Origin of the sequence: Lysinibacillus xylanilyticus, assembly GCF_001708185.1 — a bacterium.
Lineage (GTDB): Bacteria > Bacillota > Bacilli > Bacillales_A > Planococcaceae > Lysinibacillus > Lysinibacillus xylanilyticus_A.
On the sequence record NZ_MDDN01000001.1, the window covers coordinates 1 to 230,686 of the forward strand.

234 protein-coding genes, 1 other RNA gene, 5 pseudogenes and 3 riboswitches (1 of these 243 cut by a window edge) are annotated in these 230,686 nt (G+C 37.0%); of the genes and pseudogenes, 74 read left to right on the top strand and 166 right to left on the bottom strand.

The window, feature by feature from the left end:
* Positions 1–396: 396 nt before the first annotated feature.
* The 7 genes from BFJ97_RS00005 to BFJ97_RS00030 form a co-directional block, all read right to left on the bottom strand.
* Positions 397–1,077: a CPBP family intramembrane glutamic endopeptidase gene (locus tag BFJ97_RS00005; protein ID WP_068982614.1), complete on the bottom strand. Its 681-nt coding sequence runs from the start codon at positions 1,075–1,077 to the stop codon at positions 397–399.
* Positions 1,078–1,251: 174 nt separating this feature from the next.
* Positions 1,252–1,380, bottom strand: coding sequence for a hypothetical protein (locus tag BFJ97_RS25350; RefSeq protein ID WP_302621775.1), 129 nt, complete (start codon positions 1,378–1,380; stop codon positions 1,252–1,254).
* A gap of 309 nt (positions 1,381–1,689) precedes the next feature.
* The gene (locus tag BFJ97_RS00015; protein ID WP_068982616.1) at positions 1,690–2,259 is read right to left on the bottom strand and encodes a dihydrofolate reductase family protein; all 570 of its coding nucleotides are present in this window, start codon (positions 2,257–2,259) and stop codon (positions 1,690–1,692) included.
* A gap of 102 nt (positions 2,260–2,361) precedes the next feature.
* Positions 2,362–2,517 (bottom strand): hypothetical protein, encoded by a 156-nt coding sequence (locus tag BFJ97_RS24450; protein WP_169786300.1) that lies wholly within the window; start codon positions 2,515–2,517, stop codon positions 2,362–2,364.
* 351 nt (positions 2,518–2,868) lie between these two features.
* The gene (locus BFJ97_RS00020; RefSeq protein ID WP_139114345.1) at positions 2,869–3,381 is read right to left on the bottom strand and encodes a hypothetical protein; all 513 of its coding nucleotides are present in this window, start codon (positions 3,379–3,381) and stop codon (positions 2,869–2,871) included.
* 83 nt (positions 3,382–3,464) lie between these two features.
* Positions 3,465–4,409 carry a DNA/RNA non-specific endonuclease gene (locus BFJ97_RS00025; RefSeq protein WP_068982618.1) on the bottom strand — a complete coding sequence of 315 codons (945 nt, stop codon included), beginning with the start codon at positions 4,407–4,409 and terminating at the stop codon, positions 3,465–3,467.
* 430 nt (positions 4,410–4,839) lie between these two features.
* Positions 4,840–5,337: an AAA family ATPase gene (locus tag BFJ97_RS00030; protein WP_068982619.1), complete on the bottom strand. Its 498-nt coding sequence runs from the start codon at positions 5,335–5,337 to the stop codon at positions 4,840–4,842.
* A gap of 648 nt (positions 5,338–5,985) precedes the next feature.
* Here BFJ97_RS00030 and BFJ97_RS24455 point away from each other — a divergent pair.
* Positions 5,986–6,141: a hypothetical protein gene (locus BFJ97_RS24455; RefSeq protein WP_175401645.1), complete on the top strand. Its 156-nt coding sequence runs from the start codon at positions 5,986–5,988 to the stop codon at positions 6,139–6,141.
* 169 nt (positions 6,142–6,310) lie between these two features.
* Positions 6,311–7,495, top strand: a complete 1,185-nt coding sequence (locus tag BFJ97_RS00035; protein ID WP_068982620.1) for a hypothetical protein — start codon at positions 6,311–6,313, stop codon at positions 7,493–7,495.
* Between the two features lie 193 nt (positions 7,496–7,688).
* Here the strand turns inward: BFJ97_RS00035 and BFJ97_RS00040 are convergent, their stop codons facing one another.
* The 5 genes from BFJ97_RS00040 to BFJ97_RS00055 all read right to left on the bottom strand — a co-directional run bounded on the left by BFJ97_RS00040 (position 7,689) and on the right by BFJ97_RS00055 (position 10,309).
* Positions 7,689–8,297, bottom strand: a complete 609-nt coding sequence (locus tag BFJ97_RS00040) for a hypothetical protein (RefSeq protein ID WP_068982621.1) — start codon at positions 8,295–8,297, stop codon at positions 7,689–7,691.
* A 278-nt stretch (positions 8,298–8,575) separates the two neighbouring features.
* Positions 8,576–9,472 carry a helix-turn-helix domain-containing protein gene (locus BFJ97_RS00045; RefSeq protein WP_068983463.1) on the bottom strand — a complete coding sequence of 299 codons (897 nt, stop codon included), beginning with the start codon at positions 9,470–9,472 and terminating at the stop codon, positions 8,576–8,578.
* 193 nt (positions 9,473–9,665) lie between these two features.
* The gene (locus BFJ97_RS23345) at positions 9,666–9,788 is read right to left on the bottom strand and encodes a YvrJ family protein (RefSeq protein WP_083226856.1); all 123 of its coding nucleotides are present in this window, start codon (positions 9,786–9,788) and stop codon (positions 9,666–9,668) included.
* Positions 9,789–9,854: 66 nt separating this feature from the next.
* Positions 9,855–10,079, bottom strand: coding sequence for a DUF2922 domain-containing protein (locus tag BFJ97_RS00050; protein WP_068982622.1), 225 nt, complete (start codon positions 10,077–10,079; stop codon positions 9,855–9,857).
* Between the two features lie 14 nt (positions 10,080–10,093).
* Positions 10,094–10,309 (bottom strand): DUF1659 domain-containing protein, encoded by a 216-nt coding sequence (locus BFJ97_RS00055; protein WP_068982623.1) that lies wholly within the window; start codon positions 10,307–10,309, stop codon positions 10,094–10,096.
* 121 nt (positions 10,310–10,430) lie between these two features.
* Here BFJ97_RS00055 and BFJ97_RS00060 point away from each other — a divergent pair, with 121 nt between their 5' ends.
* Complete coding sequence (locus BFJ97_RS00060) at positions 10,431–10,859, top strand: DUF2621 domain-containing protein (RefSeq protein ID WP_068982624.1); 429 nt, start codon at positions 10,431–10,433, stop codon at positions 10,857–10,859.
* A gap of 198 nt (positions 10,860–11,057) precedes the next feature.
* Here the strand turns inward: BFJ97_RS00060 and BFJ97_RS00065 are convergent, their stop codons facing one another.
* From BFJ97_RS00065 to BFJ97_RS24460, 4 genes are read right to left on the bottom strand one after another with little or no spacing between them, the layout of a single operon-like run.
* Positions 11,058–11,552, bottom strand: coding sequence for a CcdC family protein (locus BFJ97_RS00065; RefSeq protein ID WP_068982625.1), 495 nt, complete (start codon positions 11,550–11,552; stop codon positions 11,058–11,060).
* A 33-nt stretch (positions 11,553–11,585) separates the two neighbouring features.
* Positions 11,586–11,963 (bottom strand): response regulator, encoded by a 378-nt coding sequence (locus BFJ97_RS00070; RefSeq protein WP_083226857.1) that lies wholly within the window; start codon positions 11,961–11,963, stop codon positions 11,586–11,588.
* A gap of 34 nt (positions 11,964–11,997) precedes the next feature.
* Positions 11,998–12,708, bottom strand: coding sequence for a cytochrome c biogenesis CcdA family protein (locus BFJ97_RS00075; protein ID WP_068983465.1), 711 nt, complete (start codon positions 12,706–12,708; stop codon positions 11,998–12,000).
* 5 nt (positions 12,709–12,713) lie between these two features.
* Positions 12,714–12,854, bottom strand: coding sequence for a hypothetical protein (locus BFJ97_RS24460; RefSeq protein WP_175401646.1), 141 nt, complete (start codon positions 12,852–12,854; stop codon positions 12,714–12,716).
* A 228-nt stretch (positions 12,855–13,082) separates the two neighbouring features.
* Between BFJ97_RS24460 and BFJ97_RS23350 the strand changes: the two genes are divergently transcribed.
* The 4 genes from BFJ97_RS23350 to BFJ97_RS00090 all read left to right on the top strand — a co-directional run bounded on the left by BFJ97_RS23350 (position 13,083) and on the right by BFJ97_RS00090 (position 16,351).
* Positions 13,083–13,253: an FCD domain-containing protein gene (locus BFJ97_RS23350; protein WP_139114346.1), complete on the top strand. Its 171-nt coding sequence runs from the start codon at positions 13,083–13,085 to the stop codon at positions 13,251–13,253.
* Positions 13,254–13,475: 222 nt separating this feature from the next.
* On the top strand, positions 13,476–14,192 hold the full coding sequence (locus tag BFJ97_RS00080) for a (Fe-S)-binding protein (protein WP_068982626.1): 717 nt from the start codon (positions 13,476–13,478) through the stop codon (positions 14,190–14,192).
* Between the two features lie 21 nt (positions 14,193–14,213).
* Positions 14,214–15,635, top strand: a complete 1,422-nt coding sequence (locus tag BFJ97_RS00085) for a LutB/LldF family L-lactate oxidation iron-sulfur protein (RefSeq protein WP_439097991.1) — start codon at positions 14,214–14,216, stop codon at positions 15,633–15,635.
* A complete protein-coding gene (locus BFJ97_RS00090) occupies positions 15,635–16,351 on the top strand; it encodes a LutC/YkgG family protein (protein ID WP_068982628.1) in 717 nt (238 codons plus the stop codon). The genes BFJ97_RS00085 and BFJ97_RS00090 overlap by 1 nt, the downstream gene beginning before the upstream one ends.
* Positions 16,352–16,736: 385 nt before the next feature.
* Here the strand turns inward: BFJ97_RS00090 and BFJ97_RS00095 are convergent, their stop codons facing one another.
* On the bottom strand, positions 16,737–18,023 hold the full coding sequence (locus tag BFJ97_RS00095; RefSeq protein ID WP_068982629.1) for an MFS transporter: 1,287 nt from the start codon (positions 18,021–18,023) through the stop codon (positions 16,737–16,739).
* Positions 18,024–18,171: 148 nt separating this feature from the next.
* On the opposite strand from BFJ97_RS00095, the gene BFJ97_RS00100 reads away from it, so the two are divergent.
* Positions 18,172–19,425, top strand: coding sequence for a helix-turn-helix domain-containing protein (locus tag BFJ97_RS00100; RefSeq protein WP_068982630.1), 1,254 nt, complete (start codon positions 18,172–18,174; stop codon positions 19,423–19,425).
* Positions 19,426–19,469: 44 nt separating this feature from the next.
* On the opposite strand, the gene BFJ97_RS00105 is transcribed toward BFJ97_RS00100, so the two are convergent.
* The 9 genes and pseudogenes from BFJ97_RS00105 to BFJ97_RS00145 form a co-directional block, all read right to left on the bottom strand.
* Entirely contained in the window at positions 19,470–21,374 is a 1,905-nt protein-coding gene (locus tag BFJ97_RS00105; RefSeq protein ID WP_068982631.1) for an endonuclease MutS2, read from the bottom strand.
* A 729-nt stretch (positions 21,375–22,103) separates the two neighbouring features.
* The gene (rarD, locus tag BFJ97_RS00110; RefSeq protein ID WP_068982632.1) at positions 22,104–23,009 is read right to left on the bottom strand and encodes an EamA family transporter RarD; all 906 of its coding nucleotides are present in this window, start codon (positions 23,007–23,009) and stop codon (positions 22,104–22,106) included.
* A gap of 140 nt (positions 23,010–23,149) precedes the next feature.
* On the bottom strand, positions 23,150–23,683 hold the full coding sequence (locus BFJ97_RS00115) for a hypothetical protein (protein WP_068982633.1): 534 nt from the start codon (positions 23,681–23,683) through the stop codon (positions 23,150–23,152).
* Positions 23,684–23,963: 280 nt separating this feature from the next.
* Positions 23,964–25,139 carry a toxic anion resistance protein gene (locus BFJ97_RS00120; protein ID WP_068982634.1) on the bottom strand — a complete coding sequence of 392 codons (1,176 nt, stop codon included), beginning with the start codon at positions 25,137–25,139 and terminating at the stop codon, positions 23,964–23,966.
* 521 nt (positions 25,140–25,660) lie between these two features.
* Complete coding sequence (locus tag BFJ97_RS00125; RefSeq protein ID WP_068982635.1) at positions 25,661–26,902, bottom strand: ABC transporter permease; 1,242 nt, start codon at positions 26,900–26,902, stop codon at positions 25,661–25,663.
* Positions 26,889–27,794, bottom strand: a pseudogene (locus BFJ97_RS00130) (ABC transporter ATP-binding protein). The gene BFJ97_RS00125 and the pseudogene BFJ97_RS00130 overlap by 14 nt, the downstream one beginning before the upstream one ends.
* Before the next feature lie 12 nt (positions 27,795–27,806).
* Positions 27,807–28,328 (bottom strand): DUF2812 domain-containing protein, encoded by a 522-nt coding sequence (locus BFJ97_RS00135; protein ID WP_068982636.1) that lies wholly within the window; start codon positions 28,326–28,328, stop codon positions 27,807–27,809.
* A 340-nt stretch (positions 28,329–28,668) separates the two neighbouring features.
* Positions 28,669–29,205: a DUF2812 domain-containing protein gene (locus tag BFJ97_RS00140; protein WP_068982637.1), complete on the bottom strand. Its 537-nt coding sequence runs from the start codon at positions 29,203–29,205 to the stop codon at positions 28,669–28,671.
* Positions 29,198–29,521, bottom strand: coding sequence for a PadR family transcriptional regulator (locus tag BFJ97_RS00145; RefSeq protein WP_068982638.1), 324 nt, complete (start codon positions 29,519–29,521; stop codon positions 29,198–29,200). Before BFJ97_RS00145 ends, BFJ97_RS00140 begins: the two co-directional genes overlap by 8 nt.
* A 338-nt stretch (positions 29,522–29,859) precedes the next feature.
* On the opposite strand from BFJ97_RS00145, the gene BFJ97_RS00150 reads away from it, so the two are divergent.
* A complete protein-coding gene (locus BFJ97_RS00150; protein WP_068982639.1) occupies positions 29,860–30,441 on the top strand; it encodes a TetR/AcrR family transcriptional regulator in 582 nt (193 codons plus the stop codon).
* A 55-nt stretch (positions 30,442–30,496) separates the two neighbouring features.
* Complete coding sequence (locus tag BFJ97_RS00155) at positions 30,497–31,705, top strand: YhgE/Pip domain-containing protein (RefSeq protein ID WP_068982640.1); 1,209 nt, start codon at positions 30,497–30,499, stop codon at positions 31,703–31,705.
* 83 nt (positions 31,706–31,788) lie between these two features.
* Here BFJ97_RS00155 and BFJ97_RS00160 read toward each other — a convergent pair whose 3' ends face one another.
* Positions 31,789–32,358 (bottom strand): TetR/AcrR family transcriptional regulator, encoded by a 570-nt coding sequence (locus tag BFJ97_RS00160; RefSeq protein ID WP_139114347.1) that lies wholly within the window; start codon positions 32,356–32,358, stop codon positions 31,789–31,791.
* A 190-nt stretch (positions 32,359–32,548) separates the two neighbouring features.
* On the opposite strand from BFJ97_RS00160, the gene BFJ97_RS00165 reads away from it, so the two are divergent.
* The gene (locus BFJ97_RS00165) at positions 32,549–33,307 is read left to right on the top strand and encodes an SDR family oxidoreductase (protein ID WP_068982642.1); all 759 of its coding nucleotides are present in this window, start codon (positions 32,549–32,551) and stop codon (positions 33,305–33,307) included.
* Positions 33,308–33,373: 66 nt separating this feature from the next.
* On the opposite strand, the gene brnQ is transcribed toward BFJ97_RS00165, so the two are convergent.
* Positions 33,374–34,711, bottom strand: a complete 1,338-nt coding sequence (gene brnQ, locus BFJ97_RS00170) for a branched-chain amino acid transport system II carrier protein (protein ID WP_068982643.1) — start codon at positions 34,709–34,711, stop codon at positions 33,374–33,376.
* A gap of 197 nt (positions 34,712–34,908) precedes the next feature.
* Entirely contained in the window at positions 34,909–35,661 is a 753-nt protein-coding gene (locus tag BFJ97_RS00175; protein WP_068982644.1) for an alpha/beta hydrolase, read from the bottom strand.
* 285 nt (positions 35,662–35,946) lie between these two features.
* Here BFJ97_RS00175 and BFJ97_RS00180 point away from each other — a divergent pair, with 285 nt between their 5' ends.
* From BFJ97_RS00180 to BFJ97_RS00220, 9 genes are all read left to right on the top strand, one after another.
* Positions 35,947–36,831, top strand: a complete 885-nt coding sequence (locus BFJ97_RS00180; RefSeq protein ID WP_068982645.1) for a LysR family transcriptional regulator — start codon at positions 35,947–35,949, stop codon at positions 36,829–36,831.
* Between the two features lie 367 nt (positions 36,832–37,198).
* Complete coding sequence (locus BFJ97_RS00185) at positions 37,199–37,582, top strand: sodium:proton antiporter (protein WP_068982646.1); 384 nt, start codon at positions 37,199–37,201, stop codon at positions 37,580–37,582.
* Between the two features lie 513 nt (positions 37,583–38,095).
* On the top strand, positions 38,096–39,190 hold the full coding sequence (gene proB, locus BFJ97_RS00190) for a glutamate 5-kinase (protein ID WP_068982647.1): 1,095 nt from the start codon (positions 38,096–38,098) through the stop codon (positions 39,188–39,190).
* Between the two features lie 12 nt (positions 39,191–39,202).
* A complete protein-coding gene (locus BFJ97_RS00195) occupies positions 39,203–40,453 on the top strand; it encodes a glutamate-5-semialdehyde dehydrogenase (protein ID WP_068982648.1) in 1,251 nt (416 codons plus the stop codon).
* A gap of 201 nt (positions 40,454–40,654) precedes the next feature.
* On the top strand, positions 40,655–41,554 hold the full coding sequence (locus BFJ97_RS00200; protein WP_068982649.1) for a DMT family transporter: 900 nt from the start codon (positions 40,655–40,657) through the stop codon (positions 41,552–41,554).
* On the top strand, positions 41,551–42,525 hold the full coding sequence (locus BFJ97_RS00205) for a carbohydrate kinase family protein (protein WP_068982650.1): 975 nt from the start codon (positions 41,551–41,553) through the stop codon (positions 42,523–42,525). The genes BFJ97_RS00200 and BFJ97_RS00205 overlap by 4 nt, the downstream gene beginning before the upstream one ends.
* A 69-nt stretch (positions 42,526–42,594) precedes the next feature.
* Positions 42,595–42,984 (top strand): RDD family protein, encoded by a 390-nt coding sequence (locus BFJ97_RS00210; RefSeq protein ID WP_068982651.1) that lies wholly within the window; start codon positions 42,595–42,597, stop codon positions 42,982–42,984.
* 75 nt (positions 42,985–43,059) lie between these two features.
* Positions 43,060–43,473 carry a nucleotidyltransferase domain-containing protein gene (locus BFJ97_RS00215; protein WP_068982652.1) on the top strand — a complete coding sequence of 138 codons (414 nt, stop codon included), beginning with the start codon at positions 43,060–43,062 and terminating at the stop codon, positions 43,471–43,473.
* A gap of 105 nt (positions 43,474–43,578) precedes the next feature.
* On the top strand, positions 43,579–44,016 hold the full coding sequence (locus BFJ97_RS00220; protein WP_139114348.1) for a hypothetical protein: 438 nt from the start codon (positions 43,579–43,581) through the stop codon (positions 44,014–44,016).
* 207 nt (positions 44,017–44,223) lie between these two features.
* Here BFJ97_RS00220 and BFJ97_RS00225 read toward each other — a convergent pair whose 3' ends face one another.
* The 16 genes from BFJ97_RS00225 to BFJ97_RS00300 all read right to left on the bottom strand — a co-directional run bounded on the left by BFJ97_RS00225 (position 44,224) and on the right by BFJ97_RS00300 (position 62,037).
* Positions 44,224–45,051 (bottom strand): ABC transporter permease, encoded by an 828-nt coding sequence (locus BFJ97_RS00225; protein ID WP_068982654.1) that lies wholly within the window; start codon positions 45,049–45,051, stop codon positions 44,224–44,226.
* Positions 45,052–45,063: 12 nt separating this feature from the next.
* A complete protein-coding gene (locus BFJ97_RS00230; RefSeq protein ID WP_068982655.1) occupies positions 45,064–46,005 on the bottom strand; it encodes an ABC transporter permease in 942 nt (313 codons plus the stop codon).
* Positions 46,006–46,022: 17 nt separating this feature from the next.
* Positions 46,023–47,570: an ABC transporter substrate-binding protein gene (locus tag BFJ97_RS00235; RefSeq protein ID WP_068982656.1), complete on the bottom strand. Its 1,548-nt coding sequence runs from the start codon at positions 47,568–47,570 to the stop codon at positions 46,023–46,025.
* The gene (locus BFJ97_RS00240) at positions 47,567–48,562 is read right to left on the bottom strand and encodes a P1 family peptidase (RefSeq protein WP_068982657.1); all 996 of its coding nucleotides are present in this window, start codon (positions 48,560–48,562) and stop codon (positions 47,567–47,569) included. The genes BFJ97_RS00235 and BFJ97_RS00240 overlap by 4 nt, the downstream gene beginning before the upstream one ends.
* Positions 48,563–48,603: 41 nt before the next feature.
* Positions 48,604–49,578 (bottom strand): ABC transporter ATP-binding protein, encoded by a 975-nt coding sequence (locus BFJ97_RS00245; RefSeq protein WP_068982658.1) that lies wholly within the window; start codon positions 49,576–49,578, stop codon positions 48,604–48,606.
* Complete coding sequence (locus tag BFJ97_RS00250) at positions 49,553–50,578, bottom strand: ABC transporter ATP-binding protein (RefSeq protein ID WP_068982659.1); 1,026 nt, start codon at positions 50,576–50,578, stop codon at positions 49,553–49,555. The genes BFJ97_RS00245 and BFJ97_RS00250 overlap by 26 nt, the downstream gene beginning before the upstream one ends.
* Before the next feature lie 9 nt (positions 50,579–50,587).
* Positions 50,588–52,039 (bottom strand): aldehyde dehydrogenase family protein, encoded by a 1,452-nt coding sequence (locus BFJ97_RS00255; RefSeq protein WP_068982660.1) that lies wholly within the window; start codon positions 52,037–52,039, stop codon positions 50,588–50,590.
* A 10-nt stretch (positions 52,040–52,049) separates the two neighbouring features.
* Positions 52,050–52,796, bottom strand: coding sequence for an SDR family NAD(P)-dependent oxidoreductase (locus BFJ97_RS00260; protein WP_068982661.1), 747 nt, complete (start codon positions 52,794–52,796; stop codon positions 52,050–52,052).
* Between the two features lies 1 nt (position 52,797).
* The gene (locus tag BFJ97_RS00265) at positions 52,798–53,886 is read right to left on the bottom strand and encodes a tartrate dehydrogenase (protein WP_068982662.1); all 1,089 of its coding nucleotides are present in this window, start codon (positions 53,884–53,886) and stop codon (positions 52,798–52,800) included.
* Positions 53,883–55,115 carry a M20 family metallopeptidase gene (locus BFJ97_RS00270; protein WP_068982663.1) on the bottom strand — a complete coding sequence of 411 codons (1,233 nt, stop codon included), beginning with the start codon at positions 55,113–55,115 and terminating at the stop codon, positions 53,883–53,885. Before BFJ97_RS00270 ends, BFJ97_RS00265 begins: the two co-directional genes overlap by 4 nt.
* A 308-nt stretch (positions 55,116–55,423) precedes the next feature.
* The gene (locus BFJ97_RS00275; RefSeq protein WP_068982664.1) at positions 55,424–56,548 is read right to left on the bottom strand and encodes a conserved virulence factor C family protein; all 1,125 of its coding nucleotides are present in this window, start codon (positions 56,546–56,548) and stop codon (positions 55,424–55,426) included.
* Between the two features lie 12 nt (positions 56,549–56,560).
* Positions 56,561–58,447, bottom strand: a complete 1,887-nt coding sequence (locus tag BFJ97_RS00280) for an ABC-F family ATP-binding cassette domain-containing protein (RefSeq protein WP_068982665.1) — start codon at positions 58,445–58,447, stop codon at positions 56,561–56,563.
* 441 nt (positions 58,448–58,888) lie between these two features.
* Positions 58,889–59,503 (bottom strand): HD domain-containing protein, encoded by a 615-nt coding sequence (locus BFJ97_RS00285; RefSeq protein WP_068982666.1) that lies wholly within the window; start codon positions 59,501–59,503, stop codon positions 58,889–58,891.
* 957 nt (positions 59,504–60,460) lie between these two features.
* Complete coding sequence (locus tag BFJ97_RS00290; protein ID WP_068982667.1) at positions 60,461–60,853, bottom strand: hypothetical protein; 393 nt, start codon at positions 60,851–60,853, stop codon at positions 60,461–60,463.
* Positions 60,834–61,142, bottom strand: a complete 309-nt coding sequence (locus tag BFJ97_RS00295; protein WP_068982668.1) for a hypothetical protein — start codon at positions 61,140–61,142, stop codon at positions 60,834–60,836. The genes BFJ97_RS00290 and BFJ97_RS00295 overlap by 20 nt, the downstream gene beginning before the upstream one ends.
* Positions 61,123–62,037, bottom strand: coding sequence for an Rpn family recombination-promoting nuclease/putative transposase (locus tag BFJ97_RS00300; RefSeq protein WP_083226858.1), 915 nt, complete (start codon positions 62,035–62,037; stop codon positions 61,123–61,125). The genes BFJ97_RS00295 and BFJ97_RS00300 overlap by 20 nt, the downstream gene beginning before the upstream one ends.
* Before the next feature lie 560 nt (positions 62,038–62,597).
* Between BFJ97_RS00300 and BFJ97_RS00305 the strand changes: the two genes are divergently transcribed.
* A complete protein-coding gene (locus tag BFJ97_RS00305; RefSeq protein ID WP_068982669.1) occupies positions 62,598–62,795 on the top strand; it encodes a hypothetical protein in 198 nt (65 codons plus the stop codon).
* Positions 62,796–63,023: 228 nt separating this feature from the next.
* Here the strand turns inward: BFJ97_RS00305 and BFJ97_RS00310 are convergent, their stop codons facing one another.
* Both BFJ97_RS00310 and BFJ97_RS00315 read right to left on the bottom strand, forming a co-directional pair.
* Positions 63,024–63,224 (bottom strand): cold-shock protein, encoded by a 201-nt coding sequence (locus BFJ97_RS00310; protein ID WP_068982670.1) that lies wholly within the window; start codon positions 63,222–63,224, stop codon positions 63,024–63,026.
* A gap of 328 nt (positions 63,225–63,552) precedes the next feature.
* A complete protein-coding gene (locus tag BFJ97_RS00315; protein ID WP_068982671.1) occupies positions 63,553–65,232 on the bottom strand; it encodes a formate--tetrahydrofolate ligase in 1,680 nt (559 codons plus the stop codon).
* A gap of 212 nt (positions 65,233–65,444) precedes the next feature.
* On the opposite strand from BFJ97_RS00315, the gene BFJ97_RS00320 reads away from it, so the two are divergent.
* Entirely contained in the window at positions 65,445–65,645 is a 201-nt protein-coding gene (locus tag BFJ97_RS00320; protein ID WP_068982672.1) for a cold-shock protein, read from the top strand.
* 75 nt (positions 65,646–65,720) lie between these two features.
* Here the strand turns inward: BFJ97_RS00320 and BFJ97_RS00325 are convergent, their stop codons facing one another.
* A complete protein-coding gene (locus BFJ97_RS00325; RefSeq protein ID WP_068982673.1) occupies positions 65,721–66,506 on the bottom strand; it encodes a VOC family protein in 786 nt (261 codons plus the stop codon).
* Positions 66,507–66,732: 226 nt separating this feature from the next.
* Between BFJ97_RS00325 and BFJ97_RS00330 the strand changes: the two genes are divergently transcribed.
* A complete protein-coding gene (locus tag BFJ97_RS00330) occupies positions 66,733–67,221 on the top strand; it encodes a flavin reductase family protein (RefSeq protein ID WP_068982674.1) in 489 nt (162 codons plus the stop codon).
* 280 nt (positions 67,222–67,501) lie between these two features.
* Here the strand turns inward: BFJ97_RS00330 and BFJ97_RS23355 are convergent, their stop codons facing one another.
* From BFJ97_RS23355 to BFJ97_RS00345, 3 genes are all read right to left on the bottom strand, one after another.
* Entirely contained in the window at positions 67,502–67,657 is a 156-nt protein-coding gene (locus tag BFJ97_RS23355; protein WP_083226859.1) for a YezD family protein, read from the bottom strand.
* A 69-nt stretch (positions 67,658–67,726) separates the two neighbouring features.
* Positions 67,727–67,822, bottom strand: a riboswitch (SAM riboswitch).
* A 337-nt stretch (positions 67,823–68,159) separates the two neighbouring features.
* Positions 68,160–68,834 (bottom strand): phosphopantothenoylcysteine decarboxylase domain-containing protein, encoded by a 675-nt coding sequence (locus BFJ97_RS00340; RefSeq protein ID WP_068982676.1) that lies wholly within the window; start codon positions 68,832–68,834, stop codon positions 68,160–68,162.
* 289 nt (positions 68,835–69,123) lie between these two features.
* On the bottom strand, positions 69,124–69,999 hold the full coding sequence (locus BFJ97_RS00345) for a LysR family transcriptional regulator (protein WP_068982677.1): 876 nt from the start codon (positions 69,997–69,999) through the stop codon (positions 69,124–69,126).
* Between the two features lie 134 nt (positions 70,000–70,133).
* Here BFJ97_RS00345 and BFJ97_RS00350 point away from each other — a divergent pair, with 134 nt between their 5' ends.
* Complete coding sequence (locus tag BFJ97_RS00350; RefSeq protein WP_068982678.1) at positions 70,134–71,033, top strand: DMT family transporter; 900 nt, start codon at positions 70,134–70,136, stop codon at positions 71,031–71,033.
* 229 nt (positions 71,034–71,262) lie between these two features.
* Here the strand turns inward: BFJ97_RS00350 and BFJ97_RS00355 are convergent, their stop codons facing one another.
* From BFJ97_RS00355 to BFJ97_RS24465, 5 genes are all read right to left on the bottom strand, one after another.
* On the bottom strand, positions 71,263–71,595 hold the full coding sequence (locus tag BFJ97_RS00355; RefSeq protein WP_083226860.1) for a general stress protein: 333 nt from the start codon (positions 71,593–71,595) through the stop codon (positions 71,263–71,265).
* A 183-nt stretch (positions 71,596–71,778) separates the two neighbouring features.
* Positions 71,779–72,219, bottom strand: a complete 441-nt coding sequence (locus BFJ97_RS00360) for a Dps family protein (RefSeq protein WP_068982679.1) — start codon at positions 72,217–72,219, stop codon at positions 71,779–71,781.
* 71 nt (positions 72,220–72,290) lie between these two features.
* Positions 72,291–72,518 carry a hypothetical protein gene (locus tag BFJ97_RS00365; RefSeq protein WP_139114349.1) on the bottom strand — a complete coding sequence of 76 codons (228 nt, stop codon included), beginning with the start codon at positions 72,516–72,518 and terminating at the stop codon, positions 72,291–72,293.
* A gap of 443 nt (positions 72,519–72,961) precedes the next feature.
* Positions 72,962–73,252: a hypothetical protein gene (locus tag BFJ97_RS00370; RefSeq protein ID WP_068982681.1), complete on the bottom strand. Its 291-nt coding sequence runs from the start codon at positions 73,250–73,252 to the stop codon at positions 72,962–72,964.
* On the bottom strand, positions 73,242–73,382 hold the full coding sequence (locus tag BFJ97_RS24465) for a hypothetical protein (protein WP_175401648.1): 141 nt from the start codon (positions 73,380–73,382) through the stop codon (positions 73,242–73,244). The genes BFJ97_RS00370 and BFJ97_RS24465 overlap by 11 nt, the downstream gene beginning before the upstream one ends.
* A gap of 167 nt (positions 73,383–73,549) precedes the next feature.
* On the opposite strand from BFJ97_RS24465, the gene pepF reads away from it, so the two are divergent.
* Complete coding sequence (gene pepF / locus BFJ97_RS00375; RefSeq protein WP_068982682.1) at positions 73,550–75,361, top strand: oligoendopeptidase F; 1,812 nt, start codon at positions 73,550–73,552, stop codon at positions 75,359–75,361.
* Positions 75,362–75,600: 239 nt separating this feature from the next.
* A complete protein-coding gene (locus BFJ97_RS00380) occupies positions 75,601–76,584 on the top strand; it encodes an SEC-C domain-containing protein (protein WP_068982683.1) in 984 nt (327 codons plus the stop codon).
* Between the two features lie 288 nt (positions 76,585–76,872).
* On the opposite strand, the gene BFJ97_RS00385 is transcribed toward BFJ97_RS00380, so the two are convergent.
* Positions 76,873–77,064 carry a zinc-finger domain-containing protein gene (locus BFJ97_RS00385; protein WP_068982684.1) on the bottom strand — a complete coding sequence of 64 codons (192 nt, stop codon included), beginning with the start codon at positions 77,062–77,064 and terminating at the stop codon, positions 76,873–76,875.
* Positions 77,065–77,233: 169 nt separating this feature from the next.
* Here BFJ97_RS00385 and BFJ97_RS00390 point away from each other — a divergent pair, with 169 nt between their 5' ends.
* Both BFJ97_RS00390 and BFJ97_RS00395 read left to right on the top strand, forming a co-directional pair.
* The gene (locus tag BFJ97_RS00390) at positions 77,234–77,626 is read left to right on the top strand and encodes a ribonuclease HI family protein (RefSeq protein WP_068982685.1); all 393 of its coding nucleotides are present in this window, start codon (positions 77,234–77,236) and stop codon (positions 77,624–77,626) included.
* A gap of 294 nt (positions 77,627–77,920) precedes the next feature.
* A complete protein-coding gene (locus BFJ97_RS00395) occupies positions 77,921–78,532 on the top strand; it encodes a C40 family peptidase (RefSeq protein WP_068982686.1) in 612 nt (203 codons plus the stop codon).
* A gap of 60 nt (positions 78,533–78,592) precedes the next feature.
* Here BFJ97_RS00395 and BFJ97_RS00400 read toward each other — a convergent pair whose 3' ends face one another.
* Both BFJ97_RS00400 and BFJ97_RS00405 read right to left on the bottom strand, forming a co-directional pair.
* A complete protein-coding gene (locus BFJ97_RS00400) occupies positions 78,593–79,783 on the bottom strand; it encodes an MFS transporter (protein WP_068982687.1) in 1,191 nt (396 codons plus the stop codon).
* Positions 79,784–79,787: 4 nt separating this feature from the next.
* Positions 79,788–80,186 (bottom strand): MarR family winged helix-turn-helix transcriptional regulator, encoded by a 399-nt coding sequence (locus BFJ97_RS00405; RefSeq protein ID WP_068982688.1) that lies wholly within the window; start codon positions 80,184–80,186, stop codon positions 79,788–79,790.
* 88 nt (positions 80,187–80,274) lie between these two features.
* Here BFJ97_RS00405 and BFJ97_RS23910 point away from each other — a divergent pair, with 88 nt between their 5' ends.
* Both BFJ97_RS23910 and BFJ97_RS00410 read left to right on the top strand, forming a co-directional pair.
* Positions 80,275–80,595, top strand: coding sequence for a hypothetical protein (locus BFJ97_RS23910; protein WP_139114351.1), 321 nt, complete (start codon positions 80,275–80,277; stop codon positions 80,593–80,595).
* 33 nt (positions 80,596–80,628) lie between these two features.
* Positions 80,629–81,183, top strand: a complete 555-nt coding sequence (locus tag BFJ97_RS00410; protein ID WP_068982689.1) for a DJ-1/PfpI family protein — start codon at positions 80,629–80,631, stop codon at positions 81,181–81,183.
* A gap of 37 nt (positions 81,184–81,220) precedes the next feature.
* Here BFJ97_RS00410 and BFJ97_RS00415 read toward each other — a convergent pair whose 3' ends face one another.
* The 5 genes from BFJ97_RS00415 to BFJ97_RS00430 form a co-directional block, all read right to left on the bottom strand.
* Positions 81,221–81,550, bottom strand: a complete 330-nt coding sequence (locus BFJ97_RS00415) for a DUF3889 domain-containing protein (protein ID WP_068982690.1) — start codon at positions 81,548–81,550, stop codon at positions 81,221–81,223.
* 98 nt (positions 81,551–81,648) lie between these two features.
* On the bottom strand, positions 81,649–81,780 hold the full coding sequence (locus tag BFJ97_RS25355) for a hypothetical protein (protein ID WP_263297540.1): 132 nt from the start codon (positions 81,778–81,780) through the stop codon (positions 81,649–81,651).
* 23 nt (positions 81,781–81,803) lie between these two features.
* Positions 81,804–82,040, bottom strand: a complete 237-nt coding sequence (locus BFJ97_RS00420) for a hypothetical protein (RefSeq protein ID WP_375200374.1) — start codon at positions 82,038–82,040, stop codon at positions 81,804–81,806.
* 126 nt (positions 82,041–82,166) lie between these two features.
* Positions 82,167–83,003 carry a type II pantothenate kinase gene (gene coaW / locus BFJ97_RS00425; RefSeq protein ID WP_068982691.1) on the bottom strand — a complete coding sequence of 279 codons (837 nt, stop codon included), beginning with the start codon at positions 83,001–83,003 and terminating at the stop codon, positions 82,167–82,169.
* Between the two features lie 461 nt (positions 83,004–83,464).
* On the bottom strand, positions 83,465–84,199 hold the full coding sequence (locus BFJ97_RS00430) for an SDR family NAD(P)-dependent oxidoreductase (RefSeq protein ID WP_068982692.1): 735 nt from the start codon (positions 84,197–84,199) through the stop codon (positions 83,465–83,467).
* 194 nt (positions 84,200–84,393) lie between these two features.
* Here BFJ97_RS00430 and BFJ97_RS00435 point away from each other — a divergent pair, with 194 nt between their 5' ends.
* Positions 84,394–85,215, top strand: coding sequence for a squalene/phytoene synthase family protein (locus BFJ97_RS00435; protein ID WP_254660087.1), 822 nt, complete (start codon positions 84,394–84,396; stop codon positions 85,213–85,215).
* A 355-nt stretch (positions 85,216–85,570) separates the two neighbouring features.
* Here BFJ97_RS00435 and BFJ97_RS00440 read toward each other — a convergent pair whose 3' ends face one another.
* From BFJ97_RS00440 to BFJ97_RS00465, 6 genes are all read right to left on the bottom strand, one after another.
* Positions 85,571–86,401, bottom strand: coding sequence for a MerR family transcriptional regulator (locus BFJ97_RS00440; protein WP_068982694.1), 831 nt, complete (start codon positions 86,399–86,401; stop codon positions 85,571–85,573).
* 360 nt (positions 86,402–86,761) lie between these two features.
* Positions 86,762–87,772 (bottom strand): agmatinase, encoded by a 1,011-nt coding sequence (gene speB / locus BFJ97_RS00445; protein ID WP_068982695.1) that lies wholly within the window; start codon positions 87,770–87,772, stop codon positions 86,762–86,764.
* Positions 87,773–87,841: 69 nt separating this feature from the next.
* Positions 87,842–89,020: an iron-containing alcohol dehydrogenase gene (locus BFJ97_RS00450; RefSeq protein WP_068982696.1), complete on the bottom strand. Its 1,179-nt coding sequence runs from the start codon at positions 89,018–89,020 to the stop codon at positions 87,842–87,844.
* 60 nt (positions 89,021–89,080) lie between these two features.
* A complete protein-coding gene (locus BFJ97_RS00455; RefSeq protein ID WP_068983467.1) occupies positions 89,081–90,553 on the bottom strand; it encodes an aldehyde dehydrogenase family protein in 1,473 nt (490 codons plus the stop codon).
* A gap of 295 nt (positions 90,554–90,848) precedes the next feature.
* Positions 90,849–92,222, bottom strand: coding sequence for an APC family permease (locus tag BFJ97_RS00460; protein WP_068982697.1), 1,374 nt, complete (start codon positions 92,220–92,222; stop codon positions 90,849–90,851).
* Positions 92,223–92,628: 406 nt separating this feature from the next.
* A complete protein-coding gene (locus BFJ97_RS00465) occupies positions 92,629–93,117 on the bottom strand; it encodes a metal-dependent hydrolase (RefSeq protein ID WP_068982698.1) in 489 nt (162 codons plus the stop codon).
* A gap of 198 nt (positions 93,118–93,315) precedes the next feature.
* On the opposite strand from BFJ97_RS00465, the gene BFJ97_RS00470 reads away from it, so the two are divergent.
* Together BFJ97_RS00470 and BFJ97_RS00480 are read left to right on the top strand one after the other, a co-directional pair.
* Positions 93,316–94,560, top strand: coding sequence for a ferredoxin reductase family protein (locus tag BFJ97_RS00470; RefSeq protein ID WP_068982699.1), 1,245 nt, complete (start codon positions 93,316–93,318; stop codon positions 94,558–94,560).
* A gap of 128 nt (positions 94,561–94,688) precedes the next feature.
* Positions 94,689–95,315 carry a nitroreductase family protein gene (locus BFJ97_RS00480; protein WP_068982701.1) on the top strand — a complete coding sequence of 209 codons (627 nt, stop codon included), beginning with the start codon at positions 94,689–94,691 and terminating at the stop codon, positions 95,313–95,315.
* 179 nt (positions 95,316–95,494) lie between these two features.
* Here BFJ97_RS00480 and BFJ97_RS25575 read toward each other — a convergent pair whose 3' ends face one another.
* From BFJ97_RS25575 to BFJ97_RS00500, 5 genes are all read right to left on the bottom strand, one after another.
* Complete coding sequence (locus BFJ97_RS25575) at positions 95,495–95,602, bottom strand: putative holin-like toxin (protein WP_220443510.1); 108 nt, start codon at positions 95,600–95,602, stop codon at positions 95,495–95,497.
* A 199-nt stretch (positions 95,603–95,801) separates the two neighbouring features.
* Positions 95,802–96,023, bottom strand: coding sequence for a YdbC family protein (locus BFJ97_RS00485; protein ID WP_068982702.1), 222 nt, complete (start codon positions 96,021–96,023; stop codon positions 95,802–95,804).
* Positions 96,024–96,306: 283 nt separating this feature from the next.
* On the bottom strand, positions 96,307–96,540 hold the full coding sequence (locus tag BFJ97_RS00490) for a hypothetical protein (RefSeq protein WP_068982703.1): 234 nt from the start codon (positions 96,538–96,540) through the stop codon (positions 96,307–96,309).
* Between the two features lie 417 nt (positions 96,541–96,957).
* The gene (locus tag BFJ97_RS00495; RefSeq protein WP_068982704.1) at positions 96,958–97,959 is read right to left on the bottom strand and encodes an HNH endonuclease signature motif containing protein; all 1,002 of its coding nucleotides are present in this window, start codon (positions 97,957–97,959) and stop codon (positions 96,958–96,960) included.
* A 7-nt stretch (positions 97,960–97,966) separates the two neighbouring features.
* Positions 97,967–98,290 (bottom strand): nucleoside triphosphate pyrophosphohydrolase, encoded by a 324-nt coding sequence (locus BFJ97_RS00500; RefSeq protein WP_068982705.1) that lies wholly within the window; start codon positions 98,288–98,290, stop codon positions 97,967–97,969.
* A 363-nt stretch (positions 98,291–98,653) separates the two neighbouring features.
* Here BFJ97_RS00500 and BFJ97_RS00505 point away from each other — a divergent pair, with 363 nt between their 5' ends.
* Together BFJ97_RS00505 and BFJ97_RS00510 are read left to right on the top strand one after the other, a co-directional pair.
* Positions 98,654–99,157 carry a hypothetical protein gene (locus BFJ97_RS00505; RefSeq protein WP_254660088.1) on the top strand — a complete coding sequence of 168 codons (504 nt, stop codon included), beginning with the start codon at positions 98,654–98,656 and terminating at the stop codon, positions 99,155–99,157.
* A gap of 566 nt (positions 99,158–99,723) precedes the next feature.
* A complete protein-coding gene (locus tag BFJ97_RS00510) occupies positions 99,724–100,209 on the top strand; it encodes a hypothetical protein (protein ID WP_068982707.1) in 486 nt (161 codons plus the stop codon).
* A gap of 306 nt (positions 100,210–100,515) precedes the next feature.
* Here the strand turns inward: BFJ97_RS00510 and BFJ97_RS00515 are convergent, their stop codons facing one another.
* The 4 genes from BFJ97_RS00515 to BFJ97_RS00530 all read right to left on the bottom strand — a co-directional run bounded on the left by BFJ97_RS00515 (position 100,516) and on the right by BFJ97_RS00530 (position 104,789).
* Complete coding sequence (locus BFJ97_RS00515; RefSeq protein WP_068982708.1) at positions 100,516–102,006, bottom strand: sodium:solute symporter family protein; 1,491 nt, start codon at positions 102,004–102,006, stop codon at positions 100,516–100,518.
* Entirely contained in the window at positions 102,006–102,203 is a 198-nt protein-coding gene (locus BFJ97_RS00520; protein ID WP_068982709.1) for a DUF3311 domain-containing protein, read from the bottom strand. The genes BFJ97_RS00515 and BFJ97_RS00520 overlap by 1 nt, the downstream gene beginning before the upstream one ends.
* Before the next feature lie 97 nt (positions 102,204–102,300).
* Positions 102,301–103,152, bottom strand: a complete 852-nt coding sequence (locus tag BFJ97_RS00525) for a nitrilase-related carbon-nitrogen hydrolase (RefSeq protein WP_068982710.1) — start codon at positions 103,150–103,152, stop codon at positions 102,301–102,303.
* 20 nt (positions 103,153–103,172) lie between these two features.
* Positions 103,173–104,789: an amidohydrolase gene (locus BFJ97_RS00530; protein WP_068982711.1), complete on the bottom strand. Its 1,617-nt coding sequence runs from the start codon at positions 104,787–104,789 to the stop codon at positions 103,173–103,175.
* Positions 104,790–105,073: 284 nt separating this feature from the next.
* Between BFJ97_RS00530 and BFJ97_RS00535 the strand changes: the two genes are divergently transcribed.
* Positions 105,074–106,243, top strand: a complete 1,170-nt coding sequence (locus BFJ97_RS00535) for a pyridoxal-phosphate-dependent aminotransferase family protein (RefSeq protein WP_083226905.1) — start codon at positions 105,074–105,076, stop codon at positions 106,241–106,243.
* A 290-nt stretch (positions 106,244–106,533) separates the two neighbouring features.
* The gene (locus BFJ97_RS00540) at positions 106,534–106,725 is read left to right on the top strand and encodes a hypothetical protein (protein ID WP_049666523.1); all 192 of its coding nucleotides are present in this window, start codon (positions 106,534–106,536) and stop codon (positions 106,723–106,725) included.
* 278 nt (positions 106,726–107,003) lie between these two features.
* Here BFJ97_RS00540 and BFJ97_RS00545 read toward each other — a convergent pair whose 3' ends face one another.
* Together BFJ97_RS00545 and BFJ97_RS00550 are read right to left on the bottom strand one after the other, a co-directional pair.
* Positions 107,004–108,344: a D-serine ammonia-lyase gene (locus BFJ97_RS00545; RefSeq protein ID WP_068982713.1), complete on the bottom strand. Its 1,341-nt coding sequence runs from the start codon at positions 108,342–108,344 to the stop codon at positions 107,004–107,006.
* Positions 108,334–108,807, bottom strand: a complete 474-nt coding sequence (locus BFJ97_RS00550; protein ID WP_068982714.1) for a YaiI/YqxD family protein — start codon at positions 108,805–108,807, stop codon at positions 108,334–108,336. The genes BFJ97_RS00545 and BFJ97_RS00550 overlap by 11 nt, the downstream gene beginning before the upstream one ends.
* A gap of 187 nt (positions 108,808–108,994) precedes the next feature.
* Between BFJ97_RS00550 and gdhA the strand changes: the two genes are divergently transcribed.
* The 3 genes from gdhA to BFJ97_RS00565 all read left to right on the top strand — a co-directional run bounded on the left by gdhA (position 108,995) and on the right by BFJ97_RS00565 (position 112,176).
* On the top strand, positions 108,995–110,368 hold the full coding sequence (gene gdhA, locus BFJ97_RS00555; RefSeq protein WP_068982715.1) for an NADP-specific glutamate dehydrogenase: 1,374 nt from the start codon (positions 108,995–108,997) through the stop codon (positions 110,366–110,368).
* 185 nt (positions 110,369–110,553) lie between these two features.
* On the top strand, positions 110,554–111,240 hold the full coding sequence (locus BFJ97_RS00560) for a phosphoribosylaminoimidazolesuccinocarboxamide synthase (protein ID WP_068982716.1): 687 nt from the start codon (positions 110,554–110,556) through the stop codon (positions 111,238–111,240).
* 285 nt (positions 111,241–111,525) lie between these two features.
* Positions 111,526–112,176, top strand: coding sequence for a Yip1 family protein (locus BFJ97_RS00565; RefSeq protein WP_068982717.1), 651 nt, complete (start codon positions 111,526–111,528; stop codon positions 112,174–112,176).
* Between the two features lie 58 nt (positions 112,177–112,234).
* Here BFJ97_RS00565 and BFJ97_RS00570 read toward each other — a convergent pair whose 3' ends face one another.
* The 7 genes from BFJ97_RS00570 to BFJ97_RS00595 all read right to left on the bottom strand — a co-directional run bounded on the left by BFJ97_RS00570 (position 112,235) and on the right by BFJ97_RS00595 (position 120,071).
* Positions 112,235–113,437: an NAD(P)-dependent malic enzyme gene (locus tag BFJ97_RS00570; protein WP_068982718.1), complete on the bottom strand. Its 1,203-nt coding sequence runs from the start codon at positions 113,435–113,437 to the stop codon at positions 112,235–112,237.
* A gap of 385 nt (positions 113,438–113,822) precedes the next feature.
* A complete protein-coding gene (locus BFJ97_RS00575; RefSeq protein WP_068982719.1) occupies positions 113,823–114,656 on the bottom strand; it encodes an MBL fold metallo-hydrolase in 834 nt (277 codons plus the stop codon).
* A gap of 197 nt (positions 114,657–114,853) precedes the next feature.
* Positions 114,854–115,132, bottom strand: a complete 279-nt coding sequence (locus BFJ97_RS00580; RefSeq protein ID WP_068982720.1) for a hypothetical protein — start codon at positions 115,130–115,132, stop codon at positions 114,854–114,856.
* Positions 115,122–115,355, bottom strand: coding sequence for a hypothetical protein (locus tag BFJ97_RS25000; RefSeq protein WP_068982721.1), 234 nt, complete (start codon positions 115,353–115,355; stop codon positions 115,122–115,124). Before BFJ97_RS25000 ends, BFJ97_RS00580 begins: the two co-directional genes overlap by 11 nt.
* A 32-nt stretch (positions 115,356–115,387) precedes the next feature.
* Positions 115,388–115,522 (bottom strand): hypothetical protein, encoded by a 135-nt coding sequence (locus tag BFJ97_RS25360; protein WP_302621777.1) that lies wholly within the window; start codon positions 115,520–115,522, stop codon positions 115,388–115,390.
* Positions 115,523–115,639: 117 nt separating this feature from the next.
* Positions 115,640–116,449, bottom strand: coding sequence for a sulfurtransferase (locus tag BFJ97_RS00590; protein ID WP_068982722.1), 810 nt, complete (start codon positions 116,447–116,449; stop codon positions 115,640–115,642).
* 10 nt (positions 116,450–116,459) lie between these two features.
* Positions 116,460–120,071 (bottom strand): dynamin family protein, encoded by a 3,612-nt coding sequence (locus BFJ97_RS00595; RefSeq protein WP_068982723.1) that lies wholly within the window; start codon positions 120,069–120,071, stop codon positions 116,460–116,462.
* A gap of 423 nt (positions 120,072–120,494) precedes the next feature.
* On the opposite strand from BFJ97_RS00595, the gene BFJ97_RS00600 reads away from it, so the two are divergent.
* Positions 120,495–120,920, top strand: a complete 426-nt coding sequence (locus tag BFJ97_RS00600) for a DUF4183 domain-containing protein (RefSeq protein WP_068982724.1) — start codon at positions 120,495–120,497, stop codon at positions 120,918–120,920.
* A gap of 36 nt (positions 120,921–120,956) precedes the next feature.
* On the top strand, positions 120,957–121,277 hold the full coding sequence (locus tag BFJ97_RS00605) for a DUF4183 domain-containing protein (RefSeq protein WP_068982725.1): 321 nt from the start codon (positions 120,957–120,959) through the stop codon (positions 121,275–121,277).
* 355 nt (positions 121,278–121,632) lie between these two features.
* Here BFJ97_RS00605 and BFJ97_RS00610 read toward each other — a convergent pair whose 3' ends face one another.
* Positions 121,633–122,247, bottom strand: coding sequence for a pyroglutamyl-peptidase I (locus tag BFJ97_RS00610; RefSeq protein ID WP_068982726.1), 615 nt, complete (start codon positions 122,245–122,247; stop codon positions 121,633–121,635).
* 611 nt (positions 122,248–122,858) lie between these two features.
* Here BFJ97_RS00610 and BFJ97_RS00615 point away from each other — a divergent pair.
* The 4 genes from BFJ97_RS00615 to BFJ97_RS00625 all read left to right on the top strand — a co-directional run bounded on the left by BFJ97_RS00615 (position 122,859) and on the right by BFJ97_RS00625 (position 125,962).
* Positions 122,859–123,314, top strand: a complete 456-nt coding sequence (locus BFJ97_RS00615) for a chemotaxis protein CheX (protein WP_068982727.1) — start codon at positions 122,859–122,861, stop codon at positions 123,312–123,314.
* 361 nt (positions 123,315–123,675) lie between these two features.
* Positions 123,676–123,798 carry a hypothetical protein gene (locus tag BFJ97_RS25365; protein ID WP_263297538.1) on the top strand — a complete coding sequence of 41 codons (123 nt, stop codon included), beginning with the start codon at positions 123,676–123,678 and terminating at the stop codon, positions 123,796–123,798.
* A 24-nt stretch (positions 123,799–123,822) separates the two neighbouring features.
* Positions 123,823–124,314 carry a cytochrome B5 gene (locus BFJ97_RS00620; protein WP_068982728.1) on the top strand — a complete coding sequence of 164 codons (492 nt, stop codon included), beginning with the start codon at positions 123,823–123,825 and terminating at the stop codon, positions 124,312–124,314.
* Positions 124,301–125,962 carry a b(o/a)3-type cytochrome-c oxidase subunit 1 gene (locus tag BFJ97_RS00625; RefSeq protein ID WP_068982729.1) on the top strand — a complete coding sequence of 554 codons (1,662 nt, stop codon included), beginning with the start codon at positions 124,301–124,303 and terminating at the stop codon, positions 125,960–125,962. The genes BFJ97_RS00620 and BFJ97_RS00625 overlap by 14 nt, the downstream gene beginning before the upstream one ends.
* Positions 125,963–126,343: 381 nt before the next feature.
* On the opposite strand, the gene BFJ97_RS00630 is transcribed toward BFJ97_RS00625, so the two are convergent.
* Both BFJ97_RS00630 and BFJ97_RS00635 read right to left on the bottom strand, forming a co-directional pair.
* The gene (locus BFJ97_RS00630) at positions 126,344–126,607 is read right to left on the bottom strand and encodes a hypothetical protein (RefSeq protein WP_068982730.1); all 264 of its coding nucleotides are present in this window, start codon (positions 126,605–126,607) and stop codon (positions 126,344–126,346) included.
* Between the two features lie 33 nt (positions 126,608–126,640).
* Positions 126,641–127,168 carry a hypothetical protein gene (locus BFJ97_RS00635; RefSeq protein WP_068982731.1) on the bottom strand — a complete coding sequence of 176 codons (528 nt, stop codon included), beginning with the start codon at positions 127,166–127,168 and terminating at the stop codon, positions 126,641–126,643.
* Between the two features lie 719 nt (positions 127,169–127,887).
* Here BFJ97_RS00635 and BFJ97_RS00640 point away from each other — a divergent pair.
* The 3 genes and pseudogenes from BFJ97_RS00640 to tnpC all read left to right on the top strand — a co-directional run bounded on the left by BFJ97_RS00640 (position 127,888) and on the right by tnpC (position 130,052).
* Positions 127,888–128,082, top strand: a complete 195-nt coding sequence (locus BFJ97_RS00640; RefSeq protein WP_068982732.1) for a hypothetical protein — start codon at positions 127,888–127,890, stop codon at positions 128,080–128,082.
* The gene (gene tnpB, locus BFJ97_RS00645) at positions 128,079–128,432 is read left to right on the top strand and encodes an IS66 family insertion sequence element accessory protein TnpB (RefSeq protein ID WP_068982733.1); all 354 of its coding nucleotides are present in this window, start codon (positions 128,079–128,081) and stop codon (positions 128,430–128,432) included. The genes BFJ97_RS00640 and tnpB overlap by 4 nt, the downstream gene beginning before the upstream one ends.
* Before the next feature lie 65 nt (positions 128,433–128,497).
* Positions 128,498–130,052 (top strand): annotated as a pseudogene (tnpC, locus tag BFJ97_RS00650) (IS66 family transposase).
* 243 nt (positions 130,053–130,295) lie between these two features.
* Here the strand turns inward: tnpC and BFJ97_RS00655 are convergent.
* The 3 genes from BFJ97_RS00655 to BFJ97_RS00665 form a co-directional block, all read right to left on the bottom strand.
* Entirely contained in the window at positions 130,296–131,792 is a 1,497-nt protein-coding gene (locus BFJ97_RS00655) for a carboxypeptidase M32 (protein WP_068982734.1), read from the bottom strand.
* A gap of 95 nt (positions 131,793–131,887) precedes the next feature.
* Entirely contained in the window at positions 131,888–132,889 is a 1,002-nt protein-coding gene (locus BFJ97_RS00660) for a serine hydrolase domain-containing protein (protein WP_068982735.1), read from the bottom strand.
* Positions 132,890–132,913: 24 nt separating this feature from the next.
* Complete coding sequence (locus BFJ97_RS00665; protein ID WP_068982736.1) at positions 132,914–133,738, bottom strand: MerR family transcriptional regulator; 825 nt, start codon at positions 133,736–133,738, stop codon at positions 132,914–132,916.
* Between the two features lie 169 nt (positions 133,739–133,907).
* Between BFJ97_RS00665 and BFJ97_RS00670 the strand changes: the two genes are divergently transcribed.
* Together BFJ97_RS00670 and BFJ97_RS00675 are read left to right on the top strand one after the other, a co-directional pair.
* Positions 133,908–134,504 (top strand): TetR/AcrR family transcriptional regulator, encoded by a 597-nt coding sequence (locus BFJ97_RS00670; RefSeq protein ID WP_068982737.1) that lies wholly within the window; start codon positions 133,908–133,910, stop codon positions 134,502–134,504.
* Positions 134,505–134,567: 63 nt separating this feature from the next.
* Positions 134,568–135,710: an MFS transporter gene (locus BFJ97_RS00675; RefSeq protein ID WP_068982738.1), complete on the top strand. Its 1,143-nt coding sequence runs from the start codon at positions 134,568–134,570 to the stop codon at positions 135,708–135,710.
* Between the two features lie 298 nt (positions 135,711–136,008).
* Here the strand turns inward: BFJ97_RS00675 and mdh are convergent, their stop codons facing one another.
* Genes mdh through pduL form a run of 5 tightly spaced genes read right to left on the bottom strand, consistent with a single transcriptional unit; the run spans position 136,009 to position 139,101 of the window.
* On the bottom strand, positions 136,009–136,953 hold the full coding sequence (gene mdh, locus BFJ97_RS00680; RefSeq protein ID WP_068982739.1) for a malate dehydrogenase: 945 nt from the start codon (positions 136,951–136,953) through the stop codon (positions 136,009–136,011).
* The gene (locus tag BFJ97_RS00685) at positions 136,953–137,318 is read right to left on the bottom strand and encodes a BMC domain-containing protein (RefSeq protein WP_068982740.1); all 366 of its coding nucleotides are present in this window, start codon (positions 137,316–137,318) and stop codon (positions 136,953–136,955) included. Before BFJ97_RS00685 ends, mdh begins: the two co-directional genes overlap by 1 nt.
* The gene (locus tag BFJ97_RS00690) at positions 137,311–137,595 is read right to left on the bottom strand and encodes a EutN/CcmL family microcompartment protein (protein WP_068982741.1); all 285 of its coding nucleotides are present in this window, start codon (positions 137,593–137,595) and stop codon (positions 137,311–137,313) included. Before BFJ97_RS00690 ends, BFJ97_RS00685 begins: the two co-directional genes overlap by 8 nt.
* 33 nt (positions 137,596–137,628) lie before the next feature.
* A complete protein-coding gene (locus BFJ97_RS00695; RefSeq protein WP_068982742.1) occupies positions 137,629–138,498 on the bottom strand; it encodes a phosphate propanoyltransferase in 870 nt (289 codons plus the stop codon).
* Positions 138,499–138,510: 12 nt separating this feature from the next.
* A complete protein-coding gene (pduL, locus tag BFJ97_RS00700; RefSeq protein WP_068982743.1) occupies positions 138,511–139,101 on the bottom strand; it encodes a phosphate propanoyltransferase in 591 nt (196 codons plus the stop codon).
* Here pduL and BFJ97_RS23915 point away from each other — a divergent pair.
* Positions 139,067–139,621: a hypothetical protein gene (locus tag BFJ97_RS23915; RefSeq protein WP_139114354.1), complete on the top strand. Its 555-nt coding sequence runs from the start codon at positions 139,067–139,069 to the stop codon at positions 139,619–139,621. The genes pduL and BFJ97_RS23915 overlap by 35 nt on opposite strands.
* On the opposite strand, the gene BFJ97_RS00705 is transcribed toward BFJ97_RS23915, so the two are convergent.
* From BFJ97_RS00705 to BFJ97_RS00800, 20 genes are all read right to left on the bottom strand, one after another.
* The gene (locus tag BFJ97_RS00705; protein ID WP_004269321.1) at positions 139,618–139,896 is read right to left on the bottom strand and encodes a BMC domain-containing protein; all 279 of its coding nucleotides are present in this window, start codon (positions 139,894–139,896) and stop codon (positions 139,618–139,620) included. The genes BFJ97_RS23915 and BFJ97_RS00705 overlap by 4 nt on opposite strands.
* A 16-nt stretch (positions 139,897–139,912) precedes the next feature.
* Positions 139,913–141,400, bottom strand: a complete 1,488-nt coding sequence (locus BFJ97_RS00710) for an aldehyde dehydrogenase family protein (protein WP_068982744.1) — start codon at positions 141,398–141,400, stop codon at positions 139,913–139,915.
* A gap of 14 nt (positions 141,401–141,414) precedes the next feature.
* Positions 141,415–142,065 carry an ethanolamine utilization microcompartment protein EutL gene (gene eutL / locus BFJ97_RS00715; RefSeq protein WP_068982745.1) on the bottom strand — a complete coding sequence of 217 codons (651 nt, stop codon included), beginning with the start codon at positions 142,063–142,065 and terminating at the stop codon, positions 141,415–141,417.
* An 11-nt stretch (positions 142,066–142,076) separates the two neighbouring features.
* The gene (gene eutC / locus BFJ97_RS00720) at positions 142,077–143,108 is read right to left on the bottom strand and encodes an ethanolamine ammonia-lyase subunit EutC (protein ID WP_068982746.1); all 1,032 of its coding nucleotides are present in this window, start codon (positions 143,106–143,108) and stop codon (positions 142,077–142,079) included.
* Between the two features lie 9 nt (positions 143,109–143,117).
* A complete protein-coding gene (locus tag BFJ97_RS00725; protein WP_068982747.1) occupies positions 143,118–144,488 on the bottom strand; it encodes an ethanolamine ammonia-lyase subunit EutB in 1,371 nt (456 codons plus the stop codon).
* Positions 144,489–144,493: 5 nt separating this feature from the next.
* Complete coding sequence (locus BFJ97_RS00730) at positions 144,494–145,918, bottom strand: ethanolamine ammonia-lyase reactivating factor EutA (protein ID WP_068982748.1); 1,425 nt, start codon at positions 145,916–145,918, stop codon at positions 144,494–144,496.
* Between the two features lie 20 nt (positions 145,919–145,938).
* A complete protein-coding gene (locus BFJ97_RS00735) occupies positions 145,939–146,436 on the bottom strand; it encodes a EutP/PduV family microcompartment system protein (RefSeq protein ID WP_083226864.1) in 498 nt (165 codons plus the stop codon).
* A gap of 10 nt (positions 146,437–146,446) precedes the next feature.
* Entirely contained in the window at positions 146,447–146,788 is a 342-nt protein-coding gene (gene eutS / locus BFJ97_RS00740) for an ethanolamine utilization microcompartment protein EutS (protein ID WP_053593758.1), read from the bottom strand.
* A gap of 29 nt (positions 146,789–146,817) precedes the next feature.
* Positions 146,818–148,062, bottom strand: coding sequence for an ethanolamine utilization protein EutH (gene eutH / locus BFJ97_RS00745; protein ID WP_068982750.1), 1,245 nt, complete (start codon positions 148,060–148,062; stop codon positions 146,818–146,820).
* Between the two features lie 83 nt (positions 148,063–148,145).
* On the bottom strand, positions 148,146–148,724 hold the full coding sequence (locus BFJ97_RS00750; protein WP_068982751.1) for an ANTAR domain-containing response regulator: 579 nt from the start codon (positions 148,722–148,724) through the stop codon (positions 148,146–148,148).
* Positions 148,717–150,147: a histidine kinase N-terminal domain-containing protein gene (locus tag BFJ97_RS00755; protein ID WP_068982752.1), complete on the bottom strand. Its 1,431-nt coding sequence runs from the start codon at positions 150,145–150,147 to the stop codon at positions 148,717–148,719. Before BFJ97_RS00755 ends, BFJ97_RS00750 begins: the two co-directional genes overlap by 8 nt.
* Before the next feature lie 251 nt (positions 150,148–150,398).
* Positions 150,399–152,306 carry an ATP-dependent DNA helicase gene (locus tag BFJ97_RS00760; protein ID WP_068982753.1) on the bottom strand — a complete coding sequence of 636 codons (1,908 nt, stop codon included), beginning with the start codon at positions 152,304–152,306 and terminating at the stop codon, positions 150,399–150,401.
* A gap of 85 nt (positions 152,307–152,391) precedes the next feature.
* Positions 152,392–153,528 carry a THUMP domain-containing class I SAM-dependent RNA methyltransferase gene (locus tag BFJ97_RS00765; protein ID WP_068982754.1) on the bottom strand — a complete coding sequence of 379 codons (1,137 nt, stop codon included), beginning with the start codon at positions 153,526–153,528 and terminating at the stop codon, positions 152,392–152,394.
* A 3-nt stretch (positions 153,529–153,531) separates the two neighbouring features.
* Positions 153,532–155,277 carry a sensor domain-containing protein gene (locus tag BFJ97_RS00770; protein WP_068982755.1) on the bottom strand — a complete coding sequence of 582 codons (1,746 nt, stop codon included), beginning with the start codon at positions 155,275–155,277 and terminating at the stop codon, positions 153,532–153,534.
* 294 nt (positions 155,278–155,571) lie between these two features.
* Positions 155,572–155,952: RNase P RNA component class B (gene rnpB, locus BFJ97_RS00775), an RNA gene on the bottom strand.
* Positions 155,953–156,012: 60 nt separating this feature from the next.
* The gene (gpsB, locus tag BFJ97_RS00780) at positions 156,013–156,309 is read right to left on the bottom strand and encodes a cell division regulator GpsB (protein WP_068982756.1); all 297 of its coding nucleotides are present in this window, start codon (positions 156,307–156,309) and stop codon (positions 156,013–156,015) included.
* Between the two features lie 121 nt (positions 156,310–156,430).
* On the bottom strand, positions 156,431–157,687 hold the full coding sequence (locus tag BFJ97_RS00785) for a ribonuclease H-like domain-containing protein (protein WP_068982757.1): 1,257 nt from the start codon (positions 157,685–157,687) through the stop codon (positions 156,431–156,433).
* Positions 157,688–157,692: 5 nt separating this feature from the next.
* Positions 157,693–159,969: a DEAD/DEAH box helicase gene (locus tag BFJ97_RS00790; protein ID WP_068982758.1), complete on the bottom strand. Its 2,277-nt coding sequence runs from the start codon at positions 159,967–159,969 to the stop codon at positions 157,693–157,695.
* 4 nt (positions 159,970–159,973) lie between these two features.
* Positions 159,974–160,327, bottom strand: a complete 354-nt coding sequence (locus tag BFJ97_RS00795) for a YppE family protein (RefSeq protein ID WP_068982759.1) — start codon at positions 160,325–160,327, stop codon at positions 159,974–159,976.
* A 340-nt stretch (positions 160,328–160,667) separates the two neighbouring features.
* Positions 160,668–160,862 carry an endonuclease gene (locus BFJ97_RS00800; RefSeq protein WP_068982760.1) on the bottom strand — a complete coding sequence of 65 codons (195 nt, stop codon included), beginning with the start codon at positions 160,860–160,862 and terminating at the stop codon, positions 160,668–160,670.
* A 427-nt stretch (positions 160,863–161,289) separates the two neighbouring features.
* Here BFJ97_RS00800 and recU point away from each other — a divergent pair, with 427 nt between their 5' ends.
* Both recU and BFJ97_RS00810 read left to right on the top strand, forming a co-directional pair.
* On the top strand, positions 161,290–161,940 hold the full coding sequence (gene recU, locus BFJ97_RS00805) for a Holliday junction resolvase RecU (RefSeq protein WP_068982761.1): 651 nt from the start codon (positions 161,290–161,292) through the stop codon (positions 161,938–161,940).
* Complete coding sequence (locus tag BFJ97_RS00810; protein WP_068982762.1) at positions 161,937–164,651, top strand: transglycosylase domain-containing protein; 2,715 nt, start codon at positions 161,937–161,939, stop codon at positions 164,649–164,651. Before recU ends, BFJ97_RS00810 begins: the two co-directional genes overlap by 4 nt.
* A 129-nt stretch (positions 164,652–164,780) precedes the next feature.
* On the opposite strand, the gene BFJ97_RS00815 is transcribed toward BFJ97_RS00810, so the two are convergent.
* The 8 genes from BFJ97_RS00815 to BFJ97_RS00855 form a co-directional block, all read right to left on the bottom strand.
* Positions 164,781–165,095, bottom strand: a complete 315-nt coding sequence (locus BFJ97_RS00815) for a YpoC family protein (protein WP_068982763.1) — start codon at positions 165,093–165,095, stop codon at positions 164,781–164,783.
* A complete protein-coding gene (gene nth, locus BFJ97_RS00820) occupies positions 165,092–165,754 on the bottom strand; it encodes an endonuclease III (protein WP_068982764.1) in 663 nt (220 codons plus the stop codon). Before nth ends, BFJ97_RS00815 begins: the two co-directional genes overlap by 4 nt.
* Before the next feature lie 13 nt (positions 165,755–165,767).
* Entirely contained in the window at positions 165,768–166,496 is a 729-nt protein-coding gene (locus tag BFJ97_RS00825; RefSeq protein WP_068982765.1) for a DnaD domain-containing protein, read from the bottom strand.
* A 103-nt stretch (positions 166,497–166,599) separates the two neighbouring features.
* Positions 166,600–167,895 carry an asparagine--tRNA ligase gene (asnS, locus tag BFJ97_RS00830; protein ID WP_068982766.1) on the bottom strand — a complete coding sequence of 432 codons (1,296 nt, stop codon included), beginning with the start codon at positions 167,893–167,895 and terminating at the stop codon, positions 166,600–166,602.
* 28 nt (positions 167,896–167,923) lie between these two features.
* Positions 167,924–169,117, bottom strand: a complete 1,194-nt coding sequence (locus BFJ97_RS00835) for a pyridoxal phosphate-dependent aminotransferase (RefSeq protein ID WP_068982767.1) — start codon at positions 169,115–169,117, stop codon at positions 167,924–167,926.
* Between the two features lie 16 nt (positions 169,118–169,133).
* Positions 169,134–169,616: a cell wall elongation regulator TseB-like domain-containing protein gene (locus BFJ97_RS00840; protein ID WP_068982768.1), complete on the bottom strand. Its 483-nt coding sequence runs from the start codon at positions 169,614–169,616 to the stop codon at positions 169,134–169,136.
* 811 nt (positions 169,617–170,427) lie between these two features.
* Positions 170,428–171,690 carry an MFS transporter gene (locus BFJ97_RS00845; RefSeq protein WP_068983468.1) on the bottom strand — a complete coding sequence of 421 codons (1,263 nt, stop codon included), beginning with the start codon at positions 171,688–171,690 and terminating at the stop codon, positions 170,428–170,430.
* 315 nt (positions 171,691–172,005) lie between these two features.
* Complete coding sequence (locus BFJ97_RS00855) at positions 172,006–172,581, bottom strand: MarR family winged helix-turn-helix transcriptional regulator (RefSeq protein ID WP_068982769.1); 576 nt, start codon at positions 172,579–172,581, stop codon at positions 172,006–172,008.
* 379 nt (positions 172,582–172,960) lie between these two features.
* Here BFJ97_RS00855 and BFJ97_RS00860 point away from each other — a divergent pair, with 379 nt between their 5' ends.
* The 7 genes from BFJ97_RS00860 (at position 172,961) to BFJ97_RS00885 (ending at position 178,227) form a co-directional block, all read left to right on the top strand.
* On the top strand, positions 172,961–173,323 hold the full coding sequence (locus BFJ97_RS00860) for a hypothetical protein (RefSeq protein ID WP_068982770.1): 363 nt from the start codon (positions 172,961–172,963) through the stop codon (positions 173,321–173,323).
* 214 nt (positions 173,324–173,537) lie between these two features.
* Entirely contained in the window at positions 173,538–173,741 is a 204-nt protein-coding gene (locus BFJ97_RS25580; RefSeq protein WP_083226867.1) for a DUF2085 domain-containing protein, read from the top strand.
* Between the two features lie 11 nt (positions 173,742–173,752).
* Positions 173,753–174,166, top strand: coding sequence for a hypothetical protein (locus BFJ97_RS00865; protein WP_068982771.1), 414 nt, complete (start codon positions 173,753–173,755; stop codon positions 174,164–174,166).
* 21 nt (positions 174,167–174,187) lie between these two features.
* Positions 174,188–174,490: a zinc-ribbon domain-containing protein gene (locus BFJ97_RS00870; RefSeq protein WP_068982772.1), complete on the top strand. Its 303-nt coding sequence runs from the start codon at positions 174,188–174,190 to the stop codon at positions 174,488–174,490.
* A gap of 220 nt (positions 174,491–174,710) precedes the next feature.
* Positions 174,711–176,465, top strand: a complete 1,755-nt coding sequence (locus tag BFJ97_RS00875) for an ABC transporter ATP-binding protein (RefSeq protein ID WP_068982773.1) — start codon at positions 174,711–174,713, stop codon at positions 176,463–176,465.
* 17 nt (positions 176,466–176,482) lie between these two features.
* Positions 176,483–177,160: a response regulator transcription factor gene (locus BFJ97_RS00880; RefSeq protein WP_068982774.1), complete on the top strand. Its 678-nt coding sequence runs from the start codon at positions 176,483–176,485 to the stop codon at positions 177,158–177,160.
* Positions 177,157–178,227, top strand: coding sequence for a HAMP domain-containing sensor histidine kinase (locus BFJ97_RS00885; RefSeq protein WP_068982775.1), 1,071 nt, complete (start codon positions 177,157–177,159; stop codon positions 178,225–178,227). Before BFJ97_RS00880 ends, BFJ97_RS00885 begins: the two co-directional genes overlap by 4 nt.
* 43 nt (positions 178,228–178,270) lie before the next feature.
* Here the strand turns inward: BFJ97_RS00885 and BFJ97_RS00890 are convergent, their stop codons facing one another.
* Entirely contained in the window at positions 178,271–178,858 is a 588-nt protein-coding gene (locus BFJ97_RS00890; RefSeq protein WP_068982776.1) for an NAD(P)H-dependent oxidoreductase, read from the bottom strand.
* A 121-nt stretch (positions 178,859–178,979) separates the two neighbouring features.
* Here BFJ97_RS00890 and BFJ97_RS00895 point away from each other — a divergent pair, with 121 nt between their 5' ends.
* Positions 178,980–179,417, top strand: a complete 438-nt coding sequence (locus tag BFJ97_RS00895) for a MarR family winged helix-turn-helix transcriptional regulator (protein ID WP_068982777.1) — start codon at positions 178,980–178,982, stop codon at positions 179,415–179,417.
* Positions 179,418–179,461: 44 nt separating this feature from the next.
* Here the strand turns inward: BFJ97_RS00895 and BFJ97_RS00900 are convergent, their stop codons facing one another.
* Together BFJ97_RS00900 and BFJ97_RS00905 are read right to left on the bottom strand one after the other, a co-directional pair.
* Entirely contained in the window at positions 179,462–179,866 is a 405-nt protein-coding gene (locus BFJ97_RS00900; protein WP_068982778.1) for a GNAT family N-acetyltransferase, read from the bottom strand.
* 12 nt (positions 179,867–179,878) lie between these two features.
* Positions 179,879–180,742, bottom strand: a complete 864-nt coding sequence (locus BFJ97_RS00905; RefSeq protein ID WP_254660091.1) for a GNAT family N-acetyltransferase — start codon at positions 180,740–180,742, stop codon at positions 179,879–179,881.
* A 317-nt stretch (positions 180,743–181,059) separates the two neighbouring features.
* Here BFJ97_RS00905 and BFJ97_RS00910 point away from each other — a divergent pair, with 317 nt between their 5' ends.
* A complete protein-coding gene (locus BFJ97_RS00910; RefSeq protein ID WP_068982779.1) occupies positions 181,060–181,827 on the top strand; it encodes a YqcI/YcgG family protein in 768 nt (255 codons plus the stop codon).
* Here the strand turns inward: BFJ97_RS00910 and BFJ97_RS00915 are convergent.
* The 3 genes from BFJ97_RS00915 to BFJ97_RS00925 form a co-directional block, all read right to left on the bottom strand.
* Entirely contained in the window at positions 181,824–183,149 is a 1,326-nt protein-coding gene (locus tag BFJ97_RS00915; protein WP_068982780.1) for an amino acid permease, read from the bottom strand. The genes BFJ97_RS00910 and BFJ97_RS00915 overlap by 4 nt on opposite strands.
* 16 nt (positions 183,150–183,165) lie before the next feature.
* A complete protein-coding gene (locus tag BFJ97_RS00920) occupies positions 183,166–184,101 on the bottom strand; it encodes an arginine deiminase family protein (RefSeq protein ID WP_068982781.1) in 936 nt (311 codons plus the stop codon).
* Positions 184,102–184,288: 187 nt separating this feature from the next.
* Positions 184,289–184,516, bottom strand: coding sequence for a transcriptional regulator SplA domain-containing protein (locus BFJ97_RS00925; protein WP_068982782.1), 228 nt, complete (start codon positions 184,514–184,516; stop codon positions 184,289–184,291).
* Positions 184,517–184,775: 259 nt separating this feature from the next.
* On the opposite strand from BFJ97_RS00925, the pseudogene BFJ97_RS00930 reads away from it, so the two are divergent.
* Positions 184,776–186,164, top strand: a pseudogene (locus BFJ97_RS00930) (TldD/PmbA family protein).
* A gap of 3 nt (positions 186,165–186,167) precedes the next feature.
* Positions 186,168–187,511, top strand: coding sequence for a TldD/PmbA family protein (locus tag BFJ97_RS00935; protein WP_068982783.1), 1,344 nt, complete (start codon positions 186,168–186,170; stop codon positions 187,509–187,511).
* A gap of 56 nt (positions 187,512–187,567) precedes the next feature.
* Here the strand turns inward: BFJ97_RS00935 and BFJ97_RS00940 are convergent, their stop codons facing one another.
* The 3 genes from BFJ97_RS00940 to BFJ97_RS00950 form a co-directional block, all read right to left on the bottom strand.
* On the bottom strand, positions 187,568–188,077 hold the full coding sequence (locus BFJ97_RS00940) for a QueT transporter family protein (RefSeq protein WP_068982784.1): 510 nt from the start codon (positions 188,075–188,077) through the stop codon (positions 187,568–187,570).
* A 152-nt stretch (positions 188,078–188,229) separates the two neighbouring features.
* Positions 188,230–188,985, bottom strand: a complete 756-nt coding sequence (locus tag BFJ97_RS00945; protein ID WP_068982785.1) for a 3-oxoacyl-ACP reductase — start codon at positions 188,983–188,985, stop codon at positions 188,230–188,232.
* 60 nt (positions 188,986–189,045) lie between these two features.
* Complete coding sequence (locus BFJ97_RS00950) at positions 189,046–189,267, bottom strand: DUF2829 domain-containing protein (protein WP_068983471.1); 222 nt, start codon at positions 189,265–189,267, stop codon at positions 189,046–189,048.
* Positions 189,268–189,702: 435 nt separating this feature from the next.
* Here BFJ97_RS00950 and BFJ97_RS00955 point away from each other — a divergent pair, with 435 nt between their 5' ends.
* Entirely contained in the window at positions 189,703–189,960 is a 258-nt protein-coding gene (locus BFJ97_RS00955; protein ID WP_068982786.1) for a hypothetical protein, read from the top strand.
* Positions 189,914–190,318: a hypothetical protein gene (locus tag BFJ97_RS00960; RefSeq protein WP_139114357.1), complete on the top strand. Its 405-nt coding sequence runs from the start codon at positions 189,914–189,916 to the stop codon at positions 190,316–190,318. The genes BFJ97_RS00955 and BFJ97_RS00960 overlap by 47 nt, the downstream gene beginning before the upstream one ends.
* Positions 190,319–190,612: 294 nt before the next feature.
* On the opposite strand, the gene BFJ97_RS00965 is transcribed toward BFJ97_RS00960, so the two are convergent.
* The 6 genes and pseudogenes from BFJ97_RS00965 to ribE all read right to left on the bottom strand — a co-directional run bounded on the left by BFJ97_RS00965 (position 190,613) and on the right by ribE (position 196,720).
* A complete protein-coding gene (locus BFJ97_RS00965; protein ID WP_317853390.1) occupies positions 190,613–191,176 on the bottom strand; it encodes a histidine phosphatase family protein in 564 nt (187 codons plus the stop codon).
* 342 nt (positions 191,177–191,518) lie between these two features.
* Positions 191,519–192,823 (bottom strand): sensor histidine kinase, encoded by a 1,305-nt coding sequence (locus tag BFJ97_RS00970; RefSeq protein ID WP_068982789.1) that lies wholly within the window; start codon positions 192,821–192,823, stop codon positions 191,519–191,521.
* Between the two features lie 546 nt (positions 192,824–193,369).
* The gene (locus BFJ97_RS00975) at positions 193,370–194,815 is read right to left on the bottom strand and encodes a spore germination protein (protein WP_068982790.1); all 1,446 of its coding nucleotides are present in this window, start codon (positions 194,813–194,815) and stop codon (positions 193,370–193,372) included.
* A 125-nt stretch (positions 194,816–194,940) separates the two neighbouring features.
* Positions 194,941–195,408: a 6,7-dimethyl-8-ribityllumazine synthase gene (ribH, locus tag BFJ97_RS00980; protein ID WP_068982791.1), complete on the bottom strand. Its 468-nt coding sequence runs from the start codon at positions 195,406–195,408 to the stop codon at positions 194,941–194,943.
* Between the two features lie 53 nt (positions 195,409–195,461).
* Positions 195,462–196,055 (bottom strand): annotated as a pseudogene (gene ribB / locus BFJ97_RS00985) (3,4-dihydroxy-2-butanone-4-phosphate synthase); the annotation flags it as partial.
* Between the two features lie 26 nt (positions 196,056–196,081).
* Positions 196,082–196,720 carry a riboflavin synthase gene (ribE, locus tag BFJ97_RS00990; protein WP_068982792.1) on the bottom strand — a complete coding sequence of 213 codons (639 nt, stop codon included), beginning with the start codon at positions 196,718–196,720 and terminating at the stop codon, positions 196,082–196,084.
* A gap of 184 nt (positions 196,721–196,904) precedes the next feature.
* Positions 196,905–197,030, bottom strand: a riboswitch (FMN riboswitch).
* 200 nt (positions 197,031–197,230) lie between these two features.
* Positions 197,231–197,356, bottom strand: a riboswitch (FMN riboswitch).
* Positions 197,357–198,042: 686 nt separating this feature from the next.
* Here ribE and BFJ97_RS00995 point away from each other — a divergent pair.
* On the top strand, positions 198,043–198,660 hold the full coding sequence (locus BFJ97_RS00995) for an HAD hydrolase-like protein (RefSeq protein WP_068982793.1): 618 nt from the start codon (positions 198,043–198,045) through the stop codon (positions 198,658–198,660).
* A gap of 147 nt (positions 198,661–198,807) precedes the next feature.
* Here BFJ97_RS00995 and BFJ97_RS01000 read toward each other — a convergent pair whose 3' ends face one another.
* The 4 genes from BFJ97_RS01000 to BFJ97_RS01010 all read right to left on the bottom strand — a co-directional run bounded on the left by BFJ97_RS01000 (position 198,808) and on the right by BFJ97_RS01010 (position 201,947).
* The gene (locus BFJ97_RS01000) at positions 198,808–199,800 is read right to left on the bottom strand and encodes a VanW family protein (protein WP_175401650.1); all 993 of its coding nucleotides are present in this window, start codon (positions 199,798–199,800) and stop codon (positions 198,808–198,810) included.
* Between the two features lie 287 nt (positions 199,801–200,087).
* A complete protein-coding gene (gene safA, locus BFJ97_RS01005; RefSeq protein WP_068982794.1) occupies positions 200,088–200,696 on the bottom strand; it encodes a SafA/ExsA family spore coat assembly protein in 609 nt (202 codons plus the stop codon).
* A 245-nt stretch (positions 200,697–200,941) separates the two neighbouring features.
* Positions 200,942–201,157: a hypothetical protein gene (locus tag BFJ97_RS23925; protein ID WP_139114358.1), complete on the bottom strand. Its 216-nt coding sequence runs from the start codon at positions 201,155–201,157 to the stop codon at positions 200,942–200,944.
* Positions 201,158–201,323: 166 nt separating this feature from the next.
* Positions 201,324–201,947: a transmembrane-type terpene cyclase gene (locus BFJ97_RS01010; RefSeq protein WP_068982795.1), complete on the bottom strand. Its 624-nt coding sequence runs from the start codon at positions 201,945–201,947 to the stop codon at positions 201,324–201,326.
* Between the two features lie 170 nt (positions 201,948–202,117).
* Here BFJ97_RS01010 and pgeF point away from each other — a divergent pair, with 170 nt between their 5' ends.
* Entirely contained in the window at positions 202,118–202,882 is a 765-nt protein-coding gene (pgeF, locus tag BFJ97_RS01015; protein ID WP_068982796.1) for a peptidoglycan editing factor PgeF, read from the top strand.
* A gap of 107 nt (positions 202,883–202,989) precedes the next feature.
* Here the strand turns inward: pgeF and BFJ97_RS01020 are convergent, their stop codons facing one another.
* The 9 genes from BFJ97_RS01020 to BFJ97_RS01060 all read right to left on the bottom strand — a co-directional run bounded on the left by BFJ97_RS01020 (position 202,990) and on the right by BFJ97_RS01060 (position 212,739).
* Entirely contained in the window at positions 202,990–204,360 is a 1,371-nt protein-coding gene (locus BFJ97_RS01020) for an amino acid permease (protein ID WP_068982797.1), read from the bottom strand.
* A 62-nt stretch (positions 204,361–204,422) separates the two neighbouring features.
* A complete protein-coding gene (locus tag BFJ97_RS01025; protein ID WP_068982798.1) occupies positions 204,423–204,869 on the bottom strand; it encodes a hypothetical protein in 447 nt (148 codons plus the stop codon).
* Positions 204,870–204,883: 14 nt separating this feature from the next.
* Positions 204,884–205,069, bottom strand: coding sequence for a hypothetical protein (locus tag BFJ97_RS01030; RefSeq protein ID WP_068982799.1), 186 nt, complete (start codon positions 205,067–205,069; stop codon positions 204,884–204,886).
* Between the two features lie 109 nt (positions 205,070–205,178).
* On the bottom strand, positions 205,179–205,388 hold the full coding sequence (locus BFJ97_RS01035) for a hypothetical protein (RefSeq protein WP_068982800.1): 210 nt from the start codon (positions 205,386–205,388) through the stop codon (positions 205,179–205,181).
* 35 nt (positions 205,389–205,423) lie between these two features.
* Entirely contained in the window at positions 205,424–206,932 is a 1,509-nt protein-coding gene (locus tag BFJ97_RS01040) for an NCS1 family transporter (RefSeq protein WP_068982801.1), read from the bottom strand.
* 102 nt (positions 206,933–207,034) lie between these two features.
* On the bottom strand, positions 207,035–208,297 hold the full coding sequence (gene preA / locus BFJ97_RS01045) for an NAD-dependent dihydropyrimidine dehydrogenase subunit PreA (RefSeq protein ID WP_068982802.1): 1,263 nt from the start codon (positions 208,295–208,297) through the stop codon (positions 207,035–207,037).
* Between the two features lie 236 nt (positions 208,298–208,533).
* Positions 208,534–209,916, bottom strand: a complete 1,383-nt coding sequence (locus tag BFJ97_RS01050; protein ID WP_068982803.1) for an NAD(P)-dependent oxidoreductase — start codon at positions 209,914–209,916, stop codon at positions 208,534–208,536.
* 111 nt (positions 209,917–210,027) lie between these two features.
* A complete protein-coding gene (gene hydA / locus BFJ97_RS01055; RefSeq protein WP_068982804.1) occupies positions 210,028–211,431 on the bottom strand; it encodes a dihydropyrimidinase in 1,404 nt (467 codons plus the stop codon).
* A gap of 63 nt (positions 211,432–211,494) precedes the next feature.
* Positions 211,495–212,739, bottom strand: coding sequence for a Zn-dependent hydrolase (locus tag BFJ97_RS01060; RefSeq protein WP_068982805.1), 1,245 nt, complete (start codon positions 212,737–212,739; stop codon positions 211,495–211,497).
* A 139-nt stretch (positions 212,740–212,878) separates the two neighbouring features.
* Between BFJ97_RS01060 and BFJ97_RS01065 the strand changes: the two genes are divergently transcribed.
* Positions 212,879–214,045, top strand: a complete 1,167-nt coding sequence (locus tag BFJ97_RS01065; protein ID WP_068982806.1) for a PucR family transcriptional regulator — start codon at positions 212,879–212,881, stop codon at positions 214,043–214,045.
* Between the two features lie 149 nt (positions 214,046–214,194).
* The gene (locus BFJ97_RS01070; protein WP_439097992.1) at positions 214,195–215,568 is read left to right on the top strand and encodes an aspartate aminotransferase family protein; all 1,374 of its coding nucleotides are present in this window, start codon (positions 214,195–214,197) and stop codon (positions 215,566–215,568) included.
* A gap of 314 nt (positions 215,569–215,882) precedes the next feature.
* On the opposite strand, the gene BFJ97_RS01075 is transcribed toward BFJ97_RS01070, so the two are convergent.
* Complete coding sequence (locus BFJ97_RS01075; RefSeq protein WP_068982808.1) at positions 215,883–216,239, bottom strand: DUF378 domain-containing protein; 357 nt, start codon at positions 216,237–216,239, stop codon at positions 215,883–215,885.
* Between the two features lie 591 nt (positions 216,240–216,830).
* On the opposite strand from BFJ97_RS01075, the gene BFJ97_RS01080 reads away from it, so the two are divergent.
* The gene (locus BFJ97_RS01080; RefSeq protein WP_254660092.1) at positions 216,831–218,633 is read left to right on the top strand and encodes a sensor domain-containing diguanylate cyclase; all 1,803 of its coding nucleotides are present in this window, start codon (positions 216,831–216,833) and stop codon (positions 218,631–218,633) included.
* A 163-nt stretch (positions 218,634–218,796) separates the two neighbouring features.
* Here the strand turns inward: BFJ97_RS01080 and dinG are convergent, their stop codons facing one another.
* The 10 genes and pseudogenes from dinG to BFJ97_RS01135 all read right to left on the bottom strand — a co-directional run bounded on the left by dinG (position 218,797) and on the right by BFJ97_RS01135 (position 230,031).
* On the bottom strand, positions 218,797–221,568 hold the full coding sequence (dinG, locus tag BFJ97_RS01085; protein ID WP_068982809.1) for an ATP-dependent DNA helicase DinG: 2,772 nt from the start codon (positions 221,566–221,568) through the stop codon (positions 218,797–218,799).
* Positions 221,569–221,883: 315 nt separating this feature from the next.
* A complete protein-coding gene (locus tag BFJ97_RS01090; protein ID WP_068982810.1) occupies positions 221,884–222,414 on the bottom strand; it encodes a TlpA family protein disulfide reductase in 531 nt (176 codons plus the stop codon).
* 49 nt (positions 222,415–222,463) lie between these two features.
* Positions 222,464–223,000, bottom strand: a complete 537-nt coding sequence (locus tag BFJ97_RS01095; RefSeq protein WP_068982811.1) for a MauE/DoxX family redox-associated membrane protein — start codon at positions 222,998–223,000, stop codon at positions 222,464–222,466.
* Positions 223,001–223,033: 33 nt separating this feature from the next.
* Positions 223,034–224,803, bottom strand: coding sequence for an ABC transporter ATP-binding protein (locus BFJ97_RS01100; protein WP_083226871.1), 1,770 nt, complete (start codon positions 224,801–224,803; stop codon positions 223,034–223,036).
* Positions 224,804–225,219: 416 nt separating this feature from the next.
* Positions 225,220–225,780, bottom strand: a complete 561-nt coding sequence (locus BFJ97_RS01110; RefSeq protein WP_068982813.1) for a hypothetical protein — start codon at positions 225,778–225,780, stop codon at positions 225,220–225,222.
* Between the two features lie 352 nt (positions 225,781–226,132).
* A complete protein-coding gene (gene panD, locus BFJ97_RS01115) occupies positions 226,133–226,516 on the bottom strand; it encodes an aspartate 1-decarboxylase (RefSeq protein WP_068982814.1) in 384 nt (127 codons plus the stop codon).
* Position 226,517: 1 nt separating this feature from the next.
* Positions 226,518–227,372, bottom strand: coding sequence for a pantoate--beta-alanine ligase (gene panC / locus BFJ97_RS01120; RefSeq protein ID WP_068982815.1), 855 nt, complete (start codon positions 227,370–227,372; stop codon positions 226,518–226,520).
* Entirely contained in the window at positions 227,372–228,208 is an 837-nt protein-coding gene (gene panB / locus BFJ97_RS01125; RefSeq protein ID WP_068982816.1) for a 3-methyl-2-oxobutanoate hydroxymethyltransferase, read from the bottom strand. Before panB ends, panC begins: the two co-directional genes overlap by 1 nt.
* A gap of 401 nt (positions 228,209–228,609) precedes the next feature.
* Positions 228,610–229,357, bottom strand: a pseudogene (locus BFJ97_RS25770) (lysostaphin resistance A-like protein).
* A gap of 2 nt (positions 229,358–229,359) precedes the next feature.
* Entirely contained in the window at positions 229,360–230,031 is a 672-nt protein-coding gene (locus tag BFJ97_RS01135; protein ID WP_068982817.1) for a TetR/AcrR family transcriptional regulator, read from the bottom strand.
* Between the two features lie 168 nt (positions 230,032–230,199).
* On the opposite strand from BFJ97_RS01135, the gene BFJ97_RS01140 reads away from it, so the two are divergent.
* Positions 230,200–230,520 (top strand): PadR family transcriptional regulator, encoded by a 321-nt coding sequence (locus BFJ97_RS01140; protein ID WP_068982818.1) that lies wholly within the window; start codon positions 230,200–230,202, stop codon positions 230,518–230,520.
* On the top strand, positions 230,513–230,686 hold the beginning of the coding sequence (locus tag BFJ97_RS01145) for a DUF1700 domain-containing protein (protein WP_068982819.1). 426 nt of this gene lie beyond the right edge of the window; 174 of the gene's 600 nt are visible here — the first part of the coding sequence; it begins with the start codon at positions 230,513–230,515; its stop codon lies off the right edge, out of view. Before BFJ97_RS01140 ends, BFJ97_RS01145 begins: the two co-directional genes overlap by 8 nt.

Consider the following 230,686-nt stretch of genomic DNA (forward strand, 5'->3'; position numbering starts at 1 on the left):
GCCTCTAATTTAAATTCTTTGTCATAACTTTTTCGTTTTGTCATCTTAGACACTCCTAGTAAATTGTTAAGATTATTATACTTTATAAACTCCCAATTCTCTGTGTCCATTATTTAGACTAACATCAGTATTAAGTAAATAGAACAATTAATTTTTCTATATATTAGATAATTATAACAAATTCAGGGTTTAAAAACTTGGAAAATAACAACCTTCCCAAAGCGCGGTTTGGGGGCATACTGATCATTAGCAGCCAAAATAACCCCTCATTCAACTGAATGGGGGGGTTATTCCCTAACTTTCATTTGGGAACGTTTATTGTGTTTATTTTGTATACTTTATAAATCCTAGTTGCACTAAAGCACCACTTTAGTTAATTAATAATATATTTTTTCACTAAATAATAGTAACGAAAAAATTATGAAATGCGTGCAACAACACAACCGACCATAATGAACCAGTCTTTTTATAGACAAAACCAAAAAGTAAACCTATTGCAAAAACATATATATGGGTCCCAGCTATAAAGAAATCATAGAATCCAGCATTGTAAATCCAAATTGGGTAGTGAATGACCAAAAATAGTAAAGCAGTTACAATATTTGCTTTCCAAAAAGCCATTTTTTTATTGATTTCTTGTAAAATTAATCCCCTGAAAACAATTTCTTCGGCTAGCCCTGCCATAAGAAAACCATTAAGGTAATCATCAATGGATAATGAAAATTGAAATGATTGCTGATTAATGATATATGTTTCAAAAGCAAAATATAAGCCAACTAACAGTGAAAGAACTACTCCCCAAAATAAACCTTTTTTAACATTAACGTTCACTCTTAAGTAGTCAAATGGGTTAGTATGTAAATAATATTTTATGTATAACCAAGTTGGAACAATCCATACGAACCCCTTAACCAACGCCTCTAATAATGGGGAGATTATTTCACCGAACGAATAAATGTAGTCAATTAACCATAATTCTTTAATTGTCCATACCAAATAAAATATGAGTAGAAACCCTATCATTGTTTTTACATCATTATTTTTCACTTTACTTTCAACACTTAATTGCGATTCCATTTCTACCTCCATTAATGAGTTATTCCCTATTTTTGAATATTTACCAAGCTTGCATTTAGGAACGTTATAATTAAAGAACTATATTATTACTCAACAACAGGTAATGAAGGAATGATTCTTTCTCCATCTCTATAAATCAATTTCCTTATTTTGTATAAATGGTAAAACCTAAACTTAGGCATCTCGTTTACGGTAAAATACAATAGCTACTGTAATAAAGATCAGTGTCCATAACATTGAAACACCTGTCCCTTGCATTGGTGTAAGGAAATTTATTTCATCAGAGGAAGGCGGCATATACATATAATATCCTGCCGTATCCGGAAAATAATTTTTAATACTGGGTAAAAAATCTCTCAATAATGGACTGACAATGAAATAATGACCAAGCAGTACCACTAAAGCAGGAGTGGTTCGTCTGAGTAGAACACTGCCCCTTTAGTTTAAGTACATTACTTCACAACTTAAACCCAAATTTCAACAAAATCGAATTTTCCAAAAGGAGTTATTCAAATAAATGGCCCTATTGCTGAAAAGGCACAATTCATCTTCAAGAATTGCGCCCGTTTGCTGTAGTAATGAAATTTATAGTCTGGTATCCCCAAATGATATTTAAATTCTGTTTGAATGGTAGATTAGTTGAACAACTCCGGAGGAAAAAGTCCTTGTATTCATCAAATTTAAATTCAATCTTTGTTTTATATCAACAAATAACGGTCTTCCCTCTCCCAATACTACAGGATGAACAGATAATCTAAACTCATCGACAAGCCCTAAATCAATAAAAGTCGTGATGAGACTTGCCCCACCGTATAACCATATGTCTTTACCAGGAGTATTCTTTAATTTATTTACTTCCTCGGGAATATTTTCATTTACAAATATTGCTTTACTGTCAGACCCTTTTTGCGTTCTAGAAAACACATATTTTTCCTTGCCGTGAACCAACTCCCACATTTCTTTTTCGTCATCAGGAGCCCCAGTTGTTGGAGTATATTGTCCCCATAAATCGTAACTTTTTCTTCCATACAAAATTGTATCAATTTGATTTAGGAAATTAGTAAACTCCATTTCAGGGTCCATTATGCACCAATCAACTTCACCATTTTTCCCTTCAATAAATCCGTCTAGGGAAACAGCTAAATCTAAAATTATTTTTCTTGTTCCTACTTCATAGGACATTATTTTCCCTCCTTTAGTTGTTCAAGAATCTGGACCAGTTGCTGAAAAGGCACAATTTACCTTCAAGAATTGCGCCCAATTGTATGACTCTAATTTTTATGTCTATTCTTTACAAAAATCTACAAATTTTTTTGCCTGTATTAAGGACATACCTGTTTGCTCTCTCAAAAATTTCACAGCTTTAATTTCACCGACTGACTTTATTTTCTCTTTTACTAAGGCAATCAGTTCCTCATTATAGATTTTAGTATAATCCATTTTTTCGCCCCCTCGTGTAATTAAAGTTTAACATTCCAAAAGCGTCCTTTGGGTACATTTCATTGAGATTCTATTTATAGGTTATCGCCATTCAGAACAAGTGGATCGAACAGTCTTCTTTAAAATTATTTTTCGCAGCGTCTCAGAGTGTTATTTTCTATAAAAAACAGCGACAAACAGTGATTTAACAGTGTTTGTCGCTGTTTGAGTTGTTCCCAAGCTTCATTAGGGAACATAACAATCATTAGTAGCCAAAATAACCCCCTCATTCAATTGAATGGGAGGTTATTTTGAATTGAATTGTATAATTACCTTATAAGTTTCTATAATTTATCAAGACCTATTAGAATCTTATTTAATGATTAAGTTCTTAATCGTTACATTTAATCGCATCGCAGAATTCATTATTGTAGACCTAACCGTTTGTATTTCATTTAGGCTAGATATTGTTGCTAGTACTATTACTTCAGTTTTTACTCGATGAACATTTTCTACCTCTATATTTTGTTCAATAAGCTTATTTAGAAAAGCCGTTAATTTATCATCACTTCTTTTCCCGATATAAAATATAATTTTAATCTTATATTCTCTAACGGAAATTAAATACTGATTCAATGCCCAAATGAAAGTATCATTTTCGGCATCGTAATAGCTAGGGTCGCTAAAATTTTTCGCTTGACCACAATGCTGACAAATTGCTATGTATCGAACATGACGTACACCAATACCTGGCTGTTCAACATTTACATATATTTCATAAGGAATAAACACATTATGTGTACAAAAATTACAAATAATAGGCTCATCAAAAATCGTAATACGACTTTTTTGGGGGCGTAAAGATTCATCTGTGCCACTCATCATGGTTCTACCACAATCGCGCCGGATTGTTTCTTTAAAGTCATCCGTTTATTTCATTCATTTACTTTGCCTGGAGTTCTAGGTGCTTATTCCCCTACCATACCGTCGTTATCATTATCTTGCATATATGGGTATAACCAGTGATCACTCGATATTGGCATGCTATAACCTGCTGCTTTTGCTTCTTTAATCGTTACTTGACCATTTCCATCTGTATCCACGCTAGAAATATCTTCAGTGCCATTCAAAGCATTGGACTTATTAGAACTTGTTGACTTATTTGAGTTAGTTGATTTACTTTCAGTTAATCCTAGAGATTTATTTATTTCATCAGGGTTGCCGTTATCATACTCATCTACAATTTTATTCCCTTTTAAAGTGTAAGTGTACTTGTAATGAGAAGGAATCTGCGTTTCCGTATTAGGATATGTGATTATTGCTTCAAAATTAGTAGCTCCACCAGCTTTACGAATAGCGTCTTCCATATACGCTTGATCACCATGTCGGTTAAGCGTACTATCTTGTGGCGTAATATTATAAGCATTTGATACCCCACCAAGAGAATCTGCAATAATATGTCCTTCATCTAAATCTGCTCTTTCGACACCAGGAACTTTTGCTTCATCAGCGTAGTATCTGCCAGACGATGTTACAGGTTCGGTACGATCATCTTGTAGAACGATTTCGTTAGCAATGACACGGACTAATTGCCCGTGTTCATTCGTAAAGGACCAATACTCTCGGTCCCCAAAACCAATGTCAACGACGACGTTAGGTTCGCGATGTCCAGACAAATCACCACCATCAACTTCAATTAGTTTGTAACCTTTGAACAGTTGATCTTTTGATTGAGTTGATGTTTCCTCTACTACTTGTTTTTCAGTCGTAGTTTTTTCTTTTTCACTATTTTTTGTAGTTACTTCTTGTGAATCAGCTTTCCCATCAGTATTCGATACATCTTCTACGTTAGTACAACCAACTGTAAAGATGGCAGTTAAAAGTAAGATTAAATAGTTTATTTTCTTTTTCATTTTAGGACTCCTCGTACTATTTTTTTACTGATCGTTCTAGAGATCTTTGAATAAAACATAAATTAACATTGTTAACCTATTTAAAATAGTATAATACAATATTAATTTTATAACAGTAGATACTTTATTTCGAAGTATGTAGTGTTAAATTCCAATAAAGATTAGTAGAGTCCATTGCATTATATTTTTCAAATATAAAAAATTGTGGGAACGGTTTCAAGTATAAACACTAACCGTATTTCATTAACATGTATTATTCAAATAATATGGCCCTTTAAAAGAAAAAGACGCGTTCCTAAATAAACGCGCCCGATAACTAAATAACAGTTAGCTTCTATTAGCTGATTGTCGAATTCCAAAGGGGTTTCTATTGGCGGGTTAGTTCAGCAAATTATTTTTCTGGTACTATAACGCTATGTTGAACTCCTTGTTATTCTTTTCTATTAAACTCTAAAACATTTAAACCCTCGGATGCTTCTGGTGCTTCAAAAAATTTAGTAACATGAATAAACATCGCCTCCGTGTCAAAAGCTGCTCTTTCGGGTTGTTCGTTACGCCTTTGTGCAATTTGACTTAAGCATTGCTCGTTATTTAAATTAAGGAAAATTAGTTGATGGTTTGCATTGACCTCTGATGCTATATCCAAAAACCACTTTCGCTGTTTTTGAGTGTTACCTGGAAAATCCATCACTACATCTGTACCAACACTTAATATGTTTTGGACAAGCTTTTTCACCATCGGCTTGAGCTGCGCTGAAAATTTTAGATAATCCTCAAATGATGTGATTTGATTGGGATAAAGAGATGAAAGCCATTCATCCTCAGATAACAGTACCGCATGTTTTTCTATAGCCAATTGTTTTGATTTAGTTGATTTTCCTGCTCCCATTTTTCCACAGAAAAAGTATAGAGTCCCCAATTGTTTCATATTCTATTCCTCCGGGCTTATTAAATTGGTTGTTGCCCCACCTTGTAATACTAAATTTACAACCTACGTTATTAGTAATAGTAACTGTCTTTTTTTAGTATGAATATTCAGTTTTAAATATTCAATATCTAAATCGGGTCTTTAATTTTAAATTAAATTTTTTAATGTTTTAGGATATTAACACCCCCTAAGACCTGCTTATTTTAACCTTTATTCAAGAATATGTCCCGTTTGTTGAATTAATTAACTCACATTTTTAAATCCATTTATTATTTTTCAAACGACTTTATTGTAAATTAAACAACTTTATTATCCGTATACAAGAGGTGAGATGATTTTAATCAAACTTTTATATAAACCTACATTATGAATATTCATCGTGAAACTGCCCTTTCTAGGAACCCTATTTACGTATTCTCAAAAAAGGAAAAGTACCCCAAATCCTTGATATTAAAGGACTTGAAGCGCTTTTCAGTTGGTTCAAACTTGTTCTATTTGAACCTTGATCCGTCTCAGGAGGACATACTAAAACATTGATATATCAACGGTTTATGACTATATACCTTTTGTTTACCTCGTTTTTAGACCACTCATAAACAAAGTATATTTTATTAGTTAAGTTAAATAATATCTTTAGGAGGTGTCGAAATGAAAAGGGATAAAAAAGATACAGAATTTGCAACAGACGAGTCAACAAAACAATCAAATATTAAAAAACCTAATGTGCGTGATGAACATACTGAACCCACTCGCCCACCTGGAGACGTTAGAAATGCGAAAAAAAGTAAATCAACTTCGTTATAACTAAGGCTGCTATTTAGTGTTTTATTCTTTTGACCACCCATTCGGAGTGGTCTTTTTTCTGGTTATTTAATTAAAAAAACTAATTTATTTATAAAACTACGAACTTTTTAGATGGCAAATCGTCCATTTATTGGTAAAAACTATTTTTTTAAAAAAAGGAGAAATACATATGAAAAAACCGATTAAAAAAACTTGGATGGTTGCCTCTGCACTTACAATAGGAATGGCTGTTCTGACACCACTTCAAGCAGGAGCTGCATCAGTAGAAACAACAGATCATAGCAGTATTACCGTTCAACTTGAACAAAAAATTACAGGAACTATTAAAGACATCTACAGCGAGAGCGATGGAATGATCCTTAAGGGGAGAGATGGTAAAAATTACTTCATCAGTTTATTTAAATTTTCAGATGAGCAATTAGAAAAAATGAATTTAGTAGAAGGACAAGAAATTTCTATAGAAGGTAGCTTAGTAGAGAATTATTCCGACTTTTACACGTTTGACGTATTTAAAAAAGGCTTACCTAAAGAGGTAACAGAAGAAGATTTAACAAAATTAGAAAAAATGTTTAATGAAATCAAACAGCTAAAAAAAGAGGTGTCAGCTGAAATAGAAAAAGAAGCGACTGAAGAAGAGATTGAAAAGAAATATGAAGAAATAGAAACAATTCACGAAGAAATGTATAAAATTACAAAGCCATATTATTTAGCTGCTTGGCAACCACAATCTTTCGACGAATTTATACAGGATTACGGATTTAATGAGAAAAATATCGTTATTAAAGAAAACGATACTACACAGCTTAAAGCTATTTATACCGAATGGGTAAAGCTTGAAAAAAGTGGTGATGAAGAAAAAGCTAATGAAAAACTTGATGAGTTTTATAAAATACTTCAACCATATTTAGACGAACTAAATCCGCCAGAAACATTTGAAGAATTTATGGATAGCTATATGGAAGTCACGGAATTATTAGATATCCCCGCTGAAACTTTAGCCAAACTAAAAACTCTTCATGAGGATTTACAAAAAGCATTAAAAGTTGAAAATGATGAGATGTATGATAAACTACACGAAGAATTCTATGGACTTTTAAAACAATTCGAAAAGCCTCAAACATTTGAAGAATACATGGCTGACTTTGAATTTGAAGTGAGTGAAGTTGATAGCAAGCAATTAAAACAGCTTTATGAAGAAATCTTAGCTCTTGATGAAAAAGAACAAGAAAAAACTGAAGCAAAATGGGAAGCATTTCACAATATTTTAGACCCATATTTTGAAGCAAATAAAGAAATTCTTATATCAGCTTCTAAAGTAACGATAAACGGCCAAGACTATCTTCCACAGCATTAACCAGTAAAAATTTGGGGTTATCCTAAAAGTCATTAAACAATGATTAGGGATTAACCCCTTTCTTACACAATATATACATATAAATATGGGTATAAAACCATGAGAATTTAGGGTACAGTTAATAACAAAAAGACCACCCATCACACGGAGTGGTCATTTTATGGTTATCATATACACAGTTTGATTATGCGAATTATTGTATATTGTTACTTTGCATTTGGTCCAATTCTTCTTCCTCTTCCCATAATAAAAAGTACATAAATATTGTATTTATCACTCCAATTAATCCATAACACCATAATGGTAATTTAATAATTTCATACCAAGTAATATTTATTATGTACATACCGATAACTATAAACAATGAATTAATAATAAAGGGAAATAAGACATTTTTAGCTTTAAACCAGGTGTTTAATTTCCAAACGGAAACAATTAAAGAAGCAACGCTCGCCATAGTTAAAGACATTATCGCAATTGAGCGTAAACTTTGTTGCTGATGAAAAACTTCAGGTGTCGAAAATACATTATTAAACATATTTACAATAAAATAAAAACCGGATAAATAGATAGAACAAATTAAGAATGAGATGGGAATCCATTTTAAATATACAATACCCCATTTTTTACTTTCACTTGGTTTTGTTCTTATTTCTTGAATAATTTCAGCAAGAGACAGAATAACCATAGTTACTCCAAGTAAATATAAATCAGGTTGAGGTAAATTTCCTTTATAGATGTCCAATATGAAAAGGAAAGCCTCTTTTATTTCAACTAACATAAAATCTATCAAACCTTTCATTATGTATTACCTATTTATACGTAAATGATTTGAAATTGTTTCAAAAAATATAATTATTCTCCATATGATAGAGGCTCGTAATGATATTTTTCGTACAATGTAACCCCTCTTACTTGCTCCTTTAGTCTTCTTCTTTTCAACAGCTTTACTAACAAATGTGGAAGGCTTTCGGTCCACAATCAGTCCATGGTCCGATTCACGGAAGAAAGAAAATCAAATATAGTTAGTTGCTCCTGTTGTTTCATGTATTCAAAATGACTCATAAATTATTCCCCTTTCTACCATTCCAACCAATTATCTATCGTTGGTCTAATATTCATTGATTGTGGAAGGCTATCACGTTCATTTAACCAATTATAGAATGGCACTGGACGTTCTCTATGCACTTTGTCCTCCCCAGCTAATGGATTAATCGTCTTACTATTTAAACGCTTTACAGCCTTACAGTAAGCCCCTACAAACACGGCTCTTAATGTACTAGAAACAGTTAGTACACCCTCTTTAATATCCATAGCGATTTTGAATAGAACATTTTTAGCTTGAATGAAGTCAGTTGCACTTTGAAACTGAGTAGCCAATACGCATTTATACAATTCATCTTTTAAGTTATCTGCTAATGGCAAGCTATTCATGAAATCAAATAGCATCTCCTGGTACTCGTTCATGTATTCTTTTTTCTTTTCAGCTTGCAAAGCCAGTTCATTTTCTAATTCACATACATTATTATTTGCTTGTTTAGAACTTAAAAGATTAAAAGAGTTTAAAGATTGGTTTTCAGATTGTGAAGGACAAACGTTACTCTCACATGGGTTTTCAGCATTTTCACGGTCGGACATTGACGGTGAGACATTGTAAGGCAAAATGATATAAATGCTTGCACCTTGACCACCTTTACTTCTTACAGTCGTTTCTTTTTTTACGATGCCTAGCGATTCCAATTTTGAAATAGCTCGATAAACTGTCTTTGTACTGATCTCCAATGCTGTAGCAATGGTACTTGCTTTTAAGTGGCACACTCCTGGATGTTCCAAACTGTGTGAAGCTAACTTGAAAACGATGGCACGTTCTGATTCTGTAAGGTCATAATAATGTGCCGCCATATGGTCCTCCACACTCTTATCCATATCTGCTACTGTTTCAAATGTTTTATAAGTTGCTAAGTATTCAAATGCCATCGTTTTCACCTCACTTTCATCCTGTTCCTGGTCTCATCCAGCATTCAATCAGGTATATAAAAAATCACCATTCCAACCAGTTATCAAATGATGGTCTACTACCTATTGATTGTGGAAGGCTATCACGCTCATTTATCCAATTATAGAAATGCACGGGACGTTCTCTATGCGCTTTGTCCTCCACAAATCCATTTCACTTTAAGGAGACAAGTGCATCATGAATAGCATCCAGTTTAACTTCTACCCGGTGTAGTAGATAAAACGACACTAAGATAGGAAAGCCGACATCCGATATCATGTTTAACCACTGTTCCATGTGAATTCCTCCTCTACTTTTGCTAAAAATGGTCTCCGCAGAACATTCTGCAAAGACCATTCTTGATTATTCTACTTCTAATTTAAATTCCGTCACTTGTCGATCAACGATTCGTGCCCGGCTTATGGCAACCAGAGCACCAGCTTGTCCACCAAAAACATTTTTAGTAATGATCGTTTGCATTACCTTTTGAATTTCTGCCGCTGTTACTTTCGGTTTCGGTGCATCAATCACTATCGTTGCTGTCTTCCCTGTTGCTGTTTCAAATTGCAGCTCTAAAACTTGTGTCATCGTTTTTCCCTCCTTTAGGATAAATCTGTTGTTTCTTGTTTTACAATACTATCTAGTTTGTGCGAGGAAAGACTGGCAATTCCAGAAGCTACTGCTACTAATTCCTCTGCCGTATGCGAGCCGTTTAAATTACGGTACGTTTGAGTTGTGAACATTGGCTCATTTTGATCATTGTGTCCAGTGACATACTTTAAGCGAAAAGTTGCACCTAAGAAATTGACATTTGCCATGAGGATCACCTCCTTTCTTACACAATATATACAGACTTATTGCTAAAAAAGGGACATTAAGGATGAATTTTTTTATTTAAGCTTTTATAATAGAGGGAGAGAAGGCAAAGAGGTGAACGATTTGTTAGAAGGTTGGTTTTTATGGTTTATCCTATTTTGGGTAGTTGTGCTCATTACGTTTATGGGGATAGGCGGATTTTTTATGTTCCGCAAATTTTTAAAGGCTTTACCGAAGCAAGACGGTAAATCTGATTTAGATTGGCAAGAGTATTATTTAGATAAGACCATTCATTTATGGGGACAACCTGAGAAAGAGCTTTTATATGAACTTGTAAGCCCTGTACCTGAGCTATTTAGACAAGTAGCAAAGGAAAAAATAGCAGGAAAAATTGGCGAGCTTGCTTTAGAAGAAAAAGCATCTACCATTAACCATGATTTGATTATTCGTGGCTATATTCAAGCAACGCCTAAGCGCGACCATAAATTTTTACGCAAAAAATTAGATGAAATGCAAATTGACATCGCTCCATATGAACATCTATTTAATTAAGGGAACGCTGCACAAAAATCTGTGCAGCGTTTTTACTATCCTTCTTGAAGTTTCATCATACAAAAAGTTTTTCAATATTCATCCTGATAGAATTGGATAGTTAAGATTTAGCCCCTTTCTTTCACTCGATTCTAATAAAAAACTAACTCTAAACAAAAAAACTACACTAGACTAAACCTCTAGTGTAGTTTTCTATTATCAATCCTTCAGTGGAATGGTCTTTTTAATTCTTTTAAACTGGATCAGCATTGCGATTCGCCAAGGGACTAACATGGCAAATGCCAAAATCCAGAACATTCCTGCTAATTCGCCAACGTCAATGGAGCTACTTAATATCATTTTTGCAATAATACGGAATATTAATAACCCTATTAGGATAAAAGCGAATGCTTTTGAACGTTTTAAATAAATGTCTTGCCCTTTTACTTCAAATTTAGAAGTGGCGATTAAGATTGTCGAGAACAAAATACCGACTGCTGACGCCTCCAGAATCTCCATAGGCGACACTCGAAATTGTTCAAATAAAAACATTACCGCACCTGAAGACATCGCAATAGGTGGAATGATAATTTTCTTCTCATTTGTTGGTTTCTTGGATGCGCGCATACGTAAAACCATGACAAAGCTACCCATAACAATAGCCATTATAGTTGAACCTATAACATAATATTGAGAAGGGATATTGCTAAACATAAAAATTCCTCCTCTAATGTCAAATTAATAATTTTATCCAATTAATTGATCAACTACAGCTTTTAATCTTGCTGGCTCGAAAGGCTTTGTGATAAAATCCTTCGCACCACTTTCAATCGCTTCCACGATTAACTTCTGTTGTCCTAAAGCCGTAATCATAATTATTTTTGCATTTGGAAATTCAGGGATGATTTCTTTTACTGCTGCGATACCTGTCATAACGGGCATTGTTACATCCATCGTTACAAGATCTGGTTGTAACTCACGATACATAGCTACAGCTTCTTTACCATTGGCAGCCTGACCGACTACCTCATAACCCCATTCGGTTAACATATTACTTATTGCAACACGCATAAATAGCGTATCATCTACTACTAGAACTGTAGGCACATGTTCATCTCCCTCCACGTTAAAGTACGGTATGTCTCTTTAGTTTAGTAGATTAAAAGCCCGAGAATCCACCAAAAATAGGCTGTAAAACGCGTGTTATATACGTTAATCCATCAAAGAATAACAATACCCCAACGACAATCATAATATAACCGCCGATTTTCACAATTTTTTGGCTGTGTGTACGAATCCACGTCATTCGTGAAATAAAGAAAGATAACACGAAGAATGGAATCGCAAAGCCTAGATAGTAAGCTAACATATAGCTAAAGCCTGAGCTTGGATTTGCACTTGCTAAAGAAATAATCGACGCTAATATTGGACCTGTACATGGTGTCCAGCCCGCCGCAAAAGCTATACCGATTAATATTGATCCAAAATAACCAGATGGTCTATTTTTAAATTGGAATTTTCGATCCTTCATTAAAAAGTCAATTTGTAGTAATCCTACAATCATTAAACCAAATACAACGATTAAAATGGCACCAACCTGACGTAATAATGTTTGATAATTTAGGAAAAACTCTGCTGCATATGATGCACCTAGTCCAATTATTATAAAAATAATTGAAAATCCTAATAAAAAGAATAATGTATGCAAAATAGCACGCTTTTGCATCATGCCTCGTTCCGATTTTAGCTCATCTAATGTCATACCTGTTATGTATGATAAAAATGCTGGATACAGTGGAAGGGTACACGGTGAAATAAAGCTTAAAAACCCTGCACCGAAAGCTAAAAATACGTTAATATCAGTTTCCATATTTTTCATTCGCTCCTTACAGTTACTGCCTTCATCGTACCAAAAATCACTGTAAATTGCTCCCTCTCTGTTTGTGAACGTTTCTTGACAAAAAGGTGTTGAAAAAGTGAAGTTCCAGCATCTATCATACCCAATATAATTTTCAAACGCCATTACACCAAGGTGTATTTGTTAATGTACTTATGCATTATGCGCCCCCCTCGTATTATCTGTCAACAAAATTCACCATAATTCTACATATCATTTTATGTGACTACTCCCACCGTTCATGCAGTAAGGTTTTTTGTAGCTTTTAGTTGAATAGTACACACTGACGTTTAACCATTTTTCATACTCATCCGAATTCAACAATAGTAGACCAGGTCTCTAACTTCATGATTGAAACAATGAAAGAAACACGCCGAATTTGGTTATACTCTAAAAATATAACAAGTGAAAAACTGTATGATGAACATCGACAAATTTCCCTCGCAATTAAACAGCAAAATGAGGAGCTAGCAAAGCATGCGATGGCTTCGCATTTATGTAATGGAGAAGGTTTTTGAAACGACCGAATCTATAAAGTGAAGCTTTAATCAGTGGGGTTACTTCATTCCCACTGATTTTTTACAGGATAAAATTACAGCAACTGCCTAGTTTTTATAATAGGAGCATTGCCTTTTATGAAATTCATAAGATGTAGTAGCAATATATTACCCACTAAGTCATCTGATGACCTGTTGATTCGTTGTTTATAACGGAAATGGAGACACGAAGGAGCGATTATTATTAAAGTAACTCTATTTGCAACTTGTTTAGTTGATATGTTTCAAGGAGATGTAGGAAAAGCTGTTGTCAAAGTTCTTGAAAGACTCGGCTGTGACCTTGACTTTCCAGAAAATCAAATTTGCTGTGGACAGCCTGCCTACAATAGTGGCTATGTAAAAGAATCTAAAAACGCCATGAAGAAAATGATCACAGCCTTTGAACATGCCGAATATGTTGTCTCCCCTTCTGGTTCCTGTGCTTTTATGTTTAAGGAATATGCAGAAGTATTTAAGGGAGATCCTGTTTGGGAGCCGAAAGCCCAAGCATTAGCGGATAAAACATATGAGTTTACAGAGTTTATTGTAGATGTATTAAAGATCGAGGATGTAGGCGCGCGTTTAGAGGGCAAAGCTACTTATCATACCTCCTGTCATATGACACGACTGCTCGGTGTTACGGAAGCACCATTTAAACTATTAAATCATGTCGAAGGATTACAGTATGTAGAACTTCCAGGGAAAGAACGATGCTGTGGATTTGGTGGAACATTTTCGGTAAAAATGGGCGATATCTCAGGAGAAATGGTCAATGAAAAAGTACAGAATGTTGACGAAACAGGGGCAGACATTCTAATCGGTGCTGACGCTGGCTGCTTAATCAATATTGGTGGGCGACTGAATCGACTAGGAAAGCCTATTAGAGTCATGCATATTGCGGAAGTATTAAACTGCCGCTAAAAGGGGGTAAAAGAGTTGTCAATGAAAACAAGTGATGAAGACTTTCAACATCGATTAACGAAAGAATTAGAAAATACCTTTATGCGTGGAGCTGTGTCAAGCGCACAAGAACGCTTTCAAACACGTAGGCTAAAACAAGCTGAAGAGCTAGGTCATTGGGAAGAATGGCGATCACATGGAGAGGAAATTCGAAAGCATGTGCTTGCCAACTTAGATTATTACTTATATCAGTTGAGTGAAAATGTCTCTAAAAGAGGTGGGCATGTTTACTTTGCGCAAACAGCGAAAGAAGCGACAGACTATATTCAACGTATCGCAAAAAAGAAAAATGCTACTAAAATCGTGAAATCGAAATCCATGGTCACGGAGGAAATTAATTTAAACGCCGCTTTACAACAGCTAGGGTGTGAAGTCATTGAAACAGATCTTGGTGAATACATTTTGCAAGTAGACGATCACGAGCCGCCATCTCATATCGTTGTACCGGCATTGCATAAAAATAAGGAGCAGATTCGTGACGTTTTTAAAGAAAAGCAAGGTTATGAGAAAACAGAAAAACCTGAGGAACTAGCCCTTTATGTACGTGAAAAATTAAGGAATGAATATTTAACAGCAGATATTGGCATTACAGGTTGTAACTTTGCTATTGCAGAAAGCGGCTCAATTACACTCGTTACCAATGAAGGGAACGCAGATTTAGTAACAGCTTTGCCTAAAACACAAATTACCGTAATGGGAATGGAAAGAATCGTTCCCACCTTCGAAGAGATGGAAGTGCTAGTAGGGTTATTAACAAGAAGCGCTGTGGGGCAAAAGCTAACAAGCTATATTACAACATTAACAGGAATCAGAGATGAGGGTGACACTGATGGACCAGAGGAATTCCATTTAGTAATCGTTGACAATGGACGCTCGGATATTTTAGGCAGTGAATTCCAGCCTATTTTACAATGTATTCGCTGCGCAGCTTGTGTCAACGTCTGTCCTGTTTATCGTCATATTGGCGGGCATACGTATGGCTCTATCTATTCAGGGCCAGTAGGTATCATTCTTTCACCGTTATTAGGGGGCTATGATGATTTTAAGGAGCTTCCGTATGCTTCCACTTTATGTGGAGCTTGTACCGATGCTTGTCCTGTCAAAATTCCATTACATCAGCTTATTCTTAGACATCGCCAAGTAATTGTTGAAAACGAAGGAAAAGCGCCTATATCGGAAAAACTATTAATGAAGGCCTTTGGTTTAGGTGCTTCCTCCCCTACCTTATATAAAATGGCGACAAAAATGGCATCACCAGCAATGTACCCATTTACAAAAGATCATAAAATTTCAAATGGTCCAGGTCCACTAAAAGCATGGACGGAAGCAAGAGATTTTCCCGCTCCAAATAAAGATCGTTTCCGTGACTGGTTTAAACACCATGAAAAAGGAGGCGAGGAATAATGGCAGGTAGCATTCAAAATAGAGATCTATTTTTATCAAAAATCGCGCAAAAGCTTGGGCACGCCCCAAAAACAGAACTTACACGACCAACATGGCAATATCAACCACAAGATCGCGTCCTAAAAGGTGCAACAAAAGATGAATTAGTAGAGGTGTTAGTTAATCAATGCCAATACATTGATACGGAAATCCTTAAAACAAATACAGCTAATCTCTCAGATGCATTACAAAAAGTAGTTGAAAATTATGGGGGTCATTCTGTTATAACGTGGAAGGACGAGCGTTTTCAAAGCTATGGACTTTCATCATTAATGACTGAGCAGTGGCCACAAGCGAATATTCAACTGTACGAATGGGACTCTGCCCAACCAGAGGAAAATATCCGCCAGGCTGAAAAAGCTAACATTGGCATCACGATTAGTGAAATAACATTAGCAGAATCAGGAACTGCTGTACTGTTTAGTAGCAAGGATAAAGGTAGATCAGTCAGCTTTTTACCAGAAAACTCTATTATTTTGATTCCGAAAAGTACAATTGTTCCACGAATGACCCAAGCCGCTCGGTTCATTAGTGAAAAAATAAGAAATGGAGAACAAATTGCCTCCTGCATCAACTTTATAACAGGTCCAAGTAACTCGGCGGATATCGAAATGATTCCAGTCATAGGTGTACATGGACCAATTAAAGCAACTTATATTGTGATTGAGGATCGGTAAATCAATTTCGCCTTGGCGTCATTACCGCTGTCGCGCAGGTAAATTGCCACAGGACTCGGCGTTCTTATCCTCTATTTCAGCATTGAGCACACACCAATAGGAACCATCTTTGCATTGATCTTACCCTTTTCAGAGGTGAAAGTTTTACTAAATGAAGATAAACCAGGCATACTTCACGTTGAAGAAATGCCTGGTTTCGTTATCTTAATAAGATAAAAACGAATCATCTCGTTGATGGATGGTTCCGAATCGCTGATAAACTTTCAATAATCGCCGATAAAATTGTTTTTATCGCTGATAAATCTCACGAATCGCTGATAAAACTGCTTTTATCGCTGATAAGCCTCGCAAACGTGGTGACCCCCTTTACCTTCAACGTAGGATATTAATTTGCTACACTCTCCGTTCCTAACTTTTGTTCATAAAATTCTGGGTGAGCTTCTTTTAAGACAGATGTTCGCAGCATAACTAACGCTATCGTCACGATAATTGCACTCGTGACAAGTAAAATAACCGTTGCTGGTAATGTATCGTACAAGAAGCCAAAAATCATCATACCAATCGGCATCATGGACATTGCCATTGTTTCCATCAGTCCAAATACACGTCCACGATATTCTTCTGTGATCAGCTTTTGCATATAAACACCAATTGGCATGTTAATCCCCATTTCAAAAATAGCGAATATAAAATAAATCACAATGTAAAAAGTAACAACTCCTAAATAAGAAAAATTTGAAACCAATGGAACAACAGCCAAACCTAAACTACTTGCCAACAGTATTAAGCTGATTTTAGAGAAACGTAGTGGCACTTTAACCTCTGCCCGTGTAGCGAAGTAAAGGGAGGCAACTAACATACCAACTGCACCTGATGCCTCAATAAAACCAAAATGAGTTGATTTTACTTTTAGTAATTCAATAATAATATACGTCCCTCCAACAACGATGGCGGAGAAAAACAAATTAATCCATAGTGAAATCCACATGACTGTTTTAATGACTTTTTGTTGCTTAATATAATGAAAACCACTAACAAGCCCTGCCCAAATTTTTTCCTTTTTCACCTCTTCCCCTCTTGTACTATACAGATTAAAATTCATTGTCGATTCTAAGCAAAAAGCAAGCGCGTATGCTACCATATTAATGATTAAAAATACTTCCATTGGGAAAAATCCGTACAACATTCCCCCAATTACCGGTCCACCAATCATAGCCACAGACGTAGACAATTGATTAAATGACATTGCTTTTTGTAACCGTTCTGGGTTAACCAAAGTTGCAATGGAAGATGAAAACGTTACACCTGAAAAGGCAGAGCAAATCGTATTGAATATTGTTGTCACATAAATAGCATAAACTGACATTCCAACTGTTTCTGTATAAAGAAGTAAGCCCCCTACTGTCAAAATGGTACCAGCTTGTGCCATTAGAATCGTACGCTTTTTCGAATAATGATCCGCTACATAACCAGCCACTGGTGCTAGCAGTGCTCGTGGTAAAATAGAACAAATCATATTCGTCGCAAAGCTCGTTGCTGACCCCGTCATAGCTAAAATATACAAACTGAACCCAAATGCCAGCACATGTGCCCCAAGCATAGAAATCATTTTACTAGCTGTAAATGTCCATAAATGATACGTCGCCTTTTTATATTTTTCCGCTTCAGTCATCCAAAACCCCTCCGTATTTTTAACTAAATTAAAAAGTTTAATTATATTAAACAAAATATAACACAGCTCCCACTTTTCACGCAAGAAAAAGTTTAATATAATTAAACAAAATAGTTGTATTTACTTATAATAAAAAGGAGACGAGGCAGTGGACTCTTTAGGCACACGAATTCGCAAATTAAGAAAAGAACGAAAATTAACATTAGAGGCACTTGCCGGTGATCGTCTAACAAAAGGTATGCTAAGTCAAATTGAAAATGATAAGGCCAAGCCCTCGATGGAAAGTCTTGAATATATAGCAGAACGTTTAGGCGTAAAGGCCAGTGAATTACTAGAACAAGTAACACCATCTTCGCTACGTCAACTATTAGAGCAGTTAGAAATTTTGTATGCGGAATTAAAACCTAGTGATACGGATAATGCGCAGCAAATCGTCGAGATGATTAAGCCTTATGTAGAAGAGCTTCCGCTTAGTTATGAAGGAGGTCGTTTACTGTATATATACGCTGCAGCACAATATTTTGCGGGATTAACGACATGGGAGTCACCTCTTCAAGAGTCACGTATGATGTTTAAAGAAATTAATTTACTAAGTCACTGGTTTGAAACCTATATATTACAATTGGGTATATTATCAGAAAATCGAAAATACAAAACGGCTTATTCCTGTATTTCACAGGCGAAAGAAGAGGCAGAGCAGGAAAATTTTCAATTAGATTCGCGGGATGACGTGAAAATGGCTTATTATATTTGCGTTTTTCAGGTAGCAATTGGCGAACTTGAAGCAGGTAAACAACTCATTAACGAGACCATTACCAATGCACATAAAAATCAATTTTACTCTTATATAGATGATATGTATCGTTTTGGGGCGTTTTGTGCCATGCTTGACCATGATTTCGAGCAAGTAGAGCATATGTTGAAGAAGCTTGAGCAGTACCGGATTTTTGTCGAACAAGTAGATGTCGACGCTTATATTTTCGGATTACGTGCGCACTATTATAACAGTTACATTCACGACTATCAGCAGGCACTAGAGGAAATAGAACGTTTTGGAACGCTTATGCATGAGGAGGTTTCAATTAAACTCGATAAAAACTTTTACTATTCAGAAAAAGGAAAATCCTTATATTTACTAGGTCAATATGAAGAAGCGAAAGAAGCATTTGAACATTTTACAAACGTTCCCCCATTCATTTCACATCCATTTGACATATTAAGTTTAAATGAGTGCTTTTCCTATAAAGCACTTTGCTATGTACATTTCGGTGAGTTAACAACTGCCTATGAAATTGCCAAAATGGCCTATTTGGATTCTCAAGATTTAATCGATCTTCCTTATAAACAAAAAATTGAGGAAACGTATTTTGCCATTAAAGCACAAATTAATTCGCTTCAATAAATTAAAGGGATTGCACATTTAACACTTATGTGCAATCCCTGTTTTTAGCTCAATTTATCTTTTCTTATTTCCTTCTGAATTTTTCGTAGTGCTTTTTTTGAACCACGCTCAATATCATGCTGTAGCTTTCGTTCTTTATAGTCCACAAACAATGTCTCTACGTCATATCCTTCTGGGTATAATTCTGTTGCTGGTAGCTCTAATGCTAGTCGCTTAACATTTACCTTGATGAATTCTCTCTCATAGAACACGACAACATTATAGAAATTATCCATTTCTTCATAAACAATTCCAACGTCATCATGATCCAACAGCTTCACACGGTCGCCCTTTTTAAATTCATACTTTACTTTTGTTTTCTCTTGCTCAATTTTTGGCTTCCTGATTTTACTGTCATTTACTCGTTCAAGATGATAATCCTTATTGTCAATATAGCCTTTCGCTCTTTGTAAAACTGTATCGTGTATATTCATCTTTTTGGAAATCCACAGCGCATTACTTTCCCCAGACGTTCCGATGATTAATTGATACAACGGTTCTAATGTGTCACTATTAAAGCGCATAGCCGCATTCATAAAATCACTATGCATTTCAGAAAAACGTTTAATTTCACCATAATGAGTAGTTGCCACTGTTATGCAACCCATATGATAGAATTCCTCTAGAATGGAAATGGCTAATGCAGCCCCTTCATTTGGTTCAGTACCACTGCCGATTTCATCAAATAGTAAAAGCGTATTATTATTGGATGCCCTCATAATATCTGAAAGATTTTTTATATGCGATGAAAATGTACTAAGTGCATTTTCGATACTTTGATTATCACCAATGTCGACAAAAACATTCGTAAATACAGCTATTTCAGTAACTTTATCCGCAACAATATGGAAGCCCGACATTGTCGCCAATGATAGCAGGCCAATTGTTTTTAACACAACGGTTTTTCCGCCAGCATTAGGCCCTGTAATGATTAAGCTGCGATAATCTTGGCCAATTTCAAAATAAAGTGGCACTGCCTCACCTGTTAACAATGGATGCTTACAATTGACGAGCTTAATATAGCCAACATCATTTAAGCTCGGTTCGACGCCTCCAATATGCTTGCTAAACTTGGCTTTGGCAAACACCATATCATATTGACTAATCAACTCCATGTTAATGTTGATTTCACGGATATTTTCCATCAAGAGCCCTGATAATGTCGCCAAAATTTGATATTCCTCGACCGCTTCCTCTGCTTTTAGAATACTCAACTCTACATTTAATTTAGCTACTGCACTTGGTTCCATAAAGACCGTTGCACCTTTAGATGAAACCTCTACTACCGTCCCTTGCACATGATTTTTATAAGAAGCCTTAATAGGGATTGTGTATCGATCATCCTTTTTACTAATAAAGAATTCCTGGATATATGTTTTATTGACACTACTATTTAAAAATTTAGATAAACGGTCTTTAATTTTTTCCTCAGTTGTTTCGATATGATTTCGGATACGTTTTAGTTCTCTACTAGCTGCCGAATCAACTCGATTTGCTTTAATAGCAAAATTGATTTCCTCTTCTACACTTTTAAATTCAGCCATCGAATTGGCATAGGATGCAAGTACTGGCGCAAAAAATTCCTTTTCCAGCATAAATTTTTTAATTATTCTACAGCCTCGTAAAAAGTCTGAGATGCTCACCAATTCACTTGGGTCTAAGATGATACCCTTCTCTAGCTTTTTAATCGTATTGTCAATATTCGAAACGCCTAAAAACGGGACATGGCCTTCCGCATCTAAAATTGCTCGTGCCTCTGTCGTTTCATTCAAACGATTTTTAACAACTGTTAAATTGGGGCTCGGTGTTAATTTATCTAATAACTGTTTACCTAATCCACTGACACAGTATGATTTTACGATATCCTTTAATTCATTGTATTGTAACTTCTCAAGAGTAGCTTGATTCATTATTGATTCTCCTCACTATGATTTTTTTCATCATCATTCATGAAGATACCTACTTATTAGATAGCAATGATTTTTTATTGGCTCTACATCAAAGGTTAGAGTGAAGCACTATGTGAAGTTTCACAAAGGCTACGGCGATTGCCCTCCCCTTTATTGGGGCACCTCAACAAATAGTATGGAACCTTTATTTTCAAAAATAAAACAAAAAAGCTGTGGGGATCCCACAGCTTTTACATTACAAGGCATGTGTAAAAAAGCATCTTGAAAAAGACTTCATATAATGAAGCACATTCAGAGCATTACACGCTTTATAAAGTATTGTAGGTATCTTCATAGGTGTTGAAATAAATCCACGACTAAATAAGGGGTGACTTTATGACAAAAATCCCCTGTCGTCATTAAATTTATTTCATTAAGTTGTTCCTATTTAGAACCTACCGCACTCACAAAAAGCACCTCTCATTTATTATAATGTATAATCATTGTTATCTAATTGACTGCCACCATATTACTATATGCTGGCAAAAAAGTAAAGTTTCCTACTCAATATTGAGGTGAGCCATAATGGGGTGCTTTTACAAACATTTCGGCGACTACACCTCCATCTTCAAATTGTATGGATACCCCAACAAATATTATAGAACCCTATTTCATTAGCCTTTAATTATATTGTTAAATAAAAAAATCCTGCATTAACAGGATTTTTTATCAACATTATTAATAATAACTTTAAGCTGATTTATGATGGGCCCTTCTCGTTTCAATGATTTTCGAGCCTGAAAACAGTAGTAAGGCTGCCCAAATAATGCTGAATGCCAATAGCTCTACTTGACTAAATGGTTCTTTGTAAAGCACGATTCCTATAACTAACGTAATCGTTGGCGATACGTATTGAATAAAGCCTAATAAATAGAGTGGAATATTTTGTGCACCTTTCGCAAATAAAATTAACGGTACTGCTGTCACGATACCACTTACAATCATGAGGATGTCTGTTTTGACATCAACATGTAAAAATGAGGCATGATTCGTTGTAAAGAGGTAAACATAATAGCCTAAAGCAAACGGTAGAATAAATAACGTTTCTATGGCTAGACCTCTTGTCGCATCAAGTGAAATTTTCTTTTTTAGTACACCGTAAATTGCGAATGATACGGCAATTAGTAAAGCTACCCATGGGACTGAACCATAATTAACCGTTAAAATAATTACAGCGATAAAGGCAATTCCAGTAGCTATCCATTGTGCTCGGCTAAGCGTTTCCTTAAAGAAAATAACCCCCAAAATAACTGACAGCAAAGGATTAATATAATAACCTAAGCTCGTTTCAATTAAGTGGTTATGGTTAACTGCCCAAATATATAAATACCAGTTCATCGAAATAACGAATGAAGCTCCAGCAAGCTGCCAGAAATGCTTTTGGTGTGACCATAAATATTTTAAATCTGCGATTAGATCCTTACGCATTCCAAATACTATTACTGCTAGTACTGTAAAGACAAAGGACCAAATGACACGTGATAATAAAATTTCCATGCTCGGCACATGCTCAAGTAATTTCCAATAAAGAGGAAATGCACCCCAAAAAGCATAGGCTAAAAATGCTGACAAAACACCTTTTTTCTCATTTGACATTGCCTTTAACTCTCCTACTCTTGTTTCTATCCATTACGACTATGCATAATTTTAACAATTTACATCTTAAAGAATAGACTAATTATAGGACTTTGCTTTGTAACTGTAAATGCCAAATTTGAATTAAGGCAACAATGTCGTTACTCTTTGTTTTCAGATTCTAGCTCAGAAATATATTTACGCACCATACTATAACTAATATCTGGATTAATTTGACGTTTTATTCGAATATGAATTTCCTTAATACCTACGCCCTGTTCTCGCATATCGCGTATCATAGATTTTAACGGCCCCGATAATGACTCCCTCGACAAAGCTGTATGTTTACTTAGTTCAATTAATAGCTCTGTATTTTGTTGACGAAGCTCCTTTAGTTCATTTACAACACAATTATATTCCGTTAGCTTTTTTTGCAAGATCGCATTTTGCTGCTTCATTTTTTGCATTTCTTCTACAAGCTGGACATTTTGTTTCTTTAAAGTTTTTCGCTCCTGCTCCAAAACATGTTGCTTTTCATCTAAATCTTTATGCATAGCATTGTAAAGTTCTTCGATATGCATTAATTCCTGATAGCGACTTTGCGATACTAGCATAAGCGTTTCTGTCATATCTATGGCAAGCGTTCCATCTTTTAAATGCTCACACGATAATGTAGTTAAATTCATTTTCTTCATCGTCTTTTCTCCACTCCATTACTAAGTAATTCGTGTAATGGTATTGCTTTCTTTAACATCGTTCTTCTCCCTTTACTTTTGATAACCATTCTCATTTAAATCATCATAATGAGTATTTATTATTTTGTCAAAATAAATAAGCTCCTATTTCGATGTTCGGGTTAAGTATGCTGTGATTCTTCCCGAAACACATCACTTTAGGCGGTTTTTCGGGACCTATAAATAATATAGAGCTCAAAAAAAGCTTCTTGCGTAAGAGAGAATGCAAGAAGCTTCACGATTACATCTTTTTCAGTTTTTCGTATTCAAGCTGCAAACGTTCTATGCGTTTACGTCCTTCCTCACGGTTTCTCGCCGTTTCTGCTTGAATTTGCTTCGTTTCTTGAATACCAGTCATAATTGTTTGCCATGTCGTTTCAATTGTTTCAATTTTAATGCTTGGACTACCTGCCACACGTGCAATATTAACACTATTTTTACTAATATTTTCTGCATTTCGTACAAGCATTTCATTCGTACGACGGTCTAGTTCACTCATGGAATCAGAAATAAGCTTTTGGCGTTTTAACGTTACTGCATGAATAAGTCCTTGCTTAAATATAGGAATTGTCGTAACAAACGCAGAGTTAATTTTTGCAATTAAATGGTTGTTGCCTTGCTGCATTAAACGAATTTGTGGTGCAGATTGGAACGAAACTTGCTGCGCCATTTCCAAATCATAACGACGTTGTTCCAGTAAATCCACTGCACGTAGCATCGTTTCATATTCCATTGCCGCTAATTGATCACCAGTTTGTGCTTTTTGTTCAAGTGCTGGTAATGACGCTCGAACCTCATCTGTTTTCACTTCAATTGCCGCAATAAACTTACTTAAAGTTTGGAAGTAATGTAAGTTTTGATCATATAGGTTTTCAAGATCGATTGTATTACGTTTCATTTCACCTTCGTACTTTTGAATCTCACGGTGAATAACATCTACTTCCTTATTCATACTATCATATTTGGATAAGAACCTTTCTAATTGTTCTTTCCCTTTGCTAAACAGCTTTGTCAGAAAGCCACCTTTTTTATCCTCTGCAAAATCTTGAGGATCAAATTTATCCATAATTCTATTTAAATTGTTTAATAATACACTCGATTCCTCAAGTTTACTTGTTTTCATCGTTGCTAGCATTTTATCTGAAAAAGTAGAAATACCATTCGCTGTTTCTTTTCCAAGCTCTAACATGGCAATTTGATCTTTTACATCAATTTTTTGTGCTAGTGCATGGATTTCAGGATTTTGCTTTAATGCACGTTGATTTTGAGCAATTTGTGATAGCTCTTGCTCAGAAACAAGTACAGGTTTTTGTTTTTGCTCTTGCTCCACCTGTAATAATGGATTAGGCTGTAATAATGGATTTTCTGATGCAAATGGATCTTTTGATTTTAATAGGTCGTTGTCGAATTCAGACATAAAGTTTTACCCCCTGCGATTTATCTCTTCTATTACATACGATTTCAAGTCGAAAAAGTTTCGTTTATTCAAGCATTGTAAAATAAGAGTCACTTACTAAATATGAACTCTCATGATTCTGTAGTTGAAAGCAATAATGAGCTGGATCAAATCTATCGACAAAAAGTGTTATGCGCTCACGGTTATTTAAGATTTCTAGCAATTCATCACTCATAGGAAGTTGCTGTTCGAGCTTTACAAAGAATTGTTCTTTCTCCACTTGTGGTGCAGGACGATAATTTGACGTTTCTTTTACTAAAGCTTCAATCTTTGCTTGAGATCACATAGCTTCAATCCCATTTATAAATTATAGCTTGTTTCATTAGAAAATTCGACTGAATACGCGAATTACTATGCTTTGTTTTCTAGTTTTAGCATATTTGGGCCCAATCAGCAAAATTGTGGGAGACATTTATGAAGATGTATGCCTGATGAGCCTTATTTGGACAAAAAAAGCAGCCACCTATGTAGCTGCTTTACTATCATGTTGTTACTTTTAACACGGTTTTTATTTTCTGAATAACGCCACCTGTACTATATGTTAGCACGCTGCGTTTATAGAACGATAAACTAAATACGTAAGCCACGATAATTGTCGCCACTAAAATACCTAAAGATATAAGTGGTACCATCACGCCAACATCTGTTGCACCAATTCGCATCGGCATGATCATACCAGAAGTTAACGGTATATAAGAGAAAACTTTGATTAAAATCGTATCTGGATTGCCCATTCCTGAAAGCATTACATAGAATCCCATCATGGTAATAATAATGGCAGGCATTAAAACTTGACCAGCTTCCTCTACTTTTGAAACTAACGAGCCGAATAATGCGCCAATAATTAAATAAAGGATAATTGTTAACAGTAGGAATACTATAGCATATATGACATAGCCAACCGAAAGTTCTTTAACAATACCGGCTGCCATATCCCAAACAGCTCCACCTTTCACAAATTTCGCGTAGACAAGGAATACCACTGCAATAAAGCCCATCTGTGTTAAAGCGAGTAGTAATACTCCCGCAATTTTTGCTTTAAAATGGGTTGCTGGCTTGACACTTACTAGGAGCATTTCCATTGCTCGAGAACCTTTTTCAGAGGCAATTTCAGTTGTAATCATTGATAGGAAAGTAGAAATAAAGAAGTAGATTAAAATTCCGACAGCATATGATACTACTAACCCTGATTGTTTTTCTTCCTCACTTTTACCGCCTACTGTTTCTTCATTTAAATTTTTATTCGAAATAACGGTTTGTGCATCCATAATTTGCGCAGCCTGCTCTGATGATAACGACAGCTGCTGAACAGCATAATTTTTACCTGCATATTGCAATAATGAAGAAATCGTTGTTTGATCATTTAATTTTAAAGGTGTAAAAGTTGCAATTTCAGCTTGTAATTGACCATTTTCATCACTTATTGTAATAATTGCTGCGAGCTTCTCATCTTTAACCTTTTGCTCTAATACTTTATTATTCGTTTCGTCCTGAATAAACTCCATGTCCCCGTTCGACACAAAGATCTCACTAAAATCCGCTGATGTTTCATTCACAATGGCGATTTTCTGTGCTTCTTCATCGCCTGTAAAAAGCTCCTTAATATCCGACCAAAAAACCGCGACGGACATAATGGCCACGTACAGTAATGTCATTAAGACAAAGGATCTAGATTTTATTTTTGATTTGTATAATTGTGTCATTAATAAATTAAACTTCGACAACGTTGCCACCTACCTTATCTTTAAAGATTTCATCTAGTGTTAAATAATCTAAGCTGAATTTTTCAATGTACTTCCCATTTGCAAGCTGATCAAAAATGCTCTGTGCAAAACTTTCGTCTTCTAAAGTCAGCACCGTTTGCTCTTTCTCTACACGAACATCATTTACTCCTTAAAGTGCCAGCAATTGTGTTGTCGACCAGTCTGTACGTACTGCTAGCTTAATTTTTCCGTATTGTTTCTTTAAATCTAGTAAACTACCTGAAAAAAGAGAAACACCGCGTTTTAGTAAACAAAGATGATCACAAAGCTCTTCAACATTATCCATTTGGTGACTAGAGAACAAAATGGTAGTACCTTGTTCCTTTAACAGTAGAATCGCATCCTTTAGTAAATCTTTATTTACCGGATCAAGACCACTAAACGGCTCGTCTAAAATCAAGAATTGCGGCTTATGAATAAAGCTTGCTATTAATTGTACTTTTTGTTGATTTCCTTTTGATAATGTCTCAGCTTTATCTTTTCGCTTCTCTTCTAACTCGAAACGACTGATCCAAAAATCAATTTCTTTTTTCAGCTCAGCTTTTTTCATGCCGCGCAGCTCGCCAAAAAAGTAAAGCTGATCTTCTACCTTCATAGTTGGGAAAATCCCTCGTTCCTCTGGTAAATAACCGAGTACATCACGATTTATAGCATTCACCGACTTGCCATCCCATGTAATTGTGCCGGCTGTTGTTTCCTGTAAATCTAAAATCATGCGGAACGTTGTTGTTTTACCCGCACCATTTTGTCCAATCAATCCAAAAATTTCACCTTTCTCAATGGTGAAATTTAAATCATTGACTGCTGTAAAATCTTTATACTTCTTCGTGACATGTTGTAATTGTAATGTCATCTTAGGTCCTCCCTACCCTTCAAATATATGTAATTCATGTTGTAATCCCTTTTTTCTCTTTTCAATTTTCAAAATAAGTATGCACATCGTTATCGCTACTAAAAAGTTTATAAATCCTATCGCTGAATTTAAGAGATTAACTGTTAATCCAAGTGAAAAGTTAGTAATGCTCATAACAAGATTGAATAATGCTATAGGAATAAAGAGTCGGTTTAGTGATTGTAAATAATGTATTTTCGAAGAATTGTCTGAAAATAACTCAAACGGTCCTTCTGATGCCTTTTTACGATAATAGGCCCAGCCTGCAAACTTGGAAACACACTCTATATTCATCGCATCTAAAAATTCAAAATAATCTTTGTTCTTACCTTTTACTAATTCGTTGCGATAAATGTATTGACCAGGTTCCCCTTTTTCAAATACAAAGTAACCTAAAATTGTTTTCTTAAGATTCCATCCATGTGCCGCCATGTCGTTGACCCATGCCTCTTCTTTTTCATAATCTAGAAAAATGCGATAGACTCTTTTTTTCATGTAATCTCCTCACTTAGTCTGAAAGAAATGAATTTAAGATTTTCAGAAATACATCCAGAAAATTTATCGACATAGTTGGTTAAACGGATGAACAAACATTTAACTTCACATAAAGATAATTTTATTTTGAAAATATTTAAAATTTTCTAATTTCCCGGAAAATAAATAAATGGCATTCCCTTCTTTTCTTAAAGTATCCCTACACCAAAAATATTTTAATATTCTTTCGTTTTAACACAATTTCTTTGTAATAAATAGATTCACCAAAACTACAATATTAAAAAACAGAATTTTCTAAACGCATAATTGCGGTCGATTATTCTTAAATGTATCTTTCCTTTTAATCTGTAAATACATCTAAGTCTCTTTTTAAATGTTTCCGTAAACGAATGAGTTTGAACAATGGTATAGAAAATACCAAAACTACTAAGAGGTTCGCAATATTTAGGGACAATCCAAACCAGTCTACTTCGTACTCTGAAAAATCCCCACTGAGCCCAATGATGCCGACCATTAAGTTAAGTAAGATAACCCAAAATAGTACCGTTACTTTTTTGGAAAGATTACTGATTTTTGTTTTTTTATCCGTGTAAAGTTCAAATGGCCCTTCGTATGCTGGCTTTCTAAAAAACACAAAATTGCCAGATCGGTCTACCTGCTCTATTCCCGAGGACTTCAGAAATTCTAAGTATTCGTCTTCATAGGAGGCACCAAATCTCTCCAATTCATCATGGCGGTAAATATAGTTACCTGGTTCACCACGTTCGAATGTAAAACGAATCCAAGTGAATTTTTGCAAATACCAGCCTTGGCTAGCCATTTCATTAACCCATTTCTCAATATCATACGGGTTGACGACTAATCGATATTTATGCATTTGTTCCATCCTCCTGTGTTATACGGATGCCATTGTCAAAAAGTTCCCTTAATCTCAAAATTTCGTATTCCATAACTTTTTTTCCACTCGCTGTTATAATGTATTCCTTTTTTCGCCCATCATCATCTAGTGCCTCAATCCACCCTCGCTCGAGTAATGTTTTGATCGCCCCATAAATTGTTCCCGCTCCAAGTCGAACTCGGCCATTGCTCATTTCCTCTACAAATTGCATAATGCCATAACCATGCCTTGCCTCAAATAATGCCAATAAAATATAATAAACGCCCTCTGTTAACGGCGGGTGCTCCTGTGTCATACAACATCCCCCTCTATATCGCCTAACAATATATCGACCAACGATATATATAAAATATATCAACAGTCGATATAGTTGTCAATTCTGTTCTTCACATTACAAGCTTTTCAAAAGGCTTCTTTATTTAAACAAGAATCTTTGTTTATTTTTCGAATGAAACCAATGTATCTACCTATAAGACTATGCAACGGCTTCAACTGATACCCAAGCTGTTCGTGACCGCACATGAGCAGTTCATAGGGCCATCCGTCTCACCTGTTCGCCAATATTTTTTGTTGCACAAGAAATTACTCTATGCTAGCATGTAAGTAATTACTTGCATGAAAGGAAGTATTGTTTTGTCATCGAAAGGAACTGCAGAAAAGATCATTGAAGCAGCTTTACATCTTGTCAGCGAGAAAGGTTATACTGCGGCAACAACTAAAGCAATTGCTGAATTAGCAGGAGTCAATGAAGTAACAATTTTTCGCCATTTTGGCAACAAACGTGGGATTTTGAAAGCTATTATTGAGCAATTTTCCTATTATCCTCTTTTACAGCAAGAGCTCAATAAAAACGTAACATGGGATTTGGAAACAGATTTATTAAATTTCTCTATTAAGCATTTTAACTTTTTAATGTCTATTAAGGATTTTGTCATGATTGGCTTTAAAGAAGCGATGCAGTTTCCTGAAATTAATGAAGAGATTGCCAATATCCCACTTCATATTAAAACTGAGCTAATACATTATTTTCAGGAAATGCATGATAGAGGGAAAATTAGAGAAATTGATATGGAAGCAGCCGCGTTATCACTAATTGCTATTAATTTTGGGCATTTTATGTCACGAGCTCGCTTAGGAACATTTGTCTCAAATATGCCAAATGAAGAATTGTTAAAAACGAGTGTTTCAATTTTTTCTAGGGGATTAGCTCCCTAGAAAAAATTTTTCCTTTCAATGCAAGTAAGTACTTACTTATATAGGAGGTTTATATATGAAAGGTTTACAAGCTTTATTTAAAATCCGAGAAACATATATCGGCATCGCCGTCACAGTTGCATTTCAACTAATCTTCTTCTCCATATGGATGACTGCGTATGATGGTGTAAATGACAGAGCAGACCATTTAAAGATTGGACTAATTAGTGAAGATACGGAGATCGGGCAACAAGTAGCAAACGAAATACAAGCAACATTACCTTTTACAATAGAAAAATTCACCTCACTAAACGAAGCCGAACAGAAGTTAAATGAGCGTGAGATCCAAATGATTCTTCATATTCCAAACGACTTTACGAGTCAATTACAAGCAGGGCAAGAAGCAGAAATTATTTACTCTATTAATCAAGCAAATGCAAGCATCACAAAAAATATGATGGAAGGAGTAGCCAAACAACTAACAGAGGAAGTAAACCACAATATTTATCCTAAACAACAGGGCAAGACCGTTGAGGTATTTTCTCAAAAGTTCTCAAAGCTCCCAATGGAACCAAATACGGCACAACAAATTAATGAAACCGTCGCTACTACGATTATGAGTGTAAAGGATCGTGCAATAGATTCTACTATTGTTAAAACGAATAATGTTGACGAGTTTGCTGCAAATTTTGTGCCATTAATGATCATTATTTCGTCGTTTGTTGGTGCAATGGTCATGATTATGCAACATCAACAGGCTGCGCATCTAGTGCAAGATACCATTTCAAAATGGCAACTGTTCCTAGCAAGGCAGATTATTAATGTTGGTGTAGCCTTTACGCTCCCATTATTAACAATTGGTTTAATGCATCTTTTTAATATTTCAAGTGAACAAAGCTTTTTCTCCATCTATCTTTTTCAAGCATTAATGTTCTGGGCTTTCCTCTGCTTGGCACAATCCTTTGTCATCATGTTTGGTAATCTCGGTATGATTTTTAATATTTGTGCCCTTTCGATACAGCTTGTTACATCAGGCGTTCTTGTTCCACAAGCAATGCTATCTGATTTTTACAATAAACTAGCTTCTCTTCTTCCAGCAACGTATGGAGCAGATGGCTATTACACAATTATTTTTGGAGGAAGCGCTGACAATCTAATAAGCAATAGTAGCTCGTTAGGAATTATCATTGCTGTAACTTTGGCCATTTCTACTATGGTCGTTGCTTTAAAAAGAGAAAAAGTAAAAAGCGAAAGCAAGCAAATCGTCACTGCTTCTGTTCAATAATATGGTCAAAAAAGCGATGTGACAAGTTAGTGCATCGCTCATTAATTCGCCTATTTTGTTCCACTCTTCTATCCGCTTCTTCATTACTTTTCGCCAATTCGCAAAATAGCCGCAAGTTGCTTATTCAATGTACTAACGCTATCCTCAAAATCCTGGCGATACCATTGGATGATTAGACCGATGATTGCGTTTGCTTGATAAGCACTATAATATTCAATAGATATTTCATCATGCATATTATAATGAGTGGTTAGGTCTCTTTTCATCAGCGCATGAATTCCATCAAATAACATGTAATAGTAGGTCAAAGGCACATTTTTTGAAAATACAATGCGATAAAACATTTTAAAACGCTCTATATGATGAAAAATACGAATCGTATTTGGATCTAATTGATTCTTATCCAATGTTGTTACTGCACGATATGGTTCCTCATAGGAATTATATAAATCCTCCATAATTTCCTGGAAGTACTCCTCAAATAGCCCTTCTTTTTGCTCATAATGCAAGTAGAAGGTACCTCTGTTCACCTTTGCCACCCGACAAATTTCTGCAATCGTAATATTTTCTAAAGGTTTCTCACTCAATAAAGTTAACAGCGCATTATGTAATGCTTGCTTCGTTTTGACAATTCTTAAATCGTTCGCACACAAACTTTTCATCCCCTTACTAAACAGATTTTGTATATGTGTTGATTACTGAACAGTTCTTAGTTTTTTGCATATTGAAATCGCTTACACTATTATTATAAGATTTTAATGAACACATGTTCAATATCTTACTTAATATATCCGTGAAATGTTCTACATGGTGAAACAACATAAATAATAGGAGGTCCTTGTGATGAGATTAGAAGGTAAAGTAGCAATCGTAACAGGTGCAGCGTCAGGTATGGGAAAAGCAATTGCAGAAGGTTATGCAAAAGAAGGCGCAAAGGTTGTAGTTTCTGATTTGAATTTAGAAGGTGCACAAGCTGTTGTTGAGGGTATAAAAGCAGCTGGTGGCTCAGCGATCGCAATTCAAACAAATGTCGCATCAACAGAAGACTTACAACGCTTATTTGATGAGACAAAAAATGCTTATGGTCAATTAGATATTTTAGTCAATAATGCTGGCATTATGGATGGTATGGAGCCAGTTGGTGAAATTTCTGATGAACGTTGGGATAAAGTATTTGCGGTAAACACGACTGCTGTTATGCGTTCGATGCGTATGGCGACAGAGATTTTCCTTGCTCAAGGTCACGGTGTCTTTGTTAACAACATTTCCGCTGGCGGTCTATATGGTGCTCGTGCTGGGGCTGCCTATACTGCTTCTAAGCATGCTGTCGTTGGTTTAACTAAAAACACAGCGTTTATGTATGCAGATAAAAATATTCGCTGTAATGGTATTGCTCCAGGGGCAGTTATGACAAACATTGCTTCTTCCATGACAAATATGAGTCAAACAGGTGCAGCTCGCCAAGCACTAGGTATGTCCATTAATCCACGTGCTGGACAACCAGAGGAAATCGCTCAACTAGCTATTTTCCTTGGCTCAGATGAAGCAAGCTTTGTCAACGGCCAAGTCATTGCTGTTGATGGAGGCTGGACGGCTTACTAAAAATACATAAGCACGCACAGAATATAATTTCATGTGCGTGCTTATTTTTCTAATAAATTAATTATATTACGCCTTTTTCGCGGGGAATATGCATCCTATAATAGCACCAATTAACGCTGGTAGTATCCATCCTAAACCTATGTCATAGAAAGGTAAAAAGTCTGAATAAACTTTCTCAACCGCATCAAAAATACTTAATTTCGCCGCTGGAATGCTACTCACTAATGCTTTATAGCCATCAATTAAACTAATAAAAAATGTAAAAATCATCGCTATTACATAAACCGATTGCTTATTGTTAAATAGCGATGAGCTTAAAGCCAGTAGAATTAAAACAATCGCTAGAGGATATAAGAACATTAGTACTGGAATGGCGAATTTAATGATATTATTTAATCCGAAGTTCGCAATTGTAAATGACACAAGACACAATATAAATACAAACCACTTATAGCTTATTTTCGGGAACACTTCGTGGAAAAATTCACTACAAGATGTGATTAAGCCAATACTTGTCTTTAAACAAGCAAGGACAATAATAAATGCCAATAAAATTGCACCAAAGGATCCGAAATAGTGTTCAGCAACAGCAGCAAATATTAAACCACCGTTATCAAATGTACCAACAGCCTCAATACTCGATGCCCCCATATATGTTATTAAACCATATATTAGCATCATTAATGCCATGGCAAAAATACCAGATTTCCACGTTGCCTTAGCAATTTCTTTTCTATCAGAAATTCCTGCGCTTTTAATCGCGTTAATAACGACAATACCAAAAGCTAATGACGCTAGCGCATCCATTGTGTTATAGCCTTCTTTAAAGCCCGTCATAAATGCTGAATCAATATAGTCTCCCATTGGCTGCTGGAAATGTCCCATCGGCTTTAAAATACTAATAATAATTAAAATAAATAACATAATCAAAAAAGCTGGTGTTAAATATTTACCGATATAATCCATAATTTTCGCAGGATTCAATGAGAAATAATAAACGATGGCAAAAAATACAAAGCTAAATAAAGCAAGTAGAAGTGTTGTATGCTCTGCTTGAATATATGGTTCAAAGCCAACAACAAACGGAACTGTCGCTGTACGAGGAATCGCAAAAAAAGGACCGATCGTTAAATAGAGCGCTAATGAAAAGATGACGCCGAATAATGGATGAACACGGCTCGCTAAGTCACGCAAACCGTTACTACCTGATAAACCAATAGCTAAAATACCTAGAAACGGTAAACCGATAGCTGTTATTAAAAATCCAATTAGTCCAAACCAAAAATTGGTCCCTGCTAATTGTCCAAGCTGAATTGGAAAAATAAGATTCCCTGCTCCAAAAAACAGTCCGAAAAGCATCGTGCCAATGACTGCATATGTTGAAAAAGGTATTTTTTGTTGCATTTTGATGTACTCCTTAGATGTATTTAACTTTTGCAAATAGTTTAAATCGAATGGATTTTCTCACTACAATTCCACTATGGTATCAGGCATTTATTATAAAAACAATAGTTTTTTCTTTGAAAATTGTTAATTGTTCCGTTCCAAGCTTTAATCGCCTAAACCTAGGCAAAAAGAAAAGAGCTGTCAGCAGACAGCTCTTAGTTTGCTACAGACCACTCTATATGATCTAAAAATTTGTATACGTCCTCATACACTTTTTCACGTTCTTTGTCTAATGTAATAATATGACCAGAGTTTTCATACCAGATAATCTCTTTATCATCTGTTTCTACAGTATTTAGAATGAAAGGAGCACTTTCTTGATAAAGATCGTCATCTAGAGAACCTTGCATTACTAAAGTAGGTGCTTTAATTGTTGATAATTCATCGCGTGTTTCTGTAGTTAAACGTGTAACACCATCTAATGAATCCTTTGGTGTAATACGAAGTTCATGTAACTCTGAAATAATTTGATCTTTTGATTTATTTTCAAAGTGTTTATATAAACGAGCATAGTGATATAAGCGAGTAAATAAGCCTTTAGAATTGTCTCGTGTGATTGGTGCACACATTGCAACACATGCTTTAACAGGAAACTTCTCTGCTACTTTTAGCGAGAATACGCCGCCAAGTGAAATCCCAACTACAGCGATTTCTTCATAACCCTTACTCTGCAGGAAGTTATAACCTTCCACGACATCGTTCCACCAATCTTCTGGTTTTGTTTCAAGTAATGCTTCTGGTTCTACGCCGTGCCCACTATAAATCGGTGCATGAACAGTATATCCTCGTTGAGCTAGAAATTCTCCTAGCTTTTTCACATCTTTTGTGCTTCCTGTAAATCCATGCAGTAATAGTACGGCTTTATTGCCTCCCTCGATTGTTAGAGGTTGTGGCTTTGCAAACTTCATTTTATAATATCCCCTTCACGGAAATTTCGTAATTGTGTATTTTATGTGTCTATCTTAACACCCTTTATTCATAATGTACAATTTATAGTTTTTATCATATTAATGTATTTCATGCATGAATGATGTGAGGTTAATAGCTGTCATATCACACTTTCTGTTACTTTAATTTTTGAATTCTTCTTTTTAGTTCTCCGTCTTTTAAAAATTTTTTATGGCGCCTATACTTCCTTCCCTTTTATCGTTATAATGCAGATAACTCAAATTAATAGGAACGGGGGTGAGAACATGGAGTGGCAGCAATTAGAATATTTTGTCACGGTCGCAAAGCTTGAGCATATGACACGTGCTGCAGAAGCATTAGCGATTTCTCAGCCAGCATTAAGTCGCTCGATTTCAAAGCTTGAAGAGGAATTAGGAGTACCCTTGTTCGACAGACAAGGACGTTCGATTATGCTCAACCGATATGGCGAGCTTTTTTTGTATCGTGTCCTACGCATGCGCAAGGAATATGAAAAAGCAGTTATTGAATTACAGGAGCTGAATAACCCAGAACTTGGTGATGTGTCACTCGGCTTTTTACATACTCTGGGGACTAGCATCGTACCTGATTTAATCCGCGCTTTCCGTCAGAACCATCCGCATATACGCTTTCACTTTACACAAAATTACTCACACTCCCAGCTGAAGCAATTGCTCGCGGGAGAGTTAGACCTTTGTTTACTTGCAGCGATTGACACGGAGCCCCCTGTTTGCTGGAAGGAGCTATGGCGTGATGAGCTTTATATTATGGTGCCGATCGACCATCCCCTCGCCACACGTAAAAGTATTAAAATGAAGGAACTTGAACATGAAAATTTTGTTCTGATGAAAAAAGGTTACGCATTGCGACGGACCGCTGATCGATTATTGAATGCTGCAGGAATCAAGCCGAAAATTACCTTTGAAGGTGATGAGGTATCAACAGTTGCTGGCTTTGTAGGTGCTGGACTTGGCGTATCGTTACTGCCTGTTGACGAAGACTTGAATCCAAATAAATTGGCAAAAATACATGTGGAGGATATGGTTTGTGAACGTGTAATAGGTATGGCCTGGATAGAAAATCGATATCTTCCACCATCAGCAAGACAATTTCAACAGTTTGTATTCGACTTTTACGAAAAAAATAATTGAGAGCTCCTGTTGAACTAATGAAAAAGCGAGTAACAATTTTACTTCTACGTAATTGCTACTCGCTTTTGTTCTATGTTTAAATCGTTTTAGGAAAATTTTAAGAGGTTTATTCATCACCATAACGTGTAGTTGATTTCCGTTCCGGCTGGGCGACTACTTGTGCACACGGTTTGGTAAGGAGCCACTTCTTTAAAAAAGAACCATTATAAAATGATTTTAGTCCTATTATACTACATGACCATATGTTCCCCTGAACTTTGCTAGAAAAATTCACCAACCAATTATGCTCGTAATTACAATACTTTTCTCTTTTAATACCTTATAATAAATGTAAGTCGTATAGTTTTGGAGAAAGAGGTGTTTGTCGATGGCAGTAAGTGATATTGTCAAGCAATATGAAGACGAGCAAGGAAATGTCTATTATAAAATGAAAACACATGATATCGAAGTACAGGCTACGCAAACATCCGGTTTAGCGCCTGTTATTACTTATTGGATGGGTGAAAAAGAGATTACGGACGATATTCGAAATTTGCGTTTCAGTCCACGTCCGCCCTCAAGTTATATTCAAGATTACGATGAATTTCAAGCCATGCTTTATTCAAAAGAACAAGGTGCCATTAACAAACTATATGAACAAATGAGTATCAAACCTAAAAATATGTCTTCTGGAAAACAAATAATATGGGGTTTCTTCGTCATTGTCATGGCGATGCTCCCACTAGTAATGGCAATTTGGTGGTTCAAGTAAACAATGATTTGTTCCCCTTCACTCTTTCCCCTCGTGTGTTCGGCATTACCTACTTATTTACTCAAAACTTTCTATCAACTTTTCTAATCAGCTTGACAGACACGCTGAAGTAGTGCATTCTTTATTCAATTACTTTTTAAGGTTTGAGGCATCAACCTAAAGAGCCCCTATAAAAATGATGTTGAATTATACAATAAAAACGTACGAAGACTAGTACCTAGAAACTGCTTGAGCAGAGAGCGATGCCCATCGGCTGTAAGGCATTGTACAAGAAAGACTAAAGAACCTACTTCGTAAAACGTCCTAGCTAAACTAGGCGCAGTCTCAAGCGTTATGAGCAAAGTGGAATGTCAATGACGTTCAATGTAGGTGGTACCACGGAAAGCAAACCTTTTCGTCCTAATTGTTAGGATGAAAAGGTTTTTTATTTTGAAAAAATCTAGTAGCGAAATCTTAGCGGCTGCTAAAGTGTAACTAATAATGCTAATGAAATGACGAATTGGAGGAATTGTGATGGAAAGAAAAAGAATCGTCGTTAAAATTGGAAGTAGCTCCTTAACAAATGCAAAAGGTGAAATTGATAAAATACGTTTAATGGACCATGTTCAAGCGATTGCTGAATTAAAAAAATGTGGCCATGAAGTGTTACTTGTTTCATCAGGTGCAGTTGCAGCAGGTTTTAAGCAGCTAGGCTACCCTACTCGTCCAATCACGGTCAAAGGTAAACAGGCTGCGGCAGCTGTTGGGCAAAGCTTACTTATCCAAATCTACAACGCTTTATTTAGCATTTATGATATTGTGCCTGCACAAATTTTACTAACACGTACTGATTTCTCAAAAAAGGAGCGCTATAAAAACGCATACGCTACATTTGAGGAATTACTAGAGCGCTCTATGCTTCCAATTATTAACGAAAATGATACGGTATCTGTCAGCGAATTAACGTTTGGGGATAACGACATGCTATCGGCACTTGTAAGTGGACTTGTTCATGCAGATCAGCTCATTATTTTAACAGATATAAATGGGCTTTATAACGCAAATCCAAATAAAGACCCACATGCCAAACGTATTGATCGTTTAACAGAGGTAACCGATGAAATGCTTGGTTTTGCAGATGGTGCAGGCTCTAAGGTAGGTACAGGTGGTATGGAATCCAAATTGCTGGCAGCTCGAGCAGCTTTAAATGCAGGCGTTAAGGTATTTATCGGAACTGGTCACGGCGCGAATAAGCTTGTCGATATTATGGAAGGACGCGGTGATGGTACCTATGTTGAGCATGAGGCTCTTGCTGTTTTAACAAATAATAAACAGTGGATTGCACTCACGGAAGTATCTGGTAAAATTTTTATAGATAGCGGTGCTGAACATGCGCTATTGGCAAATGGAAAAAGCTTGTTGCCTGCTGGTGTATGTCGTGTCGAAGGTGATTTCGTAAATGGCGACGTAGTCGAGGTCTATAGTGACAATAGGCTACTTGGCCGGGGTGAGGTCTTATATTCTTCCCTTGAGTTAGCACATGCAATGGGAAAACGTACAAATGAGTTAGCGAACTATCCAATTGAGGTTATTCACCGAGATAAATGGCTAAAAATTCAAACAAATTAAGGAGGAATTTACATGACAAGTGAAGTTCAACAAAAAGGAAAACTGGCAAAAGCCGCAAGCTATATTTTAAACATTAAAACGACTTGTGAAAAAAATAATGCACTTACAAAAATTGCTGAGCAGTTGATAATCGACCAAGATACTATTATTGCTGAAAATGCAAAAGATTTAGCTCATGGTGAGCAACAAGGAATGCCTGCTTCTACACTTGATCGTATCATGCTCAACAAAGAACGAGTAGAGGCTATGGCAAATGCCATTCATTTACTCGTAAAATTAGATGACCCAGTCGGCAGCCTTCTAGAGCGAATTGAAAAAGATAATGGATTATTGATTGAAAAGCGGATGGTGCCAATAGGTATGATTGGGATGATTTACGAGGCGCGTCCTAATGTAACAGTAGATGCTGCAACATTATCATTAAAAACAGGAAATGCTGTTATTTTACGTGGTAGTTCTTCAGCAAAATTTTCAAACGTAGCCCTTGTAGCAACTATCCATCGGGCACTTGAAAAAACAGCAATCCCTGTAGACGCGATTCAATTAATTGAGGATACGAATCGAGAAACAGCAAAAGAATTATTCCATTTAAAAGATTACTTAGATGTCTTAATCCCTCGCGGTGGAAAGGCACTTATTGACTTAGTCGTAAATGAGGCCACTGTTCCGGTACTAGAAACAGGTGCTGGCAACTGCCATATTTATGTGGACCAGACTGCTGATTACATAAAGTCAGAAAAAATTTGTCTAAATGCGAAAACACAGCGCCCTTCTGTTTGTAATGCGGCAGAAAGCTTACTTATTCATCCTGATTGGTTTAATGAGCATGGCAAACAGCTACTAAGTGCTTTGCATCAGGCAGGTGTGACAATTATTGGTGATGAAATCGTTTGTCAAAAACTTGATTTTGCTCATCCAGCAGCCGAAGAAGATTATGCCACTGAATATTTAGATTTAAAGATCAGTGTTAAAATTGTGGAAAACGTTTATGAAGCGATCGAACATATTAATAAATATGGTACGAACCACTCTGAAGCCATTATTACAGAAGATCAACTAGTAGCGGACATCTTCTTAAATAGCGTGGATGCTGCAGCTGTTTATCATAATGCTTCAACTCGTTTTACGGACGGCTTTGAATTTGGCTACGGTGCAGAAATTGGTATTAGTACGCAAAAATTACACGCTCGTGGACCAATGGGTTTACCTGCATTAACATCTACAAAGTATTTCATTCACGGTAACGGACAAATCCGAGAATAAAGGTAGAACTATTAAGTAAAAGCCGGCAGTTGTTGTCTTACTCCTCTGTCGGCTTTCTTTACTTTTTAAAGCGGACAGATGGATTGTAGTGGTTTGAGTAGAGTGTCTTGAGCTGCTGGTTGAGCAGTTTTAGTATACATCATCGTCTGTCCTATTTTAGAACTAAAATTCAAAATACTTTTAATAGAAAGAAGGTTTAGAATGAACATTTCAGCGATCATAAAATTAACGGTTTCCATGGCTCTTTTCGGCTCCATTGGTTTTTTTACTGTTCATACGGGCTTACCTGCTATCGAGCTAGTATTTGTCAGATGTATTTGCGCTACCCTCTTTCTAGGAGGAATGTGGCTCATTACAGGCGGGCATAAAACAGAGAAATGGGATAAAAAAGAAATATTACAAACACTTCTTTGTGGTGTCTTTATTGTCTTAAACTGGGTATTTTTATTTAAAGCCTTTGAAGAAATGTCGATTTCCATTGCTATTTCTATCTATAATTTAGCCCCTATATTTGTATTAATTTTTGGCGCATTGTTCTTAAAAGAGAAGATGACTATTCAAGCATTGCTAGCAACAGTAACTTGTTTTATCGGTAGTATGTTCATTATCGGCTTAAATAATTTTTTGACACTCTCTGAATTTATGAAATCAGGTTTTATTTGGGCATTACTGTCTGCACTATTTTATGCATTTACGATGCTCACAAGTAAAACGATCACAAACCTTAGCTCCTATGCATTAACATATATCCAAACAACAGTTGGAATTGTCATACTATTACCATTTGTTGATTTTTCACTATTTGAAGGCTTAACGACCACAAACTGGCTTTATATTTTAGGGACAGGTTTTATTCATACAGGATTTGTTTACTATTTATTTTTTGATAGCATTCGTAGTCTCTCTACAATTCTAGTTTCAGTATTAGTATTTGTTGACCCTGTTGTTGCTATATTGCTCGATATGCTATTACTTGATTTTATGCCAAGCTTCATGCAAACACTTGGTATTGTATTAATTTTCGGTGGTATCTTTTACACAATTTACGTTCCAAAGAAAAAGCGTGTGCCTCAGACTGATGTAAAGGAGATTATTCCGTGAGTAAACTTTATGCAATTGGTGAATTATTAATTGATTTTACGCCTACTGAACAAAATGCCTCCCTTGCTACAGTAGAGCAATTTACTAAAAATGCTGGTGGGGCCCCTGCCAATGTTGCAGCTGTTTGTGCAAAACTTGGGCAACAATCAGCTCTCATCACACAAGTAGGTCAGGATGCTTTTGGAGATTTTCTTGTAGACACGTTAAGGCAGGCTGGTGTCGATACGAGCTATATTAGTCAAACGGATCAAGGTGAAACAAGCTTAGCCTTTGTGTCACTGACAAATGATGCGGACCGTGATTTCTTATTTTATCGTCGCCACGCAGCAGATTTACTTTACAACAAAGAGCAACTACCACCAAATATATTAACAGGTAATGATATTCTTCATTTTTGTTCAGTTAATTTAGTGGAAAGTCCAATGAAGCATGCACATATAGCTTTGATCGAACAGGCTCATCAGGCAGGTAGTCTTGTATCTTTTGACCCTAATGTTCGATTGCCTCTATGGAACGATAAGATGGCATGCCGTCAAACCATTTTAGAATTTTTACCAAAAGCCCATCTCGTTAAATTGTCTGAGGAAGAGCTTTTGTTTTTAACAGCGATTGAGGATGAAGAATCAGCAGTCCAATCATTGTTTCAGGGGAAAGTGCAAGTTCTCATCATTACACGTGGAGCAGAAGGAGCAAGTCTTTATACTACTAAGCACCATATGAAAGTGCCAGCTGACAAGGTTCATGCGATGGATACAACTGGAGCGGGCGATGCCTTTATTGGAGCTGTGTTAACCATTCTCCTTAGCAAGCAGATTACAGCCATCAATCTAATCGACTTTTGTAAACAGCAGGCTATCCCTCTCCTGACATTCGCGAACCATTATGCAGGAGCATCGACAGAAAAACAGGGTGCCATTGCATCTTATCTTACCAAGCATGAACTGTCACTTAAAAACGATATTATTTTTTGAATATTTCGGAACTTATTCTATTGTCATTCGTATTAGGTAGAGACACGTTGAATAAGAGGAGGAGCTCAGGTGAAATCTATTACGAAAAAGCGTACGAAAGCATTTTTCATTGATTTGGCAATATCAACAGTTGTCGGAGCTGGTGTAGAATATGTCCTGCGAAAAAAAGTGAAAAACGAGGCAATCCATGCAATGATCACACCAACAGTCGTTATGTGGTCTCTTGAATTTGCACAATTACGTAAAAATGGACAAACCGTTGGCTATAAAACAATGGGACTCGAACTTGCCAATGAAAATGGATCAAAGCTAACAACCCCTCAAATTATTAAACGGATGGCTTATCGAGATACAGTTAGCACTTTTGATTACTTAAAAAATCCCAAAACGTTTGCACAACAAAACGGTCAACTTCTTCCTCACGACAACTTTTCAGGTACAGTTGTAAAGGAAGTCTAGAAAATAAGGCTGCTCAAAGATCATTTTTGAGTAGCCTGTTTTAATATATTGAGCAATTAGGGAGGAAATTTACAATTGAAATTGGATCATGTTGTTAATGTTTTACTTAAGAGTTTAAAAGATGATGAATATATCGAAGCTGTATTTTTAAGAGGGTCAATCGCTAGAGATGAGCATGATGAATTTTCAGACATTGATATGTATTGTGTTGTGAAGGAAGAACATATCGAGGCATTTTTGCCCAATCGAATCAAACATATTAATGCTTATAAGAAAACATTATTTGTTGATGACATCTATATAATCGCACCTCAGCTCTTAGTCGTATATGAAGATATGGTTCATATCGATTTATTCACCGTAACACCTAATGGAATAAGTAATAAAGATGCCAATCAATTATGCCTCGGCATAATTGCGTCCGGAATCGGCTTTGTGCTTGCACAAAGTACTCCTTTCCGATTCCTTGACATCCGCCGGAGGCTTTAACTTCTTTCAGTGGTTGTTTGGACACACGCTGAAAAAGTTACCTTAAAACCGCATTCATCTCACACCTATGGAGGTGAGAGACTTCCACTGAAAGAAGTTAAAATTTTGTTTGATCCAAATAGAATTCTTCCATCTAAACAGAAGAATACAACTTTGTCATTAAATCCACTTGAATTTCAAGATGCTGTAGATGATACGGTTTGGTATTTGTATCAATATTATAAGAGTGCTTCGCGTGGAAATGACATTTGGTGCGTTCAATTACTGCGGCATAGTTTAGAACATTTCGCCAAAGTACTACTCCATAAATATTGTCCTGAACGGGCATCACTTGGACTTAAAACGTTACATCATTCGTTACCTCCTAACCCATTAAATGAGATCGTCGATATTATGAATTGTACGAGCCTTGTAACACATGGGATAGCCGTAAAGAAATTAGTGAACGCTTTCCACTATGAATCAAGTTGGATATTCGACAACGCGCCAGATCAAGAAGAAATTAAACCATTATGGGAAAAAATCAAAGAGCTATTACAGTAAAATAAAATAGCAAACTAGCCTCTTACCTAGTTTGCTATTGATCAGGAGCTATTCCCTCTAAACTTTTTGCGCCTCTATAAAAAGTCTCACCGGTAAAACTTTGTTTCCGCCGCTAAAACCACCTTTTCCGCCGGCTAGATCTTTTTTCCACCGGTAGGACCACCTTTAAAATATAGAAATAGCAGTGAAAAAACTGCACCCGATAGCCTACACTTTTGAACGTGGGTCCATAAAATCACGTAACGCATTGCTAAGCATATATAAGCCTAGCACAAGTACTGTAATAGCTCCACCTGGCGCATAAGTATACCAAGGGGCCCCAACTAAATAGGCTTGTGAGTCTTTTAACATTCGCCCCCAACTAGGGTTTGGTGGCTGCACGCCAAGCCCTAAGTAACTCAGTGCCGCCTCTGCAAGCATTGCCGTTGCAAAGGTCACAGTTGCTGCGACAATAATCTGCGATGAAATATTCGGTAATATATGGCGGAACATGATGCTATAAGGCTTTACGCCAATTAACTTTGCAGCTAATACATATTCTGCGTCACGATGTTGAACAAAGCCACTACGTGCAATTCTGGCAATGGCCGGTATGGCAATAATTCCTAATGCTATAGCAGTATTGACGATCCCTGGTCCAAATACTGCAACGAGCATTAAAGCTAAAATAATTCCTGGAAAGGCCATTAATGCATCCATCATGCGCATAAAAATTTCATCGATCCAGCCACCTACATAGCCCGCTATACCTCCAATTAAAATACCAAAAATTGTTCCTATACATACTGTCAGTAAACCGACGGCAAAGGCAGTTTGTGTTCCTTTCATAATACGGCTAAAAATATCACGACCAAATTCATCCGTACCAAAAAGAAAGTTACTACTTGGGCTGCGTAACTTTTGAGGTATATTCATAGCGTTCACATCATGTGGCGTATAAAAAAAGCTGACAATCATCACGATTAGAAAACCGACAATGACTAGTAGACCAATGATTAAATTGATATTTTTCGTGTACCTTTGTCTATTTTTCATCGTATCCACCCCTCATCGTAATCGGATTCTAGGATCTATCACAGAATATAAAATATCGACCATAAAATTAATCATAACAACTGCTACAGTAATATACATGACGATTCCTTGCACTAATGGAAAATCTCGATTGCTAATAGCTGTGATTAGCAGTTGACCAACACCTGGCAATGAAAATACTTGTTCCACAATAATTGTTCCAGCCACGACCTCTGCCATAATCAGTCCAAAGACCGTTAATATTGGAATCATCGAATTTTTTAAAACATGTTTATACATAACATTGTGCTCTGACATCCCTTTACTGCGAATCGTACGCACGTAATCGAGCTGAACTTGCTCTAAAATAGCAGTACGAACATAGCGAAAATTAACCGCAATTTGCGGAATCGCAATGGTTAATGCAGGGAGAACAAGCGTGCTTAGCGCTCCTGTTACACTTTGCGTCCACGGAATATATCCACTAATTTTAAAAAAGCTAAATCGCATGCCAATATATAAAATAAGCATCATGCCAAGCCAGAAAGAGGGAACGGCCATACCCACTTGTGTCACTGTCGATAATGACACATCACTTAACTTATTTTGTCTTCTCGCCGCAAACATCCCTAGTGGTAAGGAAATGCATAACACAATTATGAGTGTGAGCCCAGCCAATGACATCGTTACAGGAAGTCGTTCAAATAATAAGTCTTTTACTGGCATTGAAAAACGAATAGAATTTCCTAATTCCCCTGTCAATAATCCCTTCATCCAATCCGTGTATTGCTCATAAAGGGGGCGATTCAAGCCAAGCTCTGATCGCAAATTTTCAATTTGTGTGGGGTCAGCTTCAGTCCCCAACATTGTCCGAACCGGATCACCGGGTAAAATTTGAAAAACAGCAAATGTAATAATCGACACTAAAAGGATGGTTGTTATTAACAGAATGAATCGACGTATCATATACATCATTGGACACTCATCCCTTTCTAGTTAGAAAATTTCACTTCAGACATGTCGTGGAACCAGAATGGGTAGTTCTTTAATCCTGTAACTTGCTTGTCGGAGCCCCAAACAATTTGATAATCCGCGATGTAAACCGCTGCTGCCTGCTTAGCTAAAATTTCCTGTGCACGATGGTAATAGTCCATTTGCTTTGCCTGATCTGCTTCCTTCAAAACATCTGTCATCATTTTGTCATACTCATCATTTTTAAATAAAAAGAAGTTTTCACTCTCATTCGTTGAAATGTAATCATTTAATACTTCGTAGGCAGATGCTCGACCTGTTAAATCAATCGTTGTCATTTGATAGTCGCGGCCAAAATAAACTCGGTCTAGCCAAATTCCCCATTCTACAACTTCAATTTCCACGTCAATACCGATTTCCTTTAAATTATCTACAACGATTTGAGCGATATTCGAATACATATCGTTATGCGAAGACACTGTAATTTTTGTTTTAAAGCCATCAGGGTAACCCGCTTCCGCTAATAATGCTTTTGCCTTTTTCACATCTCGCGTATACATGCTTTCTAGGCCTTTCTTTTGATAGTCTCCCATCGCAGGACTCATATTTGAACCAAGTGGTACAGCATAGCCAGCAAACACGGAGTCAATAATATCGGACTTACTTATTGCGTAGTTAATTGCCTGACGGACCTTGACATTATCAAATGGTGCTTTTGTTTCGTTAAATGTAATGATTAACGATGAGTTATTATTTTGATGCGATACATTATAGTTCCCCTTCACTTCACTTACACGATGCCAAGGAACACTTGTTAAGTCTACTTCATTGGCCATTAAACTCATTATTGCTGCTTGATCATCTGATTGGAATGTAAACGTCACTTTATTTAAGTATGGAAGACCTTCCTTCCAGTAGTTTTCGTTTTTCTTTAGCTCTAAATTTGTACCAGGAGAATATTTTACATAAGCAAATGGCCCAGTACCTATTGGATTTTCATTATGCTTGCCATCATTGCTTTTTGGTACGATCGCTGATTGTCGAGCAGTTAATGAATAGAGGAAATTAGAATTTGGCTCTTTCAGCTTTATAACAAATGTATTGGCATCTGGTGCTTCTGTTGACGCAACATTATCAAAGCTGTTTGACATCTTTTCTCCACCGTTTTTCCCCATTAAACGATCAAATGAATACTGAATATCCTCAATCGTTAAATCCTCACCATTATGAAACTTCACACCTGGGCGAATTTTGAAGGTATATGTTAAGCCATCCTTAGATATTTCATAGCTTTCTGCTAGCCCTTCTTTTAAAGATCCATCGGTTTCTGGTGCCATTAGTCCTTCAAAAATATTGAGAATCATTTGGAATGATATCGATGCAGTTGCTTTATGTGGATCTAAAAAGTCTGGGTCATCATTTATACGGACTACAATTTCTTGAGGTAACTCTTCTACTGACTTTTCACCTGAACTGGCTTCTTTCCCATCATCACTTGAGCATGCACTTATTAGTAAGCCTACTATCAATACCAACAACAGCATCAACCAATTTTTATTCAGCCTCATGACAATTCCCCCCCTGTTCCCTCAATGCTCTTTATTTGAATGCTTTTATAGCTCTCTACTTCTGCTAATCTTTCAGCCTCTTTCACACCCACTACTATCGCTTCCTCCATAACCGTTGTAGCCAAATGTCCCAAATAGTCGACTGAATATGTTTTATCTCCTGTACCTAGCACGAAAACCGTATCTCCATCTAGCATTGTGTGAACAGGATAAATAGTGCGTGCGAGGGCATTTTGTGTCAGCTGCGCTATTTTTTTCGCCTCTGCTTTTGTTAGTTTGGCATTCACTGCAATGACACCAATTGTCGTATTCGTACCAGGTAGCGCGTCTAATTGCACATGTTCCTCTAAATAAGCACAACAATCCAACCATTCCCCTGTTTTTGGATTCCTCGCACCTGCTAGTATTTGTCTTGTATTTGGGTCTTTTATATCCCCAACAGCATTGACAGCAACAATTGCACCAACAACAAGGTCATTTTTGCCAGCGATAGCGGCGCTACCAAGCCCCCCTTTCATACAAAATTGAGGTCCTGCCAATTTGCCTACAGTCGCACCATAACCAGCACCTGTATTACCATTTGCGAATGGCCCAACAATCGCACTTTGGGCCGCATCATAACCCATTTTAGCTGTAGGTCTAGTCTTTGGATCACCGATAAATAAATCAAAAAGCACAGCACTAGGGACAATTGGTATTGTCGTAACACCCGCATCTACACCAACACCCTGCTCCTCTAAATATTGCATGACCCCTGTTGCTGCATCTAATCCAAATGCACTTCCTCCAGACAAGCAAATCCCATGTACTCGATCTATTTCATTTATAGGATCAAGTGCATCAGTCTCTCGAGTGCCCGGTGCAGAACCTCTTACGTCGACACCGCAAACTGCACCATTTTCGACTAAGATTACTGTACAGCCTGTAATGCCTTCATTATTTTCTGCATGCCCAACCTTAACTCCGGGCACATCTGTAATATTGCCAAACATACTATACACCTCACTTTCGAAAAGACTTAATATTCAGATTATTAGTCATATAATAAGCAGGCTACTCGTTGATCTTTATTTTTCTCTTGAAGTACAGGTCGTTCCTGATGACACCTTTCCATCACAAAAGGACAACGTGTATGGAACACACAGCCAATAGGTGGATTCATCGGGTTCGGCAATTCACCTTGTAACGGTATTTCCTGTTTCGGCTTATCAAAATTTACTACTGGAATCGCTGACAGTAATGCTTGTGTATATGGATGTAGAGGATTAGCAAATAATTCTTTCTTCGTGCCAATTTCCACCACTCTCCCTAAATACAGCACCGCCACTCGATCACTTATATGTTTCACAACACTTAAATCATGTGAGATAAATAAATAGGTCAAATGAAATTCATCCTGTAAATCCATCATTAAGTTCAAGACTTGTGACTGCACTGATACATCTAGTGCAGATACAGGCTCGTCCGCAATGATGAACTCTGGATGAATAGCAAGAGCCCGTGCAATACCGATTCGTTGCCGTTGACCTCCAGAAAATTCATGCGGAAATTTTTGCATCGCATCCTCTGATAGACCTACCTTGTGTAAAAGCTCCTTCACCCGTTCTTTGCGTTGCTCCTTCGTTAATGTTAATTGCAGCTTCATCGGTTCTTCAATAATGGCACCTATTCGCATACGAGGATTCAGAGATGCAAAAGGGTCCTGAAAAATCATTTGCATTTGATTGCGATAGATTTGTAGCTTGTTGCCTTTTAATTGCTGGATAGGCTGCCCTTTATACAAAATTTCTCCCGAAGTCGGTTCAACAAGTTTCAAAATTGTCCGTCCAAACGTTGATTTCCCAGAGCCAGATTCGCCTACTATGCCAAGCGTCTCGCCACGGAAAATCTCAATGGAAATATCGTCGACTGCTTTAATGACTTTTTTCTCTTCCTTCATCGACTTACGTTTCACAGGAAAATAGGCTTTTAAATGTTTAATTTCAAGCAAAACTTCTTTTTTCGTCATAAACAGGCTCCCCTTCCTCTGTGAATAGATGGCAGGACACTTTATGCTCACCTTGAATATGGATGTCCTCTGGCTGAGTGACACGGCATTGTTCCATCGCAAATGGACAGCGTGGTGCAAATCGGCAGCCTTCTGGTAACGCATAAGCTGGCGGGACGGTGCCTGGAATGGAAGGTAATCTTTTAACATCCGTCTCAAGACTCGGCATTGTTTTTAAAAGGGCAGTCGTATACGGATGCTTTGGATTTAGAAAAAGCTCCTGTACTGGGGCTTCCTCTACGATTTGCCCTGCATACATGACCATGACACGATCTGCCGTTTGTGCAACAACGCTCATATCGTGCGTAATAAATAATATAGCCGAATGATGCTCTTCCTTCATCTTCATCATGAGCTTTAATATTTGTGCCTGTACGGTTACATCAAGTGCTGTTGTTGGCTCATCTGCAATTAACAACTGAGGATTATTGGACATGGCGATCGCAATCATGACACGCTGCCGCATACCGCCTGATAATTGATGCGGATATTCTGTCATAACCTTTTCTGCATTAGCAATACCGACTTCTTTTAATAACTGTAAAGATTTCTCCCACACCTCTTTTTTAGACGTCTTTTGGTGCCTGCGTATTCCTTCCATCATTTGATTGCCGATTGTAAAAACTGGATCTAAAGAGGTCATCGGCTCTTGAAAGATCATACTAATTTCATTGCCTCTTATATGGCTCATCTCTTTATTTTTATAGTCTAGTAGATTTTTGCCATTCAATTTAATGGTACCCGCTGTAATTTCTCCTGGTGGTATTGGTAGTAAACGCATAATGGATAATGATGTAATGCTTTTTCCGCTACCAGATTCACCTACAAGTGCAACTGTTTCGCCTTTACGAATCGTAAAGCTCACATCATCAACAACTTTTGCCTGTTTGCCATTTTTTAAATGAAAACTTATTTTTAAATGATTTACCTCTAGTAGCACTTGATTTTCTTCCAAATGCATCCCTCCATCTTACTGATTAGGTGGTGCATAGCGTATGGCGATATTTTTCATTTGCGTATAATTCCTTAACGCGACAAAGCCTTTTTCTCGCCCAATGCCGCTCTTTTTATAGCCACCAAAAGGCATTTGTATACCACCTGCTGCCCCGTAGTTATTGACAAACACTTGCCCGGCCTGTACTCTGCTTGCGACATAATGAGCAGTATCTATATCCTTTGACCAAACGCCTGCAACTAAACCGTAGTCTGTACTATTCGCTAAGGCAATCGCTTCTTCGACAGTTGTAAACGTAAAAACAGTCAACACTGGTCCGAAAATTTCCTCTTGTGCTAGTGGATCATTCACATCTACGCCATCTAGTATGGTCGGTTGTATATAATAGCCTTTTTCATAGCCTTCAATCGTCAATGTTTCGCCACCAGTGACCACATAGCCATCTTCCTTCGCTTTATGCAATAGTGTTGAGATCTTCGTATATTGTCGTTCATTTAACAATGGACCCATATCAACATCTGCTTCACCTGGACCAACTTTTAATGCTTGGAATTTTCGTACTAGTTGCGCGATAAATGTTTCCTTCACACACTCTTCTACCAGCAATCTTGCCCCAGCCGAGCATGTTTGTCCTGCATTCTGAATAATCGCACGAACTACTCCATCAAGCGCTTGCTCCATGTTTGCATCCGAAAAAACAATATTAGGCGATTTCCCACCAAGCTCTAATGTCACAGGTACTACATTTTCAGCTGCAGATTTCATAACAGCTATGCCTGTTGGGACAGAGCCCGTAAACGTAATGTGATTGATATCAGGATGTGATGTTAAATATGGACCGACTTCACGACCTAAACCTGTAATATGCTGAAAAATACCTTTTGGCAGTTTATCTGCAAACCATTCAGTTATGGCATGTGTTGTCAATGGTGTATCTTCAGCACTTTTGACAATCACTGCATTGCCCGTTGCAATGGCAGCTGCTACACTTCTCGCCGTTATTTGAATAGGATAATTCCAGGGCACGATATGTACGGTAATCCCAACAGGCTCTAACACTACCGCATTTAAAATACCATCTTCAATTGGAATTGTATCCCCCATCACTTTATCAGCTGCTCCTCCGTAAAACTCAAAATAGCGAGCTGCCGCCTCAATATCTGCTCTTGCCTGGGATAACGGCTTGCCAACATCACGACATTCTAATAAGCTCCATTCCTCTGCATGCTTGCGGATATAGTGTGCGAATTCAACAAGTAGCTGCCCCCGTTCATGCGCCTTTATTTTCCGCCATTCTTCACTTTCAAACGCTATTCTTGCAGCACGAACAGCTTCATCGACATGCGCTTTATTCGCATTCGTAATTTGGGCAATCATTTCACCGGTAGAGGGATTCATGACATCCAATAATTCCTCCGACCCAGTATGAACCCATTCACCATTTATAAACATTGGAATTTTTTTCACCTGATCCCTCCTAAAGTCCGCGACCACCGTCTACATGTAATGTCGTTCCTGTCACCATACTCGCTTCATTTGAAAGTAAATAACTTACTGCACCTGCAATGTCTGACGGATTCACTAAACGCCCAAGGGGGACTGATTGAACAAAGACACTTTGCTTTGTTTGCTCGATATCTGCTCCTTGTGCGGCAAACTGCCCTAGCATCTGTGTATCCGCTGGTCCTGGATGAATCGTATTGACACGTATTTGGAACGGCGCTAATTCAATAGCCATTCCACGTGCAAAGCTCTCTGCCGCCCCTTTAGAAGCAATATACGCTTGTAAACCAGGTCTCGGGCGGACAGCAGAAATCGAGGCGATTGTTACAATGGAGCCCTTTTGCCGTTCCTTCATATAAGAAACGACCGCCTTTGTTGTTATAAATAAAGTTTTCACATTGACATCCATTAACCGATTCCACTCATCCATCGTGACTTGCTCAATCGGTGTTGCGGCCTGCGCTATACCAAGTGCATTGACAAGTCCATCAATCCGGCCATACTTTTCAAAAACCTGTTTGCATATGTCGTTCACACGTTCCTCCTGTAAAACATTGACTTCAAAACATTGCAAGGTATCCTGTGCTAAGTCTGTTAGTGATGCTACCGAAAGATCGAGCCCTACTACAATATTGCCCTTCTCAAGCTGCTCCTGAATAATGGCTTTCCCCATACCGCCGCCAGCACCTGTGACAATAAGGACCTGTCGTTCTGCTGCCATGCTATACACCCCCTGCTGCTAATTTCATTTTGACAATCTCCTGACAAATAGCATCACCCATTTGCGCCGTTGACGCCTGTCCACCAATATCAGCCGTTTTCACAATTCCTTCTCGTAGCACCGCCTCAATCGCATGAACTATGAGCTCCTCTAAATCAGGTCTTCCAATATGTCCAAGCAATAAAGCGAGTGACCAAATTTGAGCGATTGGATTTGCGATTCCCTTTCCTGCAATATCTGGCGCTGAACCATGCACAGGCTCAAACATAGAGGGGAATTCCTTTTCTGGATTCAAATTGGCTGATGGTGATAATCCTAGACCGCCGACAATAGCTGACCCTAAATCAGACAAAATATCCCCAAATAAATTGGAGGCAACAATAACTTGAAAATTCTGTGGTCGCTCCACAAAGTAAGCTACTAATGCGTCGATATAAATAGATTCTAGTTCTAGCGTTGGTAAACTTTGAGCAAGAATTCTTTTCGTATGCTCATCCCAGAACTTCATCGAATGGATCATCGCATTCGATTTTGTTGCACTCGTAATTTTTGTTTTGCCATATTTATAGGCATATTCACAGGCGGCTTGTACAATTTTTTCAATACCGATCCGTGTCATAATCGTATTTTGAATCGTCATTTCCTGTAGCTGATTATGATACATTCGACCACCACTATCGGAATATTCCCCCTCCGTATTTTCTCGGAAGATAACGAAATCAATATCACGCTCGTTGGCAAGCGGTGAGGCTATGCCAGGTAGTGATTTAATCGGACGGAAATTCACATATTGCTGGAAGTTTTTTCGTATCGGCATAATTAATTCCCATACCGTAACGTCGTCTGGAACGCGAGCATCTCCAATAGCCCCGAATAATATCGCATCAAACTCTTTTAAAATGTCTAGTGCATTTTCAGGCATCATACGACCGTGCTTGAGATAATAATCGGAGCTCCAAGGAAAAATGGTTGTTTCTATTTGGAAAGACGAATCATGTTCCTGAAGAAAATTTAATACCTTTAGCGCTTCCTCCATAACTTCCTTTCCAATACCATCACCTGGAATGACTGCGATTTTTGTGTGAGTCATTGAGTATCACCTGCTAAAAACTTAAGTGCTGCCAAACGATATATAGCTGTTGTTTCTGCCAATTCTTCGATATCGACATATTCGTCAATTTGGTGGGGAATATCACGATCACCTGCACCAATCGTCACAATTGGGACACCGTGCACATGAAGGAATGTTCCATCTGTAGCCCCTGGGACACCGTTATATTTTGGCTCTTTCTCCGTTACTTCAGCAACTGCCTCATAAATGGCTTGTACTACAGGATCCTCCTTTGCAGTAGCTGTGGCTGGTCGGTTGTCAAGCACCGTTAGTTCTACCTTAAAATCAGGGTCATCTGCTTGCAGACGTTTAATAATCGCATCAATTTTGCCGAGAAGCTCATCATGATCCTGAGCAGGTACCGTACGAATATCAAGCGTCGTCATACAATGATCCGGAATCACATTAATTTGTGCATCCCCTTTGACTGGTGCTCGCAAAATAGTCGGTGTAATAGATGGCCAATTAAGCATTGGATCTCGTCCCAAACGTGCTTGCTCTTCTTTTTCTAATTTTTCTAGCTCCACGATAAAACGGGCCATACGCCAGTTCGGGTTAATGCCGCTCCAAGAAATTGCACCGTGCGCCATCTTACCAAAAATATCTACCTTCAAACGTATCGCTCCACGCTGCGCAATACTGACATTATTTTCCTGTGGTTCGCATATAATGGCCCCATCTACACCATCTGCCCAACCATTTTTTATAAAATGTTTAATGCCAAGCATCAATCCTTCTTCATCACAAGGAATACATAAAATAATCTTGCCTGTAAATTCCTCCTGATCCAGTAATAACGACTGGCAAGCTGTAATCATACATGCAAGATTTCCTTTTGTATCATTTGTACCACGGCCATACATTCGACCATCAATAATTTCTGCACCGAATGGATCGTACGTCCATGCTTCACGATTACCTTCAGTCACAACATCTGTATGTCCTTCAAAGAGTAGCGTTTTCCCTGGTTTACCCGAATCAATAATACCAACCACATTCGGTCTGCCTGGCACAACTTCCTCCACATATGTTTCAATCCCGATATCACGTAAATATTGAGCAACAAAATTTGCCACTTCTTGTTCATTGCCATTTGGATCATTTTCTCGATAAACACTCTCAATACGAACTAGCTTTTGAGTAAGCTCAATAACTACTTCTCGGTCACGCAAATAAGATTCTGTTGTCTTTAAATTTATTACTGTCATCTAAAGGCCCCCTTGATTTAATAGAATATTCCGAATTCAGATTATTTTAACATTGTCCTTTTAGATAAGCATTAGACAATTTGTTAATAAAACATATAATGCTATTAACTTTTTGTTTAGTAGTAAAAAGTTAGAAAAGAACAAAACAATCTATTTTATGTTAATTTTCGATAAAAAAAGATTGGATTATTACTAAAATGTGGGGCTGATTTCCGTTCTGATTGGGCGCTTTCAAAAAAATTTGCTGAATGAAGATAAAAAACCAGCATCCATTTTAAATAGCTAAAATAGATGCTGGTTTATTCATTTTATTGCTTGCGTGATTCTGTCATTTGCTTCCAAACAGAGCCTTTTGCTTCTTCACCCTGTTCGATGCGGGCAACCGCCATTTTTACTTGTAGTTTCACTTCGAATTCTTTATCTTCTTCAGCAGCCTTTAATGCCACTAATGACTTTTCAGTACCGACTTCATATAAGTACATAGCTGCACGCCATCGAACAAGCTTATTCTTATCCTGTAATGCTCGCTGCATCGCTTCTTCAAATTCCACTAAGCCAAGGTCACTCATACAATCGCCAGCAGTTCGTCGTACAGCTGCACTTTTGTCTTGTAATGCCTTTTCTAAATAGGGAACAACTGCAACATCTTCAATCATTCCTAAATACACTGTTGCCAGTCGGCGGATAGACATTTGTTCATCTTGTAACGCTAAATCTAAAAGTGGTAAATCATCTAATTCTGGATCCGCCATTTGGTCAAGTAATTGGAAACGCTTTTCCCATTCAGGTTGTGTGAACTGTTCAACAGTCACTTTTAGCTTAGCAGGTTTCACTATTGTTTTCTCAGAATCATTAGTCATTGAGACAATTTCTGCTAAACGCTCCTCAGAATATGTCACATTGATTTCCTGCTTCACGGCTTCCGCAATTTCCTCAAGCTCTCCATAACGAACGCCATAGTCAATCCACTTACGTTGGAAAATATAATTTTCATCAACTGCTGTATCAATAATTTTATTGAAAGTCTCCACAAATCGCTCGCCACAGCTCACACGGTGCTCACGTTGACTATCAAATACTTTTACTTGTAGTGGCACCTGCTTATAAAACTGCACATGAACGTACACTTCACCATAAAATTCACTGGCAACTTGCGTTTCATTTTCTTCTTGTACTTCTTCACCTAATACTTGACGAATACTTGCTAAAATACCTTCCCATGCATATTTTGCGTTACGCTCTACAGCGAAGAAATCTGCTACATGATAAACTCCCTTGACACCTTCAATTGCTAAAATCGCTGCAGCTTCACCAGTTGCTTGATCTTTATTATCCTTTGTAAAATTATAGCTTTTGCCAAAAGGTAACTCTGTATCGACGACAATTTTCATTGAATTAGGACTTGGTGTCGGTTCAATTGTAATAATCTTCACGCATATCGCTCCTTACCCGTTTACAATTTCATCTAAATACGACCATCTCTCAATAAGATGTTCATAATGTGCATTCAGCTCATCAAGCTTCGCCGTTAATTCCTGTAATTTTGTAAAATCAGCACCCGCGTGAGCAATACCTTCTTCTGTCTCCATAATTGCTGTCTCTGTCTTTTCTATTTCGTCAGCAATTGTTTCCCATTCTTTTTGCTCTTTAAAGGATAATTTTTTCTTGTCCGACTTAGGCTTTTCGGTTTTCGGTTTTTCTACCTTTGGCGCCTCTACCTTTACAGTAGCTTCCTGTTCACGCTTTTGTAAATAATCACTGTAAATATCAAGCGTCTCCTCAACATGTCCAAGACCATCTAAAATCCATAACTTTTTCGCAATACGATCTAAGAAAAAGCGATCGTGGGATATCGTCATAACGACCCCAGGGAAATGCTCAATGAAATCTTCCAGCACACCTAATGTTTCAATATCTAAATCATTCGTAGGCTCATCTAGTAACAATACGTTTGGTTGCTCCATTAATAAACGTAATAAATGTAGACGTTTACGCTCGCCACCCGATAATTTACCGATCGGTGTACCATGTCCATGAAGTGGGAATAAGAAACGCTCCAGCATTTGAGCCGCCGAATAGCGCACCCCCTCTGCATCTGTTATATCATTTGAAGCTTCTCGAATATATTCAATCATACGCTCATTTTCATTCATTTTCGGTAATGTTTGTTTGAAATGCGCTAATTTCACTGTCGAGCCAACATGAATTTCACCTATATCCGGTGTAAGTTCACCTGCTAGCATGTTCAATAATGTTGATTTTCCTACACCATTAGCTCCGATAATACCAATACGATCGCCCTGTTGTAGTAAAAATGAAAAGTCTTCAAGGATTTTTTGTTGGCCAAAAGCCTTTGAAATATTTTCTGCCTCTAAAACCTTTCGACCGAGACGCGTTGTAGCTAGCCCCATTTCAAGCGAAACATCCTCTGATTTACGCTCTAGGTTATCCTCTAACTGTTCGAAGCGTTGGATACGTGCCTTTTGCTTCGTCGAACGCGCCTTCGCTCCACGACGAATCCATTTTAACTCTGAGCGATAGCGGTTGCGGTCTTTTTGTGCAGAGGCTGCTCTCATTTCCTCACGAATCGCACGTGCTTCTAAATAATCCCCATAATTCCCAGTATGTCGGTATAATGTTTGATCAGCTAGCTCGTAAATATGAGTTGACAGCTCATCTAAGAAATAACGATCATGGGTAATAAATATAACGGCTCCCTTTAATCGTAATACCATTTCTTGCAACCACTCCGTTGACTGCACGTCTAAATGGTTGGTCGGCTCGTCCAATAAATAAAGATCTGCTGGCTCTATTAATACTTTAGCTAATGCGACGCGCTTTTGTTGACCACCTGACAGTGTTAATACTTCTTTATCAAACATTTCAATGCCAAGCTTTGTAAGTGCTGTCTTAGCAAGTGCATTAACATCCCATGCCTGCTCCTCATCCATGCGATGCTGTATGCTAAATAACGTTTTTTGTAAACTTTCTGAAGTTGGATTTAACGCAAGCGCAGCAACCGTTTCCTCATATTCACGATTAAGTTTTAAAATCGGTGAATCCCCTGCAAACACTGCCTGTAACACCGTTTCTCCGCTTTCAAAAGTAGGCTCCTGTGGTAAATATGCTACACGGTATTTATTTGGGCGGTCAACATTCATTGAATCCGCTTCGATTTCACCTGCTATAATAGAAAGCAGCGTGGATTTACCAGTACCATTAATACCAATTAGCCCCGCACGCTCTCCCTCATAAATGGTAAATTCAATATTTTGAAAGAGCGTTTTATCGCCCACTGTTTTCGTTAAATTTTGTACTATTAAATGACTCATTACACTTGTCCATCTCTTTCATTTAGGTGTTGTTAGTGTCCGTACTACTTTTAATATGTAGTTTATTATTGATATCCATTTTTATCATAACATCAAATGACAGGTAAACAAAGGACAACAAACCGAGCTTCCCTATCAAAAAATACGCTCTTCCCCATTAACTTGCTGCCTTTAGCCATTGGAGAATAGAAGAAATAGATATATTATATAGGCACTACCATACAAAACGTGGAACAACCTCTTAGTGAAGGCCATCTATTCTGATTGAAACTACGTTCGAAGAGTAAAGAATTTTTTAAGGTATCAAGTACAAAGAAAGACAATATAAAGAAAGGTATAAGCTCGCTATTTATCCAGCGGGGCTTATACCTTTTTATCTTGTTGAAAGAAGTTAAAGTTTTAAAGATTGCATTTACAGCTACTTAGAATTGGAATGTACATTTACTTTCCTATTTCATTTTTTAATTGCTCTAAAAACAGTACCATAAATTGATGGCGTTCTTTAGCCATTTGCTTGCCTTTCTCTGTTACCATTAAATCTTTTAATAATAAAAGCTTCTCATAGAAGTGTGTGACAGAGGCAGTATTTTTATTGCGATATGCCTCCTCTGTCATATTCATACGTGCTTCTTCCGTTTCATCGTAAAGCTTTCGACCTTTCGCACCGCCGTAAGCAAATGTGCGAGCAATACCAATCGCTCCTATAGCATCTAAGCGATCTGCATCTCTTACTATTTTTGCTTCAAGAGAAGTTGTCTCTAGCTCATTCCCACCATTAAACGATACTTGTGCAATGCAATCTCGGATATGTTGCTTTTTCTCCTCGTTTAAAGACAGCTCAGCAATTAACTTATTTTCTTGCTCTTTACTATCGGTATACTTTTTATCACTTACATCATGCAAAAGCACAGCAATTTTCACGACCTCTGCATCTGCTTTTGGCTCTGTATGTAAAATCGCTAACGCATTTTGATAAACACGTTCAATATGTTGAAAATCATGGCTAGCATCAAACTGTTCATAAATCCCACGTACTTTATTCATTAAATTGTTCATATTTTTAAGTCAGCCCTTTCCTTTATGATTATACTGTATAGCTTAGAGGAGTTGGTAACGAAGTAACCTCACTTTTAGAAAAAAAATTAAAATTATAAGCATATTTCAATTGACTAATTTTTCAGAATATTGTAAGATAAACATACAGAACAGCTAATTATGTTCTGTAAGCTCACTATTTCATTAGTGTACAAGAACTATGCTTTGACAGATTAAACAACTTCAGCGGGCTTACAATTGAATATTTTGTTGAAAGATGACGTTCGTATAGTGTAAATCAATCATCTAAGAAAACAAATAAAAGTGAACACTTTCCCTTAGTAAATTCTTTGTTTTAACCCGCATAGTAAATGTACATGATGAGATGAGTGAACAAACAGTTAGCCTGTTTTCACGACCAAAAATGCTTTGACCAACTGTTGCAAGCGTGTCATTTTTTATCATTAATTGATGTTACCTTCTTCTATTACTTTGAGTATAATGTGAACGTAACTCCTCCCATTAATGGCAAAGAGAACACCAATTTGCTAACATACTGCGAAAAGCTGAATCATCAGAGTCGTGCTAACAAAACTAGATCATTCTTTTTTAGGCAACATTTTTTCCGAATTTCATTTAAGCCGTAAATGAAGTAATAAGTTATGAAGGAAGTAGGAACGATCGTTATGTTATGTAATACCCACCCGCTGAAGAAACAATAAAAGCTGCCCATTTACTAAATGTAGATGATGGCAGCTTTTATTGTTTCTTCAATTTCCATTTTAAAGACACTTATCCAATCTCACTTTTCTCTGTTTCTTTTTTTCACATGTTCCTAAGAAGACCATGATATATTCGCCTAGAAGTTAATAACTCTCGTGGTAATAAGCTTGTTAATTAAAGCAGATTCTCCTGTTGCTCTTACCACTCTACATTCCATGCATTAGCTCTTCTCAGAAATTATAACTTCGTTAACCCCTAACGTTGTTGATTGTCATTATTTTGGATTAACCCTTCCTTAATTTCTTCAATACGCTCCATTGATAAGCCTGTTATTTTACTAATAAAATCAATATTCATATTATTTACCAAAAGTTTGCTAGCAATTTCTTCCCTCGCTTCTTTCTTCCCTTCTTTCTTCCCTTCTTTCTTCCCTTCTTTCTTCCCTTCTTTTTTCCTTTCTTCTATAGCCTTTTGCATACCTTTTTGCATACCTTTTTGCTCTGCCATATGCTTCACATCGTCTAGCTTCGCCTCTTCATCAAGGATATACTTTATGCGTGACAGATAGGCAATCATTTCTTCCTGTGATAAATTTAGTTCCATCCAGAAATTCACAGCCTTGTTTACCTTATCGTAGTTGATCGTCATTATTTTGGATTAACCCTTCCTTAATTTCTTCAATACGCTCCATTGATAAGCCTGTTATCTTACTAATAAAATCAATATCCATATTATTCACTAAAAGATTGTTGACAATTTCTTCTTTGGCTTCTTCTTTACCCTTTTGCTCTGCCATATGCTTCACATCGTCTAGCTTCGCCTCTTCATCAAGGATATACTTTATGCGTGATTGATAGGCAATCATTTCTTCCTGTGATAAATTTAGTCCCATCCAGAAATTTACAGCCTTATTTACCTTATCGTAGTTGATCGTCATTATTTTGGATTAGCCCTTTCTTAATTTCTTCAATACGCTCCATTGATAAGCCTGTTATTTTACTAATAAAATCAATATCCATATTATTCCCTAAAAGATTGTTGACAATTTCTTCTTTTGCTTCTTCAATACCTTTTTGCATACCCTTTTGCTCTGCCATATGCTTCACATCGTCTAGCTTCGCCTCTTCATCAAGGATATACTTTATGCGTGATTGATAGGCAATAACATCCTCCTGTGATAAACTTAGCTCTTCCCAGACATTGAATGCCTGTAATAGATGTTCGTCCTTCATCGCTAGTTCCTCCAATTCATGATAAATTTTTTCATAAACCTTTTTCTTTCGTGCATCGACCATTCCTAATAACAATAACCAACGTGCTAAAATATCATCCAGTGGCTTAAGAACTCCCCTATGCCATTGTTCAAGGAATTTATTCATTTCAATAAAGTGCACTTCCAAAGCATCATCCTGTATAACTAATCGCTTTAATGTTTTATCCTCATATAAATGGAAGGTACTGTGATAATATGCACTTTGAGGAAATACGGTGAAATTACATATATTAATGGTAATAGTCGGTAGCAATTTATGATAACCCATACCTTTTTGCAATTGTGATGTATATAGTTGAGCCCAGTAAAATAATGTACGCTTAAACATATCGTGCTGATTAGACAATTGAATTTCAATATTAATCATTTGCTGATCCTGCGTTTTCACCACAATATCTAATCTTGACTGCTTATCATCCTTATATTCGCCACCAACTTCTTGTTTCATAAAAGCCACTTCTTGTATGGTATTTCGATCAGTTCGATTTAAAATCGCATTCAGAAAAACAACGGTTATATGTTTATTTTTTTTCGCTACCAAACATTTGTTTAAATGCATAGTCTACTTTCAAATCCATCAATTTCGTTAGCGGAATTCTACGTAAAGCCTTTTCACTCACAACTATCACCCCATTCAATTAAAGTTCGGTCATACATCTTCATATTTTATATTATTTTAACATGCTTCAATTGTAGGACCAACTTCAAGAAATAAAAAACAAGCCTTCTGTAGTTATTAAAAATAATTCTAATAGCCCTAATACATGACCATCGTTATCCATGTTAATACACAATGCTGCTGTTGAGGTATTATAGGAACGAATGGTATGTAATCCCTCTGCCGAAGAAACTGTAAAAGCTACCCATCTGTTCATGTAGATTCAAGAAACTAACTTCAGGTGGATATCCACGACAAGTACTTTCAATAAAACTCCTTGTATTGAAGTTCTTCCTTTTTCTTTATAAGAGCATAAAAATAGACTCTGGCTATTCACCACAGTCCTAAAACGAAAGAGCTTGCAACTAACTTAAAATCGGCAACAGTCCTCTCTCAATCAACTAAAGGGCCAGCATAATAAGAAATGACAGCTCATATCTTCAGTATGGGAGGATGATTATGTGAAAGACCTATTAGAAAACGTATATCAATTATCTATAGCAGTCCTACTCATATGTTCTGTTATTTCCGTTAGACTTCTAAGAAATTTAAAGCGTGAAAGAAAACTTTCTTCCTTTGAATATACAATGTATTTAATCATTCGAATTGCGATTTTTTTATGGTTAGCTAGTTTTCTACTTATTTCTTATGGTGCATAATTTACTTGATCATCTTATATGTTTGGTATATAAGTTGATTGGAGTGAAGGCTAAGAGCATCACGTCCTGTGATAACGCCTTCGTAACCAAAAAGTTGAATTCTTTATTTACAAAAAAGCTACTACAAATATAAAAAATGTCGACAAAGTCTAAAAACGGCTTTGTCGACACTATAAAAGAGGCATCCTCATGTAAGGATGCCTCTTTATTATGGGTACATCATTAAAATTAAAGTTTTACGATGTTTGTAGCTTGTGGTCCACGTGGGCCTTCTTCTACTGAGAATTCAACTTTTTGACCTTCTTCAAGTGTTTTGAAGCCGTCACCTTGGATAGCTGAGAAGTGAGCGAATACGTCGTTTCCGCCTTCTACTTCGATGAATCCAAAACCTTTTTCTGAGTTAAACCATTTTACTGTACCTTGTGTCATTTTAATGACCTCCATTAATTGTATTAAATAAATATCATTTTTACAAGAAAAAAAATTCACATATTACAAAAAGCATCTAATAAAACACGATTACTCTTTGTAATATGTGAATTCATTGTTTTCTTTGTAAACGATTTTATTACATTTATTATATAATGCAAAATCGTAAATGTCTAGTGCAAAAGTGAAATTTCTTCAAAATAATGTGTTCCAGTGGGAGAATTCTGCTAAAATAAGCTAAAAGCTGCCCTTTCTCAGATAAAAAGAGCAGCTTTCGTACATTTATTTTCAATATCTTCTATTAATTAATGATAAATTCAAACTCTATTTAGAACAATCCTACCGCATGTCCTTCATGATCAACATCCATACGCAATGCTGCTGGTGCTTTTGGTAAACCTGGCATCGTCATAATGTCACCAGTTAAGCAAACTAAGAAGCCGGCACCTAGTTTTGGAATGACTTCACGGATTGTGATTGTAAATCCTTCTGGACGACCAAGTAAACTTGGTTGGTCAGATAACGAATATTGCGTTTTGGCCATACAAATCGGCATAGAGTCCCAGCCGAATTTTTCGATTTGAGCGATTTGCTTTTTCGCTTGGTCGGTAAATTGAACATCTTTCCCACCATACACTTTTTGCACGATCGTACGTACCTTTTCTTCAATGGATTCTGTTACTTCATATAATGGTAAGAAATTATTTTCTTCCTCAAGTACAGTTAGCACCTGTTCTGCTAGGGCTAGGCCACCTTTTCCGCCTTCTTCCCAGACATTTGTTCGAGCAATACGTACATGTTTCTCTTGACACCAGTTTAATACCGCTTCAAGTTCAGCCTCTGTATCTGTAATAAAGCGATTTAACGCGATAATTGGTTCAACCCCAAATGTACGAACTGTTTCAACGTGCTTCTCTAGGTTTTCAATTCCTTGTAAAAGTGCATCTACATTTTCGCCAACTAGTGCTGTTTTCGCTACACCGCCATGCATTTTTAACGCACGAATTGTTGCGACGATCACAACTGCACTAGGTTTAAAGCCTGCTTTGCGAGCTTTAATGTTCATAAATTTTTCAGCACCTAAATCTGAACCAAAGCCCGCTTCTGTCACAACGATATCCGCTAGCTTACGAGCCGTTTGTGTCGCCATTATGGAGTTACAGCCGTGTGCGATATTGGCAAATGGTCCACCGTGAATAATAGCAGGCGTCCCTTCAAGTGTTTGTACTAAATTTGGTTTAAAGGCATCTTTTAATAATAATGTTAATGCCCCTTCTACTTGAAGATCACGTACGAATACAGGCTCACGATCAAATGTATAACCGAACACAATGTTTGCTATACGTTCACGTAAATCATCCATGCTTGTCGCTAAACAGAAGACTGCCATTATTTCTGATGCAACGGTAATGTCAAAGCCGTCCTCGCGTGGCATCCCTTGCACAGGACCACCGAGACCGACAACTACTTTACGAAGAGCACGATCATTTAAATCCATTACACGCTTCCAAATAATACGACGAGGGTCAATGTTTAAAGCATTTCCTTGGTGGATATGATTATCAATAAAGGCTGATAATGCATTATTCGCCGTCGTAATTGCATGAAGATCTCCAGTGAAATGCAAATTAATATCTTCCATTGGTACAACTTGTGCATATCCACCACCAGTTGCGCCACCTTTTACACCCATTACAGGACCGAGTGACGGCTCACGTAAAGCTACAACAACATTTTTATTACATTGATGAAGTGCATCAGCAAGTCCAACAGTTACAGTTGATTTCCCTTCACCTGCTGGAGTTGGGCTAATGGCTGTTACTAAAACAACCTTCGCATCATCACCACGTGCTGTTATTTTTGAAGGATCAATTTTCGCTTTGTAGCGACCATACTGTTCAAGTGCATCCTCTGAAATACCTGCAGCTTTTGCAATTTCAGTAATAGGCTTCATAACCGCCTGACTAGCAATTTCTAAATCTGTTAACGGTTGATTTTTCGTTGTCATATGGCATACCTACTTTCTATGTTGTTAAATTCCATTATAGACTTTATTGTACAAGAAATCATAATTAGTTATACAAGCATTTCGACAATCAATTGACAACTTTGCTCAATTCATGTATGTTCTAAGTGAAAATGCATTTTTTCACATTTTCTCAATTATATCACGACTTGATTGATGGGTTTTACATTCAAGCGCAATGGAGGCGAATGCTTATGCAGCAAGGAATCGTAAAGTGGTTCAATAATGAAAAAGGTTATGGCTTTATTGAATGTGATGATGGAGAAGATGTATTTGTACATTTTACGGGGATCCAAGAGGAAGGCTTCCGTACACTTGATGAAGGTCAAAAGGTAACATTTGATGTAGTGGAAGGAAATCGTGGACCACAGGCGTCAAATGTTGTGAAATTATAAGCGTAAAGGAGCTGTTCGATTGTTGAACAGCTCCTTTTTTAATGTTGGATGTTTTGTTATCTATTGACTTCTACTTCAACGATTGATCCAATAAAAAGCTCCTGGAAATACTAATGTTTCTTTCATTTTATGAGGATCTTGAAGCGTCACCCCAAATGGTCCCTCACTTAAATGACCAAGTGTCATCGCTGTTGCAGCATCTTTTTCATAAAAATCTAAACGAATATTCGGAAAGCGCAAGGACATATACTGTGAATGTTGCTCAGGCTCTGGTAATTGCAATACCTCCTGCCATAATTTCACGGTAGCTCGCACATCCTTTACATAAAATTGCACCGATTCCATTGTGATCGATTGTTTTGGATGGATTGCTCCACTTGCCTGTAATTGTGCAAAACGGTCCTCATCATCAGCAGCCCACTCGATTAAAAAAGGAAAATCAATTGCCTGCCCTGACTTCCCAAAATGCAATAGCTTCCATTCTACGACGGAGCCATCTGGTCTTGTTCGACTGCAAGCATCAGGACCATACACCTCAAAACCAAGTGCACGCAAACGTTGTCCCTCTTCTTCAATATTTTTTGTACGTAGTGCAATTCGTGAAAATCCATAATGCTCCTGCGCTCGCTTAAACGTATAGTGTAGGGAATAAGGCAATTTCGCTGCATTTTCAAATAAATGACGATCATAAATAGCTATTTGCTCAATATAGTTTAATCCAAAGTAGCTTAGCGCATTATATGTCCCCCACATTGTGTGTTGACCGCCGTTAACTGTATGGATATTACGTTTGTTTAAAAAAACCTTTGCATTGTCTGGTGATGGAACTTGATGAACTAGATGGTCAAAATATAAAGTCATGACTACCCCCCTTTTTTCTCCCACTATTATATACTTTACCTGTTAGTTTTGTTGGTTTAAAATAAAATTAAGAATATTCAATTTGTTAAGAAGTTGCTATATTTTATGCTAACTATTTCAAGATGCTCAGTAAGGAAATTACTATTTACTGAGCATCAAAGAAAAAAGTTTTTCATTTTAGGTAAATCGATGTTATATTCACATAAAATAACAAGAGGTGATTAGAATGACAGACAAAGTAGCTGCTTTTAAACTAGCATTGGGTAATTATCCAACAGGCGTTACGGTTGTCACAGCTTGTAATGACGCTGATGAACCTATTGGCTTAACTGTCAATTCCTTTGCGTCAGTTTCCATAGATCCACTGCTTATTTTATGGTCGCTCGACAAAAAATCACAGCTTCATCCATATTTTACAGCAGCTGAAAAGTTCGCTGTGAATATTTTAGCGAGCAATCAAGAACATTTATGTACACTATTCTCAAGTAAAATCCCAGATCGTTTTGCTCAGGCACAGTGGTCAACTTCCGTTCACGGTCTACCGATTTTACACGATACTGTGGCCACTTTACAATGCACAACCTTTCGACAAATCGATGCAGGAGACCATACGATATTTATTGGCCAGGTCCTAGCAATTGATCATGCACAAAAGGAGCCTCTACTCTATCATCGTAGACATATTGGGGAAATCCCTAAAAGTTTTTATAGCTAAGATACTATCTTCATAAGCAATTAGAATTGACTACATCCGAAAACAGGCTGGTTCATCGTGATCCATCCTGTTTTTTGTAAGAAGATTGAGCCATATTCTGAAACGCTATTAACGTCAATGTCTTAAAAGAAGATTGTTCAATTTTAACGGAAATCCAGCACAGCAGAACCTCTAAATCCAGCACCTTTGGCTTTCTAAAAAAAAGCCACAAATAAGCAAAGAAAATAATCCCTGCTTTCTTTGTGACTTTCAAATATCTAGCCAACTATCATCCTATTATTTACTTTTTCTGTGGAAATCTCTGCTTTTCGAGTCTGTTAATCTGAACAATGACACCGTCTTGAATCGTAATGTTCACTTCTCCATATTCTAAATTCTGAATGGCCTTTGCAATTGCCTCTAGCTTTTTGTCATCGATCTTTGCCTGTTGAGTCATCCGATACACCCCTTCTTTTTACATACTTTTTGTACATAAGAGGCCAACGCATCAAATTGATTTATAGCCCCCTTATCTCTCAGATAGCCCTGTTGGATTTGGCACCTACACTATTGGTTGCCGAGGCTTCATAGGGCCAAGTCCCTCCACCTCTCTCGATAAGAGTATTATGTTTCTTGGGAATAATTCTATAATTCAGAAAAACTATTGTCAACATAAACATTACAAATCCTAGTCGAATACTTTGTAATTAAGTAAAAAGGATTACGTAAAGTTCGAATATTTTAGTGAAGACGTTTATTTTCCTTGAAGCTAACCATACACAAGTTATTTTATTCCGTATTAAAAGCCAGTATTACTCCCACCATTCACTTATTACAGAATGAAATGCATTTTCAGAAAACCTAACGCATACAACTACTTTTTAAATATTCACTAAATAGTAATTTAAACAAAACAAAAAAAACTGTGCAGATCACTTTTTCTCTACACAGTTTTCACTTTACATATTTTGTAAAAAATCTATTAATGCTTTCGCTGTTTGTTGCTTGCCCATTACCTTTGTTGGTTCGCCTTTAGCCGGTACAATCCAATGTGGCTCATCTCCACCATATAATGACTGCGAGCTATTTGCTACCATAAACTGAGCGTTAGCCGATTCCATCCGTAGACGTGCGCGGGATAGTAAAAATTCCTCATCATCTGTTGCCTCGAGCTTAAAGCCCACTAAAGTAACATTCGGTTGCCACTCTTTTATCTGACCTAATACTTTAGGTGCCTTTTTAAAGTGAATGATAGGTGGCTCGTCAGATGGCATTTTACCTGCTTCCTCCATTAAATTTCCGGATTGGTCATATACTTTGTCAATGAGCCAATCTGAACCAGCTGCCGCCATAATAACGATATCCACCTGTTCTTGTTGAACAGCGTGTCGAACTTTCTCGCCTAAATCCTCTATACCTTCAAATCGAATGGTACGCATTTTATCTTTGTTTGTCGGAAGTTGTGCGAAATAACCATGCAAATATAAGACGTTAGCTCCAGCCGCTAGTGCCGCCTCAGCTAAATAACAGCCCATCGAGCCTTTTGACAAATTCGTATGCCCTCGCACACGATCCCATTTTTCAAGCGTTCCCCCACTTGTAATGAGTACGGTCTTACCTCGTAATGTCCCCATACACTCACCTTTTTCTAATCAATTTCGCCTGGCATAATTGCCGCTGACGCTTCGCTTTCTCGCAGAAAACATGTGTAGCTGACGCTTTGCTTCCGCTACAAAAAACATCTGTTGAATGAAGATAAATATACAAATACTATTTTAACGTAATGCTATGTTAAGCTTCAATGTTGTTTTTATAGGGCATATTGCTCTTCTCTATAAGTTAGCTCAAAATTTTTGGATCATCACCATAACATGTAGTTGATTTCCGTTCCGACTGGGTACAACTTTCGGTGATGAGCTAAAATTATTCCATATTTTGTTCTTTCAACCAGGTTTTTAATATTTCCGCAAATTTTTTAGTCACTGGTGATGCCTGGTGTTTCATTGCTATTCCAATTGTACGATAGCCACCTTGTTTTAAAGGTATAGCTTTTATCGTAGTAGGCAAGTTATTCGTAACTAATTTCGGTAAAATACTAATGCCAAGCTGGTGAGATATCATCGAAATTATCCCTACCTCTTCTGATAGTTCAAAACGAATATTTGGCTTTACGTGATATTGCTCTAAAAGTACTTTTACATCATTTGTCCCTTTATAAGAAGTCATGATAAATGGCATGTCTTCTAGTTCCACTATATCAATTTCTGTTTTATCATAAAGTAGACTTTTATCGGAGACAATACACAACAATGGATCCTGCTGGAGTTCGATATATTGAAATTGCCCAGACTTTTGACCATTTAAAAATCCAGCATCAACCTCCCCACTCAGAAGCCATTGTTCAATTTCATAATAGTCTCCCTCTCGCAATTCGACTTGTATGCCAGGAAATTGATTGTCCATAATACGAACAATTTCAGGCATCCAGTTTGAGGAAATACTTGAAATAACGCCAATTCGCACTTTTCCACGAGTAACACCAAGTATGTGTGCAGCTTCCTGTTGTAGTAATTCCTCTGCATCAAGGACATGTCTCATTGCTCTTAACATTGTATCCCCTTCGCTCGTTAACGTGACACCCGCGCGGCTTCTATGAATGAGTGCAAAGCCGAACTCCTTTTCTAAACTCGAAACAGCATGGCTTACAGCGGATTGAGTTAAACCTAAAGCATCTGCTGCTTTTGTAAAGCTTGCTACCTCAGCCACTTTATTCAAAATCTCATATTTCACTAAACTCATTGTCTGTCCCTCTATATACATGAATTTTTTTAATACTAATCATTATAAACATTCGTTTTACTAATCACAATACAAGATATATAGTAATTTTTAGAATGAAAACTGTTTTAGTACACAGATTGTAGGTGAGCACAATGGGGATTCAGGGGAAAGCAAATTTATTGATGGTTATTGTGACAATGTTTTGGGGATTATCTTATACCTTTATGGTAATGGGACTTGAAACAATGGCAGTTTATAATGTGGTGGCATTGCGTTGTATCATCGCATTTTTGGCAGCAGGTATTATCTTTTATAAACGAATAATTAAGGTCGATGCAAAAACATTAAAGTATGCAGCTATTCAAGGGTTTCTGTTATTTATTGTGTTCGCTCTTAGCTTAATCGGACTAGAAACAACTTCTGTATCCAATGCTGGATTTATTTTAAGTTTAACAGTTGTCTTAGTACCTATTTTCAGCAGTTTTATTGAAAAAAAATTACCTTCAAAAGCAGTTAGCTTTGCGATCGTTTGCACAATGATTGGCATTACAATTTTAACTACTCATGGCTCAGTTTCCTTTCAAAAAGGGGATATTGTAGTAGCCATCGCAGCACTGTGTTATTCAATTTACTTATTATTAAATAGTTCATTTACAAAAAACGTTGAATCAATCTCCTATGGCATTTACCAGCTCGGTTTTGCTGGACTTTATGCACTTATCTTAACATTCATTTTTGAAACACCAACACTTCCAAGTACCACGACTGCATGGATTGCCATTATCGGGCTAGGTGTCATTTGTAGTGCATTTTGCTTCGTAGGGCAAACTGTTGCACAACAGTATACTTCTGCTACACATACAGGACTTATTTTTTCTTTAGAGCCGATTTTTGCAGCGATGTTTGCTATGATGTTTATCGGCGAAGGAATAACGATAAAATTATTAATTGGTGGTAGCTTTATTCTAATCGGTAACCTTGTTGCACAATTAGAGCATCTTCATGTTTTACGCTTTATTAAAAAACAAGAACATGAGAAAGCTATACATTAATATTGAATCCACACAATACAAAAAACAGAGTGATGCTGTACATTCACTCTGTTTTTTGTATTTATAGATATCTTCAAATTTGTTCAGCCTCATTCATACATACGCTCCTCGTAATATTCAGGAGTTTCTACATTATCAAAAGTAGATTCTGGTACAGTTCGACGAGGACTAAGCGAATCATGACGATAATGATTCTCTTTCGAAATAGTTGATGTCATCATAGACTCAGTTAAGTCCCACACTCAGTTAATAATACAATAGCACCTAGTTCTACGAGTTGAGCATAGTATGCTGTTTGTCCCTCAGTAAGATCAAATCTCTTTAATCCTTCTGTTACAGCTGATTCACCAGTAAACCATGATTTAAATTGATCCACCCAATTCCCTACCTCATGTGTTTTAACGTCAGTATCCCATTTTACATCCTCTAATTTGCATGGATCCTTGGCAATAATGTGAATGTCCTCTATTTGAAATGCTTTTAATCGCATACTTTCTAAAATATGAAGCATTTCTTCCCTTGAATGGGCCACTTCAATTTGTGAGTTTTGTTCATTCATCATGTTCAATTCCTCCTAATTTATATGGCTTACTAGGTATTTACCCTACTTTTCAAGAAAAAAACATTTTGCTACCTCTTCACGTCTTGTTACAATGGTTTGGCGTTTTTATTAAATGAAAAAAGAGGCAATGGTCACTTACTCAAAAGTGATCAAATGCCTCTTTTACTATTTACTTTTTGGTTATTAGCCACCTAGGAATGCTTTTAACATCCAAGTATGCTTTTCAAGGGACTGAAACATAGCATTAAGTAAATCCTCTGTACGGTCGTCTCCTTCTTCAGCCGCAAGCTCCATTGTTGAGTTTAAAGCTTTCATTAGCTTTTGGAAATCTGAAATAGTTGTAACTACCATTTCCTCGGTTGTCTCATTTCCTGTCGCTTCCTCAACATATGATAGTTCAAGATGCTCTTTTAAAGTCGCTACAGGCCTGCCATCTTTCGAAAGAATGCGCTCTGCAATTTCATCTAGATTTAATGTTGTTTCATTATATAATTCTTCAAATTTTGCATGTAGTGTAAAGAAGGCGTTACCTGTTACATACCAATGATAATTGTGCAATTTTGTATAAAGTACCGAGCATGTAGCGACAAGTTTATTCAATTGTTTGTTTAAGTTTTGCGTCATTATTTCTCCTCCAATTATGTCACTCTTAGTATGTGTAACAATGCATGTTGGCTATACGCACATTTTTTTCATTAACAGGATTTAAGCTCCTTACGAATTTCTTGTACTTTTGCTAGTGGAAGCTTTGCAACTTCAGCAATCCACTCATCTTCAGCACCCTTTCCAATCAAACCAATAATTATTTGTTTAATGCCTTGTTCGATGCCTTGTTCGATTCCTTGCTTAAAGCCTTCCTGTCTCTCTAATTCTAAAACACCAGCAAGTGTTGGTGGTAAATCCTCTTTATATAGATTCAACATTTCTTCCTCCCCACTAATCTCATCTTTAATATCTTTTACAAGCTGCTCTGACATAGATTTTGGTAGTTTCAATAAGTAATCAATAAAGTAAAGAAGCGCTCTTATTTCTGTTCGTTCAATATTATTTAATTACCACACTTCTCTTAGGAGAGCTCTTTTATATGCAGTACGCAAGCTCATTTTATTTTTAGTACGATTCAAATAAATAGAAGCTAGTAACGCTTTACTAAACAGCTTAGGTGATTTTTTCAATGCTTCTTCATCAAAATCTGACACAGCAAACTGAATCAATTATGCCTCGGCATAATTGCGTCTGGAATCGGCTTTGTGCACAAAGAACTCCTTTCCGATTCCGTGACATCCGCCGGAGGCTTTAACTTCTTTCAGCAAATGTTTGAACATTCGCTGAAAGAAGTTAAAGTGTACTTTATTTCCGTACCGTACTATTTATCATGGTACTGGTTCGTGCTTTTAGTACTCTTATTGGTAAAAATTGCAATAGCAACAACCTTCTTACCATACCGATCATTTATACGATAGAAGTACTCAAACATGCGCTTCGCAAAATGTACTTCATCTATAGCTTGTACTTCCGTATGAACGAGGATCCATTGCTCTTTTCCATCTTTGAGATGGACCTTCGCTATTTGATCGGCTATTTTGCGTCCTTGACGATACTCAATAATTTCTTTGAAAAGCTCCTGCTGTAAAAATTCCACTCGCTTATTCTGCATGTAACTCTGGCAAAAAGAACAACAAAAAATCTTCAAACAAATCCGCAATTATTTTTTTCCATAGATTATCTTGATTCAACTGGTTAACCTTATACACGTCTGGTTTCTCCAAAACTAATGGCATTATCATTTCATTCCCCCTCGTATCTTAAAACCATTATAGCTAACACGAACATAAGTTTCTACAATCTTATTGTTTTTTATTTAAGAATATTAAAACTATTCTCTATAATTATTTCACTTTCCGAAATAGTTTCGTTATAATGGAGACAGTTACATAAAAAGGGGTGTTAATTGATGGATTTACCATTACGAAAAGATGTACCAGTAGAAGAAACTTGGGATTTAAAGGGTTTACTTGAAAATGATGCGGATTTTGAGCCTGCTTTAGCTCAGCTTGTAGAGGATGCACTAAACTTTGAACGCAAGTATCAAGGTACGATTACAGATGCCCAACAGGTGATTGCTGTATTAACAGCTTTTGAAGCATTACAAGCAAGCATTGTTCCTATTGGCGCTTATGCAAACTTAAATATTCAAGCAGATCGTACGGATGATGTAGCCCAAATGCGTTCTGCAAAATTCAGTACAGCCGTCGGAAAAATTAGTAGTGCACTATCATTTGTACGCAGTGAATTACTAGCATTAGATGAAGTGATTTTACAAGAAGCTGCGAAGTCTAGCCCTATTTACAAGATTTACTTAGAAGAATTGTTAAAGCAAAAGCCTCATCAGCTACATCCAGAAGTGGAAAAAGCATTAGCTTCATTCAGTTCAACTTTTAAGGCACCATATGAAACGTATAATACGGCAAAGCTAGTTGATATGCATTTTGGACAGTTTGAGGCAAATGGTGAAACGCATCCACTAAGCTTTGTATTATTCGAAAATAACTGGGAGTTTGAGGCTAATACAAATGTACGCCGCGCTGCATTTGAAGCATTTTCTAGTAAATTACGCGATTATCAGCACACAACTGCCAAAATCTATAACACACATATCCAACAAGAAAAAACAATGGCTGATTTACGAGGCTTTGACTCTGTCATTGACTATTTACTGTTTGATCAGGATGTTGATCGATCGCTATATAATCGTCAAATAGATCTTATTACAAAAGAGCTTGCGCCTCATATGCGCCGTTACGCAAAGCTTATTCAACAAGCGAATGGCATCGAGAAAATGACATTTGCTGACTTAAAGATAGCACTTGATCCAGATTACGATCCTAAAATAACAATGGCTGAAGCAAAGGGTTATGTAGAAAAATCGTTAGCAGTTATGGGTGAAGAATACAAGAACTTAATTGAGAAGGCTTTTAACGAGCGTTGGATTGATTATGCACCAAACAAAGGAAAATCTACGGGTGCGTTCTGTTCGAGTCCATATGGCAGTCATCCATATATTTTAATGTCATGGAATGAACGTATGAATGAGGTATTCACTCTGATCCACGAGTTAGGACACGCAGGTCATTTTGCAAATGCGCATGCACATCAATCTTATTTTAACAGTCGTCCTTCGTTATACTTTATTGAGGCACCATCCACAATGAATGAAATGCTACTAGCTAATTATTTATTAACTCATAACGATGACCTTCGTTTCAAACGCTGGGTTATTTCTAATATTGTGTCCAAAACGTATTACCATAACTTCGTGACACACTTACTAGAAGCAGCCTATCAACGAAAAGTATATGAATTAATTGACGCTGGTGAAGCTGTTAATGCTACCGTTTTAAATCAATTAAAACGTTCTGTCCTTGAAGATTTCTGGGGCGATACTGTCGATATTTCTGAAGGTGCAGAGCTTACTTGGATGCGTCAACCACACTATTATATGGGCTTATACCCTTACACATATAGTGCAGGCTTAACGATTTCTACACAAGTATCTCAGCGTATACTAAAGGAAGGCAGTACAGCGGTAGATGAATGGTTAGCTGTCCTCCAAGCTGGTGGCACGAAATCACCTGTAGAGCTAGCTCAAATGGCAGGTGTTGATATTACAACAGAGCAGCCGCTTCGAGATACGATTTCTTATATCGGTCACCTCGTTGATGAGCTTGAACGATTAACAATGGGAATTGAAGCTATTAAAGGATAATCAACCCTACTCTACTTAACAAGAACCATCCAACGCTTTCAAGGCGTAGATGGTTTCTTTTTTTAGTTCTAAGTTAGAAAATATGTACATATACTAGAATCAGGGCGTCCCTCTACCTTTTTTAGATATTTCTAAATAGACTATCATTTTTCTTCGTACAAATGTACCGTTATTATTAAGTGTAAGCAATTTATTTAGCAAAATTCGACTAACAATTTTCAAAGGAAGTGTTTCTAATTATGGTAAAACGTAATGATCCATGCCCATGCGGTAGCGGCAAAAAATATAAAAAATGTTGTGAAGGTAAACAGCAGGTTACAGTAGAAACTGTAGCAATCGAAGAATTAGAGCGTGTACTACAAACATTTTACTTAGAATACCCTGAACGCAAAGATGTTCGTGCCTATATCGAACATGTAGGCACATGGCAGCCTAAATTAGAGAGCGTACTACAAAGAGAGCTAATTGAAGCAATCGCGTTAGACGACTTCTTCTTCCATCAAGAGCCATCTATTTGGAAAGGTTACTTAAAGAAAACGAAGAAAAAAGCGGTAAGACCTTCTACGTTAAAAGTACTAGAAGGCTGGTCACAACCGAATTTATTTATTGGTTCGGTGTCAGTTGTAGAAGAAAAATATTTCAAGGCTATTCATGTGTTAACAAATGAAGAAATTTATATTCGTCGAGAAAATGACAAGCCAATTCCTGAAGGCATGCATGTTTTTGCATTCATTTTACCCGATGGTACAAAAAAATCAGAGTATTATTTAGCTGTTTCAACGCTGATTTTCTTCCCAGAAGATCATGCAAAAGTATTTGAGCAATTCAAGAAAAATTTTGAGGCTTCTGACAAGAAGGTTGGAGCGTTCTTAAAAGAAGAACATTTATCCTTCTGGGAGTTACTTGTTACAAATGGTTATAAAGGCGAGGAATTCACTAACTTTGAGAGCAATGTACTTACACAAGTTAAAGATTTCCTTGAGCAAAATGATCGTGAAACAGCTCCTATGTTAGAGCTTTTAGAGGACTATTTAATTGAAGGACAACCAGCTGCGCGTAAAGAGGCTGCCATTGCTGCTGGTGCGATTCGATATGGTCAGGAAAAAGAGTTGTTCGAGTCGCTATCAATGACAGTAAAAGAAATCGCAGCAACGTTTGATATTTCAGCTTCCTCTCTGACAAAATATTACCAAGACTTAAGTAACTATGTTGCAACTAAATAATGCATAAAAATAAAAAGACGCCGTACACCTTTTTACTTAAAGTGTACGGCTCTTTGTGTATAAACAGAAAAAAGCTACTTTTGTAATAAGTAAGGACCTATCACAAAGTAGCTTTTTCTATGGTAACCAACCAATTCCATTATTTCCGAACATATTGTTATTTATGCATTGTATTTAGTAAATATGATTATTTTTTATGCAAAAATAAAACTTTTATCACTATTATTTTAACGTACTCGATTTAGTACTTATGATTACTTTGTTAAAGCCTTTAAAATCCGCAGACATTTACCTACTATAAACCTTTAGAAGCTCTTCTCCTAGAAACTGTAGTCTCTCCCCTACTGAGCAAGCTTCAATACAGAAACGATGAGCTCCAGGCTTACCACGCTCTTTTCGTAATTGCTTTATCACTAGGCAATCAGCGCAATACGTATCATGCAGTTCATCAATATCTTTCATAACCGTCACTTTATCCATTTTGAACTCTTGCTCCTTTCACGTCCAAATTTCACTTCTTACTATTATGAAGTGAACGTTTTGATCAAGCAACTATTTTTTTTGTTGATCTTCATCTCATTAAGATATTGTGTAAAAACACTATTGATGTACAATTAAAGTAAAATCTAAATTAAAAAGTAGGGATTTTATGTTAGAAGTAAACATAGATGCCGCCAGTGCAGGAAATCCAGGCCCTAGTGGTATTGGAATATTTATTAAAGGAGAAGGCCAACATATACAAATCAGTGAGTATATAGGGCAAACCAATAACCATATTGCTGAGTTTACTGCCTTAGTACGTGGTCTTGAAGAAGCACAAAAAATCGGTTCAAACATTGTCTCAGTACGTTCTGATTCAAAAATTGTTGTAGCCTCTATGGAAAAAGAATATGTCAAAAATGAGGAATTTAAACCTTATCTTGAGCAGGCACTTACACTTGCACGTAGCTTCGATTTATTTTTCATCAAATGGGTTCCAGATACGCAAAATAAAGCTGCAGATGCACTTGCACGTAACGCAATTCAAAAAGGAAAAAAATAAACCACCTTATGAGGACTGTCCCTTGCCTACATCAAGTGTCAGTCCCTTCAATCCGTTCAGATACTTACTATCCCCCAATATGTTATTTTTAACTCTATTTTTTTATATGAACGAGTAATTTCAAAAAAATGTATTCAACCAATGAATGCTATAATGTGTAGTAATTTTCTAATTATTATCCGTATAAATTGTATCCTTAATGTTATTTTATTGACATATAACTGTAATATTACAATGTTAATATCATTTATATACCAATTGATAATCTTTAAAGTTTTTAGGAGGATACATATAATGAAAAAAAATAAAAAGTACCGATGGGGTTTGAAATTAGCTACATTGGCATTAAGTACATCTGTACTTTTTTCAACGATTGAAACAGCATCAGCGGCAACTTACACAGTAAAATCTGGTGATTCTTTATGGAAGATTGCTAATCAACAGGGTGTTTCTTATCAAACATTGATGAAATGGAATAACTTATCTTCTCCAACAATTCACGTTGGACAAAAGTTAAACCTCAATACCCCGGTGTCTACACCTAAACCAACAACTAACCCAGTACAAATTGCTAAACAATATGTAGGTGTTAAATACACATTCGGTGGAAATACACCGGGCACAGGTTTTGATTGTTCAGGCTATGTCACTTACGTTTTTAATAAAGCCGGTATTCCGACAGCTCGTAAAACAGCAGCAGGTTTTTACAATACATCTAAAAAAGTTAGCACACCTAAAGTGGGTGATTTAGTGTTTTTTGCCAATACATATAAAGCAGGTATCTCACATGTAGGCATTTATATTGGAAATAATCAAATGATTAATGCGAGTAATAGTGGTGTTAATATCGCCAGCATCAATAGCTCTTATTGGAAGAAGCACTTTGTTGGGTATGGTCGTATATAGTGAAAGAAAAAACAGTTGGCGTTTTGATCAATCTGATCTGACCCAACTGTTTTTTTATGCTTAAACGTGTACTACTTTTTTTGTTTTTATTTTGGCTAATCGTGCTAAATAAATGAAGAAAACAACGATCAGTAAACCTGCACCCGTTAGATAAACAGCAGAATAGCCCGCTTTCACTGCCACTATCCCTAACAAATAAGAACCGAGAGCAATCCCAAGATCAAACATCGTAAAGTACGTTGCAGTTGCATAACCACTGCGCGTGTGTACAGTAGATTGTACAGCTAGTGCTTGTAAGCTTGTCGTCACTGCTCCATAGCCAAATCCAATAAAAATGGCGGCAAATAAAAATAATGCCGGGCCTGAGACAAATGCGAGCATAACAAGCCCAATGGCAAAGGAAATAATACCAGGAATAATAACAAATTGCGGTCCTCTTGTATCATAAAGTTTGCCTGTATATGGACGTGTAATAAGCATAGCTGCTGCAAAAACTGCATAAAATAGACTCGCTACAGCCATTAGATCTTTTTGCTGTGCGTACACTGATAAAAACGATAATACACTCGCATATGAAAAAGCTACTAAACTAGCGATAGCAGCTACTGGAAGTGCTTTACGTTCCAATAAATCATCAAATTTAAAGGTCAATTTCCCTTGATATGCTGGCTTGGGTAAATCATCGGTATTCACCGTTACAGCTAGTATACCTCCTGCTAATATACAAATACTCATAACAATAAAAAGTACATTGAAGCTACTATATTGAATAAGCAGTAAGCCTATAAATGGCCCAATAACTACTGCTAAGTTAGTAGACATTGTAAAATAACCAAGGCCGGCACCTTTACGGTTTGCTGGCACAATATCTGCAGCTAAAGAGCCAGCTGCTGTTGTAATAATACTAAAGAAGATCCCCTGAATAAAACGTAAGCCTAGTAAAAATCCAAAAGGATGAATGAATAAATATAAAACCGTACATAAAAAATAGCCGGCAATCGAAATAACTAGAAGTTTTTTCTTCCCAAAGACATCTAATAGTTTACCTGAAAACGGACGAACGATAATGGCTGATAATAAAAATACCGACAGTAACAATCCAGCTTCCTTATCTGTTTGGTGCAGCTCACCTATCGCATATAGTGGTAAAGTCGTTACCAACCCATAGAAAACAAAAAATACCGAAATATTTGTTAAAAAGAGACTCATAAACCGTTTCGTCCAAATTTTTGTATTTTCTTCTTGTTGCATGTAATCAACCTTTCATTTTTTCCAGTAAAATCATAAATTGCTGCTGTTCCTCGACAGTCAATGTCCCTACCATTTCTTCTTCAAAAGCGAAAATGGTTTCAGTAATAGTTGGCAATTGTTCCTCTGCATATAGAGATAAGGCAACAATTTTTTCCCTCTTATCTTCACCATCCATTCTTAGTACCCATCCTAAAGACTCGAGTCGAGTAATTGCTCTTGTTATACTTGGTGCCTCCACATTTAAATACTTCCAGATTTGCGTTAACGTCATTGGACCGTGCTTATGTAAGCAGTATAAAATAGCCCATTGTGAGCTATACAAATTATGCTGTTTCAGTACTTCATTTAAAGAATTCGTTAAATAACGACTTTTTTGGAATAAAGCATGAAATATAGGATTCATTTTATCTCTCCTTAAATTTATTTACCTAGTTAAATAATTACTATACGCTTCATTTTTTTCAATGTAAAGTACGTTGTTTGAAGTTTTGATGAAGCATTTAGTGGCGATTATTCAAAGTCGTCAGGCTATCAGCAATCTTCATGCGGTTATCAGCTATTTTCTTGGCTTTATCAGCGATTTCTTCACTTTTATCAGCGACCCTCCTGGCTTTATCAGCGATTTCTTCACTTTTATCAGCGATCCTCCTGGCTTTATCAGCGATTTCTTCACTTTTATCAGCGATTCTCCTGGCTTTATCAGCGATTTCTTCACTTTTATCAGCGATCCTCCTGAGTCTATCAGCGATTTCTCTACTTCTATCAGCTTTTCAAAAATATCAGAAGGAAATTTTTTGAAAGTGTCGAATTAAGCTACTAGATTACAATAAAAGGGAGATGGAATCATGGGGAAAAAGGTTTTAATACTTGCAGGAGATGCCGTTGAGGCTTTAGAAATTTTTTATCCTTATTACCGTTGTCTAGAGGCGGGCTATGATGTGACGATTGCAGCACCATCAGCAAAGAAATTACAAACGGTACTACACGATTTTGTTGATGGAGTCGATACATACATCGAACGTACAGCATATGGCTTAGAAGCACACTCTTCATTTGCAGATGTAGATCCAGCACAATTTGACGGACTCATCATTCCTGGTGGGCGAGCGCCGGAATACATTCGTTTAAATGAGCATGTTCCAACACTAGTGAGCCATTTCTTTGAAACAAATAAACCAATTGCTGCTGTATGTCACGCAGCTCAAATTTTCGCGACCATTCCTGAGGTACTTAATGGACGTGAGCTAACGGCCTATATTGCCTGCAAGCCAGAAGTTCAAGTAGCAGGAGCAACGTATATTGATGCTAATCTTCATACAGATGGCAATTTAATTAGTGGTCATGCATGGCCAGACTTACCTGGATTAATGCGCGAATTTATTCAGAAGTTAGAGAGCTAACAGAAAGAGGATGCCATAGATTAGGCATCCTCTTCTATTATGAACTTGTTTCTTTAAATTCAATATTTACCACTTTGTTCGTATTCGTTACATATTTGATTCTTACATGTAGACCGAATTCTTTATCACTTTGTTTTAGCCAAAGCTTAAATTTTTCAATAGTGGACTCTTCATGAACCTCGCTTCCCACATGCAAATAATCTAGAATTTTTGCTTCAGGATATTTGGCCTGTGCCTCTTTTACCGCTAACTTTCCCCATTTAGCATACGCAGGCACTTCTTGCTGAGCATAAGTAATTGTTGGTACATGTAACAGCGCAGTAAGAAATACGAGAAAAGTTCCTAGTATTACAAAAAATTTTTGCAAATGTATCCACCTCTCGCACTCTTTTTGCATAAAGTCGTCAAAACAACAAATAATAAGTGCTCCCTAAGTATTCTTTACTTCAGAAGCAGTTTTCGTCATTATTGTTTTGGTTGTTGAGGATTATTATGAATCACTTGATTAAACTCTGCTGAGTATTCTTCACGATCATTTCTTTTATGTGTATCTTTTTTCTTTTTCTTTTTGAAACTTGTTTTCCCTTTCTTAGCCATTATCGACACCTCCAAAATTTAGATTAATTCTTTTTATTGGACTGCTGATTTTTCGCATGGTTCGTTTTATTATCTTTATTTTTCGCTTTCGCATCAAATTCTGCAGCGAATTCTTCATTTAGATTGTCATTCGGGTTATTGTTATTGCTATTTGATTGATCGAGGTCTATTTTTTTGTAGGTATCAAAAGGATTATGCGTTCTAACATTCATTGTTTTATTGTTATTTTTGTTGTTTTTATTGGTGTTTCTATTGCCCACGGATATTCACCTCCTAATTGTAATGTGCTCAGGATAGAACGATTTATGCTTTGGAGATTAGGGCAGACATTACCAAAAAAATGTACATCACCAATAAAATTAGCAATGTACATTTTTATTTGTCCTTTAGACAATTGTATATTCAGTTATATTAAGTAATGCACCAACTGCACCTGAAAAACCGTGGTCATTAATAAAGATCGGTGTATGTTTTTTTGTGCGTGTGTAATTAGCAATCACCCGTGCAAGATGATCATTATTGCTTAAGGTTGAGCCGATATACACGATATGTTGGGCATTTTTTTCCTCAGCATATTGAATACTAAGTGTAGTAATAACCTCACCGACAAGCCCTTGTACAGTGGCAATAATATCTTCAGCTGGGTGTTTGACAAACTCCGTAATACCGACTTTCCCAAAATTACTGGCAGTCAAATGTCCATCAATCGGTGTATCCATTCCTTGGTAAATATCCCTAACCAGTAAATCAATACCCTCTCGATTGCCCTTAGAAGCCATGTCTCGTATTTCATTATAATCCGTAATTCCCGTTGTAAGCGCTGACAATCCAATCAATGTTCCACCACCAACGCCTGTCCCACCAACACGAATATTCGTATTACCTTCCATATAATGAATCGAAGTACCCGTACCAATGTTCGTAATCATACTACGCTCGAAAAAGTATCCTTCTTTATGCAACAAAAATCGAACGCCCTTCAATGTAGCTTCAAATTCTACTATATAATGAATCGATTTCATTGTTTTAATGACATCCAGTAATTGTTCTGTACGCCCCCCCGTAACACCAATGTCCTCAATATCTGGATGATTAATAATCCAATTCTTAACAGCCAGCAAATCATTTGACGGAAAAGTTGTTAAAATAAGCTCATTATGCTCATCTAAATAAGCAATTTTTGTCAATGTGCCGCCTGCATCAATACCTATAGCCTTTGGCATACCATTCTCCTTTGAATTAACGTACAATCTCTATTTTCTGATGATGAGATATATACTAGATTTTGCTTTATTCAAGAGGCGTTTAAATACCAGTTGAATAAAGTTCATGTCTCCACAGATGTCACGGATTTTGCAAGGAGTTATTGTGCCTAAATCCGACATATTGTATTTAGTACTAAAAGCTAATCAACAGCTACAAATATTTTCTGCGCGAAAGCGAAGCGTCGGCTACAATTACTCGAAAAATGTAGTTGTATATTTGCTCTTCCTAAACTTTACCGCTGTTGAAATGATTGTGCAATAACTTAGCAAACTTTCATGAAAAAAACGCAAAAAATATCAAAATTTTTCTATTATTCACACGATTATCAACGCATTTTTATAACTTTAACATTATTCTACTAAAAAAACAAAAGAAGTGAAATGCACTGACATTCAATGCATTTTCACTTCTTTATCAATTAACGAGCTGAATAACCACCATCGATCACTAGTTCAGCACCAGTAATATAAGAAGCTTCATCTGATGCTAAGAACAATATAGCATTTGCAACTTCTTCTGGTTGCCCAAGTCTTCCCATTGGTGTAGCTCGTACTAGCCTATTCATTGTTTCTTTTGCTTCGGACAATTTTGCTGTCATTGGCGTTTCGATAACACCTGGGAAGACGGTATTTACACGGATATTGTAAGCTCCTAATTCAGTAGCGGCTGCTCGAGCGATTGCGCGTAATGATCCTTTCGAAGCTGTATAAGCATTTAAGCCCGCACCAATGATAGCTGTATATGAAGACGTATTAACAATTGAGCCTTTTCCAGCTTCTTTCATATATTTTGAAGTATGTTTAATGCCTAAGAATGGACCAAAAGCATTGATATTATGCATAATTGTCCAATCCGCTAGAGAAATTTGGTCTGGATCTTTTTCAGATGAAATACCTGCATTATTTATTAATATATCAATCCGCCCATACTTATCAGCCACTGCTTTCGTTACTTCTGCCCAGTTGTCATCCGAAGAAACATCTAATTTCATTCCCTCAACATTTTCTAGCTCAGAAATTTTTGCTAGGTTTTCTTCGTTAATGTCAGCCACAATTACAGTAGCCCCTTCTTTCGCAAACACTTTTGCCATAGCTGCGCCCATCCCGGATGCACCACCTGTAATAATTGCAATCTTGTTACTTAAACGTCCCATCAAAAAAACTCCTTCTCTTTACAAATACTACACCTAAAATAGTATAGCTTTAAATAGTTTACTATTAAACTATAATCTTTTATTTACACACTTTCAAATAATATGATTTAAAATTGAACAATCTATTTTATCTTTCGGCACTTTTACGATACGATATACTATAGATGTGTTACCATTTGAACGGAGGAATACAAGTGAAAGATCAAAAGAAACTTTATAAAGAAGCGATGCAAGTTTTAAAGGAAACAAGCCGCACTTTTTATATACCGATTACTTTTTTAAAAAATGATTTAAAATTGTCAGTGGCAGCCGCATATTTAGCAATGCGTGCTATAGATGAAATTGAAGATCATGAAGAGCTTTCAAACGATGTAAAATATGATTTACTAAATGCAACAAGCGAATTATTAAAAGATACATTTAATGTTGAAGCATACGAAGCATTATTAGCTCCTTATGCAGATCAGCTACCTGAGGTTTCACTTCGCTTAGCAGATTGGTTAACATTTTGCCCTGAAGGTTCACGTAAAATTGTCCAATCTTCAACGAGTGAAATGGCTTATGGAATGGGCAAGTGGGCTAAGGCAAATTGGCAAGTGCATACACGTGAGGATTTAGATGATTATACATACTATGTGGCAGGGCTTGTTGGGACAATGCTGTCCGAGCTTTGGGCGTGGGGTGCAGATATTCAAACTGATCGTGATTTAGCTATTGGCTATGGTCGAGGTCTCCAAGCAGTTAATATTTTACGTAATCAACATGAGGATATGGATGAACGTGGTGTGAGTTTTGTACCAGACGGCTGGACACGTGAGGATTTATTTGCTTACGCGGAGGAAAACCTTGCGAAAGCTGATCTTTATATGAAAGATATTAATAAGCGTACTGTACTATTATTTTGCAGACTTCCACTTGCACTTGCCCATAAAACATTAAAAGCAATGCAAGATGGTCGTGAAAAAATGTCACGTGCAGAGGTTGAGCAAACGGTTGAAGAGGTACAGGCTGACTAAAACTGTACTTGAACGCAACCCCCAGTATTGAGGTAATTCTCGTACTGGGGTTCATTGCTTTCATGGTAACAATAGGAAAACAGTTTAACTACCGTCTTCTTTCTCCTATCTTTTTAAAATAAAGGAAATGGTCCACCCGATTTTACTGTCACCGTGGCAATTATCTGGTAGCAATCCCCTAGACACCCCTGTCCCTTTTATAACAATTGGAAATTTGCGCTATGGTAAGACTTGCTGTTAGGCCACTTACGATCGTTTACGTGTTAATAAATTTTACTCCCCTCGATATAACATCCTCTTAACGAACTGAAGGACACTCCTCCAATCAAAAAAATCCAAAACCAAAATGGCTTTATCACTGTTTTCGAACGGGAACTTGAATTTCAAAGGTAATCTCATTTGGTTTATCCGAAATCGTGATATCTAGATGCATGATTTGCAATGCATCACCAGTAATTTCATAGTTGTTTGTTTTAAGATGATGAAGTATTTTTTTTAAACTTTCGCTGCGACTAGACAACAATTCTCCATTGTATCTGATACAGGCGAATAATCCCCCTGGAATTGTCAATTGATATGTATCTGGAATAACATCCTTATTCTTTGCGACAATAAAAATTGTAGAAGGTTCTTCAAAACGTTCCAATTTAAGATTCGTCTCTTCGATCATAATGCCCAGTCTATTGGTAGCTAGAATAGGTGTCTTATCTGTAAGCATATTCTCTAAATTCAACACACCATAACAGAGTTCAAAGTTATCATTAATTTTCTCATGCAGAGTAAGTAATCGCCTACTTTTCATTTCACGGAATATGACTTTCTGAAGTTCATTTTCTTTTTCCACCTGTTCCAAGTAGGCGATCTTTTCCCTGATATTTTCTTCCATCTCGTTCAATTCTTTCAGATTTGAAACGAGTTCTTCGTGTTTGGTTCTCATAATATCCAATGATTTACTGAAATTACGTTCATTAAGATATTCCTTTATTTCATCTGTAGTCATCCTAAGTTGCCTTAGTTCTTTTATGGTACCTAGAATTTCATATTGGAAAATGGAATAGTATCGATACCCTGAATGAGGATCGATAAATTGTGGCTTGAACAAGTCGATCCGGTCATAGTGGCGTAATGTCTCCGAAGTCACTCCTCGTAGTTTTGCCATTTGACCGATTGTCAGTTTTTCTTTCAATCAGCATACCTCCTACAAAATTTAAGGACTGCTACATTTTTTATAGTAGGAATTTAAAAACTCACCCAATCTAAAGTTGGCATACATACAACAAACTTCAAAAAACAAGTGATAAGTTGTATCCTCAATTATTTTCCTGTCTAATTCAATTCCTGCAAAACCTCATAGAACCCTTTTACAGGTGGATTGAATTTTCAGCGAGTCCCTAATTCAAAATATGCAATCTTTTCTGACTATTTGTCAAGTACAATTCCGATCCCCATCTCCGCTATTAGATAAAAGCCCAAGTAAAGCTTTCACGTTTTCATGGAAGTTCTTTCAATACTCAAAAGCGCTTCCAAACGGTTAAACAGCTATACTTTACTTCAGTTCAGCAACCATCGTGTTTTGCGTACTATTTTCCATTTTTGCTAGTCCTCTAGTCTCTTTCTCCTTTAATACATAGCTGAGCAAATCTAGCATGATGCGAGCCGCTACTTGCTGCGTTATACCGGTAGGATCATAAGGAGGCGCCACTTCGACTAAGTCGAATCCAATCACATCTCCCCGTTTTGCGATACCTTCCAATAATTCGTTTACTTCATCATAAAGAAGGCCGCCTGGGGAAGGAGTACCAGTCCCTGGTGCGATTGATGGATCCAATCCATCAATATCAATCGTCACATAATATCTTTCTCCTGCTGGGATTTGTTCTAGCACTTCTTCAATTCCCATTTTTCTCATTTGGCGTGGGGATAAAATGACGCTACCATAATCTCTTGCTGCATCAACATCCTCTTTCTTACTACTGCTAATACCACGAATACCTAATTGGAATATTTGCTGTACATGATCTAGCTCCGATAAACGGCGGATACAGTTCCCATGGCCATACCGCATTCCTGAGCGGTGATCCGCCCAATCTAGATGCGCATCAATCTGAATAACATGAAATGGACCCAATTCTTCCAGTCCTTTTCCTACTGCAGCCGTGATAGAATGATCTCCACCTAGCACTACTGGCATAGCTCCTTTAGAAACAATTTTGCGGATTGCCTCTTCTGTATTTTCATGACATTGCATGAGGTCTCCATGTACCATGTCGACATCGCCGCAATCCACTACTTTCCAATCTGGGCCGAGATACGTAATATCATTTTCGATGTCATACGCACCATCTAATCCAAAACTGTAAAGTGTTGAACCTTCCCTGATTCCCCGCGGTCCCATTCTGGCACCTGATTTCCATTGGGTACCCATGTCATTCGGAACCCCAATAACCGCTACATCGGCATCCAGCTGGTCCAAATCTGAGCAAATCGGATATTTCCCAAACGTACATATCCCTGTAAATGGTAAATTCAAAAATTGTTTCTCATCGCGACTAACCATATTATTTCCCCCTACTATTCTTGATCCTCACGTTATGTACACGGGAGCCCCCAGTGTATCGTGAGGTGATTAAGATGAATGTTGCATTTTCATCTCATAAGTAATTTGAAACAATTTCAAGTAGTCATCTTTCGATAATTTACGAGAATTTGTAATTGTACATAAATGTTTGAATGCCCCTTCAGCAAGGAATTCAAAATCTTCAGGGTCAACATTATCTAAATCTCGGAATTTTGGAATGCCAATTTTACTTGAGAGTTCATGTAGCAATACAACACCTTCTTGAGCAATTTCCTCTACAGTCTTCCCTTCCGCTTTCGCGCCAAGCTTCACAGCAACCGTCGCATGTTTTTCCGGATTGGAAGGAATATTATATTCAAATACATGAGGAAGGAAGATGGAATTTGCCACTCCATGTGGTGTGTCATATAGCCCTCCAAGCGGTTCAGCCATTGCATGCACCGCCCCCAGGTCGGCGTGCGTAAATGCCATACCTGCAATCAAACTTCCTACAAGCATATTTTGTCTTGCTTCTAAATTGTTGCCGTTTTCTACAGCGAGTGGAAGATACTTAGCAATAATTTCAATAGCATAAAGACTGAGTGCATCAGAAATCGGTTCAGCAATATTGCTCGTATAAGCTTCGATTGCATGCGTCAATGCATCCATTCCAGTAGCAGCCGTAATCGATTTAGGCAAAGTTAGGGTCAATTCAGGATCTACTATTGCTAGTTTCGGCGCTAATTTTATATCAAGGATTGCTTCTTTCTGTTTAGTGATTGTATCTGTGATGACAGATCCCGTCGTCACCTCACTACCTGTACCCGATGTGGTAGGGATACAAATAAGAGGTGTAATATCGCGCTCCAGCAGATTGAAACCATAGCGATCTTTAAGCTCCCCTTCATGTGTGAAAAGTACCCCAATTGCTTTAGCAGTGTCCATTGAACTTCCACCACCAAGGCCCAATAACAAGTCGATATTTTCGTCTTTGAATTTTTCGTAGGCTTTTACGCAGTCTACATCTTTCGGATTCGGAGTAATTTCATCATAAACAAGGAAAGAAACCCCTTCTTGTTCCAATGAATCTGTTACCCTTTTTATAATCCCTGTTTGTGCCAGCCCTTTATCCGTAATGATTAGTACTTTATTGCCGCCCAACTCTTTCGCTCTTTTCCCTACATTGTTTACTGTCCCGTTACCAAACTCAATAGAAGTCGGTAAATTGAAATTGAAATCCCAAATCATAAATCATTTCCCCTTTCCTTTTTTCATGATCTTACCTCAGCGAACTTCTTTCACGAGATGTTAATTTTCAAACCAATTCGTCGGACTAACTTCTAAATTGATATTGATTTGCTTCACTTCCGAAAATTCATCCAAACCGAACGTGCCTAACCCACGACCGAGTCCACTTTGCTTGTATCCTCCCCATGGAGCTTCGTTGTAAGCAAGATTGTATGCATTAATTGAAGTAATACCTGCTCTAATTTTTTTAATAACGCGTAAAGCTTTAGCCCCATCTTGAGAGAACACTCCAGCTGCAAGACCGTACGGCGTATCATTTGCAAGCTCGATAGCCTCCGCTTCATCTTTGAACTTTTGGACAACTAGCACAGGGCCGAATATTTCTTCTTGAACAATTCTCATGTCAGGCGTTGTATCTACAAAGATTGTCGGCTCAACAAAACAGCCATGTTCAAGCCCACCACTTGTAATCCGTTTACCGCCACAAACTAATTTTGCTCCTTCATCGATGCCGATTTGAATATAATCTAGCACTGAGTTCATATGATCTTCACCGACAAGGGCACCCATTTGAGTTGACGGATCATCACCACGACCTACACGAATTTTTTTCGCTTTACTAATCAGGCTTTCAACGAACTTGTCATGAATGCTTTCTTCAAGAAGTAAACGTGAACCTGAATTACATACTTGACCCGCGTTCATAAATATTCCAAAAAGCGCATAGTCGACTGCTGTTTCAAAATCTGCATCAGCGAAGACAATATTCGGCGATTTACCACCTAATTCGAGTGCAATTTTCTTAATATTTCCTGATGCTGCTTTCATAATTGATCTACCTACTGTTGTACTGCCAGTGAAGGAAACCATATCGACTTTATCGCTTTCAGCCAATTCATTACCGACAGTCGAACCTCCTCCGGTTACCAAATTCGCAACGCCCGCTGGAACCCCTACTTCTTCAAGAATTTCGAAGAGCTTAAAAGTAGTAATTGGTGTTAACTCTGATGGCTTGAACACAATCGTATTTCCTGCTGCAAGTGCAGGCGCAATTTTCCACGCTCCTGTCAATAATGGGAAATTCCAAGGTGCGATCAGACCACATACACCTACAGGCTCACGAACAATAAGCCCCTGTACTGGATCGGCAACTGGATATGTTTGACCGTTTGGTTTTGTGACAAGGCCACCATAATAACGGAAGCAACTCACAGCATCCCCAATATCGAACTCTGCTTCTTTAAGGGGCTTTCCTGTATTCAACATTTCAAGTTCACTCAGCTCTGATGCTTTTTCCTCAAGTTTATCTGCAATTTTGAATAAATAGGAGGCTCTTTCTGAAGCCGGCAAGTTTGACCAAATTCCTGAATCAAATGCATTTCGCGCTGCATCAATGGCATTTCGCGTTTCTTCTACACTTGCTCTCGGAGCCTCTGCAATCACTTCGTTATTCGCTGGATTGATAATATTACGTTTTTCCATGTTCACAGAATCCGACCATTCACCATTAATAAACATTTTCAAATCTAACATTTTCAAGTTTAGCATTCTAAAAACCCCCTAATTTATTATCCATATTTTATTAAATTCATATTTAGCCTCACCTATAAGTGGGAGGAATTGCATGACGTCTCTATTCCGATTAATTGTCAAAGAACTACATTCCCCAAAATAATCGTTTCGTCATATCATTTTCAAAGCTACGATCTTTCTTTTTTCCAAAAAAGCTGTACCCATTTTTCCAAATTCAGCCTTTTCGAATCGCCTCACCCCTTTCAATTGCCTTTCCTACCTGCGAAATAACACGATAATCATTCCATGTAAGCCTTTACATTTTTATGTCTTCTATAAGAACATTTTCAGGAATAATCTCCTTATCGAAACTGAATTCAGGCAATCCCTGTCTGAAAAACTTTGTCATATAAATTAAATACCCCATGCCAATTGCCATCCAGATGCCTCCAAGAATCAATGCATCCAACTCTAAGTGAGACCATAGCCAAAGCGTAAATCCTGCTCCAATTAGTGGCATAACCAGATAACGCATGTATTCGGTGAAAGTGGACCGCTTACGATTCCGAATAAAATAATGAGCAATGACAGACAAGTTAACGGACGCAAAGGCAATAAGTGCTCCAAAGTTAATAAACTTAATGACTTGGTCGAGTGTCAGCGCAATACCAAGTAATGAAATGATACCGATTACAATAATTCCTGTTGACGGTGTTTTATAACGTGAATGGATATGCCCAAACACTTTTTTAGGCAGTACAGAATCTCGCCCCATTGCATACAGTACACGAGATGCGCTTGTAGTCGCAGCAACACCGGAAGAGAAATTCCCTAAAATTACTGCTGTCACAAATAAAGATTGGAACATATTCCCGCCGACCATATAGACAACTTCCATAGCTGCAGAATCAGTGCTTTCAAAAGAAAAGCCCGGGTGAACCAATTGTGCCAAATAGGCTGATCCGATATAGATGACACCCATGATCAGCAACATGACGATAATCGCTCTTGGGATTGTTTTTTCAGGATTAATTGTTTCTTCAGACAACGTAGTAAGGGAGTCGAAGCCAAGAAAACTGAAACAAAGAATGGACGCTCCTGCCAAAATTACAGGCAAATCGATGTCTGCATTGAACAAAGGTTGGATAGAGAAAAGTGTACCTGCCCCTTCACCTGCCAATAAACTTTTGATGGTCAAAATCCAGAAGATGAAAACAAATATGACTTGTGCAATCACAAAAATCTTACCAGTGGATGCAGTGAACTTAACACCCAAGATACTAGGTATTACAATAGTTGCAGTTAAGAGGATAATCCACAGGGCGTGAGGGACTCCAGGGAACATGGCATGTAAAAAAACAGTAGACATTAAACAAGTGACCATTGGTGTTAACATATAATCCAACATGATTGTCCAACCGATAAGAAACCCAAGTTGTGGATTAATTGATTTTTGTGTGAATGTATAAGCAGAACCAGCAATTGGAAATGCTTTTGCCATCTTTCCATAACTAAATGCGGTGAACATGATTGCAAGAAAGGCGATGATATAAGCCCCCATGATGACACCTTGGGAAGTGACGGTTGCAATTCCATACGTATTGAAGAATACCATTGGATTATTCCATGCAATCCCTAAAAATACAACTTGAGACAAAGTCAGTGTTCGCATTAATGTTTGTCGTTTCATAATAGCTCCCCCGCCCTCTTATGTAATTCGAATCTTCTGAAGATTCTTTTTATTAATAATGAATATAAAGGTTTTTGTTACACAAAGGTCAATAGCTAGATTAAGATTTTCTTTAGTGGGAAAAACTCCTTATGATTACCGAAAATGCATCAATTTGGAGGGCTGTAAGTTAGGGCTCTAGCGAGATAAATTGATATAACATACCCGAGGAAGTTTTTCATGAGCACTACTGTCGATAGTAAAACGTCACCAAAAAATCCTTCATAATGAAATGCTCCCTTTTAATTAGACAGTGACTAACATTCACTTTTTTGAATGAAGAAAAAAATACTCCCCCTTAGATAAACAGATTTTTAATCTATCTACCTTAGGAGGAGTATCTCACTCACTGACTGAGTTTCATTGCTTATACGGTATCAATAAGTTTAACGATAATTTCATAACTAAAATAAATGGAAAGCATCGTTAACAACATAGACACTACCTTTTCAGCTTTACTACCCGTTTTTGTCGTAAATGGTAATCGTACCGAAATGGAAACTGGGAAAAACAGCTTAACACCCTTCTTCGTCCCCATATCAAGGAAAATATGACTTGCCATTCCTAATAATATACCTATTGAAATGGATTCGTAAGGTATAAATGTATGTAGTAGCATCACAACTAGAAATAAAAAAAGCACACTATGTGTAAAAGAACGATGTCCAAACAGCGTATTGACAATTTTTGAAATGATGGGAAACTTCCTCCCGATTTTGCTACCACCATGGCAAATATCTGGAAGTAATGCGCCGATAACGCCTGCTCCTACTAAAACAAGCGGATTATCATTAGAAACTTGTGCAAAGGCAAGGCTTGCAGTGATGCCTCCAATAATATGTGTATTCCCTTGCATAATTACCTCCAATTCTTATATCTCTATTTTTACCTTTCTTAATTTAACACATCCGACCTTAAAAGGGAACATATATTCCGAACATACACTCTCTTTTTTACAATCAATTGTTTAGATCAACAAAATATCAGAAACATTTCAGGTTCTTATTGTATATGTAGGATGATTAACGATAAAAATGAGTACTGGAGGTTATTTATGAAATCTATCAAAGGAATTTTGTTTATCATACTCACGATATGTAGTAGTACTTTACTATGGTATTTTGCTACACCTATAGAGCCTATACATGCCGTTAACAGGCTTAGTCACATCATCGGAGGCTTGGCCATCACAGGCTTCTTTCTTGTCTTTTTATTAGCAACAAGAATGAAAATCCTTGAGCGCTGGTTCCATGGTCTAGAGCGTCTATATTTTCATCATAAATGGTTAGCCATTTTTTCATTAGGATTAGTGATTTTACACGGACAATTACAAGATATGGTACCTGATTGGGATGAAGCACAAGAAACTCCGCTCAGCGAATTCGCCAAGGAGTTAGGGGAGCTAGGACAATATGGCTTTATTGCCCTTATCTTAATAGCGCTTTTTGCTAAATTTCTAAAATATGAACACTGGCGGGTCGTTCATCGATTCATGCTAATCCCTTATACATTCGGTATTTATCATGCCTATTTTTCAAGCAGATACGATTTATTCCAGCCGACACCTTTAGGAATTTTTACCGCACTCACAGCGACTATCGGATTTATGTCGGCGTTGTATATGTTGACGATGTATCAGGATATGTTTTTTAAATATAAAGGTAAAATTACAGGGATCAAAAAATTAGGCTCCAATGTTATTGAACTGGAGCTAACACTTGATAAAAAAATCCCCTATCAACATGGACAATTTATTTTTATTAAGATTTTTCAAGATGGCTTAGAAAAGGCACCTCATCCCTTTTCTATTTCAGGTAGTGATGGAAAAAAAGTATTTGTTACCATTAAAGGGCTTGGTGATTTCACAAAGAAAGTATTTCATTCAGTTCAACTGAATACGCCAGTCGCACTTGATGGTCCATATGGTCATTTAAACTTTGAAAAAGGGACACAACAACAAGTTTGGATAGCAGGTGGCATAGGCATCACCCCTTTTTTATCCTATTTGCAATCTCATCCCGCCGATCGTAACATTGAATTATTTTACACTTATCATGGTCAAGACAATGCGATCTATCAAGAATTTTTACAGGAGTATGCAAAAACTAACCAATATTTTAGCGTAAACTTTATTGATACCGCTCAAATGGACAGGCTTTCATTTGGAAATTTTTCGGTGCCAGCAAAGACAAGTATTTTTATGTGTGGCCCAGAAAAAATGGTGAAACGTTTTGCCAAGCAATTGAAGTCCTTCAATACAGGTGCAGACATTGAATATGAAGCCTTTAAAATTAGATGAAGAATTTAATTTTAAAGATGTAAGAGAACCCCTGAATTCAAGAATCTTTAATTCAAGCAATTTACTTGGATTATTGAAAAGTTTATCGTATAGTAAAATCTCATCACATCTAAAGGAGATTTTTCACGATGACTATAACAAAAAGTTATTTAAATAGAGTTATGCACGAACGTAAATCGATTCGTAAATATGAGGAAAACTATAAAATCCCACAAGCAGAATTAGAAGAATTACTTGTAGAGGCAACAACAGCTCCATCATCAAGCAATTTACAGCCTTGGCGCTTTCTAGTGATCCAAGATGAGGCAGTAAAAAAAAAATTACGTTCAATTGCTAATAACCAGGAGCAAGTGGAAACTGCCTCTGCCATCATTGCGGTTTTAGGCGATACTGCAATGTACAAAAATGTAGAGGAAGTCTACACAAAAAATTTCGAACTTGGCTATATGGATGAAGCAACAAAAAATATGATGATTGAAAATTCATTAAAGCTTTATTCAAACCTTCCTAAAGAAGTTTTAAAAAATATAGCTACATTTGATGCAGGCTTAATTTCTATGCAAATCATGCTTTTAGCAAAGGATATGGGCTATGATACAGTAACAATGGGTGGCTTCAATAAAGAGGCTTTTGCGCAACGCTTTGATTTAACAGAAAATCTAGTGCCAATCGTCTTAATTGCCATCGGAAAAGCTGCAGCACCAGCTCACGGCTCATCTCGTCTAGCACTAAATGACATTGCAAAATTCATTTAATCGAAAGATAGAAATTGTACAAATTGTTTTCTTTTAGAATAAATATGATACACTAAATATAGAATAAAAAAGACTGGATGCGTCAACATCCAGTCAAAACAGCAACAATCATGCCGCACCATAGCGGCTGACCAAGTTAAAGTTATAGCAATAGTCACCTTACTTAGCCGGCAGGGTGGCTATTTCTTTTTATTTTGTGAGACAATAATACTAAGCATCAGAGTAAGTACTGCAATTAGCAAAAGGCTACACTGTACAATCAAACTGAATGCTTCAAATACTGTCATCCGCCTCACCCCCTTTCAAAAGGGAGTTCAGCCGCCACCTGCATTATGAATTGTTGCTATTGTTAGTCTAACAATTTTATGAAATATATTCTATTGAAAATCCTCAAAAAAATCAATTTCACCTTGGGTTTCATGAGCATGAATCCCGCTTTACGTAATTAATCTAAAACAACACGCACAAGTATCCCTGTACATTAATTTAAGCCTGCAATTTAGCTAATGACTCTTTCAAAAGCTGTATTTCAGACAGTGACAAGGTAACGCCCTTTCCCATCTTTGTATGATCCTCCGACCAATCTCTAATATCGTATTTCGGTTCACGACCATTCCAGCTAATTAAATTCAATTCTTTTTTCCAGCCTTTATTGCCTTCCGATAATACCGCAATTGTTTTAATAATTTCGTATTTAATTTCTGCCATTTACATTCCTCCTTATGGTATCTGTAATAAGAACTATATCTTGAAATAATAGGATGATCAAACGTGACAACACTTTAAATAATTGCACTTCCTAAAAAACGTGAAATCTGTATTCAATGTTCTTCCGTTATATGATTAGGTGTGATGATTAACCATTTTTTATCCATCCTAATTAAATTAGAATGCGCAGATTTACGCTACGGGCTACTCGCTTTCCCGCGGGAAGCTTTGCTCTGCGACGAAAGCGAAGCGGCAGGAGCACTCGAGTAGCCCTACGCTACAATCAGTTGAAAATAAAAATATATTCCACAATAGCAAAAATAGGATCATCACCATAACGCGTGGTTGATTTCCGTTCCGACTGGGCGCTTTGTAGCTGTCGCTTTGCTTTCGCTACAGATAAAACATTTGCCGCTGACGCTTCGCTTTCGCGCAGATAAAACATTGTTGCTGTCGCTTCGCTTTCGCACAGATAAAACATTGTTGCTGTCGCTTCGCTTTCGCACAGATAAAACATTTGCCGCTGACGCTTCGCTTTCGCGCAGAGCTTCCTGGGGGCGTCCGATGAGCCGCTTGGGCCAACACGATGTTGGTCACGAAGGCGTTATCACAGGATGTGATGCTCTTAGCCTTCGTTCCTCTATGTGCTCGCTCCAGGGTCTCGGGCCAACATGATGTTTTTTGCGCGAAAGCGAAGCGACAGCAGCATGATGTTGGTTACGAAGGCGTTATCACAGGACGTGATGCTCTTAGCCTTCGTTCCTCTACCGCTAATCCCCAAGGAGTCGCCCAGTCTCCACTCCAATCAACTAATATACAAAGCATACGTCTTAACAAATGTCATCCACAACTTTTGGTGATGAGCCACAAAAAATCTTTTTGCTCAATAATAAACCTATTTTTTCCTAATCAACACGATTGTTCTATTATCAAATTAATTCTTCAATCCGTGTACCTTCCTTGGCTCCCATAACGTCGTATATCCGTTCATTATTGAATAATCATATAAATCCACAAGCTTTTTATTTTCATATGTATTAAAATAAGTTGGTTCTCTCACAATTGACACTAAATTGTGATTTCTTTCGAGCATCGACTCTAAATAAAAACGAGCCGTGATTTTGTCGCTTTTTTGTAAATTACAATCATTACATGCCAACACTAAATTCCATAAATTATCATTTTGAACAAAACTCCACGGAATGAAGTGGTCGACGTGCGTTTTTCTGCGATTAGTTGATAAATCACAGTTACAATAGAAACATCGATTTTGTTCAAATTGGGTAAGGACTTTGTAAAATGTCTCTAAAGAACTACGCTTTGATATTACCTCTATTTTTGAGAGTAAAGCCATTGTACTTGTGGCTTCATTCACTTTTTCAAGATATTTGACTAAATGATAATTTGTTAGATTTATTAAAATTCGTTGATACTTTTTCATGAATTGATAGACAGGATTGTTGAAACGAAAATGTGCTTGTTTGATGTCAAATTCATAGAATATCCCCGCTGTATCTCCGTAAAATGCGCCGATTACGTTTTGCTTGCAGTCACGTTTCACTTCATTGACGATTTTTAGTTGCAAAGAATCTATAAGTTGATCGAATTGCCATTCAGAAGGAATAGCGTTGTCATTTGCATATTTTTGCAAAATGGTTTGGGCACGAGCCGGTTTATTTTTATTAGAAGATTGCACTAGATTATGATGGATTACTAAATTCCAATAAATATTTGTGAACGAATAAAATATTTGATTGTAGCTAAGTCCTAGCTTATCGTCTACATTGTATAAATTTTCGAGTAATGCTTTGAAAAACACATACTTATAAGAAGTTGACACTGATGAACGATAGTAAAAATTATTCAGATGTTGCCAAATCTGATGTTCCGTTACATATTGTTCACGTATTTCACCAACCTTTAAATCATGAGACATACTCTTCTTACTCCCTCACTTCAATTAAATAAATACCTTGAGCAAATCCTCCGCGTTGTTTTTTCTTCTGTGTTCGTATCTGTTCCAATTGTTCATAAGATACACCGTACATATGTATAGCTGCATGGACTAATTCCAAAATATCCGCAAGTTCCTCAACGGCCTCTTTTTGACAAGCTGCCTCGTTAAATTCTAATGCCTCCTCTTGCATTTTCACTTTTATTTCTTTTAAGTGTTCGCTGGAATCTAACATCCTTATACTACATGTTTTTCCCCCTGCTTCAATTACTTGTGGGATCAAATCACGTACTAATTTATTGTATACAGGCATTTTTACTGCCTCCTCTTAATATAAGATTATTTCCCGTATTTCTGCCGAATCGTTTGAATAAGTTGTTTCTTTTTTGCTCTGGATATTTGTCTACAGTCAAAACTAATCACTATAAATATAAACAACCTCCCCCTAATCTTTCATCTCAAGTAAACGGACAAAATCCAAAATGATTCTTCAAAACTATTATACCAATATTTCCAAGGATATTTTTTTCATTTTTTTATTATTATTTGAACATTCATTATTTAACAATTATTTTTAAAAGATATTCTAGGACTAATGTTATATTTCTACTAAATTTAACATTTAAACCATTCTAGATTTAACACTTTTGACTTGTTATGATAAGGAGGAAATTTTTTGAAAGGAGGTTTTCTAATGAGCTATGAGGCTACTGAGTATAATGATGCAACCCTGGATATGTTTATAGCCATTTTTCTCTTAACTTTTCTTGTCTTAGCACTAGCAGGCTATATTTTTAACGCGCTAATTTATTATAAGGCATCTGAAAAAAATGGCTTTAGTGATGTAGCTTATATTGCTTGGATTCCAATTGTAAATATATATAGTCTTTTTCTTTTGACTGCCAATGGCGATGATGATAAAGCAATACGTGCAGCAGCGTTAAAACCTACCCTGATTTTTACGGGATTAATATTACTTTTATTTCTCATCCCTTTAATAGGCCTGATTTCACTCCCTATCATGTTTTGTTTATGGATTTATTATTCTTATCGCTTACTGTATCGCTGGTCTGGTGATACAGGTAAAGCCGTACTTTACACCGTTTTATCGTTGATCACAGGCGGATTATTCCATGCTATTTATGGCTTAATGCATATGAATCAACCTTTCAAAGCGTAGCCTAAAGTATCAATTTCACCTTAGCGTAGTTACTGCTGCCGCTTCGTTAACACTTTGCTTACGCTACTTGCTGAATGAAGAAAAAATACATCGCAAAACCTCTTCACGTCTATCAAGGACTGTGAAGAGGTTTTCACTTCATACATGTTGGATGTATATTTTTTTGGATTTTGCAGTATCACCATTTCAAATATTGGGAGGTGATTTGGTCCCTAGCTCCTGTGATGTCCATCTATTCCCAAAGATTAAGTTGAACCACACATTTTTAACCAATTTCGAGCATATGATGTACTCTTCCATATGTTCATTTCAATATTGCTTGAATCCAAAGTAAAAAACAAAAATTATTTAAAATGATTCTTCACCACTAGTTTTCCATTAATTCCATTTTTTTTTTGCAATTCAATCATTTTTTTATCAAAAAATTATTATCAAAATAGCATATATCCTCAATCAAAATAGTACAAATGTATCGTTACCAATAAACACCCGATATTTTTCACTGTAGATTTAACACTTTAGTATTGTTATTATTATGAAGTATTTTTTAGAAAGGAGGTTTACTTATGTACGATTCTTATAATAGCAATGATATCGATGCGGCCATAGGTGGTTTGTTTCTTATTTTTATGTTAATTTGCATCGTGGTGGGTCTTGTAGGCTATATTATTAGTTCTCTTATTTATTATAATGCATCTAAAACAAATGGCTTTAGTGATGTAGCTTATATTGCTTGGATTCCTATTATTAACGTTTATAGCCTATTTTTATTAACTGCTACGGGTGATGATGATGCAACAGTTCGTGCAAACGCCAAAAAGAATGTTTTAATTTATGCTGGATTACTACTTGTTTCATTTATTCCGTTTATTGGTATAATTGCTTCTTTTGGTCTTATTGGCTATGCCTTGTATTTCATGTATCGACTCTTTTATCGTTGGTCAGGTGAAACCGGAAGAGCAGTACTTTATATTATTTTAACGGTTATTACTTTCGGGTTATTCTATTGTATCTATGGCTTAATGAGAATGAATAAACCATTCGTTGCATAATTACTGATGCACCTTTAAAGTGAGATTTTAATCGGTGGGGATTCTTCATCCCCACCGATTATTAGTTTTCACCCTCCTTTGCTTTCGCTGCATTTTGTGGTGGGCGTTTTATACGTGGCGCTTCGCATTCGTTACAGATCAATTACTGCCTGTTAATGTATGACAAAAAACTCTTTTAAAGGTTTTGAACTTATTTATACGATCGTGTCACCTGAACGTTAGAAAAGACTTCTCTTTAAACTCCGCGCTTAATCCATCGATACCCTAGTACTACCTACACCTATTCAAAAAAAGCTCAGCTTCTCTCTACGCGTCTACCTCAACAAGTGTATCAATATCGCCCTTCTCTCTCGCAACTAAATGATTGGTTGCAAGGCTTACTACAATAGCTACTGCAAAGTTAAAAATAACAGCAATCATTCCTGTGCTGATGTCATTAATTACGTGTGGGATGTTCGGGAAAAAGTCAATTAGTTTATGTGATGTTATAGCACTATATAGTACGATTCCTACACCGGTAAAAATTCCTGCCATTGCACCGATTTTGTTAAGTATGTGATTTTTATAGAAACTAAACAGGAGTGCTGGGAAAAGTTGTGTGATTAAGCTGTATGACATAATGTTTAAGATTGCTAATGCATCCCCTCCAGTAATCGTGAAAATGAATGCAACCAATATTATAGCGAACACAAATATTTTTGAAGCAAATAACTGTTGGCGATCTGTTGCCTTAGGTTTCACAAGCTTGTAAAATCCAGTCATTAATCCGATTGAAGCAGACATTAACATCACTGATGCGGGTACTAAAGCAGTTAATAACCCAGCAGCACCGACAACGCCTACTATCCATGGATCAAATGTTTGAATCGTTAATCGGAGTAATGATAAATCTCCTTCAGCCCCTTGTAATCCTGGAATCTCTACAATGGCTGCAAAACCAATGAAAAATGCGAATAAGAGTAATAGAGTATACAAAGGTAAGGTAATGGCATTTTTCTTCAATGCTTTTGCACTCTTAGATGAAAATAATACTGAAAAACTGGTTGGTAATAAATAGAATCCAAAAGCATTTAATAAAATAGTTGAGACAAACCAAGAAATACTTAAACCAGAACTAGCGAGAGTTAAGCTTTCCGGTTTTATTTTTTCTACAGCTTCAAATAGAGGTTGTATGCCTCCAAAATAATGGTATGGAATATAAATTCCTAAAAATACAATGACGCCTAATATCATGATATCCTTTAATACTGCTGTCCAAGCAGAGCCATGGATACCCGAAATAGTAACATAAATTGTAATAATTATAGCACCAATAGTACTAGCCATAATTGGGCTAATCCCTCCATAGGAAGCCTCCGAAACAATAATACCTAACCCTTTTAATTGTATAACTAAATATGGAATCAATGCGATAGCACCCAAAAACGATACAACTAATCCTAATATCGGACTTTTATATTGGGAAGCAAAATATTCTGGTTGAGAAATTATATGATGATCTTTAGCATAGTTCCAAATCTTTGGTGCAATCCAATAAGATAAAACATATGCTAAACAAATATATGCGGGTACATAAAAAGCAGCGGCTCCATTCGAATAAGCCCAACCACTACCACCAAGGAATGTAAAAGTAGTATAAACTTCTCCTGCAATTAGTAGGAAAATGAATAATGTCCCAAAACCCTTATTACCAACAGCAAATTCATCGACATTCATTTTTTTTCCACGTGTTGCTAGTATACCAAGGAAAAGAGCAATCAATGCAAATGCAAAGATTATCAGTAAAGCTATATTCATTATTCATCGCCTCCTTGGTTTTCAGGATCCAATTTATACACAATCGCTAACACTAATGACGATAATATCATCCATAAAGTAATCCAGAACAGGAGAAACGGTAAACCAAAAATATACGGCTCTATTTTATTTGCAAAGGGCAAACATAAGCACATTCCAACAAACGGTATCAACAATAACAGTTTAATGTTTTTCATATAAGCCTCCTTGGAATTTCTTTTTATCGTCCAAAAAAGTAGTGTTACCCTCAGTTTAACGAACATAATCCTGGAAATTCGGAGTTCAAATACCGATTCATAATGTATAAATATCTTTTCTACGGATACGATCTTTATAAGTTGTAGCAGCCCCATTTTTTCGATTTTCGTAAAGATCTTCAAGAGATAGTTCAGCTGTAACAACTGTACTTGATTTACTTGTAGTTTCTGCAATTACGCCATTTTTTGTCCAAGGTAAGTCAGCAGGTCCTATAATGGCGGTGGTCCCAAATCCGTTTTGAATGGGTCCTTGGATTTCGCCAATCGTAGGGCAATGAACGACATAAAGTTGGTTTTCAATACTTCGTGCATGAGCACAATGACGAACTCTCCAGAAACCATATTCAGAGAACGTATAGGAAGGGCAAAAGATAATATCTGCACCTTTTTGACTATATATATGTGCAATTTCTGGAATCTCTATTTCATAGCATATGGCAATACCAAATGTTACTGGTCCAATTTTGAAAACTTCTAATTCATCTCCCTCTATAGTGTTGCAAGCAGATTCAGCAGGAAAAATATGTGTCTTCCGATGTTTTAATACATTGCCATTACCATCAAAGATATAAGTCGTATTGTAATTTCCTTTATTGGTCGGTTCAATTGTAGAACCTGCAATAATAATCTGTTTTCTTTGTTGTGAAAGATTATTAAAAAATTCAAGGTAGTCATCTAAAAAGAAACCTAATTTCTCATGATCTTTTTCTGTGAATTGATTGTAATTGTTATAAGTTGTTAGTAAAGACATGGTGAATAACTCTGGTAAGAGTACATAATCACTTGTAAGTGGCACATCATTGAATGCATGTAAAACTCGATCTTTAAAGGTAGAGAAATGATCAACTTTTTGCAATTCAAATTGACAGCTTGAAATTTTTATTGTCATAAGAGCCCCCAGCCTCATTCCTATATTTTCGTTTTAGAGCGTTCGAAAAGAATATCACCATCTAGTATTGTTAATTCGACTTGAATTTCTTTTAAATCTTGTGGAAGGGTTTTCAAAATACTGCGATCAAGTACAATCATATCTGCTAATTTACCGGGTTCTAAACTACCCTTTATATCCTCTTCAAAACTTGCGTATGCACCGTTATAGGTATATAGACGAATGGCTTCGAGAACATCTATTTTTTGTCTTTCACCAAATGAAGTTCCATTGGCAGTGAGCCGATTGACCGCTGCGTGAATGCCAATAAAAGGATTGTAGGTTGTAACTGGTGAGTCTGACCCAGCAGCTGCAATAATTCCTTGATCAATAAAGTCTCGTGCAGGGTACATAAAGTCCGTACGTTCACCGTAATTCGTTAAATAACTTTCACCAAATTCATATGGGAATGGTGGATTAGGTATTGGAATCATCTTTAACTCTTTCATTCGTTGCTGTAAATCAGGACTTGAAATTCCAGCATGTTCAATGCGATGTCTATGGTTTTCACGAGGATTTTCTTTTAAAGCGCGTTTTACAACATTCAAATACGATTCAATTGCTTGATCACCTTGTGCATGTACAGTAATTTGATAGCCTAATTCATGTGCTTTACCAAGTACTTCATAAATTTCATCCTCGGTGTAATATAAGATTCCATGATCGTCAGGATTACTTGTATAACCTTCACGGGTAGCAATAGTCGGGCCAGTACTACTCCCATCTGTAAACAATTTAGCAGGACCCACTTTAAAGAATTCATTTCCAGTTCCAGTTAATACCCCAGATTCCATCATATTTAATGTGAACTGCCTACAGTCATTTAAAATAGCAATCATCGCATAGACACGAATTTTCAAGTCTCCTTTTTGGGAGGCTAATTGTAATATTCGGTAACTTTCTTTTGTAAACGTTCCTGCTTCATGAATACTTGTAATGCCACCTTTTAAGAAATGTTGCTGTGCGATTTGAATGGCTTGATAAACTTCTTCATTTGAATAAGATGCACACTCATTAAACTGCATATATGCAGTTTCGATCAATCGTCCAGTGCGTTGACCTTTTGCATTTCTTTCAATTAAACCTCCTTGAGGATCAGGAGTTGTTTCGTCAATACCTGCTAGACGTAAAGCAACCGAATTGACAATTCCGATGTGACAGCAAGTACGGGTAATGACAATCGGGTGGTCGATCGTAATGTTGTCCAATTCTTCAAGAGTCGGATATCGTTTTTCCTTCACCGTTCGTTCATTGAAACCGCTAGCGCGAATCCACTGCCCCTTTGGTGTAGTAGCAGCTTTGTCTTTTAAAGCAGTCAAAATCGCATCTATGGAATCCAACCCAGGCTCTTTACAGCTGATACTGAGATGAAAAGTACCATACGTGACCAAATGTAAGTGAGCATCAATAATTCCAGGTAGAATGGACTTTCCTTCCAAGTCAATTACTTGTGTAGAATCACCAATTAATTCTTTAATCTCCTCATTCGAACCAACTGCTACTATTTTGTTATCAGAAATCGCTAAAGCCTCTCGGATAGAATCTTGTCCATCTACAGTAATTACTTCACCATTTAAAAAAGCAATATTAGCTTTCATATAGATCCTCCTTGTTATATAAATTGAATATTCAGAAAATATTAATTGTGTTGCACTATTCATTTATTTTACTAAAAATAGATTGTCTTTTATTTTTACAAAAGGTAATTAATTTTACTTTTTTTTAGACAAAAGGTTAAAAGGGTTATTTCTACGTAACTATCAAACAACCTATCAAATACCACCACTTTTTTGAAAAAGAACTAAATAACAGAAAAAATATGCTATATTATAGTTAGAAAATTTAGAATTTCTATTTTTTAAAACAAAGGGGTTGGATGATTGTGTATGAAAATATTTTAAGACACCCAGGACCTACACCTATTCCGAAAAAGGTCCAGCTTGCGATGAATCAAGATATTATTAGTCATCGCAGCAATGAATTTGTGGATCTTTACCGTGAAACAATCGAATTAGTGAAACCTATTTTCGGGACAAAACAGGACATTTTACTACTTCCCTCAGGCGGTACAGCTGCTTTAGAGGCTGCAGCTGTTAATACTGTTTCTGCTGGTGAAGATGTTGTTGTAATCACTGTTGGGGCGTTCGGAGACTATTTCGTTTCGATTTGTGAGAAATACGGTTTTCATGTACATAAGCTTGAAAAAGATTGGGGGCAAGCTTGCACAGCTAACGAGCTACGAGAATTCTTGCAGCCGTTAAAAGATATTAAAGCTGTTTTTATAACTTACAATGAAACTTCGACTGGTATCTTAAACCCAATTGCTGAATTAGCACAAGTTGTTCGTGAGGAAACGGATGCATTATGTATTGTCGATGGTGTAAGTTGCATTGGTGGATCTCCTGCTGAAATGGATGCCTGGGGAATCGATATTCTTGTTACTGGATCTCAAAAAGCGATGATGCTACCTCCTGGACTTTCTCTAGTCAGTGTTAGTGAAAGAGCTTGGAAAGTCATTGAAGAAAATAAAGCACCGTCCTATTATTTGAATTTATTGAGCTATCGTAGCTGGGCAGCACAAGGGATGACCCCAAATACGCCTACGATTACACTAATATATGGTCTTCACGAGGTATGTAAGCTTATAGTGGAAGAAGGTGGCATAGATAAAACTGTTGCCCGCCATGAATTAATGAAAAACATGGTGCGAAATGCTATGAATGCACTTCATATTGAACTTCTTACTACGGATGAGCATGCCTCTCCAACCATTACAGCAATTATGGCACCTAAAGGCATTGCACTTGGCGATTTCTTGTCACATTTAAAGCGACAATATCATTTGGATTTCGCTGGAGGCCTCGGTCATTTACAAGGTAAAATTTTCAGATTCGGTCACATGGGCTATTGTTTCCCAAGCGATATTCTACAGGCCATTTCTTTAATGGAAGCTGCACTTCAAGACTTTGAATACGACTTTGAGCCAGGTGCAGGTGTACAGGCAGCACAAGAAGTATTTTTAACCGCTCAGCGAAAACAATTGCAACGATAAAGCTTTGACGAAATGAAAACCTCCAAATCTTTGTATGGATTTGGAGGTTTGATTATTATTTTTACAGGCTGAAAAATTCTCTCGCATTTGTCCGTCATCATAATGAAGGATTGATTTCCGTTTCATTGTAAGAGAACGATACACCTAAGTAAAATCGAAATTTCAGCCAATACTACACAGCAAGATCGACTGAATAATCTTTTACAGCGTGAATTATGCAAATGAGTACATTTTCAAAAGCTAAAAGTGTTATACTAATAAGCACGTTATAAATTGAGGAGTTAGACAGTATGAAATATTTTAAACCACAAATGCAGCAACTTGTGAAAGAAAACCGTGAATTACATGATCGCCTAAAAGAGTTAATGTCCGAAATGGATTTGCAAAAAAATTATGCTTTAAAAGCTCTATATCACGCTGAAGTAGCGGACGGTGGACGCTATCAGCAAGATTATCAAGCGTTGGATTATTTATATAAATAACAGCAAAAACACTTCGAACAATTCCCATTAAACAAAATAAAAAGGCAGAATCCACTCTTTTGATTAAAATGAAAGCTCTCACTCAACCATACCAAAGGAGCGTATCTGTCTAATGAATAGATTAACAAATCAACAAAGGGTTTATTAAGTGGCAATTGCCGTTTTACTTTCCAACGATGTGATGTTTTGAATAAATTTGCGATCAAATTTTTAAAAGTAATAAACGCAAGAATGTTGATTCCGATAGCATTCTTGCGTTTTCTCATTAACTAACTACCTTAATCATTAGTTCTTCCTACTCGCACTACCTTTGCCATGTATTCCTCACGCATTTCCTCCGGCACCATACTGCCACCTGTTGCCCATACAATATGGGTAGCTTGCTCCATCTTTTCAACTAAATCATGCTTTTCTAAATAATTTTGTCCATTTTTCATTAACTGAATGGGTCCGAACATCCCTGCATGTGCAGATGGCTCTAAAAATAGTCCTTCCGAATTCATAGCCAATCCAAGTGACGTAAACAATTCTTCATCTTTCACTGTATAACAGCCACTAATATACGTTTCCATCACTTTTCCTACGAATTTTGAAGCACGACCTACAGCAAGACCATCCGCTTCGGTTTTATTATCAAGACCGATATCTTCTACGCTGATTTCATCATGTAAGCCTGTCATCAAGCCCATTGTCATACAAGGGGATGCTACTGGCTCAGCGAAGAAAATATGGGCGTGTTCTCCAAAAATTTCACGGATGCCGTACGCAACCCCACCTGGTCCCCCTCCTACACCACACGGTAAATAAACGAACAATGGATGCGCATTATCCACTGTAATGTTCGTCTTTTCAAATTGTGTTTTTAAACGCTTTGCTGCCACCGCATAGCCTGCAAATAAGTCTTTTGAATTCTCATCATCAATGAAATGACACATAGGATCTTGTTCAGCCTCTCGGCGACCTTGTTCAACAGCCACGCTATAATCGGCCTCATATTCAATAACTGTCGCACCTTTTTCTCGTAGTAAGGCTTTCTTCCACTCTTTTGCGTCACTCGACATATGTACAACGACATTAAAGCCGAGTTTTTTGCCCATAATGCCGATACTCAGTCCTAAATTACCAGTAGAACCTACGGCAATTGTGTACTGCTGGAAGAACGTTTGAAAATCTTCTGTGGCCAACACCGCATAATTATCTTCTATTGTTAGCCTTCCACTAGCAATCGCAAGCCGTTCTGCATGTCTTAATACTTCAAAAATACCACCACGAGCTTTAATGGAGCCTGAGATTGGCAAAGCATGATCGCATTTTAAGATAAATTGACCTGGTATTAGAAGATCAAATTCCTTCTCAAGTGCTTTCTTGATCAATGGTATTTCTTGAATAGATGATTCAATGAGTCCTTTACTTTCCAAAAGCTCTGGGAATGCTACAGTTAAATAGGAAGAAAAACGTTTAAGTGTCTCTTCTGCCTCCCCGACTTCCTCCATTGAAAAAAGATTTGTACTCGCCTTTTTTTCCCAATTTGTATTTTCCCAAAGCACAGTATCCTTATTTGCTAACTCATTTAGTCTCGGAAATTGATTTAATAGTTCGTGTTTTAGTTTATTTTTCATCTTCAGATGCCTCCATTTTTTGGGCTGAAATTGCTCGTTCACAAATTTGTCGAAATTTCAATTCGAACGAAATATTGTTTTCTTGCGTTCGTTTTTTAGGTCCCCTCGTACGTCCACCAGCACGTCTAATCTTTTGTCCAACATGGCGCATATCGAGCAAACGTTCGATATTTTCATCGGACATTTCTCGTCCATTTTGATCAATTGGATACCCCCCTCTTGCCAAAACCATTGCTGCTAAACCGTAATCCTGTGTAATGACAATATCATGCTTTGAAAGCGCATTCACTAGCGTGAAATCAACCGAATCTGGTCCTTTGGGAACCATAATTGTTATTACATTATCACGTTCAATACGGTGAGATGTATCGCAAAACAAGATTGTTTCCATCTCAAACTCAGATGATATAGATAGCGCTAAATCCACTACTGGACAGGCATCAGCGTCAATTAAAACCTTCACAATAAAGCATCATTCCTTTCTCATAATTAGATCAATCAAGCAGTTGGTTGTTATTTAAATATAATAATTTTTCAATTTCCCTTGCTCATTTTTTCACAAACTCAAGGTCTTTGTATAAAGTATTTTATTGAATAGTTTGAAAAATAGATATACGATACAACTATCAACTAACTGGAGGTTTTTTACTATGACAATTACAACTGTTAGCAACGAACAATTAGCCAAAGAATACGTAGATGGCGTATTCGAGCAATTAAAACAACAGAACAGTCATCAAGCGGAGTTCTTACAAGCTGCTGAAGAAATTTTCATTTCATTAGTGCCTGTATTTGTACAACACCCTGAATATATTAAAGCTAATATCTTATCTCGTATCATTGAGCCAGACCGCATCATTTCCTTCCGTGTTGCTTGGCAAGATGATAACAACCAAGTTCAAGTAAACCGTGGTTATCGTGTACAATACAGCAACGTAATGGGACCATATAAAGGTGGTCTTCGCTTCCACCCTTCCGTTAACGAATCAATTATCAAATTCTTAGGCTTTGAACAAATCTTTAAAAATGCTTTAACAGGCCAACCAATCGGTGGTGGTAAAGGTGGTTCAAACTTCGATCCTAAAGGTAAATCAAACTCTGAAATCATGCGCTTCTGTCAAGCATTCATGACTGAATTATACCGCCATATTGGTCCAGATGTCGATGTTCCTGCTGGTGATATCGGAGTTGGAGCTCGAGAAGTAGGTTATTTATGGGGTCAATACAAGCGTTTAACACATGCAAGCGAATCTGGTGTATTAACTGGTAAAACTCCTGGATACGGTGGTTCTTTGGCTCGTAAAGAGGCAACAGGTTATGGCACAGTATATTTTGTAAACGAAATGCTAAAAGATGCCAATGATTCATTCGAAGGTAAAACAGTTGTAGTTTCTGGCTCTGGTAACGTTTCAACATATGCAATTGAAAAAGCACAAGCTTACGGTGCAAAAGTTGTTGCTTGCTCCGACTCTTCAGGCTACGTTTACGATCCAGATGGTTTAGATCTTGAAGCAATTAAAGAAATTAAAGAAGTAAAAGGCGATCGTATTTCAACTTACGTAAACTATCGTCCAGATGCAACATATACAGAAGGTTGCACAGGTATTTGGACTATTCCTTGTGATATCGCGCTTCCATGTGCTACTCAAAACGAAATTAACGGTGAATCAGCTCGCACATTAATTTCTAATGGTGTAAAAGCGATTGGTGAAGGAGCTAACATGCCATCTGATCTTGAAGCAATTAACGAATTCTTAGACGCTGGCGTTTTATTCGGACCTGCTAAAGCTGCTAACGCGGGCGGTGTTGCTGTATCTGCTCTTGAAATGGCGCAAGATTCTAGCCGTGTATTCTGGTCATTTGAAAAAGTAGATGCTAAATTACATCAAATTATGAAAGATATTTACGCGGACAGTAAAGCAGCTGCTGAAAAATACGGTTACCCTGGGAACCTAGTAGTAGGCGCGAACATTGCCGGCTTCGTAAAAGTAGCAGATGGTATGCTAGCTGAAGGCGTATATTAATAACATTCTTTTTTCATTCAACTCCACCTAAGATGGTAGCGAACATTCGTTATCATCTTGTTTTTTTAGTATAAAGAAAGGTAATAAACATAAAAACAACTACAAAAACGAACATTTTTATTATTAAATATTTAAAATATTCGTGTTATAATAATGGAGTACTATGAAATATTGGAGGGTTTTTTGTGGAATTATTGTATACAGGTAAAACGAAAAATGTGTTCAAATTAGAAGATGGTCACTACTTATTAAAATTCAAAGATGATGTAACTGGTGAAAACGGCGTATTCGACCCTGGTGCTAACACTGTAGGCTTAACAATCGATGGTGCAGGACTTGCTGGACTTCGCTTAACTTCTTATTTCTACTCAAAATTAAACGAACAAGGTGTGCCTACTCACTATGTTGATGCAAACTTCGAGGATGCAACAATGACAGTAAAACCTGCTACAGTTTTCGGAAAAGGCTTAGAGGTTATTTGCCGCTTCAAAGCAGTTGGCTCTTTCCTTCGTCGCTATGGTGCTTACGTAAAAGAAGGACAAGATTTAGATTCTTTCGTAGAAGTTACCATCAAAGATGACGATCGCCTTGATCCTCCTATTTCTGAAGATGCATTAGCAATGTTAAATCTGTTATCACGCGAAGAGTATGCAATTTTAAAGCAACGTACAATTGAAATTGCTAAATTTGTTGCTGCAGAGCTTGCAAAAAAAGGATTAACACTGTACGACATCAAATTAGAATTTGGCCGCGATGCGAAAACAAATGAAATTTTATTAATAGATGAAATTTCTGGCGGAAATATGCGTGCTTACAAAGGCGAACAATATATCGAGCCTTTAGAACTAGAAAAAATTATGCTTGCTGAATAAAAATAATACATTCATGAAATTCAAAATTAGCCTTGTTAATCTACTATTAACAAGGCTATTTTAATGCTTCAACAAAAGACCGGTTCACTTGTAGCCTGTGGCGGAAATAAGGGTTCTTGAATGGATAAAAATGTGTAATCAACACACCTGACAGAATGATTGACTTTTAATGTTTGAGTACCCTTTTTTAATAAAAAAAATAATTTTTTTTGAAACTTTTCATTAGCATAGCCGTATACTAACTATACGCATAATGCAATTTTCTATTCTTTTGGAGGTAGTTTAATGGAAAACTATAATGACACACCACAGGCGAGGACAAAACTAAATCCATTTCTATCAGCTTGGATACACCCTAAACAAACTGCACGTTATATGATTGATGAAAAATCAATTGGATTTGCGATTCTTATTATGTCAATTGGCTATATCGGTTCTTCGTTATCAGGGCTTATAGATAAAGAAGCTATATCAGATTTTTCTCCTTGGTTTATGGCACTACTTTGTGTGATATTTGCACCAATTGCAGGGATTATCGGTACAGGTTTCTCAACGCTAATATTTTGGCTGTTTGGTAAGATTTTCAACGGGACTAGTACATTCACAGATTTATTTAAAGCTTTAAGTTTACCTGCTATCCCATTCATCGTTCTTCTACCACTTTACTTAATTTGGCTAATTACATCCCCTGAAACGTTAATGAACACTAGCTCTACCGAAACAATACCTTGGTTATTATTAATAACTGGTTTTATTAGCTTTGTTCTAGCAATCTGGTCATTAGTTATCACAGTAGGTGTTGTGGCAGAAGCTCATCAATTTGAAATTTGGAAAGCGATATTGACTGTTATTATCCCTTCTATTATTCTGTCCATTGTTTTCGTAGTTTTGGTTTTCATTATTATATTTGGCATAATCGGTATTAGTATGATGTAAAAAAATCTCCCCTCTCAATAACGAGAGTGGGAGATTTACTTTTTAAATTGAGCAATTATTAAACTGAAAGTACTGTATTTTGTTGGAATAGTTCTGATACACCTGACTCAACAGCAGCACCACTTACAGCACGTGAAACAATTGCAACTACCCGCTCATCTAATGATTTAGGCACGATATATTCCTCTGTTAATTCCTCGTCACTTACAAGGGATGCAATCGCTTCAACTGCGGCTAACTTCATCGCTTCATTAATATCCGTTGCTCGCACATCCAATGTCCCACGGAAAATACCAGGGAAAGCAAGCACATTGTTAATTTGGTTTGGATAATCTGAGCGTCCCGTTCCCATTACACGTACACCCCACGCTTTAGCATTTTCATACTTAATTTCTGGATTTGGATTTGCTAGTGCAAACACGACTGGATCTTCATTCATAGAAGCAATATGCGCTTCTGTTAATAAATTTGCAACTGATACACCGATAAAGACATCAGCACCCAGTAGGGCATCCTCCAATGTTCCATGCAATTTTTCTGGATTTGTTAAATGGGCAACCGTTTCTTTAATTGGATTCATCCCTTCAGCGCGCCCTTCATAAATAAGACCTTTTGTATCACACATATAAATATTTTTATAACCCATTTGCACAAGAATACGTAAAATAGCAATCCCCGCTGCGCCTGCGCCGTTAATGACAACCTTCATTGTTGCCACATCTTTTTTTACAATACGATTAGCATTAATCATCCCTGCACCTACGACAATCGCCGTCCCATGCTGATCATCATGGAACACCGGAATATCACATTCTTGGCGGAGACGATCTTCAATTTCAAAGCATCTTGGTGCTGAAATATCTTCTAAATTTACAGCACCAAAAGTTGGAGCAAGCGCCTTCACAATGCTGACGATTTCATCCGTATTCTTCGTATCTAAACAAATAGGAAAAGCATCAACATTGGCAAAACGCTTTAATAAAATCGCCTTCCCCTCCATTACTGGTAATGCTGCCTTCGGACCGATATCTCCTAAACCTAGTACCGCAGTACCATCTGAAACAACTGCCACCATATTTCCTTTCATAGTATAGTCGTAAACAAGTGATGGATTTCTTTCAATCTCTATACAAGGTGCAGCTACCCCTGGAGAATATGCAAGACTTAGATCATAGGAATCTTGCACAGGTACCTTTGAAATCACCTCTAATTTTCCACAATAATGCTCGTGCATTTCTAAAGCCTTTTTCATAACATCCATTCAATCCCATCCTTTTCTTATGAATTATTATATATTTTAGAATCATAATACTTTGTGAAAGCAAAGTCAACGAATTTTCTGTCAATTTTATTTTTCATTAGAAATAAAGGCATTTACTATCGAAAATACCACTTTTTCATCTTGTTATTACTTTCACAATCAATTATTTCAATATAATTGATTAATTGGTTTCCATCTAAAAAAATGTACACATATCGCCATTCAGGCTGTTCAACTTTTCACATAGTATTTTTCTTATGTAAAAGAGAAATTTTTCACAAACTAATGTAAGCGCATCCATTATTACATCTAGCTTCGTCACATTTTCTTCACATTTTTTCACAAAGCTTTTTATTATTTCATTCTAACTAACAAAAAAGAGCCCTTATATAAAGGACTCTTGCCTAAATTGGTTGATAAAAGCGGTGATAATATGTTTGGAAGACCACTGTTCCCCTGATACTTTAGTAATCGGATAATCACGAACAAAGATTGCTTTAGTGATTTCTTCTACTGAATAACCTTTATTAAACAATTGCTTGACATTACCCTCCATGTCTTCTAAATAAGCTATTTTTTCTTGTATTTTTGCTCGACCATCCGCTATATAGCCTGCATGACAGCAATACACTTCCTCAAAATCATAGTTTAATATTTTCTTTAAAGACGCCAAGGTATGTACGATATTTTCTTCATCAAGGACAACCTTTGTTTTCGTCTGTATATACAAATCGCCTGTAAACATAGCACCTGTTTTACGATTGTAAAATGATACATGATCTGTTGTGTGTCCCGGTGTTGCAATAACGTCCCATGTTGCTGTATTCGTTTGCAATGTATCGCCAAATGGTTGCGCTACAAAAGCCGGTCGTTCTCCCCATAATGCCTGTCGATAAATTGGATAGTCTCCATCCTCTGCACAAATACTAACCGAATCACGATGAACAAAGATTGGTACACCCTTATGCTGTTGAATCCATGCTGCATTTCCTGCATGATCCTCATGGGAATGTGTCAGTGCCACTTGTTCAATCGGTATCTCGTTAAAAAAGGATTGGAACTCCTGTGTCAGTGAGTAAGAACCTGTATCAATTAATAACCCATCGACAAAAAAGCAATAAACACTCAATCCAAAACCATCAACTGCTACTTTACCATGTGAACATTGCACATCTCGATTTCGTTGAATTTCTATACTTTTCTCTCGTTTAAACATCATTTTTCCTCCTTCCCCCTTTGTAAAAAGAGTGTAACACAAAATGAATAGTCAGTCATTTTAAGAGTACATAACAATTCGCATCGAAAGATGATTACTATTAAAACTTTCAGTATTACTAGAGAGACCATAGCATCGTATTTTACAATCATAAAAAAGTCCATCTTGCTGAGCGGAGGGTAAAATCCACATATATTGTTTCATAATTGCTCGTTCTGGCGTGCTATCCACGATTTTGGTGAGTCTATCCACGATTTTGACGGTTCTATCCACGATTTGGGCGGTGCTATCCACGACTTTGACGCTTCTATCCACGACTTTGGATTTTTATCCGTCGCTTTAACGATTCTATCCGTCTCCTTGGCTCTTCTTTCCGTCGCTTCGGCTTTTCTTTCCGTCGCTCTGATTCTATCTGTCACCTTGGCTCTTATTTCCGTCGCTCTTCTCTTTCTTTCCGTCGCTCTGATTCTATCTGTCACCTTGGCTCCTCTTTCCGTCGCTCTTACCTTTCTTTCCGTCACTCTTGTCTTTCTTTCCGTCACTTCGGCTTTTCTTTTCGTCGCTCTTGCCTTTCTTTCCGTCACTCTTATCTTTCTTTCCGTCGCTCTGATCTCTATCCGTCACTCTTGCCTTTCTTTCCGTCGCTTTTGCTTTTCTTCCCGTCGCTCTGATTCTATCCGTCACCTTCGCTCTTCTTTCCATCGCTCTTGCCTTTCTTTCCGTCGCTCTGATTTCTATCCGTCACTTTGGCTCTTCTTTCCGTCGCTCTTGCCTTTCTTTCCGTCGCTTCGGCTTTTCTTTCCGTCGCTCTGTTTTCTATCCGTCGCTTCGGCTCTTCTTTCCGTCGCTCTTGCCTTTCTTTCCGTCACTTCGGCTTTTCTTTCCGTCGCTCTGATTTCTATCCGTCACCTTAGCTCTCACTCCCCTTTCCACTCCAATAAAAACAAAAAAACGCCCACCGAAGTGAGCGTTTCGTCTTTAATCAATTATTCATTTGTCCCTTTTTCTACATCATATTCTGTAATCCAGTCACTAAAGCTGCCTACATACAGTTGAATATTTTCATAACCTTCATCTGCTAGCACTGCATACAATGGTGATGCTGTAACACCGCTGCCACAATAAACAACTACGTGCTCGTCGCGTGCAACTTTGCTACGTAACGCATCATTGGCTTGCAATTGACCATCGGATTTTAATTGCTCCCAGTCAAAGTTTTTCGCCGTTGGAATATGCCCAGCTACTTTATCAAGAGGCTCTATTTCACCACGGTAGCGAACTGCTGCACGCGCATCTAACAACGTCGCATTTACCTCTCCATCTACAATGGCTTTTACCGCTTGACGTGGAGCATACAATTCATCTTGCCAAGTAAATTCAATCGTAGTTGGTGGGTATTTAATAATATCTTTTGTGAACGATATCTTTTCCTCAAGAGCGGGTGCACCGCCATTCACAATCACTACATTCGGAAAGCCTGCATACGTCAGCATCCACCAAGCACGTGGTGCAAATGGTGCAGCTCCTTGATCGTAAACAACAATTTGGTCTTCATAGCGTAACCCTAATCCTTGAAATACGGCCGCTAGCTTTTCCTTGTTTGGCATTGGATGACGACCATTGTTGGACTCCATATCTGACAGCTCTTGCTCTAAATCAATATAAATTGCTCCTGGTGCATGCCCTTCTTCAAATGCTTTTTTACCTGCTTCTTTGTCTTGTAAATCAAAGCGAGCATCTACGAAACGGGCTCCGTCTAATTGAATTTCCTCAACTAATTTGAATACTTTTCCCAAGTGAATCACCTCACACGTATTGTAATTGAGCGTAAATATCTTTCCAAGAAGCTAAACGACTTTCTTCTTGAAGTGCAAGTCTTTCTGTGGCAATTTGTTCAAGAGCCTGATGGTAAATATACAGACGTAATTTCTCTGCTTCCTCAGCAATAAAAGTAATGGCCCATGTCATGAGAGATATTTTCTGTGCATCTAAGTAGTTTTGCGCATCTGGTTTCGTTAATACCTCAAGCGCCTCACTTAGCTTCACTTTTTCATTCTTTTCAAAGAATGCCTTCGGATTGCGGAAATGTGATTTCACCCCTGCATATTTCACGATATCTGTAAATGGTCCTTCAAAATCAAGCAAATCTGGCTCAGAAGGTTCAAACGCTAAAAATGAGAAGCTGCGGTTTAATTCTTTAAGCTCACGTACTTCATCTTTAAAGCGCAGTTGCATCTTCTTACTTATAAACTGTGATAAACGGAAGTTTGTTACTCGCATTTCTTGCGTAAAATCAAATCGTAAGCTTTGCATTACTTCCTTTAATGCATGCTCTAAAGCTTGCTGAGCTGGCATTGCTGCGAATGTTGACGGATTGTAGCCTTCCTTAAAGAACTCTGGGTAACGATAATACACGCGCTGAAGGACATAATACAGTAATTCATCAAGCTCTTGCTTCGTTTCACTTTCTAGCATACTTGTATTGAGCGTATTGAACTTCGATTTAATATGCTGTTCAAGTGTTGTTAATTCCTCTAAACGCTCGTCTTTACGCTTTAAGTTCTCTTCTGTCTGTGCAATCAAATCACCTAAACGTTGTTCCGTTTTATCGACTTCCTCTGCAAGTGCCTGCACAGCCAATGCACTTAATTCATCATTCAAGAATGTGTGGAAGGCATCTTCGAAAGGCGGCATACCTGATGTTAAATCAGCACCTTCTACTTTTTCTTTTAAAGCCATTAAGCTCGACACACCGTAAAGTCGAGGGAAGCGAATGCCAAAGCGTTGTAACTCTGAACGTACATAACCTTTTACATCTTCCTGCTCTTCTTCTGTTGTCGCTAAATCAATCGCATTGACGATAAAGAACATCTTATCAAGTTCGAAGGCGTCCTTCACACGTCCTAGCTGAATTAAAAACTCACGGTCAGCTTTTGCAAATGCATGATTATAATAAGTAATAAACAAAATTGCATCAGCATTACGAATATATTCAAACGCAACACCTGTATGACGCGCATTAATAGAATCTGCTCCTGGTGTGTCAACAAGTGTCACACCCATGCGTGTTAACGGACTATCATAATAGAAATCAATATTATCAACAAAGCATGATTTATTTTCTTGTGCAACAAATTTTTCGAACTCTTCACGATTAACACGTAATACTTTCCCAAGCTCAGACTTAAATGTTGGGAATCCTTCTTTATATGCACGAATAAATGATTTATGCACATTTAAGCGTTCGTCCGTTAGCTGCACCGCAAGTCCTTCATCTGCACGATTAAACGCTTCTTCTAGAGTAGAAACTGATAAACCAACTGCTGCATACGAACCTTGAATGTCCTCAAGCATTTGGTCAGCTGTTTTTAATAATACATCGGCTGTTTCATGCGGATGCTCTGGTGTCACAGGACGAATTTTATTAATAGCCGCCGTTGTAGGGTTTGGTGATACAGGTAAAACCTTGGCACCCATTAAGGCATTAGAGAATGAAGATTTCCCAGCACTAAATGCACCGAACAGCGCGATTGTGAAATCCTTTTTCTGTAATCGTTCTACCTTATTTTCTAAGTAAGTTGCTACTTCCGCAAAGCCTTGTACCTCTTTTACAGCATTTGCCGTATGAAGTGCACGCTTAACCACACCTTCAATAGGAAGACTTGTTGCACTAGCTGCTTGCTGTGCCTCTTCTTGCTGTAACGCTTCCTCTTTTGGTTTTAACATCGATTCATCAAATAATCGAATCTCTGCTAAATCTTTCTTAAAGGCATTGTCCCAGTTTGTAAGCTGTTGATTTGCCAGTTTACGAATTTCATTACTCGCCTGATGCATAATGCTTGCACTATATTGCTGGTAACCCTCAATTTCAAGCACTGCATGAATGGCATCAACTTTCGCTTGCATCCCTGCCATTTTTAATTTAGATGGAGCAGCCGTTTCTGTTGCTACCGCCTGTAATGTTGAGGCTTGCGCATCCTTCCAATTATCTGTTTCCTGGATATAGTAGCGCTTAGTCGCCTCTGCCACACGATTAGCAAAATTTAACACAGCATCTCCCGTTAAAATTGCACCTACTTGTACATGCTGCTCAATAAGTGAAAATGGTAATTCAAAGGCGTAGGCATCAATAGCTGTAGCACGTTCTTCATTTAACGCACCAACATCCTTTATCACCTTTTTCATCAACCCTTTTAAATGTCCAGTAATTTGTGCATGTACAACGTTTTGATAAGTGCTATAGACGTCTTCTTTGCGGCGGTTACGCTCTTCCTCTGTTTTTTTCTTGGCGGTAAATAAGCCTCCCACCTTGAAGCCTTCTTGCTGACTTTCTAAATACAGACGTAATTTATCGCGTAAATCTGCAGGCATAATCGCTGCATTCGCAAGTAGTTCTTTACGTTGCTCTTCAAACGTTTCATTCCATGCCTCTACTGAGAACAATTCAACCTGACGATTTAATTTATTGTACTGTTCTAATATATCTTTATGGTGTGCCCAATCATCGGCACTTAAAACATCTTCATCGATATCTAAACGATCCTGTCTTTCTTCCGCTAAATAATTGTCATGCTCACTTTGTAATAAACGCAATGTATTTGATGCAGTCTGTACAAGCTGATCCTGCCAATCATTCATACTATCCATAACGATTTTCTTTACGACCTCAAAATCGTTATAAGGGTGTTCAGGCTCTCTTAAGGAAGTGAAAAATACGCCTTTTGGTACTACTCCCCAAGCCGCAAAAGAATTGTGAACCGTTGCTTTAAATTCCTCAAAACTTAATTCATTTTCTTTATGCTTATCAATCATGTTAACGATTAAATAAACGTTTGGATTGTACTTCATTAATTGCTTGGTAAATTGGAAATTCAATTCCGATTGCACGTGATTGTAGTCCATAGTATAAAATACGATATCAGCAATATGAAGAGCTGACTCAGTTGACATACGGTGTGCATCATCTGTTGAATCGACACCTGGCGTATCCATTACAGTGACGCCTAGTGGTAATGTCGATGTGCTATGTCCAATTTCAATTTGTGACACGAGATCCCCATTTTTACTTAGCTCTTTTACCGTTTTAAAATCATAGTCTGCTTCAAATTTCACAGGTTTTTCATTGTGCATATAGACAATCGCAAAGTCTTCGTCTGATTTATGGACTTTTACGATATTGGCACTCGTTGGAATTGGACTTGACGCAAGTAAGTCTTCACCTGATAATGCGTTAATCATACTCGACTTACCAGCAGAGAAATGACCTGCAAAGCCAATAACATATTCTTTTTGCTGTATTTTACGTGCAAAAAGTGATGTCTTATCCATACGCACTGTATCATCATTATGCTGATAAATTATGTATTGTAACGCGGCTTGCTTTAAAAGCCCCTCCAACTGTTGTTCAAAATCATTCATAAAACCAGTAACCCCTTTATTCATATTAATCAATTTGATCTTCATTCAGTAATGTTTGGATAGGAACTATAACCGCATTCATTTTACCATTTCAGAGGTGGTAGTTTCTCTGAATGAAGATAATCATAATTAGTATTCTACCTTATTCGACAAGCAAAGTATAACACTAATTTACTTTCAAAAGCATATATATCAGGGTTTCAGACGTAATATTTGTACACACGGTGTTGGAATAAAGCGTGATACTTCTAAAAAAACTACTAATTTCTATTTCATAAAGGATGCATATCTAAGAAGCAAATAATTTTCTTCATATTTTAAGGTGAGGATAAATAAAGTTAATAAATTGTTTGATGAGCGATTGCATCACTAATAACAATGAAAGCTATGGGGGTAACAATAAATAAATGGAGTGATAAAAATATGGTGAATTATAGGGAACACCAAAAATTCGAGCGACAATGGGCATGTGATTGTGAAGATCGTTTTATATGGCCTCGTATAAAAGTCAGCACCATTCCTACAGTAGCCCCTCTCCCAGTCATTGAGCCTAATGGAGAAATTATTCCAACAGTCAATAGATATTTCTATATTGTTACATCAGATATTGATTTGACTAATGGGGCAACTCTACCAGCTAACCTATTTTTCCATGACAACGGGAATCTAATAACTGAATTTTCAATTTTCAATCCGAATGGCTACGTCAATCTTTATATCAATGGTGTTATGCAGGAGGGGGGGATATTTACCATAACTACAACCTCCCTAACCGTGAATCCTTATAATTCAACAATTTATAGAGGAACACCAATTATTATAGAATCATTAGGATTTTCTACAAAATAAAATAAGAATCATCGCTTTGAAAGGGGGTGAAAATAAGTGGCACTTTCCATTATCAATATCCATGTAAATGTTTCAGGTACTTCGAGAAGATTTTTTAATGTTTTAGCTACACCCTTAACAATCACAGATGGTACAACGGTTGCTGCTACTACCTTCTTAAATGATAGCGGTAATGCTGCAACTACTTTTCCAATCGTAACAAACGGTTACTATAATTTATATATAAATGGTGTGCTTCAAGAAGGTGCATCCTATACAGTTTCTGCTACAGAATTAACGTTTCATACTGTTACAGGCGCTATCTCTGCTGGAACACCAATCGTTATTGAAGCTGTAGAGTTAGTGACTACAATTTAGTGTTCATGAATAAATTGGGTTGGGATGTATATGTAATCGAATACTACAATAGTATAGGAACACTACTTTCCAATAATATACCTTCCTATAATTAAAAGTGGATGCCCTACATTTTAGGGCATCCATCCATTCATACTACTTATATCGTTTGACGCTTTAATTCATAATTTTTTTGCATAATCCAGTGCATATGAGTCTTCTCCGTGTATACATATTGTTTGCACGGAAATTTTGATTTTCTTTTACTGTAGACCTAACTTCATTCGATGTCAAAATTCCTTTGATATGTATAAGCATTTGAATTTTCTTCATTAAAAGAATTGTGCGTCGGCAAATCCACATCGTATGAGGAAAATCAATCATTTGTTGCGCGAATTGTCTCCTCGATGCAGAGCCTAATACAAGTTATTAAATCTTGAATATTCCATCCCGGTATTTTTCCATGCTGAATCGCCAAATCAAATGACGCAGGAATATGTATAAATCCAGCACGTACATCTTTATATTGCTTTGCGTAAACTAACCCTTCATACATAATATTATTACATAAATAGGTTCCTGCCGTATTTGAAATTTCCGCTGGATACCCTTCTTTACATAATCGATTCACCATATTTCTGATCGGTAAATTCGTTATATAGGCGTCTACACCTCCATCATAAATACGCTCATCAACTGGTGTATAACCATTATTATCTGCTTCACCATCTTTAACATTAATCGCAATTCGCTCTGGCGTTATTTTAAAACGTCCTCCAGCTAGTCCTAATGAAATAATGATTTGTGGCTTTATCTCAGCAATATATTGTTTCAGCTGCTGAGCAGATTGCTGAAAATCTACAGACAAAACCCGGCCTACAATTTCATAGCCACCCATCTTTTCTCCATTTAACTTTTCTACAATTTGCATTGTTGGATTAATTTTATATTCAAGAAATGGTACAAACCCTGTTAATAATATTTTTGTCATTTTCTTCACCTAAATTTCTATTGAACATTTTTTCATTGTTTCATAACCGTATGGATTTATTTAATTTTAAAACAAATTTCAGAAAAAACAAACAACTTTTTTTTGCATTTTATTGCAACGATAGGTTTAAAATTAATAAAAAAGCATAACCCAAAATTACTCGGGTCATGCTCTACCTGTATGAAAATGGTCGTTATTTACGCCACTTTTATCTAAATATTAGAACCGCTAGCTTCCGCTACAATCAGCATATACATTAGCAAAATAAAAAACTTTAATAAGCCAACAATAAACCTGTTGTTCCCTAATCAACATGCCTAGTTTTCTTATTTTAAATGTGCAGTAGCCTGTTTCATGACGTATTTCCCTACTCCTATATAGATAGCCACTGTTGCTCCAATAAATACGAATGTCATTGCCGACCGCTCCTTTTTTATAAAAATTTGGACTAAAGAATTATTTTTATATAGACGTACGCGTCCACTTATTGAATTTGAAAATCATTCTCATTAATATAATATAAATTTCCCATTAATTCGTCAAGACATACTTTCATCTTACCCATTTATCATGGTAAGATGTAGAAAAGTCGGAAAAAGGATGCGGTAATGATGAGTAATTCGAAGTACTTTCAAACTATTTTAAACGGGACAATTCACGCTTTAAAATCGATCCTACCTATGGATATTGAAGTGAAAACGCCAAATATAATTTCTGAACCCTTTCAACAACAGCAAATGGGTGTTTTAATTGGCTTAATAGGAGATTTAAAAGGCCGTGTAATCATCGATTCTTCGCCTGAAGTATTTAGTGGCATCGGCAATACTATGTTTGGTATGCCTCTTGAAGGAGAAATGCTAGAATCTTTCACCGGAGAGTTTGGAAATATGATTGCAGGTAATTTATGTACAACCGTAGGACAAGAAAACTTAGAAATTGATATCACACCGCCAACAGTCATGGTTGGCAATACAAAACTATATGGCTTTGATAAGGCATTCGTACTTCCTGTTACAATTCCAAACATTGGTGCACTAACAGTTCTATTGACGATTGAAGAAGGATAATAGAACGATAGGATATCGAACTCTTCCAAATAATATATCCTATGTACTGCAATTTGCATCTATGAATACGCATTGTCATTCGCATTAATTAGTAGAGGCTACACCATAAGCCTTGAACCAAATTTACTAATAGTAAAATTTCTAGAAAAATAAGAGATTTTAATAAAATTACTCCAATTTCAACTTTAATTCACGCCATCTCAATGACTATTGAGGTGGCTTTTTTAAATCCTCTCCTCAATATTTCACATTTCCTTCACATAATTCGCTAATATGTGTGATTTTTTTCACATCTAAAGAAAATTTATTTATATATCATGTCAATTAGAAAGACCACAATAAAAGCGTAGGAGGAGCAAAAATGGCAAATAAAAAAAAACCTGATGAAAATTTAAAAGGTTCACTCTATGCGGTATTTGGAGTAGGCATCATGATCATCTTGCTTTGGGTGTACTGCTTCAATTTGTTCATCGAACGTTTTTAATCTACTAAGAAGGGACAGAGACTTATGCACTTACATAAGTATGAGAAATATTGGCTTGTGTTTGGAGTTACAACTTTAGTAGCATTCCTGATTATTCTCGGCATCGGTGCATTTCATCAAGGTTCACATCCGAACGTTGGTAAAAAAACACTAGATTATGAGAAAGTAAAAGAATTTCCACCTTTCGATAATCCCGGTGTTCATAAAGTCGAAGGTAAGGATTGGGATTATGAAGTTGTTGTTTTAGCATCCGCATTTTATTATAACCCACCTGAAATTGAAGTTCCGCTTGGCGCGAAAGTGAAATTCATTGCAACTAGTGAAGATGTGATGCACGGTTTTGAGGTTGCAGGTACAAATATTAATATGATGCTTGAACCTGGTTATATTTCTGAATATGTAACAGAAGTAAATAAAGTAGGCGAATTTTTAATTGTATGTAATGAGTACTGTGGTACAGGACATACGATGATGCACTCTATGCTAAAGGTGGTGGATCCAAATGAGTCTAAATAATAATTTGACAAAGGTGGATCATCGTGATGCGAAGCTTGCGATGGCACATATTTACGTGGCATTCATCGCATTATTATTAGGAGGTCTTGCAGGTTTATTACAAGTTTTCGTACGCTCTGGTCAATTCACATTACCAGCAGGCATTGGTTACTATCAAATTTTAACCGTACACGGTGTTTTACTCGGACTTATTTTAACAACGTTCTTTATTTATGGTTTCCAAATTGCTAGTGTTAGCCGTACGTCGGGGACATTTACAGCTAGTCAACGTCGTCTTGGCTGGATCGGCTTCTGGTTAATGACAATTGGTACAGCAGCTGCCGCAACAATGGTTTTACTTAACAAAGCAACTGTTTTATATACGTTCTATGCTCCACTGAAAGCTCACTGGATTTTCTATTTAGGCCTTACATTAGTCGTTGTCGGTTCTTGGGTTGGCGGCGCAGGTCAAATTTTACGATATGCACAGTGGCGGAAAGAAAACAAAGGAAGCGGACAACGAAGCCCATTACTATCATTTATGGTTGTTGTCAACAATCTCATGTGGTTCGTAGCAACTCTAGGCGTAGCTGTTTCTGTTCTATTCCAGCTACTCCCATGGTCTTTAGGCTTCATTGAACGCGTTGACGTAGCATTATCACGTACATTATTCTGGTATTTCGGTCATGCTCTTGTATACTTCTGGTTATTACCAGCTTATATGATTTGGTATGTTGTTATTCCAAAGGTTATTGGCGGAAAAATTTTCTCTGATTCTTTAGCAAGACTTTCGTTTATGCTATTCTTAATTTTCTCTGTACCAGTTGGGATCCATCACCAATTAACAGAGCCTGGTATTTCTAGCACATGGAAATTCATTCAAGTTGTTTTAACATTTGCTGTAATCGTGCCATCCTTAATGACCGCCTTCTCGATGTTTTCAATGTTTGAATTACGAGGTCGTGAATTAGGTGGTAAAGGGCTTTTCGGTTGGTTTAAAAAATTACCATGGAAAGATTCTCGTTTCTTTGTGCCATTTATCGGTATGGTCGCATTTATTCCTGGTGGTGCAGGCGGTATCGTCAATGCCTCTTACCAAATGAATCAATTAATCCATAATACCATTTGGGTGACAGGTCATTTCCATTTAACAATTGCAACAGCCGTCGTATTAACTTATTTCAGTGCGGCATTTTGGTTAATTCCACATTTAACAGGTCGTACACTAACTAAATCTTTAAACAATCTCGGTAATTTTGCTGGTATTTTATGGGCAACTGGTATGACAATTATGTCCTCCGCTATGCATATCGCTGGTCTATTCGGTGCACCTCGCCGTTCTGATTACTCTGAGTATGGTGGTGCTCAACAAGCTTATGATTGGATTCCTTATCAAATTGCGCAAGCAGTTGGTGGCACGATCCTATTCATCGCCATCTTAGTCATTATTTATATTGTGGTGAAATTAGCTTGGTTTGCGCCAAAAGGCGAAGAGGAATTCCCAGTTGGTGAAGTACATGAAAATGGCGGAACGACACCGGCCATCTTAGAAAACTTTAAAGTATGGCTTGTGATTTTAGTAGCATTAATTTTATTTGCCTATACGATCCCAATTTTCGATATCATTGCTAATTCCCCTCCTGGCTCTAAAGGCTATCAACTTTGGTAACAATGTTTTGTATCTTCATGAAAAAGCGGATGGGACATAACTAGCCGATATCCAAGAAAAAGAGAAATCAAAGTCATTTGAGTTCTCTTTTTTCTTGGATTCATTGAGTTATTCTTATTCTCTACCCTACTTCTCTGCTAACAGGTATCTGCGACAATATGGTGGGTAATTCAAAATACTCCTCTTCCATTCGATCAAGAAAAGGAAGTCAGTAGGTCCTGTACGCATATCTGTTGGATTCGGAAAAATAGCGAAAGCGAGCGCGAATAGTCCTTCAAAGACTCATGCTGTTCGTACTACCAGCGATCGTGATAGATTCCCTGGCTTACGAGTTATGGCATAAAATCTTATTTATACATTATAGGATGACATAACATTAAGCTACTCTTTTTTAGTTTTAATATTGTCTATATACTTTTTTGCTTCGACTAGTCCTAAACCAGTTTTTTCTCTAACATGGTTTACTATTTTAGTATTGTCTATGTTAGATTTAATCATGTTTCGGACTTCTGAAATAAGTTCAGGGTTTTCAGAATTGATAGTGACAAGTTTTGTTTGATTTAATTTTTTATTTTTACTTAAAAGAACACCTATAATACAAACAGCACATAGGGTTATTATAAATAAAGATAATTGTGTAGTCATATCTCTCTTGAACCCTCCCTCTATTACTTATTTTTATAGATTACATGCATTTTTTACATTTGTAAATCCAGTTAGTTCTGCAATTAATGCGGATAAAGCAGCTATTTTTTCTTTAGCAGTTGTTGCTCCAACTAATAATTTAGCTGTTTCTATTGCGCCACCTAATTCTTTAATATACTTTTTAATTTTAGTTAATTTAGCAATGGGAATAGCGTTCATTAAAACTAATTCTCCAATAGCTAAACTACAATCCCACCACCCACGTGGCTGTTTAATCATAGGTGCTTTTTCCCCGATTTCGGGATTGTAAACACTAGATGTAATACCTCTATCGTTGAAGTATTGATTAATAGCTTTAGAGTCTCCTGATTCTAACAATTCATCGGGGATCTCTTCTATAGCTTTTAATGTTTCGATCGGTTGTTTAAGTTCTTTTGGTGTGGGATCATCATAATTTTCTTGAGCACTAGCTATGCCAGGTGGAAAAATAGATAGCATTAAGGCAATTGACATGAGCCAACTAAAAGGTTTATACACTTTATTCCTTAATTTAACATTCATACCAAAACCTCCAATTTACTTTTTCAAGATGCTCGATCTCTAGTTATCTAAATTTTCGAAATATAATATTGGTATTTTCTCTTTTTTTTACTTTCTCCGGAGTATATTGAGCTTATCATTAGCTATAAAAATTTCAAAATCAATTTTCGACGGTAATTGAACAAAAATTGATAAAAGTCAGAAAAATTAAGATTCAAAGATATTATAAATATTTTCAAACCATACAGAATATTGACCCGAAAAATTTAACGAGGTTAAAGCTTAGGAAATGTTTGTAAAGATTGCTCCTCTATCACTTCCTTTCACTTACGTGCATAAACACAATTAGTGAAGAGCTGCCTGAATAAATTCTGTGGGAAAGATGACCTGCAATCAGTCGGAATAAAACAGAGGATTTCACTGAACCACCTAAAAATTTAACATTTACCTCGGTAGGAGTTTCAAAAGGCGGGGCAAAAGTAAGTGAAGATGAAGTTAAATGAATGTAAAATGGGGTGAAGTTGAAGAGTCATTGGAATTGTATACTAAAAATAATTAGATTTGTCTTATTGGCATTTTATGTCCTTTTTTTAATCCAGATTTTAGCTATTCCATAAAAGGGCGGATTATGGAAAGATATAATGGTTTTAATGTAAGCCCGTAATCAAATAACGCATATAAATAACCAGGCACCTCCGGTACGATGATAAATGTATCAAAATTAGAGGAGGTGCTTCTTTATGTCAACTACCAAACTAACAATTGTCCCTGTGACACTAGATCCGATCACTGACAACTCTTCATCAACAACTTCACCACAAAACTCTCCTGAGCCGAGCTGCATCATTAAAACAACTAGTGCTGAAATTTCCTTCTTTAATGGCGTAGATGAGCGCATCATCCAAACGATCCTGAAGGAGTTGAATAATCAATGAAGCAAGATTTTACGAGCGTGCAGAACATCTACATTATTTGCGGTAAGACCGATATGCGTAAAGGTATCGACGGTCTCGCAGCACTCATTCAGGATTCTTTTAAACTCGATCCATATAGTGATTCCATCTTCTTATTTTCTGGAACGAGTAAAGACCGTTATAAATGTTTGTATTTTGATGGAGATGGCTTCGCCATACTTTATAAACGATTAGATAATGGCAAACTGCAATGGCCAAAAGATGAAAAGGAAGTACGTAACCTTTCACAAAAGGAACTTCGCTGGCTTTTAGAAGGTTTATCGCTTCAGCAACCAAAGGCAATTGCGAAATCTGCAAAAGGTGTCTTTTAAATTTACTTTCTAAGATGGTATAATCAACCATAACTTAGATTGAACGAAATGTGGTGAATGATTTGATGAGCACTTCTAACGAAAAAGTGATTCAACTTCTTGAAGAACAACTTGCGTATATGAAAAACCAAAACAAAGATTTATCGAAACAAATTGAAGTGTTAACAGAACAAGTTCGCCAATTAACAAAAGCTTTATACGGTTCCAAAACGGAAAAATCAAAGTATCAAGCACCAGACGGACAAGGCTCTTTATTTGAGGACGATCCGTTTTTTAACGATTCTGAGCAGACAGAAGAACAAAGCACGCCAACTGTTACGTATACCGTTGTCCGTAAACTACATAAGAAAAAACGGAATGATTCTTTTCGTGATGGGATTGAAATAGAAGAAATTCACCATCATCCCACCAATACACAATGCGACTGTTGCCTTGGCCAAATGACCGAAGCCGGTACAACTATTGCGCGTGAAGAAGCAAAATTCATTCCGGCAAAAATGATGCGCATCCAGCATATTGAACATGCCTACGAGTGCAAGCACTGTAAAATGGATGCCACAAAAAGCACAAATGAAACGTGGGAAAGCCCCACAAGCTGCCATTCAGCGAAGTATTGCGGGACCTACCGTTCTAGCAAAACTGATCTATGATAAGTTCATCCAATACTTGCCTCTATACCGTAAGGTAAAGGAGTGGGAACGATATGGCCTGCTTACGAATGATAAGAACTTATCAAACTGGGTGATCCGTGCAGCTGAAGATTGGCTTCTACCGATTTATGAACAGATGAAGCAGACATTAACAGCAAAATCCGTTCTACATGTAGATGAAACCTATGCGCAAATAATCAATCGTTCAGACGGAAAATCCGGTCAATCGAACGCCTATAATTGGGTGTCCCGAAGTGTGCCAAGTCAAGGACCGATCATCGTTCTTTTTCAAAGTGCATTATCGAGAAACTGTTCTGTATTAGAAGAATTTATAGCTGGTTTTCAAGGAACTGTGATTTGTGATGGTTATTCTGCATACGGGAATCTACCTGATGTCACGTTCGCCAACTGTTGGGCGCATGTGCGACGCTATTGGCTGAAAGCTGATAGCAAAAACGGGCAAATTGGCATTGGCGTGGATTACTGTGATCAACTGTATCACCTAGAACGTCAATTCAAGCATCTTTCACCAGGTAAACGCCGAAAATCACGGCAAAAACATTCAAAGCCGATTGTAGAGAAATTCTTAAAATGGGTGGATGAATCGCCTTTCTTCGGAAAAAATGCCTTAGCTAAAGCTGCCGAATACACATTAAATCGTGTACATGGATTAAAAGCTTTTCTGTTCGATGGTAGGATTGAAATCGATAATAATCCGGCTGAAAATGCGATTCGTCCAAATGTGATTGGTCGTAAGAACTGGCTTTTCTCTGTTAGTGAAGCAGGCGCTAAAGCGAATGCCATCTGTTTAAGTTTGGCTGAAACGGCAAAAGCAAACGGCATCGATTTCTATCAATACCTAGTGACGTTAATGACAGAATTGCCAAATTTACCGATTCATCAGCAGCCAGAGATTTTAAAGAATTACATGCCTTGGTCGAAAAAAATCCAAGCCACATGTGCAAAATAGCCATCTATCCGAAAAAATTCAGGGTAGATGGCCATTAGTCGTGCGTACTGAGAAGGTGCGCTTATTTTTTTATATTTCGGGCTTACGTTTTAATTGGAGTCTCTGAACTTGTTTACGTGGAATACCTGATTAACTTATTTTTATGTTCAAATACAAAGCCCGGAAAACTTTACTGTTCGTAAAATACCCCGGGCTTCTTCTATAATTTAATTATTTTTAAGGTTTTGTCTCAGCCTCTTTGCTTTAGAGTTGATACAGCTTCGTATACTTTTCTTGTAAATAGTTTGCTAAATATTTAGCATTTAAACCTTCCCCTGTCGCCTCCTGTAGTAATTCGAAAGGCTTTTTCAGTGCACCATATTGATGGACTTTATCTGTTAACCATTCCCGAATTGGCAGAAGCTCACCCTTTTCTAACAGCTCATCAAAGTTTGGAATATCTTTATCCATGGCATGCTTCCATTGCGCAGCATAAATCATGCCTAAAGCATAGGATGGGAAATAACCAAACATGCCTCCTGACCAATGCATATCTTGTAATACGCCTATTGCATCTGTTTCAGGACGAATACCTAAATATTCTTCGTACTTATCATTCCATACTTGCGGAAGATCCTTTGCTTGAAGATCGCCATTGAATAGGTCACGTTCAATTTCATAACGAATCATAATATGTAGTGGATATGTTAACTCATCCGCTTCAATACGAATAAAAGAAGGCTCTACCATATTAATTGCTCGAAGGAAATCAGCTAAAGCTATATCTCCAAACTGTGCAGGTGAATACTTTTGAAGGCGCTCATAGTTATGCTCCCAGAACTTTTCGTTCCTACCAACAAAATTTTCATAAAATAAAGATTGCGATTCATGGATACCCATAGATGTACCTGTTGCTAATGGTAAACCACCAAGCTTAGCATCGATGTTTTGTTCATACATGGCATGTCCACACTCATGAATTGTGCCAAAAATTGCTGAACGGAAATCATTTTCATCATATTTCGTTGTAATACGATTATCTCCATGATTCAACCCAATCATAAATGGATGCACACTTTCATCCAAGCGACCTGCCTCAAAATCATAGCCCAGTTGCGTTAACATTTCTAATGATAATGCACGCTGTGACTCTCGCGGGAAATGCTTAAATAACATACTTGTATCTGGTTTATTTGGTGAAGCTGTGATTTTTTGCACAAGAGAAACAATTGTTTCACGTAATTCACCGAATACTTGGTCTAAAACTTCTGTCGTCATTTCAGGTTCATATAAATCTAATAATGTATTGTATGGAGAACCGTTTTTAATACCCCAATATTGAATAAATTTCTTCTGGCAGCTTATGATGTCCTCTAAATAAGGTAGGAATGAAGCATAATTATTAGTTGCTTTTGCCTCTTCCCAAGCTGTTTCTGCTTTTGATTGTAAAATAACGTATTCCTTATATTCATCAGCAGGAATTTTTTTATTTTGATCGTAATTTTTGCGTACTTCTTCCACTAAACGCTGCGTAACATAATCGAGTTCTGCCTTTTGTGCCTCTAGAACAGTTAATAACTCCCCTAATTCTTCACTAGTTTGCATATCAAACAAGGAGGCGGATAATGTTCCAACTACCTCTGCGCGTTGTGCTAATCCCTTCTTAGGTGCACCAGTGCGCATATCCCAATAAATCACATTGAGTGCTTCTTCATAGTGCTGCATTTTTTTCACATAGTCTGTAAATTGTTGTACAGTCATACTATCATCCTCCTTTTTCACGCTACTAGTTTATCATATTTTCGAATATTTTGTATATTATGGACGAACTTCCCTTGTATAAATGGTAAGAAAATTTAATCTATTACCGCAGGAATAATATGCTCATTAATTAATAACCATCTATCGCGTGGATTCATCATAAATTCTGAGGTAATTGCCACAACCATATTCATTTTCGGTATACAACAAATCATATTGCCTCCATCCCCTATTGCTGCATATGTAAATATTCCATCTTCTTGTCGTAGCCACCATAAATACCCGTAATGATTATCGTTCAACTCTGTTGATTCACGAATCCATCTCTCTGGAAGAACCTCATTATTACCCCAAATACCATTGTTTAAATAGAGGTAGCCAAATCGTGCCATATCACGAGTAGTTAAAGTTAGCCCCCATCCACCTGTCGAGTTACCGTTTGGATCATGAACCCACCCTTTCACGTTTTTCCCGAATAAATCATCAAACCCATATGCATCCATTCGATAATCAGGAATTTCTTTCATGCCAAGCGGTGTAAATAAATGTTCATTCGCGAACGCACGAGCATTCTTGCCTGTACTTCGAGTAAGAATGGCTGACAGTAAATGAGCCCCTGCTGTGGAATACTTAAACATGCCCACATCCCCCTTTTCCCCCATAATATCTAGCGTATACTGTACCCAGTCCTGTTGCTGACAAAGTATATCTAATGGTTCCTGCCAATCCACAAATGGATATGGTACCGTCATCGTAAGAAGATGACGTAAAGTAATGTCATGTTTTTTAGCATCTAGACTATAGTCAGGAAAAAAATCCAACACTTTCTGTTCAACGCTTTTAATATATCCTTTAGCAATTGCGATACCAATAAGTGCAGATAGGACACTTTTTGTTACAGATGCTACATGATGAGTATCCTCACGACCTTTACCATTAAAATATTTTTCAAATGCTAAACTACCATTTCTGACAATAACAATGCCATTTATATTGCTATACTCACATGTTATCGTCTGCTCTAGCTCGGAAAGCTTATTACTGTCCATCTTTACGTTCTCCGATTCTACCATTTGCCAATTGATTGTTGTTTGCATAGGAACCTCCCAATGTTGGTTTTGTCATTTCTTCTTTACAGGAAAATATACCTCTGTTACATAATTTTCAGGAACTTTTGCTTGGTTTGGATCTGTTATGTATATTTCATATGGCGGCAATATCAATTCATAACCTTCGTTTTCGATCCACTTCATTAAATTAGCATAGACAGATGTTAATTCTGAATATGCCCCCTTTAAAACAGATTTAGCACAGAGGCTTCCAGGCAAATCTCTCGTTCCTTTGACAGACTCAGCTATTGGAATAGCGAACTCAGTATCATTACCAGTAGGATTAAATTCAGGGCTGTGGTAAATCGTCATCGGCTTACCAAGTAAAGTGAGCTGCTCCGTCGCAATCTTTTCATATAGCTTGCTAAAATGGTTACCATATCCCGATGCATAGTCATCACTGCTCATTATGAGTCGCTTATGAAGGATATTCATTGGCTTTGTTTCAACCAACTGTACTTCGATAGCGTCAAGGTACGACATGATCGGTATCTCCTTTTCTAAGTTTGCAATATCATGACTTAGTTGTTTTACAAGATATTCAAAAGCCTTTAGTTTTTCTTGAATCGCATTTCTCTTATGGTTAAGCGCCGAACAAAGCATTTCTTCGGATTGATCATCTTCTAATTCCAGCATAGTTTTAATTTCTTCAAGAGAAAAATGATACGATTTTAACCGATTGATATAGAGCATCCTTTTAAGTTGTTCGATGGAATAATACCTATAACCGCTTTCAGCATTTATCTCATCTGGGTTAATTAATCCAATTTCATCGTAATAGCGAAGTGTTTTTGTAGATACACCACATATTTTCGAGAATTCTCCTATTGATAGCACAAAACCACCTCACTCAAAGATTTGTTATTGCTACAATTCATTTATACACCTTCCCCTTAGGGCAAAGTCAATCAAGATTTATGCTTTAACTGTCCTTGACTAAAAACTTTTATTGACCGTTTAGTACAAAAAAGGATATTCTATTAATGTATATGGGAGGTGGATAAATTTGAATAAACGAGGCAGACCCCGAGAGTTTGATTATTCCTCAATTGTAGATGTCGCCATGAAAACTTTTTGGATAAGAGGATATGAGGGCTGTTCTACACAGGATTTATGCAATGATACTGGACTTGGGAAAGGTAGCTTATACAATACTTTTGGTAGTAAACATGAACTGTATAAACAAGTATTAGAACGTTATCATGAGTTTGGAATAAAGGAACAGCAGGAATTATTAGCAGCTCCAATTGCATTGAAAGAACGGTTAAGTAATCTTTTCGAATGGGCACTGAAAGAAGACTTTGAGAATATTGATCAAAAGGGTTGTTTGTTAATTAATGCCGGTGTGGAAAGAGCTAAAAACGATGAAATGGTTCAAGGTATTTTCTCACGGCATGTCGAGCTTCTTAAACAAGCAATTGAAAAGGTAATGGAGGAAGGATTGCAAACTGGCGAAATTTCAAAAAAGCAAACAGCTGAGGAATTAGCTAGTCTATTTTTAAGTAGTTATTACGGGTTCCGTGTTTTGAATGTTTCGATGCAAAATAGGATGTTGTCTGAGCAGATTATGAAAGGAACTTTGGACTCTATTTTTGGCGCTTAGTGCGCTCTTTTTTAGCATCATTTTTGTACCGAACATTACAATAATAAATTAAGGAGTGTTTTTATGCCATCGATTATTTATTTACTAGCTCTAGCAATTTTTTGTATGACTACATCTGAATTTATGGTTGCAGGTATGATGAACGAACTTGCTCTTGCATTTCAGGTTTCTGTATCCTCAATCGGGTATTTAATTACAGCTTATGCAGGAGCAATGGTAGTAGGAGGACCTATTTTAACTGCAACTCTTCTACGAATACGCAGTAAACAAGCATTATTATTTTTAATGTTTGTATTTTTAATCGGCCAGTCGCTCGGAGCTCTCGCTTGGAACTACGATAGTATGATGATTTCACGTATTATTACTGGTATCGCTTCGTCTTCAGCTTTTGGTGTTGCCATTTCCTTTTCTGCAACATTGGTTCCCCCTAATTCAAGGGGAAAAGCTGCTTCTATTGTTCTTGCTGGTTTAATGATCGCAACAGTCATAGGCTTACCTATAACGACAGTTATCTCACAAAATTTTGGTTGGCGTGCGAGTTTTTGGTTTGTTTCTATTCTAGTACTAGTTTCCGGGATTCTGATTCAATTGTTACTACCATCATCGCCAAACAAAGCACGATTAAACTGGAAAGACGAGCTTATGCACTTTAAAAATATTCATCTTTGGGCAGCGTACATAACAAGTATGTTTATTATAGGTGGTACGTTTGCGGCATTTAGTTATTTTACGCCGATCTTTACAAATATCACAGGCTTTTCAGGTGCAAGCATTCCCTATTTACTTGCTCTCTATGGTAGTGCAACAGTCATTGGGAATATAGTGATTGGTAAGTTTGCTGATAAATATACAATGGAAACACTTTTGAGTGGATTGATTATTTTAATCGTAGCATTGTCTTTATTTGCTTTAGGAGCTGAAAATAAATATATTGCAGTTATTACTACTATTTTTATTGGCTTTACTGGTGTAGCAATGAATCCAGCTATGGTGGCGCGAGTGATGAAAGCAGCTAATAATGGCACGATGATCAATACCATTCATAGTTCTTTTATTACGCTTGGTATTGTTATTGGTTCTTCACTAGGAGGCTTAGGTATTAGTAAAGGATATGGCTATATATCACCACTGTGGATTGGCGTTTGTTTAGCTACCCTAGGGTTACTTTCGTTATTCCCATATTTACATAAAAGAAAGGAAATTTAATGGGGACTGCATCACATGTGTTTCGGTGACTACCAAGCCGTTTTTCAGCAGGCGTGCCTAAACATTCACCCTATCTTAAATTGCTCAATTTGAGTTGTATATACTAAAGAAGCTCTCCTCATCGTTTTCACGAACTAAAGAGAGCTTTTGATTCTATATATACGGGGAGTTTTAACTAGCTTTTAAGTGTACTGTTCGGTTTCCAATCAAACATTTTTAAGAGCTAAAATTTATGACAATAGATATATAGTTGGGGATCCAATATATCATATTGACGAATAAGGTCTGATTACCTTATTTAGATGTTTTGGCAAATTTGTATTACTTGATTGACGGCTTCTGCTGATTGATGGAGCGCCGTTTTTTCTTCATTTGTCAGGTGCAATTCAATGACTGATTCAATGCCATTGCCACCTAATATTGTCGGTACCCCTAAAAATAAATCATGGTAACCATACTCACCTTCTAAAAGGGCGATAGAAGGAATTATTTTTCGCTGATCTTTCATAATAATTTCTACCATTTGAGCACATGCTGCAGCTGGTGCATAATAAGCACTGCCATTCCCTAACAACCCAACAATTTCTCCGCCACCTTTACGTGTACGTTCTACGATTTGCTGCAGTCTGTCTTGCGGAATTAATTTTTCTAATGGGATACCCCCAGCATAGGAATATCGAATTAAAGGGACCATTTCGTCGCCATGTCCACCTAAGACGAATCCTGAAACATCTTCTGGAGCAATTTGAAGCTCTTGTGCTACAAATGTATTAAAACGTGCTGTATCTAACACACCTGATTGGCCAATGATACGATTTTTTGGAAAGCCTGTTTCCTTATAGCAAACATAAGTCATAGCATCTACAGGATTGCTTAATATAAGAACGATGCTGTTAGATGCATAGTGTTTGATTTGTTTAGAAACTTGTTGAATGATTTTCGCATTCGTCGTCACTAAGTCATCACGACTCATACCAGGTTTACGAGGGATACCAGCTGTAATAATGACAATATTTGCTCCAGCTATATCCTCATAATTACTCGTTCCTTTAATGGAAACATTAAACTTTTCGATTGGTCCTGTTTGTAATAAATCAAGCGCCTTTCCTTTTGTCGGATTTTCCGCTTCTGGAATATCCAACAGAACAACATCTCCTAGCTCTTTTTGGGCTAAAAATAAGCTTAATGTCGCGCCTGTATGACCAGCTCCGATCACAGCGATTTTACTTTTTCGAAATGTCATTAAGCCTCACCTCGATTTTCAGTAGCAGCTGTTTCCGTCGTTTTTTTAGCACGCGTTGATGTTGTAGTCGGTGCTGGCTTTTTCTTTGGTGCTTCTGGTCCTTTAATCATTTGGAACACATCTTCATCAGGTCTCGGAATAACATGAGCGCCTAACAATTCACCGACACGCATTGCTGCGGCTTTTCCAGCTTCTACTGCTGCTTGGACAGAACCAACATCACCTTTCACGACGATTGTCACAATCCCACCATCAACAAACTCTTGCTTGACGATGGTTACATCTGATGACTTAATCATCGCATCAGCAGCTTCATAAGAGCCTACTAATCCTTTTGTCTCAATCATTCCAATAGCGCTACTCATTCTCTTCACCTCGCATAACTTCCGTAGAATCAATAATACCTATAACAACTGCATCGATAGGTAATGGATTGTCTGTCATAATATATCGTGATGATCCACCACTCGTAATGAGCACATCATCTCCAATTCCCGCTCCGATCCGGTCAGCTGCTACAATTTCTGTGCGAATCGGCTGTTGATTGGAATCGATTGGTTGAATGATTAATAATTTTAAGCCATTCAACCCTTCCTCTTTACGTGTTGCCCATACACTTCCTATCACTCTTCCCATCAGCATGAACATCACCCTCTTTATTTTGCATGAACTTTTCTAATTACTAGAGCGAATTGTTAACGTTTTATTCAACTCTCTTATTTTGTCATAAGCCAATGCTGTCACAATTGTTTTTTTAGGAACAACAATTTCCTTTGCTTCTATTTCAAGTACTTCTACCTGCGAAAGTAGCTTCTTATCAAAATGATAGATTGATGGTTTGTCAGCTTGACTTACGACTGGTGGGAGTTCTTTGATATTCATTTGTTCATTCGCTTGAGCATTGACCATTTCTGCAAAGGCACCTTGTTGGATTAAACCTGCATTTGCTTCATCTGTATCGATATGCATCTCCAATCGATAACGCTCAGAAACACGAATTATTACATTTGATAAAATAATGGGTCTTATACCCTCAACTTTGATTTGCACTGATTGTCCATCTGCTACTTGGAACCGAGCACTGTCAGCCGGTGACATATGAATATGAGCTTGCGCAATAATGAGTCCTTCATTTAACACGACACTGCCCTTTGGACCAATAAGTGTAACCGGGCTAGAGCCTTTTATATCTCCTGATACTCTTAAAGGTGGCTTAACCCCTAATTTCATTGCGTCTGTCCAGCTAATTTCTACTTGAGATAATGAACGAGCTGGACCTAAAATGCGTACTCGCTCAATGGACCCCTTTGGACCAGCAATAACAACTGTTTCCTCAGCAGCAAACTGGCCTGGCTGTGAAAGCTCAAACTTAGGTGTTAATTGATAATTCTCACCAAAAAGCTGCTCCACTTCCGCTTGTGCAAGATGTACATGTCGTGCTGATACACCAATAGGAATTTTTCCGTCATGTTGATGGGAAGGCTGATTTTTCAAGACTTGCTGCAATACTTCTTCAACAATTTTTTGGACTAAATTTTCTTGCATCTAACCTCCTCCTTACGTTAATGATCTAACAATTCTTCCTTGCGCTTGCTGTTCAATAAAGCCCGCGTTCGCTTCATCTGTATCGATATGCATCTCTAAACTAAAATCGTTCGACACACGAACTACGACCCCACGAAATGTCACCGGTCGCTCACTATCCACTTCAACACATACTAGTTCATTATTTTGTACGTCCAATGCCAACGCATCTTCTTCCGTCATATGAATATGTGCCTGTGCAATAATGACACCCTGCTCGATCATTATTTCTTTTTCTTGATTGATTAATTTGATGCCAGCTGAACTTTCGATATCACCCGATTGCCTTAAAGGAGGGGTTAATCCTAATTTCATTGCATCTGTTCGACTGATTTCCACCTGTGTTGCCGCTCTTACAGGACCTAATACACGTACATTGTGAAGGACACCTTTTGGTCCCTCAATGGAGACACGCTCTTTTGCTGCAAACTGGCCTGGCTGCGAAAGTTCAAAGTCCTTTGTTAGCGCTGCATTTGGACCAAAAAGTGCTTGTAAATCCTCTTCACTTACATGTATATGCCGAGCTGAAATGGCCACAGGAAATGATTTTGTCGCTGTTTTCACGTTAGCCACCTCTATATCTTCATTACTGTTGAAAATGAATGGGCAGGATGAGGCACAATGTGATGCATCCTGCCCTTCCGTTTATGATGTTCTTTCCGTTGCTTTGATGATTCTATCCGTTGGTTCGACTTTTCTTTCCGTCGGTTCGGAGCTTCATTCCGTCGCTCTGGCTTTTCTTTCCGTCGGTTCGGAGCTTCTTTCCGTCGCTCTGGCTTCTATCCGTCGCTTCGGCTTTTCTTTCCGTCGCTCTGGCTTTTCCTTCCGTCGCTTCGGCTTTTCTTTCCGTCGTTTCGGGCTTTCTTTCCGTCGCTCTGGCTTCTATCCGTCGCTTCGGCTTTTCTATCCGTCGCTTCGGTTCTTCATTCCGTCGTTTCGGACCTTCTTTCCGTCGCTCTGGCTTCTATCCGTCGCTTCGGCTTTTCTTTCCGTCGTTTCGGACTTTCATTCCGTCGCCCTGGCTTCTTTCCGTCGCTCCAGGGTTTCTATCCGTCGCTTTAGCTCTTCTGTCTTTAAAATTTAAGCTTCTGCTTTTGGTAAAATCATTTCTAATTCATGGTGTGGACGTGGGATTACATGTACTGATAAAAGTTCTCCTACACGTTGTGCCGCTGCAGCTCCTGCATCAGTAGCTGCTTTTACTGCGCCTACATCACCACGAACTAATACAGTAACAATACCGCCACCAACATGTACTTTTCCTACTAAATTAACGCTAGCAGCTTTCACCATTGCATCTGCTGCTTCAATTGCTCCTACAAGTCCTTTTGTTTCTACCATTCCTAATGCTGTACTCATTTGTCATTCCTCCAAATTATTTATTTAATGTTATTTGTTTTAATACTTGATCCACAATTTGCTGCACCATCGCTGTATCAATAGATGCATCTTGTTCCTTGATACTTTCTACAACTGGATTTGTTAAGAATTCTGGTTTTGGCACCTCTACATCTTTAATGCCATAAGCCATACGTTTAATATTTAATAAATGTCTCGCTGTAATGTTATCGGACGTAATATTACCACCAAACGTGCCGCATCCTAATGTGAAGGAAGGTGCTAATCCAGTAGTTCCACCAACAGCTCCAATAGAAGATAATGTGTTGATCACAATTCTGGACACTGGCAATTCAACTGAAAACTGCTCAGCTAAAGCCGCATTTTCTGTATGAATCGAGCATGTATGACCGCGTCCACCAATGTTTAGTAAATCAATCATCACTTGTTTTGCCTCTGTGCTGTCCTCGACTGTGTATAATGCAAATATCGGTGACAATTTTTCAAGTGAAAATGGAATGTTTTTGCCAATCATTGTTTCCATCCCAACGAGTACTTTCGTATCTTCTGGCACGGTAATACCTACAGAATCCGCTAAGCATGCAGCTGATTTCCCTACAATTTGAGGATTTACTTTTCCTGGGATAGGAGAAATTAGCTTCTCCATCTTCACCTTCTCTTCATCACTCAAAAGATAAGCACCGTTTTTCTTTAACTCTGTTAACACTTGCTCTGCAATGACTTTATCTACAATAATGGATTGTTCCGTTGCACAAATTGTGCCATTATCAAAAGATTTACTTTGTACAAGCTGACGAACAGCCTTAGAAATATTAGCTGATTTTTCAATGTAAGCCGGAACATTTCCTGGTCCTACACCGTAAGCAGGTTTACCTGAACTATAGGCTGCTTTCACTAGCGCACCGCCACCAGTCGCTAAAATCAAATGAATATCTGGATGCTTCATTAGTTGCTGTGTAGCCTCCATAGAAGACATCGTTAAACAGTGTAGCAATCCTTCTGGTGCTCCTGCTTTTTCTGCAGCAACTCTACAAATCTCTAAAGCTTCCTTTGTACAGTCGACCGCATAAGGATGTGGGCTTAATACTAGAGCATTTCTAGTTTTCAATGAAATAAGTGTTTTAAAGATTGCTGTTGATGTTGGATTTGTCGTTGGGACAATGCCCGCGACCACGCCAAACGGACTAGCGATCTCTGTAACTTTTTTCATGCGATCGAAACCTACAACACCAACTGTCTTTAAATCTTTTATATCTTCGTAGACATCTCGAGAGGCAACCTCATTTTTCATTTTTTTATGATTAGGTATACCCATCCCTGTTTCCTGAACGGCCATATTTGCCAAACGTTCTGCTTCTTTAAATGCGGCATCAGCAACAGCTTTGACGATACTATCTACTTGCTGCTGTGAATACTGCATGTAAGCAGCCTGTGCAAGATTGGCACGTCTCACGGCGTCTCTCATTTCTTGAATTGCTAATAAATCTTTATCTAATGTGGCCATAAAGCCCCTCCTTTCTATACAACTGGGTTTCTCGCTAAATTCTCAATAGCTTCTCTAAAAGCATCTGCTGCAGCTTGGCAGGAAGATTGGCTACCACTTAATAAACCGCCACCGTAATTGGTTTCAGATGGTGGACCAAAGAAAACCTTTAGCTCTACATCTGCCGACTTTAATGCAGCATCTAATCCAACAACAGCCTCAAGTGGTGGTGCTATTAAATAGGCAAGAGCAGTTCCAGCCTTAACATTCGCCAACTCTGCCAGATACGTACCACAGCTTGCTACAGTATGTGCAAAGAGAGCGTGGTTTTCATTTTGAAGAATAGCTTCAAAATACGCATCAAACTGAATTTTCTGCTGAATCGCATCTAAACCACTACGTATTTCATCAGGCGAGCTACCAGCAATGATGCCAATGACCTCACCAGATAATGGCCCAGATGCATGTGCCGCTCCAGCATAAAAGCTTTTTGCGTAAACAACATCAACATCTGCTTTTTTCGTCGCTTCATCTAATGCTACATATCCAACATCATCTATTGTGAGAGTTACGAGTCCAATGCTATTGTGATATGGCTTTAAATCTAATTGCTCTGCTAATTCACTATTTACTCTTGGAATGATTTGCATTGCCAAAATTTCAGCCATAATTTTTTGAGGATTCATTGTTTGGCCCCCTAACCTTCTTTTGCCACAAGACCTACTCCACTTGCCTTGTAATGCAATATTTTTTGAACGACTGTTCCTAAATAAGCACCTGCCTCTAATGGCGGGATACCACCTTTATGGATGTTCGAAACGACCATTCGATCAGCTTCTACTGTGCCAATTCTAGGTTGATAGCATATATAGGCACTCATTGACTCAGCTGATACAAGTCCAGGACGCTCACCGATTAAATACACGATGACCTCTGCTTGTAAAAGCTCGCCTATTTCATCCATTAGTGCTACACGCCCTTTATCAATATAGAAGGTAGTTCCGATTTCAATCTTTAAATTACTCAGACTTTGCTGTAACGCTAAATAAACATCTTGCACATTCTCTTCAATCGCACTAGCGCTTAATCCATTAGAAATAATGATTTGTACTTTAGGATTTTTTTGGCATTTCGATTGAAGAAGTGCCTTCGATTCATCTGATAAACGGCGACCTAAATCCGGTCTAGTAATGTATTCTTCCTTATCTGTCACTTTAGTTGTTACTTGAAAGACGTTAAGCTTTTGTAATAGCTCTTCTGTCACTTCTCCATATACTGCATCAACTGCCGCTGCGTGATCGAGTCGGAATTTCAGCCAAGTTTTTGTTTTTGGTCTTGTCCCAGCTCTCCCAACACCTATTCTTGCTGGTGTATGTTTTTTAGCAGCTTGGACACTTTCAGACACTTCATCCTCTTCAAATTTAAATTCTGTGATAGGTACTGAAGTATAAGTCGATTCATCATTACTTGCGCTGTAATATGATTGTTCATGATTACTTGATTCACTATGATAAAGTTTAATTAATGGTTCATTTGATTGTTCAATTGTGCTCGGGCTTACTACTTCATCAGCATAATTAGCATTAGCTACCGTATTGTGAAACTTAATAAGTGTTTCCTTTTGGTTTTCTGTTGGCACAGCTGTATCATGATAAGATTTGTCTGACGCATTATTGCCCATCTTTTCCATAACTAACTGTGTAATCATCGAAACTAGTTGTTCATTCAATGGATTCACCTACCTTTCAAATATAGATAAATCGCCAGCTCTTGCAGATAGACGACCATTTTCATAAATGCCCATTTTTTCTAACCATGCTAGATATTCAGGAGCTGGTTTTTTACCAAACGTTTGAAGTAATGTTGCGACGTCATGGAAGCTCATTGACTGATAGTTCAGCATAACATCGTCGCCCATAGCTGCAGCGATAATAAAGTTGACACCTGCTGCTGTTAGTAAAACACTTAAATCTTCAATATCATTTTGGTCTGCCTTAATATGGTTCGTGTAACAAATATCCACGCCCATTGGGAGACCGTGCATTTTACCCATAAAGTGATCTTCAAGGCCCGCACGTATAACCTGCTTGTTATTGTATAAATACTCAGGTCCAATAAAGCCAACAACGGTATTCACAATATACGGATTAAAATGTCTAGCAAATCCGTAATTGCGCGATTCGAGCGTTACTTGGTCAATGCCCATATGTGCCTCAGCAGATAGCTCCGAACCTTGTCCTGTTTCAAAGTAGAATAAGTTCGGGCCAGTTCCTGTTCCATGCTTTTTCACAAGCTCCTCTGCTTCTTTTATTAGGTCAGCAGAAATACCGAACGAGCGATTAGCAATTTCCGTTCCAGCAATACTTTGGAAAATCATATCGGCTGGTGCACCTTGTTTAATGGCTTTCATTTGTGTTGTAATGTGTGCTAATACACAGTTTTGTGTAGGAATCGACCAATCATTGATAAAGTCCTTTGTCGCATGCAATACTTTTTTCACACTTTCAACAGAATCATCTACTGGATTAATACCAATAACCGCATCACCAATACCATAAGACAATCCTTCTTTTAACGAAGCAATAATACCGTCAATATTGTCTGTTGGATGATTTGGCTGCAATCTCGAGGAAAGTGTGCCTTTTTGTCCAATCGTAATATTGCAAGTCGACAGTATTTCTACTTTATTGGCAGCATGGACAAGATCTAAGTTGGACATAAGCTTTGTAACGGCCGCAATAATTTCTGAATTCATGCCCTTGCTTAATCGTTTTAATTCCCGGTCGCCTGTTTCATTGGATAAAATATATTCTCTTAGCTGCTCGATACTCCAGTTTTTAATTTCTCCATAAATTTGCTCATTAATATCACCTTCAATAATGCGTGACACTTCATCATTCTCTTGAGGAACTAATGGATTTTCTCTTATATCTTTTACTAACAGCTCGCTTAAAACAGCCTTTGCTGCAATTCGCTGCTGTACAGATTCAGCTGCAATGCCAGCTAGCTGATCACCTGATTTTTCTTCATTGGCTTTGGCCATTACATCTTTTAATGAATTAAAATTATATTTTTCTCCACCAAATATCACCGATAATTTCACATTCATCCTCCTTACTTTGAGTGGAAAGCAAGTGTTTTTACAACGACCGGGACTACACCAGATGGTAGTACTTCCCCAATGTCAATATAATCACCCGTTTCAACTTTGATTTGATCAATGCAAATAATGTGAACTGTTGGATTCAGTGCTTGAATCGTTTGCCCAATAATCTTTGCATAATCTGATTGAATGACTATGATAATTGGTATTTCCTTGGAGCTTCTCGTTGCTAAGTGCTGCAAAATGGCTTTACTTATTGCGTGGACATCTTGAAAACTTAAATAAGGTAACTGACTAAAATAGAGTGCAAATGGAGAGCGATTCTCTTGTGTAGAAAATAAAGCATCGGCTCGTTCTACAGCTGTCTTTATCGTATAGTCGAACTTATTTTTGTCCGTGTCCATATAGCAATTGAAAACAGGCACATTTTTTAAAGGCAATACATCCGCATCAACCTGGATTGTTGCACCACTAATTTCAGTTATTTGGGTACCTGCACCCGTCACTGTTGCCCGTGCTGTTTCCTCTGGCTTTAGCCATAAAAAGGATTGCAATTGCTCGTGCTGTAAAAGACTTTTTGCTAATCTTTCGCCGATATCATCATACTGGCGTTTTGTGCAATCATTTTCATAAATACAGGCTGCTACTCCACCAGAAAAGACGACTGCTTCAACTGGTTTATCCCAAGTTGGCAAATGCCCTAACAATAACGGATGCTCTTCATCTGTTAATTGTCCACTTAGCGTCATCGCTAATGTCGTCACCATTTCTTGGATAAGTTGTGTGACACGAGCATCCTCTGCTGAATCACCAACTTTTAATGGATTTGACCATTTTTCCATAAGTTTCATAACCGGTGGTGAAATCGAATGGACAATTCCGTTCTGAAATTCTATTAGTCTTCCACCGACATGCAATGTACACGTACCAATTACTTCTCCGAACTGCATGACCGCAATATTTGCTGTTCCACCGCCGATATCGATATTGGCAATTACTTTGGCAGTATTTTTAGACTGTTGTACGGTACCTGCACCCTTTGCGGCAATGATGCCTTCCAAATCGGGACCAGCAGTGGCCACTAAAAAGTGTCCGGCTGTATCTGCAATCGCATGAACAACCTCGCTGGCATTTTCCTTTGTTGCAGATTCGCCTGTAATAATAATGGCACCCGTTGATATGTCTGCTGGTGCAATTTGGGCCAATTGGTATTGCTGAAAAATAAATTGTTCAATTTTTTCCATATCGATTATTTCTTTATTGATAAACGGTGTTTTAATAATAGGACTTTGATGTAGTACCGTTTTTTCAATAATTTCTATCCGCGGCACATGTGTTACACCAGCAACATTTTTCAACAGAAAACTACTGACAACCATTTTTGTTGTACTTGTACCAATATCAATGCCTGCACTATAAATTTTTTCTGTCTTCAATTTACTCCTCCCTCTCGCCACTAATGGCTATACATGAGATAAGGACTATCACGATCCTTCACAAATTGACGAATTTCTTCGTCAGACTTGAGCTGAATAAGTGGTGCAATAAACTCAATACCTAGCTTTTGCCACGAAGAGGTTTTCACAATAGGACCATGTGTCATGACATTTTGTAATAACGCTGTTGCTCTTTCTACATCTGCAAGAGGTGCATCAATTTTTGTAATGACACCAATTTGAATTTTCGGAATTCCTAAGCTAAATTGCGGTGGAAAAACACTCTTTGGTGACGTGGCATCCTGCAAGTAAATCACATGTGTCACTTCAAGCGATGTTGCCATAATGTTTCTGTAATACATCGGATTTTCTATATATTCTCCAGGTGTATCGACAATCCAGTCATCATAAACGAGTGCCTGTGTTTTATTGGCTTGTCCATCTTTCCCCAATAACGCATTCATCAGTGTCGACTTCCCTGCTTGCACACCACCTATGATCATTACTCGATTTTTCATACGGCACATCCTATGACTTAGTTATTTTTGATGGCGTATAGCCTAGCATCTCTGATAAAAAACGATTAATTTCTAACATCGCCATTTCAACCTCTGACACACTGCCAACAATAACGAGACTGCCAGTAAAGCGATCTAAAAATCCTAGTCTTACATTGGCTGCCTTTGTTGCTAAATCACCTGCGATAATAACTGTTTCACTCGGTGTACATGTCATGATGCCAAGTGCACCCGCTTCTTGAATGCCTAGCTTTTGAAACATATCAGGGTCAGGATTAGCTATTAGATGGCTCAATGTTAGTTGCTTACCGGGCACAAACTCCTGAATAAACCGTTTCTTCTCTTCACTCACACGTCATCACCTCTTTTAGGTTTATTTACTTAAGACTTTTGATCTGTTAGATATTCACCTTCTTTAATAATGCCTGCCTCGCGATCCTCTTGTTCTAGCCTTAAAGCTGTTGGAACAGATAACTTATAGGCTAAAATAATAGCGATCACACCCGCTAAAAACTTACCAGCAATAACAGGTAAAATAATGGTCGGCTGGAAATTCGCTGTAAAGGATAAATGATCTCCTAGAAGGAATGCTGAACAAACACCAAAGGCAATGTTAATAACTTTATCTTTCGGTGGCATATGTCGAACGAGTGTAAACATGGCCAAAATATTAGCAATTGTCGCTAAAAGACCTGCGCTTCCTACTGACGATAAGCCTAATTTTTTACCTAGTGCTTCTAGAGGTTTCGATGCATATTTTCTGATCAAATACACCATTGGGAATGCACCCGCTAGCATAATACCGATATATCCAGCCGTTTCTAATGCACGGAATTGATCGACTTTATCTGCCATGATTGGATCAAAGCCCCATGCACCAAAGACCTTTGTAAAAATACCTGTGAAAATTTCTACAATCGAGAACACTAGCACAAGCTTGATAGCAGCATCCATCACACGTCCAAAAATCATGAAGCCTTTGATCATGCCATTTGGAATTAGCTTGAGACCTAACGCAATTAACACGACGAAAATAAATAAAGGCAATAAATTAATTAGTATTTGTAAAACTGAAATGGCAAAAACATATGTTGGTTCCGCTGTTGTACTAATCACTTCACGAACCTCTGTATTAAACGTCACAATCATGATGGAAGAAATAAATGCGCCAATCGGAATTGTTAAAACACCCGCCATAATACCTAAAGCCATATATTTATGATCACGCTTATCTAACATGGCAAGACCCATTGGAATAGAGAAGACGATTGTTGCACCGGACATAAATCCGACAACTAGAGCCATGACCCATCCTTCATAGGACTCTTTTAATGCATTTGCTAATTGATATCCTCCCATGTCCGAAGCTAAAATTGTCGTTGCCGCAATGGCAGGATCAGCACCAATCAACTCAAAAATTGGACTAATAAAATGACTTATAAACCACGTTAAGTAAGGTATAGCTGCCATGATCCCTGCAGCAGGTACAAAAATATGTCCAACCGTATGAATACCATTCATAAACTCTTTACCGATACCATACTCAGCATCCCGAATTGCTCCGATTGCCCCTAAAACTGCACATATCATAATAATATAAACGATTACCGTTCCTATCATTGCCATCCTACTCACCACCCCTTTATTTTTTATCTTTCTATATGAAAAAAGACGCATTAAAGAGAAAATCTCTTTAAAGCGTCTTTGCTTCAACTATTTACTTGTAAAGTATTGATAATGCGCCTTGCAATAAGCACCATTTCCTGTTGAGTCTGCATACTCTCACTTCGAATTTTTTTATAAGCCTCGTCCTCACTAAGATTTTCTGACTGCATCAGCAAACCTTTTGCGCGTTCGATTATTTTTCGCTTTTCTAATTCTGTTTGTTTATGCAGCAAATCCCCGTTAAGACGGTTGAACTTATCAATTTGATGAAAAGCTACTTCCAACGCTGGAAGGACATTTTTCTCAGAAAACGGTTTCATAACATAGCCTAAAATATTGTCCTGCTTCATGTATAATAACAATTCTTTTTCACTATAAGCTGAAATAAATAGTACCGGTATACCGACCTGTTGTTCGATAATTTTACTTGCCTTTAAACCATCCAGCTTTGGCATTTTAATATCCATTAAGATTAACTGAGGCTTATGTGTAAAAGCCAATTCAATTGCTGATTCTCCATTATTCGCTTGTGCTACCACTTCGTAGCCGTTATCTTCTAGCATTAACTTCAAATCCATCGCAATTAGTGACTCATCTTCGACAATCATAACTTTCCTAGTCATTTAGGATAAATACCTCCTCACTTACAGGAAACTGAATTTGAGTATGTGTACCTTTTTCACTAGGGATAATTGTAAATGTGCCAGCTAAATCATATTCAACAAGCCTTGTAATAATCTCCATTCCAAATGATGCCTTCACCTCTTGCATTCCAACGCCGTTGTCAGAAATATGAAGTGAAATAGTGGAAGCATCCTGCTGAAATTGTATATCGATTGTTCCCTCCTCACGACCAGTAAAAGCATATTTCAATGCATTTTGCAGTAGCTCACAAATGATTAACGCGAGCGACACAGCTTTTTTAGCATGACAAAATAGTTGTACATTATCGTGATGAAAGGTTAATTGAATAGACGGTGTGTTGGATGTCCCAACCATTTTATGTCCAATCTTTTTAGACAACGCGATAACGTCTACTTTCTCTTCAGCGTTATCCTCATTTTCTAAAATAAGTTCATAGACAGATGAAATACTATATATTCGATTTAAAGCTTCTTGAAAAGCACTGGCATTCGCAGCTGACAAATCATTTCGCATTTGCAAACGTAATAAGCTTGTAACTGTCTGTAAATTGTTCTTCACACGATGGTGAATTTCTCTTATTGCAAAAGTTTTCATCATTAGTTCATTTTCTTTTAGCTTAAGCTCTGTAAGATCATGAATCATGAGAAGTGTCACTTTATCATTTTGACTGCGAATAGGAATTTTCTTTACAATAAAGGATTTACGATCAATCGTAATTTCTAAGAAAAAGACATCATCGCCTTTATCATAGACTTCCTGTAAAAAAGGTAAAATCTTATTCAATGCAACGTTGTCAAAACGTTCTAGCCCCGATAGCTCTGAAATAAATCGGTAACCTGCAGGATTGCTATAGATGACTTTGTTTTCATGATTTGTGAGAATAATTGATTCTTCTAACAAATCAGAAACGACTGGAATCGGTTGATAATTGTGCTCTACGCTATGCTCAATTAACGCAAATGGCATATTCCGAAAATCATCTTTAGGTGTTGTTTGCATCTCTACCTTTTTTTCCTGTATTAACACTGCAATGACCTGTTGTTGATCATTAAAGAGAGGGATAACGTTTTGTTCAACAGTTATTCCTTCCTGTGTGATTGCTCTAGTAATTGACGATTTTTCTTTATGTTTAAAAGAAGCAAATACTGCTGGTTCAAAGCTTTCAAATACAAATTTGCCAATTACGGATTTTTCGTATAAGCTCTTTTCTTTTTTTGGGAATGCCTCTGCCACAACAATTGCATGCGGTAAGTTTTCCATCATACAATCTATGAACATATAACAATCTGTCAACTCAGCATAATATGTTAGTGTAGCTTCTATTTCTATTAACTTTTCTATATCTGTTGTAGATAAGTTCGTAAATTTTCTACACAATGATTGAATGTTCGACAGGTTCAAACCCCCTATCACTGAATAATCAGAATCGAATTATTCTTAAAATTTCTTGTCATCATTATAAACCTTTTGTAAAATCATTTTCAATATAAAAAATAATTTATTTTAATAATTTCTGTTGCATTACAAAGAACTATATAGCTTAAAAGAGAAATATTCAACACTTTTTTCAAGCTCATCTACATTATTCGACAAAATTATTATTTTAATATAATCAAAAAGCGAGTTTGCAATGAATGCAAACTCGCTTTTTATTACTTAATTTCCGGTGTGACAGCTAATATATTTTCAAATGTTTCACGTTGTTTTGCTTCTTCTTCATTTAACAAGATATGAATATCTCCATGGTCGTTTGAAGTACGAATTAATCGCCCCATCCCTTGCTGCAAACGAAGCTGCATAAATGGTAATTCTACTTCTTCATATGGATTTTCTGCAAACGTACGTTTCGCATCAAATAATGGATCATGTGGTGGGAAAGGTAAGTCGTATATAATAACACGTGTTAATGCCTCCTCAGGCAAATCAAGACCTTCCCATAAATGATAGGAACATAATGTTTTGACTGTGCCTTCTTGGAAATCACGAACGATTCCTGATAGTTCACGGTCCCCCTCAAATGCTACATACATTCGCTCCATAAGAGGTAACTCCGCTTTGAAATCTAACATTGCTTGTTTTGATTTAAATAAAATTAACGTTTTTTCACCATCACGTAATAGCTGTTGAACACGCGAAGTTTTGTCCTTTTGAGATAGCTCATGTAAATAAATTCGCATAACTTCTTCATAATCGAATGGCGATGGAACAGAAAACGATTGATAATTACGAATTCCTAAACTATAGGCAATGTATGAAAAATCTTTATTAACGGATAAAGTTGCTGAAGAAAATACAATCGGAAGCTTTTTAGAGAATAATTTTTCTGCTAAAACTTCTGTGATGAGACGAGGCATAATGACAAGCGTTTCTTCCCCATCCGTTTCCTCTAACCAATCCACAGCATCGCCTTGTGCTATGAAAATACGTAAAGATGCTTCGTATTGTTCTAAATACTCTTCCGCCATATTCAATTCATACTCTGGAATCATATACATTTCAGATTCAAAAACCAATTCTTCAAGTAATGTTTCCACATCATCAACAAGCTGCTTACCGTATTTTAACAGCGCCTGCGATTTATTAATACGTTTACGTTCTTCTTTAGAAACGACTAAATCATCTCGCAGCTGGTCAAAAAATAGCTCATGATCATCTTGTAATTTTTCCATCGCATATAGTGTACGTTCTCGTACCCCATCTACCATTAAACGTTCTAAAAGTCTAACAATTGTTGTCGCCTGTACTTTATACGTCATTGCTTTTTGTGCAGCATATTCTAATAAATGCCCTTCATCTAGCACCATCATTGATACTTCAGGCAATAGAGCTAATTGCCCTTCACGCTCACGAGACTCCTTTGTGGCTAAATGCTCCATTAAAAAGTCTTGCGAACAAATGATTAAGTCTGTCGATTTACGATAATGCGCACGGTGTAGCGTTTGCCCACATCGATTACGTAGATCACATACTGAACACTGCATAATCGAGTTATAGTTTACTTTTTGCCAATCTTCATCACTGACAGTTGGATAATTGCTGCGTTCACCATAAGGTTGTATCGCAATCATTGAACCTTGTGCATATACGCCATCAGGTATAGAAAACGCAATATCATCGATCCATTCATCAGTTTCTACTTTCTCGGCTTCCTCAAAGCGCTTTAAGCACAGATACTGATCTCTTGACTTTGCTAAGCGGACATCAATTTCAAGACCTAATGTTTTCTGTAATTTATAAATATCGCCGCCCTCTTTTACTAGCTGATCGATTAAAGTTTCATCAGCACATGCAATAAGGGCCGGTTTACCAGTATAGCGTGCATAGGATACAGCTGGTAGTAAGTAAGCAATTGTTTTCCCAGTCCCTACCCCTGCCTCTGCAAAAAGCACGTTTTTCTCTTTAAGGGCCTGCTCTATTTGATATGCCATAAAAATTTGCTCGTCTCGACATTCAAAGCCCTTTTCAGGTAATTCATCGTAAAGGACGTCCCCCATCCAGTCACCTAATGACTCAAAAAATGAGCGATCCTTTGATAATACAAATGGTAAAGATTTACGCAATTGACGTTCCCCCTCTAACTATCTGGTCCTATTATACGCGACGAAACGGAAGATAAGAAAAAATCTTATCTTCCGTTATCCTTCGTTAATCTCTTTTAGACTTTTGTCCCCAGAATTGGTAATAATTCGTTTCAATAAAACCATTAAATAATTTACGTTTCTTCGTCGTTTGACGACCATACAATTCCTCAAAGTTTTTCATCGAGGACAGCATGTACACAGACCAAGTCGGATAGTTTTTCATGACTGTACCTAAATCACGAATCACTTGTTCTACGACTTCAACATCGCCAATACGTTCACCGTATGGTGGATTGCCGACCATGACACCATCTGTAAGCTGTGTCGTGAAATCACGTGCTTGCATTTGCTTGAACGTAATTATCTCACCAAACCCAGCTTCTATTGCATTTTCTTGGGCAATACTTACCATTCGATGGTCAATATCAGACCCGAAAATTTCCAGAGGTTGATCGTAGTTCGCTAAGCTATCTGCTTCATCTCGTACGGCATCCCAAATTTTTGCCTTCATCCATGGCCAATCTTCTGAAATAAATTCACGGTTATAGCCTGGTGCAATATTTTGTCCAAACATCGCTGCTTCTAAAGCAATTGTGCCCGAACCACAGAATGGGTCAACGAACGGTCGATTCGGATTCCACTTTGAAATTTGTACAAGTGCCGCAGCTAATGTTTCTTTTAATGGTGCTTCACCTTGTGCTTGACGATAACCACGTTTATGCAAGCCTGCACCTGATGTATCAATGGTAAGTGTAGCCACATCTTTTAAAATTGAAACTTCAATCTTGTAGGTTGCACCGGATTCATCCAAAAATCCTAAACGTTTATAATGCTGTTTCATGCGCTCTACAATTGCTTTTTTAGTAATCGCCTGGCAATCTGGTACACTAAATAATTTAGATTTGACAGACTTCCCTGATACCGGAAAAGCTGCATCAACTGGTAAGTATTTTTCCCAAGGTAGAGCTTTTACACTTTCAAACAACTGTTCAAAAGATTTGGCAGGAAACTGTCCTACAACAATTTTTACACGATCTGCTACACGCAACCATAAGTTTGTTCGTGCAATGGCCGTTTCATCACCTTCAAAATACACTTTGCCATTATCGACTGTTGTTTCATAGCCGAGTGCTTTTACCTCTTGTGCCACAATCGACTCTAAACCCATTGCAGCAGTTGCTACTAATTTATAGTTTGCCATACTCTAATTCCTTCCTTGATGCTCAATTTTCCAATACTCCATAAACTCAATGAGTTCGTGAAGCGGTAATGGTTTGCTGTAATAATAACCTTGGATTATATCACAATTCATTTTACGTAGTATATCCACTTGTTGTGCATGTTCTACACCTTCAGCAACAACTTTCATTTTTAAACGATGAGACATTTGGATAATTGCATCCACTACTGCCTGTTTTTCATCGAGTGAGCCAATGTGCTGAATAAAGCTTCGATCGATTTTTAAACAATCCAGTGGGAAGCGAACTAAATAACTAAGCGACGAATAGCCTGTCCCAAAATCGTCAATAGAAATTTTGAAGCCCATCTTTTTCAGTCGCACGAGCTTGCTAACCGTTTCATTTGCACTGTTCATCACAGTACGTTCTGTAACTTCTATTTCAAAATTGTTCGCAGGTGTGTTATAGCGCTCTAATATCGATTGAATAGATTCTAAAAAGTTTTGTTGCTTAAAATGAATGCTTGAAATATTAATAGCAACTGGAGTCTCGTATCCAGATTGACGCATCTCAATAACTGCCTCACAAGCTTTTTCTATAATCACTTCGCTTAATGGAATAATTAATCCTGTTTCCTCAGCATATGGGATAAATTCTACTGGAGAAACAAATCCTAGCCTTTCACTATTCCAACGAACAAGTGCCTCTACGCCTTGAATCTCTTCATTTTCCGCAGAGATTTTAGGTTGGAAATGCAGCTCAAATTCCCGATTTTCTATTGCTCTCCGTAGTTCTGAATCTAATAATAAAACTCGCTGAGAGTCAGTTTTCAATTCATCAAAATAAAACGCATAGCCGTTAAGGTCGTTCTTTTTGGAATAAGTCATTGCCTTGTCAGCACAATGAATCAATTGCTCCGTTGATTCTCCATCTGCTGGATACATGCTGACACCAACACTCGTAGAAATAAAAATATCCTGACCATTAATATCTAAAGGCTGTTCAATAGTCCCAATAATTAGTTCAGCAAAGTTTGCGGCTTCTTTGTCATTTTTCACGTTTGTTAACGTAATAATAAACTCATCTCCGCCATTCCTTGCAATAATATCTTTATTTTTCAACAATGTTTTTAAGCGCTTTGCCACTTCTACTAGAATCGTATCTCCAACTGCATGTCCTAACGTATCATTAATTTGTTTAAATCGATCTAAATCTAAAAAATAAACTGCATGCTGTACTGAATGAGAAATAGTAGAACTCGATTCTAATAGATTATCCATTCTTTCAATATAAGCAAATCGATTTGATACATCGGTTAATGAGTCAGTTAACAAACTCTTTTCTAGTTCATTTTCTACTATTTTTCTCTCAGACAAATCTGTGAAAATTCCACAGTAATTTGTAATCTCTCCCTCATCATTGGCTACACCGACAATTGTTAACCATTCAGGATATACGTCTCCGGTTTTACGACGATTCCATATTTCCCCCTGCCAAATGCCTTCTTGTCGTATCTTTTGCCACATATCTAAATAAAATTGTAATTCATGTACACCTGACTGTAGAACCGCTGGCGATTTGCCCATCACTTCATCACGCTTATAACCAGTTACAAATTCAAATGCAGGATTGACCATTTCTATTTTTTTATTTTTATCCGTAATCATGATGCCTTCAGATACATTTTCGAAAATTTTCGTCATTAAGGTAATAGGATACTTGGAAATAGAATCTAACTTATCGAGACCATTCCAATCGTTCAATCCGTTCATGTTTCCGCTCCATCCTATCTCTCTTTACTACCCTTATTTTTTAGAAAAGCGCATTTGCGCCAGTCTACTCATAAGTAGACAAATATGTACATCGTTGCGATATCTGTTTTTTAGATGTTTATGTATAAAATTGTAGTGATAGAGGCATGACCAACAGTATACTGCCTTATTCTCAAACGTATATCGCGCATGTCTAAACATGATTAACAAGTAACTTTTTCCTATTGAATTCAAAAGAAAAGCTCTCCACCAAATTGGAGAGCGCTTGTTATTTCGTAGATAAGCATCAAAAAATTCCATAAGCCATGTTTTGTTCCCGAGTACTCAATCAGCTTGCGCCTCGTACGACCGGGTAGTAATCATCTATCTACAGAGCGAACTCTGTCCCTCTATCCGTTCAATTCCTTCTAGAGAGTGCCCCTACCATAATTTGGGTTTCTCACTCGTGGGGTTTACCTCGTTCCACCTTGCATGTTTCCAAGCAAGCTACGTCACTGTGGCACTTTCAGGAAGTTTCAACCATATCATTAAGACTTAGGTTTTCCTTCCGCCGTCAGCCATTACAGCTGCCTTACCTTATTTTTTCAGTAAGCACGAACACTACGGTCATCTCAGAACCGTGCGAGCATGGACTTTCCTCTACGACGTCAAGCGCCGCAGCGATTACTCGAATTTCATGATGATACGAAGTATTATACTAGAGTTTTATGATAAATACAATATAATTGATGAAAATTATTCGTATAACTTACTACCAAATACGTGTTTTTCTAAATTTGAAAGACGTTTTAAAATATCAAAGTTTGTCGTACCAGATGTTGCAGCTGCAACAGGTTGTCTCTTTGGTGTATTATCAACTTCTTCTTTTAACTGTTTATTTTCTTCACGTAGTTGGGCCACTACTTTTTCGAACGTTTCATAGTCTTGAATAATTTCATCAAGAAATGAATCGACGTCCTCTACATTGTAGCCTTTAAAGTTTTTCTTAAATTCCTTTTCAAGGATCATTTTTGACGTTAATTTAATGTCCATTTACATCGCCCTTCCTCACACTACATACACGATTTTATTATAGCATACTTCATCACATTATATCGTTTGAAACTATCAAATGTAAGGCTAAACTTGTCGTTTCTTGTACTTACCCGGGAAATTATTTCTTATTTCCTAATCTGTGCAACCTCTTTTCCCACGAAATTTCCCATTTCTGCTTTTGTTCCATTCTCCATTGCTCATTTTTTTTAATTAATTGTATGCCTTCTTGCGTATAATAAAGGGCCTGCTCATAATCTTTTATTTGATGCTCATATATCATGGCTAGCTGTTCTAATACGTGTAATTTTTTTCGCGGATCAACAAAATGTAGAGAAGCCACAAAAGCATCGATTGCTTCACTAAATTTTTTATTTTTTTTATGTTGTATGGCTAAATAATATTGAGCATTCCCTGCTTCAAGTGCGTCAAATTGCTTCGTGACCTTTTCTAATACCTTTACGCTCTGAGGACTTTCCTTTAAATCAGCATACCATTTACCGATATTCGTGAACGTTTTTGCAGATTCTTCACTTGTCTCTTCAAACAGCAACTTCGTCGAATGTATATAAAGCGTTATCAATGAAAGTAAATCCCATTCATTGTGAAGAAGAACTTTTATAAGTGCATCTGGAACACCACTTTTAATGGCATCTAAATAAATAATAGGCGCAAGATAGCCAGGAATATCTCCAATGCGGGAAAAGCCTAGCTTCTCTTCTTCCACAGATTTTAATTTCATTCGTTCCATATCATTTTTCCATAAACGCTTTGAACTATGCAACAAATCGATATGTCTCTGTGTTCGTAATTTAGGTAATTCTTTTTGGTGGAGTGTCCAACGTGTTTCAAGTTGCGGCCAGTCAAAGCTTTTTCCATTGTAGGTAATAATCGTTGCTGTTTTTTGCCAAAGCATAGATGCAAAAAGTAACGCTGCCTCATGAGCAGGATCAGCAAGAATATATTGCGTTAAAATAAAACTTTCTTCTTCCTCTGATACTTCTAGAAAACCTAGAAGAAAAATTTGCGTGCCCACACCCTTTAAACCAGTTGTTTCCGTATCAAAAAATAAAACCTTCTCATTCATTCCCAGCGCATATGGATGTTCAAACTTTGCCTCTTGCCATTTTTCTAATGCATCAAAAAATGACTGCAACTTATAATGACCATGCTGATAACTAAATGGATAATGCACCTGTCGTTTAAAGAAAATACCGAATTCATTTTCCACAACTGTCAGTCCGGCTTTTTCCCACCGCTCCGTATAACTTGGAGCAGCAGGCTTTTGATAAGCTGGTTTATCCTCTTTTTTTATAGTAGTTGTCGTTTTTTTACCGAGCATTTTTTTCATTTGTAAAATTTTATTTTCGTAAGACATTTACTTCACTCATTTTCTGCCTGTAAAATTGCTAATACTTGTAGTACCTTTTTCTTCGCCTGCTGTAAACTATCTTGAGCCCCAATACAAGATGGACAGCCGGACTCACAAGCACAGCTCGCTACATGGTGCTGTGTCCTCGATAATAGCTCATCCCATAATTCATAAACTTTTTCACTTAGCCCAATACCGCCGGGATACTTATCATAAACAAAAAACGTCGGTTGCTCATTATGAGTTGCCTTTACCTGCGGGACAACTGCTACATCGCTACTATCACATTGAATAAATAAAGGAATGAACGCATTCATCGCATATGCAGCTCCAGTCATCGCGTCCGTAAGCTCTGCCTCCGACCATTTTTCCGGTGCAGAGAATGATAGCCACGATGAACTTGTATGCATTTCGTCAGGCGGTAGATAAATAGGACCCGAACCGATATTATCATGCGTCCCGAAGCGTATTTTTTTAAATAACGTAGCTTGTGCGACTAAACCCACATCACCGAAGCTAATCATACCACCCTTATAATCTCGACTCCGGTCTTCCTCTAATACTTTCATCTCAACTGCTAGATTTGCGTCCGTATAGTAATCGACATCTACTTCTCGTACATACGCTTTCTTCTCTTCCCAATCAAGCTTTTCTACTTGAAATTGCGTGCCCTGATGTAAATAAATTGCCTCTTCATGTAATAATGTCATCGCACTATGGCGATCCATTTCACCAATAACCTTTGTTTGTCCAGGGACAGTCATATCAATTATAACAACATTTTCTTGTGAAGCCGAACGAAGACTAATATCATGTGCTGGAAAACGGTCACTCATCCAATGCCACTTCTCACTTGTTTTAAAAACTACGCCTTCCTCCGCTAAATATTCGAGTAGTTCCTGAATCTCATATTCACCATACGTATCATGTGCGGAAAATGGTAGCTCAAACGCTGCACATTTCAAATGATCCATTAAAATCAACATATTTTCAGGATAAATACGGGCTTCCTCAGGTGCACTGCCAAGTAAAAAGAGCGGATGGTTTACTACGTACTGATCAAGCGCTGCTGATTGCGCTACATAAATAATTAACGCCTCGTCCTGACGACGCCCAGCGCGACCTGCTTGTTGCCAGGCACTTGCAATATTTCCTGGGTAACCTGTCATGATACATGCTTGTAATTGACCAATATCCACGCCCAATTCAAGCGCATTTGTACTAACTACCGTTTGAATAGTACCGTCACGAAGCCCTCGTTCAATGACACGTCGCTCAGAAGGCAAATAACCACCTCGATAACCACGCACCGATTCATCTAAAAGCTTATTGCGTGTAAGTTCCTTTAAATACGTCACAATCATTTCTACACGTACACGACTTTTAGCAAAAATAATGGTTTGAATACCTGCTGTATATAATCTTTTAGCGAGATCACTTACCTCCAGAACAGCACTTCGACGCACGCCAAATGTTTTATGCACGATGGGTGGGTTATAAAAAAGAAATGTCTTTTTCCCAACTGGTGCTCCGGAATCAGCGATTAGAGCATGACTTTCATTTGTTAAAGCTTCAGCTAATTCTTTTGGATTTTTAATAGTTGCTGACGTACAAATAAAAACCGGCTTGCTGCCATAAAATTCACAAATACGCTTTAATCTTCGAATAACATGCGCAACATGTGAACCAAACACACCTTTATATGTATGCAACTCATCAATGACGATATACTGCAAATTTTCGAATAGTGATACCCATTTCGTATGATGAGGCAAAATCCCTGAATGAAGCATATCAGGGTTTGTCATGACAATATGTCCTGCCTTACGAACCTTCTGACGAATACCAGGCGCAGTATCCCCATCATAGGTATAGCTTAAAATTTCCTCACCACTTTGTTCGATTAGTTCATTTAAATCATTTTTTTGATCCTGCGCTAAAGCTTTCGTTGGGAACAAATAAATAGCCCGTGCGTTTTTATCTTCTACTATTTTTTGAAGTACCGGTAAATGATAGCAATACGATTTCCCAGATGCTGTTGGTGTAACAGCAGTAAAGGAAACACCCTCCATTGCATAATCAAATGCCTGACGTTGATGCGTATACAATTGTTCTATCCCTCTTGCTTGAAGCGCCTTTACAAGTGAAGGATGCAAATTTTCCGGGAAAGATGCATATTTAGCTTCACGCCCCTCAAGCGTTTGCCAATGTAAAATACGTTCCTTCAATTCCTCATCGTATCTCCACTCATTTAACAATTCGCTAATCGTCCTTTTTTTAGATAACATCCATTTATACCTCCTTCACTAACCCATCAAAAATCTTCAACGTATAAGAGGTTGAATGAATCGCATCTAAAAAACGTTTTTTACTTGTGTCTTTATAAAAAGATTGCACAACAAATTGCTCCATCGATTCCACCGCTGAAGCAATTTGTTGTGTATGCATATATTTTGGACGATTTTTTTGAATCCAACTATTCGCCTCCTGCTGCCATTCTTTTAAAAGCTGGTGAATAACATCAGCGTGTGGCTTAACCTCAGTAAAAAAGTCTGGAGTACGATCCTCCTCACGCATTTGCCAGAAGCGTGAAACACATTTTTCACATTCATCTATTAATATGGAAGTTTGCTGTATTAATAACAATTTTGCACCTCATCTCATCAATTACAACATTATCGTAAATAGCTGACATTTTCGTTTACCTCTAAAAAGAAGTTCGAATTTTAACAGTTGCTTTATCCTTAAAATTGAAAATTCATCTACATGAACATAAACGCATAGTATCATTTTAGGATGATTTTCCGAAACAACTTTTTTAAAACTCTTGCCAACCAACAAAGTCGTCTGCTAATTTACACACATTATATGAGCAAAAATGCCTTATCTTACTCCAAGACATATCTCTTAATGTGGTAAATATTGCATTAAAAATACTCATATTGAGTTATTTAAATTGCATATGAGATAAGTGTACCAAAGTCTATCATTTTTCACTACTTATAGGCGAACAAGCATTCTTTACTTGCCAGTTCTTTTCTGCTAAGCTTACTTTCTGGCTAACAGACTTGAGCTGCATAAAAAAATGCATGCTCTGTGCATTGTTTTCCAAAGACACTCTCGTTAAAAGTAATTGATTGACCAGATCCAACTGCGCAACTAATTGTCCTAACTTGTTCAATTTAACGCCTCCTTTTGCTTTACTTATGTATTCCTCGCGTGTATAAAATTACCTTCATGCGTGACAAAATAAGCGTAAGTTAGCTGAAAGAAGAAGTATTTCGATAAAGATTAATTGAACTATTTTAGAAGAACATTGTCTTCAAAATCGCCGATCAAGTAGCAGGACTAATGTGGAGTACAGTTTCTCTATAAAATGCTCTTGGAAATTCCATCTGTTATTTTGACGATTCAAGTGATAGAAATAGTTGTGGCTATATGATATTTTTCGACTTTAAGAGGCGAAAATTGCCCAATGATGATTATTTGTTTGGTATTTTTGACCATTGCTAATCTAGCATCAACCATGGTATCAATGGAAGTGGAGAACTTCTACTGAATCATGGTAAACTATTGTATAATAGCAGTATTATAGAGGGTGAACTAAAGTGACAATTCGTTATCCGAATGGGAAATTGTATTCTCCTAATCCAGCTGTTCAAACAACAGAAAAAAAGAAGAACGATAAGGATTTTTCTTTTAGTAATCGAGGAAAAACACTAGAGGATGAAATTAATGAAGCAAACGACTATTATGTAAAAAGGCGACTTGCTATCATTCATAAGAAACCTGTTCCCGTACAAATCGTCAAAGTAGAGTACCCATCACGAAGCGCTGCAGTTATTCGTGAAGCTTATTTTCGAACGCCATCAACAACGGATTACAATGGCGTTTGGAACGGGCATTATATTGATTTTGATGCAAAGGAAACTGCTTCAAAGACCAGTTTTCCCCTAAAGAATATTCATTTACATCAAATGACACATATGCAGCAAGTGACGGAACAAAATGGTGTGGCTTTTATCATCGTTCGTTTCTCAGCTTATGAACGATATTTTATTGTGCCATACGAAGTTTTACAAAAGGCCTGGCTAGCGATGGAAAACGGTGAACGTAAATCGATACCCTTTTCAACGATTGAAGAGGAAGCTTTTGAAATTCCCACAAGCTATCATCCACGTATCGATTATTTACCGATTATCCAAAAGCTCATTGAAGCACAAAGCCATGGTTTTGAAAGTGAGGAGATAGTAGAATGACTGAACGTCGTCGTACACGCGGTGAGCATCAAAAGGCTCTCGCTCAAAAAAATAAAAAAAGCGCGCCTCCGAAATCATCGAAGAAAAAATGGTTCAAGCGCATTACGCTAACACTTGTGGCAATTGTAGCTGCATGCTTTATTGGAGGTGCTGGGTTATTCGCCTATTATGCAAGTACCGCACCTGAACTAGATGAAAACTTACTGAAGGACCCCGTTTCCTCTGAATTTTATGATAAAAACGGTGAATTATTTGCCACAATTGGTGCAGAAAACCGCAAATATGTAAAATATGAAGATATACCTGAGGATATGGTTAACGCCATTCTTGCAACGGAAGATGTACGCTTTTTCGAACACGGTGGTATGGATTTTTATCGCCTCGGTGGCGCAATCATCGCTAACTTCCGTGATGGTTTCGGGGCACAAGGGGCCTCTACATTAACACAGCAAGTCGTTAAAAACTCATTTTTACAAAATGAGAAAAAATTAAAACGTAAGGCGCAAGAGGCTTGGCTGGCCTTCCAATTAGAACGCAAGTATTCAAAAGAAGAAATTTTTGAAATGTACTTTAACAAAATGCTGATGTCAGGTCGTGTTTACGGCTTCGGTACAGCAGCTCAATATTTTTATGGTAAAGAATTAAAAGATTTAACTTTAGATGAAGAAGCATTACTTGCAGGTTTAGTACAACGTCCAAATGCTTATAATCCATTAAAAAATCCTGAACTTGCAGAAAAACGTCGTAATACAGTTCTAGGATTAATGTATCAACATGGTAAAATTACAAAAGCTGAGATGGAGGAAGCAAAGAAAGTAGACGTTCAAGCTGGTCTAGCTGACGATGCGACACGTCAAAAATTTGCTGGCTCTAAATATGATGCCTTCCTTGATGTCGTTATTAATGAGTTAGAGGAAAACGGTGATGGTAATGCCATGTCGGAAGGTATTAAAGTCTATACAACACTTGACCCGAAAGCACAACAAACTGTTGAAAACATTATGAATGATGACAGCAACTTCCCAACAGAGAAGATTCAATCCGGTGTAGCTGTCATTGATACAAAAACTGGTCAAATTCAAGCGATTGGCGGCGGACGCGATTACGGAGCTGAACGTGGTTGGAACTATGCATATGACTTAAAACAACAACCAGGCTCTACAATGAAGCCATTACTCGATTATGGACCTGCAATCGAAAATTTAAAATGGTCAACGGGTCAAACACTTGTGGATGAACCGATGAATTACACAAATTCGGAACAAACCATCACGAACTGGGATGGTAAATATATGGGAGCAATCACAGCGCGTAAAGCTTTATACGCTTCACGTAACGTTCCAGCTGTAAAAGCATTAAAAGAAGTTGGACCTGATAAAGCAAAAGAATTTATTGGTCGTTTAGGTATTGAAGCTGAAAATGTGTACGAATCTGATGCAATCGGTGGTGGGGATATTACAATGTCTCCTATCCAAATGGCAGCTTCCTATGCAGCATTTGGGAATAATGGTGTTTACACTGACCCTCATGCAATTACAAAAATCGTTTACCGTGATGGTAAAACAACAAAAGACTATACACCAAAGTCTAATGTTGCGATGAGTGATTATACGGCTTATATGGTGACAGATATGCTACGTGACGTTGTTAGTAATAAGCCTGATGCTTCAGGTACTGCTGCCAATGTTTCTGGATTAGATATCGCGGGTAAAACAGGTACAACAAACTACTCAAAAGCTGATTTTGACAAGCATAATTTACCAGATACGAGTGTGCCGGATTCATGGTTCGCTGGTTACACATCAAACTATTCAATCGCTATTTGGAGTGGTTACGAAAAACACTTTGATCCAATTACAACTTGGGATGAACGTCGTTTACCACAACAATTATTTAAACAAATTATGACCGAGATTTCGGCTGATGTTGAAACACCAAATTTCAAAAAGCCAAGCTCAGTTGTGGAAGCAACAATTGAAGTTGGGTCAAAGCCACTTAAATTAGCAAGTGATTACACACCAAAAGAATTACGTCAAACAGAGCTATTTGTTCGTGGTACACAGCCTAACGAAGTATCAAATAAATACGAAGTTCCGGAACTTACTACACCTTACAATGTAAGTGCAAGCCTAGATTTAGAAGGTCAATCAATTGATATTTCTTGGGAGCATGATGCAATGCTTAATCCGGAAACAAATGAACCTCTACCAACAACCTTTGAAGTATCCGCTACACGAGAAGGTGGAGAGACTATTTCTCTCGGCACAACGGAAAGCAAAGGTTTAACAGTCAGCAATGCATTGGAAGATGGCAATTATACGATTTCTGTCGTGGCGATTGTAGATGGTACACGCAGTAAACCAGGTACAACAACCTTCCAGGTGTCGGGTACGATTGATGAAGAGTTGGAAACAGAGAATCCAGATGAACCTGTAATCGAGGAACCAACGGAACCTGAACAAGGTGACAATAACGGCAAACACAACGACAAGGAAAATGGCAAGGAAAATGGCAACAATGGCCAGCACGGAAATGGAAATGGTAATGGTAATGGCAACGGAAACGGAAATGGAAATGGTAACAATAACGGCGGTGGAGGTAATACCGATACCGGCACCGGAAGCGATGGTGGCGACAATAATGGTGGCCAACCACCAACTCCACCTACCGAACCAGTGACCCCGGATGAAAATGGCCAAAGCACAGAATAAAGAAAAAGCAGAGAAGTTTTCACTTCTCTGCTTTTTTCATTTGTATCAATGTTTCATTCACGTCACTATTGTGATGCTAACCGTCGATTCGTATTTTCTATCAAACATTTTGATCACGTTTCGACTACTCTAGCCTTTGCTTACCTGGAGCCGTAATCGTGCAGTTCGTTTTTTAGTTTCTTTAAATAATTCATCAAGCTGACGATAGCAAGCATATTGACCTGGTTTTGCTTGAATAAAAGCCAATCGGTCAATACCATTAATGGGCAATACCTCGTCACCTGCTTCTTGTACTAAACGGTCAAACAATACAATAGCTTCTTCCATTAAGCCTTTTGCTTCACCGTTTCTAGCATCATGAGCTGCATGAATTTTCCCTTCAAGCACTGTCCACTCTGCAAACCAAGCATCAATTTTTTCCTTTGTGATTGCCTCTACATTCACGCTTCCTTCACCAGTCCTTTTTTCAAACGTTTGTGGCCCTCACGACAATCAGCAAGTAAAGGACATGTAAGGCAGCCAGGATTTTGTGCCTTACAATGATAACGACCAAAGAAGATTAACTGATGATGCGTTTTCGACCACTTGTCCATCGGTGTTTTTTTCATAATCGTTTCTTCCACCTCAAGCACTGAATCTTTCCAGCGACAAAGCCCTAATCGTTTAGATACGCGCTCAACATGTGTATCTACAGCGAGTGCAGGAATATCGAAGGCTACCGATAATACAACATTCGCTGTTTTACGACCAACCCCTGGCAATGTAACTAGTGCTTCTCGACTTGCTGGTATTTCGCCGTTGTATTCTTCTAGTAGTCGTTGACATAATGCTTGAATGTTCTTCGCTTTATTTCGATACAAGCCGATAGAACGAATATCTTGTTGTAATTCCTCTAAGGATACAGCTAAATAATCTTCTGGCGTTTTATATTTTTGAAACAATGTTTTCGTTACCTTGTTTACAAGAACATCCGTACACTGTGCCGATAATAACGTAGCAATAGTCAGCTCAAACGGATTGTCATGCACTAACTCACAATGTGCATCAGGAAACATACGATCCATTTCCGCTAGACAATGCTCCCATTGTTTTTTTGTTAACATCCGTAAGCCCCCCCTATTCTCTTTCTTCTAACCAATTATAAAATGGTACTTTATTTGCCGACTGCATATCTTGTTGCATTGTACGGGCTGGCGGTCTATTAAAAGTTTGTTTTTCACGGAACTGTTCACTTTGTTTTTGTGCAGCCTGTGGTGTCGTAATATTTTTCTTTTTCCACTCCAGCAATATTCGATCAATATAACGAATACTCAGTTTGCCAGCAAACACAGCCTCCTTCAGCGCCTCCTTAATAAGCGCTGGACTGTGCTTATCCTCATCTAACCAAGAACCGATTTTTTCTAGCTCTAAAGGAGATAAAAGACGCCCCATTTCCTCTTCAAATAATCGGAATACCTCACCTTCTTCTTGGCGAAGTGTTGTTGCTGATTTTTGGTGCTCCTTCATTTCAATAATCTGCATAATACGCTCCCACAGTGGGTATACCGAATATTTTTCATATAGCTTGCCATTTGCATCGACGTCGCTTGTAATTTCAAGGAAGCCTTTTTGCATTAATCGTTGTAGACGTGAAGTAATGTCATTGTCAGGCATTGTGAGACGATTCATCAGATCATTAGGTGTTGGGAAATCATTGCCCTCCATATGGAACGCAAGTAAATGTATGACAATCAGTGCCTCTTCATCCTCAATATTTAACTCCTTATAAAACTGAAAAAAAAGCTGAGGAATTTGAACCATTCTCTGCTCAGTCCATGTACGGAGTCGATTATTGTTTGTGTTCATCTTATACTTGACTCCTTTTTCCATCGTAAGTATAAAAGCCGCGTAGACATATCACTACGCGACTTTTAATTGATCCCGCCTTAACATAAACGGGTAGTAATGCTTATGGATATAAGCGGTTTAGTAAACGTGGGAATGGAATCGTTTCACGGATGTGCTCAGTACCAGAAATCCATGCCACTGTACGTTCCAATCCTAGACCGAAGCCTGAATGTGGTACAGAGCCTTGTTTACGAAGCTCTAAATACCATGCATAAGCATCTAATGATAAGTTATGTTCTTCAAGACGCGATTTTAATAAATCATAGTCATGAATACGCTCAGAACCACCAATGATTTCTCCATAGCCTTCTGGTGCAATTAAATCTGCACATAATACAACGTCATCTCGCTCTGGATGTGGTTGCATGTAGAATGGCTTAATGCCTACTGGGTAGCAAGTGATGAATACAGGTTTATCGTATGAATTGGCAATTGCTGTTTCATGTGGTGCACCGAAATCATCGCCCCATTCAATATCGTCAAATCCTTGTTCATGTAATAATTTAATAGCATCGTCGTAAGAAATACGAGGGAATGGCGCTTTGATATTTTCAAGTTTTGATGTATCACGGCCAAGTCGCTCTAATTCTAATTTGCAATTTGCCAGCACTGATTGTACGATGTGCGCTACATATTGTTCTTGCACTTCTAGGTTTTCTTCAAATTCTACAAATGCCATTTCAGGCTCAATCATCCAAAACTCGATTAAGTGACGGCGTGTTTTAGATTTTTCAGCACGGAACGTTGGACCGAATGAGAATACTCTACCTAATGCCATCGCAGCCGCTTCCATATAAAGCTGACCTGATTGAGAAAGGTATGCATCCTCATCAAAATATTTTGTATGGAATAGCTCAGAAGTACCTTCAGGAGCTGAACCTGTTAAAATTGGTGGGTCCATTTTTGTAAAGCCATTGTTGTTGAAAAACTCGTAAGTTGCACGAATAATTTCGTTACGGATTTTCATAATAGCATGTTGCTTTCGAGAACGCAGCCATAAGTGACGGTTATCCATTAAAAACTCTGGCCCATGTTCTTTTGGTGTAATAGGGAAATCAGTTGCAGCATGTAGTACTTCAATACCAGTAACAGCTAGCTCACAGCCAAAGCTTGAACGCTCATCTGCTTTAACTTCTCCCGTAATGTACATTGATGTTTCTTGGGACATACCTTTTGCAATAGCAAAAATTTCTTCGCCTACTTCTTCTTTTACAACAACGCCCTGAACAAAGCCAGAACCATCACGTAATTGTAAGAAAGCGATTTTCCCACTTGATCGTTTGTTTGCTAACCAAGCGCCTAGCTTGACGGTTTCACCGATATGCTTTGGCATATCTTGAATCATAATTTTTTTCATAGAAATCCTCCAAAGTTCGTTAAAAGGATTAGTCTTGCCATTTTGATTTTACAAATGCATCAATTCGACGGACTGCCTCTTCTAATAATTCTAAAGATGTAGCATAAGATAATCGCATTGTAGTTGGTGCACCAAAGCCTGAGCCTGGAATCACTGCTACGTTTGCTTCTGTTAAAATATCCGAAGCGAACGCATCTACTGAATCATAACCAGTATGAGCCATAGCTTCTGCTACATCTGGTAATAAGTAGAATGCACCCTGAGGCTTTAATACGTTGAAGCCAGGGATCGCACTTAGCTGTGGATAAATTTTTTCAAGACGAGATTCGAAAGCTTGACGCATTTCTTCTACAGCGTCTTGTGGCCCATTATACGCTTCCACTGTAGCATATTGTGCAGTTGTTGTTGCATTTGATGTAGAGTGTGATGCAAGATCAGTCATTGGTTTAATAATGTCCGCATCTCCTGCAGCATACCCGATACGCCAGCCTGTCATAGAGTGGGATTTTGCAACACCATTTACTACGATTGTACGTGCTTTCACTGCATCAGATAACTGTGCAATTGAAAAATGCTCAATACCATTGTATACAAGCTTCTCATAAATTTCATCTGACACGATTAAAATATCTTTTTCTTCTGCAACAGCCGCAAGTTCAGCTAGCTCCTCACGAGAATAAATCATACCTGATGGGTTGCTAGGAGAGTTTATAATAACTGCTTTTGTTTTATCTGTCACAGCAGCTCTTAATTGATCTGCAGTAATTTTATAGTTTTGCTCACTTGTACCTTCAACATAAACAGGTACACCGCCCGCTAATTTCACTTGTTCTGGATAAGATACCCAATAAGGAATCGGAATAATAACTTCATCGCCCTCGTTTAAAATAACTTGGAATAAAGTGTAAAGAATATGTTTTGCCCCAACACCTACAATTACTTCATTCGGCTTATATGTAAGGTTGTTGTCGCGTTGTAGTTTATCAATAATAGCGTTCTTAAGTACTGGAAGACCGCCAGCAGGTGTATACTTTGTTAAACCTTTTTCCATCGAATCAATGGCAGCATTTAAAATATTTTGTGGCGTGTTGAAGTCTGGCTCACCAGCACCTAGACCAATAACATCAATTCCTTGCTCTTTTAACTCTTTTGCTTTCGCAGTAATTGCTAGAGTTGATGATGGTGTTAAAGTTTTCACACGGTTTGCTAATAAATTTTTCATACGGGATCTACTCCTCTTATAAATTCGTAATGCGCGTCCACCAGTCGCCGTCCTTAAACATAATATAGACATAGTTGAGCTTATCTTGATCGTTTAGGTATGTAATTTCCCAAACAGCACCGGGCTCCTCATAGCCTAATTTTACATTGAGGACCTTTTGTACATTTCCTTCTTTTTTTAAAACCGATAATGCTTGCTTTTCCGTAATACCATCTTTCAAAAACACTTCCTTAATTGAATCAGCTTTTAGATTCGTCGGAACAAAGACAGCCTTTTTCTCACCGTATTCATCTACCCCGAACACAGTGACGTACGAATGTTTGCCATTATATGTGTATGACTCCGAGACAATTGCGAGGGCTTTGGCATCGAGTGCCAACTGTTCAGCCTGCTCTTCAATTGAACGGAATGGAGCCTCGGCTTTCCAGAGTACTATAATACTAATGACAAGTGACAATGAAACCATAAAGACAGAAATGAAAATCAACCAGTTTTTCATATATTCACCTTAAGTTTCACATCTAGCTTATTCTTCAATACGAATGCTTGATGCTTTTGCATGTTTATAACTGTGTATACATTCATTTTGCTTTCCATTTTTGTCAACCTGCTTTCTTTCCTCATACCACAACATTATACAACAATTTTGTGCTGTCGTGTTTCTTAATTTTATATATTATGCGTTGATAAAACAACGTTTTCGAATCGCCAGAATAATCAGAAATACATTAACCCTTTCAAAGTACAAATTCCTATTCACTAGTACAAATAGGAAATCAACTACGCCATTAAAAACGAGTGCTATTTCTCAAATCAGATAGTTTCCACAACCCCCATTTTTAGCGCGATACAAGTACTAACTGCTTGCTCAAATTAATTCTTGTATTGTTAATTTTTCTGGTCATTGAGACAAACACCCATTCTCACTTTTAAGAGACTGCTTTTATCTTTTTGAACAATTGCTAAAGTAAGTAAGTAGGCATGCATATTCTTGACAAGTTTTTGTAAGTATTATTTTGTTCATGCCGAATCAGTCTCCGAAAATGCCGATATTTTATATATTACACAATTCCCTCCATTATTGCCCCCTTTGCCTAAGGAAAAAGAGAAATCGAACAGCATCGATTTCTCTTTTTTCTTGTTTGACCAAGTCATTCCATCTTCTTTACCCTATTTCTCTGTTAATGGCCCGTGTATTTCAGAGATTTACGGCCATTAATCACAACCCACTTCCTATTGGATTCGGAAAAATATCGTAAGCAAGCGCGAAAGGTCTTTCAGAGGCGATTTCACAAAGATTTTCTTGAGCATCATTTTACAGCCTCGCTCACTTCAAATCGCAAAATCCTCTTTGTTGCTATCGCCAGCACAACCATGACAACACTAATGATTAAAATAGGAACATAGATATTAATACTAAAACCTTCGAATAACAGCCCATACAATATTTGGCCAATTGGTGCCATACATTGTGAAACGGCAATGATAATCGCCATCACCTTCCCTAAGTTTTCATTAGGTGTTTCTTTTTGTACAACTGTAATAACGTAAATGGAAATGATCGTCATAATCATTGCTATTAAAAGTGCACTACCAACAAATAAAGTATAGGATGGATAATAGCCAATTTTAAGCATGATCGGGGTAACCGATAATGCCATTGGAACAATCAATAAAGCAGTGATGAAAATCCAAAAATACAAATTATTGATGCCCATTTTTTTCGCAAAGTACCCCATCGATAAAGCCCCTAAGATTGTAGCAAAATCGATTAACCCCATCCCTACTCCATACAATGTATCACTACTGTGCAAAGTGACACGAAGAATAATTGGTACACCTACAACAAATAAGGGTGTTAATAATAAGTTTAATAATGCCGCTAAAATCATACATTTGAAAATAAAAGATTGCTTCACTACATAGCTAAAGCCCTCTTTCAAATCATTTACAAGCGTTGAAATAATATGTCCGTTCTGTTCTCGTTGAATAAATGGTATTTTAATAAACATCTCTAATATGGCAGAGAGGAAAAAGAACAGACCACTCACTATAACAAGCACCTTTAAGCCAATCATGCCATATAGTATTCCCCCTAACACAGGAGCCGCTACATTGGACAATGCTTGAATACCATTGACAATTCCATTTGCTTGCTCCAGTTTTTCCTCCTCTACAAGTACTGGAATACTGGCCATCACTGTAGGTGCATACATGGCACTAACGAAAGAAAGCAGCACCATGACAACACCAATAAGCAAAATAGAACTATCACCCATTGCTAGTACTATAAAGAAACCAAAAACAATGATGCTACTAGTAAAATCGAATATTACCATTAAATTACGTCGATTAAACCTGTCAGCAATAGCTCCTCCAAGTGGTGCTAGTAAAATTGGGATACTTGATATCGCGAATAGTACTGCAAAAAGATCTGCACGTCCTGTAATATCTAGTACATAAAGTGATAAGGCGAACCTTAAGAGAGCAGATCCTAAAATAGAAATAATTTGCCCAATTACCATGAGGTTAAAATCTTTTGAAAAACCTTTTCGTTTAATCTGTGATTCCATGCATAAGACCCCTTCCTTTAACATTCATGGCCCTTTTGAGATTGTATTGTAAGAAGAAAGACATTACTAAAAATACTTATAGTACTCAACCACATGAGCCACTCACTTTGCGCGCTCCAAGATATCAGTAGCAGCAAGAGTCCCACGATTATAGATACATAATTTCCAGTGCGACTAATTTTTGATTTCCGACGAAGTTTTTCCTTAACGTAATACGCAGATTTCTTTATTTTACGTTTCATAAGATAAACTTTTTCTTTTAACTTCTGCTTAGTATCTTTTGCTTTTTGAGGATAAAAAAATGTTATAGCTCCTTTAGTCACGGCGTTCTTCATCTCCATATCGTCGTTTTAATAACTCAGTCAAAACTCTCTCTTGGAAGTCCGAAATCTGTTCTGGCTCCTCGATCTCCATATTTACCGTTTCTTCATACCCGTCTAATTCCTCACCATCAAAACGATAGAGTTTTTGCAATAGCTTCCACAATGTTTCAATTTCCTCAGTATTAAAGTCTTTAAAGATATCTGCTAAAAAGTAAGTAGACTTCTCCGAACAAGCAATTAAAGCTTTTTTTCCCTCTGAAGTAATCTCGACATTAATTGATCTTTTATCTAATTTACTTGGTATCGTTTGAACATATCCTTTTTTCACAAGACTCGTTATTAATTTGTTTGCGGTTTGCTTTGTTGTACCGAGCTTTTTAGCAATATTAACGAGCGTTGTGTTTTCTATTGGTAAATGGGCTATGGCAATTAGAGCCATATGCTGTCTAGAAGTTAATACCTCTAAATATTCATCTCCTCTTATCTGAACTTTATTGACAACTGAAAACAATGTCGCATAACTTTGCTGCATAAAATGCAATTCCTTCAATAAAAGATTTAAATCCATATGTAGCACCTCTCTATTTAGTCACCATGTTTACTAAATAATACATAACAACTTTCAAAAAGTCAACATGGTGACTTTTTCATATAGAATGACATACTACATTCAATAGACCGACTGTCGGTTTATAATACTATATGCTATTCCTCCAAAAAAGGAACTTATTTTAAACATTGTTATTAAAAAAGTAAGAAATTTCCCCATAGAAATAAATCCCTATCCATTTAATCATTTTATATAAAATTATATAAAAATTAATTTTCAACATTGAAGATCCTATCAATATTCCTTTTTATGGGCCCATCACCAAAAGTTGTGGATGACATTTGTTAAAACATATACTATGTAAATAAGTTGATTGGAGTGGAGGCTGGTTGACTCCTTGGGGATTAGCGAAAGAGGGACGAAGGCTAAAACCATCACGTCCTGTGATAACGCCTTCGTGACCAACATCCTTTTGCCCCAAGCGGCTCATCGGACGCCCCGCTTTGCTCTGTGCGAAAACGTAGCGACAGCAACAAGGTTTTATCTGTGCGAAAGCGAAGCGTCAGCGGCAAGGTTTTATCTGTGCGAAAGCGAAGCGTCAGCAACAAGGTTTTATCTGTGCGAAAGCGAAGCGTCAGCAACAAGGTTTTATCTGTGCGAAAGCGAAGCGTCAGCAACAAGGTTTTATCTGTGCGAAAGCGAAGCGACAGCAACAACAAAGCGCCCAGTCGGAACAGAAATCAACCACACGTTTTGGTGATGAACCTTTTTATGGTATATTATATTGGTTGTTTCCTTTTATTGAAAAACTTGATTAAATAGGTGATTTTGTAAATTGATATTTTCAATTTTTGTTCCTTCGCCATAGATTACCAAGCCGATCTTTTTTTTATAGAGGTGTTCAATTTCCGATTTGGGATATGTAATTGGCATGATATTGGCGTTATTTATAGTTTTACCTTTTTTATGCTCTTATTTTAACAATTCCTTTGATAATAGACGGAACGGGACAATTATTTAATAAATGGCTTAGTACAAACTATCGGCGATTAGTAACAGGAATTCTAAGTGGAGTAGGCTTTGTTTTTATGTTTTTATACACCGCTCTCTTATTTTGGAATCTAACTATTTATCTCTATATAAAAGGGGAATGCATTGGTTCATTAATTTTTAACTAAGGAGACTGAAAATGTTTTGTACATATTGTGCATCCAATCTATCAGAGCATGCAGAAATTTGCCATAAATGCGGCGTTAGAAATTTCAAAGTACTTAATTACTGCCATAATTGCGGGAATGAAATAAATCCTTTTCAAGATATGTGTACTTCATGCGGTATTATTTTAAGAAAACCTCCAAAGGGTACTCATCCACTAGCTCCTGCATTACTTACATTTCTACTACCCGGTGTAGGCCAAATCATTAATAATCAAGTGGGTAAGGGATTTCTTTGCTTATTTATATTTATCATGATTGGTGTTTTTATTTTTGATAATTTAATAATTGGATTCATAATTGTTGGTTTACCTATTTTAATTGATGCTTATTTAATCGGGAAAAAATGCTATGAAGGAAAAGCAGTAGGAAAATGGGAATTCTTTTAATTTTAGGAGGTATAATTTAATATGTTTTGTCCACACTGTAACGAAGAAATTGCGGAACAAGCGGAAATTTGTCCAAAATGTGGTGTTCGTGTACATAATACATACCAAGAGGATCAACCAAATATAGCTATTAATATCCTTTCCTTTTGTTGTATACCGCTCTTAGGGATTATTATGTACTTTGTATGGAAAGATGGTAAGCCTAAAGCCGCTAAATCTGCTTTAATATGGGCGCTGATTTCAGTCGGTGTATCTGCAGTATTAATGGTCTTATTTTTAATACTAGGATTTGTAGCTGGAGCGATCGAAGAGTATAATTATTAAACAGAGACTAGGACTTAGCTAGTCGAAACTTTTAAAAGCGCGAGAAATCAATTTTAAAAACATTGATTTCTCGCGCTTTTCTGATGTGGAGTTTTTTAGGTTCCTGCCACCTATCCTCATTACCTCCTCATTTCATATTCAGTTCACAAAGACGTGCTATAGTAAGAAACATAAAAGATTCATATTTTATTGTTGATGAAAATGAAGGAGGATTTTGACGTTGCAGGAAACATCAAAAGATAGGACAAAACAGAACGATTGGCGACGCTTTGTTCGCTTAGTCAAACAAGCTGAGCCGCCAATATGGCTTTTAATCATCTCATTAATGATGAGTTTAGCGACTACCGGGGTTGGATTTATCGTTCCGTTATTTACCAAAAAATTAGTAGATGGCTTTTCAGTAGAGTCCCTTGATTATTGGCAAATTATTTTGTTAGGTATTGCTTTTATCGTGCAGGCCATAGCGAGTGGGCTTTCCATTTATTATTTAAATCGTGTCGGACATCATGTTGTCGCGAATTTAAGAGATCAGCTTTGGAGAAAGTTACTTCATTTACCAATACCCTATTATGATGAAAATGATTCAGGCGAAACATTAAGTCGTGTTACGAATGACACAGCTGTCGTCAAGGAGCTTATTACAGAACACCTTGCGAACTGTTTATCAGGTGTTATTTCCATTATAGGATCAGTTATCATTCTATTAATCTTAGATTGGAAAATGACTTTAGTGATGCTCATTGCTGTTCCGCTTGCTATGGTTATTTTGATGCTGTTAGGAAGACGGATGTTTGTCATTTCCAAAGGTATGCAAGATGAGACGGCAAAATTTACGTCAGTGTTAAATCAAGTTTTACCTGAAACTCGATTAGTAAAGGCTTCTAATGCCGAGCGTTTGGAATACGAGCGTGGCAAGAAAGGTATTACCAACCTCTTTACGTTTGGTTTAAAAGAAGCGAAAATCCACGCCTTTATCTCTCCGCTTATTTCGTTTGTATTAATGTCAGTCCTTGTGGCGATTATTGGATATGGTGGCGTACGCGTTTCTTCAGGAGAGCTTACAGCTGGCGACATGGTGGCATTTATTTTATATTTAATCCAAATCATCATGCCGATGACTCAATTAACGATGTTCTTTACGCAGCTCCAAAAAGCGATGGGTGCTACAGAGCGAATCAGTGCATTACTTGAGCATGAAGAGGAGAATATTTTCGAAGGAATGACCTTAAAAAAAGTGGATCAGCCGATTTATGTAAAAAATGTTGACTTTGCTTATAGAGAAGAACCGATTTTATCGAATATTAATTTTACAATTGAACCAGGTAAAGTTACGGCCATCGTTGGACCAAGTGGCGGAGGAAAAACAACAACATTTTCTCTGTTAGAAAGGTATTATCAGCCAACTAGCGGTAGCATTACACTTGGAGATACCCCGATTGACACCTACTCCCTACATTCTTGGAGAAGCAAAATCGGCTACGTTGCACAGGAGAGTGCACTGTTATCTGGTACGATTCGTGAAAATATTTGCTACGGCATCGACAGAGAGGTGCCGGAAGAAGAACTTGAAAGAGTTGCAAAAATGGCCTATGCCGATCAGTTTATCAACGAACTGCCAGAGCAATTTGACACGGAAGTCGGAGAACGGGGCATTAAACTTTCTGGTGGTCAGCGACAACGAATCTCTATCGCCAGAGCACTATTACGCAACCCTCAAATATTAATGCTAGATGAAGCAACATCTAGTCTGGATAGTACATCGGAAATCTACGTTCAAAAAGCTTTAGATAATTTAATGCAAGGTAGAACAACGCTTGTCATTGCCCACCGCCTTTCAACAGTAGTGGATGCAGATCAAATACTTTTTGTGGAGAAAGGACATATTACAGGCAGTGGCACACATGATACTCTATTTGAGACTCATGACATGTATCGAGAGTTTGCTAAGCAACAATTACGTATTAAAGAGGAATAACGAAGGGATTTGTTAGCATGACAACACTTTTAGTTGTAGATGATGATGCGCATATTCGAGAATTAATAAAGATATTTTTACAAAATGAAGGCTTAGAGGTAATTGAGGCTACGGACGGTGTGGATGCACTGTCCAAATTAGCTTCTGATAAAGTAGATATGATCATATTGGATATTATGATGCCAAAAATGGATGGCTGGGAATTATGTGAAGAAATACGTTCATTTAACGATGATCTCCCCATACTGATGCTCAGCGCAAAGGGAGAAACCTCACAAAAGGTAAAGGGCTTTAATCTTGGAACAGATGATTATCTTGTGAAACCATTTGAGCCAGCAGAGTTAATCGTCCGTGTAAAATCTATACTTAAAAGATACCGTATTTCCATATCTCAACTTGTGGAGGCTGGCAATGTAAAGTTAAATCGCAATACACATGAAATCGTATATAATGGGAAATCTCTTACACTTCGTTTAAAGGAATTTGAATTATTATTTGCCTTAGCAAGCTATGCTGGGAAAACATTTTCACGCGAACAACTCATTGAAGAAATTTGGGGATATGACTATGAAGGTGATGAACGTACAGTCGATGTTCACATTAAGAGGCTTCGTCAACGTTTCCCACAAGAAACAAGTGGATTTGTTATTCGCACAATTCGTGGCTTAGGTTATCGATTGGAACTTGTTTCATGAGGAGACTAAAATACTTTTTAAAGCTTTTATTATCTTTAACGATCCTTCTTATCGTTAACATCATATTTGCATTTATTTCATTCCACATCACTTCGTGGATTTATGATTGGTTAGGTAAACATCCACAAGGTTTTTGGCTTCAGTTATGGACTGTAGTTGGCGTATTTGTTCTCTTTACTTGCACTATTATTATTCTCTTTTTAATTGGACTAAATAAACAGCGAAACTATTGGGATACGGTTGTAGATGCATTAAGCCGACTTGCTAAAGGTGACTTTACTGTAAAATTAGACCTTAAAACAAATGAAGATCAATTCGGTCAATTAATACATGGTATCAACCATATGGCGGTCGAATTAGGCGAATTAGAAAGAATGAGACAAGAATTTATCTCGAATGTATCTCATGAAATCCAATCTCCCCTTACATCTATTAATGGTTTTGCGAAAGCATTGAAAAACATGGATCTCCCAGAGGATAAGCGACAGCATTATTTAGAAATTATTGAGATGGAAAGTAATCGTTTATCGAAAATTAGTGACAATTTACTAAAGCTAACGTCATTAGAATCACAGCATCACCCATTCGAGCCAAAGCACTACCGACTCGATAAGCAATTACGCCATGTAGTGCTAGCACTTGAACCGAATTGGTTAGCTAAAAATATAGAGATGGATCTTCAATTAGAAAACATTTCGGCTATGGCTGATGAAGACTTATTGAATCAAGTATGGATGAATTTACTTAGCAACAGCATTAAATTCACACCCGCTACTGGCACCATTACAATATCTATGACGAAGCAAGTCAATACGATTACTATTGCTGTTCATGATAATGGTATTGGTCTAACAGAAGAACAGCAAAAACATATATTTGAGCGATTTTATAAGGCTGACCCATCGAGGACAGCTGCTAATGGTGGAAGTGGCTTAGGGCTATCCATTGTCAAAAAAATTATCGATATGCATAACGGAACAATCACTGTCGAAAGCAAGCTTGCTGAATTTACAACATTTTTTGTCACATTGCCATTGCAGACAGATCAGACTCGTGCAAACGAATAATAGCTTCTTTCTTCGTCTGGCACGGGTCTATTAAACAAAGAATCTAGTAAGCTACTTTTCTAAAATACTGATAAACTTTTTCAAGTTTTTTACCTTGTCTCCCCTTTTTACTTTCCATATTACCAAATTCAAAAAACTTCACTTGTTTAATGCCAACAAAACTAAATAACGCCCTTTTCATTATTATTTTATGAGCATTATTCAGCCATAATAGAGGATATTTTGTTGGCCCCTTCATTGTGGAAATACACACCACTGATTTTCCTTTTAGAAGCCCCTCTGGAAATAGCCCCTTTTTATCTTTATACGCAAAATTGGCCGCAAACAATTGATCAATATACCCTAGAAGCATTGCTGGTGGCCTTCCCCACCATATCGGATAAACAAAAACGATTTTATCAGCCCATCTTATTTGTTCTCGATATTTCTCAAGCTTTGGATCACGAAACATATCACGACGGCGTTTATGTTCATGGAATACTAAAAGCGGATCAAATTGCTCCTCGTATAAATCTAATACTTGAATCTCCTTTATGAAAGGATTGTCATTACAGCCCTTCATAACCTCCTGTAAAAAAGCATAATTCAAACTTTTATGATTCGGATATGTATAAATAATTAATGTGTTCATTATATAGCCTCCATTACTTATCATTTGATAACGAAATAATAAACTTTCTATTTTTAGTTGTCAAATGATAATTGTTTTAAGATAAGTTTTTTGTTATCTTGTCAGTAAGAGGTGAACAAGTGTGGACAAAAAAGAATTATTCGATCAGTTTGTAGCATTTACAGCAGCTGTACACCAAGTAACACACGAATTAACACAAGACGTTAAAATCGACAATATTACCCCAGTACAATATAAAATTCTTGAACATATAAAAGTAAGCCAACCAGTCACACCTACCGAAATTAGTGACTGTCAGCATATGTCATTACCTAATACAAGCCGTGAATTACGAAAATTACAGGAAAGAAAGCTAGTAGAAAAAATGATTGATACCGAAGATCGAAGAAAGCATTATGTTTGCCTTACAGCAGATGGAGAAAAAATGATGAAAGAAGCATTTGCCTGTATAGAAGAGCGCTTTCAACAACTAATACAACATGCATCGAAGAAAGATTTAGAGGACATTCAAGATGCTTTAAACATTCTTAACAAAAAGGTCTTTCAGCCAAAACTATAAAAAGAACCTGCATGCTTTCATTAGGAAAAGCATTGCAGGTTCTTTCACTGTTTAGTATATTGACATAGAAAGCGTTCTACACCCGGGTATTTCTCCCCTAGACTAGTTATGAAAAAACCATAGCGTCGATAAAAATCTACTGCCTCATGATCTGTTTCAGCAACGATAGATGTGTACTCATTTGCCACAAAATTAATCATTTGACTGCCAATGCCTTTTCCTCTTTGATTTACTAAGACGGCAATATGCTTAATCTCACATTTTGATAAACTGATTTGTTCTATCCCAATACAACCGACTGTTTCACCCTCAACTTCGAAGCTATATAATGTCCTATTCGATAAAAGGATATATTTTTCATACACTTGTAGAACTTTTTCATCCGACGTTGCAAAAGAAAGTAGCTTTCTAATAATTGGAGAAATAGTGTTTGCTTGAACGATATTCATAACGTATCTCCTTTAAATGTTGGTAGCAGGAATGACGACAGCATGACAAGCTTTCTCATAAAACTCGATTGGACCTGCTCCCCCAATGATTGCATATTCATACCCAATATCATGCATATCTTTTAAACAATGATGAAGTAGAGCGTATCCTATCCCTTTCACTCGATTCGATTTCGCTACACCCATAGGGCCAAAATAACATTTTTTATTTTGATACACGTCAAATGCAGCAAATCCAACAAGATCTCCCTGACCATCAAAAGCTACATATACGGAAGGTGTAGTACTTAAAAATGCACTATTAATTGTTTCTGACCACTCTTGTGAAAAATGACTTTCTACAAATTGGATTAGCTTGTTCTTATCATCACGATTGACTTTACGAATATTAGTAGAATTCACTTTAGGGAAGTTGTAATTTTTAAGATGAGTAACCAGATCTCTTGATGTGGTACCAAGCTTTAAAATCAATTTCATATCTTCTTCTGAAACGAATTCCTCAAGCATATTCGCCCGTATTAATGCTTTCAGCAAGTGACCTTCATTTAAATAAACCTGGTTATAGTTATGCATATAGCTAGTTGCTTGTTCCAATACTGTTAAAACATCCTTTGTTATCGGAACATTAAATAAATGATGGCTTGTAACTGGCTTGTCTGATTTTAGATCAAACTCATTAGCCAAGTTTCTTAAAGAAGTTTCATCTATAGTACATTTTAATACTATTTCGCCAAGGACCCCCTCTTTTTCTTTTAAACAAGCAAGTAGAAAATGAATTGGTAATAACATATTATGTTGTGAAGAGGAAGCTTCTTTTTCTGCATTTTTTTTGATCCTTAACATGCGATTTGTTAATTTTATAGTAGATGAATTCAAATGCCTAACATCCTTTCATTGATTTTTCTTCAACCTTCAATTTAATTTCTATGTTAAATAACGGAAATATTAGAACTTTATCATATCATTAATCATGTTTTCTATTATCAATAAAATTGAAACTATTAATTTGCTTATCACCAAAAATTAGAAAAGGCTGGGCGACTCCTTACAAACGCCTAGCCTTCACTCCAATCAACCACACATTACGATGATAAGCCTTATTTTCGCTATTTAGAAAACATTATTACCCATACATCGTCACTCATCTGCACTTTTTTTAATAATATAAAGATGTATAGAAGGAGGAGACTCAAATGGAAGTAGTAGACAAGAAGTGGATAGAAGAACATTTTAAAACACTTCCATTATGGCAACAGTCAGCATATACAGACTTCGCTGCCACGGTTGGAGATGAAGCCAATACTTTTCCCTGTATCCCAGCTAGAACAGGTTTTTTATCAAACCATCTTCGTTATAGTTTTATCGGAGATCCACGGGAAGAGCAATCGATAAAGACGTTAGCACAATGCTTAAAGGAATACGGAAAATGCTCGCAAACATTTGGAAAATATACAACCCTCGCCATTTTCTTTAAAACCCCTGACGATATGCTGGAAAACGTCGATATTGAAGATTATAGAAATTTGTTTTGGTTGGTTTTAAACAATTTAACTAAATTTGATGATTGCGATTGGCCAGAGGAAATTCCAACTGACCCATCGCATCATGAATGGGAATTTTGTTTTAACGGTCAACCTTATTTTATCTCTTGTGCAACGCCAGCCCATAAATTGCGAAAGAGCCGTTATTTTTCTACTTTATTAATGGCATTTCAACCCCGCTGGATATTTGATGAAATCAATGACTCTACTGTATTTGGTCGGAAATTAAAAAATCTAATTCGTCAACGCATTTCTGAATATGATGCCATTCCAGCTCATCCTGATTTGAAATGGTATGGGCACGAAGATAGTTATGAATGGAAGCAATATTTTTTAAGTGATGATCACCGTAGTCCTTCGAAATGTCCTTTTTTACGTATGCAAAATTCTCTGCCCTCATCACACAACGAAGAACATTAAACATGTTTATCATGTTTTTGCCTTTTCATCACAATCCAAGTGGCAATTCCTATTATGACGATAAAAAGCAGGCTCACGAAAAACCCGAGTCTACTAGTTTTTTCCCCTAACGTTCCAGACACTGTCACACCAATGAGCAACATCCCGATAGCATTTTTTACATGATCCCACTTCGATAGCTCCATTAGCTTCGCATATGTTACTAATATAAAGAGCCAGTTATAAATTAACATGAGCCCTGCAGCTGTCATCAAATATTCAAAAATCTTTTCTGGCATGAGGAAACCAATAACAATTGTAATGATTAAACCACTGGCTAGAAAGAGCAAAGCAGGAAATGGAACCTTCATTTTTCCCTTTTTAGCCAGTGAAGCTGGGGCATCATGATCTTCTGCAAGTGTAATGAGAATCGTTACGACCGCATATAAGGATGCTACCATTGTTGAAAAACCGGCAATAATTAAAATGCCATTAAAAATATCTGCAACAAAAGGAATGTGATAATCACGAAGGGCAGTAATAAATGGACTTTCCTCCATATTAAAATCCTTCCAAGAAACTAGCATTAAGGCAAGCATAATAGCCATTAAGAAAATGATCGTTATGACAATAAGCATCACTTTTCCAGCTTTCGGTGCTTCTTGAGGATTTTTTAAATCTACGACCACTAAACCCATTACCTCAATTCCACCAAATGCATAAAAAGCATATAACAAACCAAGCCAAATCCCTTTAATACCTTGTGAGAAAAATTCTTCGTAGTTTGCATGCAAAGAATCCAATGTAGTTGAATCATTGTTAATCCCTTTTATGATTAATAGAACAGCCACTACAATAAACATCACAATCGCAGCTGCCTTTAACGCACCAAAAATATTTTGAAAGTTTTCAAAGCCCTTCATACCAGTAAGAATAACGGCCAATCCAAGTGCAGCATAAATAGAAGCGGCCACCCATAATGGAAGCGTTGGAAACCAAAGCTTTGTAAAAATACCAAGTGCCATCAATTGACTCCCCATAATAAGCATCTCAGAAATTAAGTAAATCCAACCATTACTAAATCCTGCCCATTTGCCAAAAGCTTGCTTTGCATAAGTACGGAACGAACCCTTGTCCGGATTTTCAACTGACATCTTAACAAGAGCGTCATAGACAATGTACGTAGCAATCGCTGCCAACAAAAAAGGAATCACAACAGCAGGACCACTTTTATGAATGGCCATACTTGTCCCAAGAAAAAAACCTGTTCCAAGTGTACAACCTATACCAAGAAGCGAAAGCTGCCACCAAGACAACTTCCCTTTACTTGTTTTAGATGTCATTTTGATCAACCTTCCTTTACTTTCTTAACAATGGCAATGTCATACAACGAATGCCACCACCGCCTTTTTCAAGCTCTGTGACATCAACTTCTATCAAATTCTTTTTTTGCAATAATGGATGCCTCGTCCAGTGTTGCTTCGTTGCTTGCTTACTAATCAACAGTGTCTCGGGATTAAGATTAATAAAATTGATATCAGGGATTGTATTATATTTTTCAAGAAAGTAAACGTCAAAGCCATGGTGCTTTAAAAATTGCTCTGTCATTTCAAAACGACTAGTTTGAGCTGTGAAGACGTGTACAGGAAAATAACGCATAAAGTTTTTAGCTATGAGCAGATTAGCGTTCGTTACATTACAATTCATATCTAAATGAAGTGTATCGGAGCGTCTCGGCAAATCAATGAGTGCAATTTCCGAAAATCCTTCTTGGAAAATACGATCCTTGATACTCTCCACAGCCTCTAACGTTGTCCTCATTCCAATATTAATAAGCACGGCATCCTTATTTAAAATGAGAACATCCCCACATTCTAAAGCAGTAGAAGGTTGTTGAACTTTTAATTTTTTTTCTGGAAACCACTTTTCTAATAATGAGTGCGCATGTGGATACTCTGGACGCCTTAACGAACTACCTGCCTCTCCAAGGAAAATACTATTTCCTATAACACAGGCAAGATCGCGCACAAAGTAGCGATTAATAAGCTGCTCACTTACTATATTCTCTTCATTTGTTAGCTCCTTCGAATAATCAATAACATGGACACCCTCATTTTCTAGGGCTGTCTTAAATTCCATGAAATTCTCCATTGCTTTCACATGATTGACAGTAGCATCCCATCCTACATTTTCAGCTATTGTTAAATCTGGTACATCTAATTTTGAAGGTGCACAAAGCATAACAACCTTAAGTTCATCATGCTCCGACCAACAATTTACTTGGAATGAATCCATAATGTATTCTCCCCTCTCATGACTATCTTTGTTAGCGTTACCAGCGAGTATGGGATTATACAGCACCTAAAAAAGTAAAACACACCTTTCTAAAAGATGTGCCTTTAAGGAAAAATTCATGTTTTGTTTTTAGGGAAATTTTTTGCATTTAGCTGTAAGAGCTCCATAATATCCTCTTCTTCCACCTTCAATGAAAATACTGATGATAAGCTTGCTCGGCATCCATTTCGCTTGTATAAATTAGAATATCGTTTGTTATCGGATAATACGTCTCTAATAGAAATAGTCCTAGTTCATTTGGATGATCCGGATTGTTCACCACTTTCGCTTCCTGGATATTTGCTACATCTTCAATCTGGGGATCACGATAAAAAATGTAAACAATATCCCCTGCATTATATTGCTGTTGTTGCATGTCATCATCCTCTACTTTGTTTTCCAATTAGTCTGGTTTAAAAAGGTAATTATGATTCCATTTTTTTATGATAATTTTTCAGGTGTGTTGATTAACCCTTTTCATCCACCCGCAATGTCCCAATACCTCAGTAATCCATACACCACTTTCATCAAATCATAAAATGTTTCCTTTGGAATATAATCCGCAAAAAAATTGAATGTTTCTTATTTTCGAATTTTTCCATCATTTAGTATAATCAAGAAAAGGAGGGGAAAATATGATTAAACATTCAGTAATTGAAAATGTACTTGAAGCAGCACTTTCTACAGGTGGTGATTTTTCCGAAGTTTTTATCGAGGATAAATTTGTCAATTAATTAACATTACAAAGTGGAAAAATTGAACAAAGCATTTCAGGACGTGATTTCGGCATTGGTATACGCATTTTTTCTGGACTTCAAAGCATCTATACGTACACAAATGATTTTTCAGAGGAAGGCATACTAGCAGCAGCAAAACGAGCAGCACTTGCCATTAAAGGAGGTACTACAGGAACGATCCAACCACTGAAAAAAGACATTATTACGCCAATTCATAACATTATCATTCTACCAAACAGTGTGGAGCATGCTAGAAAAGCAACAATCATGCGACAGGCTAATGACATTGCTAGAAATTATGATGAACGCATCAATCAAGTTAAAGTAAGATATCTTGACGAAGAGCAGCATGTTTTAATCGCCAACTCAGAAGGGAAGTTTGTAGAAGATACGCGCATTCATAGTCGACTTGCCATCCAGGCAACCGCCTCCGAGGGCAAAGAAATGCAAACGGGCTTCTATGGTCCTGGTGCACATGCAGGCTTTGAATTTATCGAAAATCTAAATCTGGAGCACTATGCTGGTGAAGCTGCACGGATTGCAGTCACTATGCTTCATGCCGATGAATGTCCTAGCGGTAAATTCCCAGTCATCATTGATAATGAATTTGGTGGTGTTATATTTCACGAGGCATGTGGTCATGGTCTTGAAGCAACAGCTGTCGCGAAAAACAATTCCGTTTTTGCAAATCGTATTGGTGAAAAAGTTGCCCCTGAAATTGTTACATATATTGATGATGGCACACTTCCAAACGAATGGGGTTCCCTTAACATTGATGATGAAGGGGAAAAAACACGAAAAAACATCTTAATTGAAAATGGTATTTTAAAAGGCTACTTGATTGATAAATTTAATGCGCGCCGTATGAATGCTGAACCAACCGGCTCTTCTCGTCGCCAATCCTATCGCTTCAATCCAACATCCCGAATGACAAACACATATATCGCTCCAGGCAGTTCTAAACCTGAAGAAATTATTGCATCAACCGAATATGGCATTTATGCAAAATATATGGGCGGCGGGCAAGTAAATCCTTCGACTGGTGACTATAACTTTGCGGTTATGGAAGCTTATATAGTTAAGGATGGAAAAATCGATCGTCCTGTACGCGGTGCAACACTTATAGGCAACGGGGCAAGAACTTTACAGCTAGTTGATCGTGTTGGTAATAATCTTGCGCACGGTGCAGGTATGTGTGGATCTATTAGTGGTAGTCTTCCTGTCAATGTTGGCCAGCCAATGATTCGCGTAAGTGAAATAACAGTTGGAGGAACGAAGGGGGAATAATTTATGAACATTGTAGAATATCAAGAAAAACTTCTAGATAAGGCGATAAAGGCCGGTTTTAAAGAAGCTGAAGTATATTTTGAACGAAAAAACTCTTTTCAGTGTATGCTTTATGAAGGACAAATTGATAGCTATGAAACGTCTGAGGATGGGGGTCTATGTCTACGTGGGCTGTATAACGGAAAATTGGGTTACGCCTATACGGAAAAATTAGACGATGATTCGATGTCCTTTTTAATCGATAGTGCAAAAGCAAATGCAGATGTTCTAGATGAAGATGAGTGCATAGATATTTTTGAAGGCAGTAATGAATACACGTCCTATGAATTTTACAATGAGGAATTAGAGACTATTGGAATTCCTGAAAAAATAGAACTCCTTCGTTTAATTGAACAAAAAATTCGTGCGTATGATTCTCGTATTGTAACGCTAGATTATTGTTTCCTTCAAGAATATAGCACTGAACGTTCATTAGCGAATAGTAAAAACCTATCCTTATCGCATAAGGAGAACGGCTTAGTAATCTTCCTGTCTACAGTTGTCAGAGAAGGCGAGGAACTGAAAACGGGTAGTTATTTAAAAATGACACGTGATTTTCATTCTCTCAATGCAGATGAAATTGCAAAAGCAGCCGCTGAGGAAGCACTTGCGAATCTAGGCGAAAAGTCGATTCCATCTGGAAAATATCCAATCATCCTACGCTCTGATGCGACAGCCTCTTTACTAAGTATTTTTATGCCTATTCTGTCAGCTGAAAATGCACAAAAGGACCAATCTTTATTAAAAGGGAAAGTCGGACAAAAAGTGGCGTCAGATACTTTTACATTGCTTAATGCCCCATTCCACCCTGAAGCTTTGTCTGGAGCAAGCTTTGATGGTGAAGGTGTTGCAACAAAAGAGCAGGCGATCATTTTAGATGGAATACTGCAAACACTATTGCATAATAGAAAAACGGCAAAGAAGGAAGGCTGCGAAACGAGTGGGCATGCGCATAAAGATTCTTACAAGGGCACTTTATCAATCGCACCCCAAAATTTATATATTTCACCAGGTAAGCGATCACAAGAGGCGTTAATTGCCTCGGTATCTGAAGGAGTACTTATTACTAAATTATCTGGACTTCACTCTGGTACGAATACAATTTCTGGCGATTTTTCTGTCGCGGCACAAGGATTCCATATTCAAGATGGTAAAATTGCTTCGCCTGTGAAACAAATGACAATTGCCGGAAACTTCTTTGATTTCTTAAACAATATCGAAGAAACTAGCTCAGAGCTTTACTTCCTGCCAAATGGGTATGGCTCCTCATCCCTCCTTGTGAAGGAACTATCTGTAACAGTTGAATAATGTAAAAAAGCAAGTCCCCTTTTATTACAAGGTGACTTGCTTTTTTTGTGTTTAAATTATTTCGATAAATCGATTTTTTTATTTAATAAATAAATAGTCACACCACCAACAGTCATTGACAGCAATTCCCCAACCCCAACCGTAAACCAAGTTGCCCAAAACGGAAGATCATAGAGGATTGTTAATTGTCCTGCAACGGTGAACATTGATACAGCAAAAATCAATGCAGTTATAACCATTTTCACAATATCATTTGTTATATTTTTCGTTACTCTTCGGCAAAGAATTAATACAAGAAATGTCCCAATACCACCAATAGGTACATCTAACATCCATGTTGGTGACATGAAATTTGCAAGTACTACTCCTAATGTCACGGCTACTACATATCGCTTGTTGTACAATGCCAAATAGTTGAACATCTCTGACAAACGTAGCTGTACTGCCCCAAAACTAATAACTGACAATAAAACAGTTACAGCCACATATAAAGCTGCAACAAGTGCCGTCTTTGTAAGTTCACTTACAGAAGTACGGCTTGAATCTTTTACAATAGATGTATTCAATTTTATTCTCCTTTGTAAAATAGCACATCCGCTATTTTAGTCATAACTACGACCAAAGGAAGAGAGCATTTCGCCCTATCTGAAGTGCCGTAGTGCAAGCTAATTTTTGCTTACTTGCGTATTATAGCAGAAGAATTTAATAATGAACAATCTTATTTTGTAAGCCAGCCACCATCAATCGGTATAATTGCACCATGTATATAATCAGCCGATTGACTAGCTAAATAAAGTGTGAGATTCGCCACTTCACTTGGTTGGGCCCAGCGACCTGCAGGCGTTTCATTCGCTACCCATTTCGCCATTTCTCCGTCCCCTTCAAAGTCAGCCTTGTTCATTGGTGTTTGAATGGCTCCAGGTGCGATGGCATTGGCACGAATTCCCTCACGACAGTAATCTAAATCTAACTGCTTCGTATAACCAACAATCGCATGTTTAGACGCTGTGTAAGCAGCTCCACCACCACCAGCCACAAGCCCTGCAATAGATGCCATATTGACGATTATGCCTGATTTTCGTTTTACCATATGAGGTAATACCGTATTCGTCACAAAAAAAGTGCCCTTTACATTCGTATTCATGATTTTATCCCAAAGCGCTTCATCTGTATCAAGCGTCTTTGCAAAGCCATCTAAAATGCCTGCAGTATTTAATAAAATATCTACTTGTTTAAATATTGAAACTACGGCTTCAAATGCTTGCTCAACATCGTTCATATTACATACACTACCTACTCTATATGCAAAATGATGAGGATATTGCTGATGTAGTGTTATTAACCCTTGCTCATCCAAATCAAAACCGAATACGTTTGCTCCATTCTCTAAAAATGCACTAGCTTGAGCCTGTCCAATACCTGAAGCAGCCCCCGTTACAAATACCGTCTTACCCTTATATTCTTCAAACTTCATAACATCTCTCCTCAAAAAATAAACAAGAAGCCACCTCATTTGAGATGGCTTCTCTTTGGATTAATTGACAATGATCCAATCTTCCGCTAACAAATCACAGACTGTCGGTGTAAACATTGTGTAGCCCTCACCACGTACATTAATTAAAAAATACGGATTTAAAGTTTCACCATCATGCTCGCTTTGCCCAACAAGCTTGACATATAATTCTGCGCCGCCCCAACCTTCACGAATTACTTTTTCTCCTGCTTTTAAGCGTGGTAATATCTCTTCAAACGTCATATAACACTCATCCTTTTTTATCAAATACTTAGCAACTATCCATAATAATTTTACTATAAAAAAAATAATTATATAGCTTAAATTTCTTTTTGCATGTAGGAATCTATTTTTTTCTTCATCTGCAGCTGCTCCATCGCCACTGTTAGCCTCATTGACCATCAAATTGCTTGGGGCTGAATCGCTTACTAAAAAGTTAACTGTGATGCTTACGATAAAGTGTGGACGATCTTCTACGTTGTCATTCTCCAATCATTTCATTTTTCTCGTTTTAACAAATTTTAGCTTCTCCTTGTTTATTACTTTGCCAGTAGCATTGCCATTGAACATTTAGGACAGGTACTAATTTAACAGAACAAATCACAGTTAGCTGTTTTTCGTATGTACTTTTACCTCTATATTACCTAAAATGGAAATATATACAGGGAGAATTATAAAATGAAAAAATTAATTTTTAGTGCAGCATTCGTATTAAGTTTAGGATTGGCTGGTTGTGGAGATGATGCCGCCAAAGAAGAAAAGTCAAAAGAGGAAACACAAAAATCTGTGTCAACAGATAAAACTAATGATTCATCGGAAAAAGATGACGTACAAGAAAATGCAAATTTAAAAGCCATTAATACTTATACTAACAAAGAATTAGGCATCCGTGGGCAATCTGGGCCAATACTGTACAATATCGAAGCTATTAATTAAACCCAAAACTGAAGAAGCAGCTAATTTATTTGATGTAGCTGTAGGAGAAGAAGTAGATGCTTTAACTATTTCTATGAGTGGTGAAAATACATCTACTGAAGATATGAATTTTTATCTTGGGCAAGCCGTAATCATTACAAATACAAAAGAACAATTAGAGCCTGATATGGTTTTATCTGAACATATAGAGGGTAACTATCTTGGGAAAGTAAAACATGAAGGCTATAATGTATATGTTTTAAAAAATTCCAAGGTTGAGGATTTGAAAAATATCGAAATTCGTGTGAGTGCTCCTACAAATTCTAATTTTGATGAGCAAGGTGAAGATGTTACTCATACTATTGAAGTAAATAAATAATAAAATGAAGTCACATTAGTGGCTTGTGAAAACTTTTAGCCAAAAAACAAAATCGAGTAGAAGACTTTCCCACCACCGTACGCACAGTTCAGTATTGGGCGATTCAACCTCCTAGTGATAACACTCCTCCAGCTTCGTTACATCTTCCCCGCTTTTCATTTGTGAAAGCTCGATGTAATATCTCGCTTTTCGATAGTCGCCAATATCATAATGAACAAATTTCCTCCAAGCTTTCAAAGTTTCCTCTATCTATACACTGTAAGACTGTGTTAATTTTTTTCACCTCATTCAGCTTTAACTTGACTCACGATCTAAATGCGCTAAATCTTCTAAACTTAATTTTTTTACTATTTCATAGCCCTTTCCAGGACCTTTTGGCTTAACAATCACCATTCCCATGTTTGAAATTTTCCCTAATCCAACACCTTCAGGAAAGCTATGGGCAATAATTACTTGATTCATTCCTTGCGGCGGCTTTCTTTCTAACACGGATTGCAAATTTGATAATATATTCGTTTGTTCATTGATAGGGATTTTACTACCCAATTTATAGATCTCATACCAAAAGGGATCCATTCTTACATACGCATAAGGAAATGCGAGCTGTGCCGTTTCAAGTGTGCGACAAAAAGGACTTACGACAATTGTTGAACTAATCGGTATTTGTAAATAGCGTAGCATTTGTCCAAAGTAGATTGCCCCCCTTCGCCCGACTTCAGACAAATTTCTTTGAGTAAAACAATCTTGAAAACTTAAATATGGCTGATCTACACCGACCGTTGCTTCTCCATGCCTTGCATACAAAATGTATCCACCTTTTTTCAATAAATCAAGGATTGTTTCATCCAAATCCTTCATCTCCCCCCAATAATCCCATTCTGATTATTAGTACTATATGAAATGAATTGCTCAAAAAATGTAAAAGTGAAAGTCGCAACAGCTTTTCGTATTGTGAACCAGTACTCCACAGGTAGAACAGCTAAATTAGCCAATAAATCCTTACTTCGCCGGTAGCGGACTTCGATCGATAAAGATAAAAAGAGGCTTGGACAGAACTCGATTATTTTGAAAAATAGCGAAAACAGGTAATAACTTTTTCCCTTCAATGAGTAGAGTGTTCCTTCCTAAATCAAAAAAAATGTTAGACCGAATGCATTCGGTCTAACATTTTTTTTCTTTTTGTCCCAGCCTCTTAGAAATTTACTTTATCGGAATTTTTACGATTACTGTTGTCTCTAAATGTTTTGATGAGTCGATAGAAATTTGTCCGTTGTATTTATTGACAATTTCATTCACAATAAATAAGCCTTGCCCTCTAATTTTTTCATTTTCTGGTTTCTTTGTAGAAAATCCTTGCTTAAATATTTGTGAGACATTTTCAATATTAGGACCAGTATTTGTAATTTTGAACTCATACTGTGTTTCATCTGCATTACAGTAAATTGTTATTTTTCGTTGACCCTCTGGTAATTCTATTGCCGCGTCAATGGCATTATCAATTAAATTCGACAAAATTTTAATTAAATCTGTTGTTTTAATTTTATTAAATTCATCGTCCGAAATTGTAAAATCCATATCGATAGTATGATTTTGTGCTGTTAGTTTTTTCGTTTGCAACAATATTGATAAGCCTGGATGATCAATATTTAATTTAAGTGACTCAATAGCTTGAACCTCTTTAGAAAGAGAAGATACATATTGTTTTGCTTGCTCAGGTTTATCTAATTGAAGAAGTCCATGTAATACTTGTATATGATTTGTGAAATCATGCCTTATAGAAGACACCGAAGTAATTAAAGCTTTAATTTCTGCTTGGTATGTATCTTCTGTTGCTCCAACTTCCTTCGCCACTTCTTTTTGATACCATCTTTGTAAAAATAAAAAAGAACCAATAACGATTAGAATAAAAACACCATTAAAAAACAAGGTAAAAAGATTATCCTCTATCACTTTCCCTTTAATGCCATTCAGTTTATCTGCACTTATATCGATACCTAGGTATCCAATAATATTCCCTCCATCATTTATCGGTGCACCAACAGACACATAGGCACCATGAACAGCATCATGTATTACTTCCGTTACATAGGTTTCTCCCCTATAAGCTTTTTGTACTTCCGACTCAGGAACCGTACAGACTCCTCCAATATCGAAACTGTTCGTCAAATCGGGAGGTAACCCCATAATCATTGCTGTAGAAAACTTTGGATTATCAATTTCCACTGTATAAACAAATAATGCACCAATTTTTTCTCTTGCATCATTTAAGTAGTTTCGTATTTCCCAATAATAATCGTTTTTTTGCGGGTTATTTAAAAATTGTTTGTACACCTCGACATCCATTGAAGAGGCAATAGAAATCGCCGCTTCCAAACTTTGATTTGCTATCGATTCTTCCACTGTCTTCTTCATTTTTAAATAAGACGTATAGATATTCAAACTAGTAAACAATAATAATAAGATCGTTGATAATATTAAAATTAATTTTATTTTTCGGTTTTTCATACAAACTGGTACTTCCTCATCTATAGAAATATAATGATGTAATCATTTAGTTTGAGCTGACTTTCGCATTAAACACAAAAATTGTTAGCTGAAGGTGACATGTTGTCATACTTTTTACTATTGCAACAATTCAAACCAACAATACTATTATACTATAGTAAATTTTATTTTTTATAGTTGTTTCGATTCGTTTTTTTTAGCCACTTCCTTAGTGGTTCGTACCCATTGAAAAATTTCGCAAGACGTTTCAGAAAGATTTGGACGCATTGTTACCTACTTCAATCACTTTCATTCATCGTGCTAATTGAGTGAAACAAGCGGATTTGTACTTCGGCTTATTAGCATCGTTCCAATTACTTAGATAATTACTATTTTACACTTTTTTTACAAACAAGGATTCTTCGGTTCCCGAAAGAGAATATTTGTTCCTAGTTTATCATTACAAGAAGATTTTGGCTACCACCATCTGACATTCACCACCCACTTACTTATTGGGAAAATGAAAAGACCAGGCATATAATACCTGATCTCTGTTTAAGTAAGTATTTATTTTTCTTTGCTAGATGTTCTTGACTTATCCTGTACTTTTAAAAATGTTGGTCGCTTACCGTATCCGTCTATAGATAAACGAAATAAAGACTTTTTAATATCCTGCCAATCTAAATCTGCTCCCATACTTAAGTATGCAACACCTAATACTCGTAAATTTGCCATATAAAGAAGTATGAAGAACATCGAAATAAAGAATCCAAATAACCCTAAAAAAGCAGATGCTACAATACTAATTATCCTGAAAATACTCATTGCGGATACAATAGATTGATTGACGAGTGTAAAAGCTGCAATACTTGAAGTAGCAATAACTACAATCATGGAAGGACTCGTAACACCTGCTTTAATTGCCGCATCTCCAATAATTAATCCCCCAACAACACTTATTGAACCACCGATCACATTGGGTAGATGTATATTTGCTTCTCGAAATAATTCAAACATAAAAAGCATCATTAATATTTCAAGAATCGTTGGAAATGGGAGCCCCGTTCTTGATTCAACAACCGTCGCTAAAAGAATCAATGGCAATTGCTCTTGATGATGAGTCGTTAGCGCAAGCCAAAAACCTGGTAAAAGTACACTTAAAAAGATAGCTATTCTTCGTAATGAACGCTCCATAGAACTTACAATAATCGGCTGTTCATTATCCTCAGCTGATTTAAATAGTAACATTGAATTAGCAGGAGTAATAATGACATAGGATACACCATCAACGATAATGAGAATACGCCCACTACTTAATGCTTGTAAGGCAAAATCAGGCCGTCCAGTGTAATCATGTCTAGGTAGAATTTTCGCACTCCGCTCAATTCTTTCCATCAATAAATCTCCACTAAATACAATATCCGTATCCACTTGCTGTAGCTGTAATTTTATTTGCTCGAGCATCTTTTGATTTACAACATCTTCTAAATAAAGCACAGCTACGGTTGTTTTGGAACGTTTACCAAGTTCATAAGTTTCAACACTTAATGAATTAGTAGGTATTCGTTTTCGTAATAAAGCAATATTAATAAAAACATCCTCAATAAAATCATCTCTCGGACCTTTGACAACTAATTCTAGGGTTGTTTCTTTAATGTCCCGATTAGGTTTTTTAGCAATCTTACTTGAATACAACAAATTCATATCTTCAAAATACAGTAATACATGTCCTCTATAGACTTTTGTAATGGCATCATCTTTACTTGATATTTTCTGAAGATGAGGAATGTGTAAATTATTTTGTATATGTTCTTCTAACATTTCATCCGATGATGCAGTAAATAGTGATTGAACTCGTTGCACAATAACGGTGTGTAGTAACCGCTCATTAATGATCGCTTCACATTTTATTAAATGTACCTTTTGTTGCTGAAAGATATATTCTTGGAATACCACATCAGCAGAGCGTTGAAATAGTGCCTTCAAAGATTTCAAATTTAACTCCTGTTTCATTGACGAAATATTCCTCATCTCCTACTGAGCCAGCTCCAAATTAGTACATTAATCAATACACTTATGCATATTTTTCCCTTACTAATTAAAAATATTCAAGAATACAGGATGTTGAACAAAATGCTTTATCTAATCATCTTTTTTAAGTTTGCCATTTCGATAGCTGACATTGCCGCATCATAGCCTTTATTACCTGATTTAGTGCCCGCACGTTCAATTGCTTGCTCGATATTTTCAGTTGTAACAATGCCAAAAATAACAGGTACATTTGTAGATAATGACACACTAGCAATACCTTTTGCCGATTCATTACATACATAGTCATAGTGTGTTGTTGAACCACGAATCACCGTACCTAATCCAATAATTGCGTCATACGTCTTTGTTTCAGCTAACTGTTTTGCGATGAAAGGAACTTCAAATGCACCAGGAACCCATGCTACATCGATCGAGTTTTCGTCCACACCATGACGCTTTAAACCATCTAACGCCCCGTCCAATAATTTACTTGTAATAAATTCATTGAAACGTCCTACTACTACTGCTATTTTTAAATCCGTACCAATTAATTGTGCTTCAAATGTTCTACCCATTTTTCTTCTCTCCTCTTTTATATTGTCAGTTTGTTTTCTTCAATTATTTGTTGACGTCGATAGGTTGCCAATGCTTCTACTGAAATCATTTTTAAATGATGTTGAGCTGCATACTTGATGAGGTCATTAAAGCGTAGCATTCTACCATCGTCGCCCATAATTTCACAAATAATGCCCACAGGTATACTATTACAAAGTTTGGCTAAATCAATTGTTGCTTCAGTATGACCTCTACGCTCTAAGACACCATTTTCCTTTGCAATTAATGGAAATATATGGCCGGGTCTACGGAAATCTTCAGCCTTTGCTTGTGGTTCTATCATTTTTTCTATCGTCATCGCTCGTTCAAAGGCGCTGATTCCTGTCGTTGTATTCACATGATCTATGCTAACGGTAAATGCTGTTTGATGATTATCTGTGTTATGACGGACCATTGGGTGCAAGCCTAATTTCAGTGCAAGTTGCTGTGAAATCGGTGTACAAATAAGGCCTCTTCCATAGGTCGCCATAAAGTTAATCGTTTCAGGTGTCATAAACTCTGCAAGCGCCAGTAAGTCTCCTTCATTTTCTCGATCCTCATCATCTACAACAACAATCATCTTACCTTGTTTTAAATCCTCTATTGCTTCTTCAATTGAATGTAGCAATATCGCCACCTCCTGTTCAGTGTTAGTTAAAACCCGTTTTGTGCTAAAAAGTCTCTCGTAATGGTCGGCATTTCCTGTCCACGCTTCAGTTGATGCAAAATATATTTCCCAACTAAATCGGTTTCTATATTGACGAGATCCCCAATTTTCTTCATACCTAAAATTGTTTCCTTGTAAGTGTGCGGTATCAGTGCTATTGTGACACTATTCTTCTCGACTTGAAAAAGTGTTAAGCTCGTACCGTCAATCGTGATGGAACCCTTTGGAATACAATAGCCCGTTAACTCCTCTGACAACTCAAAATCAATATAGACTGCATTTGCTAATGCTCGCTTACGCAATATTTTCCCTACTCCATCTACATGTCCTGATACAAAATGTCCACCGAAACGTCCATTAGCAGACATGGCGCGCTCTAAATTTACCGGATCTCCTACAGCGAGCTGCTGTAAATTTGTTGCTTTCACCGATTCAGGCATCACATCCATCGTTAGCTCCTGTTCATTAAAATGTATCACCGTTAAACAAACACCATTAACTGCTATACTGTCCCCGAGCTTTACATCCTCCACCATTTTCGATGAAATAACGGTAATTTTCATACTTTGTCGATTGCTTTGCAAAGTTTTTACTGTACCAATATCTTCAACAATCCCTGTAAACAATTTTCCACCTACTTCCTATGCTTTCAGCGTTCCAATCTTTAGCGGTTGTCCCTTCTCTCAGCAATAAAAAATTTTCATTCAAACAAAAAACCCCTTTCATTAAAGGGGTTTGGGAGTTCATATTAATAAGACGTCAACAAACAAACCTAATGGATACAAAATTTTTCCATAGGCTATCATCTCATCTGTTCTTCTCCCATCCAGACTATCACTGTCGGTTTTGGATTTGCACCAAATCAGCTTGCGCTCACGGACTTTGAATTACTTCATCACCGCCGATTGGGAATTTCACCCTACCCCGAAGAACATACTACTATTCAATTCGTTAGCTAAATAATAAATCAATTTGCCTTGGCGTAATTGCGTCCGGAGGTTTTATCTTCATTCGTGTTCTAAACACCTACTGAATGAAGATAAAAAAAACTTCCCAACTTAAATGATGGGAAGTAGTTAACAAAAGCATACTCAAATAAACCTTGTAAATTCAAATGAATTTAAAAAGCTCATACTTTTACCCTTCTCCCATCCAGACTATAACTGTCGGTTTTGGATTTGCACCAAATCAGCTTGCGCTCACGGACTTTGAATTACTTCATCACCGCCGATTGGGAATTTCACCCTACCCCGAAGGATTTTTTATTTAGCTATTTCTTACGATAACACTATTTTATTATATTATCCAGATAATTCTTTAAAAAATACTGGCTGCACCTCTTGATGCTTTGGCGAGAAAGGGATGGGTATTTGTTTGTACCTGTCTCAATACTAACGGATGACAGGTATTTTCCTATTAGCATACGTTATCAGGTGTGTTGATTAATCATTTTATCCATTCAAATTAATACAAAGAGGCAGATTTCCGCTCCAGGCTGAAGCTAAGCTCTGCGACGAAAGCAAAGGCTGCAAAAGCACTCGAGTAGCCCAGAGTACAATCTAGTTTAAATGAGAATATATTAGCAAAATAGCTACAAAAAGATCCTTTAATCACTCAATAATAAACCTATTTTTTCCTAATCAACACGCCTGATAAATTATATTAAAAAATTCGTGGCGTTTTACATAATATAATTATCAGAAAATTCCGCAATCAGATGCTAACCCCCTTAGCTTTAAGATGCATGCAAAGAAAATGCTTTGTTCTCCTTTACCTGAAAAAATTTTTAAGTATTAGTGAAAAAAATGCTTATCAAGGGTTATTTACAATACGTTGTTTCATATCCTGTATAATCATGTCATTATATTAAGAATAGGCTTTCCTATTCCTAGTAACATTTTTAAGAAAAAAGCGTCTATACAACTAGATTATAAAGGAGAAAGTTTACATGAAATATATTATCTTTGATTTTGATGGAACATTGGCTGATTCTACAGCAGTGTTTGCATCAGCATGGAATACGCTTGCACTAAAATATAAATTTAAAGGAATAGAGTTAAAGGAAATCGAAGCACTGAAAAAATTGTCAATAGCGGAACGTAGTAAATTATTTGACTTCCCCATGTATAAATTGCCCATGATTTTACCACAATTTTATCGATTGTATCGTCAATCATTAAATGATGTCCACCTTTATGATGGTATTAAAGACGTTCTTATGGAAATTGATCAAAGGGGCTATAAAATCCTTATCATTTCCTCCAATTCACAGGAGAACATTTTAGAATTCCTAAAAATGAACGGCATTCATTGTGTATCAAATGTTCTTTGTTCAAACCGTATTTTTGGAAAGGATAAAGTGATAAAGAAATTTTTAAAGGATTCAAGCATTACACCATCTGAAGTTATCTATATTGGTGATGAACAAAGAGACATTGTAGCTTGCAAAAAAGTGGGAGTGCCTATTATTTGGGTTGGTTGGGGATATGACGCTATTGAAGTTGTTCAACAAGAGGAACCCGAGTACAAAGTGGCGACACCACAGGAAATTTTAAACATCATATAAACTAAAAGGATCATAGCGACTAAAGAATCGCTATGATCATCTTGTTGTTGAAAGAATTAAAGTGGCAATGAAATTAAGGTGTCCTAAAATACCGCTGTCACTTCATTTTCTTCGCGCAAACCTTGATAAGTTTCTTTGAAAAAAACACTATGGCTTTTTCAAGATTTCTACATATTTTTCTGCTGTTCTTATCTCAACAGTAAGGGAATTTTTACTATAGTTAGCTTTTATTAAAAATGGAACGTCACTTGTATTTTGGAATCTAAAATCTAATCCACCATAGGAAACCGTAGCATCTCTTCCTTTTGGAACATACCCAACATCTAAGGAATGGTGATGACGTTCTACAAATTTTACTAGTATTTGATCAACCGCGTTAAACAGGGTTGAAGACGTTTGACAAATGCCTCCCCCAATACCCATCACAACCTTTTTGTTGATGATTTCTGGTGCGGGCTGATAACCATTCGCTTCGTCCCTCGGTCCAACGACTGTATTAAAGGAGAAATTATCTCCACTCCCAACGATAACATTATTGATGGCCTCCGCAGAAAGTTCAATATTTTTATTTCTTCCTATATCAGTGGTACCGAAGTAAGTTGTATAAGATGCGACAACTACTTCTTCTAAATAAGGAATATCTTCAAAAGAATAACCGCTTTCGGTAATATAAAGAGGCAACTCCACTTTACCACCGGTCGCTGATGCTTCTAATATTCTCTCTACTAATTCACTTTCTTTTAAAACAATTAATGGACTCCCTTCCATTACTTTTCCTTGATCATCCAGTTTATCGAGGATCATACGCTTATCATAGCCGGCTGTTTGTTCATTTCCTCTCGCTAACTCTTTTGCTAATTGCTCAATTTGTTTTGTATACGATTGTACATCACGCTCATAGTCCATTTCATTCGGTGATATTGTGTGTATGATCGCTTTGGTAGAAGGGTCCACAATTTCAACAACTACTGGCTCTGTTTGTTGTTCAAAGTTAACAGGCTTTTTTAATTCCCCAACTTCTCGCTCTGACTCTTGAATTTGTTGTTCGAGTTTTTTCTCATCATCCGTTTTCCCCTGACAGCCAACTAGTGCAATTGTGCCGATCATACACAATATGGCCATCCACTTTTTCTTCAACATCAAACACCTACCTCTATCGTAATACTACAGAGACATCTTATTCGTGTATTGTTGATAGTGTGTTTCTTTTTATCATTTTTATTTGTTTATTAAATGAAAACACTTTACAAAATTGAGTGACGGAGTTTGTATTGAACAGCTATCATGTCATATCTTACCTATAAAGGAAATGTAATAATTATCGGTAGCTCACTTGCTCATAAAATTTCGATTCCTCACTAGAATTTTTAGCATAAAAAAAGAACTGCCCCATCAGTTTCAACTGATTTTGGAACAGTTCATTGCTCTTATTTTTGAATAAACATTTGTGTCCAGTAATTGCCATCCTTCACATATCCTACACCGATATGTGTATAGCTTTCGTTCAGAATATTCGCTCTGTGACCTGAACTGTTCATCCATGCTTTCACTACTTCTTCTGCTGAAGGTTGACCCATTGCAATATTTTCGCCGGCTGATTTATAAGAAATACCGAAGTTTTTCATCATCGTAAATGGTGTACCGTAAGTTGGGCTTGTGTGATCAAAGTATTTTTTATCATGCATGTCTTGAGATTTATATTTTGCTACTCGTGAAAGCTCCCAATCTTCTTTTAATGCCGGAAGACCTGCCTTCGCTCGTTCAGCATTGACAAGTTTCACAACCTCTTGCTCTACGCTTACTTGTTCGTTTGAAGGAATATTAATTTTTTCTCCTGGATTAATTTGATTTGGATTGGCAAGTTGCGGATTCGCATCAATTAGCTCTTGTACACCTGTTTGTGTTTTTGAGGCTATTTTCCAAAGAGTATCCCCAGTTTCTACTGTATATGAATCGGCTGCCATCGCCGCTACTGGCACTAATAATGATGCTGATAATACTGAAGCTAATGCTACTTTTTTTACTTTATTAAACATATAATTCATTCCTTCCTGATTCGCTCTATAAACATCGTAAATAGTTTTAGAGCAATATTCATCACTAAATATTTGGAAGGATTTTTACAGTTGTATGACAAGAGATATAGTAGACTAAACAATTACCAATATAGCGCTATTCTTAAGTTCTAATCTTGTAATATAGTTGCAACACTATTGTAACTGGGATATATTACTATAGTTTTCACTAGCAGAATGATAGTTATTATTACCAATACATGTTTTTAATGGTTCATCACCAAAACGTGTGGTTGATTTCCGTTCCGACTGGGCGCTTTGTTGCTGTCGCTTCGCTTTCGCACAGATAAAACATTTGCCGCTGACGCTTCGCTTTCGCGCAGAGCAGAGCTTCCTGGGGGCGTCCGATGAGCCGCTTCACTCGCTAAAGGAACGAAGGCTAAGTTCGTCACGTCCTGTGACAATGCCTTCGTGACCAACATCGTGTTGGCCTCAGGGTCTCATCTGTGACGCTGATCCCCAAGGAGTCACCCAGCCTCCACTCCAATCAACTTATTTACATAGTATATGTTTTAACAAATGTCATCCACAACTTTTGGTGATGAGCCTTTTTAATGCTAATAAAATCATAAAGTAAAAAGAAAAATCTTATTTAGCATATTTCACATAGAACCTATAGATTAATACGATATAAATCCAATCATATATAAGGGTGGCAAGCGAAATAATAGTGATCAATGGTGTTCTAAAGTACATATAGAAGCCTACTGCTGCAAACATAGTACCAATCATTTTACATATTGCTATACCCATTGATTGGCCACTCAAATTCCCTCTTTGGATAAATAATGCGATAAACAGCCCTGACATCATCAGATTTTGTGAAAATGCAGCATATTTGCCTGTTATATCATTGAATTCATGGATCATCGCTAAAATAATGAAAAAACTTACCGCGAGCGTAATGAAAAAGGATGAGTAAAATAACTTTCTTGGAATTATTTTTTTATATTCTTTATAACCATAAAGCAAAAATTGCATCATAATAACGACGTCTAACATAAACCATAGGAAAGTAAAGATCCTTTGCAGGTCATTTTGTGGATACATAAAGGCAAAGATAAACTCCCAAGAAATATTGGCACAAATTGCGGCCATTGGCATGCCATATTTCTTATCCTGAAATCCTCGTTTGATAATTAGTATGTAAGTAATAATCCAAAATAGCCCCATGCCTAATTGACAGATCAGTAGGAATTTCTCTTGAGTCATCTATACATACTCCTTCCCTCTATTAATGATTCTTCGATACTATATGTGAAGAATTCTATTTTTTATGTCTAAAAGATCTAAAGAAGGGTATGTAAATATTCAAGGCTCTAAAAAGAGTAAGCGCCTATACTTTCATTAATCAATCATATATAGTAAAAAGAGGTGATGATATGAAAACAAAGATTTATTTTGATAACGACCGATTGATCGCGGGTACTACCTTAAAGGATAACATCGAGCTAGAACAAAACAATATGGCTCTGCATACATGTGTGAATGAAACGGATGTACTAGAAAATCGAAAAAAATTGGCAGCTACTTTGCATTGTGACTTGAATCGTTTTATTTGTACTCAACAAACACATAGTGCTAATTTCCATAAAGTCACGATGTCTGATAAAGGACGTGGCGCTGAGCAAATGGACACTGCCATTGCTAATACCGATGCCCTTTACACATTAGAGCCGAATTTATTTTTATGTAGTTTTACAGCAGATTGCGTACCTGTTATTTTTTATAACGAAGTGAAGGGTCTTATTGGCGTGGTTCATTCAGGCTGGCAAGGGACTGTCAAAGAAGTAACCTTAAAGCTTTTCCAACATTTAATGGAGCATGAGCATTGTAACCCACAAGATTTTCATGTACAAATCGGTATGGCACTCAGTCAGCAGAAATTTGAAGTGGATGCTGATGTTTATGAAAAATTCAACAACCTAGGCTACGCTGAGGACTTTATGTATTTCAATGCACAAACGAATAAATATCATATCGATAATCAGCAAACTGTCAAAAAACAATGTGAGCTTGCAGGTATTCCTTCTAAGCAGATTTTGATTGATTCAACGTGCACATTCCTTAGCCCAGATGGTTTTTCCTACCGTCAAGATAAACAGGCTGGTAGACATTTAAGCTTTATTATGCGAAAAGAACAGTAAAAGAAAGGGACAATCCAGTTCTCAATGGATTGTCCCTTTTCGATGTATCTTTTCCACGGATATTCTCTTACATCGCGCTCGTATTTGCTCCTCTTATTAAACCGCTATTAGTTTTTATTATTTTCATACCGATTTTTTCCAATACCAAAAACAAAGTAGCTCATTGTAACGATCGCTAAGAAAATAATTCCTACAATAAGAGAAACTCTTGTATCCTCATTAAACCACATACCAATAAGCACCATTACTAAAAAAGCAATTGTTATATAGTTTGTAAGTGGCGAAAGTGGCATTTTGAATGGATGTTTCGACAGTTGTTCACCTTTTATTTTTCTAAATCGTATTTGACTTATTAAAATAATAAACCACGGAATCATCCCTGGTAACACACTAGCACTGTATACATAGACAAATAAATTTTCTGGTGCAATATAGCTTAAAATAACCCCAATGACCAAACCAACTAGCACACCTACAGTACCAAATATCGGAATCCCATTACTAGAAAGCTTCGCAAAAAATTGAGGTGCTTGTCCATTCATCGCAAGCGTATATAGCATACGTCCCGCACTATAAATACCACTATTACAACCTGACATTGCAGCTGTAATGACAACAAAATTAATAATCCCTGCCGCAGCAGTAATTCCAACCTTTGCAAACGTTGCAACAAATGGGCTACCAATCGTACCTAATTCATCCCACGGATAAACTGTCACAATGACAAAGATTGCACCAATATAAAATATTAAAATACGCCAAATAATACTTTGAATCGCGTTAGTAATCGTTTTTTGAGGATTTTTCGCTTCCCCTGCTGTAATCCCAATAAGTTCAACACCTTGATAAGCAGCAACGACTAAAGATAAAGCGAAGAAGAAGCCCGACCAACCGCCTGTAAAGAAGCCTCCATGATTCCATAGATTCGATAATCCGATTGCAATGCCATCATTACCAATCCCAAAGAAAATGAGACCAAAACCAGCAACAATCATTAATATAATCGTGACAATCTTAATCATGGCAAACCAAAATTCAAATTCTCCAAAAGATTTAACAGAAATAAAGTTGGCAACACCTAAAATTACCATTGCAATTAAACCCGGAATCCATGCCGGTAAATCTGGATACCAATATTGCATATATGTTCCTACTGCAATAATTTCTGACATCCCAACAATAACCCACTGGAACCAATTACTCCACGCCGTTAAATAACCAGCTAATGGATGAATATATTTATAGCCAAATGTTGCAAAGGAACCTGTACTAGGCTCCATATAGAGCATCTCTCCCATAGCTCGCATAATGAAAAAAATAAAAATACCTGCAATTGCATATGCAAGGAGCACAGAAGGCCCTGTCCACTGAATGGCACTTGCTGAACCCATAAATAGACCCACGCCAATTGTACCTCCAAGAGCAATCATCTGGATATGACGTGCCTCTAAACCTCTTTTTAATTCTTTATTTGCCATTCAAATAACGCCTCTTTCTCTGAAGTTCTTTCTACGATGAATTATTTTTTAATAATAATAAATTATTTTGAAAAATACAATTGTATTTTTAGGAAAAACACATTTGAAGGCAATGTTCTATCCATTTTGGCGAGGCTATCCATCGCTTTGACGCTTCTTTCCGTCGCTCTCGCATTTCTATCCGTCACTTCAGCTTTTCTTTCCGTCGCTTCGGCATTTCTATCCGTCGCTTCAGCATTTCTATCCGTCGCTTCAGCACTTCTATCCGTCACTTTGACTGTTCTATCCACCATTTTGACGGTTCTATCCACGACTTTGGCGGTTCTATCCACGACTTTGGCAGGGCTATCCGTCACTTTGAAGGGTCTATCCACCATTTTGGCGAGGCTATCCATCGCTTTGACGCTTCTTTCCGTCGCTCTCGCATTTCTATCCGTCACTTCAGCTTTTCTTTCCGTCGCTCTGGTTTCCATCCGTCGCTTCAGCTTTTCTTTCCGTCGCTTCGGCACTTCTATCCGTCACTTCAGCTTTTCTTTCCGTCGCTCTGGTTTCCATCCGTCACTTCAGCTCTTCTTTCCGTCGCTTCGGCACTTCTATCCGTCACTTCAGCTTTTCTTTCCGTCGCTTCGGCACTTCCATCCGTCGCTTCAGCTTTTCTTTCCGTCGCTTCGGCACTTCTATCCACCACTTTGACGGTTCTATCCTTCACTTTGACGGTTCTATCCACCACTTTGAAGGGTCTAACGGCTCTCTATTTTCATTACGTTAAAAAAACTCTATCTCATCATCTAAGGATGAATGGGATAGAGTTTACTATGTTACTGCAATAACGTCTGTTCTTGGAGCTTTGCAGAGAAGTATTTGCGTGCATCTGCTGTTAAAATTTGCAACAGCATAACCTCTTCTTGACGCGCAAATTCTACAAACATTCCACTTAAATTTTCATAAACATATTGGATTTTAAAGCCGCTATCCAAATGATGATCTATCTTTTTTATTTCTTCTGCGCTTTGTTGGTATTCTGACATGCCATCACCTCACCTTTCGATTTAGGGTGTCTACATTAATCGGCACCTTTTACTTCTAATAGCGGATCTGGTTGCTCAATGATATCATTCTCAGTTGGCACGGGCACTTGTTGCTGCCCAAATAATTCGTCTAAATTATGACCAGCTGTAATACCTAAATACTTTGCATCACTTGGATCTTCTAGCTCAGCTTGAGGGTACTTTTTAAACCACCAATACTTCGCTAATACATAATATACAAATGCTCCTACAAAGAACCCTACTAAGGAAGAATAAGTGGAGAAAACATTGGCAACTGCCCCACCAATAATCCAAGCGATTAAACCAGCTAAGTTAAAGCCATTCCAATACTTAAATTGACCTTCTAATTCATACAATTCTCTTACATGCACACGACGTTTACGGATTAAATAATAATCAGCAAATAAAATACCGACAATCGCTGTTAAAATACCTCCGATAATTAATAGTGCATTTACTAATACACCAAATAAACTCCATGGCTGTGCAAGAATACCAATTATCCCCGCAATAACAACCCCAACCCAAAACGGTACTTTGGGGCCGCCGATATTTGAGAAAATTGTTGCCGCTGGGATAACATTTGCAGAAGTATTAGTGGACCATTGGGCTAACACAATCATTAACAGTAAGATTCCTAAAATAAAGCCACTAGCACTTTGCTGTAATGCATTTATCGGATCCGCAGAGGCAACTGCCATATAGCACACGGCACCAATCGTCACAATAAAGGTATTTGTGATCGGCATGACGATTAATGAACCAACTAACTGTGTTTTATTGCGTTTAAACCAATTACGTTCATTTTTTGGTGCTTTAAAGTAGCGTGAAAGTGAAGGCATATCCGCTGCTAACGTGGACCAAAAGCCCATGTTTGCCATGATTACTACCATAAATGCGGTAAAAGCAGCGAAACCAGTTGTCGGCGTCTCTACCCACGTCCAAATATTCTTTCCTTGAGCTACAGCATTATCTGCCAATGTATAATACATCCAGCAAGAAATTAAGATAATAATTGGCGCTGCTAAATCCGCAAATCGCTCAATCGATTTAATTCCTAGTGACGTATTAAAGAGTTGGAGTGCTGCAAAGACAATGAAACAGATAAACCAATTATCATAATCAAAAAGTAAATTTAAAATGCCGTTTATTGCAAGTGCTCCAAAATAAGTGTTCAGACCGAACCAACATGCAGCCGTTACTCCTCGGACAAGTGACGGTATATGTGTACCAAACGTACCAAATGGAGCACGCATATATACTGGGAATGATAAACCATGTTCGACCCCTATATCACCAATTAACGTCATAAATACACCAATTAAACAAGAGCCAATCAATGTTGCTAAAATCACCATTGGTAATGGTAAGCTCATGATTGCTGAACCACCAATTGCAAAAGCTGCTAAAACAATGGCCATTCCTATCCAAATTACTGCAAAACCAAATGTTCCAATGTTTCTTTGTTGATGTGTCACTGGAAGTAAATCTGGGGATTTTAAATAATTCCCTTCACGTTCCATATACTCTCTCCTTTTTTGTTCAATTTCCGTGACAACTACATGAGGCTCCTTCCTTCAACATTTCAACAGGAAGGTGGAATTTCAGTTTATTTGAAAGCTTATTTACTTAGCTAGACTGCTAATTAGAGCTTGACGTTCATTCCAAGTCATTGGTGGAACAGAAGATTTACGTTCAACCATTGTTATAGCACCATCTACAGGACAGACGATTGAGCATAAATTACAGCCTACACAATCTTCCTCTCGAACTTTCAGCATTGGTCGACCATCTTCTGTAAATAAATCAATACATTGATGCGATGTATCCTCACATGCAATATGACACTTATTACAGTTAATACAAACATCGTTATTAATTTCAGCCACGATTTTATAATTTAAGTCTAAATCACCCCAATTGGAATATCTAGAAACGGAGCGTCCTACTAAATCCATAACAGAGGCGATTCCTTTATCGTCTAAATAATTATTGAGTCCATCAATCATATCCTCAACAATACTAAAGCCATGATGCATTGCTGCTGTACAAACTTGCACGCCAGTAGCTCCCATTAAGATAAACTCAGCGGCATCTTGCCAATTAGAAATACCACCAATGCCCGAAATCGGAACATTGATTAATGGATTCCGAGCACACTCTGCAACCATATTGAGTGCAATTGGTTTAACGGCAGGACCACAATAGCCACCATGTGCACCCTTTCCTGCTACATGAGGCACTGTATTCCAAGTATCTAAATCGACACCAGCTAAGCTGTTAATTGTATTAATCATACTAACGGCATCTGCTCCACCTCTTGTGGCCGCTTCTGCTGTTACCGTAATGTCGGTAATATTTGGCGTTAACTTCACAATGACTGGCGTTTTCGCTGCCTCTTTCACCCAGTACGTTTGCTTTTCCACCAACTCAGGCACTTGACCAGAGGCAGAGCCCATTCCTCGTTCTGCCATCCCATGTGGACAACCAAAGTTAAGCTCAAGACCATCAACCCCCACATCTTCTACTCGTTTAACAATCTCATGCCATTTTTCTTGTTTTGGCTCCACCATTAAAGAAGCGATGATTGCGTGATGTGGAAACCTTTTTTTAGTTTCATAGATTTCTTGTAAATTTACCTCTAACGGACGGTCCGTTATTAGTTCAATATTATTAAAGCCAGCTACTCTTTGTCCGTTAAAGCTAACAGCTGCAAAGCGTGAAGAAACATTTAAAATCGGATCCCCTAATGTTTTCCATACAGCTCCACCCCACCCCGCTTCAAATGCGCGTTGTACTTGATAACCTGAATTCGTTGGTGGTGCTGAGGCAAGCCAAAATGGATTCGGCGATTTGATGCCCGCTAAGTCAATGCGTAAGTCTGCCATATTAGTTCCTCCCTTATGCAATCTCACTTGGTTTCATCAATTATGCCTCGGCATAATTGCGTTCAGAATCGGCTTTGTGCTTGCACAAAGAACTCCACTCCGATTCTGTGACATCCGCTGGAGGCTTTAACTTCTTTCAGCGGATGTTTGGACAACTGCTGAAAAGTAACTTAAACTTGCATTCACCTCACCACCTATAGAGATGGGAGATTTCTGCAACTCATCTGTACCTGTCGCTACACTTTCGGTACAATAGACACTTTGCTGAAAGAAGTTAAACGTTCATGGATCTTATAGGCTGCATCTTTTCCTTGCTGTACAGCTGTAACTACCATCGCCTCGCCCTGTCCATTTCCGAAGACGACATCTCCACATGCAAATACTTTGTCATTCGAAGTTTGCATTGTCGTTTCATCAATATCCACAACACCATTTGTATGCTGTAAGCCAAAAGCTTCGATCAATGACACAAAACGTGTTTGACCAATTGCCTTAATGACAGTGTCCACTTCAATAATAAAGTTGGAGCCTTCAACTTCCTTAGGTCTTTGACGACCATCTGCCCCCGCTTCACCAAGCTTCATTTTTACACATTCAATGCCTACTACCTTGCCTAGCTCGTTACCAATTATTTTTTTCGGTGCTGTTAACCACTTAAATTCAACACCATCCTGCTTGGCAAATTCATATTCGAATTTGTAAGCAGTCATTTCTTTTTGTGTTCTTCTATAAAGAATTTGAACATTGTCAGCACCTAAACGTACAGCACATGTAGCACCATCAATCGCGGTGTTTCCGGCTCCAATAACAGCTACTCGCTTCCCAACTATTTCTTTTGTAAGCGGTCCCATTTTTGTATTCCTAACAAACTCGATGGCATCATGTACGCCATCTAGCTCTTCCCCTTCAATGCCCAAATTCGGTACAGCTCCCATACCAACCGCCAAAATAATACTATTATATTGCTCTAAAATCTCATCAGTAGAAATATCAACACCGACAGTTGTGTTTGTTTTGATTTCCACACCAAGCTTTTCAATTTGCTCGACTTCCCAATCAACGACTTCGTTAGGTAGGCGGAACGACACAATACCATAGCTACCTAAACCACCAGCTTTCGATTCAGCTTCATAAATTGTTACAGTATAGCCTAAACGACTAAGTTCACGAGCTGCAGATAAGCCAGCAGGTCCTGCACCAATAATCGCTACCTTCTGACCATTACTTTGCCCTTGCTTAAATAGCTGAGCATTTGTCTCCATTGCCCAATCTGTAGCATAGCGCTGTAACTCTCCGATTTTAATTGGCTTTGTTGAGGAATTTAGTACACACGCCCCTTCACATAGTTCCTCCGTTGGACAAACTCTTGCACAGCTTGCACCAATTGGATTTGCTTCTAATATAGTCGTAGCAGAGCCCTTCATATTACCAGAAGCAATTTTTTTTATGAAATTTGGGATTTGAATACTCGTTGGGCAAGCTTTAATACATGGTGCATCATAGCAATACAGGCAACGATTAGCTTCCTCCATTGCCTCATTCTTTGTCATCTTGCTTGTCAATTCCACAAAATTACGTCTTAGCTGTAAGGCCATTGGATTTTCTTGAATCGGAACCATTTCCACATCCCCCTCATGTGTTCATTTTTTCCGTAAAGTAATTTACGAAACCGATTGCTTTGTTCTCCATCCAAAGCAATCGGCCATTCGGTCATAAACTGAAAGAAGAAGCTACATGTTTAGTGCTTCTGCAGCTGCTGTTTTTAATGGACGTTTTATATATTGCCCACTACCTAGTACACCAACAAATTCTTTATTTTTAATGACATACTCTCCACGCACTAGAACACTTACTGGCTCACCGGTTACTTCCCAACCTTCATATGGGCTATAATCCACGTTCATATGATGTGTTTTCGCTGAAATTTCTCGTTTTACCTCTGGATCAAAAATAACGATATCGGCATCAGAACCAATTGCAATCGTCCCTTTTTGTGGGAATAAACCAAATATTTTTGCCGCACTTGTGGAAATCATATCGACAAACTCATTGATAGAAATTTTCCCTTTTGCTACACCTTCTGAGTATAAAATACTGAAGCGATCTTCAATAAATGGCCCACCGTTAGGAATTTTAGAAAAATCATTTATTCCTAACTGTTTTTTACCCTTAAAACTAAACGAGCACTGATCAGAGCCGATTGTTTGAAGTTGTTTTGCTTTTAGCGCATTCCATAAATGATCCTGATGGTATTTCGGGCGAAGTGGTGGGGACCAAACATATTTTGCACCCTCAAAACCTGGTTGTGCTAAAGCAGATTGATCCAAAGTTAAATATGGTGGACATGTTTCACCATAGACGTTATAGCCTTTTTCACGTGCAGCAATGATCTCATCTACAGCCTCTTTACAAGTTACATGCACAACATAAAGGGTAGCGCCCGCAATATGGGCTAACTCAATCGCACGTTTTGTTGCTTCTCCTTCTAATTCAGCCGGACGAGTAAGCGCATGATAAATTGGCTCCTTATGACCTGCACGTCGCGCCTCTTCTACAAGCTCATCAATAACAGAACCATTTTCACAGTGCACCATCACAACAGCACCGAGGTCTTTTGCTATTTTAAAAGCTTTAAAAAGGGTGCGATCTGTTGCTTGAAATTCTTTCGCATAAGCCATAAATACTTTTACAGAAGTAATGCCCTCCTGCTCTAGGATTTGCGGCAATTCGGCTTCTGTTTCAGGGGTTAAATCACCAATCATTAAGTGGAATCCATAATCTATAGCTGATTTCCCTTTCGCCTTGTCATGCCACTTTTCAACTGCAGTCGAAAGTTTTTCTTCTCCAGCAGTTAAGCAGAAATCTAAAATTGTGGTTGTCCCCCCGAAAGCTGCTGCAATGGTACCAGATTTCCAATCATCATCAGTCACAGTATTGTTAAATGGCATATCTAAATGTGTGTGCGGATCAATTCCTCCTGGCATCACATATTTACCTGTTGCATCAATTACTTCTGCCCCAATGTCGGGTAGATTTTTGCCAATTTGAACAACTTTTCCGTTTTCAATTAAAATATCTGCCTCAAAAATATCTGCAGCTGTCGCAACTCGTCCGCCTTTAATAATTTTTTTCATTCTGCCCCTCACCCTTCGTAAAATAATGGAGAATGCTCAATCATAATAATGTTAGGAACTACCTTAATGTAGTGTGTAGGTCTCCCCCATACTGAACTTTGTTTGCAGCGTCAATACTGTTTCAAGTAATACATCTGCTCCTTTCGCACAATCTTCAAATGTTGTTTCCTCTTCCTCACAATGACTCTTACCATTAATACTTGGTACGAAAATCATCGCTGATGGAACAATACTTGCAATATATTGCGCATCATGCCCTGCCCCGCTAAACATTCGATGGGCAGTATAGCCGAAGCTCTGACAAGCCCTTTCCACTTCATTACAAATATGAGTATCAAAATAGACAGTATCTCTACCCCATAGCTTAACTGGCTTTATACTACAGCCCTTATCCTCTGTAGGAAGATTATTCAGTATATCTTCAACCTTTTGCATGATCTCTGGTTTTTGATGACGTGAATCTATCGTAAATGTCACGTTGTTCGGTATCACTGTATGAATATTTGGAGAAACATTCATTCGACCAAAGGTAAACACTAACTGTTCATCAATTTTTCCGAGCTCTTCATGTAAATACGAAATGATTTTCGAAGTTATGATCATCGGATCTTGACGCATTGTCATCGGTGTCGTTCCAGCATGATTGGATTGCCCTGTCACCGTAATTTCATAGCAAACCATGCCTAATACACCTTCAACAACGCCTATTTCCAATTGCTTCGCCTCTAAAACAGGCCCTTGCTCGATATGCAATTCAATATAAGCAAGTGCTTCTTTTAAGCGATTTTCTTGATCTCCCTCATAGCCGCTTGCTTGCAGTGCTTCTTCGAAACTAGTGCCCTTTTTGTCGACAGATTGCAGCATCTTTTCTTTTTCAAATTTGGATGAGATGACGCCAGAGCTCATCATTGCTGGATCAAAACGAGCACCTTCTTCATTCGTAAAATTAACAATCATTAACGGTATATCTAGCTCAATCTCGTTTTCCTTTAACGTTCTAATGGCCTCTATGGCTGTTAAAATGCCCAACACACCATCAAATTTCCCACCCTTTTCAACGGAATCTAAATGCGAGCCCATGACAATTGGCGGGACATCCTTTTTCCCAGGTAGAATGGCATAAATATTGCCCATATCATCAACTTTAATATCCATCCCTAATTCTTCACAACACTCACAAAAATAGTTTCTTGCTAATACATCCTCATTCGAAAGAGACAAACGGGTTACGCCACCATTTTCAATAGCTCCAAATTGACTAAATTGTTCAATTAACTCTTGCAATCGTCTACTATTACACTTATACATATGCAAGTCCTCTCTTTCACAGTAGTTAATACACATTCTATAAGAGATAAAAATTATGAGATATGGATAGCAAACTAAAAAAATATGTGCATCCGCACATAATATATGGTAAGTTATGTTCATAATAAGGGGGGAAAAAATGGGGACGATTCGCAAAATTGTAGAGGGAGTTCAATTCCCGATGCTAACATTAGTAGCTGGACAAAGCGGAACATATCGAAGAGTTACAGGGATTAACGTAATAGAGAGCATCGATTTAATTATGTTTTGTAGACCCAATGAATTAGTCGTGACTACAGGTATTAATTTATCTTCACAAGGAGACTTAGAGCAGCTTGTTAAACTAGCTTTCTCTAAAAAAGTAGCAGGTTTTATTATTAATACTGGTCCATATATTCCGGAAATACCAGAATCAGTCATCACATTTGCCAACAAACATGATTTCCCTATTTTTCAAATGCCATGGAGTTATCGAATAGCAGATCTATTAAAAACAACATTTCAATTTATTTCCAACCACCATCAAGAGCTTTCCATCGAAGAAAAGATTCTCTACAACTTACTTTTTCACTACAAACAAAACGCCCACTATATTAAAGATCAATTAACACTGTTAGGTTTTCCACAAGGTAGTGAGTTTGCCATCATTTCATGCACAACAAACGGTGCACAAGCTAGTATTGACCGTTATGAGGTCATGATTCAATTTGCATTTCAAAATAGATATAAACGCTTCTTAAAACTAAAGCATAAAAATCACCTCATCTTTTTAATCGACAGAGCACAAATCAGTACACCAAATACTCCCTTCTCAAAAATCGTTGAAGAAATATACGACAAAATAACGCAAAAAAATGGTTACTTGGATATTATCATTGGTAAAGGGAATTATCATAAAGAACTTGAAAATGTTCGCAAAAGTTATGATGAATCATTAACAGTAATCCAATTAGCAAAACTTCATAACAACCGTTTCCTATACAAATATAAAGAAATTGGTGCCTATAAAATAATAATGGCCGTGCAAAATCAAACATTAATCAAATCCTATAATCAAGACATCTTAGGTCAGCTTTACCGCTATGATGAATTGCATAACACAGACTATGTACAATTTTTACGCATTTTTCTCGAGGAAAATGGTAGTACTAGCAGGATTAGCGAACGCCAATTTATTCATCGCAACACAGTCCTTTATAAACTTAAAAAAATAGAAACGCTATTAGATATGGACTTAAGTAACCCATTTACAAAAACAAATCTCTATATCGCATTTTTGATTGAAGACGTATTGACGCATCAATAGACGGAATTATATCTATCTGAATTTTCGATTAATATATTCACCTTCTAAATCACTTTAGGCATTCATATAAAGTACAAATGGGGTCGACTTTGCATTTTGTTGCCTCATATAGATGAATGTTTGCAAAACTAATTGTTTAGGAGGATTGAATCTTAGTGGCAAATTTAACAGGTCAAAACTGGCAAGTCAAAGATGAGCAATATGTTTGGCACGCTATGAAGCCCTATAATCCGAATGCAACGATGATTGTTGAAAAGTCAAAAGGAGCTTGGATTACAGACATTGGTGGGAAACGATACCTCGATGCAATGTCTGGTTTATGGTGCGTAAATGTTGGCTATGGACGTGAGGAAATTGCAAAAGTGGCTTATGAGCAATTACTAGAAAATACGTATACACCTTTATCGGTAGGTCATATACCTGCCATCCAATTGAGTGAAAAAATTAGTGAGCTTCTAGGCGATGAGTATGTCGTATTTTTCTCAAATAGTGGCTCTGAAGCAAATGAAGTTGCATTTAAAATTGCACGACAATATCATCAGCAAAAGGGCAATGCTAGCCGCACAAAAATTATCTCTCGTTACCGTGCGTATCATGGTAGCTCTATGGGCGCATTAGCTGCGACGGGACAAGCTCAGCGCAAATATAAATATGAACCATTTGCTCCAGGATTTATTCATGTTTCGCCACCTGACGCTTATCGTGCTAATGAAGATCATATCAAAAGTAACGATCCTACTTCATTACCATCTGTGCAGGCCATCGACAATGTGATGACTTGGGAGATGGCAGATACTATTGCCGCTGTTATTATGGAGCCTATTATTACAGGCGGTGGTGTCATTATGCCACATGAAAACTATTTACGAGGAGTAAAAGCTGTCTGTGAAAAACAGGGTGCCTTGCTAATTGTCGATGAGGTAATTTGTGGTTTTGGACGTACTGGAAAGGCATTTGGCTTCCAAAACTACGGGATTCAACCAGATATTGTGACAATGGCAAAAGGCTTAACGAGCGCTTATATGCCTCTATCTGCCACAGCTGTACGACGTGAAGTTTATGAGGCGTTTGCAGGTAGCGAGGAGTATGACTTTTTCCGTCATGTCAACACGTTTGGTGGCTCTCCAGCAGCCTGTGCGGTTGCATTGAAAAACATTGAAATTATGGAACAGGAAAATCTATTTACACGCTCTGCGGAAGTGGGATCTCTTCTTCTATCTGAATTACAAGAGCAGTTAAAAGATCACCCATATGTAGGTAACATTCGTGGCAAGGGCTTATTAATAGGTGTTGAGCTTGTAAGCGATAAAAATAGTAAGACACCACTTGATATAGCTGATGTCAACAATGTGATTAGCTTATGTAAAGATCAGGGATTAATTATTGGCAAAAATGGAGTCACTGTTGCGGGCTTTAACAATATCCTAACACTGTCTCCTCCACTGATTATCTCTTCGGATGAAAAAGATTTTATTGTGGAGAAATTTACGACTGCGTTAAACACACTTCTACAACAGCCATAAAGTGAACTAATAATCAGTGGGGTTTTTTCTTCCCCACTGATTATTAGTCTTCACCAATCGGCAGTTCTTTTAGGAGAAATCACTTTAATGGTAACAAATACGGAAGTTGTTTTAATTGCTGCAAGGAAATGAAATTTATTCTAAACGACAATCCGCTTCGTTATCTGGATTTCTGGATGTATAACACACACTGTTCCCCAATCCTTGATTTCTATGCGGATTTTAGCCTTATACTATACTCCTAGCCATAACAAAAAACTGACGATCCACCAAATGGTCATCAGTTTTCTTGAGGTATATCGGTAAAATGGAGGTTATTTGTACTTGTTTTGTGAATCCTTTTTTTCTACTTTTTTCACTTCAGTTGTTTTTACTTCAATAAAATCCGCTTCTTCCCCAGCCTCCATACCATAGCTAGGATTTCGGTCTATACGAGAATAAGGATCCAGGTCAGTTGTATCAAGATCTTCATCCTCATCAAATCGCATAACAAGAATCGGTAACGATATTAGTCCGGCTAACCCAATGAATGCATAAATCCATCGTGACAATACCGCAGTTTGTCCACCAAACAAATAGGCAACTAAATCAAATCTAAAGAATCCAATGAATCCCCAGTTGATTGCTCCAATGATGACTAATACTAAAGCGATTCTATAAACTACGCTCATGTTTACACCTCCTTCATTTGTAAATACGAAGCCAGTATACACGTCCATTTTTCACATGTATAAAGCGTTCGATTTGCAGAAAAATCTGTCATAACAAGTGATAAAATTACAAACACTTATTGTAATTAAATTGCCCATTTTGACGATCTTATTTTTTGCAATAACCGCTTATTTATACAAAAGGCTAACTAAGCTAAGTCTTTACTTCAAACAAAGGAAATGTCAGTGAATCACAGATATTGAGCTGCTCTTTAATTAAATGATTGCCGTTCCGACAAGCATATTTCCTATAAATAATCGCTTTTCCACTAATTATAGTTCATTAAATTCCTTGATTTTTGGCATGATGATGCCTGTATATTGTTGATGAGCCATCCTCATTCTTACTCTTATGGTCTTTGTGAATTTTTTTGTTAACAATTAACGTAACTTATTTAAATATTTTATTTAGTATTCAGGAAAATATCCTAATTATAGAATAAAGTGTGATATATTTACATAATACTCTATTTTTAGAGTACCTTATAAAACCTTTCATCAATACGCTTACTAAAAACTGAAGGAGAGGGATTAAGATAGGAGAAAGAATGAATGATGAAAAATAAAATTAAAAAAATCAACCTGTTATTTTATTTTTTTATCGTACTTATATTTACTTTTACACAATTCAACTTAACATGTCATGCGGCAGAACAATCAGAACCTATAATATTGGGTAAGTATTATGATATTTTTCGTGACCCGTCAAAAAAAATTACGATAGAAGATATATTAAGTGGTGCATATGACAATTCCTTTGTCGCTAGTAAAGAAAATTATTTATCTTTTGGGCATACGAATGATACGATTTGGCTACGGTTAGATGCCGATGAAATATTAAAGGATAAACAGGAGTCTTACTGGTTAGAGGTAACAGACAAATTAAATAGCATTGACATGTTTTTAGTGAAAGAAGATGGCTCCTATCGTGTTCAAAAAAGAGGCATAGCAAATATTGATGAACAAAAAATTCATTTTCGTTCTCATTTATTTGAAATTGAAGATCCAACCATCAAAGAAATTTATATAAAATTAGATGGACAATTACCATTAAATACAATTTCTTATCTTTTCACAACGGATAGCTTTGCCAATAAGATTATTGACTATAAATATTTAACAGGGATTTTTTATGGATTCTTAACCGCATTATTAATCTACAATTTATTTCTATTTTTTTCGTTAAAAGAAAAAGCTTACTTTTACTACGTTTTGTATATGTTTAGTTTTATTCTCTATCAAGCTACTTTGAATTCTTTAGATATTGAACTAGTAGGACAACTTTTGCCTAAATGGTTGTTTATAAAATCCGCAGCCATAAGTGGCAATATCTTATTTTTATTTATGATTCTATTTAGTAAAGAGTTTCTAGAACTAAAAAAATACTTACCTCGATTCAACAAAATAGGAAATATACTATTAGGGATCACGATATTTTCTTTAATAACTTCATTTATTATCCCTGATGTTGCGATTGCAAATAATTTCACAAGTATTTTTGCTGTAGTTGTCTTTAGTTTTCTTTGGTTATCAGGAATATTTGTGTGGTTAAAAGGCCACAAAATGGCTAGATTTTATATAGTCGGTTGGACTGTTCTGCTTGGTTCCATCATTGTACAAGCATTAGCTTTTTTAAGTATTATTCCTTTCCATCCAATTATATTTGAGGCTGTTCCTGCAGTCGGTGCTATTTTCGAAGCTATATTTTTGTCATTAGCTTTAGGCGATAAAATTAATATAATAAAAAAAGAGCATCAGGCAATGCAACAATCGCTCACTGAAACGCTCGAACATAAAGTAAAAGAACGAACACAAGAACTAGAAAGTGCAAAACTTGACCTTGAAAAATTAGCAAATACAGATCGTCTTACTCAAATCCCTAATCGTGTAAGGTTAGACTATGTGTTAGCGGAAGCTATAGAACATGCACAACATCATGACGCTCCGTTCTCGATAATTCTACTAGATATTGATTATTTTAAAGAAGTAAATGATGAGTTCGGCCATCAAGTAGGCGACTTAGTTTTAATGAACGTAGCAGAGATCCTGCAAAATACGATTCGACCGCAAGATACAATTGGAAGATGGGGTGGTGAGGAATTTTTAGTTATTTGCCCTCAAACTACACTAGATGATGCTGTTAAGCTTTCTGAAAAGCTTCGTCAACAATTTGAAAATCATCAATTCCCTGTCGTGCACCGAAAAACTAGTAGCTTTGGTGTAACTAGCTATGTAGATGGTGATACACTAAATACTTTATTATTTAGATGTGATAAGGCTTTATATCAAGCAAAAGAACAAGGCAGAAATTATGTTGAATTTTTAATAGATGATGTCCCTGTCTCTATTAAATAAAGATGCGTCAAAGACAGTCATTTTGTCTTGACGCTTTTTTGGTCGATTACATCAGATAAGTAACTATTCGCTCCGCTCCCTGCACTCTTTGACCAACCGTTACTTTTTAGCTAGATTCTATTCTACGAAAAACCCCTTTTAGTTTTGCCAAAAGGGGTTTCATCTATTTCTGCCAATTATTAAGTTCCTTTAACAACTCAGGTAGCTGCAATTTCTTTACAGTAATCGGTGGTAATGCCTTGATAAACTCCTTACCGTAGGACTTTGTTGAAATGCGGCGGTCTAAAACTATAAAGGCTCCTTTATCTTGTGATGAACGGATCAAACGACCAAAGCCTTGTTTAAAGCGCATGATGGCTTCCGGTAATGATAACTCATTGAAGGAATTACGACCTTGAGCAGTAAGATGTTTTGCTCGCGCCTTAAATACAGGCTCTTCTGGCGAAGAAAACGGTAAACGAACAACAATAACCGATGCCAGTGCGTCACCTGGAACGTCCACACCTTCCCAAAAGCTATTTGTACCAAAGAGTACCGAATGGCTAAACTTTTGGAATGATTTCAGAATTCGCATACGGCTACCACCCGTAACACCTTGTGCAAAAAGCATATAATCATCAAGGAGTTCACTATCTTGAATAAGCTCTACAGTTTTGCGAAGCATGTCCTGCGCCGTAAATAAAACGAAACAACGTCCCTCAGTCATCCGCACCGTACGGGTAATAGCTTGGGCCACCGCTTCAATATATTCATCCTGTGACACATGTTGAATATCAGGCATGTCCGTAACAATAAATGCTTTCGCTCCTGCATAATAGGCTGGTGGTGCTTGAAGCTTTATTACTTGTACACGATCAGAAATACCAAGCTGACGGGTCACAAAACGTTCATTGCCCGGCACAGTTAAAGTCCCTGAAGTCCAAACAATACTTGCCTGCTTACGAAGTGGTGCAAGTACTTTTTCGATAATAGGCGTGACATTGACAGGCTTTTTAAAGACATGCAAGCTTCCAGGAACGCTCCGTAAATCAAATTCTAGCCACACTGAATTATCATCCTGTGGCGATAGGAAAATTTCCTCCCACTCGGCGATTTTCACCTTCAATTCACGGATCCAATAATGCCACTCTGATAATATATAGAGCTCGTTTTTATCTAATTGCTCAATATTATTTTCAAAGGTATGACCTACCTCTGTCGCAAGATCAAGCCACTGCTGTGTGAGCTTACTCACTTGCAAAAGCGGTTCTTTTGCTAACGATACATCCTCTAAAAACAAAGTCCATTTGCTACTAGCTTGTTTCCCTTTTATTTGTTGCTGCATTTTTTGCACAGCTCGCTGAATTGTTTCATCGAATGTCCGTTGTAGGCGTATCAGTTGTGCATCTAGTCGTTGTAAACTTTGCATAGGAACACGTTGTTTTTTCTTAGCTGCCTGACTAAATTGTTGGAATAAAGCCGTTTCCTCCATCGTTCCGATTTGGCCGAAAATATACTTCCACTGCGTATAAGAGAATACAATTTCGTCTTGTTGCATGGCGGATTGTACAAATTGATGTGCTTCATCAATAATCCATCCATCGATTTGTGTAAAAATCGGAGTTTGGCGGACTAAATCACTGAGTACCATAGAATGATTGGTCACAATACAATCGGCAAATTCACTATTTTTTAACGCTTGCTCATAGAAATCAAAGCCCCTAGAAGGTTTTTCATCAGGCATTTTGCGGATTTTCTCTAAAAATAACTGTCCGCCACCAGAAACATTGAGCTCACTTAACACACCTGTTTCTGTTTTAGTAAGCCAAACGAGAATCTGTAAAATCGTAAAGGTATCGTCATAGGATTCATCTGCATATGCCATACATTGCTCAAAACGTGTAAGGTCAATATAGTGCTGCATGCCCTTTAGAACAGCAATATTTACTTTAGTGCCAAGGATTTTTTCAATCTTGGGTAGCTCTTCTTCAACAAGCTGCTCTTGCAAGTGTGACGTATATGTGCTAATCGCAATTTTTTTATCGACTGCTCGAGCATACAAAATCGCAGGAAGTAAATATCCTGCTGTTTTACCAATACCAGTTGAAGCCTCAATAACGCACTCCCTTTTGTCATTTAACGCCTGCCAAATAGTGTCCATCATCTCGAATTGGGCGGGTCGTTGCTCAAAATTCGGCATCGCCTTTGTCATTAATGATACTTTGTCAGCTGCCGTTTGTGGATACGCTACAATCTCTGCATTATTTGTATACTTTTTTCGTCCATCACAAACAGCCAAATTGCGATAATAGGAGACATTTTCATTAGTAGTGACATGCTGTCGTTTAATTTGAAGCGCCTCGAAGAACAGCTGGGATAAATTTGATTTTAATCTGAATGAACGTTTATGCATTTGTTCAAGCGTTAGCTGTGGGAGACTGAGTAGCTCCTTCCAGCAATGTATAAAGAGCTCAGCAGTTGCACGGGCATCATCGTCTGCTCGGTGTGCATTTGTTAGCTCTATATTTAAATCAGCCGCTAAATCACCTAGCTTAAAGCTGAGTGACATCGGGAATAATATTTTGGCAAGCTCAACCGTGTCCATCTTTTTACCCTGCCATTTCGGTAAACTAGCACGCTTGAATTCCGCCTGTAAAAAGGATAAGTCAAAATCCGCATTATGCGCGACAAATACACAGTCAGCCAGTAATTCATATATGTAGTCGGCATGTGCCTCAAACGGCAAGGCATCCTTTACATCCTCATCCGTAATATGCGTTAAATCCTGAATGAAAGTTGGAATGGATTTACCTGGATAAATAAACTTCGTAAAGGTGCGCTCAATTTTCCAATCTTTCATAATAACAATGGCTATTTGAATCATTCGGTCCCCATTTGCCGGTGAATGACCAGTCGTCTCCAAATCTACAATTGCATACTTTTGACTTTCCATCATACATCTCAACTCACAGTTCACATTAGATAGATGAATTTTAACATAAAATCATATGTTTGGTCATGTATGGGTTACCTACGTAGTGTTCTTTTATACTAAAACTTATTCTAATGCTTTAAATTTTCAATTCTACATTAGGCTAAGTTACAAACTATTGTAAAACTATAAAAGATGTTTTAGAATGATTTTGTTTCAATTTTTCACTTAAATAAGTGCATAGGAATATAGTATTTAAAAAGAAAAAACGAAACCGGTGAAAAGGAATTAAGCTGTTAATTCGTCACCTGTTTCATTTTTTAAAAGAGATATTATAAATTAAGAAGCATCTTCTAATAATAATAACTTCTTAAGATGCTTAGGATTTGATATTTCTGTAGAAAAATTCACTAGACCGTTCTTATCTACAAAATAAAGGTAGGGTGTTTTTGTTACTTTATAATTTTTAAATAAATCTGGTGCAACTATCAAACTGATTTTTTCATTATTTAAGAACATTTCTTCTTTTAATTGGTCTTGCATAATAATAATGGTATATCTTGTAGAATCATTAAAGATTTCATTACTATTCTTCAAAACTTCTTGACATTGAGAACAAGTATTACTTAAAAATAATAAAGTCACTTCATTATCTCTTAAAATATCTTTTAAAACTATTCTAGACTTATTTTGATTTTCTGCTCTAAATAATGGCGCTAAGTCTCCCTGTGCAATGGTACCAAATTGAATACCTTTTATGGAATGAATTTCCGTTAAGAAATTCTTTATAAGTTTAATTAAACTATAAATTACATATGTTTCTACAAGTAAAACTACAGCAATTATTCCAATAATAAAATTAATAAACATTTTCATCTTCCTCTCTTTTTAATATTGGTTTATATTTCGAATCTTGATTTTATTGTAATTTTTCAATAACGTTAATCATATTCTTTTTGAAATTTTCAAGATTTTTTATTGATAAGTTAATAAACCCTATTGAAGCTATGACAATAAAAATAATAATTAAATGAGCATTAGAAATATCTAATTTTTTATCATATAAACATAAGCTTATTAAAATAAAAATTACATTCCTAATGATGATCGAATATGATAGATTATCATTTTCTAAAATCCCACCACATCCACATGAAATATTTTTTCTCCCTTTCTTGATATTTATAAATATTACTACTGATACAGTGCTAAAAAAAATAGTGATTAAAAGTAAATTAATTAATGTAACACCCATTAATTTCAAAGATATAGCAATATAAAATTCTACGACTAATAAAAATACTAAAGCAATTTGAGCAAAATTTTTCTTAATACCAAAACTAGAAAAAGTTACAATACTTTTCTTAAAATTAATTGCTTTATCCAAAGCAGAAGTACTAAAAATGAATATTAAAAAAATTAAAAGAAAATTACTTATCCAATATATAGAATACAAAATTCTTCCCTCCTAATTATTCTTAAAAAGTTTTTAGTGAACTAAAAATTCAATATTATGAATGTTATTTTGGGCATTATACATTTCGTTATAATATCCTTTTTTATTTATTAACTCTTGATGAGTACCTTCTTCTATAATTACACCATTTTTTAAAACGATAATTCTATCTGCTAAGGCGGCTATTTTTAATCGATGAGTAACAAATAAAATTGAACCTTCGTAAATATTTAAAAGGTTATTCATAATTTCTTTTTCTGCAATCGGATCAAGCGCAGAAGACGGTTCATCCAACACAATTAAATCACTATCACGATATAATGCTCTTGCTAATGCAATTTTTTGCCATTGACCTCCTGATAATTCATTTCCTCCCTCAAACTGTCGTCCCAATACCGAGTCATACTTATGAGGTAAATTCTCAACAAATTCTGTTAAGCCAACCTTATTGATAGCATTCTTGATGCGAGAATTATCGTAATTCTCATCATTTTCAAATGAAATATTTTCATTAACTGTGAGTTCATAATGAACAAAGTCTTGAAATAAAACAGAAATTTTTTCTTGATATTTCTTAATGTCCAAATCATTAAATTTGATATTGTTTATTTTTATATTTTCACTTTTGTTAGAATATAGGCCTAAAATGGTTTTCATTAAGGTTGTTTTGCCACTACCGTTCTGACCGACAATAGCAACCTTCTCGCCATAATTTATTTCCAAATTTATATTTTTTAATATATTTTCACTCATATTTGGATATTTAAAAGAAAGATCTTTAATTTTAATATTTTTTATTCTTAACTCTTCTTTATTTGAAACTGAATACTCCTTTTCTGATTTTCCTGGAGTTTTTACAAATTCTAGAAAATCTTTAATAAAGTAAGACGAATTTTTATAATCTGAAAAATATCTAGTAGAAAGGCTTAAATTGCTTTGTAATAACTGAATTGCTTGTAAAGTTGCTAATACCCCCCCAGCTGTAGTACTTGTTTGTAAATTCAAAATTACAATAATTCCAGAAAAAGCATATGTTAGAACTAGAATTATCTCTGATAAAAAAAGATATTTAGTTTTAATTTTAAGGAAATTTATTTCGGAGTCTGTATATTCATGAAAATAGTTATTCCACCTTTTCACAAAAAAATCAAAGCTATTAAAAATAATGGTTTCCTTTAACATATCTCGTTGGCTAAGTGTAAATGAGATATACTGTTCCTTCCTGTGTATAGGTATTAAACTTGACAAAAACAGGAAATTTTTTTTAGAGAATTTAAGCTGAATAACGAAATAAGGAATAACCCCCAAAATTACTATTATTACAACTAAATTATCAATAATTGTTAGTAAAGCCAGTGAAGATATTAGACTTATTAAAGCACTAACAAGATAAGTCAAAGCATTAAAAGCATTATTCAAATTTTCTTTATTTGAAATGACTCTTTGGTAAGAATCATAAAATTCCGGGTTTTCAAAATTTAGAAATTCTGTTTGAGAGGTTTTAAAAAAAATTTCATTTGTAAGGATTTTTGTTACTTTATTTGTAAGTATTTGTTCATTTATTGCAAGCAAATGATTTATAGAATACGGGATAATTAATAGTAAAATTTGAATCAAAAAAAGAATTATCAATTTTTTTAGTTCAGATTCCCCATTTATGTAATATAATATTTCGTTAATTAACAATTGGAAAAAGTATATAGAAATTACTGGAGAAAAACCATTTATTATTTTTAAACTTATATTAAAAATAGATAATTTTAAACAGTTTTTAATATAAAAATTTATTATATAAAATAACATTTTTAAATTCTCCCTAATTATTATTTATTGTCACTATATTTGAATAAATTTATCCTTACGCTAAAAAATGAATGTTCTAAAAAACCGTAGACAAAAGAAAACTGTCTACGGTTTGTTCGACATTTAAAGTCCAACCTTTATTATAAATTCTAATTCTACAATACTAGACTATTTTTATTTAATTTTTCACTTTATATATTAGACTATTTTTATATAGCTTTATTTAGTGCAGCCACAATTGCAAAGCTGTATATTACCATCGCATCCGACTGACGTGTTGTTCGCGTCAACCCATCGTCCTAAAGTACCTATCATCCCCTCTGTAGCACAACGTGCGTCACCTTGACACCATTTGTAAAATTTTTTGTTTGAACAATCATATCCTGCTGGTTGAATTAAATTATTTAGAAAATTACTCATAATAATACTTCCTCCTTTTTTTTGATTGTAGAATTAGATTCATAAACTAAATTAAAAAAGCGATAAACCTCTGGTGTTTTTAATATTATTTCATTTATTTCATTTAAATAAATAAATGAAGGGGCAGTATCAATTGAATTTTCAGCAAGAAATTGCCTATCATATTTAAGAATATTGAAATTAAAATCATATAGTTTTAAAAAAGATTCTGAATTTTTATCAATATCTTCTACTAATACAAAAATATCTATATAGTTATTAACTTTACTATGGAATTCATTCCAATATATCTCAAAAATCTCTTTGCAGTACGGGCAATCTTTACTAATTAACAATAAAATCTTCGGTTTATACATATCTAATGTTTTTTCAAATTGACTACTCATTATAAGCTTTTCAAATTGTACTGGTGTCATTAATTCATCATTTTTTACATTAACGTAATCAACTATTTTGTTTGTATTATTATTATTATTTATTAATAAAAATATTTTTATTAATAATATTGTTAAACAACCTAACAATAAAATAATAGAAAGTTTTTCCGAGTATTCCAAATCAATGAACACCTACCTTTTTTTGTTAAAACTTATATTTACATTTAAATACAAGTTTTAACAAATGTCAACAATAAATATAAAAAAATTCCATTTTGATCTATAGATTGTGAATTTTATAGAAATATCAGTACAAACTATGTAAGTGAAAGTGAAGAATTGTGTGATTTATCTGAATATTTAAAATGACAATAAAAAAGATGCTGCTTATAAAATACAAACAGCATCTTCTTCAAAATTGTCTATTAAAAAATTATATATTTCAAAAAAAAACACTATAAATCTTTAGATAATTAATGGAAATACACCTTGCTAATTAATCTCTACATCCTCCTGTATAACTAATCTAAAATTACATCACCGTTGCTTCTGGCTCATAGGATATCATTTCTTTAATCGTATTACCTTCTCCCATAATGGCAACCGTAGGCTTATGATCTTTTGCCTCTTCGTTGTCTACATACACATAAGAAATAATAATCACAATATCTCCACATTGTACTAGACGTGCTGCTGCACCGTTCACACAAATAACGCCTGATCCGCGCTCCCCTGCAATAATGTAGGTTTCAAAGCGTGCCCCATTGTTGTTATTGACGATATGCACCTTTTCATTCGGGAGCATACCTACTGCATCTAAAATATCCTCATCTATCGTTATCGATCCAACGTAATTTAAATCTGCTTGTGTCACTGTAGCACGGTGGATTTTACTATTCATCATCATTCGCAACATCTTATAATCCTTCTTTCACATTAAAGATACAATTATCAATTAAACGAGTTTTACCCATATATACAGCCGCTGCTAACAGTACTTGCTCCGTATCAGCCGTTATTGGTGTTAAGTCTGGATACGCTAATAGCTCAAAATAGTCTATTTCTCCGTGTGTACGTGCTGCAATGTGATTCTTTGCTTTAGCAAGTGCATTCACTGCATCACCATTCGCTAAAAAGCTGTGACGAGCAAGCTGTAGTGCTTCATTAATTGCTGGTGCTTCTTTACGCTCTACTTCACTTAAATAAATATTACGAGAAGATTTGGCTAAGCCGTCCTCTTCACGCACAATTGGCACTACTCGCATGTCCAAAGGGAAATTAAAATCGCGTACCATCGTAGCAATAATCGCAACTTGTTGTGCATCCTTTTGGCCGAAATAAGCTCGTGTCGGCTGTGTTAGATGAAATAATTTTGATACAACCTGTAAAACGCCATCAAAATGGCCTGGACGGCTCGCCCCGCAAAGAATTGTTGCTTGTTCACCCGCATGAATACGAATACCGCCATCGTGAGGATACATTTCTTCAACACTTGGTGCGAAAACAATATCTACACCAACAGTCTCTGCCAAAGCAGTATCTCGTGGCAGATCACGCGGATAGCTTTCAAAGTCTTCATTTGGCCCAAATTGTGTTGGGTTTACAAAGATACTCATAACGACTAAGTCATTTTCTTCACGAGCTGTTTTTGCTAGCGTTAAATGGCCCTCATGTAAATACCCCATCGTCGGAACAAGTCCAATTGTTTTTTGAGCTTGTTTGGCTGCTTGGATTTCTACGGTTAGTGCTTGGATTGTAGTTACGACTTTCATTACTTTACGCCCCCATATAGCTGATCCAATGCTTCCTCTTTCATTGTGAAGGAATGCTTGGGTGCTGGGAATGTGCCTGCTTTTACCGCTTCTACGTAACTAGCAATTCCACTGCTTGCTTCTCGGCCCATATTAGCAAACTGTTCCACAAATTTCGGTACATGATGTGAACCGTAGCTTAGCATGTCATGATAAACCAATACTTGTCCATCAGCCTCTACACCAGCACCAATACCAATCGTTGGAATAATAAGATTAGCAGATACCATTTCTGTTAACTGATGTGGAATACATTCTAAAACAACTGCACAAGCACCAGCCTCTTGGCATTGTTTCGCATCTTCGATAAGTTTCGTTGCCTGCTCAGCTGTTTTGCCCTGTACTTTATAACCACCAAGCACCCCTGCCGATTGTGGTAATAAACCTAAATGTGCTACCACCGGAATGCCCGCCGACGTTAATTTACGAATTACCGGAATAACATCTCCAGCACCCTCTACCTTAAGTGCATCAGCTCTCGTCTCCTGCATCATGAATACAGCCGTTTTCAACGTTTCGTTTACATCACCGTGATACGAACCAAATGGCATATCAACAACAACAAATGTGTCCTTTGCCCCACGACGCACCGCTTTTGCATGATGAACCATATCTGCTACTGTTACTGGTATTGTAGAGTCATAACCTAGTACGACCATGCCTAGTGAATCTCCCACTAGAATCATATCGACACCTGCATCCTCGGCAAATTTTGCAGCAGGGTAATCATAGGCAGTGAGCATAACGATTTTCTCACCTGCTGCCTTCATCTTTAAAAAAACTGAAGTTGTTTTCATTGTGTAGTCCTCCTTTTTAAGGGAAGAAAACAGAAAAACCCCTCTGCACCTAAAATGGACAGAAGGGTAGTGTTTCGTTCGTCATCAAAAATACCTCTTGTCTTGAATTTTGATAAGAGGCCGTATCTTGATTTTTCATAGGCATACACAATCCAATATCTTTGAGAGAATAGCCTATTCCATTGAATCAAGTACTATTTTGAACGCTTGTTTTCTTCCGTCCCTGTCATTAAAAGATCAAGGCAGATATTTATTATAATAGGTCTTACGCTTTTGAAGGTGCCGTTCACAAAAGGATACTGCCCTTCGCACATACTATAACAGATTCCTCTAGTAATCTTCAAATATTATTTTCTAATAATTACGATCCATAACGAATACCAATTTCAAACCATTCGTTTTTAAAAGTTTGATTTTCGATAAACTTCAAACAATGTAAATAGTAACAGAGCAAATAATAATGTGAAAAAACCAGACGATACATTTGTAATTGGTACAAAAACATCCCAAAATGAATTGGTTAAAGCGTGGAAAATAATACAGAGAAAAATACTTTTAGTGGATTGGTAAATGATCGTCAATAAAAAGGATAACGCTAAAGTTATTAGAGAAAACCATAGAAAGTTCATGTTCATTTGATTTGATCCCACGACAAACCATAATGGCAGATGCCAGACTGCCCAAATAACGCCCACAATCATTATGCTCGTGAAGGGAGACCATCTTTTTTGTAATGAAGGCTGCAAAAAACCACGCCAGCCGATTTCTTCCACTCCTCCTCCAATAATCATGATTGGCAATTCAAGTAACGCCAGATACATTGGATTCTTTATAGTTGCTCCACCCCATAGCGTTGGTAAAAAAAAAAGCCGCAAATGCCAATCCGATTACACATATGTACCAAGATACAGGATGCTTAGGATTTTTTACATTATGGATAAATGATTTGAACTCTTCTTTAGTCGAATATTTCTTTTTCAACCAAATCTCACAAATTGCAGGAGTAATTCCGCCGAGAACAAACAATAGCATATATATTGCATTGCCAAACTTCAGTAAATTCAGCTGTGTTAATAAGGCTAAACTGCCCCATATTATCCAAGACGTTGCAAAGGTATAAAATAGAAATCTTCTTACCTCTATTCCCAATTTTAATCCTCTCCTTCTTTCGTACCCAATAGTAATAATACGGATTTGCAAAGTGTATTCATCAAACGAATCTCATCAAATTGCACTTGATCATTTGAGAACACCCCGTAACATTTTTGCAAGACAACGTCTCTCACAATGCCATCAATGGACGTCATAATAAAAGTAGATAGATCCTCTATCGATATCTTAAGCTGAAAACATCCTGAAGAAATACCCTTATGGATGGAATGAAAAATTTGTTGCATAAAATATTGCCCACTTTCATTCTCATAAATGTTCGATAAAAAATTTTTTTCTCTTTCTGGATTGTTAGCAAATAAAATCGTAAGCTCAAATTGGATTTTGCCAACTGTCGATACGTTCTCCTTCATGTACTCTCCAAGAAAATTAAATAATTTAATGATTGTCTTTGTGGGGGAATTACCCGTATCCGTAATGCCATCGATAATATGTTTATAGTCTGCATTAACATTTACTTGATTAATAACTTCAATAAGTATTTCATCCAAGTCTGAATAATAACGATAAATCCCACCTTGACTTACTCCTGATGCTTTAATAATATCCCTCATCGACATGTCATAGAGTGGCTTAACTTTACATACTGCTATGGCTGCTTCTAAAATACTTTTTTTCTTTTCCTTTACATACTCATGACTTACCTTTGGCATTACCTCTACCTCCAAGCATAAAAAAATGACACTATTATCATTTTTATTTTCCTCTTGAACTTTTTAATAAAATTTGACAATCCAATGCAATATGTAATATACTTCCACCATACTATACGACATATAATATAAGAACCTGTATAGGTATTACATTGTGAGGTGAGGAAAATGACATTTCAACTTGGCTCAGCTTTACTTGACGCTTGTGTACTTGCCATCGTCGATAAAGAGGATGCTTATGGTTACTCATTAACACAGCAAATCCAATCCGTGATGGATATATCAGAATCTACGCTGTACCCAGTATTACGTCGTTTACAAAAAGCAAACTACTTAACAACTTACGATCAGCCCTATCAAGGCAGAAATAGACGCTATTACCAAATTACCGAGCAAGGTCGAATTCGATTACTGGAGCTATTAAAAGAGTGGCAACTGTATAAAGAAAATATTGATTGTGTACTTTTAGGAGGGAAATATAATGAATAGAGCAAGCTATTTGAAAAAGCTACGGGGGAAATTACAACGTCTTCCAGCGCATGAGATTGATGCTGCGCTTGCCTATTATGAGGAATATTTCGATGAAGCAGGAGAGGAAAACGAGCAGCGAGTCATTCAACAACTAGGCTCTCCGTCTCATGTTGCATCGCAAATA

Coding starts and splice junctions, on each gene's coding strand:
- BFJ97_RS00765 (WP_068982754.1), bottom strand. CDS start 153,528: ATGGCAAACTATAAATTAGTAGCAACTGCTGCAATGGGTTTAGAGTCG.
- BFJ97_RS00430 (WP_068982692.1), bottom strand. CDS start 84,199: ATGGGACGTTTAAGTAACAAGATTGCAATTATTACAGGTGGTGCATCC.
- BFJ97_RS00345 (WP_068982677.1), bottom strand. CDS start 69,999: ATGAGTTTAGTGAAATATGAGATTTTGAATAAAGTGGCTGAGGTAGCA.
- BFJ97_RS00855 (WP_068982769.1), bottom strand. CDS start 172,581: ATGGATTTAAATCTTTTATTGAAGGAATTGCATTTTATGCAGCAAAGT.
- BFJ97_RS00315 (WP_068982671.1), bottom strand. CDS start 65,232: ATGACAACGAAAAATCAACCGTTAACAGATTTAGAAATTGCTAGTCAG.
- panB (WP_068982816.1), bottom strand. CDS start 228,208: ATGAAAACAACTTCAGTTTTTTTAAAGATGAAGGCAGCAGGTGAGAAA.
- BFJ97_RS00965 (WP_317853390.1), bottom strand. CDS start 191,176: ATGAAGGATTTGGATGAAACAATCCTTGATTTATTGAAAAAAGGTGGA.
- BFJ97_RS00295 (WP_068982668.1), bottom strand. CDS start 61,142: ATGACGATCAACTACGATAAGGTAAATAAGGCTGTAAATTTCTGGATG.
- BFJ97_RS00185 (WP_068982646.1), top strand. CDS start 37,199: ATGGCAGTAAGTGATATTGTCAAGCAATATGAAGACGAGCAAGGAAAT.
- eutH (WP_068982750.1), bottom strand. CDS start 148,062: ATGGCAATGATAGGAACGGTAATCGTTTATATTATTATGATATGTGCA.
- BFJ97_RS00970 (WP_068982789.1), bottom strand. CDS start 192,823: ATGAAAAACCGAAAAATAAAATTAATTTTAATATTATCAACGATCTTA.
- BFJ97_RS00890 (WP_068982776.1), bottom strand. CDS start 178,858: ATGAACACATTAATTATTTATACATATCCGAATCATAAAAGTTTGAAT.
- BFJ97_RS00195 (WP_068982648.1), top strand. CDS start 39,203: ATGACAAGTGAAGTTCAACAAAAAGGAAAACTGGCAAAAGCCGCAAGC.
- BFJ97_RS23350 (WP_139114346.1), top strand. CDS start 13,083: ATGATTGAAACAATGAAAGAAACACGCCGAATTTGGTTATACTCTAAA.
- BFJ97_RS00165 (WP_068982642.1), top strand. CDS start 32,549: ATGAGATTAGAAGGTAAAGTAGCAATCGTAACAGGTGCAGCGTCAGGT.
- BFJ97_RS01080 (WP_254660092.1), top strand. CDS start 216,831: ATGATGAAAAATAAAATTAAAAAAATCAACCTGTTATTTTATTTTTTT.
- BFJ97_RS00390 (WP_068982685.1), top strand. CDS start 77,234: ATGTTAGAAGTAAACATAGATGCCGCCAGTGCAGGAAATCCAGGCCCT.
- BFJ97_RS01140 (WP_068982818.1), top strand. CDS start 230,200: ATGACATTTCAACTTGGCTCAGCTTTACTTGACGCTTGTGTACTTGCC.
- BFJ97_RS00180 (WP_068982645.1), top strand. CDS start 35,947: ATGGAGTGGCAGCAATTAGAATATTTTGTCACGGTCGCAAAGCTTGAG.
- BFJ97_RS00250 (WP_068982659.1), bottom strand. CDS start 50,578: ATGCATTTGGAAGAAAATCAAGTGCTACTAGAGGTAAATCATTTAAAA.
- BFJ97_RS00040 (WP_068982621.1), bottom strand. CDS start 8,297: ATGAAAGGTTTGATAGATTTTATGTTAGTTGAAATAAAAGAGGCTTTC.
- BFJ97_RS00610 (WP_068982726.1), bottom strand. CDS start 122,247: ATGACAAAAATATTATTAACAGGGTTTGTACCATTTCTTGAATATAAA.
- BFJ97_RS00350 (WP_068982678.1), top strand. CDS start 70,134: ATGGGGATTCAGGGGAAAGCAAATTTATTGATGGTTATTGTGACAATG.
- BFJ97_RS24450 (WP_169786300.1), bottom strand. CDS start 2,517: ATGGATTATACTAAAATCTATAATGAGGAACTGATTGCCTTAGTAAAA.
- BFJ97_RS00835 (WP_068982767.1), bottom strand. CDS start 169,117: ATGAAAAATTTATTAGCAAACCGTGTGAAAACTTTAACACCATCATCA.
- BFJ97_RS23355 (WP_083226859.1), bottom strand. CDS start 67,657: ATGACTCAACAGGCAAAGATCGATGACAAAAAGCTAGAGGCAATTGCA.
- safA (WP_068982794.1), bottom strand. CDS start 200,696: ATGTTTAATAAAGTAAAAAAAGTAGCATTAGCTTCAGTATTATCAGCA.
- BFJ97_RS00915 (WP_068982780.1), bottom strand. CDS start 183,149: ATGACATCTAAAACAAGTAAAGGGAAGTTGTCTTGGTGGCAGCTTTCG.
- BFJ97_RS00710 (WP_068982744.1), bottom strand. CDS start 141,400: ATGGCCACATTAGATAAAGATTTATTAGCAATTCAAGAAATGAGAGAC.
- coaW (WP_068982691.1), bottom strand. CDS start 83,003: ATGCCAAAGGCTATAGGTATTGATGCAGGCGGCACATTGACAAAAATT.
- BFJ97_RS00600 (WP_068982724.1), top strand. CDS start 120,495: ATGGTGAATTATAGGGAACACCAAAAATTCGAGCGACAATGGGCATGT.
- BFJ97_RS00750 (WP_068982751.1), bottom strand. CDS start 148,724: ATGACTAGGAAAGTTATGATTGTCGAAGATGAGTCACTAATTGCGATG.
- BFJ97_RS00355 (WP_083226860.1), bottom strand. CDS start 71,595: ATGATGAATGAACAAAACTCACAAATTGAAGTGGCCCATTCAAGGGAA.
- ribH (WP_068982791.1), bottom strand. CDS start 195,408: ATGGGTAGAACATTTGAAGCACAATTAATTGGTACGGATTTAAAAATA.
- BFJ97_RS00145 (WP_068982638.1), bottom strand. CDS start 29,521: ATGACACAGGAGCACCCGCCGTTAACAGAGGGCGTTTATTATATTTTA.
- BFJ97_RS00955 (WP_068982786.1), top strand. CDS start 189,703: ATGAAAAAATTAATTTTTAGTGCAGCATTCGTATTAAGTTTAGGATTG.
- BFJ97_RS00260 (WP_068982661.1), bottom strand. CDS start 52,796: ATGGCAGCAGAACGACAGGTCCTTATTGTCACAGGTGCTGGCGGCGGT.
- rarD (WP_068982632.1), bottom strand. CDS start 23,009: ATGTCAAATGAGAAAAAAGGTGTTTTGTCAGCATTTTTAGCCTATGCT.
- BFJ97_RS00015 (WP_068982616.1), bottom strand. CDS start 2,259: ATGTCCTATGAAGTAGGAACAAGAAAAATAATTTTAGATTTAGCTGTT.
- eutL (WP_068982745.1), bottom strand. CDS start 142,065: ATGAATCCTCAAAAAATTATGGCTGAAATTTTGGCAATGCAAATCATT.
- BFJ97_RS00065 (WP_068982625.1), bottom strand. CDS start 11,552: ATGTTTAGCAATATCCCTTCTCAATATTATGTTATAGGTTCAACTATA.
- BFJ97_RS00365 (WP_139114349.1), bottom strand. CDS start 72,518: ATGTTGAATCTATATAAAGAGGATTTACCACCAACACTTGCTGGTGTT.
- BFJ97_RS23925 (WP_139114358.1), bottom strand. CDS start 201,157: ATGTTGGTCACGAAGGCATTGTCACAGGACGTGACGAACTTAGCCTTC.
- BFJ97_RS01090 (WP_068982810.1), bottom strand. CDS start 222,414: ATGTTTATTAATTTTATTATTGGAATAATTGCTGTAGTTTTACTTGTA.
- BFJ97_RS00380 (WP_068982683.1), top strand. CDS start 75,601: ATGGTAAAACGTAATGATCCATGCCCATGCGGTAGCGGCAAAAAATAT.
- asnS (WP_068982766.1), bottom strand. CDS start 167,895: ATGAAAAAAATTATGATTCAAGATATGCCAAAGCATATCGGTGAAACC.
- speB (WP_068982695.1), bottom strand. CDS start 87,772: ATGGTTAGTCGCGATGAGAAACAATTTTTGAATTTACCATTTACAGGG.
- BFJ97_RS25575 (WP_220443510.1), bottom strand. CDS start 95,602: ATGACAGTATTTGAAGCATTCAGTTTGATTGTACAGTGTAGCCTTTTG.
- BFJ97_RS00825 (WP_068982765.1), bottom strand. CDS start 166,496: ATGAACACAAACAATAATCGACTCCGTACATGGACTGAGCAGAGAATG.
- BFJ97_RS24465 (WP_175401648.1), bottom strand. CDS start 73,382: ATGATAATGCCATTAGTTTTGGAGAAACCAGACGTGTATAAGGTTAAC.
- BFJ97_RS00625 (WP_068982729.1), top strand. CDS start 124,301: ATGAGTCTAAATAATAATTTGACAAAGGTGGATCATCGTGATGCGAAG.
- BFJ97_RS00935 (WP_068982783.1), top strand. CDS start 186,168: ATGAACATTGTAGAATATCAAGAAAAACTTCTAGATAAGGCGATAAAG.
- BFJ97_RS00530 (WP_068982711.1), bottom strand. CDS start 104,789: ATGAAAGCTAATATTGCTTTTTTAAATGGTGAAGTAATTACTGTAGAT.
- BFJ97_RS00270 (WP_068982663.1), bottom strand. CDS start 55,115: ATGACAGTAATAAATTTAAAGACAACAGAATCTTATTTGCGTGACCGA.
- BFJ97_RS00540 (WP_049666523.1), top strand. CDS start 106,534: ATGAAATATTTTAAACCACAAATGCAGCAACTTGTGAAAGAAAACCGT.
- BFJ97_RS00490 (WP_068982703.1), bottom strand. CDS start 96,540: ATGTTTTATCTGTGCGAAAGCGAAGCGACAGCAACAATGTTTTATCTG.
- BFJ97_RS00480 (WP_068982701.1), top strand. CDS start 94,689: ATGACTATAACAAAAAGTTATTTAAATAGAGTTATGCACGAACGTAAA.
- BFJ97_RS00025 (WP_068982618.1), bottom strand. CDS start 4,409: ATGAAAAAGAAAATAAACTATTTAATCTTACTTTTAACTGCCATCTTT.
- BFJ97_RS00030 (WP_068982619.1), bottom strand. CDS start 5,337: ATGAAACAATTGGGGACTCTATACTTTTTCTGTGGAAAAATGGGAGCA.
- BFJ97_RS25350 (WP_302621775.1), bottom strand. CDS start 1,380: ATGTATATGCCGCCTTCCTCTGATGAAATAAATTTCCTTACACCAATG.
- BFJ97_RS23915 (WP_139114354.1), top strand. CDS start 139,067: ATGGCCACAGGAAATGATTTTGTCGCTGTTTTCACGTTAGCCACCTCT.
- BFJ97_RS25000 (WP_068982721.1), bottom strand. CDS start 115,355: ATGGAAAGAAGAGCGAAGGTGACGGATAGAATCAGAGCGACGGGAAGA.
- BFJ97_RS00135 (WP_068982636.1), bottom strand. CDS start 28,328: ATGAAAAAAAGAGTCTATCGCATTTTTCTAGATTATGAAAAAGAAGAG.
- BFJ97_RS00090 (WP_068982628.1), top strand. CDS start 15,635: ATGGCAGGTAGCATTCAAAATAGAGATCTATTTTTATCAAAAATCGCG.
- BFJ97_RS01100 (WP_083226871.1), bottom strand. CDS start 224,803: ATGTTATTTTATATAATAAATTTTTATATTAAAAACTGTTTAAAATTA.
- BFJ97_RS00360 (WP_068982679.1), bottom strand. CDS start 72,219: ATGACGCAAAACTTAAACAAACAATTGAATAAACTTGTCGCTACATGC.
- BFJ97_RS00695 (WP_068982742.1), bottom strand. CDS start 138,498: ATGCAAGAAAATTTAGTCCAAAAAATTGTTGAAGAAGTATTGCAGCAA.
- BFJ97_RS00565 (WP_068982717.1), top strand. CDS start 111,526: ATGGAAAACTATAATGACACACCACAGGCGAGGACAAAACTAAATCCA.
- BFJ97_RS00340 (WP_068982676.1), bottom strand. CDS start 68,834: ATGGGGACATTACGAGGTAAGACCGTACTCATTACAAGTGGGGGAACG.
- BFJ97_RS00920 (WP_068982781.1), bottom strand. CDS start 184,101: ATGGATTCATTCCAAGTAAATTGTTGGTCGGAGCATGATGAACTTAAG.
- pepF (WP_068982682.1), top strand. CDS start 73,550: ATGGATTTACCATTACGAAAAGATGTACCAGTAGAAGAAACTTGGGAT.
- BFJ97_RS00035 (WP_068982620.1), top strand. CDS start 6,311: ATGAAAAAACCGATTAAAAAAACTTGGATGGTTGCCTCTGCACTTACA.
- BFJ97_RS23910 (WP_139114351.1), top strand. CDS start 80,275: ATGAAGCATTTAGTGGCGATTATTCAAAGTCGTCAGGCTATCAGCAAT.
- proB (WP_068982647.1), top strand. CDS start 38,096: ATGGAAAGAAAAAGAATCGTCGTTAAAATTGGAAGTAGCTCCTTAACA.
- BFJ97_RS00330 (WP_068982674.1), top strand. CDS start 66,733: ATGACAGACAAAGTAGCTGCTTTTAAACTAGCATTGGGTAATTATCCA.
- BFJ97_RS00770 (WP_068982755.1), bottom strand. CDS start 155,277: ATGAACGGATTGAACGATTGGAATGGTCTCGATAAGTTAGATTCTATT.
- BFJ97_RS00790 (WP_068982758.1), bottom strand. CDS start 159,969: ATGTTATCTAAAAAAAGGACGATTAGCGAATTGTTAAATGAGTGGAGA.
- preA (WP_068982802.1), bottom strand. CDS start 208,297: ATGGCAGACTTACGCATTGACTTAGCGGGCATCAAATCGCCGAATCCA.
- BFJ97_RS00310 (WP_068982670.1), bottom strand. CDS start 63,224: ATGACACAAGGTACAGTAAAATGGTTTAACTCAGAAAAAGGTTTTGGA.
- BFJ97_RS00810 (WP_068982762.1), top strand. CDS start 161,937: ATGACTGAACGTCGTCGTACACGCGGTGAGCATCAAAAGGCTCTCGCT.
- BFJ97_RS00690 (WP_068982741.1), bottom strand. CDS start 137,595: ATGCTGATGGGAAGAGTGATAGGAAGTGTATGGGCAACACGTAAAGAG.
- BFJ97_RS00285 (WP_068982666.1), bottom strand. CDS start 59,503: ATGAACAATTTAATGAATAAAGTACGTGGGATTTATGAACAGTTTGAT.
- tnpB (WP_068982733.1), top strand. CDS start 128,079: ATGAAGCAAGATTTTACGAGCGTGCAGAACATCTACATTATTTGCGGT.
- BFJ97_RS00845 (WP_068983468.1), bottom strand. CDS start 171,690: ATGGAATCACAGATTAAACGAAAAGGTTTTTCAAAAGATTTTAACCTC.
- BFJ97_RS00075 (WP_068983465.1), bottom strand. CDS start 12,708: ATGGAAACTGATATTAACGTATTTTTAGCTTTCGGTGCAGGGTTTTTA.
- hydA (WP_068982804.1), bottom strand. CDS start 211,431: ATGAAAAAAATTATTAAAGGCGGACGAGTTGCGACAGCTGCAGATATT.
- BFJ97_RS00140 (WP_068982637.1), bottom strand. CDS start 29,205: ATGCATAAATATCGATTAGTCGTCAACCCGTATGATATTGAGAAATGG.
- BFJ97_RS00050 (WP_068982622.1), bottom strand. CDS start 10,079: ATGACACAAGTTTTAGAGCTGCAATTTGAAACAGCAACAGGGAAGACA.
- BFJ97_RS00615 (WP_068982727.1), top strand. CDS start 122,859: ATGAGTAATTCGAAGTACTTTCAAACTATTTTAAACGGGACAATTCAC.
- BFJ97_RS00910 (WP_068982779.1), top strand. CDS start 181,060: ATGGAAGTAGTAGACAAGAAGTGGATAGAAGAACATTTTAAAACACTT.
- panC (WP_068982815.1), bottom strand. CDS start 227,372: ATGAAAGTCGTAACTACAATCCAAGCACTAACCGTAGAAATCCAAGCA.
- BFJ97_RS00200 (WP_068982649.1), top strand. CDS start 40,655: ATGAACATTTCAGCGATCATAAAATTAACGGTTTCCATGGCTCTTTTC.
- BFJ97_RS00945 (WP_068982785.1), bottom strand. CDS start 188,985: ATGAAGTTTGAAGAATATAAGGGTAAGACGGTATTTGTAACGGGGGCT.
- BFJ97_RS00325 (WP_068982673.1), bottom strand. CDS start 66,506: ATGACTTTATATTTTGACCATCTAGTTCATCAAGTTCCATCACCAGAC.
- BFJ97_RS01050 (WP_068982803.1), bottom strand. CDS start 209,916: ATGGTTCCGATTCAAGAAAATCCAATGGCCTTACAGCTAAGACGTAAT.
- BFJ97_RS00470 (WP_068982699.1), top strand. CDS start 93,316: ATGAAATCTATCAAAGGAATTTTGTTTATCATACTCACGATATGTAGT.
- BFJ97_RS00495 (WP_068982704.1), bottom strand. CDS start 97,959: ATGTCTCATGATTTAAAGGTTGGTGAAATACGTGAACAATATGTAACG.
- BFJ97_RS00120 (WP_068982634.1), bottom strand. CDS start 25,139: ATGTCTGAATTCGACAACGACCTATTAAAATCAAAAGATCCATTTGCA.
- BFJ97_RS00405 (WP_068982688.1), bottom strand. CDS start 80,186: ATGAATCCTATATTTCATGCTTTATTCCAAAAAAGTCGTTATTTAACG.
- BFJ97_RS01060 (WP_068982805.1), bottom strand. CDS start 212,739: ATGTATAAGTGTAATAGTAGACGATTGCAAGAGTTAATTGAACAATTT.
- BFJ97_RS00595 (WP_068982723.1), bottom strand. CDS start 120,071: ATGAATGATTTTGAACAACAGTTGGAGGGGCTTTTAAAGCAAGCCGCG.
- BFJ97_RS00515 (WP_068982708.1), bottom strand. CDS start 102,006: ATGAATATAGCTTTACTGATAATCTTTGCATTTGCATTGATTGCTCTT.
- BFJ97_RS00245 (WP_068982658.1), bottom strand. CDS start 49,578: ATGACGAAAAAAGAAGTTTTGCTTGAAATTAAACATTTAAAAGCCTAT.
- BFJ97_RS00725 (WP_068982747.1), bottom strand. CDS start 144,488: ATGAATGTGAAATTATCGGTGATATTTGGTGGAGAAAAATATAATTTT.
- BFJ97_RS01010 (WP_068982795.1), bottom strand. CDS start 201,947: ATGACTCAAGAGAAATTCCTACTGATCTGTCAATTAGGCATGGGGCTA.
- BFJ97_RS00460 (WP_068982697.1), bottom strand. CDS start 92,222: ATGAAACGACAAACATTAATGCGAACACTGACTTTGTCTCAAGTTGTA.
- BFJ97_RS23345 (WP_083226856.1), bottom strand. CDS start 9,788: ATGGAACAGTGGTTAAACATGATATCGGATGTCGGCTTTCCTATCTTA.
- BFJ97_RS00995 (WP_068982793.1), top strand. CDS start 198,043: ATGAAATATATTATCTTTGATTTTGATGGAACATTGGCTGATTCTACA.
- BFJ97_RS00925 (WP_068982782.1), bottom strand. CDS start 184,516: ATGCAACAACAGCAATATAATGCAGGGGATATTGTTTACATTTTTTAT.
- BFJ97_RS00175 (WP_068982644.1), bottom strand. CDS start 35,661: ATGAAGTTTGCAAAGCCACAACCTCTAACAATCGAGGGAGGCAATAAA.
- BFJ97_RS00510 (WP_068982707.1), top strand. CDS start 99,724: ATGTACGATTCTTATAATAGCAATGATATCGATGCGGCCATAGGTGGT.
- dinG (WP_068982809.1), bottom strand. CDS start 221,568: ATGATGGAAAGTCAAAAGTATGCAATTGTAGATTTGGAGACGACTGGT.
- BFJ97_RS00045 (WP_068983463.1), bottom strand. CDS start 9,472: ATGGCATTTGAATACTTAGCAACTTATAAAACATTTGAAACAGTAGCA.
- BFJ97_RS01135 (WP_068982817.1), bottom strand. CDS start 230,031: ATGCCAAAGGTAAGTCATGAGTATGTAAAGGAAAAGAAAAAAAGTATT.
- BFJ97_RS01040 (WP_068982801.1), bottom strand. CDS start 206,932: ATGGAACGTGAAGGGAATTATTTAAAATCCCCAGATTTACTTCCAGTG.
- BFJ97_RS00280 (WP_068982665.1), bottom strand. CDS start 58,447: ATGAGTCATTTAATAGTACAAAATTTAACGAAAACAGTGGGCGATAAA.
- BFJ97_RS00225 (WP_068982654.1), bottom strand. CDS start 45,051: ATGAAAAATAGACAAAGGTACACGAAAAATATCAATTTAATCATTGGT.
- BFJ97_RS00520 (WP_068982709.1), bottom strand. CDS start 102,203: ATGAAAAACATTAAACTGTTATTGTTGATACCGTTTGTTGGAATGTGC.
- BFJ97_RS00630 (WP_068982730.1), bottom strand. CDS start 126,607: ATGACTACACAATTATCTTTATTTATAATAACCCTATGTGCTGTTTGT.
- BFJ97_RS00865 (WP_068982771.1), top strand. CDS start 173,753: ATGTTTTGTACATATTGTGCATCCAATCTATCAGAGCATGCAGAAATT.
- BFJ97_RS00950 (WP_068983471.1), bottom strand. CDS start 189,267: ATGACGTTTGAAGAGATATTACCACGCTTAAAAGCAGGAGAAAAAGTA.
- BFJ97_RS00880 (WP_068982774.1), top strand. CDS start 176,483: ATGACAACACTTTTAGTTGTAGATGATGATGCGCATATTCGAGAATTA.
- BFJ97_RS00385 (WP_068982684.1), bottom strand. CDS start 77,064: ATGGATAAAGTGACGGTTATGAAAGATATTGATGAACTGCATGATACG.
- panD (WP_068982814.1), bottom strand. CDS start 226,516: ATGTTGCGAATGATGATGAATAGTAAAATCCACCGTGCTACAGTGACA.
- BFJ97_RS00115 (WP_068982633.1), bottom strand. CDS start 23,683: ATGAAGAAAATGAATTTAACTACATTATCGTGTGAGCATTTAAAAGAT.
- BFJ97_RS00525 (WP_068982710.1), bottom strand. CDS start 103,152: ATGACAATAAAAATTTCAAGCTGTCAATTTGAATTGCAAAAAGTTGAT.
- mdh (WP_068982739.1), bottom strand. CDS start 136,953: ATGACATTTCGAAAAAGTAAAATCGCTGTGATCGGAGCTGGTCATACA.
- BFJ97_RS00640 (WP_068982732.1), top strand. CDS start 127,888: ATGTCAACTACCAAACTAACAATTGTCCCTGTGACACTAGATCCGATC.
- pgeF (WP_068982796.1), top strand. CDS start 202,118: ATGAAAACAAAGATTTATTTTGATAACGACCGATTGATCGCGGGTACT.
- BFJ97_RS00155 (WP_068982640.1), top strand. CDS start 30,497: ATGAAAGGTTTACAAGCTTTATTTAAAATCCGAGAAACATATATCGGC.
- BFJ97_RS00485 (WP_068982702.1), bottom strand. CDS start 96,023: ATGGCAGAAATTAAATACGAAATTATTAAAACAATTGCGGTATTATCG.
- gpsB (WP_068982756.1), bottom strand. CDS start 156,309: ATGGACATTAAATTAACGTCAAAAATGATCCTTGAAAAGGAATTTAAG.
- BFJ97_RS00395 (WP_068982686.1), top strand. CDS start 77,921: ATGAAAAAAAATAAAAAGTACCGATGGGGTTTGAAATTAGCTACATTG.
- BFJ97_RS00400 (WP_068982687.1), bottom strand. CDS start 79,783: ATGCAACAAGAAGAAAATACAAAAATTTGGACGAAACGGTTTATGAGT.
- nth (WP_068982764.1), bottom strand. CDS start 165,754: ATGTTAACAAAAAAACAATGGGAGCATTGTCTAGCGGAAATGGATCGT.
- BFJ97_RS00105 (WP_068982631.1), bottom strand. CDS start 21,374: ATGAATCAAGCTACTCTTGAGAAGTTACAATACAATGAATTAAAGGAT.
- BFJ97_RS00055 (WP_068982623.1), bottom strand. CDS start 10,309: ATGGCAAATGTCAATTTCTTAGGTGCAACTTTTCGCTTAAAGTATGTC.
- BFJ97_RS00455 (WP_068983467.1), bottom strand. CDS start 90,553: ATGTTAGATTTGAAAATGTTTATTAATGGTGAATGGTCGGATTCTGTG.
- BFJ97_RS00320 (WP_068982672.1), top strand. CDS start 65,445: ATGCAGCAAGGAATCGTAAAGTGGTTCAATAATGAAAAAGGTTATGGC.
- BFJ97_RS00545 (WP_068982713.1), bottom strand. CDS start 108,344: ATGAAAAATAAACTAAAACACGAACTATTAAATCAATTTCCGAGACTA.
- BFJ97_RS00465 (WP_068982698.1), bottom strand. CDS start 93,117: ATGCAAGGGAATACACATATTATTGGAGGCATCACTGCAAGCCTTGCC.
- BFJ97_RS00885 (WP_068982775.1), top strand. CDS start 177,157: ATGAGGAGACTAAAATACTTTTTAAAGCTTTTATTATCTTTAACGATC.
- BFJ97_RS00840 (WP_068982768.1), bottom strand. CDS start 169,616: ATGAAAAACTGGTTGATTTTCATTTCTGTCTTTATGGTTTCATTGTCA.
- BFJ97_RS00785 (WP_068982757.1), bottom strand. CDS start 157,687: ATGTCTTACGAAAATAAAATTTTACAAATGAAAAAAATGCTCGGTAAA.
- BFJ97_RS00240 (WP_068982657.1), bottom strand. CDS start 48,562: ATGTTTGGCAATATTACAGATGTGCCCGGAGTTAAGGTTGGGCATGCA.
- BFJ97_RS00095 (WP_068982629.1), bottom strand. CDS start 18,023: ATGACTGAAGCGGAAAAATATAAAAAGGCGACGTATCATTTATGGACA.
- BFJ97_RS00265 (WP_068982662.1), bottom strand. CDS start 53,886: ATGACTCACACAAAAATCGCAGTCATTCCAGGTGATGGTATTGGAAAG.
- BFJ97_RS00005 (WP_068982614.1), bottom strand. CDS start 1,077: ATGGAATCGCAATTAAGTGTTGAAAGTAAAGTGAAAAATAATGATGTA.
- BFJ97_RS00450 (WP_068982696.1), bottom strand. CDS start 89,020: ATGATTTGGGATTTCAATTTCAATTTACCGACTTCTATTGAGTTTGGT.
- BFJ97_RS00685 (WP_068982740.1), bottom strand. CDS start 137,318: ATGAGTAGCGCTATTGGAATGATTGAGACAAAAGGATTAGTAGGCTCT.
- BFJ97_RS00975 (WP_068982790.1), bottom strand. CDS start 194,815: ATGAAACAGGAGTTAAATTTGAAATCTTTGAAGGCACTATTTCAACGC.
- BFJ97_RS01035 (WP_068982800.1), bottom strand. CDS start 205,388: ATGTCAGAATACCAACAAAGCGCAGAAGAAATAAAAAAGATAGATCAT.
- BFJ97_RS00500 (WP_068982705.1), bottom strand. CDS start 98,290: ATGCCTGTATACAATAAATTAGTACGTGATTTGATCCCACAAGTAATT.
- gdhA (WP_068982715.1), top strand. CDS start 108,995: ATGACAATTACAACTGTTAGCAACGAACAATTAGCCAAAGAATACGTA.
- BFJ97_RS00635 (WP_068982731.1), bottom strand. CDS start 127,168: ATGAATGTTAAATTAAGGAATAAAGTGTATAAACCTTTTAGTTGGCTC.
- BFJ97_RS00675 (WP_068982738.1), top strand. CDS start 134,568: ATGCCATCGATTATTTATTTACTAGCTCTAGCAATTTTTTGTATGACT.
- BFJ97_RS00410 (WP_068982689.1), top strand. CDS start 80,629: ATGGGGAAAAAGGTTTTAATACTTGCAGGAGATGCCGTTGAGGCTTTA.
- BFJ97_RS00235 (WP_068982656.1), bottom strand. CDS start 47,570: ATGAGGCTGAATAAAAATTGGTTGATGCTGTTGTTGGTATTGATAGTA.
- BFJ97_RS00620 (WP_068982728.1), top strand. CDS start 123,823: ATGCACTTACATAAGTATGAGAAATATTGGCTTGTGTTTGGAGTTACA.
- BFJ97_RS24455 (WP_175401645.1), top strand. CDS start 5,986: ATGAAAAGGGATAAAAAAGATACAGAATTTGCAACAGACGAGTCAACA.
- BFJ97_RS01020 (WP_068982797.1), bottom strand. CDS start 204,360: ATGGCAAATAAAGAATTAAAAAGAGGTTTAGAGGCACGTCATATCCAG.
- BFJ97_RS00085 (WP_439097991.1), top strand. CDS start 14,214: ATGAAAACAAGTGATGAAGACTTTCAACATCGATTAACGAAAGAATTA.
- BFJ97_RS00300 (WP_083226858.1), bottom strand. CDS start 62,037: ATGCATTTAAACAAATGTTTGGTAGCGAAAAAAAATAAACATATAACC.
- BFJ97_RS00655 (WP_068982734.1), bottom strand. CDS start 131,792: ATGACTGTACAACAATTTACAGACTATGTGAAAAAAATGCAGCACTAT.
- BFJ97_RS01075 (WP_068982808.1), bottom strand. CDS start 216,239: ATGAGCGTAGTTTATAGAATCGCTTTAGTATTAGTCATCATTGGAGCA.
- BFJ97_RS00870 (WP_068982772.1), top strand. CDS start 174,188: ATGTTTTGTCCACACTGTAACGAAGAAATTGCGGAACAAGCGGAAATT.
- BFJ97_RS01065 (WP_068982806.1), top strand. CDS start 212,879: ATGGGGACGATTCGCAAAATTGTAGAGGGAGTTCAATTCCCGATGCTA.
- BFJ97_RS00735 (WP_083226864.1), bottom strand. CDS start 146,436: ATGAAAAATCGAGTAATGATCATAGGTGGTGTGCAAGCAGGGAAGTCG.
- BFJ97_RS00570 (WP_068982718.1), bottom strand. CDS start 113,437: ATGGATGTTATGAAAAAGGCTTTAGAAATGCACGAGCATTATTGTGGA.
- BFJ97_RS25365 (WP_263297538.1), top strand. CDS start 123,676: ATGGCAAATAAAAAAAAACCTGATGAAAATTTAAAAGGTTCACTCTAT.
- BFJ97_RS25355 (WP_263297540.1), bottom strand. CDS start 81,780: ATGGCTAAGAAAGGGAAAACAAGTTTCAAAAAGAAAAAGAAAAAAGAT.
- BFJ97_RS00900 (WP_068982778.1), bottom strand. CDS start 179,866: ATGAATATCGTTCAAGCAAACACTATTTCTCCAATTATTAGAAAGCTA.
- BFJ97_RS01000 (WP_175401650.1), bottom strand. CDS start 199,800: ATGTTGAAGAAAAAGTGGATGGCCATATTGTGTATGATCGGCACAATT.
- BFJ97_RS00370 (WP_068982681.1), bottom strand. CDS start 73,252: ATGCAGAATAAGCGAGTGGAATTTTTACAGCAGGAGCTTTTCAAAGAA.
- BFJ97_RS00020 (WP_139114345.1), bottom strand. CDS start 3,381: ATGATGAGTGGCACAGATGAATCTTTACGCCCCCAAAAAAGTCGTATT.
- brnQ (WP_068982643.1), bottom strand. CDS start 34,711: ATGCAACAAAAAATACCTTTTTCAACATATGCAGTCATTGGCACGATG.
- BFJ97_RS00575 (WP_068982719.1), bottom strand. CDS start 114,656: ATGATGTTTAAACGAGAGAAAAGTATAGAAATTCAACGAAATCGAGAT.
- BFJ97_RS00290 (WP_068982667.1), bottom strand. CDS start 60,853: ATGACGATCAACTACGATAAGGTAAACAAGGCTGTGAATTTCTGGATG.
- BFJ97_RS00705 (WP_004269321.1), bottom strand. CDS start 139,896: ATGAGTACAGCATTAGGAATGGTAGAAACAAAAGGACTTGTAGGAGCA.
- BFJ97_RS00660 (WP_068982735.1), bottom strand. CDS start 132,889: ATGCAAACAACAATCAATTGGCAAATGGTAGAATCGGAGAACGTAAAG.
- BFJ97_RS00230 (WP_068982655.1), bottom strand. CDS start 46,005: ATGATGTATATGATACGTCGATTCATTCTGTTAATAACAACCATCCTT.